Raw genomic sequence first — 224,475 nt, forward strand, 5'->3', positions numbered from 1 at the left:
GGCGGCCATCGGCGATGCCGGCATCGGGCGCGTGGTGGCGGTGGCGGACTGGCTGCCGAACGTGCAGACGGCGCAGTCCGAGGCCTTCTACCGGTCCTTCCGCGAGCGCTTTCCGAAGGCGGCCGACGACTACGTGCACATGCGCATGCAACTGATGATCGAGGCGCTGGCACAGGCGATCGAACGCGCGGGCAGCGTCGACACGGTGGCGGTGGCGCGCGCGCTCGAGAAGGCCGACGTCACGCTGGCGGGCCAGAGCGGCCACATGCGCGCGGCCGACCATCAGTTCCAGCAGACCCTGGTCGTGGGTGTCATGGACAAGCAGGGCACGCCCGGCGTGAAGTTCGACGTCGAAGGCTCCGGCTACGGCTTCCGCGTCGTGAAGACCATTCCCGCCAGCCGCGCCGAAATGCCCAGCAGTTGCAGGATGGGCCGTCCGGACTGACGACGCGAAAAGTGCAGGCCGCTCCCTTGCGGAGCCCGGATCAAGTGACGAAGATGCGTCGAATCCCCCGCCGGCACGGGGCTCGAGGAGATCATCCCATGAGCATCGAAGCAGCCGAGAAGCACCGTCTTGACGAAGCGCATGCGAACCGGGCGGCCTGGAAGAAGTGGGGGCCGTACCTCAGCGAGCGGCAATGGGGAACGGTCCGCGAGGACTACAGCGAGAACGGCGACGCCTGGAACTACTTCTCCCACGACCAGGCCCGCTCGCGCGCCTACCGCTGGGGTGAGGACGGCCTGGGCGGCATCAGCGACGACCACCAGGTGCTGTGCTTCGCGCTGGCGCTGTGGAACGGGCGCGACCCGATCCTGAAGGAGCGCGCCTTCGGCCTTGCCAACAGCGAGGGCAATCACGGCGAGGACGTGAAGGAGTACTACTTCTACCTCGACTCGACGCCCACGCACTCGTACATGAAGTACCTGTACAAGTATCCGCAGGCGGCCTATCCCTACGCCGACATCGTCTCCACCAACCGCAGCCGAGGCAAGCAGGATGCGGAATACGAGTTGCTCGACACCGGCGTGTTCGAAGACAACCGCTATTTCGACGTCTTCGTCGAATACGCGAAAGGCGCGCCGGACGACGTGCTGGTGCGGATCACGGTCTTCAACCGTGGCCCGGAAGCGGCGTCGCTGCACCTGCTTCCCACGCTGTGGTTCCGCAACACCTGGTCGCAGCCGGGGGGAGGCTCCAAGCCGACCATCGAGCGCGTGGGTTCCACGGGGGCTTCCGTTCGCGCCCGCCATACCGATCCGCTGTTCCTGGAATCGCTGGGCAGCTACGACCTGCATTGCGACGCCGAGGTGCCGCTGCTCTTCACCGAGAACGAAACCAACAACGCCCGGCTGTTCGGCGGAACCAACGCCTCCGCCTTCGTGAAGGACGGCATCGACAACTTCATCGTCCACGGCGACACGGGTGCGATCAACCCGGCGCAGCAAGGCACCAAGGTGGCCGCGCACTACCAGCTCGACGTCGCTGCCGGGCAGTCACGGGTGGTGCGGCTGCGCCTGAAAGCCAGCGAGGGCGGCGTCCCGGCCGGCGCCTTCGGAGATTTCGATGCCGTCTTCGCGGACCGGCTCCGGGAGGCTGACGCGTTCTACGCCTCGGTGACACCCCCTGCCATCCGCGATGACCCAGACCGCGCGAACGTCATGCGCCAGGCGCTGGCAGGCATGCTGTGGACCAAGCAGTACTTCTACTACGACCTCGACCTCTGGCTCGACGAGCACGGCGCGGGCACCCAACTTCCGCTGCCGGAGCGCCGCCGGGTGCGCAACAGCGAGTGGGGACACATGTTCAACGACGACATCATCTCGATGCCGGACAAATGGGAGTACCCCTGGTACGCCGCGTGGGACCTCGCCTTCCACATGATCCCGCTGGGCATGGTCGACCCCGACTTCGCCAAGCAGCAGCTCGACCTGATGCTGCGCAACGACTACCTGCATCCGAACGGCCAGCTCCCGGCCTATGAATGGAACTTCGGCGACGTGAATCCGCCCGTGCACGCCTGGGCGACGATGCAGCTCTACCTCATCGACAAGGAGCGCCGGGGAGGGCAGGGCGACATCGAGTTCCTGAAGTACGCCTTCTCCAAGCTGCTGGTCAACTTCACCTGGTGGGTCAACCGCAAGGACCGCACCGGCGCCAATGTCTTCGAGGGCGGCTTCCTCGGGCTGGACAACATCGGCGTGTTCGACCGCTCGTCGCCGCTGCCCACGGGCGGCTATCTCGATCAGGCCGACGGGACGGCATGGATGGTGTTCTTCAGCCAGCAGATGTTGCGCATCGCCGTCGAGCTGGCGCTGGAGGAGCCGCTGTACGAGGAGTTCGTCGAGAAGTTCTTCCAGCACACGCTGTTCATCGCCGGGGCGATGGACCGCGTCGGTGACCGGCACGACGAGATGTGGGACGAGGAGGATGGATTTTTCTACGACGTGCTGCGTCTCCCGGACGGCAACGCCACGCGCCTGAAGGTGCGCTCCATCGTCGGCCTGTTGCCGTTGGCCGCGGTGGCCGTGTTCGAAGAGGACATCCTCCAGAAGCTGCCGAAGTTCGGCGATCGTGCGCGGCTGTTCCTGGCGCGCCACCCCGAACTCGCGGCCAGCATGCATCTGCCGCAGAAGCCCGGCGTCGCCAACCGCCGCATGCTGGCCATCGTCGACGAGCAGAAGCTGCGCCGCATCCTTGCCCGCATGCTCGACGAGAACGAGTTCTTCGGCCCGCATGGCATTCGCGCGCTGTCGCGCATTCATCTGGAGCACCCTTACGTCTTCGAGCACGCGGGGCAGTCGTACCGCGTGGCGTACGTGCCGGGCGATTCCGACTCGGGCATGTTCGGCGGCAACTCCAACTGGCGCGGGCCGGTGTGGATGCCGATCAACTTCCTGCTCTACACCTCGCTGCTGCGCCTGTACGCCTACTTCGGCGACGACTTCAAGGTCGAGTGCCCCACCGGCTCGGGGCAGATGAAGACCCTGCTCGAAGTGGCGAAGGAACTGGGCGAGCGGCTCACGCGGATCTTCCTGCGCGACAGCGGCGGCGGCCGGCCGGCGTACGGTGCGGCGTCGAAGTTCCGCGACGACCCTCACTGGCGCGAACTGTTGCAGTTCTTCGAGTACTTCCATGGCGACACCGGGGCCGGGATCGGCGCGAGCCACCAGACCGGCTGGACCGGCTGCGTGGCCCGCGTCATCCAGCTCAACGCCGTGCTGAACCGGGACCTTCTCCTGATGCCGGGCGCGGAAGCTGCGGCAGCGCGCGCGTTGCACGGCAGGCAAGAGCCTGGACTCGAAACCCGGCGGTGATTGCCGTGCCGAAGCCGCGCTATCCGGTGCTCTACCAGATCAACACGCGGGTCTGGCTGACCGCGCTGTCGCGTTCGCTCGGCCGGCGGGCGACGCTGGACGACATCGCCGACGCCGAACTGGATCGACTGGCGGAGATGGGTTTCGACTGGATCTGGCTGCTGAGCGTCTGGCAGACGGGGGAGGCCGCGCAACGCATCTCGCGCAGCCACCCGTCGTGGCGGCGCGAGTTCGAGCACACGCTGCCCGACCTGCGCGAAGAGGACATCGCGGGCTCGGGCTTCGCGATCACCGGCTACCGCGTGCACGACGGCCTGGGCGGCGACGGGGCATTGGCGCGATTGCGTGCGCGCATGAGCGAACGAGGGCTGCGCCTGATGCTCGATTTCGTGCCGAACCACATGGCGCCCGATCATCCGTGGACGGACGCGCACCCGGACTATTTCGTCCACGGCACGGAAGCCGACCTGGCGCGTTCGCCCCAGAACTTCACCCGGGTGGAGACAAAGAGCGGACCGATGCTGCTCGCCTACGGCCGGGACCCGTACTTCGACGGCTGGCCCGACACGCTGCAGCTCGACTACGGCAACCCGGCGCTGCAGGCGGCGATGATCGGCGAACTGGAACGCATCGCCGGCCAGTGCGACGGCGTGCGCTGCGACATGGCCATGCTGGTGCTGCCTGAGGTGTTCGAGCGCACCTGGGGCATCCGTGCCGAGTTGTTCTGGCCGAAGGCGATCGCCGCGGTGCGTCGCGCGCATCCCGCGTTCCTGTTCATGGCCGAGGTCTACTGGGACATGGAATGGACCCTGCAGCAGCAAGGCTTCGACTACACCTACGACAAGCGCCTGTACGACCGCCTGCACGAGCAGCGCGCCCGCCCCGTGCGCGAACACTTGTGCGCGGAAATGACCTATCAGGACCGGCTCGCACGCTTCCTGGAGAACCACGACGAGCCGCGCGCGGCGTCGACTTTCGCGCCCGATGTCCATGCTGCCGCCGCGGTGCTGACTTTCCTCTCGCCCGGCCTGCGCTTTTTTCACCAAGGGCAGTTCGAGGGGCGGCGAATCCGGATCTCGCCGCACCTGGTCCGCGGGCCCGATGAGGCCGTGGACGCTGCGCTCCAGCAGTTCTACGAGCGGCTGCTCGCCGTGCTGCGCCTCCCGGTCGTCCGCGACGGCGGCTGGTCCCTGCTGGAATGCGTTACGGCATGGGCCGGCAACCCCTCGGCGGACCACTTCATCGCTTTCCGTTGGGAAGACGCCGGGCAGCAGCGGCTGCTCGTGGCCGTGAACTGTTCGCCGCAGCAGTCGCAGTGTTTCGTGCGGATTTCCTTCCCGCAGATGGCGGGGCGCATGTTGCGGCTAAGGGATTTGCTCGGCCCGGCGATCTACGACCGGGCTGGTGATGATTTGCTGGCCCGTGGACTGTTCCTGGACATGCCACCCTGGGGCCAGCACGCCTTCGACGTGCAATGGATGGCCTGATCGCGGTTCAGGCACCGGCCATGTGTTCCATCGCCTCGAAATCCCGCGTTTCCAGCAGCACGGGGTAGTGCGGCGCCTCGTGATGGCGCTCCAGCGCGCAGGCGTCGATGATCGCCGCGTTCGCCTTGTAGGCCTCCACCAGGGTGTCGCCGCCGCCGTCAGCACCGAACAGGTCGCGCAGCGGGTCTTCCGCGATCTCGGCGATGACTCGCTCGCCGGCAGGGCCTTCGGGGTAGATCGCGAACCGCACCGTGGCCGTGTCGAAACAGTAGATGGCTTCGCTCATTTCATTGCCTCCACGATCAGCGCAGGCACGCCAGGCGGATGCATTGCCATGCCCTCGCATGCCGCTCAATGATCCGCGCCAGCACGCCGGACGTCCAATGAAAAAGTGTTTCCTCTCCGGTCAGTGCGGGCATTTTTCTTCCTGCTACTTCTCCAGCACGTAGCCCCCGGGTGCGGCGCACAGCGGACGATGGAGACGCGAGCCGGGCTTCCTGGGTGCGGCGATCGGGTCGCCCGAGCGCTCCTGCATCCACGCCCGCCAGTGCGGCCACCAGCTACCCTCGTGACGCACTGCGACGCGTGCCCATTCGTCCGGGTCGGCCTGCCTGCACGGAGCGGTCGAGAAGAAGGCCTTGGGCGCCCCCGGCGGGTTGATCAGGCTTTGCAGGTGGCCGGCGTTGGCAAGCACGAAGGTCGAGTCCTCGCCGAACACGCGCGCCGTGCCGTAGCAACTCTTCCACGGCGTGATGTGGTCGGTGATGCCGCCGATCACGTAGGCGCCGATGTCCACCTTCGACAAGTCGATCGGAACGCCCCGGATGCTCATGGCGCCCGGTTGGACATACGGGTTCTTTTCCATGATGTCCAGCAGGTCGGAGTGGAAGCGCGCCGGCAGCCGCGTCGTGTCCGCGTTCCAGGCCAGGATGTCGAAGGCCGGCGGCTTGTTGCCCAGCAGGTAGTTGTTGACCCAGTAGTTCCAGATCAGGTCGTTGGGCCGCAGCCAGGCGAACATGCTCGCCATCTCGGAGCCTTCCACCACGCCCTTGCTGCGCGAGCGGGCGCGCGCCGCGCGGACGGCGGCGGGCGAGTTGAAGAGGCCCAGCGTGGTGTCGTTCATCGCCCGGGCGCCGTCGAGCACGCACACGGCCCACGACACGTTCGCCACCTTGCGGTCGCCGAGCGCCGCGAGCCAGCCGAGGTAGGCCGCCAGCGTCATTCCGCCCGAGCAGGAGCCCCACATGTTCACGTCGGGGCTGCCGGTGATCTGGCGCGCCACGTCGACAGCCGTGTCCACCGCCATCGCGTAGTGCTCGACGCCCCAGTCGCGGTGTTCGGCCGTCGGGTTGCGCCAGCTCACCATGAACATCTGAACGCCGCTGTCGACCGCCCACTTCACCAGGCTTTTCTCCGGGGCCAGGTCAACGGCATAGAACTTGTTGACCTGGGGCGGCACCATGACCAGCGGACGCTGGTACACCTCGGGCGTGGTGGGTGTGTACTGGATCAGTTCGAAGGTCTCGCAGCGGTAGACGACGTCGCCGGGCGAGGTCGCCATGTTCTCGCCGATCCTGAACGGCGTGCTGTCCACCTGCATCGGCATCATGTGGTTGTGCCGCATGTCGTGCACCAGGTTCTCCAGGCCGCTCACGACGCTGCCGCCGCCGGTGTCGACGATCTTCCGCACCGCAGTGGGGTTGCCCGCCAGCCAGTTGCTCGGCGCCAGCGCATCGGTCACCAGCGCGGTCAGGAATTGGGCCTGGCCCTTCTCGCGGTCGCCCAGCGTGGAGCCCGCGATCAGGCTGCTGAATTCGTTGTGCGTGAGCAGGTAGTTCTGCATCAGCCGCTTGTAGGCGAAATTGCCCTGCCATGCGGGGTCGGCGAAGCGCCGGTCTTTCGGGTCCGGCGCCAGCTCGGAGCGGCCCTGGAGGATGTGCCCCAGCGACTTGGCGTAACGGGCCAGCGACCCGACCGTGGCGCCAGGAGACACCGTCGCCAGCTTGAGCAGCGATTGCGCCGCCTCCGCGAAGTCGGCGGGCCGCAGCCCGATGAGCGGGTTCGGGGCCAGGGTGTTCTCGCTGGCCCGCTTGATCAGCTCGGTGAGTTCGTTGACCACCGCGACGGGATCGGCGGCGGCGCGCCTGCGTTTCGGTGCCGCAGCGGTTTTCTTCATGCTGACCGTCTCTGCGGCCAATGGTTTCATCGTCATGCTTGTCTCCTCGTCTCTTCGGGGCAGGGGTCAGGCGATCAGCATCGCCGTGGCATTCGCCACCAGCGCGGGCTTGTCCTCGCCCTCGATCTCGACGGTGTTCTCGGTGGTGAGCAGGTGTCGGCCGTTGCCCTTGTCCTCCAGCGACACCACGCTGATGTGGTTGCGCACGCGCTTGCCCGCGCGCACCGGCGCGAGGAAGCGGATCTTGTCCAGGCCGCAGTTGACCGCCTGCTTGAGCGCCATGCGCGAGATCAGCACGTCGAAGACCGTCGGGGCCAGCAGCGACAGCGTCAGGAAGCCGTGGGCGATGGTGCCGCCGAAGGGACTCTCCCTGGCGGAGCGTTCCACGTCCACGTGGATCCATTGCGTGTCGTTCGTGCAGTGGGCGAATTCGTCGATGCGCGTCTGGTCGAGGGTGATCCACGACGAGGAGCCGATGCGCTGGCCGGCAAGGCCCGCAAGGGATTGGAAGGTGATGTCGGGTGTGTTCATGGCAGTGAAGGATTCAGGAAGGAGGAGGACCGGCGCCCGGCCGGCTCAGGGCTTGTCCAGGAATTCGCGGATGGCCGCGACCGACTCGTCGGCCCGGGTCATCAGGAACATGTGTCCGCAATCGAAAATCTTGAGTTGCGATTTGCGGATCAGCTTGTGCATCAGCCGCGCATTGGCGAGCGGCACCAGCGGATCGTCGGCGCCCGCCATCAGCAGCGTGGGCTGGCGCAGCGTCGGCAGCCAGTGGATGCTGGTCCAGCCCGAAGCGGCCAGCAACTGCAGGTAGTAGCCCAGCCGCGACTTGTATTTGACGTGGCGGAACATGTCGGTCGCGAGCGCCGGGTTCCGGCGGAAGTCGCCGCCGTAGATGTCGCCGCTGATGCTGCGCGCGTATTCGGCGTTCATGTAGCGCTTGGGCGTCGCCATCTTCCACAGAACACTCGGGCTGGAGGGAACCATCACCACGCCCGGCGCGGTCGCGCACAGGATCAACCGGCGGCAGCGACGCCCAAGGGTGCAGGCAAAGGCTTGCGCCGCCGCGCCGCCCCAGGAGACGCCGAGCACGTCGACCTCCCCGATGCCCAGGCGGTCCAGGATGCGCGCGGCCAGCCGCGCGATGCCGCCGAGACGGTAGGGCCAGCGCGGCAGTTCCGACTGACCGACGCCCGGGATGTCGAAGACGACGATCTCGCGCTCGGGCATCTTCCCCACCAGCGGCGCCAGCAACTCGATGTTGCCGCCGATGCCGTTGAACAGCAGCAGGGGCACACCCGTGCCGTCGCCGGGCTGGTGGCCGACGCGCACCATCCTGGGGTCCTCGTCCGTGCCGAGGTTCATCATCTCGATGATCAACGGGCCTCGCGTTCGTGTGGCTGCCGTCATGAGAATTCCGGATTCCGCTTGCCGGCCCACGCCTGGATGCCCTCTGCGGCTGCGGCTGTGCCGTCCATCGGGTCGCGCAGGGCGCATGACAGCGCCATGGCCGAAGGCAGGTCCAGATCGTTGCTGCGGAGAATGAGTTGCTTGGCCGCACTCACGCCTTCCGGGCTGTTGCCGGCGATCTGGCGCGCAAGTGAGAGCGTTTCGTCCAGCAGACGCTCGTCGGGTACGACGACTTCGACGAATCCCAATGCAAAGGCCTGTCGGGATGAGAAAACGCGGCCTGTCAGAACCACCAGGTTCGCGCGGCCGCGACCCACCAGCCTGGGCAGGCGCACCGGTCCGCCCGCGCCGGGGAACGCGCCGACCTTGCTCACCTCGGGCAGGGAAAAGATGGCGCGGTCCGAGGCGACCCGGATGTCGCAGGCCAGTGCGATCTCAAAGGAGCCCGCGATGGTGGGACCGTTGAGCATCGCGATCACGGGCACCCGGAACGCTTCAAGCTTCTCGATGAAGCGCAGCACCGTGTCGCGCGCCTTCTTCGTTTGCCTGGGGGCCAGAAGGGCGCGTTCCTTCAGGTCCGCGCCCGCTCCGAAGGTCGGGCCCGCGCCGGTGATGACCAGCACCCTGAGGTCCGGCCTGGCTTGCAGGCTGGTCAGGCAATCCTCCAACTCATCGGCCATCCTTGCGTTGATCGCATTCCTCCGGCCGGGCCGGTTCATCGTCAGCACAGCGATGTGCGGATGCACATCGGTGACCTCGATCGTCGTCCAGGCTTTCAATTGGCGCCCAGCGAGAACCCGTTGCCGGACAACTGCACGTGGGCCTTGCGCCCGCGCCCGGCGAGGCCGGCCACGAGATCGACCACCGGGTGCCGGAGGCTGAAGCTGTCGTCCGTCGCCGTCGGCCCGAGGCCGTTGATCTTCTCGTCGCCGTACATGTAGCGCAGCAGCAACTCGTCGTCGCCGATGTCCTTGTAGCGCCGGCGCAGGCCCGGCAGCACGGGCTCGATGGCGGGTGGCTCCAGGGCCACGTCCTTCGAGCCGTTGGCGATGATCCTGTCCTTCACGTTCGCGTCCACCGGCAGCGGCAGCTCGCCGAAATAGCCGCAGACGTACTTCTTCACCTCGTCCGGCACGACCTTGTAGCGCTCGTTGTTGAGCACGTTCATCACCGCCTGCGCCGAGACGATGGCGGGATAGGGCGTGACCATGATCGGCGAGCCGAGCTCCACGCGCACCCGTCCGATCTCCTCCAGCACGGCCGGCAGCTTGTCGGGCATGCCCGCGAGCTTGAGCTGCGACTCGAGGTTGCTCATCGCGCCGCCTGCGAACTGCGTGATGTAGTGGCTGGGCTCGTACTCGGCGGGCACGCCGACGGGCTGGCCTTCGCGCTCGGCCAGTGCGCCGAAGTAGTCGCCGACCTCGTCGAGAAGCCCGTCGTCGACGTTCACGTCGAGGCCGATCTCGCGCAGGTTGCGCGCGATCATCTGGGCGGCCGGCAGCGAGTTGCCGTTGGCCAGCGGGTCCACCGCCGTGAGGATGCTGTCGGCGCCATGCACCGCGGCCTCGATCGCGAGCAGCGGCCCGAGCCCGGTCAGGCAGTGCGTGTTGAACTCCAGCCAGGCGCGGTCGCCGATGGCGTTCTTGATCGCCGGCACGAGCGTGCGCACCCGTTCGATGGTCAGGATGCCGGCCGCATCGGCCAAGGCGACGGTCCGCACGCCGAAGCGCTCGACGGCTTCGCGCGCCTTGCCGGCATACAGCGCGTCGTCATAGCCGGGCGCGATGTTGTAGCCCAGCAGCAGCGTGACGTCGGCCCCGAGCCGGTGCGCGGTGGCGATGCTCGAGGCGAGGTTGTCGTTGCACATCAGCGCATCGAAGAGCCCGATCTCGCGGATGCCGTTGGCGATCTGCCGTTCGACGAAGAGGTCGGTGATGTCGTCGGCCACAGGGAAGAAGCCGCGCATCAGGTTGCTGCGGATGGCCGCGCGCAGTGGCGTGTGGCGGATTCGCTGACTGAGCAGGCGAATGCGCTCGAAGGGGTCCTGGTTGAGGAACAGCACGCTCGCATCGAACTGCACCAGGGCGATCGCCTGCATGGAGAGGAAGCCGGCGCGGTCCATGCGCTCGGCGATCGGCAGCATGTGCTCGGTGCGCATGCGTGTGGCCCAGAGGCATTGCTGCCCGTCGCGCAGCGTGTCGTCGGTCAGGTGGACGGTGCGGCGCTTGCCGGTGCGCGCGGTTTCCGCGGCAACGAGTTTCTTGAGATGGTCGAGCATGGCTTCAGCCCTCCGTGCCTTGGAGTTGGATCGAGACGCCGGGGCCCTGCACGCTGAGTTGCGCGTAGGGCGCGGCGCGTGCCGTGAGTCCGGCGAGAAGGGCTTCCGCCGGCGTCATGCCGACGTAGCGCAATGTTTCGGGCGCAGCGGCGGCGGGCAGCGCTCGGGGTGCCACGCCGCAGGTGGCTGAAATCACCAGCGCGGCATCGCTCGCCTCGGGGTGGGCCGCGCGCAATGCGTCCACCGACGGTGCGGCCGCCTTCGGCAGCGCGCCGACCCGGCTCGCCAGGCTGGCTTCGACGTTCTTCGACGTGGCGCCGTAGACCTGCTGCAGCGCACGCCGCACGCCAGGACGGATCTCGGCATAGCGGGGCACGCCCTGCAGATGCAGCAGCGCCTGCTCGGCGATCGACCGTGCAAAAGGCGCCAGCATCGGCGGCGCGCCGACTTCACTGCGCACGCGGGCGCATTCGTTGGCAAAGGCATGCAACTGGTGTGTGAGGCCGGCATCGGCCAGCTTTCGCATGAACTGCGCGGCGATCTCGCCCGGCAACTCGTGCATGTACGGCGCCAGGTCGAAAACCCAGGCGCGGCTCGGCGCGAAGCCGTGGCAGTCGGCCATCTCCGCCAGAAGCCGGTCGGCCTCGCCGACGGCGTGCAGCAACTGGTCGCTGGCCGGAGCGCCTTGCTTCAACAGGCGCAACGATTTCAGCAGCGTCCCGAGCGCCGGCACCGAGGCGCCGTTCGCGACCGGCGCGAACGCAGTGTCGAGCCCGTCGATGCCGAGGCGCATCGCTTCGAGCGCGACCATCGGGGCAAGCGCCGTCTGGCAGCGCAGGTGCAGGTCGAGCGGTGTGCTGCCGAGGCTGCGGCGCAGGGCCGGTAGCAGGGTGGCGAGCCGGTCGGTGGTCAGCAGGCCGGATTCGTCGCGAAGCATCACGCGGTCGGCACCGGCACCCGCCAGGACGGACGCCTTCGCGCGCAGGTCATCGTTGCCATGCGTCGATTCCTGCGCGTACGGCAGGGCGGCAATCGTCGTCAGGCCGAGCGACCTGGCCGCCTTCATTACCGGCGCCATGCGCTCGATGCACAGCAGCGGGTCGATCAGCACGATCTCGGAAACACCGCGCTGCGCCACTTCGCGCAGCCACAGCGTGGCGACTTCCGTCGAGACGACGTCGCACGCGCGCTTGCCGTGGTCGGTCAGCAGCGACAGAGCCGCACGCAGCGGAACGCCGGGGCAGCGCTCGCGCAGCAACTCGATGCGCTGCCAGGGGTTTTCGCCGCGCGCCACGCACTGTTGCAGCGTGGCCGGTGAGGCGATCTCGACCGCCGCGGGACGAGTGGCGGCCAGCCGCTGGGCGAGGGCGAGCGCCATGGGCGTCGTCATGCCACCGGCCCAGCGCGCGCTCTGGCCGTCGGTCAGGCTGACGTCGGTGTAACGCACGGCATCGGTCATGGCTGGACTCCGGCTTCGGCCTGCGCCGCCTTGGCGGCCTGGGCTGCGGCCTTCTGCGCGGCCTTGCGTTCAGGCAGGAAGGTTTCCTCCACCCAGCGCGTCGTGACCTTGCCCTTCACGAAATCGTCATGCGCCAGCACCGAGTCATGGAAGGGCGCGGTCGTCGCGGGCCCTTCGACATGCAGGCCGCCGAGCGCCTGGCGCATCCGCGCGATGGCCTGCTCGCGCGTCGGTGCATGCACGATCAGCTTGCCGAGCAGCGAGTCGTAGTAGGGCGGCACGGTGTAGCCCGCATAGCAGTGGCTGTCGACGCGGATGCCTTCGCCGCCCGGCACATCCCAGCGCGAGATCAATCCGGGGCGCGGCAGGAAGTTGCGGTCCGGGTCCTCGGCGTTGATGCGGCATTCGATCGCATGGCCCTGCAATTGCACTTCCGCCTGCGTGAACGACAGCGGCAGGCCGGCCGCGACGCGGATCTGTTCGGCCACCAGGTCGTAGCCGGTGATCATTTCGGTCACCGGGTGCTCCACCTGGATGCGTGTGTTCATCTCCAGGAAGAAATACCGGTTGTCGCGCTGGTCGACGACGAATTCGATGGTGCCGGCGCCGCAGTACTCGGCATTGCGCGTCAGGCTCACGGCGCACTCGCCCATGGCACGGCGCATGGCCTCGTCGACGGCGGGGGAGGGGGCCTCCTCGATGAGCTTCTGGTGGCGGCGCTGCGTCGAGCACTCGCGCTCGCCGAGGTAGACCACGTTGCCGTGCATGTCGGCCATGACCTGGATCTCGATGTGGCGCGCATGCTCGATGAATTTCTCCATGTACAGCGTGGCATCGCCGAAGGCGGACTGCGCTTCGTTGGAGGCCGAGCTCATCAGCGATTCGAGTTCGCTCTCGTCGCGGACGATGCGCATGCCGCGGCCACCGCCGCCAGCCGTGGCCTTGATCAGCACCGGGTAGCCGATCTCCGCGCCGACACGCTGTGCGTGCGCCACGTCGGACAGGGCACCCGAACCCGGCACGCGGGGCACGCCGGCCTTCTGGGCCAGGCCCACCGCCGTGATCTTGTCGCCCATCGCATCGATGGCATCGGCGGAGGGACCGATGAACACCAGCCCTGCATCGACGCAGGCGCGCACGAAGGACGAGCGCTCGGAGAGAAAGCCGTAGCCGGGGTGCACCGCATCGCAGCCCGTCTGCAGCGCCGCCTCGACGATCCTTTCGGCGCGCAGGTAGCTTTCGGAAGCGAGCGGCGGACCGAGCACGACGACTTCGTCGGCCATCCTGGCGGCCATCGTCTCGGTGTCAGCTTCGGACACGCCGACCACGGCCTCGATGCCGAGGGTGCGGCAGGCACGGATCACGCGCACGGCGATTTCGCCGCGGTTGGCCACGAACACGCGCCGGATGTCGCGCTTTGCAACGGGAGGGGAAACAGTCTTGCTCATGGTCAGGCTCCCTGCGTCGGCTTGATCAGCATCACGATCTGGTCGTGCTGCACAGGCTTGCCGTTCTCGATCACGATGCGCTCGACCGTGCCCGTGACGCCGGCCTTGACCGTGTTGAACATCTTCATGACCTCGACCAGACAGACCGTGTCATCGGCCTGCACGGTGCTGCCAACGGCGACGAAGGGCGGTTGGTCGGGGCTCGGCCGCAGGTAGAAGCTGCCGACCATCGGTGAGCGCACCGCGACCAGGCCTTCCGGCACCTCCGTCAAGAGTTCGGGCGCGGCCGCGCTGGAGGCGCCGGCCGGTGCTTCCGACGTCTGGGTCGACTCGGCAAGGCGGCTTGCCGTGGCCTGGGGAACTCGCTCGACCCCGGTTGAGGAAGCGCCGGGCTTCCTGGCGTGAAGTTCGAAATCACCCACCGTGACGTCGAGGGATTCGAGGTGTGCGGCGCTGTCGAGGATCTCGAGGATGCGACGTACGTCGGTATGGGATAGGGGCATGGCCTTTGTCTCCAGTACGGCGGGAGTGTCCGCCTTTCGTTGCGCAGCGGCGTTGCTGCAATGCCTGGATTAAATCATGGGCACATTCATCTTGTCAACAATCTGAATGTCGAGTAAAGTTCGGCCATCGGCACTCCGCCGCCACACCACGAGGCACTCGAACATGACCACTGCGACAAAGATCCGCTCCGACATCACCGGCACCGTCTGGAAGATCCTGGTGAAGCCAGGCGACGTCCTCCAGGCCGACGACACCCTGATGGTTCTCGAGTCCATGAAGATGGAAATCCCCGTGGTGGCCCCCGAGGCCGGCCGCGTGATCGAAATCCTCATCGCCGAGGGCGCGCCCGTGCGCGAAGGCCAGGAAGTCGCGCTCTTCGAGGAGGAATGAGCGCCATGAAGAAAGCGGTTGCGGACATGCAGGCGGCGCACGGCTCGGAAGCCGAAGCGCCGCCGATGCGGGCCGGCACGGCGGGCCGCCAGTTGATGACGCTGGCCGAGCAGATCGCCGAGCGCGTCTTCATGTCCATCGCCAGCGGCGAGTACGCGCCGGGCGATCGCATTCGCGAAGAGACGATTGCCGAGCAACTCGATGTCAGCCGCGGCCCGGTGCGTGAAGCGCTGCGCATCCTGGAGAAAGACGCCGTCGTGCGCATCCAGCCGAATCGCGGAGCGCATGTCACGCAGCTCACCATCAAGGAAGTGGGCGATCTGTTCGAGATTCGCCGCGACCTGATCGGCGCGATGGTCCGTCGCCTGGCACCTCGCGGCGGCGACTTCGCAGCGGCGATCGACGCCGGCGTGTGCGAGCTCGAAACGGCGGCCCAGGCCGGTGGCAGTGCAGAAGCGTATCTCGGGGTCAGCAACCGGCTCGGCCGCCTGCTCGCCGACGCCTCCGGCAATGAACGGCTCGCGGAAATCCTCGGTTCCCTGGCGCGGCAGACGCGTCGCTATTCGATGCTCGGGCTCGCAAGCGCGGCGCGCCGCAAGGAATCCGCACGCACCTGGCGGGCGATGTCGAAGGCCCTGGAGGCCGGCGACGCCAGCGCCGCCGCCGACGCCATCGAAGACCTCATCGACGCCTTGCGGCGCGAAGCCATCCGGCAGCTGGCCCTGCCTCTCCCCATCCACACGAAGGATTGAATCCCATGAATTCCGAACGAATCGCAGGGCATGCCCTGTCCTGGGCGGCGGCGCAGTTCCGCGACCGTCCGGCCGTCGTCTTCCGCGACCGCAGCTACAGCTACACGCAGATCGAGCGGCGCAGCAACCAACTTGCCAACACGCTCATCGGCCTGGGCCTGACACCGGGCGAAAGGTTCGCGGTGCTGCTCAACAACTCGGTGGAGAGCATCGAAAGCCAGTTCGGCGCCGAGAAGGCTGCGCAGTGCTACGTGGCCCTGAACGCGCGTCATACGGTGCGCGAGCAGGCCGGCATCCTCAACGACGCGGGCGCCTCGGTGCTCATCGCCGGGGCCGAGTTCCGCGAGACGGTGCAGCAAGTGCGGATGCTGGTGCCCTCGCTGCGGGTCGTGATCGGCGTGGGTTGGCACGACGCGCATGTGCTCGACTACGACATGCTGCTCCAGCGTGCCTCGGATCGGTCGCCATGGCTCAAGGTGCCCGCGAACCTGCTGCTGCGCATCGCGTACACCTCGGGAACGACAGGCCAGCCCAAGGGCGTCGCCTACAGCATCGCGCGCTTTGACGCACGGCTCGCCAACCATTTCGGCGCCATGGAGTACGGCCTGGGCATCGACGACGCGATGCTCCACGTGGGGCCGCTCACGCACGCCGCCGGCGTGCATCTGCTGCCGTGCTACCTGCGCGGCGCACGCAACATCGTGGCCGACCGCTTCGATGCCGAACAGGTGATTTCGCAGATCGCGAGCGATCGCATCACGCAACTCATGGTGGTGCCGACCATGATGAGCCGCCTGCTCGAAGTGCTGGCCGCGAACCCCGATGCGGATGTGTCCGCCCTCCAGCGCGTTCACTACGGCACCGCGCCGACGCCGGCGAGCACGTTGCACGAGGCCCTGGAACGTCTGGGGCCGATCCTGCGCCAGCAGTACGGCATGACCGAGGCGGTGCAGCCCCTCTGCGTGCTCTACCCGCACGACCATCTGCAGGACGGCCGGCCCTCGGAGCGCATCACTTCCTGCGGCCGCCCGACGATGAACGTCGACATCACCGTGCGGGACGCCGATGGCAATCCGCTGGAGGCAGGCGAGATCGGCGAGATCGCGATCGCGCATCGTGGCATCGGCGAAGTGGCGTTCTGGCGGCGTCCCGAACTGGAGCGCGAATCCATCCGCGATGGCTGGTATTACAGCGGCGACCTCGGTCGCTTCGATGACGAGGGCTTTCTCTACATCGTCGGACGCAACAAGGACATGATGATCAGCGGCGGCTTCAACGTCTACGCCCGCGAGGTCGAGGACGCGCTGCACACCCACCCGGCCGTGGCCGAGGTGGCGGTGCTCGGCCTGCCCGATGCCGAGTGGGGCGAGGTGATCGCGGCCTTCGTGGTGCGCCGCCCCGGAGAAGCGAGCGACGCCGACGCGCTCGCGAGGCACTGCGCCGAGCAGATCGCCGGCTACAAGAAACCGCGCGTGATCGAGTTCGTCGACGCGCTGCCGCGCAACCACGCCGGCAAGGTGACCAAGAACGACTTGCGCGATGCCTGGCTGGCTCGCCATACCCAAGGTACCCAAGGAGCAATCTCCAAATGAACACGACATTGACAACGAAGCCCGCAGCGGGCGAATGGACCGATGACCTCGACGAGTTGGCGCAGCGCCGCGCCATCGCACGCGAACTGGGCGGCGAGGAGCAGGTGGCGCGCCACCACGCGGCCGGCAAGCTCACGGCGCGCGAGCGCATCGATCACCTGCTCGACGCCGGCAGCTTCAAGGAGATCGGCGCGCTGGCCGGTTCCGTCAAGTACGGCGCGGACCGCAGGCGCGAGAGCTTCACGCCCAGCAATGCGGTCGTCGGCGTCGGCAGGATCGCCGAGCGGCGCACGGTCGTCTCGTCCGACGACTTCACGATCCGGGCCGGCTCATCCGAGGGCTCGGTGTCGGAGAAGTGGATCTTCGCCGACCGCTATGCCTTCGAGTACAAGCTGCCGATCGTGCGCATGGTCGACAGCGCCGGCGGCAGCGTGAAGCTGCTCGACAAGCTGGGCCACACCAAGATCCCGGGCTACGCCATGCTGCCGATGACGCAACTGCTCGGCGTCGTGCCCGTGGTCGGCATCGCGCTCGGCGCCTGTGCCGGGCTGGGCGCGCTGCGAGTCGCCTCGTCCCACCTCGCCATCATGATTCGCGGCAAGAGCCAGATCTTCGCGGGCGGCCCGCCTGTCGTGAAGCAGGCGCTGGGCCTGGACATCGACAAGGAAACGCTCGGCGGCTACGACGCGATGCACCGCTACAGCGGCACCGTGCAACTGGCCGTCGACACCGAGGAAGAGGCGCTTCAGGCCACGCAGCGCTTTCTTTCCTATCTTCCGGGCAATGTGTGGGAACAGCCGCGGCGCGTGGCCTGCGAGGACGCGGTCGATCGCTGCGATCCATGGCTCAACCAGGCGATCCCCGCCGACAAGCGCAAGGTCTTCCAGCCCCGCAAGATCCTGAAGGCGATCTTCGACCAAGGCTCGGTGTTCGAACTGTCGCCCGACTTCGGCGGCTCGACCATCACCTGCCTCGCCCGGCTGAACGGACATGCGGTGGGCGTGATGACGAACAACCCGATGGTGATGGGAGGCGCGCTGACGCGTGCCGCGGCGCTGAAGATGGCGCGCTTCGTCGACCTGTGCGACACCTTCCACCTGCCCATCGTCAACCTGGCCGACCAGCCGGGCGTGATGACCGGCCCCGACGCGGAACGCGAAGGCACGCTTGCGGCCGCGATGCAGGCCTTGAACGCGATCGAGCAATCGGGCGTTCCGTGGCTGGCGATCGTGCTGCGGCGCTGCGTGGGCCTCGCCGGCGCCATGCTGAGCCCGTGGCACGGTCCCTCGGGCACCGCGCTGCCCAACCGCTACGCCTGGCCGTCGGCCCGCTGGGGGTCGATCCCGGTCGAGGGTGGCGTCGCCGCGGCGTACAAGAAGGACATCGCCGCAGCCGAAGACCCTGTAGCGCACCGGCTCGAACTCGAAGCGCACTATCACGCGATTTCGTCGCCGATGCGCACGGCCGAGCGCTTCGGCGTGCTCGACATCATCGAGCCCGCGACGACGCGGCCGCTGCTGTGCGCCTGGGTGGAAGATGCGTACCAGGCGACGAGCCGGCGTCTCGGCCCGGTCGGGCGCACGATGCGCTGATCATTTTCTTTGCGTAAAGGCACGCTGGCCGTTACATTCGTTTTCGATCAGGAGGAGATCCGACATGCTTCAGCCCAGTGAGCGTTCGACGAAGTGGCGCGCCGGTCGTTTGAGCGCCCGCCTGTGGACGGCGATAGCGCTGTCATGCGGGTGGGCCTCCCGTGTGCACGCATCCTTGCTGGAAGGCGATGCGCTTGACACGGCGGCGGATGTCATGTCCTATGTCGTGCTGGTACTGGTGCCGGTCCTCGCGATCGCGCTCTTCTGGATCGTGCACGTGCTGCCCGAGAAGATCGCCGAAAAGCGCCACCATCCGCAAAAGGATGCGATCCACACCCTGTGCCTGCTTTCGCTCGTGTTTGGCGGATTGCTCTGGCCGCTGGCCTGGCTCTGGGCCTATACGCGGCCCATCGGCTACAAGATGGCCTTCGGCACTGAGAAGCATGAGGACTTCTTCGTCGAACATGGCGAAAAGGCTCATCGCGACGAGCTGGAAAGCGAGCACCTCGACCATCTCCTCGACGAACTCAACATGCTCGGGCGGCGCGGCAGCCTGACACCTGAACTCCAGCTGGTGCGCGAGCGCGTTCTGGCCGCGCGAGAGCGAAGCAGCGTGGCCGTGGCAACGCCGGAAGGGGGGGCCGCGTAAATGGAAGCCATCCTGCTCGGCATCTATGCCTTCTTCGTCTGGCTGATCTTCTTCAAGTTCAAGTGGCTGCCCTGGAACACCATCTCGATGGTGATCGTCGTGACCATCCCGGTGGTTGCGCTCACCTTGCTGGTCCTGCTGCTCAACATCTTCGCGCCGTCCACGGCCGACGTGCGGGTCTTCAAGTACGTGGTGAACATCGTGCCCCAGGTGAGGGGGCGCGTGATCGAGGTACCGATCGAGCCGAACAAGCTGATCAAGCGCGGCGACGTGTTGTTCAAGATCGATCCGACGCCGTACCAGTTGCAGGTCAAGGCGCTGGAAGCCCAACTCGCCAATGCCGAAGGCGGCACGCGCAAGATGCGCGAAGAACTGAAAGCCGCGACATCGAAATCCGGTGCGGTGCGGGCTCAACTGGAACTCGCGCGCCGCAGGGTCGAACAGAACCGCCAGTTGGTCGCGGCAGGGGCCGGGGACCGATTTGCGCTCGAACAGGCGCAAGCCAACCTGGCGGAGCTGCAGGCGCAGTTGGCATCATCCATTGCCGGTGAGGCGCAAGTGCGTGCCACCCTGTCGGCGACCGTCGACGACGATCAGGCAGAAATCGCGCAGATCAAGGCGCAGCTCGAAAACTCGCGATGGGAGTTGTTGCAGACCACCGTCGTCGCGCCAGCCGACGGCTATGCGATCAACCTGCAATTGCGGGTCGGCTCGATGACGGCGGCGTTCCCCGTGACGCCCGTGATGACCTTCGTCGAGAACGAATACCAGGTCATCGCGCTCTACCAGCAGAACGAACTGCACCAGGTCGCCCCCGGCGACGAAGCCGAGTTCTCGTTGAAGACGCGGCCGGGCGTGATCTTCAAGGCCAAGGTCGAATCCATCATCTGGGCGCAAGGCCAGGGCCAACTGGCGAATGCGACCCAGTTGCCCACGACCGGCATGGCGCCGATCCCGCCGGGGCGTTTCGGCGTGAGGCTCGACGTGGACGCCCGGCACCAGGACGAATTCTTCGCTGCGGGCGCCGTGGGCGAGGGCGCCATCTACACGCAGCATCTCGCGCTGATCCACATCATCCGCAAGATCATCCTGCGTGTCGGCTCCAAGCTCGACGTGCTGATCCTCAAGCTGCATTGAGAGTCGCCATGAGCACGCACTCCATCCGCCTCTGGTCGATGATCGCGCTCGCGGCACTCGGCGCGGCGGGCTGCGCGCTGAAGTCCCCGCCGGACCGTGCTGCGCTCGCGAGCGAGGCGCTGTCCAACGCGCCGGCACCGGCCGCATGGAAGGCCGGCGCGACGGCCGGCGGCGTGGTCGACGACTGGATCGCGAGCTTCGGCGACCCGGTGCTCAACCAGCTGGTCGCTGAAGCGCTCGCCTACAACAACGACCTGCGCGCATCCGCCGCGCGGGTCGAGCAGGCGGCAGCGGGCGTGAAGGCCGCGGGAGCGCAGATTTGGCCTGCCATCGACGTCATCGGCCGGCGCGGCGGCAAGATGGGCGGCGATGGGTCGGGCCTCAATGGCTGGGTGATCTCGGCCTCGTGGGAAATCGACCTGTGGGGCCGCGTGCGTTACGCCCGCCGTTCCGCCGAAGACCAATACGCATCGACGCAGGCCGACCTGGCGGCGGCACGGCAATCGATCGCCGCGCTCGTCGCCAAGTCGTGGTTCCTGGCGACCGAGGCGGCGCTGCAGCGCCAGCTCGCGCGCCAGATGATCGATACCAGCAAGCAGTCGGTCAATCTCGCGGACCAGCGCTGGCGCATCGGCGCGTCGAGCGAAAGCGATGTCGTGCAGGCGCAGGCGAGCCTGAAGACATTCGTCGACGCCGAGCGGCAGCTCGACTTGACCTACTCGAAGTCGCTTCGTTCGCTCGAACTGCTGCTCGGGCGCTATCCGGGCGCGGACCTGAAGCCGGCGGCCGCCTGGCCGCGCGTCGACATGCCGGTCGGTGCGGGCGTGCCGTCGGAACTGCTCGAACGCCGGCCGGACATCGTCGCCGCGGAGCGCCGAGTCGCCGCGGCCTTCGACCGCACCCAGGAGGCCCAGGCTGCGCGCCTGCCGCGCGTGTCGCTCTCGGCGGGAATCTCGTCGATCACGAGCGAGATGTTCGTGCTGAAGGACCGTGACAACCCGAGCGCGAGCATCGGCGCGGGCCTGGTCGCGCCGCTGTTCCACGGCGGTGCGCTGCTGGCGCAGGTGGAGGCGCGCACGGCCGAGCAGCAGCAGGCCGTGGCCGCCTGGGCGCAGACCGCGCTGAAGGCCTTCAACGAGGTTGAAACGGCACTTGCCGAAGAAGCCACATTGCGCGAGCGCGAGCCGATCCTCGACGCTCAGGCGAGGGACGCGCAAAAGGTGCTCGACATCGAGAACACGCGATATCGCGTGGGATCACGCGACCAGCGAACAGTGACGCAGCAGGAGATGAGCGTGTATGCCGCACGCTCGACCTTGCTGCGCGTCCAGGCCGAGCGGCGCGTGCAGCGGGTCAATCTCCTGCTGGCACTCGGCGGCGGCTTCGGCCCCGGCACTGAAAGCGAATCGGCCGTGCAGGGCCAGGAGAAACGGCCATGACCACGACCCGAACGCACCTCGCCCTGCGGTGCCTTGGCGCTTGTCTCTTGCTGCTCGGCGGTTGTGCCACCCGGCCGATCAATCCTCCGATCACCCAGGCGAACCCGGGCAGCGGTTACCGCTTCGAGACGCGGCAGGCCGAAGTCAAGGACAAGGACGCACTCGTCATCCTGGCGTTCTCGGGCGGCGGCACGCGCGCCGCCGCGTTTTCGTACGGCGTCCTCGAATACCTTCGCCGCACCGAGATCGTCACGCCGAAGGGCAGGGCCCGACTGATCGACCAGGTCGACATCATCACCGGCGTCTCGGGGGGCAGTTTCACCGCGCTGGCCTATGGCCTCTATGGCGACAAGCTGTTCGACGACTATGAGCAGCGCTTTCTCAAGCGAGACGTGCAGGGCGCGATCATTTCCGGCTCGCTCAACCCGGGCAACTGGGCGAAGCTGTCGTCGTTGGGATGGGGGCGCTCCGAGCTGGCGTCCCAGCTGTACGACGAAGTGCTGTTCAACAATGCCACCTTCGGCGATTTGAACCGCGGGAAAGGACCGCTCATCCTCGCATCCGCGACCGATATCTCGAGCGGCGCCCGCGTCGTCTTCCAGCAGGGCACGTTCGATGTGCTGTGCTCGGACCTGAGCGCCGTGCCGTTGTCGCGCGCTGCCGCCGCCTCGTCGGCGGTGCCCGTGGTGCTCTCGCCGGTCACGATCAACAACTACGGCGGCACCTGCAACATGACGCCTCCCGCGTGGGTGAAGCGCTTCACCGACACCGACAACCCGCCGCGACCGGCGGCCAGGGCGATACGCTCCCTCCGCTCACTGGGGGACTTCGCCGACAGCAAGAAGCGGCCCTATCTCCATCTGGTGGACGGTGGCGTGTCGGACAACGTCGGCATGCGCGGCGTGCTCGATTCACTGGAGATCCTGGAGGCCATGCAGGAAGCCGGCATGCCGACGCAACTCGACAGCGCGAAGCGGATCGTCGTCTTCATCGTCAACTCGCTGTCCGTGCCGCCGACGAAATGGGACGAATCCGAATCGCCGCCCGGCAGTGTGCAGATCCTGCTCAAGTCGAGCGGCGTTCCGATCGACCGCTATTCCTTCGAGGCCGTCGAGCTTCTGAGGGACATGGCGGCACGCTGGAACACGATGCGCAGGATCCGCACGTCGGCGGCGATGGCAGACAACAAGGACCCGGCGCTCGCGTCGGCGATACGGGGGCCGGACGCCGAGATCTACGCCATCGACGTCTCTTTCGCCGCACTCAAGGACAACGCGGAGTTGGACTATCTCAACCAGCAGCCGACCACCTTCGTCCTGCCCGACGAGGCGGTCGATCGCCTGCGAGCCGCGGCGGGCACGATCATTTCGGATTCGCCCGAGTTCAAGCGGCTGCTGAAGGATGTGGGCGGCACCCTGGCGGCCGCACCGAAGCCGGCTGCGCGTTCAACGTCGAAGGACTAGGCCGGCCCTTTTCCGAAGCAGAATCCAGGTGCTTCAACGTGGACCTCGGTCCAGGAAGGGAAAAGATGGAACTGGAAGAAGTCAACGCGCGCCTTCGTTCGCTGGAACTGCGAGCTGTCGCCCACACAGCGGCGATCGCGGTCCTGCTCCAGGAGCAGCCCAATGCCGCCGCCAAGCTGCATCTGGTCTCCGAGCACCTGGTCGACGCGCCGCCGATCCCGATGTCCGATGAGGACCTGGTGAAGGTCGCGGCGTACATCCAGGCCATGCTGGGTGGTCCCTGGGTCGACTGATTCCTGCCGTCTCGTCGGCGGAAGCTGCCGCGCGTCGCTCAGCGCCTCGGCGGCAAGGCGAGGTAGTTGGCGACCAGGCGCACGAGGGCGTCTTCCACCTCTTTCTTCTGCGGTCCCTTGAATGGATCGGGCAACGCCAGGACCGCGCGCAAGACCCCGAACACGCTGTTCGTCAGCACGAAGGCTTCCGCCGGCTTCAGGCTGCGCGCCTTGCCGTCGAAGGCAACGATGCCCGTCGATGTCATCAACTCCACGATCGTCGTGCGCAATGCGCGCAGGGGACTGTCCGTTGTCCCGGTGAGCGCGTGCTCCAGCAAGACGCGATGCACGCGGGTTCGCCCGCCATAGGCAGATAGAACCGTCCTCACGATGGCACGCATCCGGTCGCCCGGGTCCTCGGGCGGCGCCTCGGTCAGTGCCTGCAGCACGCCGTCGGCCATGGCCTGTAGCTCGCGCTGGGCCAGCGCGTCGAGCAGTGCCGCCTTGTCCCGGAAGTACTGGTAGAGCGTGCCGATGCTGACGCCCGCGACCTCCGCGACGCGGTTGGTGTTCAGCGCCGGCAGCCCGCCTTGATCGAGAAGCCGCGTCGCGGCCTCCAACATGAGTTCGACCTTCTCCAATGACCGGGCCTGGCTGGGCAGCCGGCGCGCAGGCTCCTGTCTTTGCCAGGTTTTCGGGGGCATGGTGCTCGACGCCTAGGGTCCGCCCGGCGCAGGGCCTGTGGCAGTGGCGGATTGCGCCCAGCGTTCCGCGCTGAGCCGGTAGAGGCAGCACCTCCTCAAGGCGCTGCCTTCCGGATAGGCGGGATGATCGAAGTCTTCGTTGGCGTTGGTCATTCCCACGCGTTCCATCACCGCGCGCGAAGGCAGGTTCAACCGCGTGGTGAACGAGACGATCTCCTCCAGGCCCAGGCGCCCGAAGCCGACCCGCAGCGCCGCCTTCGAACTCTCGGTCGCATAGCCCTTGCCCCAGTGCGCCCTGGCCAGCCGGTAGCCCAGCTCCACGCACGGCATGAACGGAAGGGCTCTTCTGGGGATGGACAGGCCGATGAAACCGATGAAGGTGCCGGACTCTCGCAACTCCGCCGCCCAATTGCTCCAGCCCCGGTCGTCGATGGCGCTTCGCCAGGCGTCGATGTCGCGATCGCTGCCCTCGCGCGACACGGTGCCGGCGAAGAAGCGCATGACCGCCGGATCCGCGTTCAGGGCGGCGTACGGCTCGCGGTCCGAGTCGCGCCACTGACGCAGGATCAGCCGTTCGGTAGTGATTTCGATCGCCCTCGACATGCGGCGATTGTGCTGGATCAGCCGGGTGGCGCTGGCGCCACATGCCTCTTGGCGGGATGATTCCGTGCAGGGCATCCGGCCTCGCTCTTGAAAGGACTGACGCAATGAACATCGCTCGTACCGTGTCGCTCATCGGCCTGTCCATCGGATGGCTCGCGGCCTCGCAGGCCTTCGCCGCGACGCCGAGTTTCAGTTGCGCCAAGACTGACGGTGCAGCGGTCAAGGCGATCTGCAGCGACGACACGCTGGCCGCCCTCGACCGCGAGACGGCTCGCCTGTACGGGCTCGCACGCGGCACGCCGGGCCTGAGTCTGAAGCGCAAGAACGAGTTGACGGCGATGCAGCGCGGATGGATCAAGGGCCGCGACGACTGCTGGAAGGCGAGCGACCTCAAGGCCTGCATCCGCGATGAATACGTCGGCCGCATCGCCGAACTGCGCGCAGGCTACAAGGGCGCGCGCGGCAAGGGCGGCGTCAGCATCGGCCCGGTGGCGGTGACCTGCCCGGGCAGTCCTGCGATGAATGCGACCTTCGTGAACGTCGAGCCGCCGCTGGCCTTTCTGGCCGGAGGCGACCGCAGCTTCGTCATGACCATTGCGCGATCGGGTTCCGGGGCCAGGTACACCGCGCAGTATCCGCAAGGCGAAGCGACCTTCTGGCAGAAGGGTCCAGAGGCCATCGTCCAACTGCCGGGAGACAAGGAGCAGACCTGCCGTGTCGGTCCGCTCGAATGAGCCGGCTTCATGGCTTTTCAAGTGATGCGATTCATAATGTTCCGGACCAGGCACACCCCGACCCAGTGGAACATCCCTCGCCGCTCACGACCCGATTCAGCACCGAAGAGCGATACCGCCTGCTCGTGGAGGCGGTCGCTGACTACGCCATCTACATGCTCGACGCCGAGGGCTTTATCGTCAGCTGGAACCCGGGCGCGCAGCGGCTCAAGGGTTACACCGAACAGGAGGTCGTAGGGCGGCACTTCTCCGTGTTCTACGAGCCGGACGACGTTCGCGACGGCCTGCCCGGCCGGGCGTTGGCGACCGCGGCCCGCGAGGGGCGCTACGAAGCGGAGGGCTGGCGCCGCAAGAAGGACGGCGGACGGTTCTGGGCGCAGGTCGTCGTGAACCCCGTCGTGGCCCGCGACGGCGAACTCCTTGGTTTCGCGAAGGTGACGCGCGACCTGACGGAAAGGCGTGCCGCCGAGGAGGCGCTGCGGCGCAGCGAGGACCAGTTCCGGCTCCTGGTGCAGGCCGTGACCGACTATGCGATCTACATGCTCGACGTCAATGGCGTGATCACCAGCTGGAACGCGGGTGCGCAGCGAGCCAAGGGCTATGCGCCGCAAGAGGTCATCGGGACCTCCTTCTCGCGCTTCTACCGGCAAGAGGACCGGGACCGCGGCCTTCCCGCCAGGGCGCTCGCGACGGCTGCGGCCGAAGGCCGCTTCGAGGGAGAAGGCTGGCGCGTGCGAAAGGACGGCACCGAGTTCTGGGCCAACGTCGTCATCGACCCCATCTTCGGCGCGAACGGCGTCCTCATCGGCTTCGCCAAGGTCACCCGCGACATCACCGAAAAGCGCAACGCGCAGCTCGCCCTCGAGCAGGCGAGGGAAGCACTGTTCCAGTCCCAGAAGCTCGACGCGATCGGGCAGCTCACCGGCGGCGTCGCACACGACTTCAACAACCTGCTGATGGTCGTCCTCACCAGCCTGGAGCTGTTGCGCCGGGGGCTGCCTGAAGACCAGCGGCTGCACCGCCTCCTCGACAACGCGGTGCAGGGCGCCAAGCGCGGGGTGTCGCTCACCCAGCGGATGCTCGCGTTCGCGCGCCGGCAGGAGCTGCGCCCCGTCAACGTCGATGTCGTTTCGCTCATCAGCGGCATGCGGGAAATGCTCGAGCGCACGCTGGGCCCGACGATTCGCATCGATACGAACTTCCCGGAGGCCTTGAGTCCGGTTCGGGTGGACCACAACCAGCTCGAGCTCGCCATCCTGAATCTCGCCGTCAATGCGCGCGACGCGATGCCCAACGGTGGCTCGCTCACCATCGAGGCGAGCGAAGTGGAGGGCACGCCCGCGGACAAGCTCGCGCCAGGCCGGTACCTTCGGCTTTCGCTCGCCGACAGCGGCAGCGGGATGAATGCCGCCACGCTCTCGCGAGCCATCGAACCCTTCTTCACGACCAAGGGAGTCGGAAGGGGAACGGGCCTGGGCCTGCCCATGGTTCTCGGGCTGGCGATCCAGTCGGGCGGCAAGTTCGCGCTGGAGAGCTCCGAGGGCGTCGGCACAAGTGCCTTGCTCTGGCTGCCGGTCTCGACCGAGGACAGTCCACCGATGCCCGCTCCAGCGCTTGCGTCGGAAGTCCGGGGCAAGGTGGCCGCGCGCCTGATCGTGGCTGTCGACGATGACGCCCTGGTGCTTGCCGGCACGGCGTCCATGCTGGAGGATCTGGGTCATTCGGTGATGTGCGCCGGCAGCGCGACGGAAGCGCTGGATCTGGTTCGGCGCACGCCGGGCATCGGCATGGTCGTCTCCGACCAGGTGATGCCGGGCATGACCGGCGCCCAGTTGTTCGAGGTGTTGCGTGCCGAGCGGCCCGAACTGTCGCTCATCCTCGCATCCGGCTACGCCGACCTGCCCGCCGATCTGGGACCGCTGACGTTGCGGCTCGCCAAGCCATTCGACCAGGCGCAACTTGCCGAGGCGATTTTCCGGGCGACGATGGCCTGAGGCCTGGCCCTCATAGAAATGGATGTGATCAATGGACGACGACCTCGACGCACGAATCCGCTCAGGCAAGGCCCTGAGCGAATCGATGGGCAATTTCCACGTGACCGGATGGGATGCTGACCGCAAGGTGCTGAAGGCTGCGTTCACGGTTCGGCGCGAGTACTGCCACACGAACGGCACGATCGCCCAGGGCGGCTTCATCACGGCCTGGCTCGACGCGGCGATGGCGCACGCGGTGATTCACGACACCGGGCATGCGCAGACGGTCTTCAGCCTGGAGATCAAGGTCAGCTTCTACGAAAAAGTGGGGCCGGGCGAAGGCCGGGTCGAGGGGCGCGTGATCCGGCGTGGCAAGCGGGTGACCTTTCTCGAGGCCGCGCTCTACAACCCGGACGGCAAGTTGGCGGCGGAAGCCACTTCGACCGGAATACTGGCCGACCTCTAGGAGCGCGCGGGCGTCAAGCTGCACTCGAGCCAGCGAGGGCTCCATGCAGCTTCATCCCCGGCACATCCAGCGTCGTGCGCAGGATCGTCCCGGTCGTGGACTCGGTGCAGTAGAGCACCTTGCGTTCCGGTCCGCCGTAGGCGAGGTTCGTCAGCGACATGCCTTCGACGCTCCGCAGGACGATCACCGGCTCCGAGCGATGGTTCAGCACCCAGACGTACCCGAGGCCGGGGTTGGCCACGAGCAGGCAACCCGCATCATCCATGGCTAGCCCGTCGGGCCCGCTCGGTCCGTAGGAGGTGAAGAACTGGCCGACCTTCGCCACGCTGCCGTCCTGCATCAGAGGCACCCGCCATATGCAGTTGCCCCGCGTCGCGGCAACGTAGAGCACGCGCTCGTCCGGTGAAAGCGCGACGCCGTTCGGGCTCGGCACGTTGTGCAGCAGCAGGTCGAGGCGGCCGTCCGGCGCGAGCCGGTAGACGCGACCCGTGGGCTCGTGCATTCCGCTCTGGCCCTGGTCCGTGAAATAGAGGTGGCCGCGCGAATCGAAGATCAGGTCGTTCACGCCGCGGAAGCGCTCGCTGTTGCGTCGCTCCAGGTAGGGCCGCACCACGCCGCTGACCACATCGAGCGCCATCAGCCCGTTCTTGTAGTCGGTGATGACGAGCGTGCGTTCGCCGGCGAATTTCATGCCGTTGGGCTCGCCGTCGAACTCGGCCACCAGTTCCCAGTCGCCGGCAGGGTCGATGCGGAAGATCCGTCCCCACGGGATGTCGGTCACATACAGGTTCCCGGCCGCATCGAAGACCGGCCCTTCGAGAAAGCTGTCGACGGGCGCTCCGCCTCGGTTCGCGTCGGCCCAGGCCGAGCGCTGCCCCGTTCGCCGAAAGCGCTCCGGCATGCGGGTGAAGACATCGAGATCGCGAACATCGGGCGGGCGCAGCAGCAGCATGGTGGGTCTCCTGTGGGTTCGCAGCCCGGCTATTGTTTCTCGACCTTGGCGGCCGCGGCCACCGCGCTCCACAACTGGGTGTTGTCGCGCAGCATCTTCGTGAAGGCCTCGCCCGACACCACCGAAGGCACCGAGCCGAGATCGGCGGAGAACTTCTGCACGTCCGGGCTTGCCATGGCGGCCGCGACTTCCTTCTGCAATCGCTGCATCACCGGCGCGGGCGTTCCCTTCGGCGCCCACAGGCCCGTGAAGTTGATGACGCTGTAGCCCTTGATGCCGGCCTCGGCGAAGGTCGGCACATCCGGCAAGGCCGCCAGGCGTTTGTCGCCGCTGATGCCCAGCAGCCGAACCTTGCCGCCCTTGACCTGGCCCATCACGCCGGGCGTCGATGCGATCTGGAAATCGATGGTGCCGGACAACAAAGCCAGCGTGGCCTCGCCCGCGCCCTTGAACGGAACGTGGGTGACATCGATCTTCGCCGTGCTGGCCAGTGCCTCGGTCGAGAAGTGCGGCGTCGTTCCGGCGCCGCCGGTGCCGTAGTTGAGCTTGCCGGGGTTCGACCTGGCGTAGCCGATGAGGTCCGACAAGGTCTTGAAGCGGGAATCCGCGCCGACCACCAGGGCCATCGGGGCGAAGTTGAAGGCGGCCACAGGGACCAGGTCTCGCTCATGATCGAAGGGCAGCTTGTTGAAGACGTGCGGCAGGATCGAGTAGGTCGTGTCGTTCGCCATCAGGGTGTAGCCGTCCGGCGCCGCCTTGGCGACCTGCTGCGCACCGATGGTTCCGGTTGCGCCGGCCTTGTTCTCGACGAAGAAGCTCTGGCCGGTCTGTTCGGTGAGCTTCTGTGCCACGCGGCGCGTCACCTGGTCCACCGCGCCTCCTGGCGGATACGGAACGACGATGCGGACCGGCTTGGAAGGGAAGTCAGCCTGCGCGAAGGCGGTTCCGGCAGCGGCGCACAGCGCCGCCGCACCGAGTGCGGCCCGCATGGCCTTGCTTGAAATGCTCATTGAATGTCTCCTGATGAATCGGATCAGCGCTGTCAGGCAGTCGCCTGCTGCCTCGCCAGAACGTCGAGTGCGTTCTTCGCTGCGGCGACCCCCATGTTCACGTAGGCATCGCTGGTCACGCCACCGATGTGCGGGCTGAGCACGAATCCCTTCTCGCCCTGGAAAGGATGCCCGGAGACCATGGGCTCGACCGCGAAGCTGTCCAGTCCCGCAGCCATCACGTGGCCCGAGCGAACGGCGGCAAGAAGCGCGTCCTCGTCGACCAGGCCACCGCGTGCCGTATTGATCAGGATCACGCCGCGACGCGTCTTTGCCAGCGTCTGCGCGTTCACCATCTTGCGGTTGTCTTCCGTCAGGGGGCAATGCAGGGAGATCACGTCGGCTTCACGCCAGATCGTTGGCATGTCCACCAGTTCCAATCCTTCGGGAGCGTTCGTGGCAAACGGATCGAAGCCGATCACACGCATGCCGAGGGCACCGGCCATGCGTGCAAAACGCAGTCCGATCGCGCCAAGCCCGACCAGCCCCACGGTGCGGCCGTTGAGTTCAAGGCTCTTGTGCGTGGCCTTGTCCCAATGCCCGCCGTGCATGCGCGCGTCGAGGGCAACGACCGACTTCGCGCAGGCGAGCATCAGTGCCAGTGCCTGCTCGGCCACGGCCGCGGCATTGGCGCCGGCGGCGGCGACCACTTCGATGCCTCGCTCCCCGGCGGCGGCCTTGTCGATCGTGTCGGTGCCGCTGCCGTGCTTGGAGATCACGCGCAGGGAGGGCGCCGCATCCATGGCCGCCGCACCGACCTTGCTGTAGCGCACGATGATCGCGGCGGGGTCGTGGCGCTCGCAGAGCGCCACCACATCGGCCTCGCTCGGCGCCTTGCCGGCGAAGACCACCTCGTGTCCGCGCAGGAGTTCGAGTGCCTGGGGCGCCAGGTCCGCGCCGGTGACGAGAACCGTGCTCACAGCGTCTCTCCTTCCTTGAGGACGCCGGCGGCGCGCAGTGCGCCGTCGAGCCACGAGGCTGCCGTGTTGCCTTCCTTGATTGCCGCGATGCGCTTGGCTTCGTCCTGCACCTTCTTGCGTGCCGCGCCGACCAGCGACGCGATCTTCTCGCGCTCGACGACCATCACGCCGTCGCCGTCGCCGATGACGAAGTCGCCGGCGCGCACCGTCACCCCGCCGACGGTCACCGGATGCCCGATGCGGCCGCCGATGTTCTTGGTCGGCCCGTTCGGATTCGTTCCGACCGAGAAGACCGGATAGTCCATCTCCTCGATCTCCAGGCTGTCGCGCACCGCGCCGTCCACCACGACGCCGGCAATGCCGCGCTGGCGGCACGCGGTCATCATGATGGTGCCCATGAGCGCCGAGGTCTGGTCCGCCTTGCCGTCGATGACGAGGACGTCACCGGGCTTCGCCAGCGCGATCGCCGCATGGATCATGAGGTTGTCGCCCGGCCGCACTTCGACGGTCAGGGCCGGGCCGGCGACCTTCATGCGGCTGCGCAGGGGCTTGATCCGGCCATGCAAGGCGCCGCGTCGGCCGGCCACGTCGGCAAGGATCGCCGGCTGGAATTCGGAGGCCTGCTTGACGATGTCGGCGGGAACGCGCTCGAAGTCGCGAATGATCTCGGGAAGGGGGTGGCTCATGATGGGTCTCTTTCGGTGGAGGGAGGTAGAGAAGACAAGGGGAAGTGGGTCAGTCGACCTTGGCGCCGGAGTCCTTGACGACCTTGCCCCAGCGAACGATGTCGTCCTGGATCAGCTTGCCGAACTGCTCGGGCGTGCCGCCCAGCACGTCCGCGCCCTGGCCTTCGAGCTTCTTGCGCACGTCGGCGTCCTGCAAAGCCTTGTTGAAGGCGACATTGAGCTTCGCCACGGCGTCCTTCGGCATGGATGCCGGCCCGGCAATGCCGAACCACGTCACTGCCTCGAAGCCCTTGAAGCCGGACTCCGAGATGGTGGGCACGTTGGGCAGGTCGTTGACGCGCTTGTCCGAGGTGACCGCGATCGCCCGCATCTTGCCGCTGCGGATGTGGCCGATGAGGGTCGGGACCGACGACATGTAGAGCTGGATCTGCCCGCCGATCAGGTCGGTCGCGCCCTGTGCCGCTCCCTTGTAGGGCACATGCGTGAACTTCACGCCCGCGACTTTCTGGAACTGCTCGACGGCCAGGTGGGCCACCGTGCCGCTGCCGGAGCTGGCGTAGTTGATCGAATCGGGCTTGGCCTTGCCGGCGGCGATCACGTCGGCCAGCGTCTTGTAGGGCGAGTCGGCCGCGACGACCAGCACCAGCGGCGAGCTTGCGACCAGCCCGACCGGCGCCAGGTCCTTCTGCGGGCTGTAGGGCAGCTTCGAGTACAGCGTCGGATTGATCGCCAGATTGCTGGTCTGCCCGAGCACGATGGTGTAGCCATCCGGTGCCGACTTGGCGGCCGCGTCGACGCCGAGGTTGCCGCCCGAGCCGGGCTTGTTGTCGACGATCAGCGTCCAGCCCTGCTGGGTCGCGACCTTGGTCGCCACTTCGCGTGCGATGGCATCGGTGCCGCCGCCGGCCGGGAAGGGCACGATGAGCTTGATCGGCCGCGAGGGATAGGCCTGCGCGAAGGCGGCGCAGCTGGCGACGGATGCGACGACGAGCAGCGCGGCGCGGCGCGAAAGTTCGAGCTTCAGGATGGTCAAGGTTGTCTCCGGTTCGTGATCTGTGTTCGGGCCTCTCCAGGCTTGGACGGACTGTAGATTTGCGTTCCGATACGTACAATGGGGTTGCACCAGACGGAACATGACCCATGCAGCGGAACAAGATCCAGGACAAAAAAACCAACGAATCCATCGATGCCGAGCCAGCGGCAGAAGGCCAGGATTCCGGCGGCGTCACCGCCGTCACGCGCGCGCTTCAGTTGCTCGAGGCGTTCGGCATGCAGGACCAGCGTCTCTCCCTGGCGGAACTGACGCGCCGCAGCGGCATGCACAAGACCACTGCGCTGCGGCTTCTCCGGACGCTGGCGCACAGCGGCTACGTCGTGCAGCGGGAAGACGGCGAGTGGCGACTGGGGCCGGCCGCGGGCTGGCTGGGCGCGCGCTACCAGGCCGCGTTCGACGTCAACAACGTCGTCGAGCCGATGCTGCGCGAACTGACGCAGGCCACTGGCGAGAGCGCGGCCTTCTACGTCCGCGAAGGAAACATCCGCACGTGCATCGTGCGGGTCGAAGGCCCGCAGCCCATTCGCCACCACGCACGCATGGGCTCGGCCCTGCCGCTCGACAAGGGCTCGCCCGGCAGGGTCATCCTCGCGTTCTCGGGCGAGCCTGGCGCGCTGTACGAAGAGATCAGGCAGCGCGGCTACCACTTCTCCATCGGCGAGAGAGAGGAGGGCGTGGCGACGGTGTCCGCCCCCGTCTTCGGGCTGAACTGGCGGCTGCTCGGTTCCGTGTGCATCTCGGGGCCTGCCGACCGCTTGCCGAAGAACAAGTTGCTCCGGCACGCGAAGACGATCATCAAGGCCGCGAATCAACTGTCCTACGCGCTGGCCGGCACTTCAACGCCGCAGACGCCCAAGGTGGTGTCCGCCTGGCATCCGTAGGGGGGAGGCGAGAATGCTCGCCGCAAGAATCCTTCGGCAGTGCTTGACCGACACACGGAGTTCCCGGCATGCAATGGACAGAAATCTTCGGGTATCTCGGCGCGCTGATGACGCTGACGACCTTCTCCATGAAGACGATGCTGCACCTGCGCATCGCCGGCATCGTGTCCAACCTCGTCTTCATCACCTACGGCGCCCTGGGCCATGTTCACCCCGTGCTCCTGCTTCACCTGACGCTGCTGCCCTTGAACGTGTGGCGCCTTCGGCAGTTGCTGCAACTGACCCGCGAGATGAAGCTGATCACTTCGAGCCGGCTCTCGATGGAATGGCTCAGGCCCTATTCCCGCCGCAAGGCGCTTCAGGCCGGCGACACGCTTTTTCGGCGGGGCGACGCGGCTGGAGAAGTGCTGTTCGTGCTCAGCGGGCGGTTCCGTGCGGTCGAGGCGGACGTTGCCCTGGAACAGGGCGAACTCATCGGTGAGCTTGGCCTGATCAACAGGGAGCACACGCGAACCCAGACCGTCGTGTGCGAAGAGCCTGGATCGCTCCTGGTCGTCACCTACGACGAGGTGCGGCAGATGTATTTCCAGAATCCGAAGTTCGGCTTCTTCTTCCTGGAACTCGTGGCGGAGCGATTGACGCGGGACGCCAGGCGAACGGCGTCGACGCCGGATGCGGCCTGACCGCGTTCTCAGCTCGAACGCAGGATCTCGCCCATCCTCTCGCCGATGATCACGCAGGGCGCCATCGTGTTGCCGGTCGTGACGTTCGGCATGATCGAGCCGTCGGCGATCCGCAGATTGCGAATGCCGTAGACGCGCAGCTTGGCATCCACGACGGACAACTTGTCCTTTCCCATCTTCGCGGTGCATGTCTCGTGGAAGTAGGAGACCGCCGCGTCGCGGATGAAGTTGTCCAGTTCCGGGCCCTTCATCGGCCCGGGCATGATCTCCCGCTTCACGAAGGGTTTCATCGGTGCCGAATTGCCGATCTCGCGGCACAGTTCAACGGCCTTGCGCATCGCAGCCATGTCATCCGGATGCTCCAGCACCTTCGCATGGATCTCCACGCCGTCGCGCGGGTTGGTCGAAATGAAGCGCAGGTAGCCGCGGCTCTTGGGCCTCACGATGCCGGGGCCGATGGTCCACGCCGTCGGCACGGCCAGCTTGCCCGTGATCTCGGACGAGAACGGAATCTCGATCTGGAACGGTTGCATGTCCGGTGTCTCCAGCTTCGGATCGCTCTTCCAGAAGAAGGTGGCCTCGGCCGAGTTGTTGCGCGCCGGCACGGCTTCCGGGGGTTCCCACATGCATGCGGCCACCATCGTGTGGTCCTGGAAGTTCTGTCCGACGCCCGGCAGGTTCGATGCGACCGGGATGCCGAGGCGCTTGAGTTCCTTCGCATCGCCGATGCCGGAGTTCATGAGGATGCGCGGCGTATTGATGGCGCCCATCGACAGCACCACCTCCCGCGCAACGCCGATCTTGCGCGCCTTGCCGTCCCACTCGAACTGGACGCCCGTCGCCTTCTTGCCATCGAGCGTGACCTTGTGGACCAGCGCCTGCGTGAGGATGGTCAGGTTGGGCTGGTCCATGATCGGATACAGGTAGTGAGAAGGCACGTTGCGTCGGCGTCCGTCCTTGATGCACAGGTTGGCGATCGAGGCACCGCCCGGGCCTTCCATCATCCGGCCGTTGTGATCCTCGAACGCCGGTATGCCCACCGCGGCGCAACCCTGCACCATCGCCGGTGCCAGCGGACTGGGGTCCGGCGCGGGCTGCATGAACACCAGTCCGCCTTTTCTGCGGTAGGCGGGATCGGGTGGGCCCTGCCAGTCCTCGATGCGCTTGTAGATCTCAAGCACATGCCGGTAGCCCCACGCCTCGTCGCCCGAGGCGCGGGCCCACGAGTCGAAGTCGTTCTTGTGGCCGCGTGCCCAGACGGTGGCGTTGATGCTGCTGCCTCCGCCAATGGCCTTTCCCATGGGCATCGCGATCGACCGGTTGTTGAGTCCCGGCCTCGGCATGGTCTTGTAGCCCCAGTCGAAGGGGCCGCCGATGTTCGTGTACCAGACGGCCGGGTTCAGGATGCTCGGCGCGTCCGCGGCACCTCCGGCTTCCAGCAGCAGCACCTGCACGTTCGGGTCCTCGGCGAGTCGGCGCGCCACCACGGAGCCGGAAGAGCCGGCCCCGCAGACGATGTAGTCGTAGCGCGCCTTCAGTTCGCCGCGCAGTTCCGACTGATTGGCGCCGATGGCAAGCGCCTTGTCGGCCATGGTCACCGCGGCCAGCCCGGTGATGCCGAGTGCCGATGCCGCCTGCAGGAATCCGCGCCGGTCGAGCCGGCCGGCCATCAGTTGCGCCTCGATCCGGTCCAGCTTGCGCCCCGTGACCTGGTCGTGGATGTCGTTCGTCTTTTTCATTCCGGTTCCTCGTGGGCTGCCGGACGGAAGCCAGCATGCGGCATTGTTGAAACTCGGCGCCAGGCGCACTATCCGTTTCGCGCAGCACTGTCCAATTTGCGCAGGCGCTGCGTTCAGGGTTTTCACGGATCGCTGGCCTCGTGCGGAGGACACAGGATTTCGCGTCAGCCGAACAAAGGTCTGTCCATGGCTCTTGAACATGTCCATACGCGCGACCTCGCAGAAGCCATCGAAACCGTTGGGCAGATCTATTGCGAGCATCAGCTTTCGCTGGATCGCAGGGCAAGCGGCATCGACACCACGCTGGACGTGAGCGGCGCGGCGCAGCAACCGATCGTGCGGCTGCGCTATGGCGCGGCGGTGAACGTGGATGCAGGCAGCTTCCCCGACCTGTACCTCATCATGCGTTGCGTCGATGGGAGCGGGCGCGTGCGCCAGGGCCGGCGCGAAGCGGGCTGGCATCCGGGCGTGACGGTTCCCGTTTCCGCCAACACGGGCACCGATTTCGGGTTCGGGCCCGAGTTTTCGCAGGCGACCATCAAGGCCGACAAGCAGAAGCTCGACGCGCTTTGCAGCGCCTGGCTCGGGCATCCGCTGGGGGACACGCTGCGCTTCGAGCTGCGTCCGTTCTCGCCATCGCTGGAGCGGACCTGGAGTTCGACGCTGGACCTGCTGGAAAGCACGGCTGCCGCCCCGCTGCCTCCCATGGCGGAAGCCGCGTTGCAGGAGTTCGTGCTGACGCTGCTGCTGGAGGGGCACCCGCACAACTACAGCGATGAATTGGCCCGGCGTGCGGACCGCGTGTCGTCACGGCTGGTCAGGCGCGCGGAATCGCTCATGAAGGACCATGCGCACGAGCCGCTCACGGTGGCCGACGTCGCACGCGAACTGGGCGTGAGCATTCGTGCATTGCAGGCCGGATTCCAGAACTGCCGCAACTACACCCCGACCGCTTTCCTGAGAAGCGTCCGCATCCACCGCGCCCGCCAGGGATTGCTGGATGCGGACGCCTGCACCACGGTCACGGACGTGGCCATCCGCAACGGTTTCCTTCACCTGGGCCGGTTCAGCGCCTTGTACAAGACCTGCTTCGGGGAGAGCCCGATGCAGACGCTGGCACGCAGCCGCGCAGCCGGGGCACGCTTGCATCCTCTTCCCTAGAAGAGTGCGCGTATAAAGCGTCCCGGGGAGACACCACTTGAAAATCATCATCCTCGGCGCAGGCCGAATCGGCGAGAGCGTGGCCGGCACGCTGGTCTCGGAGCGCAACGACATCACCGTCATCGACACCGACGCTGCGCGCCTGCGCGAGCTCGAGGAACGCTTCGAATTGCGCGGCGTCGTGGGCAGCGGCATCGAGCCCGACGTGCTGGCCGAAGCCGGCGCGCGCGATGCCGACATGCTGATCGCCTGCGCCGCGCAGGACGAGACCAACCTGGTCTGCTGCAAGGTCGGCTACCAGATGTTCGGCATTCCGACGCGCATCGCCCGCGTGCGCTCCAGCGCTTACAAGGAAGACAGCCCGCTGCTGGGCAAGGAAGGCTTTGCCGTCGACTGCGTGATCTGCCCGGAGGAATCGCTGACGCGCTACATCGGCAAGCTGGTCGAGTACCCCGAGGCGTTGCAGGTGCGCGAGTTCGCCAACGGGCTGGCCTGCCTGGTGTCGGTGCGCGCGGTGGCCGGCGCGCCCCTGGTGCGCCACAGCATCGCCGAACTGCGCGAATGCGTGCCCGATGCCGACATGCGCATCGTCGCGATCTACCGCCGCTTCGAGAACGAGCCCGACCGCTTCATCCTCTGCGAAGGCCAGACGCTCATCGAACCCGGCGACGAGGTGTTCGTGCTGTCGGCGCGCGAGCACCTGCAATCGGTGCTGTCGGCACTGCATCGCTACGACCAGGGCCATCGCGCGGTCGAGCGCATCATGATCGCGGGCGGCGGCCGTGTCGGCCTGCGGCTCGCCAGGCAGCTCGTCGAGACCGGCCGCAACTACCAGATCAAGGTGCTGGAGCGCAACCACTCGCGTTGCGTGCAGCTCGCCTCCGAACTTCCGCACGGCGTGCTGGTGCTGCACGGCGACGGCACCGACGAGGACCTGCTGGAAGACGAGGGCATCGAGAGCATCGACCTGTTCCTCTCGCTCACCAGCGACGACGAGGACAACATCATGGCCAGCCTGCTGGCCAAGCGCCTGGGCGCGACGCGCGTGCTGGCGCTGATCAACCGCCGCAGCTATGCCGACCTGATGCACGGCACGCAGATCGACATCGCGCTGTCGCCCGCGCAGACCATGCTCGGCGAGCTGCTGGCCTATGTCCGGCAGGGCGACGTACAGGCGGTGCACAGCCTGCGTCGCGGCGTAGCCGAGGCGCTGGAGATCGTGGCGCGCGGCGACCGCAAGACCTCGCGCGTCGTCGGACGCAAGATCTCGGACATCCAGTTGCCCAAGGGCGCGCAGTTCGGCCTGGTCATGCGAGGGCTGCCGGAAATGGGGGAGGGCGTGATCCCGGCCGGCGAGGCGCCGCCGACACCGGCGAAAGTCATCATCGCGCGCGGCGACACCGTGATCGAGAGCAACGACCACGTCGTGATCTTCGTGCCGCGCAAGCGGCTGGTGCGCGACGTCGAAAAGCTGTTCCGTGTGAGCGCCACCTTCTTCTGACCCCCTCGGCCCCGTTTTCATGAGCGACTTCTTTCCCGTGTTGCGCGTGCTCGGCGCGCTGCTGACCTTTTTTTCGTTCGGCATGTTCGTACCGTGGGTCATCTCGTGGACGCACGCCGACGGCCTGCGCCACGTGTGGGCGATCTCCGCCGGGATCTCCTTCGTCTGCGGTGCCTTGCTCTGGGGCGGCCTGCGCCGCTACAAGCGCGAGTTGCAGGCGCGCCATGGCATCTTCCTGGTGTCGCTGACCTGGGTGCTGCTGCCCCTGTTCGCCACGCTGCCGCTGATGTGGGCGCTTGATTTCATCGGCCGGCCGGTCAACTTCACGCATGCCTATTTCGAGTCGGTTTCGGGCCTCACGACGACCGGCGCGACGGTGCTCGCCAAGCTGGATGAGCTTCCGGTGTCGATCAATGTGTGGCGCACCTTCCTGCAGTGGATCGGCGGCATGGGGATCCTGGTGCTGGCGGTGGCCATCCTGCCTCTGCTCGGCGTGGGCGGCAGCCAGCTCTTCAAGGCCGAGGTGGCCGGCCCGATCAAGGACAGCAAGCTCACGCCGCGCGTGAAGGACACGGCCAAGGGGCTCTGGGGCATCTACGCGACCTTCTCGACGGTCTGCTTTCTCGCGTACTGGGCCGGCGGCATGACGGCCATCGACGCGATGATGCACATGTTCGCCACCGTGAGCCTGGGCGGGCTCTCGTCGCACGACGCCAGCTTTGCGCACTTCGGGTCGCCGCTGCTCGAAGGCGTTGCCGTGGTTTTCATGCTCGCGGCCAGCTGCAACTTCGCGCTGTATTTCGTCGCGATGCGAAAGGGCCACTGGCGCGGCTTCTGGCGCGATCCGGAACTGCGCGCCACGCTCACCGCGCTGATCGGAGGCGGCGTGCTGGTGGCGATCGTGCTGTGGGTGAAGGGCGTCTACGGGCCGGTGGATGCGCTGCGCTACGGCCTGTTCCACACCATCTCGGTCGGCAGCACGACCGGCTTTGCCACCGTCGACTACCTGGCGTGGCCGGTGTTCGCGCCGCTCTTCATGCTGCTGCTTTCGGGCGTGGCGACCAGCGCGGGATCGGCCGGCTGCGGCATCAAGATGGTCCGGGTGCTCATCCTCGTGAAGCAGGCCCGCCGCGAGATGACGCGCCTCGTGCATCCGCGCGCGGTCCAGCCGGTGACGCTGGGCAACATGGTGGTCGACCATCGCGTGATCTTCTCGGTGCTGGCCTTCATGCTGGTCTACGGCGTGACCACGATCTCGCTGAGCATGCTGCTGGTGCTGACCGACCTCGACCCGGTGACGGCCTTCAGCGCCGTGCTGGCCAGCGTGAACTGCACCGGCCCGGGGCTGGGCACGGTCGGGCCGGCAGGCAATTTCAGCGGCCTGACGAATTTCCAGGTGTGGGTCTGCACTTTCGCGATGGTGCTCGGCCGGCTCGAGATGCTGAGCTTCATTGCGCTGCTGACGCCGTCGTTCTGGCGCAAGTGAAGTTGTTGCACGCGGGCCGATGTAGTAAGGTCCGCCGCCACCAATTTCCGGAGGAACAGATGGCCCACATGCCCGAGCGCTTCATCCCATGAGTCTCGACGAAATGACTCAGGCGGTCATCGCTTTCATACGTGCGCACGAGGGCTGGGGCGTTCCGATCGTGCTGGCCCTCGCGTTCGGGGAATCGTTGGCATTCATTTCCCTGCTGCTGCCGGCCACCGTGATCTTGTTCGGTGTGGGTTTTCTCATCTCGGGCAGCGGCATCGCGTTCTGGCCGATCTGGTGCGCCGCAGCCGTCGGGGCCTTCCTGGGGGACTGGTTGTCCTTCTGGATCGGCGGACGACTGAAGGGCGACGTTGCGAAGTACTGGCCTCTTTCCCGCCACCCGGACCTGATCCCGCGAGGCCATCGGTTCTTCGAGCGCTGGGGAGTGGCCGGCGTATTCTTCGGTCGCTTCTTCGGCCCCTTGCGGGCATCCGTGCCGCTGGCGGCGGGCATCTGCGAAATGCCCGCCGCCACATTCCAGATCGCCAACATCGCCTCTTCGATCGTCTGGGCAACCGGCATCCTGGCTCCCGGCGCGTTCGGCATCCAGTGGATGCAGAAGTGGCTCTGAGCGGCCTGCTCGCAGCGACGAACGGCTACCATTTCGCGAACGACGTCGATGCAGGCGCTGGCCATCGACGCCGCCTTGGAGACTCACTTGGCAACCTTCCCTGGCTTCGCGGGCATCGCCGACGAGCTGTTGCTCAAGGTGTCGCCCCCGCGCGTCCCGCGCCATCTCGTAGCGCGGGCGCGCCTGCTTTCGGGCGAGGGCGGCCAGCTCGATTGCCCGGCGATCCTGGTGCAGGCGCCTGCCGGCTTCGGAAAGACCTCGCTGCTCGCGCAGTGGCGGCGCCAGCATCTGGCGCAAGGGGCCGTTGTCGCGTGGCTGTCCGCACAGGAGCGCGACGAACCGCGACGGCTTTCGCAAGGCCTTGCGCTGGCGGTCCGCCAGGCAGCGGGGCGTCCGACTTTCGGGCACACGCTGCTCGAAGCGCCCCCCGGCCTCGGCCAGCTCGAAGGCATCACGGTCTGGCTCGCGGAAGTGGCACAGACCGCATTGAACGTCGTGCTGATGGTCGACGAAGCCGAGCGCCTGCCTGCCGACTCGCGTGGCGCGCTGGCCTACCTGATGCGCAACGCGCCGCCCAATCTGCGCACCGTCGTCGCAACGCGTGTCGATTGCAATCTCGACATCGACGACCTCATCGCCTACGGCCAGTGCGCCGTCGTCGGGCAGGAAACGCTGCGCTTCCGTCTCGAGGAAACGCTCGAGCTGGTCCGGGCGCGCTTCGCCGCGCGGGTCGACAGCGACACGGCGGCGCGTCTTCACGAGCTGACGGAGGGATGGCCGCTGGGCCTGCAGCTCGCATTGACGGTGGTCGAGCTGGCTGCCGATCCTCGCGCCGAAGTGCAGGCGATGGCAACGCATGGCGGCAAGCCGCGCGACCAGCTCGTCGGCACGCTGCTGGCGAACCTGGACCCGGACGACCTCGCGTTTCTCACCCGAATTTCCATCCTCGACAGCCTGCATGCCGACCTTTGCCGCTCGGTCGCGCGGGTGGACGACGCTGCCGAGCGGCTGGAGCGGATGTGCAACGACACCCCGGTTTTCATCACGAGCGAGCGGGGTGAATGGCTGCGGGTCCACAACCTGGCGCGCGACGCATTGCGCCAGCGTTTCGCGATGCTTCCCGCCGACGAGCAGGCCCGGTTGCACGCACGCGCGGTGCCGTGGCTGGCCGAGCGGGGGCGCCTCGAAGCGGCGGCGGGGCATGCGCTGCTCGCCGGCCAGCACGACCTCGCCTACGAACTGGCGGAGCGCAGCCTGTACGAATCGACCATGCATGGCCGCATCGACGCGGTGGTCGAGTGGGTGGAGCGCCTGCCTGCGGCGGAGCTCGATCGGCGTCCGCGCCTCCTGCTCGCCATCGCGTGGGCCCTGGCGATCAGCGAACGGCACGAGGAAGCCGGACGGCTGGTCGCCCGCATCCTCGCCTTGCCGGGGGCGGACGACGAGCTGCGTTGCGAGTGCGCGCTCATCCTGAGCGGCGCGGCGGTGTTCGCCGACGAACCCGATCGCTTCGCCAGCCTGCACGACCCATGGGCCGAGGCTCCGCCCCTGGACGATCCGCTGCTGAAGCAGATCCACGCCAACCGCACTGCCTTTCGCACGCTGCTGGACGGCGATCCGGCCCTGGCCCGCCTCAGGCAGCAGCAGGCGCCGCGGGTGCCGGGCGGCCGCACACCCGACTATGTGAAAAGGTGGGGCGAATTCATCATCGCCCTGAGCTACGTGTGGGAGGGCCAGGTGCTGCTGGCCGACAACCTGCTGCGGCCCTCGCTGGCGAGTTCCGAGGCGGCCCTGGGCCGGCGCAGTTCCTTCGTGGCGATGCTGGCCGCGCTGCTGGCTTCCGCCGTCTGGGAACGCGACCGGCCGGACGAGGCTGTGGCTCTGCTGGCCAACCGCCTCGACGTGGTCGAGCGCAGCGGACTGCCCGAGGTGCTGCTCCTGAGCTACCGGACCCTGGCCCGTATCGCCGTCGCGGAGGGTGCGGAGCATCGCGCGATCGAACTGCTCGAAGCGCTGCACGCGGTCGGCGTATCGCGCCGGCTGCCACGGCTGCGCATCGCCAGCCTCGCCGAGCAGGTGCGCCTGCATGCGCGCCACTACCGGGGCCAGACCTGCCGTGAGCTGTGCGACCGGATCGATTCGGTCCTCGCCGAGGCCGGCCTGCCCGAGGGGCCGCTCTGGCGACGCAGCGTCAGCCCGCTGCGCGAACTCGGGCGGGGCCTGGCGGCCATTGCGGCGCAGGACTGGCGCGGCGCGCTCGAAGCGCTGACGCGGGCCGACGAAGTGGCGCAACAGCTCAAGCAGGGCCGTCTTCACATCGAGATCGTCGGGCTGCGGGCCTTCGCCCTCGACCGCTGTGGCGAGAAGGCGGCGCAGCCGCTGCTGCGGGAGGTGGCGGGACTGGCGCGCGCCTACGGCCTGCTGCGCGTTTTCGACGACGCCCACCCCGACCTCGGCACGTGGGCGCGGGAGATCGAAGGGAAGGGAGGGGAGGCCGCGCCGGCCGAGGAAAAGCGTCCTGCGGCCCCGGCGCGGCTGCAGGCGACGCCGAGCACGGCCCTCACCCCCAAGGAGCGCGAGGTGCTGGAATTGCTGACGCGCAACCTGTCGAACAAGGAAATCGCCCTGGCGATGCAGGTCGGCGAAGAAACGATCAAGTGGCACATGAAGAACCTCTTTGCCAAGCTCGATGCAGGTTCGCGCAAGCAGGTGGTGCTGCGCGCGCGCATCCTCGGCCTGCTGCAGTAGGCGCCGGCCGGCTGTAACGCCCTGCCACACAAATGACCCCACCCCCCTCTGCGATGGGGGGGTGCGCGGGGCTGTCTCTCCTTAACCTTCGTTGACTCGAGCGCTGCCCCACAGGGCCGGCGCCATCCGCGACACACGAGGGCCGATCTGGCCACCAAGGAGACAAGCAGCATGACCCCGCCCAGTTCCGAAAATCCGCTTCAAGGCGCACCCGCCGTCGTTCACGCGTCGGCGCTGAAGACATCCCTCCATGTGGAGCCGCTGACCTGCACCATCGGCGCCGAGATCGGCAATGTCGACCTGGGTGCCGCGTCTCGCGACCCGGCGCTCGTGGCGGAGATCCGCAGCCTGCTGCTCAAGCACCGGGTGCTTTTCTTCCGCGACCAGGAGATCACGCGCGCCGAGCACGTGGCCTTCGCGCGCCACTTCGGTGAGCTGGAGGACCACCCGGTTGCCGGCAGCGACCCGGACTATCCGGGACTCGTGCGCATCTACAAGTCGCCCGACACGCCGAACGACCGCTACGAGAACGCCTGGCACACCGACGCGACCTGGCGCGAGAAGCCGCCGTTCGGCTGCGTGCTGCATTGCGTCGAGTGCCCGCCGGTGGGCGGCGACACGGTCTGGGCCAACATGGTCGAGGCCTATGCGCGGCTCCCCGAGGAGATCAAGACCAAGATCGCCGGCCTCCGGGCCCGCCACAGCATCGAGGCCAGCTTCGGTGCCGCGATGCCGATCGAAAAGCGCCTGGCGCTGCGGGCGCAGTTTCCTGATGCCGAGCACCCGGTGGTACGCATCCATCCGGAAACCGGCGAGAAGGTGCTGTTCGTCAACGCCTTCACGACCCACTTCACCAACTATCACACGCCGGCCAACGTGCGCTTCGGCCAGGACGCCAATCCCGGAGCGAACCTGCTGCTCAACTACCTCGTGAGCCAGGCCAACGTGCCGGAGTTCCAGGTGCGCTTCCGCTGGAAGAAGAACACGGTTGCCTTCTGGGACAACCGCTCCACCCAGCACTACGCGGTGATGGACTACCCGCCCTGCCATCGAAAGATGGAGCGTGCCGGGATCATGGGCGAAGCGACTTACTGAGCCGCAAGCCCGCCCTCGATTTCACTCCAACGACACAGAAAGACGAACCATGAATTTCCTCGACGGATCGCTGTTCCCCGAAAACCAGGACAAGCTGGTCATCACCGCCGCGCCCTATGGCCCCGAGTGGATTCCGGCCGATTTCCCGCAGGACATCCCGGTCACGATGGAAGAGCAGGTGCAGAAGGCGGTCGACTGCTACAACGCCGGCGCCTCGGTGCTGCACCTGCACGTGCGCGAACTGGACGGCAGGGGCTCCAAGCGGCTGTCCAAGTTCAACGAGCTGATCGCCGGCGTGCGCAAGGCCGTGCCGGACATGGTCATCCAGGTCGGCGGCTCCATCTCCTTCGCACCCGAGACCGACGGCGCCGCAGCGCAGTGGCTGAAGGACGACACGCGCCACATGCTCGCCGAGCTCGATCCGAAGCCGGACCAGGTCACGGTCACCGTCAACACGACGCAGATGAACGTGCTGGAGCACATGGAGGCGGAAGACATCGCCGGCACGTCCCTGGCCGACCCGGAGATCAATGCGGCCTACCGCGAGATGATCGTGCCCTCGGGCCCCGGCTTCATCGACGAGCACGTTCGCCGCCTGAGCGCCGCCGGCATCCAGAGCGCATTCCAGTTCTACAACATCAACAGCTATGAAACCGTGGAGCGCCTGATCCGCCGCGGCGTCTACAAGGGCCCGCTGGTGATGAACTGGGTGGCGATCAGCGGCGGCATGGACGCCCCCAACATCTACAACCTGGCCAACTTCCTGCGGGCCATCCCCGACGGCGCGATGCTGACGGTGGAAAGCAGCATGCGCAACGTGCTGCCCATCAACATGATGGGCATGGCCATGGGCCTGCACGTGCGCTGCGGCATCGAGGACAACCTCTGGAACCAGTCGCGCACGGCAAAGATGACGACCGTGCAGCAGATCGAGCAGCTGGTGCGCATGTCGCGCGAATTCGGCCGCGAGGTCGCGAACGGCAAGGAAGCCCGCGAGATCCTGAAGATCGGCGTTTTCTACGACACCGTCGAGGAAACGTTGGTGGCCAACGGCTTCGCGCCCAATCCCCCGGGACGCCAGCAGGGTTACCTGCGCAAGGTGGCGTGACCATGAATGCAGCGCTCGCCTTGCCGACGGTTCTCATCGTCCCCGGACTGCGCGACCACGTGGACGCGCACTGGCAGACGCTGCTGGCCGCCGAACTGGAGGCCCGCGGCCGCAAGGTGCGCACGGTGCCGCCCATGGGGCGCGAAGACCTCGATTGCGCAGCCAGGGTCGACGCCATCGAGCGCGCTGCCAACCTCGTCGCGGGGCCGCTGGTCATCGTCGCCCACAGCGGCGGGACCTTGATGGTCGCCCATTGGGCACGGCGCACGCGGCGCCCGGTGCAGGGTGCGCTGCTGGCGACGCCGCCGGACTTCGAGCGGCCCATGCCGGAGGGCTATCCGACGATCGAGGCCCTCCACGACGCAGGCTGGCTGCCAGTGCCACGCAGGACGCTGCCCTTCCGCAGCATCGTCGTTGCCAGCCGCAACGACCCGCTCGCGGCCTTCGACCGTGTCGCCACGCTCGCGCGCGACTGGGGCAGCGAGCTGATCGACATGGGCGAGGTCGGGCATCTCAACCCGGCCTCGGGATACGGACCCTGGCCGCTGGCCCACTACCTCCTTCGCGACCTGTCCACGCCGCTTTCCATGGCCGACTGACGCGGCCGCGATCCAACACATCCCCCAAGGAAACCTCATCATGTCCAAAGCCATACGCCTGCATCAGACGGGCGGCATCGAAGTGCTCCAACTCGAGAACGTCGAGGTCGGCGATCCCGGTCCCGGCCAGGTCCGCGTCCGTCACACCTATGTCGCGGTCAACTTCATCGACATCTATTTCCGCACCGGCCGCTACCCGATGCCGCTGCCCAACGGGCTCGGCTCCGACGCCGTCGGTGTCGTCGAGGCCGTCGGCCCCGGCGTGACCGATCTGCAGGCCGGCCAGCGCGTGGGCTATCTCATGGGCCCGCAGGGCGCCTACTCGGACGTGCGCGTGATGCCGGCCGAGTGGCTGATCCCGCTGCCCGACGGCATCTCCGACCGCACGGCCTCGACGCTCATGATGAAGGGCATGACCGCGCAGTACCTGTTCCGCCAGGTCTATCCGCTCAAGGGTGGGGAGACCATCCTCTACCACGCGGCCGCCGGCGGCGTGGGCCTGATCGCCTGCCAGTGGGCGAGGGCGCTCGGCGTCACCATGATCGGCACCGTCTCCTCGGACGAGAAAGCCGCCATCGCCAGGGAGAACGGCTGCACGCACACCATCGTCACCACGCGCGAGAACATCGCCGCGCGCGTGCGCGAGCTCACCGACGGCAAGGGCGTGCCGGTGGTCTATGACTCGGTCGGCAAGGACACCCTGCAGGCGTCGCTCGACAGCCTGCAGCCGCGCGGCACGCTGGTGAGCAACGGCACCTCGTCGGGGCCGGTCGTGATCGACACGATGCAGCTCGCAGTCAAGGGCTCGGTCTGGGTCACACGCCCGGCGATGGTCCACTACGCCACGCCGCGCTCGCACATGCTCGACATGGCCACCGAGCTCTTCGACCTGGTCCTGGCCGGCAAGATCCGCGGCGAGCCCAAGCAGATGTTCGCCCTGGCCGATGCCGCCGAGGCGCACCGCGCGCTGGAGTCGCGCCAGACCACCGGCGCCACTGTGCTGGTGCCCTGAGGCACTGCCGACCACCCGGTACAACTGCCATGACGCCCACACTCCAAGCCCGCCCAGGCGACGCCGAGGGCTACCTGATCGGCCGGCGCCAAGCCTGGTTCGCGTTCGCGATGACCCTCGGCCTGATGATGGTCGACTACATCGACCGCCAGGTCATCGTCTCGCTGTTCCCCTATCTCAAGGCTGACTGGGGCCTGTCCGACAAGCAACTCGGCGCTCTGGTCTCGGTCGTGTCGGTCACCGTCGCGCTGGGCGCGCTGCCGGTCGCGCTGATCGCCGACCGTTCCAGCCGCGTGCGCAGCATCGTCGCCATGGCCACGATCTGGAGCATGGCCACCATCTCCTGCATGTTCACGCGCAACTACGGGCAACTGCTGGCGGCGCGTTCGCTGGTCGGACTCGGCGAGGCCGGCTACGGCTCGGTGGGTGCGGCGCTGATCGCGAGCCACTTTCCCTCGCGGCTGCGCGGCGCGCTGCTGGCCGGGTTCTTCGCCTCGGCATCGATCGGTTCGGTGCTGGGGGTGATGCTTGGCGGGCTCATCGCAGCGCGCTGGGGCTGGCAGGCCGCGTTCGGCGTGGTCGGATTGCCCGGCCTGGTGCTCGCACTGCTCTATCTCAAGGTCCGCGACTACCGCACCGTCGAACTCACGCCCCGGCTCGAACGGGCTGCGCGCTCCACGCGCAGCGCGGCGATCGCGGTGGCGCAGGGGCTGTTCCGCTCGCGCACGCTGCCGTGGGTGTGCGTGGGCGGCGCCGCGCAGCTCGTCGTCGTCTCGGCCGTGTGGTCGTGGCTGCCGAGCTTCCTGAACCGCGTGCACGGCCTCGCGCCCGAGCAGGCCGCCGTGCGTGCAGCCCTGGTGGTGCTGTGCGGCGCGGTCGGCAGCGTGCTGTGGGGCGCAATGGTCGACCGCGCCGGCAAACGCCGTCCGCATGCCAAGCTGCATGCGATGGCACTGCTGTGCGTGGCCTCGCTGCTGGTGCTGGGCACGGCCTTCGGCGCGCAGCGCTTCGGCATCGTCCTGTCGGCGCAGGCCCAGTTCGCGCTGATTGCCTTCGGCGGCTTCCTCATGACCTGCACGGTGGGCCCGGTCTCCGCCGTCGTGATCGACGTCATCCATCCCGGCGTGCGTGCCACCGGCTCATCGGTGCTGGCGCTGTTCCAGAACCTCTTCGGGCTGGCCGCCGGTCCCTTCATCGCGGGCGTGCTGTCCGACGCCTGGGGCCTCCAGACCACGCTGGCCGTCATGCCGGCCTTCGGCATCCTGGCCGCGCTGGCCTTCATGGCCGCGGCGCGCAGCTACGGCGGCGACCTGCTGCGTGCCAGCGAAGCGCCGGCCGATGCATCCGGCATCCCGCCCATCCCGTCGCGCAAGGCCATGGCCTGAGCGTCCCCCATCCACTTCCCATCCTCCAGGACAAGACACCATGAACGGCCTCATGCAGCATCAGCCGCTGCTGATCTCCTCGCTCCTCACCCATGCCGAGCGCCACCACGGATCGCAGGAGATCGTCTCCCGCCGCGTCGAGGGCGACGTGCACCGCTACACCTTCCGCGATCTCGCACAGCGCGCACGCCGCATGGCCCGCGCCCTCGCGGCGATGGGCATCGAGCCCGGCCAGCGCGTCGCCACGCTGGCATGGAACGGCTATCGCCACCTGGAGCTGTACTACGCGGCCTCCGGCTCGGGCGCCGTCCTGCACACGCTCAATCCGCGCCTGCACGCCGACCAGGTGACGTGGCTGGCCGACCATGCGGAGGACCAGGTCCTGTTCTTCGACATGACCTTCCTGCCGCTCATCGAGGCCGTCGCCTCGCGCGTGAAGACCATCAAGGCCTTCGTCGCAATGACCGATCGCGCCCACATGCCGGTGTCGCCGAGCCTGCCCGGCCTGCTGTGCTACGAGGACCTGATCGATGCGCACGAGCCGGACTTCGCCTGGCCCCGCTTCGACGAGAACGCCGCCTCGTCCCTCTGCTACACCTCGGGCACCACGGGCAACCCGAAGGGTGCGCTCTACAGCCACCGCTCGACGATGCTGCACACCTTCGCCGCGGCCATGCCGGATGCGCTGAACTGCTCGGCGCGCGACGTCATCCTGCCGGTCGTGCCCATGTTCCACGTCAACGCCTGGGGCCTGCCGTACGTCGCGTGCATGGTCGGCGCCAAGCTCGTGCTGCCCGGCCCCTGGCTCGATGGCAAGTCGCTCTACGACCTGTTCGAGAGCGAGCGCGTGACCCTTTCGGCCGGCGTGCCGACGGTGTGGCAGGGGCTTCTTGCGCACGTCGAATCCAACCGCCTGCGCTTCAGCACCATGCGCCGCACCGTCATCGGCGGCTCGGCCTGCCCGCGCGAAATGCTGCAGACCTTCCAGGAACGCTACGACGTGCACGTGCTGCACGCCTGGGGCATGACCGAGACCAGCCCCGTCGGGACGGTGTGCGCGCTCAAGCCCGCGCAGCTCGCGCTCGAAGGCGAAGCGCGGCTCGCGGTGCAGGCCAAGCAGGGCAGGGCGGTGTTCGGCGTCGACATCAAGGTGGTGGGGGAGGACGGCAGCGAACTGCCGCGCGACGGCACGAGCGCCGGCGAGCTGATGGTGCGCGGGCCGTGGGTCATCGCCGAGTACTTCCGTCACGATGGCGGCGACCCGCTGGTGCGCGACGCCGAGGGCACCGGCTGGTTCCCCACGGGCGACATCGCGACCGTCGATGCGGATGGCTTCATGCAGATCACCGACCGGAGCAAGGACGTCATCAAGTCCGGCGGCGAGTGGATCGGCTCGATCGATCTCGAGAACATCGCCATGGACCATCCTGGCGTGCACATGGCCGCGTGCATCGCGGCGCGCCATCCCAAGTGGGACGAGCGGCCGCTGCTGGTGGTCGTGAAGAAGCCCGGCGCGCAACTCACCCGCGCCGAGCTGCTGGGCTTCTACGAAGGCCGCATCGCGCGCTGGTGGACCCCGGACGACGTGGTCTTCGTCGACGAGATCCCGCTTGGCGCCACCGGCAAGATGCAGAAGAACAGGCTGCGGGACCTGTTCCGGGACCACCGGTTGCCCACGGCCTGACGCACGATGTCCACCCTGTCCATCGCCGCCTGGCCGCAGCGCGGCCGACTGCTCTTTCCCGGTGTTCTGGCAAGCATCGTGGTGGCGGCAGCCGCTACCTTCCTGTCGCAGCACTACGGTGCGCCGGTCATGCTGTTCGCGCTGCTGCTCGGAATGGCCATGAACTTCCTCTCGAGCGACGGCCCCTGCGCGCCCGGGATCGACCTGGTGGCCCGGCAGGTGCTGCGCGTGGGCGTTGCGCTGCTGGGCCTGCGCATCACGGCCGCGCAGGTGGCGGCGCTGGGCTGGCAACCGGTGCTGCTGGTGCTGCTCTCGGTGGCGCTGACCATCGGCCTGTCGATGCTCGCCGCGCGCCTGATGGGGTTCCAGCGCGTGTTCGGCCTGCTCACCGGCGGGGCGACGGCGATCTGCGGCGCATCGGCGGCGCTCGCGCTGGCGGCGGCGCTGCCGGCGCATCCGTTGAAGGAGCGTGCAACGCTCTTCACCGTGGTCGGCGTGTCGGCCCTGTCGACCCTGGCCATGATCGTCTACCCGACGCTGGCCCACCTGCTGGGGCTCGATGACCGCCAGGCTGGCGTGTTCCTCGGCGCCACCATCCACGACGTGGCGCAGGTGGTCGGCGCGGGCTACGGCATGTCCCGCGAGACCGGGGACGTCGCCACGCTGGTGAAGCTGATGCGCGTGGCGATGCTGCTGCCGGTGATCGTGTTCGCCGTCGCGTTCGGCCGTGCGGCCGCGCGCTCGGGCCAGGTCATCGGCAAGCGGCCGCCGCTGCTGCCGTGGTTCGCCGTCGCCTTCGCCGCGCTGGTCGCGGTCAACAGTGCCGGCTGGATCGCCGGACCCATCGTCTCCCTCGGCGGCGACCTGTCCCGTTGGTGCCTGGTGTCGGCCATCGCCGCCATTGGCATGAAGACCCATCTGCGGGATCTCGCCTCGGTCGGCCTCAAGCCCGTGATGCTGATGCTGGGGGAAACCATCTTCCTCGCGTTGCTCGTGCTTGCATTGCTGCGCTGGGCATCTTGAAATCACCATCCAGAGTTCAACCATGACCTTCGATTCCAAAGCCCGCCGCACCGTGTGCGCCGCAATGTTCATCGGCGCCGGCCTGTTCGCCCTCGGCGCGCAGGCGCAGGCGCCCGCGAAGTGGCCCGAGAAGCCCTTGCGCATCGTCGTGGCCGGTCCGGCCGGCGGCTCGGCCGACGTGATTGCGCGCGTGGTGGCCGACGGCCTTTCGCGCGAGATCGGCCAGCCCGTCATCGTCGATCCCAAGCCCGGCGCGGCTGGCGTGCTTGCGGTCAACGAACTGTCGCAGGCGCCGCATGACGGCCACACGCTGCTGGTCGGCGTCAATTCGCTGGTGAGCGAGATTCCACACATCGTCAACCTCAAGGTCGACATGGCGCAGGAGATCAAGCCGGTGGCCGAACTGGCACGCGGCGGCCTTGTCATGGTGGGCTCACCCTCGCTGCCCGCGCGGAACTTTGGCGAGCTGATGACCTGGGTGAAAGGCCAGCCCGGCAAGGTCAACTACGCCTCCTACACGGCCGGCACGGTATCGCACGTCCTGGGCCTGCAGCTCAACAAGGCGGCCGGCATCGACATGGCGCATGTGGGCTACAAGGGATCGACGCCGGCCCTGACCGACGTGATGGGCGGCCACGTGCAGCTCATGTTCGACGGCATGGCCACTTCGCTGCCCCTCATCAAGGCCGGCAAGCTCAAGGCCTTCGCCGTCAGCACGCCGAAGCGCTCCCCGATGCTTCCGGACGTGCCGACCTTCACCGAACTCGGCTACCCGCAGCTCGAAGCGATCGGGTGGATGGGCTTGTGGGTCAAGCCCGACGTGCCCGCGCCCGTGCAGGCGCGCCTGCGCGAGGCGGTGCTCAAGGTCCTGGCGCAGCCTGCGGTGCGCGAGCGCATCGAGGGGACGGGCCTGGAGGCCGCGCAGCCGCGCAGTCCGGAGCAGATGTCGAAGTCTCTGCAGGCCGACTACGCCCGCATGGGCGAGGTGCTGAAGTCGATCAACTTCAAGCCGGAGTGACTCGGGCGACGGAGTCCGGCGCCCGGGATATCGAGCCTCCTCAGACCCCGGGAACGGGTGCCTTGTGCCAGCTCGAATCCGGGTCGAAACGCTTCATGGCGCGCGCGGCAGCGTCGGTGCCGGGCCCGAGGTCCTTCTCGTACACCACGCCCTCGTGGTTCACCACGAAGGTCATCACGCCCGATTCACCGTAGCGCACCGGCCAGGCGACCAGGCCGAACCCGCTGCGCATACGGCCGCCGATCACGTAGTCGTACGCGCCACCGGGAGCATTCGGGCCTTGCGCCTTCAGGATCTTGAACAGGTAGCCGTGGTAACCCTGGCCGGGCTTCGAGCCGCCGTAGATCGGACCCAGCGGGCTCAGAGGCTGGCCGGCCACGTCGGGCCAATAGAGCCCGTCGCGCCGGCCGGGCGTGCTGACGATCTTCTGCGCGTATTCGAGCACGCCGTTGCCGTCGTGGTCGGTCCGCGCGTATTCACGCTGCGCATCGAAGTACGCCAGCGCCGCCTGCATCGCCGCGAATTCGTTCCGGCCGATTCGGCGGGTCTGCATCATGTCGGCGCCGGCGCGCGGATCGAAGCGCCATCCGCTTCCCGCCTTCACGATGGGTATGGGCAAGGTCCAGTCGCCGTCGCCCGCCGCCAGCAGGGCCTTGTCATTGCCTTCCGCAACGATGCCGTGCTTGCGCGACCACGCTTCGAGAAAGGCGTAGATGTCCTCGCGATCGAGTTCTCCGGGAGGCACGAAGCGCCGCCATTCGGGACCCAGCACGATGTGCAGCGCTGCGAGGTCGTTGGTGGCGATGGCGTCGGTGAATGCCTGCGCCGCGGCCTCCGGTGTCGGATAGACGCGCTGGGCCGATGCGGGGGCGCAGGCGAGCGCCGCGGCAGCGATGGCCAGGGCGGCGATAAGCCGAAGTGCATGGGGCATGGCGTGCTTTCCGGTGAATGATGAGAGGGACATGGCTCGCTCCTTGTGCGCTAGCGGCGACCACCACCGCCACGACCGCCGCCGCCGCCGCCGCGTCCACCGCCACCGCCACCGCCGCCGCTCATTCGGGCGCCACCGCCCCCACCCCCGCCACTCGGCCGGGCGTGGCCGCCTCCGGCGCCCGCCGATTGCCGGCTGGCCGCGCCCCGATCCATCTGCTGGCGGGTGTCCCTGCCGTCGCCTGCGCCGCGCAGCGCGTTGTCGCCGCCGCCCCGGTGCTGCACCGGCTGCGCCGACCCGCGATCGGCCTGGCCGAAATTGCCCCCGGCGCCACCGCGATTGCCGCCGCCGCGGTCACCGCCGGCGAAGTTGCTTCCTGCACCGCCACGATCGCCACCGCCGAGATTGCCACCGGCACCGCCGCGATCGCCACCGCCACGATCGCCACCGCCGAGATTGCCACCGGCACCGCCGCGATCCCCGGCGCCCGCACGGTCGCGGCCCGTGCCCTCGGCCGCCCGCTGTGCACGGTCCCGGGTGCCCGGGTCGTTGCGCAGGTTCTCGCGTCCTGCGCCCGGGTCCATGCCCCGTTGCTCCAGCGCCGACTGCGCCTGCTGGCGTTGCGCATCGCGCGCTCCGTCGCGGCCGCGGTAGTCCGCACGTTGATCCGCACCGCCCACGCCGCGTTCGAACTGCTGCTGGCTGCGCGCGTCACGGTAGGGCACGCCCTTGCGGTTGGCCGCGTTGTGCTGCCAGTTGCTCTGGTTGGCCGAGATCTGGCGGTTGGTGTTGATGCTGTTGTAGCGGTTGGCATTGATATTGACGTTGCCGCCGCCCCAGTTGCAGTTGCCCCAGAGCGCACCCACCGCCGCCACGCCCACGCCGAAGGCGATGCCCGTGGCGAGCGCCGCACCCGGATACCAGCCGGCCACCGGCGGGTAATAGTAGGGCGGGTAGGCCGGGTAGGGCCATGTGCCATACACCACCGCGGGGTTGTAGGCGGGCACGTAGATGGTCTGCGGGTCCGCCGGCTCGATCTTGATGACCGTCTGCTGGGTCTGCGGCTCCTGCTCGACGACCACGTTCTGCTGCGGCGTCGACTTGAGATTGCCCGAGCGCTGGGCCTGGGTGCGAAGGCGCTGGGCCGCGTCGAGGACGTCCTTCGACGAAGCCAGGAAGGCGTCGCCCAGCTTCTGCACCCAGTCGGGCTGGTCTCCCATCATCTGGATCACCTGCGGGAAGGCAACCAGCGACTGCACACTCGGATCCCAGGACTGGTTCTGAACGGCCTTCACGGCGGCGTCCCCCTTCTGGCTGGGGTTGGCCTTGGACCATCTCGCGGCGTCGGCCACGTCGGCCGGGTAGGTGGCAGCCATCAGAACCTGCGACAACAGCGAATCGGGATACAGCGCGATCGGCGCCATCATCTGGTCGAGTTGCTCGCGCGTGAAGGCAGGGGCCTCCTGCGCGGCGGCGAGGGTGGAACATGCGAGCGCGAGGATGCCGATCAGGGCGCGTGCAGTCCGCGCCGTGCGCAGGCACATCGCGGCAGCCAGGTGTCGGGTTCGAGTGTTCATGGCACAGCCTTTCACGGGACCAGCGGCATCGCTGCCACCCCAGCATAGAAAACCGAGGGCGCTTCGACCATCGCACCAAAGTTGGATGGCGCGGCACGCTGGAGGGGGAGTGGATTGCGAGTACCCCGCACCCCCCAATCAAGAGGGGGAGCCGCAACCCTTCCAAAACCCAGAATTTCCCCCGTGAGTCGAGTGGCCGTGCGCTGACGCCGGCTCACACAGTCACAACAACATCTGGAGCCCTCTTGAACCATCCGAGACCCCTCTCAGGGGCCACCCTTGGTCGTCCCTCTGCCCGACTCAGCGCGGTCGGCATCGCTGTACTCGCCGCCGTGTTCGCCACCGATGCCGCCCACGGCTTCGAGATCAACACCGGCAATCCCGACCTCGAAGTTCGCTGGGACAACACGGTGCGCCTGAACTACGGCAACCGCGTGGAAAGCCGCGACAACAAGATCGGCAATTCCGTCGTGTCCGACGAAGGCACCTACAGCTTCGACCGCGGCGAAGCGGTGACCGAGCGCCTGGACCTGCTGACGGAACTCGACATCGTCTACAAGAAGAACTTCGGCGCGCGCGTCAGTGCCGCAGGCTGGTACGACGCCGCCTATGGCGACAACAGCCGCACCAACCCGCTCCCGCCGCTGTCGAACATCCCGAGCTACGTCAACAAGCGCTACAGCGACTACACGTCCCGCTTCTACCAGGGCCCTTCGGGCGAAATGCTGGATGCCTTCGTGTTCGGCGGCGCCGACATCGGCAACGTGCCGGTGCGCGGCAAGCTCGGCCGCCAGACCCTCTACTGGGGCGAGTCGCTCTTCCTCGGCGGCAACCTTCACGGCGTGGCCTATGCGCAGAACCCGCTCGACCTGCAGAAGGGCTTCGCCACGCCAGGCGTGGAGGCCAAGGAACTGTTCCGTCCGCTCAACCAGGTGTCGGGGTCGGCGCAAATCACCGACACGCTGTCGGTGGGCGCGCAGTACATGTTCCAGTGGGAGGCATTCCGCTACCCTGAAGGCGGCACCTACCTGGGCCCGGTGGACTTCGTGTTCAACGGCCCCGACCGCCAGTTCCTCTCGCAGGCTCTCGGCTTCGCGGCCCGCGGCAACCCGTCGGAGCCCGGGCAGAGCGGCGAAGGCGGCCTGTCGGCGCGCTGGAGCCCGACGTGGCTCGACGGCACGCTGGGCTTCTACTGGCGCAACTTCGCCGACAAGCTGCCGCAGACCTTCCTGACGCGCGTCGGTCCCGGCATCAGCCGCTACAACCTCATCTACGCCGACAACATCGACATGTACGGCGTGAGCCTGGCGAAGAACATCGCCGGCATCAGCGTCGGCGCCGAACTCTCCTATCGCCACAACACGCCGCTCAACAGCACCGTGCTGGGCATCGCGCCGGGCCTGCCCGCGCCAGGCGAGACCAACGGACCGCGCGGCGACACCTACCACGGCCTCGTCAACGCCGTCGGCGTGATTCCGAAGACGGCGGTGTTCGACACCGCCTCCTGGGCGGTCGAGCTGGTCTGGTCGCAATGGTCCAAGGTGCGCAGCGGCGCCAATCTCTTCTTTGCCGAAGGCTTCGCGCCCTGCGTCGGCAAGGACAAGTGGGACGGTTGCACGACCAAGAACTACCTCGGCACCAGCATCGCCTTCACGCCCACTTGGTTCCAGGTGTGGCCGGGCGTGGACCTGTCGATGCCGCTCACCTATGCCATCGGCCTGAGCGGCAATGCAGCCACGATCTTCGGCGGCAACCAGGACAACGGCAACTACAGCATCGGCCTCGGCGCCGACGTGTACCAGAAGTACCGCTTCGACCTGAAGTACATCGACTATCTCGGCCGCTACCGCGCCAACGCCACGCAGGTGATCGCGCAGAACGGCTTCACGACGCTGCTGAAGGACCGGGGCTTCATCAGCCTGACCTTCAAGACCACCTTCTGAGTCTTTCCAGGGCCGCTCGCGCGGCCATCCAACCACCCCGGGGGCATCAAGGAACCCCGGGGGCGGACCTCCTTTTTCCTTGAAGGAAACGAAGATGAACATCTCACGACAACTCCTCGCCGGCCTCGTCGCCGCATCCACGGGCCTGACGGCGCATGCCGCGCTCAGCGCCGACGAAGCCAAGGCGCTCGGCGCCGCACTCACGCCGGTCGGCGCCGAGAAGGCCGCCAACAAGGACGGCACCATCCCGGCCTACAGCGGCGGACTGACCTCGGCACCCGCGGGCTTCAAGGCCGGCGACGGCGTGCGGCCCAATCCCTTCGCGGGCGACAAGCCCCGCCTGGTCATCGACGCGAAGAACATGACCGAGCATGCGGACCGCCTGACCGAAGGCACCAAGGCGCTGCTGCAAAAGTACCCCAGCTTCCGTGTGGACGTCTACCCCACGCATCGCAGCGTGGCCTTCCCCAAGTTCGTGACCGACAACACCGTGAAGAACGCCGTCAACGCGAAGACGGCCAACGACGGCCGCTCCATCGAGGGCGTGCACGCGGGCTTTCCGTTCCCGATCCCCAAGGACGGCTACGAGGCGATGTGGAACCATCTCGTGCGCTTCAACGGCCAGAGCTACGAAGCCAAGTACCGCAACCTCAACGTCGACGCCAACGGCCGCCCGGTGCTCGCCACCGAAGGCGTGAGCGTGCAGGACTATCCGTTCTGGGACACCGCGAAGCAGGATGCCGACACCTTCTGGCGCATCAAGCTCACCTACACCGGCCCGGCGCGCCGTGCCGGCGAGGCGCTGATGATCGTCGACCCGCTCGACATCGGGCAGAAGGACCGCCGCGCCTGGAGCTACCTGCCCGGCCAGCGCCGCGTGAAGGTCGCGCCCGATCTGTCCTACGACACGCCCAACCCCGGCACCGCCGGCGCCACCACCTTCGACGACACCTTCATCTTCAACGGCTCGATGGACCGCTTCGACTTCAAGCTGCTCGGCAAGAAGGAGATGTACGTGCCCTACAACGCCTACGAGGCGGTGTACCAGGCCAAGCAGGACGACCTGCTCAAGCCCAACCACCTGAACCCGGATCTGGTGCGCTGGGAGCTGCACCGCGTGTGGGTCGTGGAGGCGAAGCTGCGTGACGGCAAGCGTCACGTGTACGGCAAGCGCACCTTCTACCTCGACGAGGACTCCTGGTCGGCGCTGGCATCGGACAACTACGACGCACGCGGCCAGATGTACCGCGCCGGCTTCGCCTACATGGCGCCGAGCTATGACCTCCCGGCACCGTACACCGACATGTTCGGCCACTACGACCTCGTGTCGCGCGTCTATTCGCTGACGGGCTTCATCGCCGAGACCGGCGGCATGCGCCACACCAAGCCGATGTCCGACCGCGACTGGACGCCCGACTCGCTGGCCGGCACCGGCATCCGCTGAGCGCACCGCAAGCCCGCACGGAAACAGGGAGCAGGACCATGACATTCGATCCAACGCGGCGCTCGCTCGTCGGAGCGCTGGCGCTTGCCTGCGGCGGGGCTGCCGCCGGCGCCTGGGCCGCGCCGGCCGCACCCGGCGCCGAGTGGCGCGACGTGCTCGACACGCCGGCCGCGCGCAGCACGCTGGGCGCTCGCTCGCTCATCAACGGCCTGGCTCGCGCGGGACATCGCATCGTCGCCGTCGGACAGCGCGGGCACGTCCTGCTGTCCGATGACGGCGGCGCAAGCTGGCGGCAGGCCGAAGTGCCGGTCAGCTCGGATCTGGTCGCGGTCTGCTTCCCGACCGAAAGACAGGGCTGGGCCGTGGGCCACGACGGCGTCATCCTGCGCAGCACCGACGCGGGCCAGAGCTGGACGCTCCAGCTCGACGGAAGGCGAACGGGCCCGCTCATGGTCGACTACTACCAGCGCCGCGTGGCTGCGGCGCAGGGGGCCGAGGCCCAACGCGCCGCGGCCCTCGTCGACGAGGCCAAACGCTTCGCCGCCCAGGGCGCGGAGAACCCCTTGCTCGACGTCTGGTTCAAGGATGCGCAGACCGGCTATGCGGTGGGCGCCTTCGGCCTGGCCCTGCGCACCGACGACGGCGGCGCGCGCTGGGAGCCGCTCACTCATGCGCTGGACAACCCCAAGAGCCTGCACCTCTATGCACTCCGGTCCGTCGGCGAAGACATCTTCATCGTTGGCGAGCAGGGCCTGCTGTTGCAGCTCGATAGCGCCACGGGCCGCTTCGCCGCCCGCGAGACGCCCTACAAGGGCACCTTGTTCGGCATCGTCGCCGGCACGCGCGCGCTGGTCGCGTTCGGGCTGCGCGGCAGCGTGGTGCGCAGCACCGACGGCGGCCGCAACTGGTCGCAGGTCGCCACCGGCGTGCAGTCCGGATTGACCGCGGGCCTGCGCCGCAGCGACGGCAGCATCGTGCTCGTCAGCCAGGCCGGCCATGTCCTTGTCAGCCGCGACGACGGCGCGAGCTTCCAGCCATTGCGCGTCGAACAGGCCATGCCCGCAGCCGCGGTGGCCGAAGCGGTCGGCGGCGCCCTCGTCATTGCCGGGCCGCGCGGCGCCGCGCGCCCATTGCCGCTGTCCTGAACGCGGCCGGAGTTTCCTCATGCATACCCCCATTCCTTCCGAGAAGGATGACGAGCACACGACGCTCGCCAATTTCGACCCCCGCTCCGGCTCCCTGCTGGAGCGGCTGGTCTTCAACCACCGCCTCATCGTGATGCTCGCCTGTGCGTTCGTCACGCTGGTGCTGGCCGCGCTCGCGGTGAGCCGCTTGTCGCTCAACGCCAGCTTCGAGAAGATGATCCCGCACGGTCATCCCTACATCCAGAACTACCTGGAACACAAGAACGACCTGCGCGGCCTGGGCAACTCGCTGCGCATCGTGGTCGAGAACCAGCGCGGCGACGTCTACGACGCGGCGTACCTCGACACGCTGCGCAAGATCAACGACGAGCTGTTTCTCATGCCCGGCGTCGACCGCGCCTGGCTCAAGTCGCTGTGGACGCCTTCGGTGCGATGGACCGAAGTCACGGAAGAGGGCTTTCGCGGCGGCCCCGTGATGCCCGACGGCTACGACGGCTCGCCACGCGCCACCGACGAACTGCGCGGCAACATCGCGCGTTCGGGGCTGGTCGGCAGCCTGGTCGCGAGCGACTTCCGGTCCAGCATGATCGTCGTGCCGCTGCTCGACAAGGACCCCACCACCGGCCAGCGCATCGACTACCGCGCGCTGTCGCATGCCATCGAGCAGTTGCGGACGCGCTACGAGGCCGCGTCGCCCGGCGAGTCCCCGGCGGTGCGCATGCATGTGGTCGGCTTCGCCAAGCTCGTTGGCGACCTGATCGACGGGCTGCACCTGATGGCGCTCTACTTTGCCGTGGCCGCGCTGATCGCCGCAGCCATCATCTATCTCTACACGCGCTGCGTGCGCAGCACCGGGCTGGTGATCGCATGCTCGCTGGTCGCGGTCGTGTGGCAGCTCGGACTGGTCGCGGCCTTCGGCCTCGAACTCGATCCCTACTCGATCCTCGTGCCATTCCTGGTGTTCGCGATCGGCGTCTCGCACGGCGCGCAGAAGATGAACGGCATCATGCAGGACATCGGGCGCGGCGCCCACCGGCTGGTCGCGGCGCGCTTCACCTTCCGCCGGCTCTTCCTCGCCGGCCTCACGGCATTGCTGGCGGACGTGGTGGGCTTCGCCGTCCTGATGGTGATCGACATCCCGGTCATCCAGGAGCTGGCGCTGACCGCCAGCGTCGGCGTGGCAGTGCTCATCTTCACCAACCTGATCCTGCTGCCGGTACTGCTGTCCTATGTCGGCGTGAGCCCCGAAGCGGCGGCGCGCAGCCTGCACGCGGAAGAGGACGCGGGCAAGGCGCGCGGCTTCGAGCGCCTGTGGAACTGGCTCGGGCATTTCGTCGAGCGCCGCTGGGCCTTGCGCGCGGTCGTGGCGAGCGCGGCGCTCGCCGTGCTCGGCTTCGGCGTCAGCCAGGGCCTGAAGATCGGCGACCTCGACCCTGGCGCGCCAGAGCTTCGGCCGGACTCGCGCTACAACCGCGACAACGCCTACATCACGGACCACTACGCGCTGTCGAGCGACACCTTCGCCGTGATCGTCAAGACCGCGAAGGAAGGCTGCCTCAAGTACCCCACGCTGGTCGAAGCCGACCGGCTGGCCTGGACGCTGCAGCAGCTTCCCGGCGTGCAGACCACGGCGGCGCTGACCGGCGCGGTGCGCCAGATCACCGCGGGCAGCAACGAGGGAAGCCCCAAGTGGCTCACCATCGCGCGCAACCAGGACGTGCTGAACTACGGCGCGCAGCAGGCCAGCGTCAACAATCCGGACCTGTTCAACACCGAGTGTTCGGTGATGCCGGTGATCGCCTACCTGTCGGACCATCGGGCCGAGACGCTCGACGGCGTGGTGCGCGCGAGCGCCGAATTCGCGCAGGCCCATGACAGCGAGGACCGCCAGTTCCTGCTGGCCGCAGGCAGCGCCGGCATCGAGGCCGCCACCAACATCGTCGTGCGAAAGGCCTGGGGCCAGATGCTGATGCTGGTCTACGCAGCGGTCATCGTGCTGTGCTTCATCACCTTCCGAAGCTGGCGCGCGGTGGTGGTCGCGGTGGTTCCGCTGGTCATCACCTCCGTGCTGTGCGAGGCGCTCATGGTGGTGCTGGGCATCGGCGTCAAGGTCGCGACCCTGCCGGTGATTGCGCTCGGCGTGGGCATCGGCGTGGACTACGCGCTCTACCTCCTGAGCGTGCAGCTGGCCTTCCAGCGCAAGGGCGAAACGCTGGCGGTCGCCTACCGCCGCGCGCTCCAGTTCACGGGCAAGGTGGTGGTGCTGGTCGGCATCACGCTGGCCGCGGGCGTGGTCACCTGGGCCTTCTCGCCGATCAAGTTCCAGGCCGACATGGGCATCCTGCTGGCCTTCATGTTCGTGTGGAACATGGTGGGGGCGGTGGTGCTGATTCCCGCGCTGTCGCACTTCCTGCTCTCCGGGCGCCAGGCGGGCCAGGAATCGGAAAGCTCGCCGAAGCCCAAGCGCAGGCGCGAGCGCTTGCGCCTCGCCCTGGGACGGGCCAGACTCGGCCACTGACCGGGCGGCGCCCGACACCCAGACGGAGGTCCACATGAAGGCTTTCACGATCAGGCGCGGCAACCCGCTTGCGGTGCGCACGGTGGCAAGCATGGCGCGCACGCTCGCCGGGGCCGTGGTGCTGGGACTGGCGGGGTGCGCCTACTACGGCTACCCCGTTCCTGGCGCGATGCCCGCCAGCTTCGACCGTTCCTTCGCCGCCGCCGCGGGCGCCATGCGCGACCAGGGCCTGCAGGTCAGCGTCGAGGACCGCAGCAGCGGCACGGTCGTCGGGCGCGCCGGGCAGGGCACCGTGACAGCCTCGGTTCGCCAGCAGGCCGACGGCAGCGTGCGCGTGCAGTTCGACGCCACGGGCCCGAGGGACCCGGGGCTGATCGATCGCGTGTCGCGCAGCTATGACGCGCGCATGGGGCGTTGAGTCAGGCGTCGCGAACGACCATTGCTTCGACGGACGCCCTGGCGGCGTCGAAGCGCCGATGGGGCGCGAACGAAAACGCCGCTGGTCCTGCGGAGCCTGCGGCTTTCGTCGCAGGGGTGATAGCCGGGCTTCCACGCCAGATCACGTCTCTTGTGACGCGACGGCGCGGAGTATAGCGACGGCACTTATCGTTTGAACAAGCCCCTCCCAGCCTTACGCCCGTACGCAAATTCTCTTTGCATGGCCGGCGAGTGCGTCCACTATGGCCGGCTGCTTGCCTTCGCACCATGCTGCCGCCCTTCGATTACTTGCTGACGAGCTGCGTCTCTGCCGACGTTGCCATGGCCTCGCATGCGCAAGCCGAAGCGCTGGCCGGCCTGCGGGCGCAACGCCTGGCGAGCCTGCTGGATTCGGCCGCCCGCGGGTCCGCGCTGTATCGCAAGGTGTTGGCGGGCCGCGATCCAGCGCAATGGTGCCTCGCCGATCTCCCGATCGCACGCAAGACCGAACTGATGGAGCAGTTCGACGGGTGGGTGACCGATCCGGCGCTTCGCCTCGACGCGCTGCGCGACTTCGCATCCGACTCCTCCTGCATCGCCGATGCCTTCTACGGCCGATACGTGGTGTGGGAAAGCTCGGGCAGCAGTGGCGAGCCGGCGGTTTTCGCACAAGATGCCAGGGCATTGGCGGTGTATGACGCGCTCGAATTCTGGCGCGGGCCGGCGCGCCAGCGCATGGCGGACCCGTGGTCAGTCGGCGAGCGCGTCGCCTTCGTCGGCGCGACGGGCGGGCACTTCGCGAGCTGGGTGTCGATCGAGCGCTTGCGCCGCTTGAATCCGGCCTTGGCAGGCAGCCTGCACGGCGTCTCGTTCCTGCAGCCGACCCGCGAACTGATCGCGGAACTCAATGCGCTGGCGCCCACCGTGATCGCCACCTATCCCAGCGTCGCCGTGCTGCTGGCCGAGGAGCGGCTCGCCGGACGGCTCGAAGCTGTGCCGCACGCGCTGTGGACGGGCGGGGAAGACCTCTCGGCGACGACCCGCGCACATTTGCAGAAGGCCTTGAATTGCCGCGTGGCCAACAGCTACGGTGCCTCGGAGTTCCTTGCGCTCGCCTCCGAATGCCGCCTTGGCAATCTGCACCTGAACAGCGACTGGGCGATCCTCGAAGCGGTCGACGAACATGGCCGCGAGGTGCCGGCCGGCGAGGCCGGTGCCACCACCTTGCTGACCAACCTCGCCAACCATGTGCAGCCGTTGATCCGCTACGACCTCGGTGACCGCGTCACGCTGCACGCGGCGGCTTGCGCGTGCGGTTCGCATCATCCGGTGATCGATGTCCTGGGCCGCAACGACGACTCGCTGCAACTGGGGCGACCGGGCGATCCGATGGTCCGGATCACACCGCTCGCCGTCAGCACGGTGCTCGAAGACGACGCCGGCCTGTTCGACTTCCAGTTGGAGCAACAGGGGCCATGCCACCTGTTGCTGCGTACGGGCCTGCATGGCGAGGCGGCGGATGCGAGCTTGCGACGGGCGCGCGCTGTGCTCTCGGCGTTTCTGGTGCGGCAGGGCGCGGACGGCGTTCACATTCACTGCAGGAGCGGCGAGACGGGGCAGCGCGGCCGCAGCGGCAAAGTGCAGCGGGTTGTTTCCCTGCTTGAAGCGCCGGCGGGAGTTCACTAGGCTTGCGCCGAACCCCATTGCGTGGAGAAAGACATGAGTACCGCAAGTCCATTGCCCATCGCCTACGGATTCTTCCAACCGCTGCTGGATTGGCAATCCGCCCTTGCCGAGAGTTGGCTGCAGGCGCAGGACCTCCAGCTCCAGATGCTGAGCACCTGGCACCATCCCTTCACCGCAGTCCACCAGGAACTGTGGGACCTGTGGGTGGCCCATTTCGGAGGCGGCGTGCCCCTGGACGCCTAGTGCCTGGGCGTGGCCTGATGCCTGCACGTGCTCAATGCGATGGCCTGCGTCGTTGCGTCTCGAAGAAGCGGAGCATCTCCTCGCTCGCATCAGGGCCCATGGGGTCGGCAAAGGAGCCGGCCAGGCTTCCGCCCGACCACGCATGCGCCGCGTCGTGCAGCGTCCAGTGCTCGCCGCGCACGCCCGTACCCGGGCGAAGGTAGTTGCGGCGGGTGAAGCGCCGGCCATCAGGCCCGGTGTGCTCGCGGGATTCGAAGGGACAGTCGGCTCCCAACGATGCTTCGATGACGTGGGTGCCGTTGACGGCGTTCACCACGGAATCCCGGTCGCCATGGAAGACGATGGTCGGCATCTCGCGCGGCACGCTCGCTTCGCGCGGAGCGCCGCGCAGCGCGGCGAGGCCCGAGGTGATGTCGGACCCGGCGCGTGCCGCCAGTCCCGAGTGCACGCCGACGGCGGCATAGACGTCCGGAAAAAGATCACCCAGCAACGCGGCCATGGCACCGCCGGCCGAAAGCCCGGCGACGTAGATTCGATGGGAGTCCACTCGTTGTTCACGCGCGACTTGCAGTGTGAGTGCGGCGATGCGGGCCGGGTCGCCCTGGTCGCGCGTCTGGTGCGCCCGCTCGAACCAATTCCAGCACTGGTGGGCATTCGCGCTGGTCGGTTGCGCTGGATACAGGACGACGAATCCATGCCGCTCGGCCGCCGCGTTCATCGCGGTGCCCGCCGCGAAGTCGATGGGATTCTGGCCCGCACCGTGGAGCATCACGAGCAGGGGCGCCGCGTGGCGCGGCGCGGTGGCCGGCACGAACAGGCTGTGATCTTCACAAGTCGCCGTCATCGGCAAGAAGGGATCCGTTGCGGCGGCCCCTGGTGACGCCGCCGGAAAGAAGGAGGCACTCGCGTCCGAGGCCATCTGGAACCAGGAGAGGAAAGGATTGAATGTCGTGAGGCTGCTTGGCATGCCGCACTTTGCGTGCCGCGGGTTGCTCCGGCCCGTGAGCCATCGGCCTGCCAACGAGTAGGAGCAAATGCCGCGCTCGCTAGTCCACGGTGGTTTCGATGACGAACTGGCCTCGTTCGATGCTTCGGAACCTGGCTGTATAGGCCTTTCCGGAGAGCGCCGCCGCGGGGCCGGTCGCCAGCTTGTAGACACCCTTGGCGATTCCGGTGAAGCCGGTCACTTTGCCGTCGGCCATGGTAAGCGAGTAGCTTCCGTCGGTCACCACGTAGAGGATCAGTTGGCCGGGCTTGCGAGTCACTCCATTGCCTGTCACCGCCACGCCCGCGCCCTTGTCGAGTTCCCAGACGTTCATTCCCGATGTGACCGCGCCGTCGAGAAAGCCGCCCTGGCTGACGCAGCTGTACGAGCCGACCGAGAGCATGTGGCCTTCGCGATCGCCCAGGGGCTCCTGCGTGGCCACGCCGACGTTCTGGCAGGTCGACCTGAATGGTGGAGTACTTGTCTGGCCGAAGCAGTCGAGACACAGGAGTGCCAACGGCACGGACGCGAAGACGCTTGTTGCTCTTGATGCGCGCATGATTTCCTCCTCGTTGGGTGAGGCCACGTCAGCGCTGCGCGGTCGCATTGCTCCCGTCAGCGCCTGAGCATCGTCTGGCTGCCCGCGCGGGAAGTCAATCGCCAACCGGGAGGAGAAGCCATGCCGCACGCGGGCCGCAGAGTTGCTCGCGGGCGACAGAAGGCAGGCTTTCGTGAACAACTTGACGCGACCACGCGTGCGCTGTATTGCGCTGTGGGCCGGCTGCGCCTAGCCTTGCAAAGAGTTCCCCGGTATTTCCTTTCGCAAGAACCACTTACCTTGCACTTCGCATGTTGGTTGCATCGTTGATCCTTCTGCTCCTTGCCGCGTGGGAGCTTCGCCTCCAGCTCAGGTTGGGAAAGGCGGCGTGCATCAGCACGCAGCGCAGGGGTTGGATGGTCATCGAGGTGCGGCGACGAGTTTCCATGCAGCGGTTGCCGCAGCATGTGTCGGACTTTCCCGTTCCGCGCGAGGAACGCATCCAGGTGCGTCGTTGGCTCGGCATCGTGTACTGGCACCAGGAAGTGAGCGTGGCGCTTCCGAATACCGCGTGCGAGCACCTCTCGGACATCACCGCCCAGGACTTCGATCGCCAGTTTCCGGCCTGGCTGCGTCTCGCCAAGGGCCCGGGCTGAGCGGCTGCCAACGGATCAGTTCGCCATCGCGGCGACAGGCGCAATCGACTTGGCGGCTATGGTGCGCTTACCATCGAACCGGACTTCATTGTGGAAGAGAGAGCTTGAAATCTTCAGAAGCATTGCACTCGAACCGGGCCGCGATTCGCCGCGTGGTCGAGTCCCATCGAGCCCGGAATGCCCGGGTGTTCGGCTCTGTTGTGCATGGTCAGGACACAGACAACAGCGACCTTGACATCCTGATCGACCCGGCGCCTTAGACAACGCTGCTCGACATTGGTGCGATCCGCCATGAACTCGGCATATTGCTCGGCGTGACGGTGGATGTCCTGACACCTCAGTTCGCCATCGCGGCGAACAGGCGCCATCGGCCCGGCACGCCCTTCAATGCATGGTCGCCCCGGTCCTCGAAGCACATGCCTGACCCCGCGACCAGGTCCTTGACCGTGCTGGAGACCAGCACTTCGCCCGGATTCGCCTGCCCTGCGACCCTCGCGCCGATGTGTACCGCGAGCCCGCCGAACTTCGGCCCCATGACCTCGCACTCGCCCGTGTGGACCCCGGCGCGTATCTCGAGGCCCAGGAGCCGAGCGCCGCTGCCGATGGCTGCGGCGCAGCGAATCGCGCGCAGGGGTCCGTCGAAGGCGGCAAAGAATCCGTCGCCGGCCGTATCGAGTTCACGTCCTCGAAAGCGCTGGAGCTGACCGCGCGCGAGGCCGTAGTAGCTGTCGAGAAGCCGGTGCCAGCGCGAATCGCCCAACTCGGCCGCGCGTTCGGTCGAGCCCGCGATGTCCGCGAACAGGACCGTCGCGAGAATGCGGTCCGATTCACCTGCACGGCGCTCGCCGGTGAGGAACTCCTCGATCTGGCCGAGGCAGGTGTCGGGGTCACCGATCCAGAAGAAGTGATCGGCACCGGGGAGTTCCACCATCCGTGCGCCAGGAATGTGCTGCGCGAGATAGCGCCCGTGCTCGATGGGAACCATGCGATCGCCGCAGCGGTGGAGGATCAGGGTGGGAACCCGCACGGCCGACAGGACCGGCCGCGCGTCGATCTGAAAGGCCATGCGCATCATCGCGATCGCGGCACCGGGACTCGAGGCCATGCGCTGATGACGCGCCCACCATTCGCGAGCGGCCGGATTCGCTGCCACCGAAGGCGCGAAGGCGGTCAGCAGAACCCCTTTGCCCCAGCCCGCTTCCATGCGCTCGAGCATGCTCGACCAGTTGTCCGGATCGGTGCCGAAGGGGTAGTCCGGCGCCCACGCGACCCGCGCATAGGCGGCCAGCAGGACGAGGGCATGGACACGCTGTGGATAGGTGGCAGCAAACAGGAAGCTCAGAGGCCCGCCTTCGGAAGCGCCGACGAGCGCCGCGCGCTGCGAACCTGCCGCATCCATGACGGCGCGCACGTCGTCCATGCGTTGCTCCAGCGTCGGCAACTGCTCGATCGGCACGGGATCGGACATGCCCGTTCCCCGCTTGTCGAAAAGGATGAGGCGGGCAAACGCGGCAAGGCGCCTGAAGAACTGCGCCATGCGCGGGTCTTCCCAGCAATGCTCGACATTCGAGACGAAACCCGGAATGAAGACCAGGTCGAGCGGACCCTCGCCCAGGACCTGATAGGCAATGTGGCAGTCGCCACTTTTTGCATAGCGGGTTTCGGGCACGTCGTGCATGGCACCTCCGATCGAGCGCCTGGCCGGCTCGTCGGGCGAATCGTTCATCGAACGGCGAAGCAGCGCAACGGGGGATCGACGATGTCCGGCGCTTCCTGCGCCCCCGCTCAGCCCATGATGTTCACGCCACCATCCACGAACAGCGTCTGCCCGGTCAGCCGCCGCGCATACGGTGTCGCGAGGTAGGCACAGGCAAAACCGACATCGTCGATGTCGACCAGCTCGCCCACCGGCGCGCGGTTCGCGGCCTCGGTGAGCAGCAGGTCGAAATCCTTCAGGCCGGAGGCGGCGCGCGTCTTGAGCGGGCCGGGAGACACCGGGTGAACGCGGATGCCCTTGGGGCCGAGCTCGTAGGCGAGGTAGCGGCAGGTCGCCTCCAGCGCCGCCTTGACCGGACCCATCACGTTGTAGTTGGGCACCACCTTCTGCGCACCGAGATAGCTCATCGCGATCATGGTGCCGCCTTCGGTCATCAGCGGCGTCGCGAGCCGCGCCATGCGGACGAAGGAGTGGCACGACACGTCCATCGCACGCCCGAAGCCCTCCGCCGAACAGTCGAGCAGGCCGCCCTGCAGGTCGGCCTTCGGCGCGAATGCGATGGAGTGCACCAGGATGTCCAGTCGTCCCCACTGGTCCCCGATGGCATTGAACACGGCTTCGAGTTGCCCCGGCTGCTCGACATCGAGCGGCAGCACGATGGGCGCGTCCAGCTTCTTCGCCAGCGGCTCGACGTGTGGCCGGGCCTTCTCGTTGAGGTAGGTGATCGCCAGCTCGGCGCCGAGGCTCCGGAAGGCGTTCGCGCAACCGTAGGCGATCGAGTATTCGTTGGCGATGCCCACCACCAGGGCCTTCTTGCCGGCGAGGACGGGGTTGTGCTGGGGCGACATGGCGTTCATCCTCTTGCGAGCAAGTCCCGCGTGTGCCGGGCGATCATCAGTTCTTCGTTGGTCGGGATCACCCATGCGGCGACCTTGCTGCCTGGCGTGCTGATGCAGGGGCCCCGGCTCGCATTGGCTTCGGGGTCGAGCTCGACGCCCAGCCATGCGGCCTGCTGGCAGACTCGCTCGCGCACCGCGGTGGCGTGCTCGCCGATGCCCGCAGTGAAGACGATGGCATCGAGCCCGCCCAGCGCGGCCGCCAGCGATCCGAGTTCGCGGCCGATGCGGTAGATGAAGAGATCGACCGCCACCTTGGCCTGCGGCTGGTCGGATTCGAGCAGCTCGCGCATGTCGCTCGACACGCCGGAGACGCCGAGCAGCCCGGACTGGCTGTAGATCAGCTTCTCGACGGCGCGCGTATCCATGCCGCGCTCGTCCATGAGATAGAGGATCACGCCCGGGTCCAGGGCGCCGCAGCGCGTGCCCATCGGCAGGCCGTCGACGGCGGTGAAGCCCATGGTGCTGGCGATGCTGCGGCCTGCCTGCAGGGCGCACATGCTCGCACCGTTGCCGAGATGCAGCACCACCGTGTTGCCGTTGGCTGCGCGCGTATCGAACTTCGGCAGCACCGATGCGATGTACTCGTACGAGAGCCCATGAAAGCCGTAGCGCCTCACGCCGGCATCGGACAGCTCCTTCGGCAGCGCGAACATCTGCGCCACCGGCGGATTGGAGCGATGCGCGGCGGTATCGAAGCAGGCGACCTGCGGCAGGTCGGGTGCCCGATGCAGCAGGGCGCGGATGGGCTCCAGGTTGTGCGGTTGGTGCAGCGGCGCGAGCGGCACCAGCTTTTCGAGCCGCGCCACCACGTCGCTGTCGACCCGCACCGGCGCCGCAAAGTCCATGCCGCCGTGCACCACCCGATGGCCGACCGCGGCCAGCCGGTGCTCGTGTCCGTGCGTGGACCTCAGCCACTCGACGATGTGCACGATGGCGCCGTGGTGATCCAGCTTGGCGTCGGCATCCCAGCGCTTCTCGGCGACTTGCTTGCCGGTCGCGTCCTTGCCGACGAAGCGCGGCGCGGCGGTGTACAGGCCGGAGACCTGTCCGCCCGCGACGAAGGGCAGATCGTCCCTGCCCGCGAACAGCGAGAACTTGAGGCTCGACGAGCCGGCGTTGAGGACGACGATCGCATCGCTCATTGGGTAACCTCCATGCGTCGCACTGCCGTGCGAGCGCCTCCGGGCGGCCGCGCGGCGCTCATGTGATCACCTTCGCCGAGCTGTCGCGCCGCGCGTGCGCCACCAGCACCGCGACGGCGCACGAGGCGAGGCGCGCAGTCACCGAATCGGCGCGGCTGGTGAGGATGATCGGCACCTTCGCGCCCAGCACGATGCCGGCCGAGTCGGCATTCGCGAGGAAGCTCAGGCTCTTGGCCAGCATGTTGCCGGATTCGAGGTTGGGCACGATGAGCACGTTCGCCCGCCCGGCGACCGGCGAGACGATCTTCTTGATGCCCGCGGCCTCCAGGTCGATCGCGTTGTCGAGTGCGAGCGGCCCGTCGAGGATGCCGCCGGTGATCTGGCCGCGATCCGCCATCTTGCACAGCGCCGCGGCCTCGATCGTCGAAGGCACCTTGGGGTTGACGGTCTCCATGGCCGACAGGATGGCGACACGCACCTCGGTCTGCCGCAGCGCGCGCGCCAGGTCGATCGCGTTCTGCACGATGTCGACCTTCTCTTCGAGCGTGGGCGCGATGTTCACGGCCGCGTCGGAAATGATCAGTGCGTCCTCGTGCGAGGGCACGTCCATGACGAAGCAGTGGCTGATGCGGCGCGCGGTGCGCAGGCCGGTGTCCTTTCGCACCACGGCGGCCATGAGCTCGTCGGTGTGCAGGCTGCCTTTCATCAGGGCCTCGGCCTTGCCGGCCTGCACCAACTCCACCGCCTTCGTGGCGGCGGCATGGCTGTGCGGCGCATCGACCAGTTCGCAGCCCGAGATATCGAGATTGTTCTCCTTGGCCACGGCTTCGATCTTCGCCACAGGTCCGACGAGGATCGGCCGGATCAGCCCCAGCCGTGCGGCATCCAGCGCCGCCGAGAGCGAACTCGCGTCGCACGGATGCGCCACCGCCGTGCCAATGGCCTCGAGCGATTTCGCGAACTCGATCAGGCGGTCGTACTTGTCGTGACTCATTGGGGGACCTCCGTGCCTTTCATTCAGATACCTTCGGCGCGGCGCTCATGCCGCCCTGCGTGGCCGCACCGGCGCATCGAGGGACAGGATGCTCGCCACGTGGCGGAAACGCTCTTCCTGGTGCGCCGTCGGCTTGCCGCGCGCGCTTGCCACTTTCCGTGCCGCCTCGAATCCCTTGCGGCGCTGGTGCATCTCGGGCACCAGGCCGGGCAGGGCGGCGATGGCACGCTCCTCGTCCATCGCGACCACGAAGGCCTGCCGCTTCATCGCGGCCTTGACCGTTGCGAGGGAGGGGCGGTGCTCGGGCTCCATCTCGTCGATCATTCGCCGCATCAGGTTGTAGGGACGCTCGTCGACCACGTTTTCCTCCCGGCGCACGTACAGCAACAGTCGTGCCCACGCATCCACCGGCGTGCCTTTCTCGAACTGGGATTCGATCTCCTGCCGCTTGAGGCGCTTGAGCTCGTCCTGCTCCCAGGTGGCCGACTTCGGCCCGCGGCGGCCCAGTGCGTCGGCCCCGAGGCCGACGGCCGCGGCGAGCCACGGTGCCTCGTAGATCGCCTTGAACATGCGCTCGGACATCTCGTCGCGCACGTCGCGCACGCGGTCGAGCGATTGCTCGATGCGTGCGGAGACTTCGCGCTCTGCCTTCGTGAAGGGGTTGTCCGGCGCGGCAGGGCGGCGGTTGGCGCGCACGTTCTCGGCCATCGCCTGCACCCAGAACATCCATGGATTGAGATTCGACAGACCCCAGCGCTCCATCCGCGCCGGGTTGGCCGCCCGCGTCGCCTCGGCGCTCGCTTCGCTCGTCATGGCCTTCACCAGGGGCGAGGCGAAGGTGTCGTAGAGCCCCTGGTTGATCTGGGCCACGCGGTCGACCACCTCGAAGGCCTGCTCATCCTTGCGCCCATCGTCGAAGGCGAGGATGTCGTCGATGGTGCGCGGCACGAACTGGATCAGGTAGCGGCCTTCGAGGTAGGCAAGGCCAGGCATGTCGGGCTGGGTGTCCTGGATCACCGCCTCGTAGAGGCCGGGCGGCAGCGTCTCGATGAGATCGAGCGCGCTGGCCAGTTCGGAGGTTTCGCGCTTGGCCACGCCGGCGGAGACGAAGATGCCCAGGTGGCCGATCTTCTCGTGCAGGCAGTAGACGATGGTCTGCTCGTTCAGCCGGATCTCGTCCACGCTCGAATAGGAATCGGGGATCCAGTTGAGCGCCTGCTGCGGCGGCGTGATGTTGTCCCCCCACGACGCGAACACGACGATGGGCGTGCGGATGTTGCGGATGTCCACGCGGTGCTTGCCATCGAAGGACTCGACCTCGCCGGCCGAGAGCTTGTTGCCGACGAAGAGGTTCTTCGTGATCCACTCCATCTCCTCCTTGTTCATGAGGAAGAGGCCGCCCCACCACTTCTCGAATTCGAGGAAGCGCTCCCGCTCGGTGTCGACCTGCGAATAGAGGTTGTAGAGCTTGGACCAGTAGGTGTTGGAGGGATTCAGGCCCTCGAAGTTGCTGACCAGGTGGGCGCCGTCGAACTTGCCGTGGCCCAGGTCGCCGGCCAGCGAGGCCAGCCAGGTGCCGCCCATCAATCCGCCCGAATAGCGCATCGGGTTCTTGCCCTCGACGCCGGCCCAGTACGACACGGGCGAGCCCGCCAGCAGGATCGGGCCGACTTGCATGGGCGCCAGCGCCGCGAGCATGATCAGCGCCCAGCCGCCCTGGCAATTGCCGATGACGAAGGGCTTTCCTTCGGTTTCGGGATGCAGTTCGTTGACCTTCTTCATGAAGGCGATCTCGGCGGCGCAGACCGACTCGATGGTCTGGCCCGGCATCGGGTACGGAAAGAACATCACGAAGTAGCACGGGTGTCCGTGCTGCAGGGCGATGCCGATCTCGCTGTCCATCTTGAAGCCGCCGATGCCCGGTCCATGGCCGGCACGCGGGTCGATCACGACGAAAGGCCGCTTCTTGGGGTCCGTCTTGGCGTGGCTCGCGTCGGGCTTGATGCGCACCAGCGCGTAGTTGGCGGGCTTCGGGAACTCCCTGGCGTCGAGCACCATGTCGTAGTCGAAGACGAGGACCGGCGGCTTGCCCGACTTCGTGTGTTCGAGGTACTGGTTGCCGCGCTCGCGCAGTACGTCCATGGTGAGGATGGACCGCTGCCAGGCGTCGATGCCGTATTCGGCAGCGGCCTGGGCGGCTCGCATCGGCCACAACGCGGACAGGGCGGAACGGGAGAGGTCGGGGGGAGGGGATTTCTGGGCCATCAATGCGCTCCTGGATTCGAAGGGCGATCGTCCTCGCCCTTTGTTTCAGTACCGTGGCGGCAATCCATATGCACGTGGGTCACGCTGCCTTCGCGCTTCAGTTGCAGCGGCAGGCCGCTGGCCTTGAATACTGCCAGCATCGGCGTGTTGTCTGCCAGCACTTCGGCCTTCAATGTATCGAGGTGCGACGCCTTGGCGATCAGGGCCAGATGGCGCATCAGCAGTTTGCCGATGCCCAACCCCTGGTGCGGATCGTCGACCGCGAAGGCCATTTCGGCGCATCCCGGTTCCGATACGACGTAGCGGCCGCCGCCCGCGATCACCGGATGGCCGTTTTCCTCCAGTTCGGCGGCCAATGCAACGTGGCTGGCGAAATCCACCTCCATGTAGTAGGCAATCTCGCGCTCGGTGAAGTTGTGCTTGGCCGAAAAGAAGCGGCGATAGATGGAAGCCTCGCCGGTGCGGCCGACCGCCGCGAGCATCGATTCGCGGTCGGAAGGCTTCAGCGCGCGGATGCGCACGGGGCGGCCGTCGCGCAGGGTCTCGAGCGCAAGGTACTCGGCTGCATTCATGAGTCGGGCCTCTGGTGCGCGTGTTCCGGAAGATGTGAGCTTGCGCTCGCGCGTCGCAGCCTGGGAATCCAACCAAAGTAGGATTTGCGCCCCGGCGGGCAGGCACTAACGTGGGTGCGTTTCCATTCGTGCAGAGGGTGACCCATGCAACAGCAGACGCACATCGTCATAGGAAACCTCCCGGACGACGTCACCGAGGAGGGCATCCGCGAGGCGCTCAGCAGCTTTGCGCAGGCGGACAAGATCCGCCTGGCCAACGAGAGCGGAACGCCCACCGCGCTGATCGACGTGGAGATGTCGCGTGCCCAGGCCGAATCGCTGGCCCAGCGCATCAACGGCCGCTCCTACGAGGGCCGAGTTCTGCGGGCCTGGGTGCCCAAGATGGACTGGTAGCGCAAGCACCGGCCGACCTCACGCGAGCGGATCATGGGCCCGTCCTCATTGTTCGATCGCGTCGTCTCGGCACTGTTCGGGCGGGCGGACTCGCGCGCCGACGATGCCGAAGAACGGCAACTGGTCTCCGACATGACCGAACTCGTGGTCGAGACCGTGGACCCGCGCATCCGCCTGCAGTCGCGCTATGCGGACAAGCTCGAAGGCTGCGTGCGCAAGACGATCGCGCACCTGCGCGCGATGGGCGCGCAGCCGCTGGATCCGCTGCTGCTTTCGCGTGCGACCTGGAGCGGCGATCCGCGGCTGAATGCCTATTTCGCCTCGGCCGACGAAGTGCCCGCCTTCCTCGGCCGCAGCAAGGAGCTGCGCGAGTTCTTCCGCGTGCCGTCGAACCGGGAAGCCGGCGAGGCCTTCGCGCTGCTGGCGATGAAGCGCGAGGAACGCACCGTTCTGGGCGTCCAGCAGGATGGCGACCGCGTGCAGCACGACGTGCCGCTGGCGACCGTGAGCTTTTCGGGGCACAAGCTGTTCGCGCCCTCGGCCACGTTCGATGCGACGCGCCTGGAGGTCGGGCGCCGCATCATCCGGCGGCTTGCGCAACTGGCGCTCAAGCGCATCGTCGACCTGGACATGAAGGCGGCCGAACTCGGCGAGCGCAAGGCGTGGCTCGCCGCGCGCCTGCGGCTGGTCAAGCTCGCGGTGGACGGTGCCGCGGGACTTCTGGAGGACACGACCGAGACGCGATCGCAGATCGCGGCGATCGAACGCGAGCTCAAGGAGACGGTGCACGACTACATCGAGACGAAGGCGGGCGTCGCGACGCTCGACGCCTTCATCAAGCACATCGATGCCGTGTTTGCACATCCCGAAAAGCAGGTGAGCCTGCAGCGGACGCCCATGCGCCTGAGCCGGATGGGTGTGCGGGTGGACGCGGACCACCCCGGGCCGCTCAACGAATTCATCATGACCGAGCTGGCCATCGGCGAGGGCGTCAACGTGGTGATTGCCATCGTGCGGTGTCCGCTGGCCGAATTGCCGCCGGAAGAAGACCTGCTCTCGAACGCCGAGCGCTTCATCTAGGGACGGATCACTGGTGGCAGGAGGCAAGCGAAATGTCCAAGACGGGCCCCTTGCGAATCGTCTACGTAGTCGATGGCGATGCTTCGGTGCGCGAAGGTCTCTCGCGCCTGATGGACTCCGCGGGCCTGGAGCCGCGACCCTGCGCGTCGGTGGAGGAGTTCCTGGTCAAGGTGGACGGGAACCATCCCGCGTGCGTGTTGCTTGACGTACCGAGCGCATGGAAAAGCGAAGCGGACGTGCGCACGTCGTTGCATGCGGTTGCGGGGAGGCTGCCTGTCATCGCCTTGTCATCGAGCGACAGCTCCACCGCCCGGCGCAGGGCGCGCGAACTGGGGGCGCAGCACTTCTTCCGCAAGCCGGTGGATGCCGCGGCGCTGCTGGATTCCATCGAATGGGTCGCCCTCAGCGATGGACGAAATGCTCCCTCTCCTTGATGAGGAAGCCGTCACGGCTCCCTCGCGCCGCTTGACACCCGCCAAGTCGCGGATCGATGATTTGCAGGTTTGCCGACCGTGTGCGCCGCGGCACGGAGCGTTGTTCGGGGGAAGCGAGGAGGAAGCAATGAGCCGGGAACCGGCCAGAGTCTCGCCGGATGCCGACGCCGCTGAAAGGCGCTCGGATGCTGAAGCCATCCTGTTGGAGCGGCTCGCTTTCGAACGCCTGCTCGCCGAGCTCTCGGAAAGTTTCGTCGACGTCTCCAGCGCCGACTTCCTTAGCAAGGCCGAGCGGTCGCTGTCCAAACTGGTTTCATTTCTCGGCTATGACCGGTGCACCTTTGCAGAACTCGTGGCCGGGGACTACCTGCACGTGCTGTGTTCGGCGGCGGCCAGTGGCCGCGAACCGCTTCCGCGCGGGCGCTTCCCGTACCGGCTGCCCTGGTTTCTCGGCGAGCTGAGGGCCGGACGCGTCGTATCGTTGGCGAGACTGCCGGACGACCTGCCGCCCCACGCGATCGACGAGGCGGAGCATTGCCGTAAAACGGGCTTGCGCTCGCACCTTTCCATACCGCTGCGCATTGGCGGGCGCGTGACCAGCGTGCTCTCGTTCGCGGCCATGCGCGCCGCCCGCACCTGGCCCGCCGACATGGTGCCCAGGCTCAAGATCGTTGGAGAGCTTCTGGGCAGCGCGATGGCCCTGGCACGCACGGAGGAGGAAGCCCGGCAGTTGCGGCGGCGGGTCTGGCATGCCGACCGCGTGGCGCGCGTCAGTGCGCTCACGGCCACGATCGCCCACGAGCTGAATCAACCGCTGGCCGCCATCCTGAGCAATGCGCAGGCCGGTCTCAAGTACCTCGAGCGCGGCGATGCGAAGCTCGATCTGATTCAGGGCGTTCTCGAAGCCGTGGTGCGGGAAGACAAGCGGGCCGCGGACACCATCCGCTCCATGCGCGCCCTGCTGCGCCAGGACGAGACCGAGCGCGAGCCGATCGACCTCGCCGTGGCCTTGCGAGAGGTGCTGCGGCTGATGGAGAGCGAAATGCTCGGGCAGGGCATTCGCGTCGAGACGCAGTTCGACGAGGGATGCCGGGTCATGGCGGACAAGGCGCAGATCGAACAGGTCGTGCTCAACCTGCTGCTCAACGCGGCCTCGGCCATGCGCGCGGGAGAGCCCGCGCAGCGTCGTGTACGGCTCGGCATGGCGCGGCGCGACGGCGGGATGATCGAGGTCGCGGTGCACGACACGGGCAAGGGCATCGCGCCAGGACAACTGGAAACGATCTTCGAGCCGTTCTGGACTTCCCGGCAGGAAGGACTCGGCCTGGGCCTGGCGATCTGCCGCTCCATCATCGAAGCGCACAACGGACGCATCTGGGCCGAGTCGAACGTGGACGGGGGGGCGAGATTCTGCTTCGAGCTGCCGGCAGCGCCCCAGGCGCCGGATGTCGCGGACACACCCCCTGCGTCGATCGAGCGCGAGATGCCGGCGCCATCCGACGGCACGGAGGCGATCGTGTGCGTCATCGACGATGACCCGGCGGTGAGGGAAAGCCTCGGTCGCCTGCTCGGCGGCGCCGGATGGATGGTCGCCTCCTATGGCTCGGCCGACGCGTTTCTCGCTCAACCGCCTGCGGGCGACGTGGCCTGCATCCTTCTCGACATGCGCATGCCGGGCCTCTCCGGGCCGGCGCTGCAGCGGCGACTGATGGAGAAGGGGTGTGCGCCTCCGATCATCTTCGTCACCGGGCACGGCGAAGTGGCGGCGGGCATCGGCGCGATGAAACTGGGCGCCTCCGATTTCCTCGAGAAGCCGGTGGATGCCGAAGTGCTCGTGGCAGCGGTGGGCCGCGCGGTCGAGCGACACGCCGGCCAGCGCCGGTTGGAGCATGCGCAGGGCGCGGCCAAGGCCCTGGTCGCCCGCCTGTCGCCCCGCGAGCACGAAATCATGCAGCACGTGATCAGGGGGCGCCTGAACAAGCAGATCGCTTCGGACTTGCTGATCGCGGAGCAGACCGTCAAGCAGCATCGCGGCCGGGTCATGGAAAAGATGGGTGTGCGTTCCGTCGCCGAACTCGTGCAGGCCTGCGAGGCCGCAGGGCTTCTTTCGAATCAGCCGCCCTGAAGCGGATCAAGACACGTTTTGCGTCATAACGAGGAGACAAGCATGGAAACCCAATTCGCATTCGATCTCTCGAGCAGGAATACGGAGGGCGCATGGCGCGGCTTCACGCCGGGCCTGTGGCAGGACCGTGTCAACGTCCGGGAATTCATCCAGCGCAACTACACGCCCTACGAGGGAGACCACGCCTTCCTCCAGGGGCCCACGGCGCGCACCCAGAAACTCTGGGAGACATTGAAGCCCTTGCTCGCGCAGGAGCGGGAGAAGGGCGTGCTGGGGGTATCGCAGGTGCCGTCGAGCATCACCGCGCACGCGCCGGGCTACATCGACAAGCCCAACGAGATCATCGTCGGGCTGCAGACGGATGCACCGCTGGTTCGCGCGATCATGCCCTTCGGCGGTTGGCGCGTGGTGGAGGACAGCCTGCGCGCCTATGGCTACGAGCCCGACCCGAAGCTGGTCGAGGTCTTCACCAAGTACCGCAAGACGCACAACGTCGGCGTGTTCGACGCCTACACACCCGAGATCCGCAAGGCGCGTTCGTCGCACGTGATCACGGGCCTGCCGGATGCCTACGGACGCGGGCGCATCGTCGGCGACTACCGCCGGGTGGCGTTGTACGGCGTCGACTTCCTGGTCGCCGACAAGGAACGCGAGAAGCACGAGTTGGACGAGCGGCACTCGACGGAAGAAACCATCCGCCTGCGCGAGGAGCTGTCCGAGCAGATCCGCTCGCTCAAGGAGCTGAAGGAGATGGGAGCGGCCTATGGCCACGACATCTCCGTGCCGGCGGCCAATGCGCGCGAAGCGGTGCAGTGGACTTATTTCGCGTACCTCGCAGCCGTCAAGCAGCAGAACGGGGCAGCGATGTCGGCCGGGCGCCTGTCCACCTTCTGGGACATCTACTTCGAGCGCGATCTGCGCGAAGGCACGCTGAACGAAGCGCAGGCGCAGGAGATCATCGACGACCTGGTCATCAAGTGGCGGCTGGTGCGCTTCCTGCGCGCGCCGGAATACAACCAGCTTTTCTCCGGCGACCCGGTGTGGGTCACGGAAGTCGAGGGCGGCATGGGCGAGGACGGCCGCACGCTGGTCACGAAGTCGGCCTTCCGGATGCTGCACACCCTGAACAACCTCGGCCCCGCGCCGGAGCCCAACCTCACGGTGTTCTGGTCGCCACGGCTGCCCGAGGGCTTCAAGCGCTTCGCGATCAAGATCTCGATCGACACCAGCTCGATCCAATACGAATCCGATGACCTGATGCGGCCCAAGTGGGGCGATGACTGCGCCATCGCCTGCTGCGTTTCCGCGATGCGGCTGGGCAAGCAGATGCAGTTCTTCGGCGCACGGGTCAACCTGCCGAAGACGCTGCTCTATGCCCTCAACGGCGGGCGCGACGAGCTGACCGGCGACCAGGTCGGACCCATGCTGGCGCCCGTCACGGGCGACCTGCTCGACTACGACCAGGTGATGGAGCGCCTGAGCCCGATGCTGGACTGGCTGGCGAAGACCTACGTCAATGCGCTCAACGTCATCCACTTCATGCACGACAAGTACTGCTACGAGGCGATCGAGATGGCGCTGCACGACCGCGACGTGCTGCGCACGCTGGCTTGCGGCATCGCCGGTCTCTCGCACGCGGCGGACAGCCTCTCGGCCATCCGCTACGCGAAGGTGCGGCCGATCCGCGACGAGCGCGGGCTCATCGTCGACTACGAGACCACGGGCGAATTCCCGTGCTTCGGCAACAACGACGACCGTGTCGACGACATCGCCCGCACGCTGGTGTCGATGATGATGAACAAGATCCGCATGTACCCGAGCTACCGCAACGCGCAGCACACGCAATCGGTGCTCACGATCACGTCCAACGTGGTCTACGGCAAGGGCACGGGCAACACGCCGGACGGCCGCAAGAAGGGCGAGCCTTTTGCGCCGGGCGCCAATCCGTCCAACGGGCGCGACACGCACGGCGCGCTGGCGGCGCTGATGTCGGTGGCGAAGATCCCGTACGACGATGCGGAGGACGGCATCTCGCTGACACTGTCGGTGGTGCCCTCGGCGCTCGGCACCGAGAGCGAGCGCATCACGCGCGGCAGCGATGCGCTCGACGCCTATTTCGTGAGCGGCGGCTTCCACGTCAACATCAACGTGCTGAACCGCGAGACGCTGCAGGACGCGATGGCGCATCCGGAGAAGTACCCGCAGCTCACGATCCGCGTGTCGGGCTACGCGGTGAACTTCATCAAGCTGACCAAGGAGCAACAGCTCGACGTGATCAACCGCACCTTCCACGGCGCGATGTAGGGCGACGGGAAAGCGCCATGGCCCAGTCATTGACCGGCAGCCGGTACGAGCTGCACGTCTCGAAGAAGGGGGCGGCGGACACGAAGTCGCAGGACTACTACACGATCCACCCGGCCGACCTGGAGGAGTCCGGCGACCCGGGCGAGGACATCGTCGGCTACGTGCACTCCTGGGAGGTCGGCAGCACGGTGGACGGGCCAGGCATCCGCTTCGTCGCCTTTCTCACGGGTTGCTTCCTGCGCTGCCAGTACTGCCACAACCCGGACACCTGGCACCGGAACAACGGACGGCCGGTGACGGTTGGCCGTGCGATGCAGGAGATCGGCAAGTACGCGCAGGTGCTGAAGATCAGCCGCGGCGGCATCACGCTCTCGGGAGGCGAGCCGATGGTGCAGAAGGCTTTTGCCATGGAGATCTTCCGCCGCTCCAAGCAGCTCGGATTGCACACCTGCATCGACACCGCCGGGCGACTCGGCGAGCGCATGACGGACGAGGATCTGACGCAGATCGACCTGCACCTGCTGGACATCAAGTCCGGCGACCCCGCCATCTACGAGAAGGTCACGCGCCAACCGCTGCAGCCGACGCTGGACTACGCACGCCGCCTCTCGACGCTCGGGCGGCCGATGTGGGTGCGCTTCGTGCTGGTGCCGGGCCTCACCGACGACTTCGACAACGTCGAGAAGGTGGCCGACATCTGCGCCGAACTGCGGTCGCTGGAGCGGGTGGAGATCCTGCGCTTCCACCAGATGGGGCGCGACAAATGGCAGCAACTCGGGCTCGAGTACCCGCTGCGCGACATCGAGCCGCCCTCGGCTGAACTGTCCGATCGCGTGCGCGGGCAGTTCCGCAGCCGTGGCCTGACGGTGTACTGAACCCTGACAACAAGAAGAAGGAGAAGAACTATGGAGACCTTGAGCAACGTTCTGGCGCAGCAGCCGATGATGGCGCTGTTCCTGACCATCGCCATCGGCTACCTGCTGGGAGAAGTCAACATCAAGGGCTTCTCGCTGGGCGTGGGTGCGGTGCTTTTCGTGGCGCTCTTCATGGGTTGGCTGTCGCCCAAGTCGGCGCCGGCGCCCATGGTGGGCACACTGGGGCTGGCGCTCTTCCTGTACGCCGTGGGCGTGCAGTACGGCAAGCAGTTCTTTCTGGGCCTCACGAGCTCGTACGGGCAGAAGGCGAACCTCATCGCGCTGACCGGTGTGCTGCTGGCCGGCGTGGTGAGCATGCTGTTCATGAAACTGTCGAACCTCCCGCTCGGGCACTCGCTGGGCCTGTTCGCCGGCGCCGGCACCAGCACGCCGACCTTGCAGGCGGCGATCGTGACGCTGGGCAACGACGATCCGGCGGTCGGCTACTCGGTGGCCTATCCGCTGGGCGTGGCCGGGCCGATCCTGTTCCTCTACGTGACCTTCATGCTGCTCAAGCCGAAGATCCAGGCGCCTACCGGCGGTGGCCTCGAGATGCTGGAGATCGCGCCGGAGGAATCTGCGCTGAAGGGCAAGACCATCGGCGACCTGCTGACCGGCTTGCCCGCGGGCATCGAGATCGCCGCGCTGCGGCGGGCGCACCACAACCTGCCGGCCTCGCACACCATGGCACTGGCCGCGAACGACGTGCTGCTGGTCACCGGACCGAGCCGCGAAGTGCTCGAACAGGCGGCGCGGCAACTCGGCGAGGTGCATTCCGGCCGGATGACGGGGGATCGCCGCGACCTGGACTACATCCGGATCTTCGCCTCCCGTGCGACCGTGGTCGGCCGCTCGCTGGGCGACCTGAAGCTGCCGCAAGGCAAGCCCAATGCGCTCGTGCAGGTGCGGCGCGGTGACACCGACATCCTGCCGCGGCCAGACCTGGTGCTGGAGTTCGGCGACCGCATCGGCTTGCTCGCGCATCGCGATGACTTCGCGGCGCTGCGCAAGTTCTTCGGCGATTCGATCAAGGGCACGGCGGAATTCAGCTACATCTCCATCGGGTTCGGCATGGCGCTCGGATTCCTGCTCGGCGCGATCAACTTCCCGCTGCCCGGCGTCGGCAAGCTCGCGCTGGGCCTGTCGGGCGTTCTGATCGTGGCGCTGGTGCTCGGCAGGATGCGCCGCACCGGTAGCCTGAACTGGACGATACCGCTGTCGGCCAACCTCGTGCTGCGCAACCTGGGTCTGACGCTGTTCCTGGCGCAGGTGGGCATGGCATCGGGGCCCAAGTTCGCGGCCACGGTCTCGCAGACCGGCTTCCTGATGCTCGGGCTGGCGGCCGTCGTCGTGGTGGCGCTCGTGCTGCCGATCCTGGTGCTGGGGCTGGGCGTGTTCAAGATGCCTTTTGACGAGGTGGCCGGCATCGTGGCGGGTGCGTGCGGCAACCCGGCCATCCTGGCCTACTCGAACAAGTTGGCGCCGACGGACAAGCCGGACATCGGCTACGCGATGATCTTTCCGGGGATGACGATCATCAAGATCCTCTTCGTGGACATCGTGCCGGCGCTGGTCGGCGGGTGAGCGCCGTGGCGTCACGACGACGTGCCCATGAGTCAATCACTTGAGACGACCAACGCCGGCAACATGACAGGATTGGCCTATCTGCCGGTCAGCCTGTTCGGCTCGGTGATGGGCTTGTGCGGTCTTGCGCTGGCGTGGCGGCTCGCGGCGATCGAGTTCGGCCTGCCCGGGTGGGTGGGCGAGGTGCTTGGCTATGCGGCGGCCGCCGTCTTCGTCACGCTGGTTCTCGCCTATGCCGTCAAGTGCCTCAAGTCACCCACTGCAGTGCGTGCCGAATTCGCACATCCCGTCGCGGCGAATTTCTTTGCGACCCCGATCATTTCGTTGTTGCTGCTGCCGGCTGTTGTTGCGCCTTACGCGCTCGCGTTGGCCAATGTCCTCTGGGTCGCCGGCACCATCGCCATGCTGGGCTTCGCCTGGTTGATCGTGAGCCGATGGATGAGCGTGCGTCAACAGATCGCGCATGCCACGCCAGCCTGGATCGTCCCGGTCGTCGGAACGCTCAATATTTCGATCGCCGGCGTTCCCTTGAACCTACCCGGCTCGCATGCGGTGTGCGTATTCGCACTGGCGGTGGGACTGTTCTTCGCGGTGCCACTCTTCACGCTGATCCTCTCCAGGCTGATCTTCGAGGAGCCGATGCCCCAGCCGCTGCAGCCTTCATTGATGATCCTGACGGCACCTTTCGCCGTCGGCTTCTCGGCCTATCTCAATGTTGCGGGACGGCTCGATCTTTTCGCGGAGCTGCTCTTCTATCTTGCAGTCTTCATGCTCGCGGTTCTGCTGCCCAAGCTGGTGCGCCTGCGCAGTTGCTCGCCCTTCCATACTTCGTGGTGGGCCGTGAGCTTTCCACTGGCGGCCATGACGCTCGCTGCGCTGAAGTTCTGCATCGATCAGCCGTCGTGGCTGGCACAGGCGTTCGCACTCGCAATGCTCGCGTTCACGACCTTGGTGATTCTGTCGCTCGGCTTTCGTACGAGCATGGGCATGGCTCAGGGCGAATTGCGCGCGCTGACGCTCTGACCATGCCTTGAGGGGACTACCTCGAATGACCGCACTGGTGATCGCCGAGCACGACCATGCCGCTATCAGGTCGCCGACCCTGAATACCGTCACCGCCGCATTGGCATGCATGGCCGGCGACGTCCATGTGCTTGTCGTCGGTTCGAACGTGGGAGATGTGGTCACGGCGGCGGCCGGGATCGCGGGTGTGAGCCGGATCGTCGCCGTCGACAGCCCGATCCTCGCCGACACGTTGGCCGAGAACCTGGCCGCCCAGATCGTGTCGATGTCGCAGGGCTACAGCCACATCCTTTTCGCGGCGAGCGCCAACGGCAAGAGCGTCGCCCCGCGCGTGGCCGCATTGCTGGATGTCGCCGCGATCAGCGAGATCACCCGGGTCATCTCGCCGGACACCTTCGAACGGCCCATCTACGCGGGCAACGTGATCGCCACGGTGCGCAGCAGCGATGCGATCAAGGTCATGACGGTGCGCTCCACCAGCTTCGATGCGGCTGCCGCTACCGGCGGCAGTGCCGTGGTGCAGAAGGCCGAAGCGGTGGCCGGTTCGGGCAAGAGCAGATTCCTGGCCCGGGAGGTCCACCGCAACGAGCGCCCGGAGCTGACGACGGCCCAGGTCATCGTAGCCGGCGGACGCGGCCTCGGCAGCGCCGAGAAGTTCATGGAGGTGCTGGCGCCGCTGGCGGACCGCTTGAACGCGGGCCTCGGCGCGAGCCTGTCCGCCGTCGATGAAGGCTACGCGCCGAACGACTGGCAGGTGGGCCAGACCGGCAAGATCGTGGCGCCGCAGCTCTATATCGCCTGCGGGATTTCAGGCGCGGTCCAGCATCTGGCCGGCATCCAGGATTCGAAAGTGATCGTGGCGATCAATGCGGACGAGGAAGCCCCGATCTTTTCGGTTGCGGACTACGGGCTGGTGGCCGATCTGTTCGTCGCGGTGCCGGAACTGGTCGCCGCGCTGGGGCCGGTACCGCGATGACCGGAACGACGCTTGCCGCCGAACCAGCGCGAGAACCGCTGCTGAGCCCGGTGGACCGGATCTCGGAGATGCTCTTCGGCCTGCTCATGGCGCTCAGCTTCACCGGCGCCGTGTCGGTGACGGAGGCCGGGCGCGCCGAGATCCGCGTGATGTTCTTTGCGGCATTGGGATGCAACCTGGCGTGGGGACTTGTCGACGCCGTCATGTACGTGGTTCGCACGGTCGCGAATCGAGGCAAATGGCTCACGCTCCTGCAGTCTGTGCGGGCCGCATCGGACGCACAGGCGGGCCGTGCGGTGCTCGGACGCTCGCTATCGCACGACATGGCCGGCCTGGTCTCCCCGGCGGAAGTCGAAGCCATCCGCGTCCGGATGGTTGCGCTGCCCTCCGTGCCGGAACGGCCCACGCTGGGCTGGAATGACCTGCGCGCGGCGTTGGCCGTGTTCGTCTTCGTGGTAGTCGCCACCTTTCCCGTGGTGCTGCCTTTCGCGTTGATGCAGGACGTCTCGACGGCGAAGAACGTGTCGCGCGCCGTCGCACTGGCCATGCTGTTCCTCGGTGGACTGGGCCTCGGGCGCTATGCGGGCTACGGCAGTTGGAAGGTCGGCCTCCTGATGGCAGGGCTGGGCACGCTGCTCGTGGGTGCGATCAAGGCGCTCGGCGGATGACAGCCGGCTTGCGGGCCTTCGCCGCGCTCGGGGCTTTGATCGCCACGGCTGTGCTCGCCGAGGACGACAAGGACAACGCTTGGGAGTTCGCCGTCACCGCGTACCCCACGATCGTTCGCGGTGGAGGCAACTACACCTCGGCGATCATGGTGGCGCAGCGCTCGGCGCTGCATCTCGAGGCCAGGGTCAACTACGAATCGGTCGGGGCGCGCTCGGCCTTCATCGGATGGACCTTCGCCGGCGGGGAGGAGCTCACGTGGGAACTGACGCCGCTGCTCGGAAGCGCCTGGGGCAACATCGAGGCTCTCGTACCCGGCCTGGAAGCGAGCGTGGGCTGGCGGCGATTCGACATCTACGTCGAGGCCGAATACGTGCGCGTCCGCGAGGAAGGCAGCCGCTATCTCTATGCCTGGAGCGAGTTGGGCTATCGGCCGGTCGAGTGGCTTCGCGTGGGGCTCGCCGCCCAGCGGACCCGGGCCTATGGCGGAGACCGCGACATCCAGCGCGGGCCGTTCGCGCAAGTGACCCGGGGCCGAATCACCATCGGCGGCTTCTGGTTCAACCCGGGGTCGAAGGACCAGGTCTTCGTCGCGTCGATCGGCGCGGTGTTCTGAAGATGACGCGCGTCGCTCAGCGGCTCGGTGCGATGCCTTCGAACTCGTCGAGCACGTCCATCGGCGTGATCCGCCGGCCGAAGTAGCCGACGCGTTCTTCCAGCCCTTCTCCGCGCAGGATGTCGCGCGCGAGGGCGTGCGCCGAGGCGATGCGCATGGTGATGCCGGCCGCGCGCAAGTGCTCGTGAAGCCGGGCCAGCATGCGAGCGCCGGCCAGATCGATGTTGGCCGAGGTCGACAGGTCGCACACCACCAGCCGTATCGGCTCTGCCGACGCGCGCACCTTGGCGAGCACGACGTCCTGCACGTGCTCGACGTTGAAGTAGAGGATGGCGGCCTCCACGCGGAACACCAGCGCGCCGGGGAGCGGTTCGTTGTCCGGATTGCGCGCCATGTCCGAAAGGCCGCGCGTGCCGGGAATGCGCCCGAGAAAGGCGACGTGAGGCTGCGCCACCCGCCTGATGAGCAGCAGCAGGGACGCGATGGCGGCCAGCATCACGCCCTTGAGGATGCCCAGCACCAATACGCCGGCAAAGGCGATCATCGCCACGCCGAACTCGTAGCGGCTCGCCCGCCACAGCGCGCGCAACTGGGGAATGTCGAACAGTCCCTTGACCGCCACCAGCACGATGGTCGCCAGCACCACGTTCGGCAGGTTATGCAGCAGGGGTGCCAGGTAGACGAGGCAGATGGCAATCGTGATGGAGGCGAAGACGAGCGCCAGCGGCGTCTTCGCGCCCGCCTTGTCGTTGACGGAAGACTGCGACAGCCCGCCTGCGACCGGGTAGCCCTGCGCGAATGCCACTGCCACGTTCGCGGCGCCGAGCCCGAGCAGTTCCTGCCGTGCATCGATGGCGTAGCCGTGCCGGTCGGCCAGGGTGCGTGCCGCGGATACGCCTTCGACGTAGGCGAGCAGCAGGCAGGCAAAGGCCAGGGGAAGGACGTCGTCCACGTCGCGCAGGCGCAGGCTCGGTGCATGGATGTCGGGCAGCCCGGTTGGCACCGGGCCCAGCACGGGCAGGCCGAGGCCGGCCAGCGGCGTGGCGGAGAGCAGGGCGATCGAGAGTGCCACCACGGCCAGTGCGACCGGCCGGCCCGGCAGCAGCTTTTCGCCGGCCAGCAACAGGGCGAGGGAGGCCAGCCCGAAGCCGAGGACAGCGAGGTTCGTGCCCGGGAGTTGGCTCACCAGCACCACGACCCGCTCGAAGAAGTGCTCCCCGCCGCCCTTGACGCCGAACAGCTTCGGCAACTGGGTCATGGCGATCGTGAGGGCGGCGCCGGCCTTGAAGCCGAGAAGGATCGTCTCGCTCACGAAGTTCATGAGCGAGCTCAGGCGGAGGAGCCACGCGAGGATGCTCAGCCCCGCCATCACCAGCGCCGTGAGTGCGGCGAGATCCATGGCACGCGCCGCATCGCCCCCGGCCATCGCGGCCGCCATCGTCGGCGCGATGAGGATGGAGATCGCGGACGTGGGGCCGACCGCGAGTTGGCGCGACGAGCCGAAGAGCGCATAGAAGAGACCCCCGGCGAGGTAGCCGTACACGCCGCAATGCGGCGGCAGCCCGGCCAGCATGGCGTAGGCCAGCGAGACGGGGATTGCATAGGCCGCCAACGTGACGCCGGCGACCGCATCGTGCCGCAGCCATGCGGCGCGGTATGCGGGCAGCCATTGGGCAGGCGGAAACGCCGCGCGCCACCCGCCGACGGTCTCGGGGGGCATGGCGGCTTCTGCCGGGACGGCGGCGATCTTCTCGGTGGGGTGCGACATGCGGCCAGCGTTTACGAGCCTGGGCATGAGCTTGCTCCGTCGCACACCGGCGTGGAAATCCGACCAAAGTAGGATTTGCGCGCCCTGTGCACTGCGCTACCTTGAGGGGAACGACGTAGAAGAGCGAGGTGGATGCCATGCAGTTGAAGCACCGACCGACGGACAAGCAGGAGCACGATCCGGTCACCGACCGCGATGAAGCCAAGGCCAAGGACGCCGAACCGTCGAAGGGCCGGCTCAAGCAGAGTCAGTACGACAAGGAGCTCGAGCGCCTGCACGTCGAACTCGTCAAGTTGCAGCAGTGGGTGGTGCACAAGGGGCTCAAGGTCTGCATCGTGTTCGAGGGACGCGACGGTGCCGGCAAGGGCGGCACCATCAAGGCGATCACCGAACGCGTGAGCCCGCGGGTGTTCAGGGTGGTCGCGCTGCCGGCGCCGACCGAACGCGAGAAAAGCCAGATGTACGTGCAGCGCTACCTGCCGCACCTGCCGGCCGCGGGCGAGGTCGTGATCTTCGATCGCAGCTGGTACAACCGCGCCGGCGTGGAGCGGGTCATGGGCTTCTGCACGGAGGAGATGGCCCAGGAGTTCCTGCGCGGCGTGCCGCTGGTGGAGCGGGCCATCCTGGACTCGGGCGTCATCCTGCTCAAGTACTGGCTGGAAGTCGGCCACGAGGAGCAGACGCGACGCCTCGAGGCCCGCATCCATGACCCGCGCAAGGTCTGGAAGCTGTCGCCGATGGACATCAAGTCCTACAGCCGCTGGAACGACTATTCACGTGCGAGGGACGACATGTTCGCGGCGACCGACACGGAGTTCGCGCCTTGGCACGTCGCGCGGTCCGACGACAAGCGCCGTGCGCGCCTCAACATCATTTCGCATCTCCTGAGCAAGGTTCCCTATCGCGAGGCGCCGCGGGAGAAGGTGAAGCTGCCCAAGCGCAAGATCAACGATCATCGCGAGTCCACCCATCCGGTGAGGTACATCGAGGAAAAGTACTGAAGGGGAGGCGGCTTCGAGAACCGGAGCCACGGCGCGAAGCGTTGCCCGCCCGGGCTAGTCATTCGTGTCGGTTTCGGGGGCCTGGACCAGCAGGACAGGCATGGTCGCCATGCGCGTGACGTCCTGCGCTTGGCTCCCCCACAGGATGCGTTCGATGCCCTTGCGGCCGCGAGTTCCGGCCACGATGAGATCGGCCTTCCAGCCCTGCGCGTCTTCCGCGACCAGTTCCGACAAGCTCAGGGTCAGCGAGGTGAGCAGCATCGTCTCGACCTTCGCGCCGCCGCGCTCCGCGCGTTCGCGGCCTCGCTGCAGAAGCTCCTCGCCTTCCGCCTTCATCTTGGGCAGCAGCGAGGAATAGGAAGCGTGCGATGCATGGCCCGGCCTGAGCTTGAAGGTGTTGAACGCGTGCACGAGCCGCAAGGTGGCACCGTGGAGCCGGGCCAGGCGCACCGCCTCGTCGAGGCCGGCCAGCGACGTGTCGCTGCCATCGAGGGGGACAAGGATTCGCTGGTACATGGCCGGGCCTCCTCTATTCCAACTCGGCATTCCGGTAGTCGGCCAGCGTCGTGCGGCGGAACTCGACCACGGGGATCAGCTTGTCCTCCGTGCCCGAAAAGCGGGCGCGGACGTTGGTCTGTTCGCGGACCCAGCAACCCCGGGCTGTCCCGCCGTCCCAGGAATTGAGGTAGCAGATGCGAAACGGGCTGGCGCATTCTTCCTGCGCATCCGTCAATTGCAGCATGTGGAACGCGCTTCCGGTTGCCACGAACAGGACGCTCGGCTGCATGTCACAGCCGAGAACGAATGCGCAGGCGACGACCAACGCCGCGACTGAAGAGGTCTTCATGCATGGCGCTCCAGTCGTTGTCGGGGGATGGCTCGATTGAGCGCCCAGCCGTCGCGGCCGTCAACCTCAATGTTGATAGGCACTCACGTTGCTCGGGGCGTGGCTCGTGTCGCGAGGGATTCGAGCCAGCGCCGCTCCGAAACGATCGCGATGGCGTGGCCAGCCTGCTGCAAGGCCAGCGCATCCTTGATCGTCTGGCCGAGGGGCGTCCCGGCCCAGTCCGGCGAGACCTTGGACCCGATCACCAGGTAGCGCACGTTACGGCTGACTGCCGCCGCCGGCCATCCGCCAGCCCGTTCCAGAAGCCGCTCGCATGCGGGCCTCGTTCCATAAAGGAAATCGCCCGCCAGGCAGACCAGCGAGTCGCGCACGGCGACCTCGACGGTGTTGTCCAGCGGAAGCGCGAATTCGGCCGCGCCGTCCCGGTCATTGAACACGAATTCCCCCGCAGCCAGCTGCTTGAGCGTGGTCATCAGGTAGGCGCGCTCGTCCTCGCTCACATGGCCGTCCGCCAGGACGGTTTCGATCGCGCCGCTGACTGCGCTGCCGGGCCACAGCTGCGCGACGTCGGGGTACTGGGCCAGCCAGGCCTTGAGAAACTCGATCTCCAGATCGTGAAGATGATCATCAGCGACCATGGCTTCCATGATGCCGATCAGCTTTTCGATCGCGTGTCGCATGGCTGGGTCTCCTGTCGGGGCTGGGCTCGGAATGCAGTTGCACTCCCGGATCTGGAGGCAATGTACCAGCCAGGGCCTTGCCGGAACGCGCAGCATCGCTGCGACGACGATCCGCAGCCCTTCGGTCAACGGATCGTGGAGAGACGTCCGCCGCTGTTTCCGTTGCCGGAGCACTCGCTCACCAGCTCGGCGGACTGCGTGACCTGTGCGGCCATCCGATCGTTCAACGACTTCCATCCGCGATGCTTCGTCGGGAGAATCACGGAAACGCACCCGGCGCCGGCGCACGCGACGACGGCAACTACGAGCAACCAGTCCACCCAATCCATTCGGAAGTCCCACTCAAGTTTGGTTGGGCCGCAGTGTGTTGGCTCCTGGCGCGTACGTACATCCCCAAAAGTGGGGAGATTCGCCGAGAGGAGCCATGAAACGAGATCCGGGCGGAGCTACGGCTTGTCGTGCAGCGTCTTGATCGCCGCGATGGCTTCGTGCCTTGCCTCGATCAGCGCCGATTCCTCCGACCGCGCGCCGGTCTGAACGTTCTCGACCGGCTGCCTGTCATCGATCTGGAACGACCATGCCCAACGGGCTTCCGCCTGCCAGGCCCTGATTTCGACTTGATGCCCGTGGTGCTCGAAGCTCGTATCGGCCATGTCGTGCCTCCGACAATTGGAGTGGGAACCCGCCATTGTTGCGGCGTTCGTCGGCAGCGGAGCAGCTACGCCGGCATTCATTTGCGTGCAGCATCGGCCACCCGGGCGCACCGCGTTGTCCCTGGGCATTGATCCGCCTATGTTGGCCAGCTTCGCTTCAGTGGCCTTCGGGGCTGTCCTTGAAGGCCTCCCTGACTTCTTCCAGCGCCGCTTGCACCAGGCCCAGGGCAGCCTCGAGGTCGTGCACGCCGTCGCGTGCGACGCCGGGCGGCGGATTCAAGGCGATTGCCATCCGCTCGCAAGCGACTTCCCACTTCAGCCGGGCCTGAAGTTGCGCGCCCCTCTTGTCCATGCCTGACCCTTGTGTGTGCGTTGCGATCCTACTCCGGCAACTCCTGAGCGCCCACTCACGTTCAAACGGGAAGCGTTACGGTGGTGTCAAACAAGGCAGGATTTCCATGGCAGCTCTATCCGTATTCCTCGTGGAAGACAACCACAAAATCCGGGAGCATCTTGTCCCTGCGCTGGCGGACCTGGGATCGGCAAGCGTGATGGCGATTGCCGAGTCCGAGGACGAAGCGATCGCGTGGCTGGGCAAGCACAAGGGGCAATGGGACCTTGCGGTCGTCGACCTCTTCCTGGAGAAAGGCAATGGCCTCGGCGTGATCGAGTGGTGCAACGGACGAGAACCCCGGCAGCGCGTTGCCGTGTTAACGAACTATTCGACGGACGTGATGCGGGAAGCCTGCTTGAAGGCCGGCGCGGATGCCTTCTTCGACAAGTCGACCGAGCTGGAGGCGTTCTTCGAGTTTTGCCTGGACATCCACCGGTAAGCCCTCCGCATGTAGGAATCCGCGCCTTGAACTTCTTGGCCAGGGGCGCAGAATGGTCGGTCAAACTTCAGGAGACGTGTCATGGACAAGCGATCTTTCCTGGCTGGAGCACTTCTGGCCGTGCTCGCAGCGGCATGTACCACCACCTCCACTACGGGCGGCGACCCGGCCGCCAAGCGCGCCAGCATCGATGCATCTGTCGACAGCGCACTGTCCAAGCTCTACACCCAGGCGCCCGGCTCGCGTGAGATGACCGGCAAGGCGAAGGGAGTGCTCGTATTCCCGGCAGTGGTCTCGGCCGGACTGGGCATCGGTGGCTCCTACGGCCAGGGTGCGCTGCGCGTCGGCGGCAAGACGGACGGCTACTACAGCACGACCGCGGCATCGGTCGGCCTGCTGGCCGGCGCCGACTCCAAGGCCGTCTTCGTGCTCTTCATGACGCAGGAGTCGCTGGACAAGTTTCGCGCGAGCAGGGGCTGGACGGCCGGCGCCGATGCCTCGGTCACCATGCTCAAGGTCGGTGCATCGGCCGCTGTTGACACCCAGACCATGCAGCAGCCCGTCGTCGGATATGCCCTCAGCAATGCGGGCCTGATGGCCAACCTCAGCCTCGACGGCACCAAGGTCAACAAGCTCGAATTCTGATCCTGGTCATCACGCAAAGCCTGTTGGACCGGCCGGATAGGGAGCGAACCGGCTTTCGTTCTCATTCACATCGAGCGGTCGGCCAACGAACGGGAATGCCCGCTGCGGACAGCGAGTGCGCTCGCAAACCTTGCATCCCATGCCGATAGGCGTGGCGATCTCCGGGTCGTCGAGGTTCATGCCGCGGGAATAGACCAGCCGCGGCGCATGACGGATGTCGCAGCCCAGCGCCACCGAGAAGGTCTTGCTCGGTGCGCCATAGCCGCCCTGGTCTTTCGAGACGGTGCGAGCAATCCAGAGATAGGTTCGACCGTCCGGCATGCGCGCCAGTTGCGGCAGGATCTTGCCCGGCTGCGAGAAAGCCTCGTACACATTCCACAAGGGACAGGTGCCGCCCGTTTTCGAGAAGTGGAAGTGAGTGGCCGACTGCCTCTTGGAGATGTTGCCGGCGCGGTCCACGCGGATGAAGAAGAAGGGCACGCCCGGCGCGTCGGGCCGCTGCAGCGTGCTCAGGCGATGGCAGACGGTTTCGAAGCCGACGCCGAAGCGGCGCGAGAGCCTGTCGATGTCGTAGCGCAAGGTCTCGGCGGCTTTCAGGAACGATGCATAGGGAAGCAGCAAGGCGCCCGCGAAGTAGTTCGCCAGACCGATGCGCGCCAGGGTTCGCGCCTGCAAATCCCTCCGGAAGTCCGGCGTGTCGACCAGCGCATCCAGCAGCGTGGACTGCTCCAGCAGCGCGAGTTGCGTCGCCAGCTGGAACGCCTTTTGTCCGCCTTCCAGCGATGCCGACAAGCGCAGTGTCCGGCTGCCCGGTTCATAGGCCCGCTGGCTTTCGTCGGCATCGTCATGTGATGGAACCGCATGCACGCCGTGTTCCTGCATGAGTCGTTGGCTGAGCCATTCGGGCAGCGGCCCGCCTTTGGCGCGCGCTTCGGTCGCGAGCGCCTCCGCAGCCCGGTCCACTTCATCGAAATGATTCTGGTGGGCAAAGAAGAAGTCCCGCACCATCTCGAAGGCCATGGGACGCGATGGCGCGATGTCCGCGCGATCATCGCCCAGGCGCAGCGCCATGGCTTCGAGGCGCTGCGTTGCATCGATGTTGCGGCGATGCAGGGCCAGCAGCGCCCGGCCGACGACGGGCATCTGCGAGGCGATCTCCAGCAGTTCCGGCAATGCCACTGGCTCCCCACCCGGGTTGTCCGCCAGGGCCTCGCGCATGCCGGCCACCAGACGAGCTTCCTCGTCCTCGGAGAACTGCTGCACGTCCACGCCGAGCGTGCGGCTGATCTTCAACAGGACGGCAACGGTCAGCGGCCGCTGGTTCTGCTCCAACTGGTTCAGATAGCTCGGCGAGAGGCCGAGAGCGTTGGCCAGCGCGACCTGTGACATGCCGCGCTCCGCTCGCAGCTTGCGCAGGCGCACACCCATGAAAGTCTTCTTCATCGTCATCTCCAAGGGTCTGTGCAATTCGCAGTATTCGCAATATTCTCAATTTCGAGGATTCTCATTCGCAAAGATTCGCTCTTTCAGTTCTTCCGCAGGCTGTTGATTGTGCGTAGATTGCGAAGTATGACAACACCCACCGCCACCCGACCCGCACCCGCAGGTTTCAAACCCAAGAAGTCCGTTGCGCTCTCGGGCGTCACGGCCGGCAACACCGCCTTGTGCACCGTGGGCCGAACCGGCAACGACCTGCACTACCGGGGCTACGACATCCTCGACATCGCCGAAGTCTGCGAATTCGAGGAGATCGCGCACCTGCTGGTCCACGGCAAGCTGCCGACCGCCGCCGAACTGCGCGCGTACAAGGCCAGGCTCAAGGCCATGCGCGGAGTGCCGGCCAGCGTGAAGTCGGCGCTGGAGCAGATTCCGGCAGGCGCACATCCGATGGACGTGATGCGCACCGGCGTCTCAGCGCTGGGATGCACGCTGCCCGAGAAGGACGACCACAACACGCCGGGCGCGCGCGACATCGCCGACCGGCTGATGGCCTCGCTGGGCTCCATGCTGCTGTACTGGTACCACTGGTCCACGCAGGGCAGGCGCATCGAACTGGAAACCGACGACGGTTCCATCGGTGCGCACTTCCTGCACCTGCTGCATGGCACCAGGCCCAGCGCCGCGTGGGAGCGCGCCATGCACACTTCGCTGAACCTGTATGCCGAGCACGAGTTCAACGCGTCGACCTTCGCGGCGCGCGTCATCGCAGGCACCGGCAGCGACATGTACTCGGCCATCGCAGGCGCCATCGGCGCGTTGCGCGGGCCCAAGCATGGCGGCGCGAACGAAGTCGCCTTCGAGGTCCAGAAGCGCTACGACTCGCCCGACGAGGCCGAAGCGGACATCCGCCGCCGCGTCGAGGCCAGGGAAGTGGTGATCGGCTTCGGACATCCGGTCTACACCGTGAGCGACCCGCGCAACGTCGTCATCAAGGGCGTGGCCAGGTCGCTGTCGGATGAAGCGGGGTCGAGCAAGATGTTCGACATCGCGGAGCGCCTCGAGTCGGTCATGTGGGATGCCAAGAAGATGTTCCCCAATCTCGACTGGTTCAGTGCGGTCAGCTATCACATGATGGGCGTGCCGACGGGCATGTTCACGCCGTTGTTCGTGATCGCGCGCACCAGCGGCTGGGCCGCGCACGTCATCGAGCAGCGCATCGACAATAAGATCATTCGCCCGAGCGCCAACTACACCGGGCCCGAAGACCTGGCCTTCCTGCCCATCGGCGACCGCCGCTGACAAGGGAACCGCTCCCACGCATGAATACCTCCTACCGAAAAAAACTGCCGGGCACCGCGCTGGACTACTTCGACGCTTGCGAGGCCGTCGACAGCCTCCGGCCTGGCGCGTGGGCCAGCTTGCCCTACACCTCGCGCGTGCATGCAGAGAACCTGGTGCGTCGCTGCGACCCGGCCATCCTCAACGACTCGCTTCTGCAGTTGATCGAGCGCAAGCGCGAACGCGACTTCCCCTGGTTCCCGGCGCGGGTGGTGTGCCACGACATCCTGGGCCAGACCGCGCTGGTGGACCTCGCCGGCCTGCGCGACGCGATCGCGGACAGGGGCGGCGACCCGGCCAAGGTGAACCCTGTGGTGCAGACCCAGCTGATCGTGGACCATTCGCTGGCGGTCGAGTTCGCCGGCTTCGATCCGGATGCGTTCGCCAAGAACCGCGCCATCGAAGACCGGCGCAATGAAGACCGCTTCCATTTCATCGAATGGACCCGAAAGGCCTTCAAGAACGTCGAGGTGATCCCCCCGGGGAACGGGATCATGCATCAGATCAACCTCGAGCGGATGTCGCCGGTGGTCCACGCGAAGGACGGCGTGGCCTTCCCGGACACGCTGGTCGGAACCGACAGCCACACCCCCCACGTGGACGCACTCGGCGTGATCGCGATCGGCGTGGGTGGCCTCGAAGCCGAGAGCGTGATGCTGGGCCGCGCTTCGTGGATGCGGCTGCCCGACATCGTCGGCGTGGAGCTGACCGGCAAGCCGCAGCCCCACATCACGGCGACCGACATCGTGCTGGCGCTGACGGAGTTCCTGCGCGATCAGAAGGTCGTCGGTGCCTATCTGGAGTTCCATGGCGAGGGCGCGTCCGCGCTGACGCTGGGCGACCGCGCGACCATCTCCAACATGACGCCGGAGTTCGGCGCCACGGCGGCGATGTTCTCCATCGACCGGATGACCATCGACTACCTGCGCCTGACCGGTCGCGACGACGAACAGGTTCGCCTGGTCGAGATCTACGCGAAGCAGGCTGGCCTGTGGTCCGATCAGCTGCTCACCGCCGAATACGAGCGTGAGTTGCGTTTCGACCTCTCCTGCGTCGTGCGCAACATGGCGGGTCCGTCGAATCCGCACAAACGACTGCCGACTTCGGACCTGGCCGCACGCGGCATCGCGGCGAAGTGGGAGCAAGTGCCCGGCCAGATGCCTGATGGCGCAGTGATCATTGCTGCCATCACCAGTTGCACCAACACCAGCAATCCGCGCAATGTGATCGCTGCCGGCCTGTTGGCCCGCAACGCGAATGCGCGCGGCCTCGTGCGCAGGCCCTGGGTCAAGACCTCGCTGGCGCCCGGCTCAAAGGCCGTGCAGCTGTACCTCGAAGAAGCCGGCCTGCTGCCGGAACTGGAAAAGCTGGGATTCGGCATCGTGGCCTTTGCCTGCACCACCTGCAACGGCATGTCGGGCGCGCTCGATCCGGTCATTCAGAAGGAAGTGATCGACCGCGACCTCTACGCCACGGCCGTGCTGTCGGGCAACCGCAACTTCGACGGCCGCATCCACCCCTATGCCAAGCAGGCATTCCTGGCGTCACCGCCGCTGGTCGTGGCCTATGCCATTGCCGGCACCGTGCGCTTCGACATCGAGAAGGACATACTCGGCTTCGACGCCGCAGGCCGGCCCGTGTGCTTGAAGGACATCTGGCCGAGCGATGCCGAGATCGATGCGATCGTCGCCAGCAGCGTCAAGCCGGAACACTTCCGCCGCGTCTACGACCCGATGTTCAGGATCGGCGTGGCCACCGACGAGCAGACCAGTCCGCTGTATGACTGGCGCCCGCAAAGCACCTACATCCGCCGCCCGCCTTACTGGGAAGGCGCGTTGGCCGGCGAACGCACGCTGCACGGCCTGCGCCCGCTGGCCGTGTTGCCCGACAACATCACGACCGACCACCTGTCGCCGTCCAACGCGATCCTGCCGGACAGCGCGGCAGGCGAATACCTGCACAAGATGGGCTTGCCCGAGGAAGATTTCAATTCCTACGCCACGCATCGCGGCGACCACCTGACGGCACAGCGCGCGACCTTCGCCAACCCGCAGCTCGTCAACGAAATGGCTGTGGTCGATGGCAAGGTCAGGAAGGGTTCGCTGACCCGCCTCGAACCCGAAGGCGAGGTCGTGCGCATGTGGGAAGGCATCGAGACCTACATGCTGCGCAAGCAGCCGCTCATCGTCATTGCCGGCGCCGACTACGGCCAGGGCAGTTCGCGCGACTGGGCGGCCAAGGGCGTGCGGCTCGCGGGCGTGGAGGCCATCGCGGCCGAGGGCTTCGAGCGCATCCACCGCACCAACCTGATCGGCATGGGCGTGCTGCCGCTGGAGTTCAAGCCCGGCATCAACCGTCTGACGCTGGGCCTGGACGGCACCGAGACCTACGACGTGGTGGGCGAACGCCGGCCACGCGCGGACTTGACGCTGGTCGTCCACCGCAAGAATGGCGAAAGAGTCGAAGTGCCCATGACCTGCCGGCTGGACACGGCCGAGGAAGCCTCGATCTACGAGGCCGGAGGCGTGCTCCAACGTTTTGCGCAGGACTTTCTTGCGTCCGCACAATCCGACTGATGCCACACATCTCACAGATCAAGATCCCGGCCACGTACATGCGTGGCGGCACCAGCAAGGGCGTGTTCTTCCGCCTGGACGACCTGCCCGACGCCGCAAGGGTGCCCGGTCCCGCGCGCGATGCGCTGTTGTTGCGCGTGATCGGCAGCCCCGATCCGTACGGCAAGCAGATCGACGGCATGGGCGCAGCGACGTCCAGCACCAGCAAGACAGTGATCCTGTCCAGGAGCAGTCGTCCCGATCACGACGTGGACTACTTGTTCGGACAGGTGTCCATCGACCAGCCTTTCGTGGACTGGAGCGGCAACTGCGGCAACCTGTCGGCAGCGGTCGGGCCGTTTGCGATCAGCAACGGCCTCGTCGATCCGGAGCGTGTGCCGCGCGACGGCGTGGTGACCGTGCGAATCTGGCAGGCCAACATCGGCAAGACCATCGTGGCGCACGTGCCTGTTGCGGACGGTGCCGTGCAGGAAACGGGCGATTTCGAACTGGACGGCGTGACCTTCCCGGCCGCCGAGGTGCAGCTCGAATTCATCGATCCCGCGGACGAGGGCGACGGAGAAGGGGGCGGCACCATGTTCCCGACCGGCCGCATGGTGGACGAACTGGAAGTGCCCGGTATCGGCACGTTGACGGCGACGCTGATCAACGCCGGCATCCCGACCATCTTCGTCAACGCGGGGGACATCGGCTATACCGGCGCCGAGCTGCAGGATGCGATCAATGGCGATGCAGCGGCGCTGGCGATGTTCGAGACCATCCGCGCGCACGGCGCGTTGCGCATGGGCCTGATCCGGAACATCGACGAAGCCGCCCAACGCCAGCACACGCCCAAGATCGCCTTTGTCGCCAGGCCCGCTGGCTACACGGCGTCCAGCGGCAGGACGATCGCGGCTGGCGACGTCGATCTCCTGGTGCGCGCCTTGTCCATGGGCAAGCTGCACCACGCCATGATGGGGACTGCGGCGGTGGCCATCGGTACGGCGGCCGCGATCCCCGGCACGCTGGTGAATCTCGCGGCCGGTGGCGGCGCGCGCACGGCCGTGCGCTTCGGCCACCCCTCGGGCACGCTGCGTGTGGGCGCCGAGGCGACATGCGTCGACGGCCAGTGGAAGGTCACCAGGGCCTCGATGAGTCGCAGTGCCCGTGTGCTGATGGAAGGCTACGTTCGCGTGCCTGGCAACAGTTTTTGAATCGCAGGAATCACGAATGTCCACCCGCAAGCAACTCAGATCCCTGGTCGAGGCCCGCCGTGGCGTCATCGTGCCGGGCGCGTTCAACGCGCTGTCGGCCAGGGTCATCGAAGACCTGGGCTACGAGGCCATCTACGTCACCGGCGCCGGCGTCACCAACATGTGGTTCGGCATGCCGGACCAGGGATTCATGGGCCTGCACGAGATCGCCGACCACACGGCTCGCATTCGCGACGCGGTGAGCGTTCCCTTGATCGTCGATGCCGACACCGGTTTCGGCAACGCGCTGAATGTCCGCCATACCGTGCGCGTGCTCGAACGTGCCGGCGCCGACTGCATCCAGCTCGAAGACCAGGTGGCGCCCAAGCGGTGCGGCCATTTCTCGGGGAAGGAGGTCATCTCGACCGAAGAGGCCGTGAGCAAGATCAAGGCGGCGGTCGACGCGCGGCACGATCCCGACTTCCTGATCATGGCGCGCACCGACGCTTGTGCCACGCAGGGCTTCGAGGCCGCCCTCGAACGAGCCGGGAAGTTCGCGGAGGCGGGTGCCGACATCCTGTTCGTCGAGGCGGTGACCACGGCGGACGAGATTCGTGCGTTGCCGCAGCGATTGAGCAAGCCGCACTTGATGAACATGGTGATCGGCGGCAGGACGCCGATCTTCGGTGCGGAGGAACTGGGCCAACTCGGCTATGGCATCGTGCTCTACGCCAATGCGGCGTTGCAGGGCGCGGTGGCGGGCATGCAGAAGGCGCTGACGGTGCTGCGCGATGCCGGGCGCATGGACGAAGACCCGGCATTGGTCGTGCCGTTCGCCGAGCGGCAACGTCTTGTCGGCAAGCCGGAATGGGACGCGCTGGAACAGCGCTACACGTGAACCGCCGCTACGGCGACCGGTGCAGGCGCGGCGCGGAGAGCGCGTCGAAGCTGTTCTGAAGCGCCTCGTCGACGTCGCGCCATCGCGCCGACAGGTTGCCGGCTTCGAGTGCGGACTGGAGCGCGCGCACGTCCTTCGCGCTCGGTGCCACCTTGATCTGGGCAATCGCCGCCGTGGTGTTCCCGGCCTGTAGCAGCACGAGGACCTTCTTTACCCACTCGTTCGGTCGTGCCATGTGTTGCGTTCGTTGTGCATGGTCGATCAATGTACACCGGCATCGCAGCGCCTTAGTGCGGGTTCCCGCCGATTCAATGCAAGGCACGCTCAGATACATTCGTCGCCGAGAGGGTGCGCCGCGCCTTTGCAAAACCGGGATGAGACAAGTTGTGCTTCAAGCCAGGAGTGTCGGAGTGATCGTTGCGTCAGCGCCTTCGCCGGATCGCGCTGACCAGTGAGCATGTCCGATTCAGGATTGCCAGCGACAGGTCGGACCGCCAGATTCCTGGACGGGGGCGGTGCCGTTGGTGCATTGATGCGTTCGCACGACTGGTCGGAGTCGCCGCTGGGCCCGCCGGAAGCCTGGCCGCAGCCCTTGCAGACGGTCGTCGGGCTCCTTCTTCAATCGCGCTTCCCCATGTTCGTCGCGTGGGGCGACGAACTCGGCTTCCTCTACAACGACTCTTACGCCGAAATCCTCGGCGCCAAGCACCCGCGCGCCCTGGGCATGCGCTTCCACGACATCTGGTCGGAGATATGGTCGGACATCAGCCCGCTGATCGATGCCGCCATGGCGGGCCAGGCGATCTATCGCGAGGACCTGCCGCTCGTGATGAATCGCAAGGGCTACGACGAACAGACGTGGTTCACCTTCTCCTATTCGCCGCTGCGGGACGAGAGCGGCGTGATCGCCGGGATGTTCTGTGCGGTCTCGGAGACGACCCGCAGGGTGCTGGCAGAGCGCGGTCTGCGTGACCTGAACGAGACGCTCGAACGTCGGGTGAGCGAAGCGCTCGCGCAGCGCAAGCTCCTGGCCGACATCGTGGAAGGCACCAATGCCTTCGTCCAGGTGGCCGATCTCGACTATCGGTGGCTTGCCATCAACCGGGCGGCGGCAGACGAGTTCGAGCGCATCTTCGGCCTTCGGCCCAAGGTCGGCGACAGCATGCTGGAAATGCTCGCTTCGCAGCCCGAGCAGCAGGCCGCCGTCAAGCGCGTATGGGGCCGCGCGCTGGGCGGGGAGGAATTCGTGGAGATCGGCGAATTCGGAGATCCGGCGAGGGATCGCCGGTTCTACGAGATGCGCTACAGCACCTTGCGCGAGGGAAGCGGCGCGCGCATCGGCGCGTACCAGTTCGTGTACGACGTCACCGAGCGCGTACTCGACCAGCAGCGCCTGAGAAAGGCCGAGGAGGCGCTTCGCCAATCCCAGAAGCTGGAGTCCATCGGTCGGCTGACCGGAGGCGTGGCACACGACTTCAACAATCTGCTGGCCGTGTTTGCCAACGGTTTGCACCTGTTGGAGCGCGACATGACGGCGGAGCAGCGGGAGCGCATCCACGCAGCCATGCGCCGTGCCGTGGCGCGGGGAACGGGACTGACGCACCAGCTGCTGGCGTTCACGCGCAGGCAGGCGATCAATCCCGAGTCGATCGACCTTGCGGCCCAGCTCCAGGGCATGCGCGAAATGCTCGAGCACTCGCTGCGGGGGGACATCCGTGTGGAGATGGACTTCGCAGCCGATCTGTGGCCGGTCGAGATCGATGTGGGCGAGTTCGAGCTGGCGATGTTGAATCTCTTCGCCAACGCACGGGACGCGATGCCTGAGGGCGGCGTCATCACCGTCGACGCCAGGAACGTGATGAAAGCGGCAGAGGAGGGTGTGCCGACTGCCTACCTTCAGCTTTCCGTCGCCGACACGGGGAGCGGGATGCCGCCCGAAGTTCTGGAACGTGTGTTCGAGCCCTTCTTCACGACCAAGGAGGTTGGCAAGGGGTCGGGATTGGGGTTGCCGCAGGTCTATGGTTTTGCGCAGCAATCCCGCGGCCAGATCAGGATCGACAGTCGGATTCAGGCCGGCACCACAGTCACCCTGCTATTGCCTCGCTCGCTGCAGAAGCCGCCCGTGCCTGTCGATGCATCGAGCGCGCCTCCTCTTCGCGGCGATGGCAGCGGCCGCCAAGTGCTTCTCGTCGAAGATGACGCGGAAGTCGCGGCGCTCACGCGCGAGATGCTGGGGCACTTGGGGTTCACGGTCATCCACGCGGCAAGCCCTGTCGCGGCGCTGGGCGCGTTGGCCAATGCGCGAAGCATCGACGTCGTGTTCTCGGACATCATGATGCCCGGCGGCGTCAGCGGCCTCGACCTCGCTCGCGAGATCAGGCGCCGGCGACCAGGGATGCCGATCGTGCTGACCACTGGGTATGCCGGAGCGGCGGCCGGAATGCACAACGCGGAATTCCGCCTGCTGCTGAAACCGTACAGCCTCGAAGCGTTGGCCGATGCACTGAGCGTCAAGCCCCGGTGACCCGCGCCATCGCCAATCGGTCCAGGGCCCGAGCACATCCGCTTTCACGTCAGTTCGACTTCTCGATGTCACCCGGCTTCCATCTGTTGTCCAACGCCGTTTCGGTCGGCGCGTAAAGGCGCAGGATGGCGAAGTACCCCTTGCCGGGGACTGTCGCGAGCCAGTTGCCCTCCTTGCCGCCGGGCGCACGGGGGCCCAGGTACAGATCGGTGCTGCCATCCGCATTCGCTGCGGGCTTGTCCCGCGAGCCGAGGGAGGGGAAGGGTTGGCCATTGGCCAGGCCCGATCCGTTCTCGGCCTCGTAAAGTGTCACCGACCAGAAGTTGGCGGCCGGTATGTTCGGTGGCAGATTCAGCTTGTAGCTGCTCCCGCCGGAAAGCGGGACACCGCGGGCGTCGACGAAGGCGATCATGTATTTCGCCCCCTTGCCCGGCACCTGCGAAATCATCCCCGGACTGACGGAGTAGTAGTCGGTGAAGAACCAGATGCGGGTATCCATATCCAGGTAGGCGCCATTGGTGCGATGCCACGACAGGTCGAGTGGCCCGCTTGGATTGGTGGTGGTCCCATCGGCAATCGGATTCAACCAGCGTCGATCGGGATAGACGCGGAAGCTGCGACCGCTGACAACCTCCTCGAAGCCCACCACGCGGCTCATCTTGTAGCCCGTCCTGGCAGCGCGATCGAGAATGGCGCGACGGTCCGCCGAGGGCTCGAAGGGCCGGCCTTTCACGATGCCCACGGTGGCCAGCATTCCTCGCCAGTCGGGGTCGGCCAGGTTGGTGCCCTCGCTGTCCACCAGCAGCTTGAGTTGATCGAAGGCGCTGGCATCGCTCGCCGGCAGCATGTTGGCCGGCACACCCGACGCATCCGGAAACTGCATCGGCTTGCGAGCCTTCGACCCCAGTGGATAGATCCTGGTCGCTTCCATCACCCTCACGGCGGGTGAGAGATCCTTCGGGTCCTGGTAGAAGGAGCGCAGGAATACGAAGACGTTGTGGGTGCCCGAGCGGTAGACGTAGTACCCGCGCGGCACCTTGCCCTTGTAGCCCGGAGGCAGGATCAGGAACTTGCCGCCTTTGCCGCCATCGGGCCCCGGTAGCCCGACGTCGCCGAAGAACCTGCCACCATCGACCGGAATCGGCCGCTGCCAGAAGTCGAGCAGGATGCCCTGCAATCCGGGCGCCGCCTCCAGGACCATGGGTCCTTCCTTGCCCAGGTCCAGATAGCTCATGGCGTAGATGACGTCGGAATTGGGCGTGGTCACCAGGGTCCTGGCGTCCAGGCGCTTCTTCCACACAGGCAGCACGTTGTAGCCGGCGCCAAAGGCTTTCTCCGAGCCGGTCTTCATGCCCATGGTGTTGACCAGCGGCAAGGCCCACAGGTAGGTCTGCGTGGCGCGCTGGAAGAGCAACTCGTCGCGAAGTTGCACCGCTGTCGCCGGCGTGGGCCGGTTCTCGGCCATGGGGCTGTTCGCAAGGGCATCGAAACGCCTGATCCGCGCGGCCTGGGCGGTGTCCGGCCTGGCGCTCGTCCCGTCTGACGGGGGGAGCGCCGAAGTCGTGTCACCCGAACTGGCGCAACCCGTGAGCAACGCGCCTGAGCACGCGACCAGCAGGCCTGACGCGGCTACCACGCTCGACGTGATTCGGTTCATCCGGACATCCCACAACAGAAGCATCGCGACGGGCCCGCGCACAGTCGGGCGCAAGAGCCCCAGCCGCGGAATATGCACCCAGGTCGCCCCTCGGAGCAACAGTTGACCAGAGAGGTCAGGCCGCGAAGCGTTTTGCGACTAATGAAGACTGATTGAAACGAATGACAAGGCGTAGCGTAGAGGCAAGAGGCGGCTCGGCCGTCTTTTTTAATGGACATTTGCCCCGGGGGAACATTTCAATGAGCAAGGAACTGGACAGGCTGAAGCACCTCGTCGTCAAGATGCAGGGGCGCTACGGAGAGGGCGATCCCGATGTGCAGCAGTTGATCGAGGATGTGAATGCCCTCGAGACCTTGGAAGCGCGCGAGCGCCGCGCATCCGCCGAACGAGCGGGCCCGCCGCAGTGGCTCCGCGCGGCGCGTTGGGGCGATGGAGCGGGCTCCCTGAGAAACTGAACCAGCCGAACCGAGCAGCCGCGAAGCTCATCGATTTCTCCCGGCCTGGGTCCTCGCGAGCGTCGAGCGGCCCGCCAATGCGAAGACGCCGCGTCCGATGGCGGCGGTGAGCATGATCAGCGATGCCATCGCCGCCGCCGGCGCCACATCGCCCGCATCGTCCATGTTCAGCACCGCGATCGCGGCCAGCGTGGTCTGCGGCGAATAGAGAAAGACCACCGCCGAGACCGTGGTCATGGCATTGACGAAGAAGTAGCCCGCGACGTTGAACACGGTCGGCAGCGCCACCGGCAGGTGCACGCGCCAGAGCGTGCGCCAGAAGGGAACGCCCATCGACTCCGACACCAGTTCGTACTCGCGGTCGAGCTGACGCAACGCCGTGAGCGACGTCAGGTGCGCAACCGAGAAGAAGTGCGCCACCGTGCAGATCACGAGAATCGCCAGGCCGCCGTAGAGCCCTCGCAGCGGATTCGACGGCGAGTTGAAGAAGAAGATGTAGCCCACGCCCAATACCAGGCCCGGCACGGCGAGCGGCAGATTGGCGAGCAGGTTCAGTCCCTCTCGCAGCAGGCCGAAGTGGCGCGGCTTCTCGACCAGGTAGGCAGAGACGAATGTGGCGATCGCACCTGCCAGCGCAGCGCACACGGCAAGCCGCAGAGAATTGAAGTAGCTGCCCCAGCCGCCGCCGTCCATGTTGCTGAAGTCGTAGTTCTTGAGAGAGGGTGTGAGCTTGTAGGGCCAGTAGGTCGCCAGCGAGGCGAACACCGCCATGCCGATCATCACGACGATGCAGGAGGCGATCAGCACGCAGGCGGCCAGCAGCGCGCGGTCGCGCGCCGGCACAGGCTCCGGCACGTGGGGCGTGGCGCGTGCGGACAATGCCGCAGCCTGCCTGCGACGCACCCGGCGCTCGACCAGGAAGGACAGCACGGCCGGAATGAGCAGTACGAAGCCGACCACCGCGCCCATCTGGAAGTTCTGCTGGCCCACCACCTGCTTGTAGATGTCGGTGGCGAGCACGCCCGTCTGGCCACCCACGACCTTGGGCACGCCGAAGTCGGTGATGACCAGCACGAACACCACCATGCCTGCGACGATCAACCCGTAGCGCGAAGCCGGCAAGGTCACGGTGCGGAAGATGCGCCAGCGCGAGGCGCCGAGCGTCTGGGCCGCTTCGTAGAGCCGGCCATCGGACGTGGCCATCGCGGTGGTGAGGATCAGCAATGCATGCGGCAGGGTCCAGAACACCGAGCCCAGCACGATCCCCAATGGCCCGTAGATCGACACGTCGCCGAGCCAGCCCTTGAAAACGCCCTGGTTGCCGAAGAGGTAGACCAGGCTGATGGCCGGCAACAGCGATGGTGCGAGCAGCGGTATCAGTGCGATGGCGCGCAGCAGCCCCTTGCCGCGCATGCACGAGAGCGTGAGCCCGTAGGCGTACACATAGGCGATGCCGGTGCATAGCACGGCGCTGACCACCGAGAGCCAGACACTGTTGAAAGCCGAGCGGACGAGCGCGGGATTCTCGGCGTAGCGAGCGAAGTTCGCGAGGCCGACGAACGCGCCTGCCCGATCGAAGAAGCTCTGGCCGACCAGCGCTCCCACCGGCAGCGCCACGGTCACGATCAGCAAGGCGACGGCGAGCAGCACGCCGGCGCCGGTCAGCCAGCGGTCGCGGTCGAAGGCGCTGCGCTGGCGCGGCAGGTCTGTCGCGGGAGCAGGGATCGTCGACGCGGCGCCCACGGGTTCGACGTGCGCAATGGCACTCAACGCGTCAGCACCGAAAGCGCGTGCTGCGGCAGCTGGATGTGCACCATGCTGCTGGGCACCAGCGGGTCCGCGCCGCGATGATCGGCCGGCAGGTCGGCTTCGATCTCGATGCCGAGCGGCTCGCAGGCCAGGCGCGCGGCCGTCCGATTGCCGAAGAATTCGGTGTCCAGAAGACGGGCCGCGAAGCTGTTGATGCCCACGTCATCACCGAAGCGGCGCACCACCACATGCTCCGGCCGGATGCCGATGGTGGCCTGCGCGCCCACGCCGACTTCACCGGGCGCGCAGACGAGTTCGCTGTCGCGCACACGCATCCTGCCGTCGGGCAGCACGGTTGCAGGCAGCATGTTCATGCGGCCGACGAAGCTCGCGACAAAGCGCGTGCGCGGGCGGTGGTAGAGGTCATCGGGCGTGCCCGCCTGTTCGATGCGGCCGTCGTGCATCAGCACCACGCGGTCGGCCATCGACAGCGCTTCCTCCTGGTCGTGCGTGACCATGATCGTCACGACGCCGAGCCGCTTCTGCAGCGCGCGGATTTCGCTGCGCAGGCTGGTGCGCACCTGCGCGTCGAGCGCGGACAGGGGCTCGTCCAGCAGCAGCAGGCGCGGATTGGGGGCGAGGGCGCGAGCCAGCGCGACACGCTGCTGCTGGCCGCCCGAGAGTTGCACCGGGTATTTGTCGGCGTGCGCGGCCAGGCCGACCAGGTCGAGCATTTCGCGCGAGCGCTTGGCGATCTCCCGCGCCAGCGCGCCGGTCGGCTGCAGGCCGTAGGCGATGTTCTGCGCCGCCGTGAGGTTGGGAAAGAGCGCGTACGACTGGAACACCACGCCGAAGCCGCGGGCCGCCGGCGGCAGTCCGGCGATGTCCTGGCCGCCCAGCATCAACTGGCCGTGGTCCGCGTGCTCGATGCCGCAGACGATGCGCAGCAACGTCGTCTTGCCGCAGCCCGAAGGCCCGAGCAGGCACACGAACTCGCCGGGTTCGACGTCCAGGTCGATCCCGTCGAGCACGCGGGTGTTGCCGAAGGATTTGCCGATGCCGCGCAGGGAAAGAAAGCTCGTCATGCGCGATCCGTCACTGCGGCGCCTTTTTCTCGGACTTGGACTCGTAGCGCCTGGACCACTCGGTGAGGATGCGTTCGCGGTTGGCCGCGGCCCAGTCGAAGTCGTTCTTCGCGAGCAGCTTCTCGACGTCGCCCGGCACGAACTCCAGCTTCTCCTGGATGCCAGGCAGCGCGAGCACTGCGAAGTTCCTGGCGTAGAGCTCGTTCGCCTGCTTCGTCACGGCCCAGTCGGCCAGGGCCTTCGCAGCCTCGGGCTTCTTCGTCGTCTTCATGACGCCGGTGGCTTCCATGTCCCAGCCCAGGCCTTCCTTGGGCAGCACGATGTCGATGGGCGCGCCGTCGCGCTTGGTCTTGTTGGCGCGGTACTCGAAGGACATGCCGAGCGCGAACTCACCCGCGCCCGCCTGGCGGCAAGGCTTGCTGCCGGACTGGCTGTAGATGCCGATGTTCTGGTGCAAGGCGTCCATGTACTGCCAGGCCTTCTGCTCGCCCATCATCTGGATCCAGCCCGAGACCATCAGGTAGCCCGTGCCCGAAGCGGCGGGGTTCGGCATGGTGATCTGGCCCTTGTAGACCGGGTTCGTGAGGTCGGCCCAGCTCGTGGGCTTGGGCAGGTTCCTCTTCTGCGCCTCGGCGGTGTTGAAGCACACGGCCGAAGACCACACGTCCATGCCGACCCACTTCGGCGGGTTGGCGCTGTCGCGCATCGTGGGCTTGATGGCGTCCAGGCCCTTCGGGGCGTAGGGCTGCAGCATGCCTTCCTTGTCGAGCAGCATCAGCGAGGTGGCGGCCAGGCCCCAGACCACGTCGGCCTGCGGGTTGGCCTTCTCGGCGAGCAGCTTGGCCGTGACGATGCCGGTGGAGTCACGCACGAACTTCAGTTCGATGGAGGGGTTGTCCTTCTCGAACGCCGCCTTGTAGGCCTGCACCTGGTCGGCTTCGAGCGCGGTGTAGACCAGCAACTCGGTACGGCCCTGGGCGGCCGCGCCAACGCCGACGGTCAGCAGGACGGCGGGCAGGGCCCATTGAAAAGTGCGACGCAACATGGAGATCCTCTTGGGTTTTTGGGGGGTCTGGCTGGCAGCGGACTGCCGGGTCGGCGCGCGGCTGCGCGCGCAACCTGCGGATCATCCGCAGCGTGTGTGACAGGCGTTTGTCAGGTCCGCGGGGAGTGACAGCGCCCCGACGACACGGGACGCTGCCACCAGCAATCCCGTGATGTGCGCTCAGTCGGCGAATGCCCAGAGGTCGACCCACTGCGCGCCGTTGTCCGCCAGAAGGCGGAACCTCGCGGGTGCATAGTCGGTGTCAAGCGCGAGCACGCCCGAGGCGGTTGCGGGCAGGCCGCCGCAGGCGTCCGTGCTTGTCGAGAGACTGAGCTTCAGCGTGTTCGGGAGCACGCTTGCCGACACCTTGCCGGAGAGCTTGCAGACTGAACTTCCCGCAACGATCGCGCCCTCCGCCGTGAGGGTGAAGTCGGCCACCACGCCGGCCGTCGTCCCGGTGCGGTAGCGCCCGGCCAGCTTTGCGATGTCCCCACCCGCGTCCGCGAGAGCGTTGCTTTGCAGCAGGGTCACGGTCACGTCCTTGTCGGAGGCCGGCACGCCGACCCACGCGCCGCCTGCGTCGCGCTTGTACGCCTGCTTGGCGTGGTCGTCGCTGTCCCCGAATACGACCAGCCGGCTGCCATCCGCCGCGGCGTAGTACTTGCCCACGGTGGGGGAGTCGGCGTCGCCGGTGCTGACGACGTAGCTGCCGGTCGGCAGGTCGTCGACGCTGACTTTGGGCGTCGTCGGTGCAGGCGTCGTGGCCGCGGGAGTCGTTGTCCCGAACCCGTTGCCGCCGCCTCCGCCGCAAGCTGCCAACAGCAGCGCCGCGCAGCACGGGGCCATCCATGCGCCTATGCGATTCATGCTGTGCATCTCACTGGCCCAGCAGATCGCGCAGACGCAGGCGCAGCCATTGCTGGCCCGCCGGCCGGTGGTCGAAGCCGACCTGCATCGCAGTGACCGATACCTTGGTCTTCGACACCAGCGCTTCATCTTCTGACTGAGCGGCGGTGGCAGCCGTGCCGGCCGCCCCTCCGATGCCGTAGGGCGGTGTGTTGTTGAACTTCAGGGCGTACAGCTCGAAGCTGCCGTGGCGCGAGAAAGCCCAGGACAGGCCTGCCGTTGGTGCATTGGGGAAGTTGACGTTGAGCGCCAGCCCTTCCGGCAAGAGCGCTCCTGTGCCAGCCTTGGCCTGCAACTCCTTCACCAGCTTGACCGAGAGTTGCGCCACGACCTTGGAATAGGCATTGGCCAGACCGGCGTTGTCGGTGGTGTCGGCGCCGGCGCTCAGGGCGACGGCCGGGAGGCCGCGTCCCGCGGCGAACTGCGCGTTGCCCACGGTGCCCGAGTTGTTGACCACGCGCCCCACGTTCTGCCCCTCGTTGGGGCCCGACAGCACCAGGTCCGGTGCCTTGCCCCAGCGCGCCTTGGCCAGCACGTCGAGGCCATACATCGTGGCCATCACCGGCGTGCCGTGCACGTAGTTGTAGTCGCCGTTGGCGTAGCCGGCCTTGGTGAACGGTCCGACGGCCGGTGCGCCGGTGGCAGCGGCACCGTTGTGGCAGCCGCCTTCGGCATCGATCTGGGTCTTGTCGTTGTCAGGAATGATCGTCGTGGTGCTGTACATCACGATCGCGGCACCCCGGCCGCTCTGCCCGGTGCAGGGCACCGACACGATCACGTCGTGGCCTTCGGCCTTGAGTGCTTCGTAGAGGGCCTTCAGGTTGCTGGTGAGGCCATCGTCGTTGGACAGCAGGATGTTGAGCGCGAAGGCCGGACTGGCCAGGCCGAGCAAGGTCGCCGTCGCGGCGAGACGTAGTTTCATGGGAAAGGTGGAGCTAGGTGGATCGAATCGCCGCAAGGCGATCGTGCGGCAGCAGCAGCACGCCGCGCAGCTTAGGCATGGGCAATGACACGGGCGTGACACGGCCTCCGCAAATCACCGCGGTCGTGACAAAGATGGAGTGGGCGCGGCTCTTGCGTGGCCCAAGCCATCCACACCGCAGGAGTGAGCCATGAAACCCGTCTCGGAACTGCTCAAACGTCGCGACTCGGCGCCATGGTGCATCGGGCCGGACGCCACCGTGTTCGAAGCGATTGCCCTGCTGGCCCGTTTCGAAGTCGGTGCGCTGATGGTCGTAGCGCACGGCAAGCTCGTTGGCGTCGTCTCCGAACGCGACTACACGCGCAAGGTCGGACTCCAGGGCAGGAACTCCAAGGAGACGAAAGTCTCCGACATCATGACGCCCGACGTCATGACCGTGACCCCGGCTTCACGCACGCGGGAGTGCATGACCTTGATGAGCCAGAAGCGAATTCGGCATCTGCCCGTGGTCGATGGCGACAACGTGATCGGCATGATCTCCATCCGCGATCTGATGGATGACATCATCGCCGACCACGAGCAGACGATTGACCAACTGCGCGCGTACATCCAGAGCTGAAATGCGCCGCGGGCATCCGGCTTGCGCCTTGGGGCAAGCCGGCATTCAACTCTCGGCAAAGAACTGGCTGGGCGTCTGGTCGAACTGCCTTCGAAACATGGTCGCAAAGGCGCTGGGGCTTTCGTAGCCCAGCGCAAGGGCGACGTCGATGACTTTCTCGCCCGTCGCCAACAACTCCAGTGCCCGCAGCAAACGTGACTGTTGCCGCCATTGGCCGAAGGTCATCCCGGTTTCCTTCAGGAACAGGCGCTGGATGGTCTTCACATCCACGGCCAGCCGTTCCGCCCACTGGACCGTGGTGGAGGAGTCATCCGGATGCTCGTGCAGGCGCTCGCAGATGCGCAGCAGCCGCGGGTCGGACGGCATCTGCAGGTGGAGCGGCAGCACGGGCAGTGCGCGCAGTTCGTCCAGGATCAAGCGCATGACGCGGCCGTCGCGGGTGCCGGGCACTTAGGGTTGCCGCACCTCCATGGCGCTGCGGATGAGTTCCCGCAGCAAGGGCGATATGCCGACGGCCTGCGTCTCGCCGAGGAGCCTGGGTGCGGCATCGGTCGCCACCTGCAGGCTTCGCATGTGCACTTCACCGATGCAGCGGATCTCATGGGTCATGCCCGCCCGCATCCAGATGGCGCGGGTGGGAGGCACGACCCAGCGACCGGCCTCCGCCTGCACCACCATGACGCCGCGCACTGCGTAGATCAGTTGGTGCTTGGCATGCGCATGCGGCTCGATGTGCCAGCCAACAGGGTAGTCGGTGGCGCGCCCCGTGACCGGCGAGCGCGCCTCGTCGATCTCCTTGAGCGTCTGATGCAGTGCGCCGGGCCGGCGAGATCGGTCCATGTCGTTTTCGCGAGGGTTGCTGGTGGATTGGCGCAAGACAGGCGCGACGTTGCTTTCGATAATTCTGGCACGCCGGGTATTTCCCACCGGCCTTCCATTCGGGATTGAAAGCTATCCATGTCGACTTCCGCCGCATCCACGGTGGACGCGAGCCGCCCGCCCATCGGTGCCGCAAGCAGTCCAGCCGCAGCCGCCCACAAGGCCAAGCCCGCCTTCGGCATCCTCGGGGCCCTCAGCACCTCCCACATGGTCAACGACATGATGCAGTCGCTGATCCTGGCGATGTACCCGATCCTGAAGGGCGAGTTCTCGCTGAGCTTCACCCAGATCGGGCTGATCACGCTGACCTATCAACTCACGGCCTCGCTGCTGCAGCCGCTCGTGGGCGTGTTCACCGACCGGCGTCCGCAGCCGTACTCGCTGCCTGTCGGCATGTTCTCCACGCTCATCGGGCTGATGTTGCTGGCCGTCGCGCCGAGCTTCGGCGTCCTGTTGCTGGCGGCAGCATTCATCGGCATCGGGTCGTCCATCTTCCACCCGGAATCGTCGCGCATCGCGCGGCTGGCTTCCGGCGGGCAGCATGGCTTCGCACAGTCGGTGTTTCAGGTGGGCGGCAACCTGGGCACGGCCATTGGGCCCCTGTTGGCGGCAGCCGTGATCGTGCCTTTCGGCCAACGCAGCGTGGCCTGGTTCGGGCTCGCCGTCCTGCTGGGCATCGGCCTGCTGGTGCAGGTGAGCCGTTGGTATTCCACGCACCACGTCGCCGCCGGCAGCAGCAGGAAAGCGGCTGGCGCATCGCCGTATCCGCGCAAGGTGGTGATCGGCGCCATCGCAGTGCTGCTCGTGCTGATCTTCTCCAAGTACTTCTATGTGGCAGGCCTGAGCAGCTTCTACACCTTCTATGTGATGGAGCGTTTCGGCCTGTCCGTGCAGAGCGCGCAGTTGCACCTGTTCATCTTCCTGTTCGCCTCCGCCGTGGGCACCGTGCTGGGTGGCCCCATTGGCGATCGCATCGGTCGCAAGCCGGTGATCTGGGTATCCATCCTGGGCGTGGCGCCGTTCGCGCTCCTGTTGCCTCATGCCAACCTGTTCTGGACGACCACGCTGACCGTCGTCATCGGGCTTGTGCTGTCTTCGGCCTTCTCGGCGATCCTGGTCTATGCGCAGGAACTGATGCCGGGCAAGGTGGGCATGGTGTCGGGCCTGTTCTTCGGTTTCGCCTTCGGCATGGGCGGGCTTGGCGCCGCGGTGCTCGGCATCGTCGCGGACCGCACCAGCATCGCCTTCGTGTACGAGGCGATCGCCTACCTGCCGCTGCTGGGGGTCGTGGCGGCATTTCTCCCCAGGGCTGTTCGCCGAACGTGACCAGGTTCGCCGGCGTCCCGATCACTGCTTGACGTAGGTCTTCAGGTTCTTGCACGCGCTCTCGAACATCGATTCGAAGTACATCTTCGACAACGGTCCGCCCAGGCTGAACCAGTGGGGCCACGACTCTCCATCCTCGAAGATGGCGAACACCTTGGACGGCGATGCATCCAGGTCGGCGACGTTCTTGAATTGCAACGGCGCCGTGTCGAAGAACGACGCATCGACGGGGCGACATTGAAAGTGCATGTGAACCTCCACGATGGCCGCACGCGAGCCGCTGGTCCGTCATTCTGGAACTCGCGTTCCGGGAGGCCAATCCCGGCAGCCACGGACGGCACGTACGTGGCTGCGGGCGCGGCGACCGCTTCGGACGGAGATCCCGGCCTTGCTGCGTCTAAACCAAAGGCTAGTTGCGCCACGCGACGGCCTGCGGATGATCACCTGCTCCTCAAGACCGGTCACGAAGGAGCGACAGCATGGCGAAGAGCAAGAAGCCGAACATTCTGGTGATGTGGGGCGACGACATCGGCCAGTCGAACCTGAGCTGCTACACGAAAGGGATGATGGGCTACCGCACGCCCAACATCGATCGGATCGCCAAGGAAGGCATGATCTTCACCGACTCCTACGCCGAGCAGAGCTGCACGGCAGGACGGGCCTCGTTCCTGACCGGCCAATGCGGGCTGCGCACCGGGCTCACCAAGGTCGGGTTGCCAGGCGCCGAACTGGGCCTCAAGTCCGAGGACATCACGGTTGCCGAAGCCCTCAAGCCGCTCGGCTACCGCACCGGCCAGTTCGGCAAGAACCATCTGGGCGACCGCGATGAACATCTGCCCACCATGCATGGTTTCGATGAGTTCTTCGGCAACCTCTATCACCTCAACGCGGAGGAAGAACCCGAGGAAGTGGACTATCCGAGCGTGAAGGACTTCCCCGAGTTCAAGAAGAAGTACGGACCTCGGGGCGTGCTGCATTGCTGGGCCGACGGCAAGGGCGGGCAGAAGATCGAGAACACCGGCCCTCTGACCAAGAAGCGCATGGAGACCTGCGACGACGAGTTCATGGCGGCGGCCAAGAAGTTCATCCAGGCCGCGCATGATGCGGACGAGCCGTTCTTCGTGTGGTTCAACACCTCGCACATGCATGCATGGACGCACGTGAAACCCGAGAGCCGCGGCCAGTCCGGCCGCTGGCAGTCCGAGTACCACGACGTGATGATCGATCACGACAAGTGCATCGGCGAGATGCTCGATTTCCTCGACAAGCTCGGCATCGCGGACAACACGTTCGTGCAATACAGCACCGACAACGGCCCCCACATGAACACCTGGCCCGACGCGGGCACGACCCCGTTCAGGAACGAGAAGAATTCGAGCTGGGAGGGCGCGTATCGCGTGCCCTGCATGGTGCGATTCCCCGGCAAGATCGCGGCAGGTTCGGAGTCGAACGAGATCGTGAGCCACCTGGACTGGTTCCCAACGATCCTCGCGGTGGCCGGCGAGCCCGACATCAAGGAGAAACTCAAGAAGGGCCACAAGGTCGGCAAGACCACCTTCAAGGTCCATCTCGACGGCTACAACCTGCTTCCGTACCTGTCGGGCAAGGAGCCCAAGAGTCCGCGCCCCGGCTTCATCTACTTCACCGACGAAGGCGATGTTGCGGCGCTTCGCTACGACAACTGGAAGATGCTGTTCATGGAGCAGCGCGTCACCGGCACGCTCAAGATCTGGCAGGAGCCCTTCGTGGTGCTGCGCACGCCCTACATCTTCAACATGCGGATGGATCCGTACGAGCGCGCGCAGATCACGTCGAACACCTTCTACGACTGGATGTTCCGCCACATCTTCCTGCTGGTGCCCGCGCAGGCCATCGTCGCGGAGTTCCTGGCGACCTTCAAGGAATTCCCGCCGCGCCAGAAGGCCGCGAGCTTCAGCCTGGACCAGGTGATCGCCAAGATGACCGAGGCGTCGGGCGGGGGTGGTCATTGAAGAGGCGCGGCCGCGACGCGCTGGGCGGCCTGCTTCCAATTGTTAACTTATGTATCTCGATGTGAAATTTCGCACATGGCGATTCGGAGGGCCTCTGTCAACCTAGGGGATGTCCTCCATCGATCGTTTCCCGGGCGTTTCCAGGGCGCAATGTCGGCCGTCTTGCCCATGGCCCTGATTTGCCCCAACTGCCAGGCGCGAAACCGGTCCGTTGCCAAGTTCTGCATCGAGTGCATCACCTCGCTGCCGACCGGTTGCGCGGATACCGATTTCGCTCCCACGATGCGAGCGCCAGCCAAGACCTCGTATGCGGGTCTGGCCTCGGCATTGAAAGGCCACTTTTCGAAGCCGGCTGGAGCGCCAGCGGCCAAGGCAGGGCCCGCCCATGAAACCGCTGCACCCTCCAAAGGGCTTTGGATCAGCGTCGCCGGCCTGATCGCCGCGCTGGTCGTCGGGTCGGCGGGGTGGATGGTCGCGGGTGCGGGCGGCTGGTATCTCTACACCGCCGGCAGTGCGCAGGTGGACCCTCCGCCAGCGGGCAGTACTCCGAAGGAAGCCTCGCGCGCGGAGGACGTTCATCCTCACGCCGAAGCGGCTCCTCCCGTTGTACCGAAGGTCGAGGCTTCGGACGTTGGCGCGGAGGCTGCACCCGCGATTGCGGACGCAGCGGCTCCACCCGGCGCCGGCAGCGTTGCAGCCGGTCCGGCCACGGTGCGCGCGGCCGCCCCCCGGGCTCGTCCTGCAACATCCGCGGCGCCGCCGCGCGTCCAGGTCCATCAGCCTGGCGCGAGCGAGTCCGTGGCAACGCCTCCAGACCTGGCCGAGGAAACCAGGCCGAAGCCGAAGCCGGTAGCACCACCCGAACCCAAGGCCGCCTGCTCGGCGATGAACTTCATCGCGGCAGCGCAGTGCATGGCAAGGCAGTGCGTGAAGCCCGAGTTCAAGTCGCATCCGCAGTGTGAAGCCGTGCGCCGGCAGCAGCGGCTCGAAGAGGAAAAGCGCAACCCGGTCGCCCCGTGACACGCAACCCGTGTCAGTCGACCGTGATGCCGTTGGTCTTGACCAGAGCGGCCCATCGCGCGATCTGCGACTGCAGGAATGCGCCGAATTCCTTCGGCGTATTGCCGACGGGCTCGATGCCCATCGACAGCAACCGGCGTCGGGTCTCCGGCTGATGGGTGGCGTCCCTCACGGCGGCGGACAGGCGCTCGATCACGGCCGGTGGCGTGGCCGCGGGCACGAAGAAGCCATTCCATTCGACAACTTCGAAGTTCTTGAAGCCGCTCTCCATCACGGTCGGAACGTCGGGCAGCGCTTCCATGCGCTTGGCGCCGGTGGTCGCCAGCGCCCGAAGCCGGCCTGATTGCACATAGCTCAAGCCGGACACGGGGTTGGCAAAGTAAGCCGAGACCTGGCCCGCCAGCAGATCGGTGATCGCAGGCGCACCGCCCTTGTAGGGCACGTGCAGCCAGTCGATGCCGGCGTCGCGCTTGAGCATCTCGGCCGCGAGGTGCGCGGAGCCGCCGGCGCCGTAGGACGCATAGCTCAGCTTGCCGGGATTGGCGCGCGCGAAGTCGATGAACTCCTTGAAGGTCTTGTAGGGCGCCGAGCTCGGCACCACGAGGATGTTGGGCATGTTGATCGCCTGCGACACAGGCACCAGGTCCTTGACCGGGTCGAAGGGCAGCTTGCGCAGCACCGCGTTCACCGCGTAGGGGAAGGTGTCGAAGAGCACCGTGTAGCCATCGGCGGGCGCCTGCAGCACGGCCGTGGCGGCGATGATGCCGCTGGCGCCGGGCCGGTTCTCCACCACGATGGGCTGGCCCAGCAGCGCCGACATGGGCTGCGCCAGCAGGCGGGCGTTGCCGTCCGCGCCGCCGCCTGCTGCGTAGGGCACCACGAGCCGGATGGGCTTCGATGGAAAGGCCGGGGTCTGCGCCGCGGCAGGCAGCGCGGCCAGCGCGACGCCGCCCAGCAACAACTGCCGCCGCGCGGGCGAAAAATCTCTCACGGTCATGCTTGTCTCCTCTGGTTCCGTTGGCAATAAGAACTTCTGCAGAATGCAAGGCTCGCCCCCGAGCCCAAGAAAAATTCATGAAGCTCCAGTTTCTCCAGACCCTCGTTGCGGTGCTTCGACACGGCTCGTTCGCGGCAGCCGCGAAGGAAGTGAACCTCACGGCCAGCGCGGTAAGCCTGCAGATGCAGCAACTCGAGGCCTACTTCGGGCAGCCGCTCTTCGACCGCTCGGCGCGGCAGGTGCGGCCCACGGCTTTCGCAGCCGAGGTCGCGGGCACGATGCAACAGACCCTCGATGCGCTGAAGGCGCTGCGCCTGCGCGAGGACTCGGTGGTCTCGGGCCGCATCCGCCTGGGGACCATCGAGTCGGCCCAGGTGAGCCTGCTGCCGACCGCGATGCAGGTGCTGCGCGACCGGGCGCCCGCGCTGGAGTTCGAGATCACGCGCGGCGTCTCCGCCGCGCTGCTCGACGACGTGAAGGCCGGCCGTCTCGACACTGCCGTGCTGGTGCGGCCGAAGTCCGGCGGATCGAGCCGGCTCACATGGTTTCCGCTGGCCACCGAGACCTTCGTGATGATCGCGCCGCCACATGCACGTCGCGGCTCGCCCGTGGAGATGCTCCGGCGGCACAACTGGATTCGCCTCGACCGCGTCACCACCGGTGGCCACATCGCGGCGCAGTACGTCAACCGCATCGCGCCGCGCACGCGCTGCACCTTCGATCTGCCGGGCACCGACGCGGTGGCGGCGATGGTGTCCGCCGGGCTCGGCGTCTCGGTCGTGCCGGCCCTGCGGCAGGAGGTGCTGCAGGCCTATCCGATGCAGCAGATTCCGCTTGGCAAGGACGCGCCGGTGCGTCACATCGCGATGGTGTGCCGGCCCGCCGATTCCGAAAGCCGGCGCGTGCAAGCCTTGCTGGAAGCCTTCGAGGTCGCGGTGCGCCGGCGTCATCAGAAGCCGTAGAGCGCTTGCGGGTTGTCGACCAGCACTCGCTGCCTCAGCGTCGCGTCGTGCACCCAGCCGCCGATGCGGTCGAGCAGGGCGGCGTCGTCCGGCTTCACGGTCTTCTCGGTGGGATGCGGCCAGTCGCTGCCCCACACGAGCCGCTCGGGCGCGTGCGCGAGCAAAGCCTCGGCCACGTGGGCCCGGCTGTCTTCCGCGCCCGCCACGTCGTCGAGATAGGGCGCCGACAGCTTGACCCAGGTTCGGCCGCGATCGAGCAGGCGGCGCACCACGGCGAAGGCCGGGTGAGCCGGTCCCTCGGGATGCGGCATCCGCGCCAGGTGGTCGAACACGATCGTGCAGGGAATCCGGTCGAGCAGGTCGGCGTGCGCTGCAATCTGGTCCGCGCGCCAGTGCAGTTGCACGTGCCAGCCGAGGGGCTCGATGCGGCGGGCGAGTGGCTCCACCATGTCGAAGCGCGTGACCGCGGTTGCCGCGTCGAAGAGCGTGAAGCGGATGCCGCGAATGCCGCCTTTCTCCAGCGTGCGCAGGGTGGCATCGTCCACGTCCGGATGCAGCACGGCAACGCCGCGCGCCCCGGCCGCACCGAGCTGCCGGATCGCATCGAGCGTGACGCTGTTGTCGGTGCCGTAGACGGTCGGCGTCACCACCACCGTGCGCGACGTGCCGAGCCGGGCCTGAAGGCGCCGGTAATCGTTCGCCGTGGCCTGCGCGAGCACGCGGCCCGGGTCGCCGATGGACGGGAAGCGCGTGTCGTAGACGTGGATGTGCGAGTCGCAGGCCAGCGCAGGCACGGCCAGCGCCGGCGGTGTGCTGCCTGTGGAGTGGGGGACTGGTTCGTGCGGGGTCATCGGGGTGCTTCTGCCTGTTGCTCGACGATCTGCTTCACGTGCTCGCCGATCGCCAGCGACGCAGTCAGCCCTGGAGACTCGATGCCGAAGAGGTTGACCAGCCCGTCGATGCCGTGCTGCCTCGCGTCCTGGATCACGAAGTCGGTCGCCGTGTTGTGCATCGACGATCCCGGCCCCGCGAGGCGAGGGCGGATGCCGGTGTAGCCGGGCTGCAGGTCGTCGTCGCGCAGGCCGGGGTAGTAGCGGCGGATCGCCTCGCGGAAAGTCGGCGCCCGTGAGTCGTCGAAGTGATAGTCCACGCCGTCACGCCAGTCGAGGTCGGGGCCGAACTTGCATTGCCCGCCCAGATCGATCGTGACGTGCGCGCGCAATGCGCCTTCGCGGCCGGTCGGATAGACGAGGTGGTTGAAGGGCGATTTGCGCCCCAGCGTGAAGTAGTGGCCGACGGCGAAATGCAGCGGCGGGATCAGCGCGGCGGGCATGCCCGCGATGGCGCCTGCGACCCGCTGCGCGCCGAGGCCGGCGGCGTTGATCACGTTCCTGCAGCGCACCCGCGTGTGCGCACCGACCTGCAGCACAACGCCGTCGGCGGTGGCTTCGCCCGCCACGACCGCGCTGCGCAGCGCCAGCGTCGCGCCATGCCGCTCGGCATCGCCGAGGTAGCCCAGCATCAGGCCATGGCTGTCGACGATGCCGGTGGAGGGCGAATGCAGGGCGCCGACGCAGCGCACTTCGGGCTCCATGGCGTGAGCCCCGGCGGCGTCGATCAGCCGCAGGTCCGTCACGCCGTGCGCTGCGCCCAGTTCGATGTAGCGCTTCAGTTCGGGCAGCTCGGATTCCTGCGTCGCGACGATGAGCTTGCCGATGCGCCGGTGGCCGATGCCGAGTTCGGCGCAGTAGTCGTAGAGCGCGGCCTTGCCGGCGACGCACAGGCGCCCCTTCAGCGAACCCGGCGCGTACGAAATGCCGGCATGGATCACCTCGGAGTTGCGCGCGCTGGTCTGCGTGCCGAAGGCACCCTCGGCTTCGAGGATGACCACCTCGCGGCCGGCCATCGAGAGCGACCGGGCAATGGCGAGCCCCACCACGCCAGCGCCGATGACGGCGCAATCGATCGTGTCCATCAGTCCGGGCCCTTTGCGCCGGCGGCCGGGTCGCCGAGTCCGAGCCGTCCGTTGTGCTGGCCCAGCGTCGGCGCCGCAAAGGGCTCGGGGCCGTGCGTGCGGCCGAAGGTGACGGCACGCGTGAAGCCGCGGTAGCTGCCCAGCGTCGGATGCGCGAAGGTCGCGACCATGTCCTCGGCCTCCGCCTGCGGGAAGTCGAACATGTCCTCCACCGTGCGCGCCGCGGCGCACGGCACTTCCTCGCCGAAGATGCGCTCCCATTCGAGCGCGCTATGCGAGGCCAGCGCGGCATGCAGCAGGGGCACGATCTCCTCGTGGTGGCGGGCGCGTTTGCGCACGGTGTCGTAGCGCTCCGACAGCAGCGACTGCAGGCCCGTCTTCTCGCAGAGAGCGCGCCAGAAATGCGGCGTGTTCGCCGAGATGTAGAGATGGCCTTCGCGCGTGGGGTGGATGCCGGTGATGCCGCCCGAGCGCATGTCGCGCCCGACCTCGCGCGGCTCGCCCTCGGCCCAGACCAGGCGGGCCGACTGCATCGCGAGCGCGGAGCGCAGCAGCGAGACGCCGACCTGCTGGCCGACGCCGCTCTTCTCGCGCTCGTAGAGCGCCGACGCGACACCGGCCGCCACGAGCGCCGCGGCGTAGTAGTCGACCACCGAACCATAGAGGATCTGCGGCGGCTGGCCCGGTTGCGCCTGCATGGCGCACATGCCGGTCATGGTCTGCAGCACCTGGTCGTAGCCGGCCTTGTCCTTCAGCGGACCGGCCTCGCCGTAGCCGGTGACGGTGCAGTAGATGAGCCGCGGATTGATCGCCTTCAGCGTCTCGTAGTCGATGCCCAGCCGCGCGGGCACGCTGGGCCTGAAGTTGTGGACCAGCACATCGGCCCCGCGCACCAGTGCACGCAAGGCATCGAGGTCGGCGGGCTGCTTGAGGTCGAGCACCACGCCGAGCTTGCTGCGGTTCACGCCAAGGAAAGCGCGGCTCTCGGCCTCCAGCGTGGAAGGGTACTTGCGCAGGTTGTCGCCCGCGGGCGGCTCGACCTTGATGACCTCGGCGCCCTGGTCCGCCAGCAGCGAGCAGCCGTAGGGGCCGGCGATGTAGGCGCTGAGATCAAGCACACGCAGGCCGGAGAGGGGGCCGGCCGCCGGCGTGGACCGGCTTGCAGATTCGTTCATGGCACCAGTCCCAGTCGCCGTGCGCTCGCCACGATGGCGCGGGCGCGTGCCTCGAAGGGGGCGTCGATCATGCGGCCATCGACCACATAGGCGCCCACGCCACCGGCCGTCGCCGCATCGGCCGCCTCCACCACTTTCAGCGAATGCGCGATCTCGGCATCGGTCGGCCGGAAGGCCTCGTTCGCAAGCGCCACCTGGCTCGGATGGATGCAGCTCTTGCCCAGGAAGCCCATGCGGCGCGAGAGCGCGGCTTCCTCGCGGAATCCATCGACGTCGCGCACGTTGGCAAAGGCGCTGTCGTAGGCGTAGACGCCCGCTTCGCCCGCCGCCATACGCACCGCGAACATGGCCTGCCGTACGGCGGAGGCCTCGCGCCGGTCGATGCCCAGCGGCTCGAAGAGATCGCCCAGGCCCATCTGCAGGCCCACCACGCGCGGATGCGCGGCGGCGAGCGCGGCGGCCGCGCGCAAGGCTTTGGGCGTCTCGATGTTGAGCAGCAGGCCGATCGGCGTGCGCACGGCGTTGTCGCGCTCGGCGCGGGCCAGCGCCTCGGCGGCGGCCTGAACGTCGGCCGGGCTTTCGGGCTTGGGCAGGTTGATCACGTGGACGCCGCGCTGTGCGACGGCGGCGACATCGGCGGCGAAGTGCGTTGTGTCAAGGCCGTTCACGCGGACGATCCAGGTCTTGCCATACGTGGCGCCGCCGGCTTGAAGAAAGCCGCGCACCGCGTCGCGCGCCTCGGCCTTGCGCGCCTCGACCACGGCGTCTTCCAGATCCAGGCAGATGCCGTCGGCGTCACTCGACACGGCTTTGGCGAACAGTTCGGGGCGCGACCCTGGCACGAAGAGCTTGCTTCTCATGCCAGCTTCGCCCGCGGATCGTGGCGCGCCAGGCGGCCGAGCAAGTGGTCGACCTCGGCACGCGCGGCCGGTGTCAGCACCGCCGCAGGCTTGCGCTGCGCCGCGGAGCTGAGCAGGCCCCGGCGCTGCAGCACGTACTTGCGCACGGCCAGCCCGACACCCGGCTGCTGCTCGTAGCGCAGCAGCGGCAGGTGGGCGTCGAAGAGGTCGTGCGCCTCCTCGCGCTGGCCTGCGGCCGAGAGCCGCACGACGTCGCAGAGCATGTCGGGGAAGGCATAGCCGGTGTTGGCGCCATCCGCGCCGCGCTCCATCTCGTAGTCGAGGAAGAGGCCGTTGTTGCCGCAGAGTATCGGCAGGCGCCGCATCGAGCCCTCCTTCTCGAAAGCCCGGAGCGCCGAGATCTTCTCGAGCCCCGGCCAGTCCTCGTGCTTCAGCATTGCGCACGACGGAATCTCGGAGACGATGCGGCGGATCACGCCCGGCGTGATCTGCACCGAGAAGGTGAGGGGGTAGTCCTGCAGCACGAAAGGCACGTCGGCGCCGATGGCTTCGGCCGCCTGCCTGTAGTAGCCGACGATCTGGTCGTCGGTGCGCAGGGTGTTCGGCGGCGCGATCATCACGCCGGCCGCGCCGTGTTCCATCACTTCTTGCGTGAGCGCGCGCATGGCCGCGAAGCCGGGCGCCGAGACGCCGACGACCACCGGCAGGTTGGGCGCGCGGCGGATCATCTGCCTGGCGACTTCGACGCTCTCCTGGTGCTCCAGCTTGGGCGCCTCGCCGAGCTGGCCGAGCACGGTGATGCCCGTCGCGCCGCACTGCAGGTAGAAATCCGTCAGGCGGTCGATGGATGCGGTGTCGATGCGGCCGTCGTCGAAGAACGGCGTGGGGGCGATGGGATAGACGCCTCGGGCGTCGCTGGGCAGTCGCATGATGCTCTCCTGTGGAAGCGCAGTGTGCCTCCGCCAGCGGGCGTCGAGCACAAGAAAAACTTGGGAATCGATTAACAAAACGTCGTCGAAGAAGCCGTCCGTTGTCCCTAGGATGGCCGGCGAGACCCTATTCCTCTATGGAGACAACCATGCCCTGTTCCTTGCTCACTCCCCGCCGCGGCGCGATCTCCGCCATCGCGGCGGTCGCCGCCTTCGCGCTGCAGCCCGCCGCCTTTGCACAGGGGGATGCCTTCCCCGCCAAGCCGATCACGATCGTCGTGGGCAGCGCGGCGGGCGGCTCGAACGACGTGTTCGCGCGCGCCATCGGCAAGCGCCTGTCGGATGCGTTCGGCCAGCCGGTCGTGATCGACAACAAGCCGGCCGGCGGGGGCGTCATTGCGAACGCCACGGTGGCGCGCGCCCCGGCCGACGGCTACACGCTGGTGGTGCTGTCGTCCACCTTCACCACAGGCGCCGCGATTCGCACCAACCTGAACTACGACGCCATCAAGGACTTCAAGCCGGTCGCCATGCTGGCCAAGGGGCCGCTGCTGGTCACCGTGAACAAGGACTCGCCCTACAAGACCATCCAGGACCTGGTCGCCGCAGCCAAGGCCAGCCCCGGCAAGCTGAACTACGGCACCTCGGGCGCGGGCAGCATCAACCATTTCGCGACCGAGTTGTTCGCGGGCGCTGCAGGCATCAAGATGACCCATGTCCCCTACAAGGGCATGGGCCCGGCGACCACCGACCTGCTCGGCGGGCAGATCGACGTTCTGGTGGCGAGCGCGCCCTCGATCCTCACGCAGGTGCGAGGCGGCAAGGCGCGTGCGCTGGCCGTGACGACGGCCAGGCGTTCGCCGGTTGCGCCGGAACTCGTGTCGCTGGAGGAGGCGGGCTACAAGGGCAGCGCGCTCGACCTCTGGTGGGGCGTGCTGGCACCGGCCGGAACGCCGCAGGCCGTGGTGGACAAGCTCAATGCGGAGATCAACAAGAACATCCAGTCGAGCGAGATGAAGGCCTTCTTCATCAAGGAAGGCGCGGAGCCGGCGCCGATGAAGCCGGATGAGTTCGCCAGGTTCATCGCAACGGAGATCGAGCGCTGGAAGGGCGTGGCGAAGGCTGCCGACATCCAGCCCGAGTAAGCCGCCCGGGCGTTGATGCGCCGCACCAAAGCGGAGACCGATGCGCCAGAACGGCGCACGCCCATCTTCCCGGCAGCCGGATCGGGACTGATTTCGGTGCCGAACCGGGCCAGGAGACCCCGGATCTGCATGGCACGGAGATTGCACTATCTCCGTCACTGCCCCCTGGCGCTGATGCCGCGGGGTGGTGCCTCCGCTAATGACGGCGGGATTCGAGCGAACCGAAGGCAACGACGCTGCCGGTTCGCTGTTCCAACCCGATTCGCATCCGTTCCACGCGGGGGCTTCACTGCAACAGGCTGACTGGCAGCCTGTCCGGTGGCCTGTCCTCCCGTCATGAGACCGGGTGGGTGCAGGACCCGAAATGAAGATTGCAGTGATTGGCCACGGCATGGTGGGCCACAAGTTCCTCGAACAACTCCACGAGCTGGGCGTCGCGGATGCGGAGGTCACGGTGCTGTGCGAGGAGCCTCGCCCCGCCTACGACCGTGTGCATCTGTCCGAATTCTTTTCCGGCAAGACCGCCGAAGACCTGTCGCTCGTCGAGCCGGGCTTCTTCGAGCGCACCGGCTACACGCTGAGACTGGCCGCCCGGGCGGTCGCCATCGAGCGGCGCGACAACACCATCACCACCGCCGATGGCGAAGTGGTGCACTACGACAAGCTCGTGCTGGCCACCGGATCCTTCCCCTTCGTGCCGGCAGTGCCGGGCCGCGACCGGCCGGACTGCTTTGTCTACCGCACCATCGAGGACCTCGAAGCGATGAAGGCCTGCGGCGCCCGCTCCAGGACGGGCGTGGTCGTCGGCGGCGGCCTGCTGGGCCTGGAATGCGCCAAGGCGCTGCGCGACATGGGCCTGGAGACGCACGTCGTGGAGTTCGCGCCGCGGCTGATGGCCGTGCAGGTGGACGAGGGCGGCGGGCGCGCACTGCGCAACAGCATCGAGGCCCTGGGCGTGCACGTGCACACCGGCCGCAACACGCTGGAGATCACAGACGGCGCGACGGGCCGGCACCGCATGGTCTTCGCCGACGGCACGCACCTGGAGACCGACATGATCGTGTTCTCCGCCGGCATCCGCCCCCGCGACGAGCTGGCGCGCCAATGCGTGCTGGCGGTCGGCCCGCGCGGCGGCGTGGCGGTGGACAGCCATTGCCGCACCAGCGACCGCGACGTCTACGCGATCGGCGAATGCGCCTCGTGGAACGAGCAGACCTTCGGCCTGGTCGCACCGGGCTACGACATGGCCCGCGTGGCCGCGAAGCACATTGCCGGGCAGGACGACGCGGCCTTCACCGGCGCCGACATGAGCACGAAGCTGAAGCTCATGGGCGTGGACGTGGCGAGCATCGGCGACGCGCACGGCAAGACGCCGAGGTCGCGCTCCTACCAGTACATCAACGAGCACAAGCAGATCTACAAGAAGATCGTCGTCAGCGAGGACGGCAAGCAACTGCTCGGCGCTGTTCTCGTTGGCGACGCGGCTGAATACGGCACCTTGCTGCAGATGGCCCTCAACGGCATCACGCTGCCGGCCGATCCGGAATTCCTGATCCTGCCGTCGAGCGACGGCAAGGCCAGGCCCGGCCTTGGCGTGGACTCGCTGCCCGACAGCGCCCAGATCTGTTCGTGCAACAGCGTCACGAAGGGTCAGATCTGCGCCGCGGTCGGCGAGGGCGCTTGCACCGTCGCCGAACTGAAGGCCTGCACCAAGGCCGGCGCCACCTGCGGCGGATGCGTTCCGCTGGTCGGACAGGTCATGAAGGCGGAGATGGCCAAGCGCGGGCTGGCGGTCGACAACCATCTCTGCGAACACTTCCCCTACTCGCGCCAGGAGCTGTACCACCTGGTGCGGGTCGGCGAGATCCGCAGCTTCGACGACCTGCTGGCGAAGCACGGCAAGGGCCTGGGCTGCGACATCTGCAAGCCCACGGCCGCGAGCATCTTTGCCTCGTGCTGGAATGAATTCGTCCTCAAGAAGAATCTGGCCGGCCTGCAGGACAGCAACGACTACTTCCTCGGCAACATCCAGAAGGACGGCAGCTACTCGGTGGTGCCGCGCATGCCCGGAGGCGAGGTCACGCCCGAGGGGCTGATCGCCGTGGGACAGGTGGCGAAGAAGTACGGCCTCTACACCAAGATCACAGGCGGCCAGCGCGTGGACCTCTTCGGAGCACGGGTGGAGCAACTGCCGTCGATCTGGGAGGAGCTGATCGCCGCCGGCTTCGAATCCGGCCACGCCTACGGCAAGTCGCTGCGCACCGTGAAGAGCTGCGTGGGGTCGACCTGGTGCCGCTACGGCGTGGACGACAGCGTGGGCCTCGCCGTCGAACTGGAGAACCGCTACAAGGGTTTGCGCGCACCGCACAAGATCAAGTTCGGCGTCTCGGGCTGCACCCGCGAATGTGCCGAGGCGCAGGGCAAGGACGTGGGCATCATCGCCACGGACAAGGGCTGGAACCTCTACGTGTGCGGCAACGGCGGCATGAAGCCGCGCCACGCCGAGCTGATCGCCACGGACCTCGACAAGTCAGGCCTGATCCGGCTGATCGACCGCTTCCTGATGTTCTATGTGCGCACGGCGGACCGCCTGCAGCGCACCAGCACCTGGCGCGAGAGCCTGGAGGGCGGCCTGGACTACCTGAAGGGCGTGCTCGTCCAGGACACCCTCGGCCTCGGCGCGGAGCTCGAAGCCCAGATGCAGCACGTGGTCGACACCTACCAGTGCGAGTGGAAGACCGCCGTGAACGACCCCGTCACGCGGCAGCGATTCCGCTCCTTCGTCAACAGCGAGAAGCCGGACGAGCACATCGTGTTCGTGGAGGAGCGCGGCCAGCGCCGCCCCGCGCGTGCGGAAGAACGCGCCGAAGCCGACACCGACGTCGCCAGCGTCTGAAACCCGGAGGACATTCCACATGACCACAGAAGCTTCGAGCTGGACCGCCGTGTGCGCCGCCAGCGACATCCTGCCCAACACCGGCGTGTGCGCCCTCGTCGATGGCGTGCATGTCGCGATCTTCCGCGTCGGCCAAGAGCAGGACCTCTACGCCATCGACAACGTCGACCCCAAGGCGGGGGCCAGTGTGCTCTCTCGCGGACTGGTCGGCAGCCTGGGCGACCGCATCGTCGTTGCCTCGCCGCTCTACAAGAACCACTTCGACCTGCGCAACGGCGAATGCCTGGAAGCGCCCGAGCACTCGGTGCGGGCGCATGCCGTGCGCGTGCAGGAGGGCCGCGTGCTCGTCGCGCTTGCCTGATCCCATCGCCAAGCCTCCAACCCAACCAATCACTACTTCTTCAAGTTCCCAAGGAATTCCCATGGCCTATCTGGCACCTGCCGAGTTCGTCACCAAGATGGTCGACGCCGGCGAATCCAAGCTCCTGATGTCCACCCGCGACACGCTGATCCGCTCCTACATGGCCGGTGCCATCCTGGCGCTGGCGGCGGCCTTCGCGGTCAGCGTCAGCGTCAACACGGGCAACGCGCTGGTCGGCGCCATGCTCTTCCCGGTCGGCTTCATCATGCTGTACCTGATGGGCTTCGACCTGCTGACCGGTGTCTTCACGCTGGTGCCGCTGGCCGTGCTGGACAAGCGCCCCGGCGCCACCTGGCGCGGCTGCTTTCGCAACTGGGGGCTGGTGTTCGTCGGCAACTTCGCGGGCGCCCTGACGGTGGCGGTGTTCATGGCGGTCATCTTCACCTTCGGCTTCAGCGAAGCGCCCAATGCCATCGGCGAGAAGCTGGGCCATATCGGCGAAGGCCGCACGCTGGGCTATGCCGCTCACGGCGCGGCCGGCATGCTGACGCTGTTCATCCGCGGCGTGATGTGCAACTGGATGGTGTCCACCGGCGTGGTCGCCGCGATGATGTCGACCACGGTGTCCGGCAAGGCGATCGGCATGTGGATGCCCGTGATGATCTTCTTCTACATGGGCTTCGAGCATTCGATCGTCAACATGTTCCTGTTCCCCACCGGCCTGCTGCTGGGCGGCAAGTTCACCTTGATGGACTACCTCATCTGGAACGAGATCCCGACGGTGCTGGGCAACCTGGTCGGCGGCCTGACCTTCGTCGGCCTGACGCTGTACTCGACCCATTACAAGACGGCGCCCAAGCGCGCCCTGAGCTGAGCGGCAGCTTGCAGAAGGCGTTGCGCGTGACGCTCGGCCAGCATTCGCTGGCCGGGCCACATGGTGTGAACCAGGACTTCCACGGTGCGATGCTGCCGGAGGGCGCGCTGCGCAGCGCCAAGGGCATCGCGGTCGCGCTCGCCGACGGGATCGGCTCCAGCCGCGTGAGCCAGGTGGCGAGCGCCGCGGCGGTGCGCGGCTTTCTCGACGACTACTACGCGACTTCCGATGCCTGGTCGGTGCGACGCTCGGCCCAGCGGGTGCTCGGCGCCACCAACTCGTGGCTGCATGCCCAGACGATGCGCAGCGACGCGCGCTTCGACAAGGACAGCGGCTATGTGTGCACCTTCAGCGCGCTGATTCTCAAGGGCCGGGACGTGCATCTGCTGCATGTCGGAGACGCGCGGGTCCTCCGCCTGCATCCCAACGCGCTGGAACAACTCACGGAAGACCACCGCATCCATCTCTCATCGGTCGAGTCGTACCTGGGCCGCGCACTTGGCGCGGGCCCCCACGTGGAGATCGACTATCGCTGCTGGGAGGCAGAGGTCGGCGAGGTCTACCTGCTGGCCACCGACGGCGCCTACGCGTACCTCGACGCCGAAGCCGTCCACGAAGCGATCGCCCGGTGTGGCGACGACTTCGACGAGGCCGCCCGCTTGCTTGCCGCTGCGGCACATGCGAAGGGCAGCGACGACGACAGCACCGTGCAACTCCTGCGCATCGATCAGCTCCCGCCGGCGGATGCGGCGCAGTTGCAGTTGCAGCGCGAGGCCCTGGCGATCGCGCCCCCGCTGGCGCCGCGGGCCAGGTTCGAGGGCTTCACGGTCGTGCGCGATCTGCAAGTCAGCTCGCGCAGCCATGTGCACCTGGCCATCGACGAGGCGAGCGGGCAGCAGGTGGTGTTGAAGCTGCCTTCGGTCGACCTGCGCGACGACCCCGACTATCTGGACCGCTTCGTCCTTGAAGAATGGGTGGCGCGGCGCGTCGACAGCATCCATGTGCTCAAGGCGAGCCCGATCGACCGGACGCGCGGGCACCTCTATGTCGCCATGGAATACGTCGATGGACAGACGCTGGCGCAATGGATGATCGACCACCCCGCGCCTGCGCTGGACAGCGTGCGCGGCATCGTCGAGCAGCTGGCGAAGGGCCTGCACGCCCTGCACGGCAAGGAGATGCTGCACCAGGACATCCGCCCCGAGAACGTGATGATCGACCGCACGGACACCGTCAAGATCATCGATCTGGCATCGACCCACGTGGCAGGGCTGGCCGACAGCGCGCGAGGCAACCGCGCACTCGCCATCGAAGGCACCCTGCAGTACACGGCGCCGGAGTACTTCGCCGGCCAGGGCGGCAGTGCACGTTCCGACCTGTTCTCGCTGGCGGTCATGGCTTACCAGATGCTCACGAAGCAGTTGCCCTACGGCCTTCATGTGTCGCGGGTCCGGTCCAGCGCGGACGCGAACCGGCTGCGTTATGTGCCGGCGCGCCACTATCGGCCCGATCTGCCCGAGTGGGTCGACGCCGTACTGCAGAAGGCGCTGCACCCGGACCCGGCCAAGCGGCAGGAGGCGGTGTCCGAGTTCGTGCATGACCTTCGGGCGCCGGGCCACGAGTTCATGCGGCCGAGGCTGCCGCCGCTGATCGAACGGCATCCCGTGCTCTTCTGGCAGTACACCACCGTGCTGCTGGCTGGTGCCGTGGTGCTGCTGGTGGGGCTGCGCGTCATCGGTCGGTGACCGGGCGAAGCGGGTCCTGCGTCAGCGTCGGGGCCGCTCGGCGGCGCCCGTGCGCAGGCACTGCATCAATTGCTCGGTCGCCGGCGTCGGCTTGCGCCCCTGCATCGTGATCATCCCCACCGGCGGCAGCTCGATCGGCACCGGCAGCCTGAGCGCCTTGACGAGCCCCTCGCGCTCGAAATGCCGGGCGACGCCGAGCGCCAGGAAACCGACGGCCGAGCGCTCGCGGATGCAGCTCAGCGTGACCAGGAACGAGGCCGTCTCTACGATATCCACCGGCGGCAGCAGCCGGTGCTTGTAGAACATCTGTTCCAGTTTCATGCGTGACGACGCCCAGGGCGGCGGCATCACCCAGGGCAGCTGGCCGAGCTGGCGCCAGCTCGGCCTGGCGGCGGAGGCCAGTTCATGGTCGGGTCGAACCACCACGCACATGGGCTCGGCATACAGGGCTTCGGTGCTCAGGTCCGGCGCCGCGTATCCGGGTTCGAGGCGCCCGACGAAGAGGTCCAGCTCGCCGACGCGCAGGCGCGGCAGCAGGCGCGTCAGGTCGCCTTCCTCGATCATGACGGTGGTCTGTTTCGAGCGCTCCTTCAGCAATGCGACGGCCCGCATCAGGAGCGAAGGCGTGGCGACGACCATGGCACCGACGCTCGTCCGGCCCGCCGCGCCGCTCGCCACGGCGGCGATTTCGTCGCGCGTGCGGCCGTAGTCGGCCAGCACCGATCGCGCGAAACGCACCACCGCCGTGCCGTATGCGGTGGGCTCGGTGCCGCGCGTCGAGCGCATGAACAGAGGGAGGTCGAACATGCGCTCGATCTCCACCAGCGTCTTCGAGACGGCCGGCTGGGTGACCGAGAGGAATTCGGCGGCGCGGCCCAGATGGCGGAACTCGTCGAGCGCCACCAGCAACTGCAGATGCCGCAGCTTGAGGTTGGACCGGAGCACGCGATCGATGTCAGGCATGGTTCATAACCCAAACGGAAAGAAGAGAGTCCCAATTCTCATTGGATTGTCATGTTGAACACTTGAACAATCGGGCTTCCACGAAGAAATCAGCAACCATCTTGAATGACTAACTCAAGCAATGCCCGCAATCTCGTGGCTCCAAGGCGACTTGGTGCGAGCGATGGCGTTCAGGATGATCAGCAGCTTGTGCATACAGGCCACGAGGGCGACCTTCTTGGGTTTGCCGGCGGCCAGCAGCTTTGCGTAGAAGGCTTTGAGCACCGGATTGAAGCGCGTGCCGACGAGCGCAGCGACGTAGAGCACGCGACGCACATCGGCGCGCCCGCCGAAGATATGGCGCTGGCCGCGCAGAGTGCCCGAGTCTCGGTTCATTGGCGCCAGGCCTACCAGCGAGGTGATCTGCTTGCGGTTGAGGTGGCCGAGTTCGGGCAGTTGCGCCAGCAGCGTGCTGGCGGTCGTGGGGCCAACGCCTTTGACGGAGGTCAGCAGTTTGGCCAGGTCGGCGTGGTGAGCCTGTACATGTTCGCGCAGTTGCCCGTCCACGTCGTGGAGCTGGGCGGCGATCGCATCCATGATCGCCAGGATGCTGGCCTTGGCCTTCGGGTGGGCCAGCGCGAGGCGCTGGCGCTCGGCCACCAGCATGGCGACCAATTGGCGTCGACGCGTTACCAGCGCGGTAAGTTCGCGCTGCTGCTCATCGAGCAGTGCACGCGGCTCGTGACCCTGCGCGTCCAGCAAAGCAGCGAAGCCACGCAACACCTGCGCGTCGATGCGATCGGTCTTGGCCAACTTGCCCATGCAGCGCGCAAAGTCGCGTGCCTGGCGCGGGTTGATGACCGACACACGCAGGCCCGCCGCAGCCAGCGCGAGCGCCAGGAGCCGCTCATGGCCGCCCGTGGCCTCCAGCAGGATCAGGCGCGGCGCCAGCGGCACCAGCACCTGGCACAGCTCAGCGTGGCCCGCCTCGTCATTGCCCAGACTCAAGGTTTGCGCCTCGCCGCTAACAGCCACCTCGAAGCTGGCCTTGGCGACATCGATGCCCACGTAGACAGGTTCACTCATAGCGGTTCTCCGGCTCCCAGCCTTATGAATACGAAATGTGTTCGTTCAACCATTCGGGATGCAGCAGAACAAAGAGACCACCACCGCGCGCCCTGTGCTGAAGTTCGAGCTCGGGCTCGCAGGAGACCCAGGCTACGCGGTGGCGAGTCAACCCGTTCACTGATCGACGCGCTTGCCTGCTCATCGACCACTGAAGTTTGAATTATTTGAAAGATATAAGGAGACAAGACCCCATGCGATCCAATCGTCGCCAGTTCATGCTGGGCAGCCTCGGCGCGGCCATCCTCCCATTGGCGACGACACACGCCTTCGCGGCCGGCTACCCCGATCGTCCCATCACCTTCATCTGCCCCTGGCCCGCCGGCGGCACGGCGGACGTGACGATGCGAGCGCTGTGCGCCGCGGCCGCCAAGGAACTGGGGCAGTCGGTCGTGGTGGACAACAAGGCCGGGGCCTCCGGGATGATCGGCCTCAAGGCGCTCGCGAGCGCCAGGCCGGACGGCTACACGATCGGCCAGATCCCCATCTCGGTCACGCGCTTCTCCCAACTCGGCATGGTGCAGGTCGATCCGCTCAAGGACCTGAGCTACATCGCGCGCGTTTCGGGCCAGACCTTCGGCATCGCGGTGCGCGCCGAGGCGCCGTGGAGGACGCTGAAGGAACTGGTGGCCGATGCCAAGGCCCAGCCCGACAAGATCACCTACGGCACCGCAGGCCTGGGCGGCGCGACCCATGTCGGCATGGAGGAGTTCGCCATCGCCGCGGGCGTGAAGTTCAATGCGATTCCCTTCAAGGGTGGCTCGGAAGCGCTGCAGGCGCTGATGGGCGGCCACGTCGACGTGCTGGCGGATTCCAGCTCGTGGGCGCCGCACGTCAAATCGGGCAAGCTGCGGCTGCTGGCCACGTGGGGCGAGCAGCGCACGGCGGAGTTCAAGGACACCCCGACGCTGCGCGAGTCCGGCTACAACGTCGTGGTCGATGCGCCCAACGGCATCGGTGCGCCGAAGGGCCTGCCTGCGGACGTCACGGCCCGGCTGCGCGCCGCCTTCAAGGTCGCGGCGGCCAGCCCCGAGTTCACCGCCGCCTGCGCCCGGATCGATGCGCCGCTGATGTACCTGGACGCGCCGGACTACGAGAAATACGTGAGCGCCAGCGTGGCCAAGGAGAAGGACCTCATCGAGAGGCTCAAGCTCAAGGAACTGATGAGCAAGAACTGAGGCCCAGCGCCAGGAGATCCGAATGAGCGCAGTTGCCATCCCTTCCGTCGCCGGCGTCTCGCCGCTGATCCGGCTGCACGACAACGACAACGTGCTGGTCGCCCGTGCGCCGATCGCGCTGGGCCAGGCCTTGCCGGAGTTCGGCCTGCGCATGCGTGCGCAGGTGCCCGCAGGCCACAAGATCGCGGCATGCCGCATTGCCGCCGGCGAGAAGGTGCGCAAGTACGACACCGTGATCGGTGCGGCGATGCGCGACATCGAGGCCGGCGAGCACGTGCACACGCACAACCTCGAACTGGTCGATTTCGATCGCGACCCGGGGTTCTGCGAGGACGTGCGCCCGGTCGACTACGTGCCCGAGGCCGAGCGCGCCACCTTCATGGGCATCGTGCGCCCCGACGGCAGCGTCGCCACGCGCAACTTCATCGGCCTGATCTCGTCGGTGAACTGCTCGGCCACGGTGATCAAGCAGATCGCCGCCCACTTCACGCCCGAGCGGCTGGCGCCGTACCCGAACGTCGACGGCGTCGTGGCCTTCGCCCAGAGCAGTGGTTGCGGCATGTCGTCGCCCAGCGAGCATTTCGACGTGCTGCGCCGGACCATTGCCGGCTATGCGCGCCATCCGAACCTGGCCGCGGTGCTGATCGTCGGCCTCGGCTGCGAACGCAACCAGGTGGCCGATCTCGTCGAGTCCCAGGGCCTCGTGCCCGGCCCGAACGTGCGGACCTTCGTGATGCAGGACACCGGCGGCACCCGTGCCACCATCGCCGAAGGCATCAGGGCCATCGAGGCGATGCTGCCCGCGGCCAACGACGTGAAGCGACAGCCGGTCAGCGCCGCGCACCTGAAGATCGGACTGGAATGCGGCGGCTCCGACGGCTTTTCCGGCATCACCGCCAATCCCGCGCTCGGCGCGGCGATGGACATCCTGGTGCGCCACGGTGGCACGGCGATCCTGTCGGAGACGCCCGAGATCCACGGCGTGGAGTTCATGCTGACGCGCCGCGCCGTGAGCCCGGCGGTGGGGCAGAAGCTGCTCGACCGGCTCGCCTGGTGGGAGGAATACACGCGCGGCCACAACGGCCAGTTCAATGGTGTCGTGGGCCCGGGCAACCAGGCCGGCGGGCTGGCGAACATCTTCGAGAAGTCGCTCGGATCGGCGATGAAGGGCGGCACCACGCCGCTGCAGGCGGTGTACGAATATGCGGAGCCGATCGACAAGGCCGGCTTCGTCTTCATGGACTCTCCCGGCTACGACCCGGTGGCCTCGACCGGCCAGATCGCCAGCGGCGCGAACCTCATCTGCTTCACGACCGGACGGGGCTCGATGTTCGGCTCCAAGCCATCGCCCACCATCAAGCTCGCCAGCAACACGGCGATGTTCACCCGTCTGGAAGACGACATGGACATCAACTGCGGCCTGATCCTGGACGGCGAACTCGACGTGCAGCAGATGGGCGAGCGCATCTTCCAGCACATCCTGCGCGCGGCATCGGGCGAGCCGACCAAGAGCGAACTGCTGGGCCTCGGCGATCACGAGTTCGTGCCATGGCACATGGGTATCGTGAGCTGAGCTCAACCCCTCCTTACTTCCGAAGCCATGCCTCTTACCCTATCCCAGCCCGGCCTGCTGCGCAGTGCCAACTTCATTGCCGGCGAATGGCGCGCCGCGACCGGCCGCACCCTGGACGTGACCGACCCCGCCACGGGAGGCCTGATCGCGCGGGTACCCGACAGCGGTGCCGACGAGGCGCGCGCCGCGGTCGATGCCGCGCACGTCGCGTTCGCCGACTGGCGCAAGGTGCCCGCCAAGCAGCGCGCGCAGATCATCAAGCGCTGGAACGACCTCGTGATGACCCACCAGGACGACCTGGGCAAGCTGGTCTCGCGCGAGCAAGGCAAGCCGCTGGCGGAAGGGAAGGGCGAGATCGCCTATGCAGCCAGCTACATCGAGTGGTTCGCCGAGGAGGCAACGCGCGCCAACGGCGACCTCATTCCTGCGCCCGTGCCGGGGCGCCGGATGTTCGCGCTGAAAGAGCCGGTGGGCGTGGTCGCCGCGATCACCCCGTGGAACTTTCCGGCGGCGATGATCGCGCGCAAGATCGCGCCCGCCCTGGCGGCGGGCTGCACGGTGGTCTGCAAGCCGGCCGAGGACACGCCGCTGACCTCGCTGGCCCTGGTCGCGCTGGCCGAGCAGGCCGGTGTTCCGCCCGGCGTGCTGAACATCGTCACCGCCTCGCGCGAACGCACGCCCGAGGTGGTGGACGTCTGGCTCGACGACCCGCGCGTGCGCAAGATCACCTTCACCGGCTCCACGCCGGTGGGCAAGCACCTGGCTCGGCGTTCGGCGGACACGCTCAAGAAGCTCTCGCTGGAGCTGGGCGGCAATGCGCCTTTCATCGTGTTCGAGGATGCCGATCTCGACGCCGCGGTCGAAGGGCTGATGGCCGCCAAGTTCCGAAACGGCGGACAGACTTGCGTGTGCCCCAACCGCGTGTTCGTCCACACGAGCGTGCACGACCTCTTCGCCGAAAAGCTCGGCACGCGCGTCGCGCGGCTGAAGGTGGGGCCCGCCACCGATCCGGCCTCGCAGATCGGGCCGATGATCAATGCCCGCGCGGTCGAGAAGATCGAGCGCCACGTGCGCGATGCGGTCGAGCGTGGCGCGCGCGTCGTCACCGGCGGCAAGCGCCTCGCCGCGCTGGGGCCCAACTACTTCGCACCCACCGTGCTCGTGAACGCCGACGCGACGATGGCCTGCGCCTGCGAGGAGACCTTCGGACCCGTGGCGCCGATCACGCGCTTCGATTCCGAGGACGATGTGATCACGCAGGCGAACGACACGCCCTTCGGGCTGGCCGCCTACTTCTACTCGCAGGACGTGCGTCGCATCTGGCGCGTCGCCGATGCGCTGGAGTCGGGCATCGTCGGCATCAACGAGGGCGCGCTGGCGGCCGAGGCCGCTCCCTTCGGCGGCGTGAAAGAGTCGGGCTATGGCCGCGAGGGCTCGGTCCACGGCCTGGACGATTACCTGCACACCAAGTATGTGTGCCAGGGCGGATTGGATTGAACCCGGGCCACACGATGAACAATCCCTTCAAGCACGCACTGGCTGCCCGGCAGCCGCAGATCGGCCTCTGGCTGTCCATGGCCCAGCCCTACAGCGCGGAAGTCTGCGCGACAGCCGGCTTCCAGTGGCTGCTGATCGACGGCGAGCATGCACCCAACGACGTTCGCAGCACGCTGGCGCAGTTGCAGGCGGTGGCTGCCTATCCCGGCCAGCCCGTGGTGCGGGCCGTGACCGGGGACACCGCGCTGATCAAGCAGTTGCTCGACATCGGCGCGCAGAACCTGCTGGTGCCCATGGTCGACACGGCTGAACAGGCGAGGGCATTGGTGGCGGCCACCCGCTATCCGCCGGAGGGCGTGCGCGGCGTCGGCGCTGCCGTGGCCCGGGCCTCGCGCTGGGGCGCGCGGCGCGACTACCTGGGCGCCGCCAATGACGAGGTCTGCCTGCTGGTGCAGGCCGAGACCTCGACAGCGCTGGGCAACCTCGAAGCGATCTGCGCCGTGGACGGCGTGCACGGCGTCTTCATCGGACCGGCAGACCTCGCCGCATCGATGGGCCACCGCGGCGCGCCGGGTCACCCTGAAGTCCAGGCCGCGATCGACAAGGCCATCCGAACCATCGTGGCGAGCGGCAAGGCGGCGGGCACCCTGACGGCAGACGTCGCTCAGGCCCGCAAGTACCTCGCGCTCGGCGCCACCTTCGTGGCAGTCGGCATCGACGTCACGTTGCTTGCGCAGGGTGCGCGCAGGCTGGCAGGTGAATTCGGGCTGGGCACCGAGAGCGCCATGAGCGCTGCGGGCGCATCGGCCTACTGAGGGGGAGGGTCGACGGAGGCTCCGCTGGACCGCGCAGCGCCACCGGTTCACGAAGAAGATTGTTGCGATTGCCCCGGAGGGCGCCGTTCGCTTCGCGGCATACTCGAAGCGATCCCAACTCACCCCCAGAATCTTTCCGAATGGACAAAGAAGTCGTCCCCGCAGTCCTTGCGGTCATCAATGAAAAGCGCCTGCGAGGCGAGAAGCGCACCCCGGTCGAGATCATTTCCAAGATGGGTGTCTTCGATGCCCGAGAAAAAGCGTCCGAGCAGGCCTGGCTGGCCACCGGTGACAACATCATCGCCACCATCTGGGCGGAGTTCGTCAGCATCGGCGCCGGCGGGCGCTGGTTCTATCTCGAATCGCTGGATACACATCACCGCATCGGCGGCGGCGACCGCAGCGCACTGCAAGTCCAGCGCGCCAAGGATCGTCTCCAACTGCTCAAGCGTGCGCTGGACGCAGGCCAGGGCGTAAGGGCGGTGCTTCAGACAAACCGCGTCGCCATCGCCGACATGGAGACCGACAGGGCCGCCAGGGTGTCGACGCGGGTGCCCGACGACGAGGAATGGCACGTGGCCGTGTGGGATGCCGATCTGAAGATGGCGGTCCTGGTTCGCGGCGCCCGCGGCTGGCTGCCGACGGACGAAGAGATCGAAGCCGCGCGAGCGCGAGGCAGTATTCCCGCTGCGGCCCAAGTGGCTCCCTCCGGCCAGGCGTCGCGGGAGGAAGTGCAGGCCGCCGCGATGGACTACCTGACGCGCCACTTCGCAGGCTACGGCTACAAGGCGGAGGACGTCTCCAGCCAGAAGCTCGGCTACGACATCGAGGTGTCGGACAAGAAGGGAAACACCTTGCTCAAGCTCGCGGTGAAAGGCACCGCACCCGGAATCACCGGCTTCCAGCTCACGGGCGACGAGCGCGCGTGCGCCAAGCGGGGCGATCCGTGGCGGCTTGCGGTGGTCACGGACGCCATCGGCCCCGCGGCACAGCACAAGCTCTACAAGCCTGCCGAGATCGACCAAGCGCCCGGGCTCGAACCGCTCCTTCAATAGCTCCGCGATCCGCGCCGGACGTGCCATGAAACGACGCTCTCTCCTCGGCTTGCTGGCAGCGGCGCCGCTGGCCCAGTCCCTGACGGCTCGCGCCGCGACGCAGGTTCAGGTCTACAAGAACCCCAGTTGCGGCTGCTGCACCGCATGGGCAGACCACCTCAAGGCGGCCGGCTTCTCGGTCGCGGTGACCGAAACCGATGACACCGGGCCTCTGCGCAAGCGCCTGGGCGTGCCGGATCGCCTGGCCGGTTGCCATACGGGCGTCGTGGAGGGCTATGCCCTGGAAGGCCACGTGCCTGCGGCGGAGGTCAAGCGCCTGCTGGCGTTGAAGCCGGACGCGGTGGGGTTGGCCGTCCCCGGCATGCCGGTCGGCTCGCCCGGCATGGAATACGGCGACCACAAGGAGCCGTATCAGGTCATCCTCATCGGGCGCAACGCCCGCGACACCGTGTTTGCCAGCTACCCTCGCTGAGCCGGGTCCCGGGCCGGGACTCTTCACCCGACACGGCTGGAGCCTACAGCCGGATGGGCACCAGACCGACCGTGTCGCTCGCCTTCCCTCCTATGCTCGGGAGCGTTGTTTGCGTTTCAAGAGGTGCCCATGCCCGCCAATGCCCAGGTTGTCGGAAAAGTCGAATATCGCGCCGGCGACGGGCCGTCGATCGTCATCCCGCCGGGGCCCATCGAGGTGCAGCTGTCTTTCGACAGCGCAGTGCTGAGCTGGGGCGACGAAGGCGCGGTACAGACTACGGCGCTGCCCATCGCCGAGTACCAGCGCTATGTCGCGGAAGGTGCCATCGTGGAAGGCAAGGGATAAGCCGCACTGCGTGATGGAGGAAGAAATGAGAACCGACGTTTTCCTGGAGGGCGGCGACGTGGAGGCGCACATGCTGTTGAGGATGGGCGTGCCCGGACTGGACGACATCCTGGGCGGCGGCCTGACGCCGCACAGGCTCTATCTCCTGGAGGGCGCGCCCGGCGCGGGCAAGACCACCGTGGCGATCCAGTTCCTGCGCGAGGGCGCCGCGCGCGGCGAGCCGGTGCTGTACGTGACGCTGTCGGAGAGCCAGGCCGAGCTCGACGGCGTCGCGCGCTCGCATGGCTGGGACATGGGGGGCATCGAGGTGCGCGAGATGCTGCCGGCGCAGGACGCGCTCGAGCCGGACGAGCAGCACACGATGTTCCACCCTTCGGAAGTCGAGCTGAGCGAGACCACGCTGCGCATCCTCGCCGACGTCGATGTCATCAAGCCCACGAGGGTGGTGTTCGACTCGCTGTCGGAACTGCGCCTGCTGGCGGGCGGCTCGTTGCGTTACCGACGCCAGATCCTCGCGCTCAAGCAATTCTTCACCGGCCGCCAGTGCACCGTGCTGCTGCTGGACGACCTCACCGCGACGGAGCAGGATCTGCAGGTGCAGAGCATCGCCCATGCAGTCATCCGGCTGGAGCAACTGAACCCCGACTACGGCGCGGCGCGGCGGCGGCTCGTGGTCAGCAAGTACCGTGGCAAGGAATTTCGCGGTGGCTTCCACGACTACAAGATCGTCCGGGGCGGCTTGCAGGTGTTTCCGCGGCTGGTCGCGGCGGAGCATACGGCGCCATTGAAGCAGACGCGGATTCCCAGCGACCTGCCCGCGCTCGACGAATTGCTCGGCGGCGGCCTGGAAAAAGGCACCAGCACGCTCTTCGTGGGCGCGCCCGGCACGGGCAAGTCCAGTGTCGCGGTGCAGTTCGCCATCGCGACCGCCCGGCGTGGCGAGTGCGCCGCCCTGTTCATCTTCGACGAGAGCATCAACACGCTGCGCACGCGCTGCGAAGGGATGGGGATGGATCTCGGTTCGTACATCGATTCCGGGCACATCCGCGTGCGCCAGATCGATCCGGCGGAGTTGTCGCCTGGCGAGTTCGTGTACGAGATCCGCGTTGCCGTCGAAGAACTCGGCGCGACGGTGATCGTGATCGACAGCCTCAATGGCTACCTCAACGCCATGCCGGACGAGCGCTTTCTCATCGCGCAACTGCATGAGCTGTTGACCTATCTCGGCCAGAACGGCGTCGCTACCATGCTGATCGGTGCGCAGCACGGCCTGATCGGGATGCAGATGCAGACGCCTGTCGATGCGAGCTATCTCGCGGATGCGGTGGTGCTGCTGCGCTACTACGAATTCGAAGGCGAGGTGCGGCAGGCGATCTCGGTGCTCAAGAAGCGCGGCGGCGCGCACGAGCGCACGATCCGTTCGTTCGAGTTGACCTCCGGCGGCGTGCGCGTTGGCCAGCCGCTGCGCAATTTCCGCGGCATTCTCACGGGGATTCCGGTGCCGATCGACGGGGTCCGTTCAACATCGTGAGCGACGCGCCTTCCGAGTTCGAGTTTCGCGTCCTGCTGCGGGCGGCGACCTCGAAGGACGCCATGATGGCGAGCGCCGTGCTGCGGCGCGCGCAGTTCGACCCGCAGATCTGCGCGGACATGGGCGAGCTGGTGCGGGAGTTGTCGGCCGGCGCCGGCGCCGTCATGCTGGCCGAGGAAGTCATTGCCGGCCTCGCCATGACGGAGCTGAAGGTCGCCCTGGCTTCGCAAGGCCCATGGTCCGACCTGCCGGTGATCGTGCTGGCGCGACAAGGTGCGGACTCAAGGGCCATCGCGGAGGTGATGGACGAGTTCGCCAACGTGACCGTCATCGAGCGGCCGATGCGCGTGGCGGCCCTCGTGAGCGCGGTGCGCACGGCCTTGCGCGCGCGCCGCCGCCAGTACGAGTTGCGCAGCGTGCTGGACAGCTTGCGCGACGCCGACCAGCGCAAGACCGAATTCCTTGCCACCCTGGCGCACGAGTTGCGCAATCCGCTGGCGCCCCTGAGCACCGCCTTGTCGCTGCTCGCCCGCAAGAAGCCGTCTGCGGAGGAAGCCGCGAAGTACTACGAGCTGATGGGCCGCCAGGTCGACCACATGGTGCGCTTGGTGAACGACCTGATGGAGGTGTCGCGCATCACGCGCGGGAAGATCGAGCTGCAGATGCGCACCGTGTTGCTCGACGCGGTCATCGACGATGCAATCGAACTGAGCCGGCCGCTGGTCGAACGGGCGGGCCACACGCTGTCCGTCAAGCTGGGCGACGAACCGCTGGTCATGCGAGGCGACGCCGTGCGCCTGACACAGGTGTTCTCCAACCTGCTGAACAACGCGGCCAAGTACACGCCGCCGGGCGGGCACATCAAGGTGCTTGCGCGGCAGCTCGACCGGCACGCGGTGGTCCAGGTGAGCGACACCGGCACGGGCCTGTCGCCGGACATGCTCAGGTCCATCTTCGAGATGTTCGTGCAGGTGAGCGGAACCTCCAAGGCCGCGCAAGGCGGGCTCGGCATCGGCCTGACATTGGTCAAGAGTCTGGTCGAGCTCCACGGCGGCAGCGTGGAGGCCGCGAGCGAGGGCCTCGGCCATGGCGCGACGTTCACCGTCCGGCTCCCCTTGGCGAAGACCGCATCGGCGCCCAGGCCGCGCGCGATCGTGTCGCAGGACGGGTGGGCGCGTTCGATCGAAGGCGTGGTCCTCGTCGTCGACGACAACCGCGATGCAGCCGACAGCCTGGCCGAACTGCTGGGAACAATGGGCGCCGCCACCCTGGTGGCCTACAGCGGGGAGGAAGCGTTGCAGCTCGCCAGGTCGAACGACATCGACATCGCGGTGCTCGACATCGGCATGCCCGGCATGGACGGCTGTGACCTGGCGCGGCATCTTCGGGCCGAGCCCGGCGGCGCGCAAACGATGCTCATCGCGCTCACGGGCTGGGGCCAGCAGGGCTACAAGGACCGCATCGCGGCGGCGGGTTTCGACCACCACCTGCTGAAGCCGCTGAATCTCCCGGAGTTCATGGCCGCGCTCGGCGGCACGTGAGCCACGGACTCGACCCCTGCGGCTCGGTCAGTTGAGCCGTTGCCCCCCGGCCGCATCGAAGAGGTGTGCCTCGCCGGCCAGCGGCCACAGCGCCAGCCGGTCGCCCGGACGCGCCGCGATACGGTCGCGGAACGCGGCCATGACGGGCTGAGTGCCCAGGCGCAGCGCGACCTGGGTTTCCGAGCCCGTCGGCTCGACCACGATCACGTCGGCGGAGGTGCCCCGGCTCGGGTCGATCGTGAAATGCTCGGGGCGCGCCCCGTACAGCACGCGGTCGCCGTGCAGTCCGCCGGAGATGTTCGCCAAAGGCAGCCGCAGTCCATCGTCGGTGAGCACGTGCGGCGCGCCGTCGAGTTGCAGCCGTCCCGGAATGAAGTTCATGGCCGGCGAACCGATGAACCCGGCGACGAAGGCATTGCGCGGGCGGTCGTAGAGTTCCAGCGGCGCGCCGATCTGTTCGACCAGGCCGTCCTTCAGCACGACGATGCGATCGGCCATGGTCATGGCCTCGACCTGGTCATGCGTGACGTAGACCGTCGTGGTGCCCAGACGCTGGTGCAGCGCCTTGATCTCGGTGCGCATCTGCACGCGCAGCTTGGCGTCGAGGTTCGACAGCGGCTCGTCGAAGAGAAAGGCCTGTGGCTGGCGCACGATCGCGCGGCCCATCGCCACGCGCTGGCGCTGGCCGCCGGAGAGCTGGCGCGGCCGGCGCTGCAGCAGCGCGCCCAGGCCGAGCGTCTCGGCCGTCTGTTGCACGCGACGCTCGATGTCGTCCGGCTGCAGGCCCTGGATCTTCAGGCCGAAGCCCAGGTTCTGCGCGACCGTCATGTGCGGATAGAGCGCGTAGTTCTGGAACACCATGGCGACGTCGCGGTCGCGCGGCGCCACGTCGTTGATGCGCCGGCCGCCGAGTTCGATCTCACCGTCGTCGATGCTTTCCAGCCCCGCGATCATGCGCAGCAGGGTCGACTTGCCGCAGCCCGAAGGCCCCACCAGCGCGACGAACTCGCCGTCGCGGATGTCGATGTCGATGCCGCGGATCACCGAGGTGCCGCCGAATTGCTTGAAGAGCTTGCGAACGTGGATGGATGCCATGGAGTGTCAGTCCTTGATGCTGCCGGCGGTCAGGCCGCGCACGAGGTATTTGCGAACGAGCACGGTGAAGATCACCACCGGGAACATCACCAGCGTTCCGCTGGCAGCGATCTTGGCCCACTCCCAGCCTTCGTATTGCAGGAAGTTGACGATCGCCACCGGCGCGGTGATGGCGTTGGTGCGCGTGAGGATCAGGGCGTAGAAGAAGTCGTTCCACGAGAAGATGAAGCACAGCACCGCCGTGGCCGCGAGTCCCGGCGCAGTGAGCGGCAACGCGACGCGCCAGAACGCCTGCCACACGCCGCAGCCGTCGATCCATGCCGCTTCCTCCAGCGAGGCCGGCACGGCCTCGAAGAAGGTCTGCATGAGCCAGATGACGATGGCGAGATTGAAGGTCAGGTAGACGATCGCGAGGCCGATCACCGTGTCCTGCAGGCCGAGGTACTGGTAGGCCAGGAAGAAAGGAATGGTGAAGGCGATCGGCGGCGCCATGCGCGTCACGAGAATCCACAGCGCGATGCGGTCGCGGCCCTTGAAGTTCCACCGCGTCAGCGCGTAGGCCGCGGGCACGCCGATCAGCAGCGAGAAGCCCGTCGACAGCGAGCTCACGAGCAGGCTGTTCCAGAAGGACTTCAGGAAGTTGCCCTGCAGCAGGCTCGCGAAGCCCTCCAGCGTAGGCGTGAACAGGAGCCGCTCGTCGAAGATGTCGGCGGCCGGCCGGAAGGCGAGTTGCACCAGCCAGAGGAAGGGCGACAGCACGAGCAGCAGCAACAGCGCGACCGTGACGGCGCGGCCGTGGGCGGACAGCCAGCGAGCGAACCGGGCCCGCGTTGCCGGCGGCTTCGCGGCGATCGGGCGCAGGGATGGGCGCTCGTCCGTTTCAGCCGGGCGCACGGCGCCGGCACCGATGGCGGGATTAGCGCTTGTCATGGTCACTCCAGCCCAGCCGGCCCACCAGCCAGCTCAGAATGAAGACGCCGGCGAGCATCACCGTCGCGATGGCGCTCGCGTAGCCCCAGTAGGAGAAGTTGAAAGCCTGGATGAAGCCGTAGTAGTTGGTGACCTCGGTGACCGAGCCGGGCCCGCCGTTGGTCAGCACATAGATCAGCGGAAAGGCCTTGAAGCTGTCGATGAGGCGGAACAAGCCGCACACCACGAGCACTGGCCGGATATAGGGCAGCACGATGTAGCGGAACAGCTGCCAGCGGTTCGCGCCTTCGAGCGTTGCGGCTTCGATGGGGTCGTCCGGGATCATCTGCAGCGTTGCCAGCACCATCAGCATGGTGAAGGGGAACCACTGCCAGGTGTCCGCCAGCGAGATCGCCCAGAGGGCGGTGTCCGGGTTGGCGATCAGCGAACGCACGGGCCAGCCGAGCGTTTCGAGCGTGCGGTGGATCGGGCTCACGTCCGGCGTGTACATGATCTTCCAGATCAGCGCGACGACGATCGGCGGCAGCACCATCGGGATCAGGAACACCGTGCGCGCACCCTCCAGCAGGCGCGACTTGCCGTTGAGCAGCAGCGCCAGCCCCAGGCCCGCGAGCAGCTGCAACACCACGCTCGACGCGGACAGCTTGAGCTGCACGACGATGGAGGCCAGGAAGCGGTCGTCGTGCAGCAACTGCCGGTAGTTGACCAGCGGGTCGTCGAAGCGAAAGCTCGCCGCCGGGTCCGTGAGGCTCAGCGGCGTGAAGCTGGCGATGACCAGGGCCGCCGCCGGTACCAGGGTGATGAGCAGCAGGACGGCCAGCGACGGCGACAGGCCGAGGAGGAACGCCCGCCGCCTTTCGGCCTGCCAGCCCGCTGCAGGAAGTGCGTGTGCCATGGCCCCTCGACTACAGCTTGGCGCCGGCGCGCTTCAGCTCCGCGATGGTGTTGGCCTGCGCCTGCTGGAACGCCTGCTTCGCCGAGAGCTGGCCGCTCGCGATCAGTTCGATCGCCTTGTTGAGCTGCTGGTCGACCTGCGGGTAAACCGAAACCGTCCTGTACTTCATGTGGCCGGATTTCGCCGCCAACTCGATCGAATCGAGCGAGAGCTGCGCGAGATTGCTGCCGTTGATGATCTGCTTCTTCCGGAACTCCTCGGAGTCGATGTCGGAGCGGCGTGCCGGTGATCCGTAGCCAGCGGCGACAGCCCGCGACGTCGTCTGCTTGCTCAGCGCCCACTGGATGAATGCCCAGGCCGCTTCCTTCTGCTTCGATCCTGCGGGAATGCCCAGCCCATGGACGGCAGTGCCGGGAAAGCGTCCGGCCGGCCCCTTGGGCACCAGGCCGAACTTGACGGTCTTGATCGTCTTGCTGGTGGCCGGATCGCCCAGTTGCGCCAGATGCAGTTGCCCGGCATCGGTGAAGTTCACCCGGCCCAGCTTGAGCGCCTGCGTCACCTGATCCGGCTGGTAGGTGATGGCCCCGTCCGGCCCGAACTCCTTCAGCAGGTTGGCGTAGTACTCGCCAGCCGCGATCGCCTCGGGGGTGTCCAGCGTGGGGAACAGATCGTCCGGCGCCTTGCGGAACACGTCGCCGCCGAAGGCATGCAGGTAGGGCACGAAGGTCCAGCCGTAGTGGTTGTCGGCGACGAAACCGGCGACGCGCTCCTTCTTGTTGACGGCGCGCAGCACCTTGACGAGATCGTCCGTGGTGTCCGGAAAGGCCAGTCCTGCCTTCTCCACCAGGTCGAAACGCGACGACGCGGTGAGCAGCGCTTCGGCCGTCCAGGGCACGCCGTAGAGCTTGCCGTCCTTGCCCGTTTCCGGCGCGCGCGCGCCGGGCAGGAAGTCGTTGATGTCCCAATCGGCCGGCGTGAGGTTGGGGTTCTTGATGTAGTCGTCGAGTGGCGTGAGCCAGCCCGAGTTGATCCAGCGGCTGGAGTAGATGAAGGTGACGTTGACCACGTCGTACGCCGAGCCCTTGGTCGACAGCTCCAGGTCGGCGCGCTGGTTGTAGACGGGAAAGGAGGGCGCGTCGAAGTTCACCTTGGCACCGGTCAGGGCCTCGAACTCGGGCAGCCACTGCTGCAGCAGCTTGGGATAGGCGGCGCTGAAGGTGGAGACATTCAGCGTGACGCCGCTGAATTTCTTCGCGGCGCCCTGGGCAGCGGCGAGGCTCGGCAGGAGCGCGCCGGCGCCGAGCGCGGCCGATGCCTGGAGGAGACGGCGACGCTGGAAATCGGGATGGGGAGGATGGGTCATGGCAGAGGGTCTCCCGATCTCAGGCGGTCGTGGCGATGACTTCGTCGATGCGCGCATCGTTGGTGGCCTCGGGCCGGCTGCGCGTGCGGCTGCGCTGCCCGTCGATGGACACCGCGGGCTCGCCGTGCACCGTCACCCGGCGCACGAGGCGGGGCTGGTCGCCGTAGTCGTTGATCGCGAAATGCTGCGTGGCGCGGTTGTCCCAGATCGCCACGTCGTGCTGGCGCCAGCCCCAGCGCACCGTGTTCTCCAGCCGCGTGACGCGGTTCTGCAGCAGTTCGAAGAGGCGCGCCGATTCGGTGCTCGAAAAGCCCACCAGCTTCTTCACGAAGTGGCCCAGCAGCAGCGAACGCTCGCCCGAGACCGGATGAACGTGCACCACCGGATGCTCGGCCTCGAACACGGCCGAGACGAACACGTTGCGGTGATGGTTGAGGCGAGCCTCTTCCACCTGCACGCGGTCGGCACCGTAGTCGTAGTCATTGCTGTGCACCGCCCAGAGTCCATCGGCCAGTTGCTTGAGTTGGGCCGGCAGGCGCTCGTAGGCGGTCGCGGTATTGGCCCAGACGGTGTCGCCGCCGTAGGCCGGGATCTGGACGGCGCGAAGGATGGAAATCTTCGGGAAGGCATCGACGAAGGTCACGTCGGTGTGCCAGGAGTCCGCCCGTCCGCCGCCCTTGGACGCATCGAGCTCGAACAACTGGGTGCCCTTCGGCGAAGGCACGGTGGGGTGCGCGACGGTCCGGCCGAACCGCGCGCCGAAGGCCTGGTGCGAGGCGTCGTCCAGGTGGTTCTGGCCGCGGAAGAACAGCACCTTGTGCTTCACCAGCGCGGCGTTGAGCTGCTCGATCAGGTCCTGGGAAAGGTCGGCGCTCAGCTTCAGGTCCTGGACTTCGCCGCCGATGTGGCCGGCCACGCGGCGAATGCGCAGATCGCCGAAGCTCGTATCGATGGAAGAGGGTGCGTTGGTGCTCATCGGGAAACTCTCGGGGTTGGGGAGGATGAATCAGAGCGCGCGATTCTGTGGTCGCGACTCCAAACCCCGAACTACCGAATCGTTGCTTCCAAATGAGCGAATGTTCTGAGGTGATTAGCGCGGATGCTTAGGCGCTTTCCGGATAAGCCTCATGCCTCCGGCTACTTCAGCTTGGCGTCCTCCCGCTTGGCTTCAGCCATGGCCTCTGGCTCCAGTTCTTCGGCGTAGCGGTTGAGCCGCACGAAGAGGCCCCATCCGGCCAGGATCACGCCGACGGAGCACAGCGTCGCGGCCGCGTAGAGGAGGAGCGACGGGGCCTCGCGTGCCTTGAATGTGGCGACCAGCGCTTCGACCGCGACCGCGACGACGATCACGACCATGAAGCGCGAGAGGAACCTCCGAACGCGGGTGGGAGCGCTGATGTGCGCGTCGCGGATGACTTCCTCCTCGGCGATGGTCTGCGAGATCTGCAAGGCGACCACCGCCGCCGCCAGCAAGCCCATGGCCTCGATGATGGCCTCGGCCGCCGAGGCGTCGAGCCCGCCGGTGAATGCCGTCCAGGCCACGCGCGCGGCGATCGCGATGAGCATCAGCGCCGTCATGGCGAAGAGGGCGGCCATGAACGCATGGACCGCCGAGTAAAGGCCGAGGAGCAGTTTCATGGTCGCAGATGGTAGGGGGCGGCGGGCGCTTCCTGCCGCCTGTTTTCCATCTGTAGTCCCCCGCCTACGCATCAAAGTGCCGGGCTCCGACAATCTGCCTGTGAGTGGACTCCTATTGGCGGAATACGATCTTTCGCCGCAGGGGGCCCGGACTGCGATGGAGGGGACGCGGAACCCCACAAGGCCTCGTTGCGATCTGTTCCCCGCGCGTTTTCCACCGAGGCATTCATGAACGTCATCGACCAGGTATCCCCTTCGGACACCGTGCAGCACATGGTGGTATTGCTCGATGCGATGACCCGGCTGCGCAAGGGAGATCCCAAGGTCCGGCTTCCGGCACATTGGGACGGCCTCTCCGGCAAGGTCGCGGATTCCTTCAACGGCCTCGTGGAACAGAATGCCATGCTGGCCTCGGAGCTGACGCGGCTGCGGCAGGTCGTCGGCAAGGAAGGCAAGCTCAAGCAGCGGGCGGTGATGCACGAGGCGCGCGGTTTCTGGGGTGAGTCGATCGCCTGCGTCAATTCGCTCATCGACGACCTGGTGCACCCGACCAGCGAGGTCGCCCGGGTCATCGGCGCAGTGGCGCAGGGCGACCTGTCCAAGAGCATGGCGCTCGAGGTCGAAGGGCGCGAACTCGAAGGCGAGTTCCTGCGCACCGCCAGGACGATCAACAAGATGGTCGAGCAACTCGGCAACTTCTCCGCCGAGGTCACGCGCGTGGCGCGCGAAGTGGGCACGGAGGGCAAGCTGGGCGGGCAGGCCAAGGTCAAGGGCGTGGCCGGCACGTGGAAGGACCTGACGGACTCGGTGAATTCCATGGCCGGCAACCTGACCGACCAGGTTCGCAACATCGCCGACGTGACCACGGCGGTCGCGAAGGGCGACCTCTCGAAGAAGATCGACGTCGACGTGAAGGGCGAGTTCCTGACGCTGAAGAACACGATCAACACGATGGTCGACCAGCTGCGCTCCTTCGCCTCCGAGGTGACGCGGGTGGCACGCGAAGTGGGCACCGAAGGTTCGCTGGGCGGGCAGGCGCGGGTCGAGGGCGTGTCGGGCACCTGGAAGGACCTCACGGATTCCGTGAACTCCATGGCGGGCAATCTCACCAGCCAGGTGCGCAACATCGCCGACGTGACCAAGGCGGTGGCGGCCGGCGACCTGTCCAAGAAGATCACTGTCGACGGCAAGGGCGAGATTCTGGAGCTGAAGAACACCGTCAACACGCTGGTCGATCAACTCCGGTCGTTCGCGGCCGAAGTCACGCGGGTGGCGCGGGAGGTGGGCACCGAAGGAAAGCTGGGCGGGCAGGCCGACGTGCAGGGCGTGGCCGGCACCTGGAAAGACCTGACCGAGTCCGTGAACTTCATGGCCGGCAATCTCACTTCCCAGGTGCGCAATATCGCGGAGGTCACGACGGCCGTTGCCGCTGGAGACCTCTCCAAGAAGATCACCGTGGACGTGAAGGGCGAGATCTCGGAACTCAAGAACACCATCAACACGATGGTCGACCAGTTGCGCTCGTTCGCGGCCGAGGTGACGCGGGTGGCGCGCGAAGTGGGCACCGAAGGCAAGCTCGGCGGCCAGGCCGACGTGCAGGGGGTGGCCGGCACGTGGAAGGACTTGACGGACTCGGTGAACTCGATGGCGTCCAACCTCACGAGCCAGGTGCGCAACATCGCGGACGTGACCAAGGCCGTGGCAGCCGGGGACCTCTCGAAGAAGATCACGGTCGACGTGAAGGGCGAGATCCTGGAGCTGAAGGCAACCATCAACACCATGGTGGATCAACTCTCCTCCTTCGCCGACGAAGTGACGCGGGTCGCGCGGGAGGTCGGCACCGAGGGGCGTCTTGGCGGGCAGGCTGAGGTCAAGGGCGTCGCGGGCACCTGGCGGGACTTGACGGAATCCGTCAATTCGATGGCCGGCAACCTCACGAGCCAGGTGCGCAACATCGCGGACGTGACCAAGGCGGTGGCGGCGGGCGACCTCTCGAAGAAGATCACGGTGGACGTGAAGGGTGAAATCCTCGAACTGAAGGCCACCATCAACACGATGGTGGATCAACTGCGTTCCTTCGCCGCCGAAGTCACGCGGGTGGCGCGCGAGGTGGGCACCGAGGGCAAGCTCGGCGGGCAGGCCGACGTGCAGGGTGTGGCCGGCACGTGGAAGGACCTCACGGAATCCGTCAACTTCATGGCAGGCAACCTCACCAGCCAGGTGCGCAACATCGCGGACGTGACCAAGGCAGTGGCAGCCGGCGACCTCTCCAAGAAGATCTCGGTCGACACCAAGGGCGAGATCCTGGAGCTGACCAACACCATCAACACCATGGTGGACCAGCTCTCCTCTTTCGCGGCCGAAGTGACGCGGGTCGCGCGCGAGGTGGGCACGGAGGGCAAGCTCGGTGGCCAGGCCGACGTGCAAGGCGTGGCCGGGACCTGGAAGGACCTCACCGAATCGGTGAACTCGATGGCGTCCAACCTGACCTCGCAGGTGCGCAACATCGCCGACGTGACCAAGGCCGTCGCGGCGGGCGACCTCTCCAAGAAGATCACGGTCGACGTGAAGGGCGAGATCCTCGAACTGAAGAACACCGTGAACACCATGGTGGACCAGCTGCGCTCCTTCGCCGCGGAGGTGACGCGGGTCGCGCGCGAGGTGGGGACTGAAGGGATCCTGGGCGGGCAGGCCGACGTGCAGGGCGTCGCCGGCACTTGGAAGGACCTCACGGAGTCGGTCAACTTCATGGCCGGCAACCTGACTTCGCAGGTGCGCAACATCGCGGAGGTGACCACCGCCGTGGCCGCGGGCGACCTGTCGAAGAAGATCACCGTGGACGTGAAAGGCGAGATCTCGGAACTCAAGAACACCGTCAACACGATGGTGGACCAGTTGCGATCGTTCGCTGCGGAAGTGACCCGGGTCGCGCTCGAGGTGGGCACCGAGGGCATCCTGGGCGGGCAGGCCGATGTGCAGGGTGTCGCCGGCACGTGGAAGGACCTCACGGACTCCGTCAACCTGATGGCCTCCAATCTCACCTCGCAGGTGCGCAACATCGCGGACGTGACCAAGGCGGTGGCGGCAGGGGACCTCTCCAAGAAGATCACGGTGGACGTGAAGGGCGAGATCCTGGAGCTGAAGGCGACCATCAACACCATGGTGGACCAGTTGTCGTCCTTCGCCGCGGAGGTGACCCGCGTCGCGCGCGAGGTGGGCACCGAGGGCCGGCTGGGCGGACAGGCGCAGGTGCGCGACGTGTCCGGCACCTGGAAGGACCTCACCGAGAACGTCAACTTCATGGCCGGCAACCTGACGAGCCAGGTGCGGGGCATCGCCAAGGTGGTGACGGCCGTGGCCGACGGCGACCTGAAGCAGAAGCTGACCGTGGAGGCCAAGGGCGAGATCGCCGCGCTGGCCGAGACGATCAACAGCATGACGGACACGCTCGCCACTTTCGCCGACCAGGTCACGACGGTGGCGCGCGAGGTCGGCGTCGAAGGCAAGCTCGGCGGCCAGGCGAAGGTGCCCGGCGCGTCCGGCACCTGGAAGGGCCTGACCGAGAACGTCAACCAGCTCGCCGCCAATCTGACGACCCAGGTCCGCGCGATCGCCGAGGTCGCGACGGCGGTGACGCAGGGCGACCTGACGCGTTCCATCACCGTCGAGGCGCAAGGCGAGGTAGCGGCGCTGAAGGACACGATCAACGAGATGATCCGCAACCTGAAGGACACGACCCAGAAGAACACCGAGCAGGACTGGCTGAAGACCAACCTGGCCAAGTTCAGCCGGATGCTGCAGGGCCAGAAGGATCTGCTGACAGTGGGCCAGCTGATTCTTTCCGAGTTGGCGCCGGTGGTCGGCGCGCAGCAGGCGGAGTTCTATGTGCTCACGAACAGCGGAGGCTCCGCCAAGCTGAAGCTCTTCGCGAGCTACGCTTCCGGCGGGCAGAGTTCGCACGGCAAGGAGATCGACATCGGGCAGGGGCTGGTCGGCCAGTGCGCGATCGAGAAGTCGAAGATCCTGCTCACGAACGTGCCGAGCACCGCCTTCAAGGTGGCGACAGGGCTGAGCGAAGGCGCGGCGATGGACGTGATCGTGCTGCCGGTGGTGTTCGAGGGCGAGGTGCGCGGCGTGCTGGAGCTGGCATCGCTCGAACGCTTCAATCCCGCGCACCAGGCCTTCCTGGACCAGTTGACCGAGTCGATCGGCATCGTCATCAACACCATCTCCGCCAACATGCGCACCGAGGATCTGCTGACGCAGTCGCAGTCGCTCGCGCAGGAGCTCCAGAACCGGCAGCAGGAGCTTCAGCAGACCAACGAGGCGCTGCAGGAGAAAGCCCGCCTGCTGGTGCACCAGAACCAGGAGGTGGAGCGCAAGAACCAGGAGGTCGAGCAGGCACGCCAGGCGCTGGAAGAGAAGGCGGAACAACTGGCGCTGACCTCCAAGTACAAGTCCGAGTTCCTGGCCAACATGTCGCACGAGCTGCGCACGCCGCTCAACAGCCTGCTGATCCTGTCGGACCAGTTGTGCAAGAACGGCGACGGCAACCTCACGCCCCGGCAGGTCGAGTTCGCGAAGACGATCCATCTCTCGGGCAACGACCTGCTGATGCTGATCAACGACATCCTCGACCTCTCGAAGATCGAGTCCGGCACGGTGGCGGTGGAGGTGAGCGAAGTACGGCTGGAAGAACTGCGCCGCGCCGTCGAGCGCAGCTTCCGCCACGTGGCCGAGTCCAAGCACGTGGACTTCGAGATCAACGTGGTCGAGCCGCTGCCGGAGACTGTCGTGACCGACGTCAAGCGGCTGCAGCAGATCATCAAGAATCTCCTGTCGAACGCCTTCAAGTTCACGCACCATGGCTCCGTCTCGCTGTCCATCACCCGGGTCGAATCCGGCTGGTCGCGCGATAGCGAGGAACTCGGCCGGGCCAGCCACGTGCTGGCGTTCTCGGTGTCTGACACGGGCATCGGCATCTCGGCGGACAAGCAGCAGATCGTGTTCGAGGCTTTTCAGCAGGCCGACGGGTCCACCTCTCGCAAGTACGGCGGCACCGGGCTGGGCCTGGCGATCAGCCGCGAGCTTGCGCGCCTGCTCGGTGGCGAGATCCGCCTGGTCAGCACGCCGGCGCAGGGGAGCACCTTCACGCTCTACCTTCCGCAGAGCTACAGCCCTGCGCGCGGCGCGCGTTCGGTCCGGGCGGGCGTCATCGACGCGGAAGTGCTGAGCAGGCCCGTGCGCAACCGGCTCGTCGATGCGCGACCCGTCGCCTCGTCGGACATCGAGGCGGGCGCAGCGGCTGACACGCGTCCCGCGGAAGACGACCTGTCCGCGCTGAACGTCGCAGGCGACGATCGCGACATGACACTTTCAGGCGATGACGTGGCCTTGATCGTCGAGAACGACCTGGCCTTCGCCAAGGTGCTGATGCAGGCCGCGCGTGCGAGTGGCCTCAAGGCCCTGGTCAGCCCCAGCGGGGCGGGTGCGCTGGCTTTGGCGCGCGACTACCGTCCAAGCCTGATCACGCTCGACATCCATCTGCCGGACATGGACGGGTGGCGCATCCTGGAGCGCCTCAAGAGCGATCTCGCGACGCGCCATGTGCCGGTCTGCGTGGTTTCCACTGACGATTCGCGAGCCCGCGCGCTGAGTTCGGGCGCGCTGGGGTTTCTGTCCAAGCCGCTGCAATCGATCGACGAAGTCGAAGCCGCGATGAACCACTTGCGCCGCTATGTGCATGCCCCGTCGCGCAAGTTGCTGGTGGCCGTGTCCGGGGATTCGCCGGTGCGCGAAGCCTGCCGCGAAGCGTTCGGCGGCGGCGCCGTCGACGTGGTCTGGACCGACAGCGCCGATGAAGTACGGCGCGAACTGGCGGTCGGCGACGTGGATTGCCTGATCACCGATGGCCGTGTGGCCGGGCTGAGCCGACTGGATGTCGTCGAGCCTCTGGAACAGAGGTCGCCCGTCCAGCAACTGCCCGTGATCGTCTACGACCCGCAGCCGGCCGGGCAGCCGCGTGCCGACGAAATTCCAGGGCTGGATTGGCGGCACGGCCAGGGCGAGGGCGCCTGGCGGAACGTTCAGACGCTGGACCAGCTCATCGAAGCGGGCACCTTCTTCCTGCACCGTCCGACCGCCGGCATGTCGGAGGCCGAGCGCCGCGCGGTCGAGGCCGTGAACGACGTCACCGGCAGCCTGGCCGGCAAGAAGGTGCTGATCGTCGACGACGACATCCGGAACATCTTCGCGCTCGCGACCGTGCTGGACCAGCAGGGCATGGTGATCGTCTCGGCCGAGAACGGCCGCGACGCGATCCGCTTCGTGCAGGAAGATGCCGAGATCGACATCGTCCTCATGGACATCATGATGCCGGAGATGGACGGCATGGAAACCATGCGCGAGCTGCGGCGCCTGCCGCGTGGCAAGCATCTGCCGCTGGTGGCGGTGACTGCCAAGGCGATGAAGGGCGATCGCGAGAAGTGCATCGAGGCCGGAGCGTGGGACTACCTCTCCAAGCCGGTGGACACGGCCTATCTTCTCGTCGTGTTGCGAGGCTGGCTGTGCCAGTGAACCTGACCGGCACGGCGATCCCGGCTCCGGTCGGGTCGGCCGATCGCGCCAACATCCTGGTCGTGGACGACCTGCCCGAGAAGTTGCTCGTGTTCCAGACCGTCCTCGAGGATCTCGGGCAGAACCTCGTGCTGGTGCGTTCGGGCGAGGAAGCGCTCAGGGAACTGCTGCAGCGGGAGTTCGCGGTCATCCTGCTCGACGTGAACATGCCCGGCATGGACGGCTTCGAGACCGCGGCGCTGATACGACAGCATCGCCGCAGCGCCCATACGCCCATCATCTTCATCACCTCCTACGCCGACGAGATGCAGACCGCGCGCGGCTATTCGCTGGGTGCGGTCGACTACATGCTGTCGCCGCTGGTGCCGGAAATCCTGCGCAGCAAGGTCGGCGTGTTCGTTTCGCTCTACCTCATGCAGCGCGAGGTGCAACTCCAGGCCGATGCGCGCGCGGCGATGATGGCCGCCGATGCCGCACGGCGTGTCGCGGAGGAGAGCGACAGGCGCTCCGCCTACCTGGCCCATGCGAGCCGGGCGCTGAGCGTATCGCTGGAGATCGACGTCGCGGCGGCCCAGTTGGCCGAGTTGCTCGTGCCCGCGGTTGCCGCAGCCGCTGTCGTGCTGCCCTCGGACCCGGACTTCCCGCCGTGCAAGGCGGTGGTTGCCGCACGGGCGCGTTCGGGCGGTCGGCCGATCGTTTCCAGGACCGACGCGCCGCTCGATGCGCTGCTGGTCGCAACGCTCGGCAACGCCATCGAGCATGGAGCGTTCATCGCCCTCGCGCCGGGGATGCTCGGCGCATTGGATGCCGGCTCCCTCGGCATCGGCGGCAGCGCAGTGTCGCTGCCTCCCATTCGATGGGCGGGCGCGATGCCCTTGATCTTCGGTGGCCGCGTGCTCGGTGCCGTGCTTGTGCTCTCTGGAGATGATCCGGAAGGGCAGGGCGGGGCCGAAAAGACATTGCTGGAAGAGCTTGCGGTGCGCGCTGCTGCCGCCTTCGAGAACGCGAGGCTCTATGGGGTGCTGCAGCGCGAGATTGCCGAGCGCAAGGCCGCGCAGGAGGAATTGCAGCAGGCCGACCAGCGAAAGGACGAGTTCCTGGCCATGATGTCCCATGAGCTGCGCAACCCGCTGGCCCCCATCCACACGGCGGTCGAGGTGATCCGAAGGGTCGCGGCACCGAATCCCAAGGTGTCATGGGCGCTGGACATCGCGAACAGGCAGCTCCAGCAGATGACCCGTCTCATCGAGGAACTGCTCGACGTCACGCGGATCAGCCAGGGCAAGATCACCCTGAAGCGCGAGTCCATGGACCTCAACAAGGTCATCGCGCAGAGCGTGGAGACCATCCAGCCGGCGATCAAGAGCCGGCACCAGACCCTCAGCGTGGCCATCCCGGAGCGGCCGGCCTGGCTGCACGGCGACGCGGCAAGGCTTACACAGGTCATTGCCAACCTGCTTCACAACGCGTCGAAGTACAGCCCTGAAGGCACGCACATCTTCCTGCGGTCGACCATCGAGGATCGCGAGGTGGTGGTGACGGTGAGCGACCAGGGCATCGGCATCGACGACGAACTGCTCCCCCGCATCTTCGACCTGTTCGCACAGGGGAAGCGAGGGCTCGATCGCGCGCAGGGCGGATTGGGTGTTGGCCTGACTTTGGCGCGGAGGTTGACTGAAATGCATGGCGGTCGCATCGAGGCCACCAGTTTCGGCAAGGACAAGGGCTCGGAGTTCAGGGTGCGGCTCCCGTGCATCACCCTGGTGCGCCAGGAGGCCAAGGCCGCGCAGCCGCCGGAGGTCACCAGCGAAGGACAGGTTGTTCATCGGGTGCTGGTTGTGGACGACAACCACGACGCCGCGCACGCGATCGCGACCGTGCTGGAGATCGACGGCCATACCGTGCTGACCGCATCGGATGGCGAGGAGGCGCTGGAGGCAGTGTCGGTGCATCGCCCGACGGTCGTGCTCCTCGATATCGGACTGCCCTTGCTGGACGGCTACGAGGTGGCCCGGCGACTGCGCCGCATGCGCGAGACGGAGAACGTGCTGCTCATCGCGCTCACGGGCTACGGGCAAAAGGAAGACCGGCAAACCGCATTCGACGCCGGCTTCAACCATCACTTCGTCAAGCCCGCGGACGCGACCGCCTTGCTGAACTGCATCAGGGCGTGGCGCCATTCGCCGGGGGGCGACAGCGCCGATGCGCAAGCCGGCGCCTGAGTCGACGCAAGGCTAGCCGGCGTCCTTCAAGGCCTTCTTGGCCTTGTCGGCCGAGCTCTGCGACCGGTTCTGGTGATAGCCCGACTTGACGTTGTTGACCGTCTTGCCGACGGGTCCGCTCTTCTTGGCCTCGCTGTCCGCCCGCTTTTCGTCGATCTTGTGCTTGGCGGCGTCGGTGACCTCCGAGGCCGCCTTGCCGACTTGGGCGCCGGCGGTCAGGACGGTGAGGGAGGCGGCGAGAGCGAACAGGATCTTCTTCATCGGGTTTCCAGGTTTTGTGAGGACGGTGCGGATCGTTGCAGCGCTCCGTGAGCCGCCGTGTCAGCCGTAGCCGCGCGCATCTCGGCCTCCGGGCCGATAGTCCGTGTCAGTTTTCCGGATGCCGCGCGCCTGGCGGGGGCGCGCGGGACGCCTCATGCAGCGAAAGGTGGCACGGCGGGATGCCTGCTCTCCCACTGGGCCTGGTGCTCGATGCAGAACTTCGCCGTCGGCTGCACCATCAGGCGGGCAAACGGAATAGGCTTCTCGCATTCGTCGCAGAAGCCGTAGCGGCCTTCGCGGAGTCGCTCGCGGGCGTCCTCGATGTTGCGCAGTTCCTCCTGGTCGCGCTGGAGCTGCACGTGGTCGAGTCCGGCGAGCAAACGCTCGTCGGCATCGTCGACATGGTCCTTGACGTCGCGAGGGCGAGCCTCGGGGGAGGCCACGCCCGCTTCCTTGAGCGAACGCACTTCGGCTTGCAGTTCGGCGGCGCGCCGCGACAGCAGGTCGCCGATCTGCTTCAGCTGTTCATCGGACAGACGGGCCACGGGTTGCTCCTTGCGTGCCGTTCACGGGCACGTCGAGGCCGAAGTTCACACTTGAACGGGAGACGCCACGTCAGCATTCGTCAACGCGGCGGGAAGGATTTCGCGCCGGCGCATGATCAGGCGCGCAGCAGCGCGTTCAATTGGTCCACGACTTCGGCCCAATCAGCGTCCTCGCTGATTTCCTCACGCAGGAACTGCGCCTGGCCGGTACTCCAGAACGGTGCATCCGCCAGCCGCAGTTCGTTGCTCAACGGCCTGTGCTGGGCAACGAACTGGTCGATTTCGGCGGACGTGTTGCCGAGCCCGAGCTGAGCGAACAGATCCGCGATGGTGTGATTGCCTGAATCCATGGGGATGCTCCTCGGTTTGCTTCGCTCACCAAAAGCGCCAGAACGGGCGCCGACGTGCCGGCGAAGATTCCAGCGGGGCGCTCAACGTCGATGGAGGGCCAAAGCGACGCCGCACTTCGGTTTCGTGGCGATGGGCGGCTCCTCGCGCATTGCGGTGGCCGCGCAGCGCCAGCAGGCGAAGCTGGTGTGCGCGATCGAGAAGCTCTTCGTCGGATAGTTCGCCGGGCTCAGTCATGCCGCAATTCTGCACAGGGCAGCGCTTGCAGGCCAGTGCCGCCTGTCCCGCAGTTGCTTTTTCATCAACCGTCGTGTCGCCGCACAGGATGGGGCTGGCCCAAAAGGGCAATGAGTGCATCCAGGTCGACCGGCTTGACGACATGATGGTCGAAGCCCGCTTCGCGCGTGCGCAGCCGGTCCTGTGCCTGTCCCCACCCGGTCTGGGCGATCACCACCACGCCGCGGCCCCAATCGGTGGCCCGGATCCGGCGGCACACCTCGTACCCGTCGAACTTCGGCATTCCCAGATCCAGCAAGGCGACGTCGGGGCGTGTGGCGCTCGCCAGTTCGATGGCCTGGGCGCCGTCGTATGCGACCTGGACAACGTGACCGAGCGCCTGCAGGGCGTGCGCCAGGCTGTCCGCCGAGTCCTTGAGGTCGTCGGCCACGAGGATCCGATACGTGGCGCCTTGGGCGCTGCCGCCTTCGGGGCGCACGTCGGGCACGGCAAGCGTCTCTTCAGGCAAGGCCATGGGCAGGCGGACGAGGAACTCGCTGCCCTGGCCCGGGCCCTGGCTGCTGGCGCTGATCGTGCCGCCATGCAGTTCGAGCAGGCCTTTCGCGAGAGCCAGGCCGATGCCTTGCCCGCCCTGCGCGCGGTTCAGCGTGGATTCGACCTGGCCGAACATCTCGAAGATGTGTTCCATGTGCCGGGCTTCGATGCCGATGCCGCTGTCGGTCACCCGCACGACCGCCTCGTCCCCGTCACGTTCGACGCTCAACGCGATCGACCCCTTGGGCGGCGTGTACTTCGCCGCGTTGATGAGCAGATTCGAGAACACCTGCGCCAGCCGGATCGCGTCGCCTTCCATGCGAAGCGCCTGGGCCGGCAGCGTGACGTTGAACGAATGCCCGCCCGCGTCGATGAGCGGTTGTGCGATCTCGATGGCCTGCTCGATGGCCGTGGCGAGGCTCAATGGCTGGATGCGAAGGTGGAGCTGCCCACGGCTGAGTCGTGACGCGTCGAGAAGGTCGTCGAGCAAACGGGCCATCTGCGTCACTTGCCGATCGATGACGTCGTGGCACCAGTCCGCAGTCTTGCCGGTCGAGCGGGGATGGCGCAGCACGGCGACCGCATTGCGGATCGGCGCGAGCGGATTGCGCAGTTCGTGCGCCAGCATCGCGATGAAGCGGTCCTTCTTGCGGTCCGCATCCCGCAGCAGGTCTTCGGCACGCTTTCGCTCCGTGATGTCCATGGTGACGCCGAAGCTCCGGATCGGACGGCCTTCGGCGTCGTATTCGGCCTGGCCGCGATGCGCCAGCCATGCCTCCGTGCCGTCCGGGCGCACGATCCGGAACTCGTGCCGGAAAGGACGGCGATGGGCGATCGCTTCCGCGCGCAGTCGCGAGAACGTCTCGCGATCGTCGGGGTGAAGGAGTTCCGTCACGCTTCCAGGGGTCGGGACGAATTCCTCCCGGCTGACGCCAAAGAGGTCGTAGGTCTGAGCCGACCACCAGAGAACACCGTCCTTGATGTTCATGTCGTAGGCACCCATTCGGCCGGCGCTGAGGGCCAGCTCCAGCCTCTCGTGCTCGATGCGCAGGCGCTCCTCGGCCTGCTTGCGCTCGGTGGCGTCGGCCATGATGCTGACCAGGCGCAGCGCACGGCCGTCGACCGCACGCTCCACGACCAGCCCGCGGCCCGACAGCCAGAGCTGCGTGCCGTCGGGCCTCACGATCCGGTATTCCGCGGCAAAGGAATCCTGTTCGTCCGCAATTTCGTGATAGCGACGGGCCAGGTAGCGGTCATCGGGATGCAGGGCCGCGGCGTATTCGTCGTTGGGTCCGCCGACCTGGCCCCGGCCATCGGGGAGGGCGATGCCGAACAGCTCCATGCCCTCGGCGGTCCATCTCCGGGTCATCGTCTGGTAGTCGGTCTCCCAGGAGCCCATGCGGCCGGCCTTCAGGGCGGAGCGGAAGCGGGCTTCGCTCTCGCGCAGGGCATCCTGTGCCAACGCACGCTCGCCGGCATCGGCGCAGGCCCCGTCATCTTCCGTTGCAGGGCCGGGGTCGCTGATGCGGTCGTTCATGGGGCAGGAGTTGCTTTCATCAAGTCTGAAGCTGCCATCCGAACCCTTGCCGCTCAAGGGGGGAAACGAGAGCAGCACGGCTGCGTCGGCGGTATCCGGACGCCTCTCGCGCTTGCATCCTACGCGGCGGCTGGCGCCTGCATCCCAGCATCCGTGCACCCAACACACCCAACACAAGGAGTTCCACGATGCCCACCTCCAAGCGCGCCGCGCCTGATGCCTGCAGCCTTCTCGACGCCGATCATCGCAAGGTCAAGAAGATGTTCGGCGACTACGAGACCCTGACCAAGTCGCGAGCCGCCAGCGCTGCGCAGAAGAAGCGCGAGCTTGCCAACGAAATCTGCATGGAGCTCACGGTCCATGCGCAGATCGAGGAAGAGATCTTCTACCCCGCGCTGCGCGAGGCGATCAAGGAGACCGATTTGCTTGACGAGGCCGAGGTCGAACACAGCACCGTCAAGGACCTGATCTCGCAGCTCGAAGGCGCGACGGATGCGGACGACATGTTCGATGCCAAGGTCAAGGTGCTGGGCGAATACATCGACCATCACGTGAAGGAAGAGCGCAACGAGATCTTCGTGAAGGCCCGTGCGGCGAAGGGGCTGGATCTGGTCGCGATGCGGGAACGACTGGCCGCGCGCAAGGAAGAGCTGATGGAAGAGATGTCGGCGACAGCTTGATGCCCTGGGTCTCGAGAACGCCGGGCAGTTGCAGTTGCCATCCTGTGGCAAGCTTCCGGCTTTCATCGGCCAAGGGCTCAGTTTGTCGATTCTTGACGGCATCCGACAGTGGGCGCGCCGCGTCAAGCGAGACGCGGTGACCCTGTGGTTTGCCTGTCGCCACCCGGCCACCGCATGGCTTCCCAAGGTCATGGCCGCCCTGGTCGTTGCCTATGCATTGAGCCCCATCGATCTCATCCCTGATTTCATTCCTGTGCTCGGGTACGTCGACGACGTGCTCTTGCTGCCGGTGCTGATCTGGCTGACGATCCGGATGCTTCCGCAACACGTGCTCGAGGACTGCCGCAGCAAGGCCGACCGGTGGCTGCGCGACGGCAACGCGAAGCCCCGCAGCGGCTGGGGCGCTGCGCTCGTCGTCGCCATCTGGATCGGCGTGACTGCGCTGCTGTGGGCCGTGCTGCGAACGCGCTAGCGGCTACGACCCGCCGGCCTTCGTGCTTCGGTCCGCATCCGCGATCCGCTTGCGCTGGACGACGTTGTTGCGCAACGCGTCTTCGGGATGGGCGAAGGTGACCTTGCCATTCTTCACCGTGCCCACCACCAGCATGTTCGCGGAAAGGGCTTCCCGGTCGTCGCGGAAAGAGTTGTCGTACGTGGTGACCACGCCGTAGTACGCGCGCTTGGGCTGCTCCAGCGCCTGCTTGATGTGCTGGCCGTCGAGTTTGTCGCCAGGCAGGCTGAGCACCGCATGGGCGAGGAGGTAGGTCGCGTCGTAGGCCTGCGCCGCCGCCATCGGCACGGGAATGCTGGCTGCATTGAACTTCCGCGCGTAGTTCGAGAGGAAGGTGGCTCTCCGCTCGTTGGTTGGCTCGGCCACAAAGCTCAAGGCCATCAATGACCCCTCGGCCGCATCCTTCGAACCACCGATGAAAAGCGGGAACGAAAGGGCCCATGCCCCGACCTGCGGCACCTTCCAGCCGAGCGCATGACGACCGTTGGCGACGACGGCATTCTGCGGTGCGATCGTGTAGATGAAGAGAACGTTGGCACCAGCGTTGCGCGCCTCCTTCAACTGCTCCGTGACGTCCTGGACGCCAAGGTCGAAGCGACCGACGTAGACGGCCTTGAGGTTCTTTTTCTCCAGCGCCTTCTGCACGTCCTTCAGGCCGGCTTCGCCGTAGCCGGTGTTGTCCGCAAAGATCGCGACCTTCGTCAGCTTGCGCGCAACGATCTCTTCCACCATGAAGGGCGCCTGGATGGCATCGGCCGGCGCATTGCGGAAGATGTAGCTTTGCGCCGGCGGAAACCTGGTGGTCACGGGCGTGCCGGTCGTGCAGGGCACGAGCAGCGGCACCTGGTTTGCCTGAAAGACCTCGATCGACTTCATCGCGACGCCCGTGTTGCAGAAACCGATCGTCGCGATGACCTTTTCCTTGACGAGCTCTTGCGACAGTTTCAGTCCCAGGTCGGGGTTGGCCTGGTCGTCCTTGATCACGAGTTCCAGGGGGCGCCCGAGATAGCCGCCGAATGAGTTGATTTCGTCGATGGCGAGCTTGACCCCGTTGAGCATGGGCAGCCCGAAATCGGATGACGGGCCCGTCAGAGGGCCGATGAGCCCGATCTTGAGGGTGCCGGCCGGAGTTGCCGAAGGGGGCGCCGTGACTGATGCGGAGAGAGATGCGGGCGCGGCTTGAGCGAGTGCGCCGCTTGCCGCGATCAGGGCGGCAAGGAAGAACATGATCTTTGTCATGGTGGGTCGGACCTTTTTTTTGGGGAGCGGATGCGTTGAAGGCGCGCGCATCGTCATCGTCGCGGTCATGTCTACGGACCCGTATATATCCTTAGGGCCTCCCCGGATCCTCGGCTTTTCGTGCAAAAGTTTGCAGTTCGGGGGCTTTCAGTGCAGTTGCAGCCGGCGGGCCGCGCAGGGAATCAACAGAAACCAAAGTATTCAGTTTCAATATAATTGCTCGTTCCTGCACGGAGCGAAAGCATGAGAGCACTGACATCCATCCTGGTAGGCATCACGCTTTTTGTCGGCTGTCTTGCCGCATGGTGGTTCTTGTGGCCGGTCTGGAAAGTCGAGGCCCATGTCCGGCAGCAACTTCCCACGAGTTTTGCCACCTTCTCCGGCGTGAAGTACAACCGGGCGACCGGCGCGGGTTGCGGGTATGTCAACGCCGGTAACAGCCAGGGCGTGCTCCACGGGACGACGCATTTCATCCTGCTACCCGACGGCAGCTTGAAATTCGACCCCTCCGATCGCGTGGCAGGCACCACGCTTCAGCAACTGGAAGCGATCCGGAAGCATTCCGACTATCTGGCACTGGTCTACGCGCGCTGCGCTTGAGGTACGCACGGCCGTTGGGTCGGCGGCCTACTTCAATGAGCGGGCGCGGCCGACCGAAGCCGTTGAACGCCCGACCGACATTGCGTGATCTCCAGGAAAGGTCGGCAATGACCGAATACAGAAACAACGCTGCGGGGACGAATCGCAGCACAGGTTATAGGCTGGGCTCGCCATGAGCACCGCCGCTTGGCCGAGACAACTGTGGATCGTGCGGCATGGGCAGAGCGCAGGCAATGTGGCGCGCGACGCGGCGGAGTCCGGCGGCCTGGCCGTCATCGATCTGGCCTGGCGGGACATCGATGTTCCGCTGTCGGAGCTTGGCATCCGGCAGTCCATTGCCTTGGGGGACTGGTTCGCCGGCCTCCCGCCGCGCGACCAGCCCGAGGTGATTCTTTGCTCGCCGTACGAGCGCGCGCGCCAGACGGCGCATCTGGTCGCCGAACGCGCGCGCATGACAGAACCGGCCGCCACACTGCGTCTCGACGAGCGGCTTCGCGAGAAGGAGTTCGGCATCCTCGACCGCCTCACCAAGTTCGGCATCCAACAGAAGCATCCGGAGCTGAACGAGCAACGACTGCATGTCGGCAAGTTCTATTTCAGGCCACCCGGGGGAGAAAGCTGGTGCGACGTGATCCTCCGGTTGCGCAGTCTCATCGAGATGATCACGCGCGAGTATTCGCAGCGGCGTGTGCTGGTGGTTGCGCACCAGGTGATCGTGAACTGCATGCGCTATTTGCTGGAGCACCTGGACGAGAAGCAGATTCTCGAGATCGACCGCCAGGGCGACGTGCCCAACTGCGCCATCACCTCCTACCGCGCCGTGCGCAGCCATGACGACGACGATGTGCTGCAACTGGACCTGGTCAACTTCCTTGCACCGCTGCGCGAAGCGGCCACGCCGGTGACCACCGCGCCGGATGTGCCGTCGGCGGCAAAGCCCTGATTGGCAATGGGAAGTTCAGTGACTCGGCCCAAGCGCCTGACGCCTGGTGCGTTGGCTCGATGGCCATTGCCGAAACCGGCCGAAGATGCGGACAAGGAGGTTCGCGGCCACGTGCTGATCGTCGCGGGCAGCGAGGAGATGCCGGGCGCCGCGTTGCTGGCTGCAGTGGCGGCATTGCGGGCGGGCGCAGGCAAGCTGACCATCGCGGCACCGGCGTGCGTCGCGCAGGGGCTGGCGCTCGCGATCCCCGAATCGCGCGTCATCGGCCTTCCGCAGGCGCGCAGTGGTGGTTTGCTCATTCGTGGCTCCGAGTCGCTCGGGGCCACGGCGCCACAGGTCAGCGCCGTGGTCATCGGGCCGGGCATGCAGGGGGAACGGGCCATCGTCGCCTTCGTCTGCGCGCTGATGCCGATGTTTGGCCACGCGACCGTGGTGCTGGACGCCTTGGCCATGTCAGTCGTCCGCAGGAGCGCGCTGAACCAACCCGTGGTGCTGACTCCGCATGCCGGGGAGATGGCCTACCTGAGCGGAAAGAGCAAGGAAGCCGTCTGCGCGGACCCCGCCGGAACGGCACGCGAGGCTGCAATGCGATGGGGCGCGTGCGTGGCGCTCAAGGGTGGCAGCACCGTCATTGCCTCGCCGGGCGAGGAGCTTTGGAAGTTCGACGGCGGATCGGCGGGACTCGCAACGTCCGGCTCCGGGGACACGCTGGCAGGATTGATGGGTGGACTGGCCGCGCGTGGCCTCCCGCCGCTCGCCGCGTGCGCCTGGGGCGTCGTGGCGCACGCCGGCGCTGGAGCGGCTCTGTCGCGCTTGCACGGCCCTTTGGGTTACCTGGCACGCGAGTTGGCCGTCGAGTTGCCTGCTCAGTTGCACGCGCTCAGCACGCGCAGATCAGCGCATTGAACCGGCGTCGGGCCAGGCATCCGGCACGGACGATGCGATGGCGGCCGAGGCCTTGTGTCTGCGTGTGACTACACGCCGCGACCGGTCGCCGCCCTAGCGTCCGATGGCCTTCACTCTTTTGGCCCACTCCCATGATCATTCCTCCGCGCCGATTCTTTCTCCGCACAGCGGCTTGTCTTGTTGTCGGGGCTGCGAGTGCGACGCCGTGGCTCGCGAATGCCGCGACAAGGCACCCCGCGCCGAGTCCCGCCGACGCGTCGGGACGTCCCTCGCTCGACAAACTCAACGCGGCGAACGAAACGCCAGTGCTCGCGCAAGGGGCGCGCGGCGCCGCCGTCATGCGCGCGCAGATCCTGCTCGACCGAGCCTGGTTCTCACCGGGCGAGATCGACGGGGGATTCGGCGCCAACATGCGTCGCGTCGTCACGGCCTACCAGAAGTCGAACGGCCTCGGCGCGAGCGGCAAGGTCGATGCCGCCACGTGGGCCGCGCTGATGGCCGACACGGCGCCGCTGTTTGCCATTCATGCCCTGACCGAGAAGGACGTGGCCGGTCCCTACGCGCCGACGCCGAAGGAGATGGCCGACCGCGCCAAGCTCAAGTCGATGGGCTACGAGAACCTTCAGGAAGCCATCTCGGAGGCGCACCACATGTCGCCCAGGGCCCTGGCAGACCTGAACCGCGGGGCGAAATTCCAGGCCGGTGACGAGATCGTGGTTGTCAACGTCACGGGCACTGCGGATGCCAGCGTTGTGAAGGCCGCGAAGTCGATCGAGATCGACAAGAGCGAGCACATGCTGTTTGTGCTCGACGGCAGCGGCCGGCCGTTGGCCGGATTCCCGATCAGCATCGGCGGGCCGCTCGACCCGCTGCCTCTCGGCAAGATGAAGATCATCAACGAGGTGAAGGACCCGACCTTCACCTATGACCCATCGATCCTCAAGAAGGCGCCGGCCGACGCGGTGAAGGTGAATGTCGCAGCGGGGCCGAACAATCCGATTGGTAACGTATGGATGGGGCTGTCGAAGCCGCACTGGGGTATCCATGGCACGCCGGCGCCCGATCGCGTGGGGCATGAGGAAACCAACGGCTGCATCCACCTGACCAATTGGGATGCAGCACGGGTGTCGCAGTTGGCGAAGGCGGGCTTTGCGGTCGAGGTCAAGGCCTGAAGGACGCCGATGCGCCTGTCGCGACGACAACTGGCGACTGCGGCTGCGACCGCGGCCGCTCTGCTCGCGGCCCCCGGCTGGGCGATGGCCCAGGCCGGCATCGAGCAATCCGGTGCAGCGCTGCTCGCGGCCCGCACCTTGCAATTCCCGGTCGACGGCGTCAAGCCAGAGGCCGTGCGCGACACCTTCGACGATGGCCGCCCGGGCCACCGCCACGAGGCGCTCGACATCATGGCGCCACGCGGCACGCCGGTCCGGGCAGTGGACGACGGCCAACTGGTCAAGTTGTTCGACAGCAAGCCGGGCGGCCTCACCGTCTACCAGTTCGACCCGACGAGCCGCTTGGCCTACTACTACGCACACCTCGACCGCTATGCCGAAGGGCTCCGCGAGGGCATGCTGCTTCGGCGTGGCGACTTGATCGGCTACGTCGGCACGACGGGCAATGCTGCGCCCGACGCGCCGCACCTCCACTTCGCGGTGTTCCTGCTCGGGCCGGAAAAGCAGTGGTGGAAGGGCGAAGCGCTGAACCCGTACAGCGCCTTGCGTGCGGTCCGATGATGCAGCGCAAAAAGAAAAAGCCCGCTACACGGATGTAGCGGGCTTTCCAGAGGCCTTGCGGCTTGTAGTGGCTCCTCGACCTGGGCTCGAACCAGGGACCTACGGATTAACAGTCCGGCGCTCTACCGACTGAGCTATCGAGGAACAAGCCTCAGATTATAGCGTGGTTTTTTGGCTCTTTCAGCAGACACGCATCGAATCGCAGCTTCTACGCAAAAAACTTCGAGGCAGCTCGTCGCCGAATAAAAACACGTAAACCTAATCGTTCATTTTGCGTTGCAGAGGGCCATCAGGCGGGCGACTGCAGCTTCGGGATCCGCATCGGCCACCAGCGCGCGAACCACCGCGACCGAGCCCACGCCCGTTGCCAACACTTCCGGCATGCGCGCCGCATCGACGCCGCCGATGCCGACTTGCGGATAGCCGCGCAAGAGCCGTGCGTAGACGCCCAGGCGAGCGACGCCTTGCGGTGCCGTCGCCATCTGTTTCAGCGTGGTGGGGTACACGGCGCCCATCGCGATGTAGCTCGGACTCACCGCGTCTGCGCGCACCATCTCCGCGTAGCCGTGCGTGCTGACACCGAGCCGAAGGCCGGACGCGCGAAGGGTCTGGAGTTCCGTCGGCGAGAGGGCGTCCAGATCCTCCTGTCCGAGGTGCACCCCGTAGGCGCGCGCAGCGATGGCTACACGCCAATGGTCGTTGATGAAGAGGAGTGCGTCGGTGCCTTGAACCGCCTCGACGGCCGCATGTACCTCGCGCTCGATCGCCCGGGCGTCGCCGGACTTGAATCGCAACTGAACCGTGGGAACACCGGCGCGTGCCATCCGTCCGACCCATTCGGCATCGGGCAGCACGGCGTAGAGGCCGAGGTTCATGGGGCACTGCGGGAGTGCGTCGTCGCGCGAGGACGGTGGGAACGGGCGCATGCCGAAGTCGGCGGGGTTGTCAGGCCACGCATTCGCATCGAACGATGCGGTGCGCTGGGTTTGTGCGCGCCAGGCGTTGGCCAGGCATTCGGCGTCCACTTCGATGAAGCCGAGGGTGGCGCACGCTTGCTTCGCGCCACGATACACGGCGTCGTCGGACGAGAAGGACGTTGCGCCGTTGGACGTTCCGCCAAAGCGTGAAGCGTGCGCTGCAACGATGGCTTGCGCGACGGCGGTGGAATCGGTCATTGCGGTCATTGCAGTCATTGAGAAGACGCGTGATGCCAGAACGGCGTGCCGAGGACCGGCGTGCTCGGCTGGGCCGATTCCTGCGCAGCCATCGCGCCCGCGCGGTGCGCGTCGCGTCCGGCCTGCACCGCGTCCGCGAACGCTCCGGCCATGGCGACCGGATCCTGCGCCAGCGCGACGGCCGTGTTCAACAGGACCCCGTCGTATCCCCATTCCATGACCTGGCATGCATGCGAAGGCAAGCCCAGTCCGGCATCGACGAGCAGCGGCACCGACAGCCGTTCGCGCAGCACCTGCAACGCATAGGGATTGACGGGCCCGCGCCCGGTGCCGATCGGCGCGGCCCATGGCATCACCGCCTGGCAGCCGACGTCGACCAGGCGCTGGCACAGCACCAGGTCCTCGGTGCAATAGGGCAGCACCTGAAATCCGTCACGGATCAGTTGCGACGCAGCGTCGACGAGGTTCAGCGTGTCGGGCTGCAAGGTGTAGTCGTCGCCAATCAATTCGAGCTTGATCCACGGCGTGTCGAAGAGCTCGCGCGCCATCTGTGCCGTGGCGATTACTTCCTGCACGCTGTGGCAGCCGGCCGTGTTCGGGAGCACCGGCACGTCGAGGCGCCGCAGGAGTTCCCAGAAGCCGTTGTCGCTGCCGGATGCGTTGGGCGTCGCGGTCTGGCGGCGCAGCGAGGCTGTGAGCATCGCGGGCCTGGCGCGGCGGACCGCGGCTTCGAGCACATCAGGCGACGGATAGCGCGCGGTGCCCAGCAGCAGGCGGCTCTGGAAGGTCTGTCCGTACAGGACGAGCGGGTCTTGGTTGGATGCAGTGGTCATGGCGTGGCCCTGGTTCTAGCCGCCCGTCACGGGGCGGATCACTTCGATGCGGTCTTCGGGTCGCAGCGGGTGCGAGGCGTAGTTCGAGCGCGGGACGAATTGACGGTTGACCGCCGCGGCAAAGGGCGGCGTCGCGTTGATGAGGACGAGCGCATCCGACAGCTTCGCCCCCGGCGGCAGCGTGTGGGGTACGTCGTTGATGAGGATGTTCATGGGGTTGTGGGTTCCAGGCTGGGCGCCAGGTCGAAGCGGCTTGCGAGCGTGGAATGGCCGCTCGCGAGCAGTTCCATGGCGACGTCGAGGATGGCGGGCGCGATCATGAAGCCGTGGCGGTAGAGGCCGTTGATCTGCATCACGCCCGGCCGCGCCTGGCGCACGGCCGGCAGGTTGTCGGGCAGGGTGGGCCGGCATTGCGTCGCGATCTCGATGATGCGTGCCTCTGCGAAACCGCTGTGCACCGAGTAGGCCGCGCTCAGCAGTTCGAGCGTCGATCGCACGCTGGCGGGCGACATGTCGTCCGATTCGATCTCGGTAGCGCCGATCACGAACAGGTTGTCGGGCTTGGGCGCGATGTAGAGGGGATAGCGCGGGTGCACGAGCCGCGTGGGCCGCTGCAACGTCACCTCTGGCGCGTGCACGCGAATGACCTCTCCGCGCACGCCGCGCAGCGCATTCCACTGGGGGCGTGCTCCGAGGCCGCGGCAGTCGATCACGCGGTCGGGTTGTCGGGGCTCGCCAGGAGCGAAGTCATCGAGGCTCCGGGGCTCGTGCCAATGCAGCCGAACGCGAGGCGATTCCTGCAGCGTCGCGAGCAGGGCGGCGAGCAGCGCACGGTTATCGAGCTGGCCTTCGTCAGGCAGCAGCAGCCCCTGCGCAAAACGCGCGCCCAGCGAAGGTTCCAGCGCCGCGATCCCGCTTGCGTCGAGCGACTTCATCTTGGGCAACTCGGGCACGACTTCGCCTGTACGCGCGAGAACACGCGCGAGGCGCGCGGCTTCCGATGCGTCCTGCCGGTGCCACAGCACCAGCGTGCCTTCACGCTGGAAGAAGACGGGCGCGGCCAGCGACGCAATCAGCGCCGGCCAGCGATCGAGCGCGTAGTGGCCCATGCGTACCACCGAAGCCGGCGCAACGGCGGATTCCGCCAGCGGCGCCAGCATCGCGGCCGCGACACGCGCGGCGGCACCTTCGGCCTCGGGGCCGCCCGCCTCGAACAATTCCACCCGGCAATCGGCCTGCGCCAACGCTAGCGCGAGCAGGCGCCCCATGAGACCGCCGCCAAGGATCGCGGCAGACCGGAATGGAAGATCGAACCTGTTCACGTCAGCTCACCGCGCCAATCGAGACCGGCGCGTCCAAGAAAAGCCGGGAATATCGCGGAACCGGCTCCCGCCGGGCCGCTGGTATTGCCCCCCGAAGAGGGGGTGCCCGAGCCATGCGAAGTGGGCGAGGCTGCGGGTAAGCTCATGCCATGACCATTGCATTTTCCCGTTACGCCCGCGTGCTCTCGATCGCCGGTTCCGACAGCGGCGGCGGCGCCGGCATCCAGGCCGACCTCAAGACTTTTGCGGCATTGGGGTGCTACGGCATGACGGCGATCACCGCGCTCACCGCGCAGAACACGCTGGGCGTGTCGGGCATCCACGGCGTGCCGCCGGCCTTTCTGAAGGCGCAGATCCAGGCCGTGGTGGAAGACATCGGGGTCGACGCCGTCAAGCTCGGCATGCTGCATGCGCCCGAGATCGTCGAAGTCGTGGCCTGGGCCATCGACCACTACAAGCTTCCGAACGTGGTGCTCGACCCGGTGATGGTCGCCACCAGCGGCGACAGGCTGATCGCGGCGGAAACCGTTCAGGTGCTGGTGCGCGATCTCTTTCCGCGCGCAGTGGTGGTCACGCCCAATCTGGACGAGGCAGCGCTGCTCATCGGCCATGCGATCGACGGTGTCGACGCGCTGGACGACGCGGCCAGCGAACTGCTCGCGCTGGGTGCGCGCGCCGTGTTGCTCAAGGGCGGGCACCTGCCGGGCGACGATGTGGTCGATCTGCTGGCGGAGGCCAGTGGCGACAGGTTGCGGCTTGCGTCGACGCGCATCGCCAGCCGGAATCTGCACGGCACGGGCTGCACGCTGTCGTCGGCCATCGCCGCGCACCTGGCACTCGGCTGCGCATTGCCCCTGGCCGTCGAACGGGCGCGCGGCTACGTGGTCGCCGCCATGGAAGCGGGCGCGGATGTGAAGGTCGGTGCGGGCCACGGACCTCTCAACCACGGCTTTGCGCCAATGCCGACGGTCCGCCTTCCGGCGAGGAACGCGTGATCCACGCCAGCACGAAGGTGATCGCCAGGGTCGGCAGCGCGGAGCCCCACTGAGGCGCCCACGCCGCGCAGCCGTGATAGATGGCGATGCCGCCGATCCAGATGGCCGCGGCGGCAATGTCCACGCGACGCGTGCCGACTGCCACGACAGCACCGCCCGAGCCCAGTCGCCCGAGGATGACGCCGTAGAGCGGTACGAAGACCGAGCTCAGCAGCAGCAGGAAGGGTTCGAGAGAGTGCATCGGCAGCACCAGCGCGAAAGCAATGCAGACCCCGGCGAGCATCAGGCCCCAGCGCCGCACGCTCCAGCGCGGCTGAAGGCTGTGGGCCGAGACCGAACCTGAATAGACGTCGCCATAGGCGTTGTCGAGTTCGTCGATGAGGATCAGGCCCAGCGCAACCAGTCCGCCCTGCGCCAGCAACAAGGCCGTCACCAGGCCGGCCCCGGGCTCCGCGACGCTCACCACCATGACGCCCAGCGCGTAGCACCAGATGTTGGCCACCGCATAGCCGACCCAGGTTCCGCTGAACGCTCCGCCGAGGCCGCCCGAACTGCGCTTGCCGTGGCGCGCGTAGTCGGCAACGAGCGGAAGCCAGGAGACAGGCATCGCGATCACCAGGTCGAGAGCGCCGAACATGCCCATGCTGCCGTCGCCAGGGCGCGTCCAGAACGCATCAAGGCCCTTGGCGTGGAGTCGCGTTGCGAACTGCCACGTCAGCCACAAGAGCGAGAGCACGACGAGCGGCAGCCCGAACCGGCTGACGAAGCGGCGCACCAGCTTCACCATGGAGCCGGCCAGCAGGGCGAGCAGGACGCCGCCCCACAGCAGTGTCGTCACCAGCGAACCCAGGTTGCCGTCGAGCGACCAGCCGAAAGCCTGGCGACCGATGGCCTGCGTGCCTTCGCGCATGATCACGATCTCGAAGGTGGTCCAGCCGATCAACTGCACGATGTTCAGGACCACGGGGAGGCGAGCGAAGGCGCTGCCGTAGGTGGCATGCATCAGGCCCGCGCTGGCGAGGCCGCTTTCGCAGCCGAGGCGCGCGGTCCAGGCCAGCAGGCCCGCGCCGATGCACGAGCCGAGCACGATCGCGAAGACCGCGTCACGCGTGCCGACCGCTGGCACCAGGTAGGCGCCGATCTGCATCACCAGAAGGCCGACCCCGAGGCTGAACCACAGCGCCATGTGGTCGTGCCATCGAAACACGCGTCCGGCATCGCGCAGCGGCGTCAGGGCCTCGTTGGCACCGTTCGGTGCGGCATCGTTGTGTGTGTTTGCCATCCATTTGCTCCATGCAAATTGTTTGGCAGGTGGGCGAGGCCCGGCGGTGGGACCGGCACGTGAGAAAACGTGGCGGCCGCCGGACCAGCTTCCCTGCGCGAGGATTACCTCAGTCAGGTTCAAAGGGACTCTCTCAGCCGGCCCATGGTTGTGGTGGGTCGGCACCCCTAGCGTTGCTTCAGTCTGGCGAAGCAGGGTCGATTGTAGAGCGGTGGATTCCCCTGCGGCGCGGTGGCGTTCGGCGCCAGGCGGGCGTCAAGGGGAAATCAGGCGTGGCGCACGGAGGCTCGTGGCTTTCGCGGCGCCAAGGCCCGGTTTTCCGGGACGTCGCGTCGAGGGGCCGCTCGAGCGGGATCGGCGGCGAGCTTCTGGAGGATGAAGCGCTGGCCCAACCGCATCGTCACCCAGAACACCGCGGTGACCGCTGCGGCCAGCAACAGGCCGGCGACGATGTCGAACGGGAAATGAACCCCGACGTAGACGCGCGCCCATCCCGTGAGGACGGCGATCGCCAGCATCGCGAATCCGGCGCCTCGCAGGGTCGAGCGCATGCAGAAGATGAGTGCAACGGTCAACATCACGGATGCATGCGCGCTCGGCAACGACCCGCGTGCGCCGTGCACGATGTGCGCCGGGCTCAGTCCGAGGGCGAAGGGGCGCGGCAGGTTGATGGCGTCCGCCAGGGCGTGGGCGGTGAGCGCTGCCACGGCGGCAGCGACGAGCGTTCCCATTGCATAGGCCCTTTGCGGCGGGCGTCTCCAGGCCACCCAGCCCATGATCGCGACGCAGGCCCACGATGCCCCTTCGGCGATGACTGACGCGATCCAAAGCAGTTGTGGTTGGGGCATGTGGCCCGCGGCCAGCCACTGAAAGAGGGAGATGTTCAACTCCTGCATGCGGGCATCGTAGGCTCGCGCAGTGTCAACAGCATGAACCCGAGGTTCACACCCCGTTCAGGATCGCAACGATCTGCGCGGCCGCCTCCTCCAAGGTGTGGAGGTCAGTGATCGACGCCGAGCAAGGTGTGCAGCCGCGTGCTTGTCGTGGTGTATTGCAGCGGGATCGACTTGCCGGGAAACACGATCGCCGTCGCGCCCCAAGCTGCGAGCGTGGCTTCGTGGAAGCCGCAGACGATCAGTTTCTTCTTGCCGGGATAGGTGTTGATGTCGCCCACCGCGAAGATGCCGCGCTCGCGCGTTTCGTACTTCTCGGTGTCGACCGGCACCTGCTTGCGAACGAGTTCCAGGCCCCAGTCGGCGATGGCGCCCAGCCGTGGCGAGATGCCCAGGCAGCCGATGAGGGCGTCGAAAGGCAGCGCGACGGTTTGGGCGTCGGGCGTGGCGATCTGCAACTGCGCGTCGTCGAAGCCGACCGGCTGCCCCACGGCCAAGTGCATCGTCCCTGCGCCGACGCGCTCGCGCAGCGCGGCGACAGTGGTGTCCTCGGCCTGGAAGACATCACGCCGATGGAGCAGCGTGACGCGCTTCGCGATCGGGGCAAGTGCCAGGGCAGTCTCCAGCGCAACGTCGTCGCCGCCGTTGACCACCACGGTCTGTCCGGCAAAGGGTTCGAGCGCATCGGGGTGGTAGAAAAGCCGGGTGCCTTCCAATTGTTCGATGCCTGGGACGGCGATGCGCTTGGGCACGAAGGCGCCGACGCCTGCCGCGATGATTACGGTTCGCGCGAGGAAAGCGCGCCCCTTGTTCGTCCCCACCAACAGGCGTCCATCATCCTGCCGGGTAAGGGTCGCGACCTGTTCACCGAGGTGAAATACCGGATGGAAGGGCGCGACCTGCTGCAGCAGCGATTCCACCAGGCCCCGCCCGGTGGTCACCGGCGTGCCCGGGATGTCGTAGATCGGCTTGTCGCCATACAGCTCGACGCACTGGCCGCCGGCCCGGGGCAGGGCGTCGACGATGTGGCAGGAGATTTCGAGCAGGCCGAGCTGGAAGGCCTGGAACAGCCCGACTGGGCCGGCGCCGATGATCAGCGCGTCGGTTTCGACGGGGCGAGCCGAAGTGCTCAGCGCACCAGCTCCGAGACCTTGTCGGTCTTGTCTTTCCACTCTTCGGCATCGGGCAGCGCCGGCTTGCGCTTGGTGATGCTCTTCCAGCCATCGGCCACGGCCAGCTCGGCATTGAGCTTGATGAAGGCCAGTTGGTTGGCGGGCAGGTCTTCCTCGGCGTAGATCGCGTTCACCGGGCACTCGGGAATGCAGACCGCGCAATCGATGCACTCGTCGGGATCGATCACCAGCATGTTCGGCCCTTCACGGAAGCAGTCGACGGGACACACGTCGACGCAATCGGTGTATTTGCAGCGGATGCAGGATTCGGAGACGACGTGGGTCATGGTTCTTGGCTGACGGGAGGAATGATCGGGAAAACCCCGAATTTTAGGCCTTTGCGGCCGCGGGACGCACCAGCACGGCGGCGGAGGTCCGGTGAGAGGCGGTGTCGACGAGGATCAGCGAGCCCAGCGCGCGCGATTGCGTGAAGGGCAGCACTGCCAGCGGCTGCTGCAAGCTCAGCACCACGTCGCCGATGGCGTTGGCTTCGAGCTGGTCGGCCGGCTCGGAGTCGAGGGTCGTGATGTTCACGCGATCCACGATGCGCGCGACCTTGGCCTTGACCCAGCGATGACCCTGCAGCGCCCAGTACACCCGGCCCGCGACGAGCGGCTCGTCGTCGAGCCAGGCGATGGTGGCGGTGATCTCGCGCGACGGTTCGAAGGCACCGGGCTCGAGCAGCCAGTCGCCGCGCGACACGTCGAGTTCCCGATCCAGGACGATGCCGGCGCTGTGGCCCGCGTGCACGGTCTTCTGTTGGCGTGTGTGGCTCAGCACCTGCGCGACAGTGGCGGTCTGGTTGCTCGGCAGCACGGTCACGCGTTGGCCAGGCTCGATATGCCCGCTGGCGACGCGGCCCCAGAACACGCGGCGGCCGCGCGAGGTGTCTGCCGAAGCGGAGAACTTCTCGACCCACTGCACCGGGAAGGCGAAAGGCACGGCTTCGTCCTGCGCGGTGACCGGCAGTTGCTCCAGCAGTTCGAGCAGGCTGGGACCCTCGTAGCCGGCCCAGTCGGGATGGCGCGAAGCGACGTTCCAGCCCTTGAGCGCCGAGATCGGCACCGTGGCGGCGACTTCCACGCCAGCGGCTTCCGCGAAATTCGCGAGTGCGAGCGAGATGCGTTCGAAAGCCAGTTCGGCGTCGTCGATGGCGTCGAGCTTGTTGACCGCGAACACGATCGACTGCACGCGCAGCAGATGGCACAGCAAGGTGTGGCGGCGGGTCTGCGGCAGCAACTCGCGCCTGACGACTTCGCCGTCGCCGACCTCGGCCGCCCAGGCCAGCTTGGTCGCATCGACCAGCACAACGGCCGCATCGGCGCTCGAAGCGGCCGTGACCATGTTGCGCGTGTACTGCTCATGGCCGGGCGCGTCGCCGATCACGAACTTGCGATGCGCCGTCGAGAAGTAGCGATAGGCCACATCGATCGTGATCCCCTGTTCGCGCTCGGCGGAGAGCCCGTCGGTCAGCAGCGCCAGATCGGTCTCGCCGCCGCGCTGGACGCCAGCCAGTTGATCCTGCAGCACGGTCTTGCTGTCGACCAGGAGCCGGCCGATCAACGTGCTCTTGCCGTCGTCCACGCTGCCGCAGGTGATGAAGCGCAGCGCCGCGCCGGTCTCGGCGGCATGGGATTCGGCGGAAGCAGGGTTTGCAGTGGTCACGTTCATGTTCAATTCTCAAATGCTGTCAGGCTCACGCCAGAAACACCGCCGATCCGGCTCCGCCGGTCCGCAGGTGTTGCCCCGGCCGGGGGGGCGAGTCAAAAGTACCCGTCTTTCTTGCGCTTTTCCATCGAGGCTTCGGACGTCTTGTCGTCCATGCGGGTGGCACCGCGCTCGCTCACATCGGCGGCCAGCGTCTCGATCACCACGTCGCCGGCATCGGCGGCCAGGCTGTCGACCGGGCAGGTGCAAGTGATGTCGCCGACCGTGCGGAAGCGAACGTCGCGCACCTCGATCTGCTCGCCATCGCGTGGCGGCGTGAGTTCGGTCACTGGCACCAGCAGGCCGCGGCGCTCCACCACTTCGCGCTTGTGCGTGTAGTAGATCGAAGGCAGGGCGATGTTCTCGCGCTCGATGTACTGCCACACGTCGAGTTCGGTCCAGTTCGAGATCGGGAACACGCGGAAGTGCTCGCCGGGCGCCAATCGGGTGTTGAACAGCGTCCACAGCTCCGGGCGCTGGTCCTTGGGCTGCCACTGGCCGAAGCTGTCGCGATGCGAAAAGATGCGCTCCTTGGCGCGGGCCTTTTCCTCGTCGCGGCGCGCGCCGCCGATCAGTGCGTCGAAGCGGAATTCCTCGATGGCTTCGAGCAGGGTGACCGACTGGTGCACATTGCGCGATTCGTCGGGGTGCGCAAGCCGCACCGTGCCGCGCTTCATCGAGTCCTCGACGTTGCGCACGATCAGCTCTGCGCCGAGTTCCTTGGCGCGGGCATCGCGGAAGTCGGTCACTTCGGGGAAATTGTGGCCGGTGTCGATCATCAGCAGCGGGTAGGGGATGCGGCCGATGCCGAAGGCCTTTTCCGCGCACTTGAGCAGCACCAGCGAGTCCTTGCCGCCCGAAAACAGCAGCGTCGGCCGCTCGAAGGATGCGGCGACTTCGCGCAGGATGAAGATGGTCTCTTCTTCCAGCGCGTCGAGTTGCGTGTTGGAAAGGCGCGCGAGCGACTGCGATGTGGATTGCAGGAGCAGGTCGGTGTCGGTACGGGCGTTCATGAAGCGGGGCTCAGTTCGGGATGGCACGAATGGGGATGGCTCGGTTCGGAAGCGGTGAGACGGGCGAGACAGCGGACAGGGGCTCGAAGGCAGCGGGCTCCTCGCCCTCGTGGCTGCCGTCCGCGGCGACGTGCAGGCCGCATTCCTTTGCGCTTTCCTGTTCCCACCACCAGCGTCCGGACCGGAAGTCTTCCCCGAGCGTCACGGCCCGGGTACAGGGCGCGCAACCGATGCTGGGGTAGAACTGGTCGTGCAGCGGGTTGTAGGGCACCTTGTGGATGGCGATGTAGTGCCACACATCGCCCCAGGTCCAGCGTGCGAGCGGATTGATCTTGACGCGCTCGGGCTGCTGCTCGATGAACTCGACCTCTGCGCGCGCGCCGGATTGTTCGCGCCGCAGGCCCGTGATCCAGGCGCGCTTGCCGGCGAGCGCGCGCTCGAGCGGCTCCATCTTGCGGATGTGGCAGCAGGCCTTGCGCAGTTCGAGGCTGCGGTACATCGCTTCCTCGCCGTTTTCCTTGACGAAGGCGGCCGCATCATCCGCGACGGGGCGGTACACCTCCACCTCGCGGCCGTAGTGCGTCTGCAGGCGGTCGAGCAAGCCCAGGGTCTCGGCGTGCAGCTTGCCGGTTTCGAGCACGAAGACGCCGCTCTGTACCTGGAAGCGATGCAGGATGTCCGTCACGACCATGTCCTCCGCCCCCAGGCTGGAAGCCTGCGTGATCGGCGTGAACTCGGCCGCTGCCCCGCGCAGCAGTGCCACGGTCTCGGCGAGCTTGTCGTCGAAATCGGAGGAGGGCTTGGCGTAGAGCGAGATGGCGTTCATGTCGAATTGGCTGGGCGCAGGGCGCTGGCTGGTGGATGGAGTTCAGGCTGTTTCGCGCTTGAAGATGGGCGTCGCTTGCACCGCGTCGCCCTGGTAGAAAGCGGCGAAACGGTCGAACTGGCGCTGTGCGGCGGTGGCATCCACGCCTTCCTTCAGGACGGCGCTCGAGAAGCCGGTGCGCTGCATCTGCACCAGTTGATCGATCAGCACGTCGCCGGTGGCGCGAATGTCTCCCTTGAAGCCGAGGCGGCGGCGCAGCAGGAAAGCCTGGCTGTAGGCGCGGCCATCGGTGAACTTCGGGAAGTCCAGATCGATGCGTTCCACGTCGTCGAGGCACACCTCGATCGCCAGCGGATCGGCGTCGTTGGGAAGTTGCAGCACGTTAGGGTCGCCGTTGTCCACGTGGTCTTCGGCGGCAATCAGTTGAAGCGTCTTGTTCATGCGGCCTCCTCGACCTTGAAGCGCGCGCCGTTGGCGGCGGCCTTGAAAGGCTCGATGCCGACGCGCCGCAGCGCATCGATGAAGGTCTCGCCCGCCTCGCGGGTGTCGCGGTAGGTGTTGAGCACGGCCTCGATCACGTCCGGCACCTCGGCCGCGGAAAACGAGGGGCCGACCACCTTGCCGGGCTGCGCCGCACCGCTGAGCGCGGAGCCGTCGGAGCCGCCGAGGGTGACCTGGTACCACTCCTTCCCGTCCTTGTCGACGCCGAGGATGCCGATGTGGCCGCTGTGGTGGTGGCCGCAGGAGTTGATGCAGCCGCTGATGTGCAGGTCGATCTCACCGAGGTCGTCGAGTTCGTCCAGGTCCTGGTAGCGCTCGGTGATGGCCTCGGCGATCGGGATCGAGCGCGCGTTCGCAAGCGCGCAGAAGTCGCCGCCGGGGCAGGCGATCATGTCGGTCAGCAGGTGCACGTTGGCGCTGGCAAAGCCGGCTTCTCGTGCGGCGAGCCACAGGGCGTGCAGGTCTTCGGCGTGCACCCAGGGCAGCAGGAGGTTCTGGTCGTGCGTGACGCGGGCTTCGCCGGCGCTGAAGCGGTCGGCCAGCAGGGCCGCGGTGTCGAGCTGGTCGGCGGAAGCATCGCCGGGCGCCTGCAGGCGGCGCTTGAATGACAGCGTGACGGCACGCAGCGCCGGATTCTGATGCGGCGCCACGTTGCGCGCCAGCCAGCGCGCGAACATCACGTCGTCGGCTGCCTGGGCGCGAAGTTCGGCGTCTGTTTCCTCGGCGCTGCGGAATACGCGGGTCGCCAATGTCGGCGGCACGAAAGAGGCGCTCACGCGGTCGAGCTCGGCCTGGGTGATCGTGTGCGGCGCGCCGTCGTGCTCGATGATCTGCTTGTACTCGGCCTCGACATCGTCGATGTAGCGTTGCCCCTCGGCCTTCACCAGGATCTTGATGCGCGCCTTGTAGATGTTGTCGCGACGGCCGTAGCGGTTGTAGACCCGGATCACCGCTTCGAGGTAATTCATGATCTGGTTCCACGGGAGGAACTCGCGCAGCACCGTGCCGATGATCGGCGTGCGGCCCATGCCGCCGCCGACCTGCACGCGAAAGCCCAGCTCGCCCGCGTCGTTCTTCACCAGGTGAAGGCCGACGTCATGCCAGCCGGTGGCGGCGCGGTCTTCCGCGGCGCCGGTGATCGCGATCTTGAACTTGCGCGGCAGGAAGGCGAACTCGGGGTGCAGCGTGCTCCACTGCCGCATGATTTCGGCGTAAGGGCGCGGATCGGCGATTTCGTCGATGGCCACGCCGGCACGCTCGTCGCTGGTGATGTTGCGGATGCAGTTGCCGCTGGTCTGGATGCCGTGCATGTCGACCGAGGCCAGCAGGTCCATCACGTCGGCCGACTTGGACAGAGGGATCCAGTTGTACTGGACGTTCTGGCGCGTCGTGAAGTGCGCGTAGTGCGTCGGCAGCTTGTGCGTGCCGAGCTTGCCCTGGGTGGCCAGCGCGGTCTTGTAGACCTCGGCCTCGGGCTCGTCGTAGACGCGCGCGATCTTGGCCAGCACGCGCAGCTGCCGGCTCGACAGCTCGCCATAAGGCACCGCCACGCGCAGCATCGGCGCGTAGCGCTGCACATACCAGCCGTTTTGCAGCCGCAGGGGACGGAATTCGTCCTCGGAGAGCTTGCCCGTTTGCCAACGTTCGAGCTGGTCGCGGAATTGAGCCGCGCGCAGGTGCACGAACTGGCGGTCGAAATCTGTGTATTGGTACATCGTGTGTCAGTTGCTGGAAGGCGGTGCGTCCACGGCCCGTCAACGCGAGCCCAGGAATGTAGAAGCGAGCCTTATGGAAACAAACTATTTTTTGGTTCGCGCCTTATGCGGATAAGCTTATTCGCCAGCCACCATGCGGGTTTGCGGGCGATGGAATGCTTATTCCGGATAAGGCGAGCGACGTCCGGATCGCCGTTGGAGCGACGGGTCCGGGGCCGAATCCCGGGGTGATTCTAGGAAAGGACGCGCCCCCGCGTGCGCGTCATTGCGTGGCGTTGATGCCGCCGTCCAGATACAGCACCTGGCCCGTCACGAATGCCGCGGCCGGCGCGCAGAAGAACACGGCTGCGCCTGCCACGTCCTTCGGGTCCGCCACCCGGCCGAGCGGAATGCGTTCCAGCAACTGCCGGTGCGTTTCGGGGTTTGCCAGCCAGTGGCGCGCCATCTCGGTTCGGACGACCGTCGGCGCGACCCCGTTGACCGTGATGCCGTGCGGCGCCAGTTCGGCGGCGTGCTGGCGGATCAGCATGACCAGGCCGCCTTTGCTGCTCGCATACGCCGAGTAGCCGCGGCCGCGCAGTCCCAGTTGGGAGCGCACCGACAGCAGGTGCACCTGCGCTCCCCCGCGGCCGCCCGCAATCTGGTGTCTTGCCACCGCCTGCGCCAGAAACATCGCTGTCTTGAGATTGACCTGGACGACCTCGTCGAAAGCCTCTTCAGTCACATCGAGCAAGGCTTGCTCCCGCTGGATGCCGATGCAGTTCATCAGCACGTCGAGCCTGCCGAAGTGCGCCGCGACGGCGTCGACCGACGCCTGCATGCCGGTGACCGAATGCGCGTCCATGGCAACGCCCAGCGCTTCATGGCCGGCCGCCTGGAGCGACGCCGCCAAGGCCTGCGCCTTGGCTTCGTCCCGTCCCGACACCGCCACCTTGGCTCCGGCCAGCGCCATCGCCCAGGCGATGGCTTCGCCGATGCCGCCATAGCCGCCAGGGATGTATGCGACCCGGCCTTCCAGCCTGAACAGGCCCGACAGCTCGCGAGCAAAGTCGATGCGCGGCGTGAGTCCTTCTTCCATGCGGTCAGTCCATGAGCAAGCCGCCGTTGAGATCGACGATCTCCCCGGTGATGAAGCCGGCGAGCGGCGACGCGAGAAAGCGCACGACGTGCGCAAACTCGTCCGGCTCGCAGAAGCGGCCGACCGGAATGTCCTTCAGCAGGGCCTGCCTTTGCTGCTCGGTCAGTTGCTCGGTGATCATGGGTGTCTTCACATAGGCCGGCGAAATGCCGTTGGCGGTGACGCCGAAGGATGCCAGTTCCCGGGCGAGCGAGAAAGTCAGCGAGGTCAGCGCGCCCTTGGAGACGGAATACGCCGTCCCCGCCGTGAGCCCGCCGGTCTTCGCCGCCAGCGAGCAGGTGTTGATGATGCGGCCGGCCCGTCGCGCCTTCATCGACGGCATCACCTGCTGCGAAAGGTAGAAGGCGCCATCCAGGTTCACCGCGAGCACGCGCCGCCATTCCGCGGCGTCGGTCGCTTCCGCCTTGTTGTTCGACAGGATCCCGGCGTTGTTGACCAGCACGTCGACCGGCCCGAAGGCATCGACGATCTGCCCGTGGCCGCGTTGCACGGCCGCGGGGTCGCTGACGTCGAAGCAGAAGGGCAGGGCGCCGGCGCCCAGCTCCGCCGCGAGCGCGAAGGTCCGGTCGCGGCTGGCATCCACGAGCGCAACCTTGCAGCCGTCGTCGAGCAGGAACCGCGCCGCCGCCAGGCCCATCGTGCCGGCCGCCCCGGTGACCAGTGCGACCTTGCCCTGCAAGGGCTTCGGTTGAAGTTCAGGCATCGAGCACGCTCTTCTTTCCGAACAGTCCGCGCGAGCGGAAGGTGACGACCGCGATGAACAGCAGGTACATCGACATCAGGGACCATTCCGACGCATAGGAGCCAGTGAGCCCTACGACCATGCCCACCATCAGGCCTGCGATCACCGCGCCCCAGAGCGAACCCACGCCCCCCAGCACGATGATCAGGAAGGCCGGCACCACCGCATCCACGCCCACGTGCGGCCGCACGCCCCAGATCGGCGCCATCACCACGCCCGCGATCGCGGCCAGCGCCACACCCAGCCCGAAGACGAACAACCGAAGCCGCGACAGGTTGATGCCCAGTGCGCGCACCATCTCGCTGTCATGCGCGCCGGCCTTGATGATCGCGCCGTAGGGCGTCTTCTGGAGGAAGAGCCACAGCAGGAAGATCATCAGCACCGCGAAGGCGCTGGCAAAGAAGCGATAACGCGAATAGATGAGGTCGCCCAGCATCAGCGCGCCCGAGATCGCCTGCGGCAGCGGAATCTGCTTCTCGGAGGAGCCCCAGACGAGCCGGATGCCTTCCTCGATCACCAGCGCCGCGCCGAAGGTCAGCAGCAGGCCGTAGAGCGGGTCGCGCCCGTAGGTACGCCGCATGCACAGCTCCAGCAGCATGCCGAACACGCCGACGAACACCGGCGCCAGCACCAGCGCGAAGAGGTAGCGAACTTCGATCGGCAGGGCCATGTACGCCGCCTGCAGGGCCGGAAACATGCCGAGTTGCGGCGCGACGATGAAGAGTGCGACGTACATGCCCAGCGCAAACAGGGAGCCGTGCGCCAGGTTGATGGTCTCCATCACGCCCACGATCAGCATGAAGCCCAGCGCGATCAGCGCGAACAGCAGCCCCAGCGAAATGCCGTTGACCAGGTGGGGCAGCAACTGCAAGAGAAAGTCCATCGCGTCTCGGCCCTGCGGTTCAGACGTCGTAGCTCGGCGTCGAGTCGTAGCTCTCCAGCTTGCAGTTGGCCGCGGCGTCCTTGTCCTGCACGTCCTTCGGATCGGCTTGCGTCAGGATCTTGAAGATGTCGTCCTTCTCCACCGGCGCATCGTTGTAGCGCGCCATGTAGATGGTCTGCTGGCACTGGTGCGTCGCCGGGTCGATCCACGCGTCGTAGTGCTGCAGACGGTCCGCCGCGGTCATCTTGCGGCCTTCGAGCTTCTTGATGACCGCGATGTTCTGCGTCGTTCCCGCTTCCTCGACGCAGCGCAGCAGCTCCCGCGTCGCCATGTAGGCGTTGTGATAGACGTTCCCCGGCACGCGAATCGCCATGCCAGGGAACTGCTTCTGGTAGGCGGCCACGAACTCCTTCACGCCCGGCAGGTCGAGGCGGTAGTACCAGGTGGTGCCGAACACGCCGAAGATCGCGTCCGGGCCGAGGCCGTACACATCCGGCCAGTCCTGCTGGTTGTTGATCCACGCCATGCTCTGGTTCAGCTTGAGCTGCACCACCTGCTGGCGCAGGGCCTTGATGTCGTCGCCGCCCACGGCCGTCGCGACCACGTTCGGCTTGAGCTGCTGCAGCTTGAGCAGGTAGGACGAGAAGTCGCGCGTGTTCTGCGGCACCAGCAGCTCGTCGACGATCTTGCCGCCGTTGGCTTCGACGATGGCGCGCGTCGCCTTCGAGGTCGTGTGGCCCCACACGTAGTCGTTGGTCAGGAGTACCCAGTTGCGGCCGCTGGCGGTGATCGCGTTCTTGACCGTGGCATTCGAGAAGTTGGTGCCGTTGCCGTCCCACACGAACTTCACGCGGTGGCAGTCCTTGCCGGCCTCGGTGGGCGAGCTCGAATTGGTGTTGAGAAAGATGGTCCCGTACTTCTGCGCGACCTGCGAGATCGCATTGGCCACACCCGAGTGCACGGCGCCGATGAGGAAGGCGGCTTCGTTGCGTGTGATCATCCGCTCGGCCACGCGCGATCCGGTGGCCGGCGTGGTCTCGGTGTCGATGTGGATGGCCTCGATGCGCCGCCCCAGCACGCCGCCCTTGTCGTTGAATTCCTTGATCGCCATCATCGCGCCCAGCCGCTCCTCGCCCCCCGATGCGGCGTACTGGCCAGAGGCGTCCATCGTCAGTCCGATGACCAGCGGCTTCTTCTGCGCGGCCTGCGCCCACACGCGGTTGTGCTTCCACGGGCCCATGAAGGGCGCCACGCCGTAGAGGCCCGCGCCCGCGAGGGCGAGGCCGGTGCCCTTGAGCAGGGCGCGGCGTGAATCGGAGGGCGTGTTCGTCTTCTTCATGGTCGTTGTCTCCTGCTGTTGTTGGGAGGGACTAGCGCGGAATGATCTTCACGTTGCTGGCCTTTTCCTGGGCCTCGAAGAGTGATGCGATCAGCCTGTCGCCAAAGCCCAGGTTGACGGCCTGGATCAGGCTCTGGTGCGCCGCCTCGCCCATGAAGCTCGACACCGGCAGCGTCTCGGCGAGGTGCGTGTAGTAGCGAAGGTCCTTCTGTGCGTTGGCAATGCCGAACTTGAAGCCGTCCACCGAGCCGTCGGTGAGCGTCTTACTGGTCATCATCTGGAAGATGCCGCAGTTCACTCCACCGACCGACACCACGTCGTAGAGGCGCTTGAGGTCCAGCCCCGACTTGGCAGCCACCGCGAAGGCTTCCGCGATGCAGGCGGCGAAGCTCATCGCCATCATGTTGTTGACCAGCTTCAGTACATGGCCATGGCCGGGCGGGCCGACGTGGAAGATGTTCTCGCAGAAGGCCTTGAGGACCGGCTCGATGACCTGGAAGTCCTCCGGGTCCGCACCCACCATGGTGTTGAGCCGGCCTTCCTCAGCCTCCTTGGGCGTACGGGCCAACGGCGCGTCGATGAACTTCACGCCCTTGGCCGCGAAGTCGGCGCGGATGCGGGTGGTGGACGAGGGCTCGGCCGTCGAGGTATCGACCACGATCAGGCCTTTGCGCGCAGCGCCCAGCAGGCCATCCGCGCCGTAGACGATGTCCTCCACCTGCGGCGAGCCGGTCACGCAGATGAAGACGATGTCGGCCGCCTGGGCAGCGGCGGCAGGGGTGCCCGCCTCGGCCGCGCCTGCCGCCAGCAGGTCCGCGAGATTCGCGCGGTTGCGGTGCGCCTTGAAGGTCAGGGTGAAGCCCTTCGCAAGCAGGTTCTTCGCCATGCCGTGGCCCATCATTCCGATGCCGATGAAGCCGATCCTGGGTGTGGTCATGAGTATGGTTCCCGTGAAAGTTCAAGCCAGAGGGGTCGTGATGCCGGCCCGGGCTTCGCGCCAGAGCCGCATGAGCCGCGCGTAGCGGCCGGCGATTTCGTCGACGACCTGCGCATCGCCGAGCCGCCCGGCAAACCATCCGGCGGCGGCGTCCGCGAAGATCGACCGGCCCACGGCGAAGCCGCGGCAGATGGGGTGTGGCGCTGCTGCCTCGAAGCCATTGCGCAGTTCGTCTTCGCTGGCCTCCAGCCCCAGCAGCAGCACGCCGCGGCAGTGCGGGTCGTGTTGGCGAATCACGGCGTCGATCCGTTCCCACGCCCGCGTGGAATCGGAAGGCGGCAGCTTCCACCAGTCGGGGCGGATGCCGGCCTCGTAGATCTGTACCAGCGCCCGGGCCAAGGTGCCTTCGTCGCTTGGCAGGTCGCGTGGCGGAATGACTTCGATCAGGAACTCATGAAAGGTCGCGACACTGGCGCACTGCAGCTCAGAGAGCCGCGCCAGCTGTTCATCGCGCAGCGCCTGCGTATCGTCCGGGTGATAGCTCACGAGGCATTTCGCGACGTGCTCCCCGGGCCAGCCGCGCATTTCGAGCGAAAGCGGCTTGTCGGATTCAAAGGCCAGCGGACGCGAGCCGGGCAGCTCGACCGGCCGCGCGATCCACCAGCCCTTGCCGGTGAGGGTCGGCAGGATGTCCGCGCCGAAGCGACCGTCGAGGATCATGCCGGCGTCCGGGCCGGATCTCTCGGCCAGTGCGACGCGGCGAGCACCTTCGGCCACCAGCCGCTTGAACGTCTCGACGCTTCGCGGCTCGGCGCCATGCTGCGCTGCAAGCTCGTCGAGCTGCACGCGGTGGTCGAAGGCGAGGATGCCGAGTTCGTTCCATCGACGCATCCGCGTCGTCACGCGATGGAGGTGCTCCAGATGCGTGTCCTCGCGAAGCCGACGCGTGTGCGAGCCCTGCGCAAGAAAATGCCGCAGCTCTTCCCAACTCGCCATGGCCGGCGCACAGCCGTGGCGCGACACCACCAACGCGCCACACGCATTGGCATAGGTGCAGCAGCGCTCCAAGGGCTCGTCCTTGAGCCAACCGCGCAGGAAGCCCGCCATGAAGGCGTCGCCTGCCCCCAGCACGTTGTAGACATCGACCGGGAAACCGGGCCCGCGCAAGCCGTCGTCCAAGTGATCGGGAATCGCGCCATCGAAAACCAGGCAGCCCATCGGCCCGCGCTTCATCACGATCGTGCCGTCGGTGAGCGATCGCAGGCGTCGGACGGCCGTCAGCGTGTCCGAGCTGCCGCCGGCGATGTGGATTTCCTCCTCGGTGCCGACCACCAGATCGCATGACGGGATCACCGTCTGGAAATGCGCGCTGACCTGATCGGACGGTACGAAGCGCTGCTCGCCCATCCCGGGACCGGTCAGGCCCCAGAGCACCGGGCGGTAGTCGATGTCGAGCACCACGCGTGTCTCGCTGGCTATTGCATGTTGGATCGCCGTGCGGCATGCCTGATAGGTCTGCGGTTGCGACAGGTGCGTGCCCGAGAGCAGCAGGGCGGTGGCGGAGGCGATGTGGCCGGGCGTGACGTCGGCCTCCTCGATCGCCATGTCGGCGCAGTGGTCGCGATAGAAGACGAGCGGAAAGGTCTCGCGGTCCTGTATGCCGAGGAAAACCAGCGCCGTCAGCCGACGCAGATCGGTCTTCACATGGCTGACGTCCACGCCTTCCGCGGCCAGCGTCTCGCGCACGAAGCGACCGTTGTGCTCGTCGCCCACTCTCGTGAGCATCGAAGGCTTGAGGCCCAGCCTGGCCACGCCGACCGCCGTGTTGGCGGGCGACCCGCCCAGGTACTTGGTAAAGCTCTGCATGTCCTCCAGCCGGCCGCCGATCTGCTCGCCGTAGAGATCGACCGCGGCCCGGCCCATGCAGACGACGTCGAATGGTCTTGTCATGACGGCTTCCTGGCCGCGGGCGTCTTGCGGGCCCGCTGATGGCTGGCCTGCTCGGCCAGGAGATGCCCGGTGCTGACGACCAGCGCCTGCGCCAGGCACAGTGGCGCCACCAGGGAGCGGAAGGGCTTCGACGAATCGTCGGCCAGCTCGAAGCAGACCTTGGCGGACGCCTTCAATGGCGACAGCGGGCCATCGGTGATCGCGACCACCGCGGTGCCCCGGGCGCTGGCGGCCTGCGCCGCATCGAGTACCTCTGGCGAGTAGTTGCGAAAGCTGGCGACGAGCAGCACGTCGCCAGGCGCCACGGCACGCAGGCTCTCGCGCAGCATGCCGCCGGCACCGTCGAGCAAGTGCGTGCGCAGTTCCAGTTGACTGAGCGCGTAGGCGAGGTAGCCGGCGACCGGAAAGGCCCGCCGCTGCGCCAGCACATGGATATGCGGCGCGTTGGCAATTAGCTTGACGGCCTTCGTGAGATCGGCTTCGTGAATCATTTCTTCCAGTTGGCCCAGCTCGCCGACCGAGTCCATCGCCAGTTGGTGCAGCACGCTGCCGGGCGCGCGTGCCCCATTGGTTTGCTGGCGGCGCATCTCGACGATGCGCTCGCGGTAGCTCGACGACCGCTCCACCAGATGGCCACGAAAAACCTGCTGCATCTCGGAGAAACCGCCGTAACCCACCGCGTTCGCGAAGCGGATCATGGCGGAAGGCTGGACCTCGGCAGCCTCTGCAATCGCCGCCACCGTACCCAGGGCGAGGTCGTCCGGCCGCTCCAGTGCGTGACGGGCAATGCGCTGGAGCTGCTTCGACATGCCGGGGTAGGCCTGCGCGATCCGGTTCTTCAGCTGCTCGTAGGTGGCGATCGGATCCATGTCGAAAAAATAGAATGAATGTTCTTGAACGTTTCGATATTAGAACGTACATTCTGTTTTGTCCAACGACATTTCAAGAACCCGGAGACAAGCTTTTCATGCAACTCGCCGCTGGTCGCGCCGCAGTCTTTCCTGCGCCCATGGTCTTCGTGCTCGGCTTTCTGCTGTCCACGCCGCTGTGGATCGCGCAGGTCGGGCTGTATCAGTACCTGGCGCTCGAAATCATGATCTGGATGATGTTCGCGCTGGGCTACAACCTGCTGCTCGGCTTCACTGGCTTGCCGTCCTTCGGACATGGCGCGTACTTCGGCATCGGGGCCTATGCCTTCGGCCTGCTGCAGCTCAAGGTGTGGGCGAACCTGTGGTTCGACTTGATGGGCGCGGTGCTGGTCGCCGCGATCATGGGCGCGCTGGTCGCGTTGTTCATCTCGCACCGGCGCGGCATCTACTACGCCTTGCTCACCATCGCCTTCGGCCAGGTGTTCTGGTTCATCGCCAACAAATGGCACACGGTGACGGGCGGGGAGGACGGCTTGCTCAACATCCGGCGGCTGCCGGTGGACCTGGGCTTCGCGTCCTTCAGTCTCACCAGCAACAACGCACTGTTCTATTTCTGCCTCGCCGTCTTCGCCGTGGTGCTCGTCGCACTGTGGCGGCTGGTGCATTCGCCGCTCGGCCGCGTGCTGAGCGCGATCAAGCAGAACGAGACCCGCGCCGCCTTCGTGGGCTACAACGTCTGGTTCTACAAGTGGCTGGCCTTCACCTTGTCGGCGGGTGTGGCCGGGCTGGCGGGCGCGCTGTTCGCGATGGCGCAGCAGTCGGCATACCCGAACGTGATGAGCCTGCACAACTCGGGCTTCGTCGTGATGATGGTGCTCGTCGGCGGCGGACTCGTGAGCTTCTGGGGACCACTGATCGGCGCTGCCTTCTTCATCCTCGCGCGCGACCTGCTGGGCGTCTACACGGAAACCTGGCTGCTCTGGTATGGGCTGATCTTCATGGCCATGGTGATCTTCAAGCCCGACGGCATCGCTGGCATCTGGCAGGCGTGGCGGCAGCGCGTATCCGCCAGCCGCCGGGCGTTGGCCGCCGGCGCGGCGGTATCGGCGGCGTTGACTCAGCGAGGTGCGGATGAAGCTGTTTGAAGCCACAGGCCTTTCCAAGCGCTTCGGCGACCAGGTGGTGCTGGAGGACATCACGCTCGACTGCGAGGAGGGTGAACTCGTCGGCATCATGGGCCCGAACGGCGCCGGCAAGACCACCTGCTTCAACGTGCTCACGGGTCGCTACAAGCCCGACCGCGGCACAGTTCGATTTGCAGGCGAGGACATCACGGGTCTCGCGCCGCGCGAGATCGCGCGCCGAGGCATCTCGCGCTCGTTCCAGATCATGAATCTGTTCGACGACTACTCCGCCCTGGACAACGTGCTGATCGCAACGCCGCACGTGCGCAAGCAAGGCTTCAATCCCTGGCGAGACCTCGGGGCGGACAGCACCGCGCAGGACCTGGCGGCGACAGTGCTCGACAGCGTGGGGCTGGCGGGCAAGGAGCGGGCGCAGGCCAGGAGCCTGTCCTACGGGGAACGCCGGGCACTGGAGATCGGCGTTGCGCTGGCGGCCGAGCCGCGCATGCTCTTCCTGGACGAGCCGACGGCCGGCCTCGGTGCGGAAGGCACCGCACGCCTTGCGGAACTGGTGGCGCGCTTGAGGAGCCGCCTGACGATCATGATCATCGAGCACGACATGAAGTTTCTCTTCGGGCTGGCCGACCGGATCTCTGTCATCCATTGGGGCCAGGTCATCGCGCAGGGCACGCCTGACGCGTTGAGACAGAACGAATGGGTCGCGCGCTCCAACCTGGGGATGCTGGCATGAGCGCCGTGGCGATGTCACGCGTCGCTGCTCCAGGGCAGGCGGCGCAGCCTGCGCTGCTTTCCATCGAGCATATCGACACCTACTACGGCGAGACGCAGGTGCTGTTCGACGTCTCGCTGCACGTGGGCTCGGGCGAGGTCGTGGCGCTGCTGGGCCCGAACGGTGCGGGCAAGACCACGACGCTGCGCTCGATTCTCGGCCTCACGCCGGGTCGCGTGGGAACGATCCGCTTCGACGGCCGCGATATCACGCATGCCTCGACCCATGAGATCGCGCGCTGCGGAGTCGGCTGGGTACCGGACGACCGGCGCATCTTCCCGACCCTCACCGTGGCGCGCAACCTTGCCATCGCGCGCAAGAAGTCGCGCTTTCGCGCGTGGACCGAGAAGGAGTGCTTCGAGATCTTCAGCGCGCTCGAATACCTCATGCACCGCGAATGCGAGAACCTCTCCGGCGGCGAAATGCAGATGGTCGCCATCTCGCGTGCCTTGCTCGGTTCACCCGGGCTGGTGCTTTTCGACGAGCCGAGCCAAGGCCTCGCGCCGAAGGTGGTGCAGGACGTGATGAAGACCATCACGCGGCTGAAGGCCGAAGGCGTCTCGGTCCTGGTGGTCGAGCAGAACGTGCAGAGTGCGCTCGAAGTCGCCGACCGCGTCTATGTGATGAACCTTGGCACCATCGTCCACGAAGGTCCGGCTGATGCGTTGCGGCGCGACGCGTCGCTGCGGCGCCAACTGCTGGGAGTGTGAATACGATGGGCGCACCGCTTCTGCAGGTCGAACGGGTCGGCAAGCAATACACCCGTGGACTGATCCGTCCGCAGGTCACTTTCTCGCTGGCGGCCGATTTCGAGGTGACCGAGCCCTCCGTCGTGGGTGTGCTGGGGCCCAACGGTTCAGGCAAGACGACGCTGTTCGAACTCATCACCGGCAGCAACCACCCCGACGCCGGTCAGGTGCTGGTCAACGGTCAGGATATTCATCAGGTGCGCACGCGCGAGCGGGACCGGCTGGCGATCCACTACCACCAGTCCTATCAGGTGCGCTCTTTCCAGCGCAAGCGGCCGAACTTCATGCTCGAGCACGCCGCCAGCGATTCACCGCTCGTGCATCTCTTTGATGAGCCGCAGTTCAACACGCAGGACGGCTACATCGGCTTCATGCTGGAGTTCTTCAAGAAACTCCGTGGTGCGGGCCGCGTGGTGTTCTTGTGCCTCCACCCGAACGAGCCGTATCACATCGACATCCTGCGCGAGAGTTGCGAGCGATTCATCTTCGTGCAGAAGGGCGTGGTGACGCAGCTGCCGAGCTTCGCGGCGCTGCTGGGGGACGAACGCGTGAGGGCCTACCTGGGGGCACTCGCGCCCACGCGCGAGCGATAGGTTCGGCGCGACCTAAAGGACGAACTGCGTCACCGTGATGTAGTGGCAGAGCGTGCCGCCCAGAACGAACAAATGCCAGGTACCGTGCGCATGCCGCCAACCGCGAGGATTTCGATAGAACACGGTGCCCGCCGAGTACAGGGCGGCGCCGACCATCAGCCAGGCCAGTCCTTCTCCGTCGAGCCGCGCGATCAGCGGCGCGCCGACCAGGGCACCGAGCCAGCCCATCCCCATGTAGAGAAGAAGCGACGTCTTCGGTGGCTCGCCGGGGCGCAGTTCGCGACCGATGCCGAAGATGGCCGCACTCCAGATCGCCGCCAACAGCGCCCATCCCCACGCACCTTGCAGAGTGACCAGCGCGAAGGGCGTGTAACTCCCGGCGATGAGCAGGTAGATCGCGCAATGGTCCATCCGCTGCCAGAACAGCTTCACGCGGCCGCGCGTGCTGTGGAAGAGCGTCGATGCCGCATAGAGCGTCATCATCGAGACTGCGAACACCACCGCGCTGGCAGTCTTCGCCGGGTCGCCGTCCGGCATCGTCTTCGTCAGCAACGCAGCCGAACCCGCCGTTGCCAGCAGGAGGCCGAGCAGGTGGCTGTATCCGTTGAATCGTTCGCCGTGGTACATGGTGGCCGCCGAGTCAGGTTGATGAGAGATGTCGAGTGGGCCGAAGCATTGCTGCAGCCTGATGACATGAGACCCGAAGACGCCTCGTCGCGCATCAACCGTTGGCGCTGGCGAATCGGCCAGCAGGGGCACCGGTGGCGCGTCTATCTCTGCCCATCGACAGACGTCACCGGCGGTCGCCGTAGACCATCAGAAGTTGGCCGGCCGAGGAATTCTTCTCATTTCCGACCGGATCGGCATCTTCGTCTTCATTCCCGGGCCCTGTTGGGCGCACAGACCGTTGCGGTGGAGCTTCGACGTCCTGCGGAAACCGGAATGCGCTGAGATGGCGCGCCAGCGTGGGCTCGAAGTCGGGTTGGGGCATGGCGAGCGGCATGGTGTGTACTCCTTTTTGCCTTTGCGAGCACCTTAGGCCCGTGATCGGCTTGCCGTTGTAGGAGCCCGACGCCGCGCAACGACGCGACGGCTGATTTGCGCCTTCCGAAGGTCCTACGAAATCGCGTTCTTGTCCGCTGCGTCGTACAACGCTTTGCGCCAAACGGCCGTCTGAAGTGAAATCGACCGCTGATGCCAGACACAAGAGGAGACGTCATGCCGGCCTTCAACACCGTCCTCGTCGACAGGGACTCGCAGCATCCGCGCATCGCGCGCCTGTTGCTCAACCGCCCCGACAAGCTCAATGCCATCGCCGACACGACGCCGTCGGACATCCGGCGGGCGGTCGAATGGGCGCAGGCCGATGACGAGGTGCATGTCATCGTGGTCGAGGGTGCCGGCCGTGCTTTCTGCGCCGGCTATGACCTGGGTGAGTACGCCGAGGGCAAGGGTTTCGCCGGCGCCGCCGACCACCCGTGCCGACAGGAAAAGACGCCCTGGGACCCGATGCTCGACTACGCAGCGATGAAGGCCAACACCGACGACTTCATGTCGTTGTGGCGCTGCACCAAGCCCACCATCGCCAAGGTGCACGGCTACGCCGTGGCGGGCGGCAGCGACATCGCCCTGTGCTGCGACCTGCTCGTGATGGCGGACGACGCGAGGATCGGCTACATGCCCACGCGCGTCTGGGGCTGCCCCACCACCGCGATGTGGACCTACCGGCTGGGCGCGATGCGTGCCAAGCAACTCATGTTCACCGGCGACACCATCACCGGCACGCAGGCCGCCGATTGGGGACTTGCCAATTTCTCCGCGCCCGCGGAACGTCTCGACGAAGCCACGCTGCAACTCGCCCGGCGCATCTCGGGCGTGCCGCGTTCGCAGTTGATGATGCACAAGCTCGTCGTGAACCAGGTCTGGCAATCGATGGGACTGGAGCAGTCGCAGATGTTCGCGACCGTGTTCGACGGCATCACGCGCCACAACCCCGAGGGCCTGTGGTTCCGCCGCCATGCGGAGGTGGAAGGCTTCAAGAGCGCCGTCGCGTGGCGCGACAGCGGCAGGCCGATTCCGGAAGGTGACGAGGCGAGGGCGCTGGTGGCGGATCTCGAAGCGCGGCTGGCCAGGGCCCGGGCGGCGCTCGACGGCGCATAGTTCAGCAGCAGCGCGCCCCGCCCTTGCCGTACCGGCGCTCGATCACAAGTGCGCAATATTCGCTGCGCGACAGCACCGGCGCGCCCGGATGCAGCCCGGCCGCATGCGCCAGGTAGCGTTCGTAGTCCGGCATGCCGAAGACCTGCCGGCACACCGAGCAGAGGCTGCGGAGGTTCTGGCCCAGCCAGCGCTGTGCGCCCGCTTCGCATTCGTCGTTCATGGCAGGGCTCCCTGTGCGCCGGTCAGTGGCGGAATCTCCTGGGCGGTCGGCTTGGCCTGCTTCAAGGCCTGCAAGCAGATCTTGGCTGCGAAGATGCACATCGCCACCACGAGCAGGACGAAGAAACCGCAGACGAAGGCGTCGAGGTAGTTGTTGAAGGCCACGCGCTGCATCTCCTCGATCGACTTGGCCGGTGCGATCACCTTGCCCTGGGCCACGGCGTCGCTGAACTTGCGCGCCAGCGCGAGGAAGCCGATGGCCGGGTCGGGATGGAAGATCTTCTGCACGCCCGCCGTCAGCGTGGTGACCAGCAGCCACGCAGTAGGCACCAGCGTGACCCACACGTAGCGTTGGCGCTTCATCTTGACGAGCACGCTGGTGCACAGCAGCAGGGCGATGCCCGCCAGCATCTGGTTGCCCACGCCGAACAGTTGCCACAGCGTATTGATGCCGCCCAGCGGATCGACCACGCCCTGGTACAGGAAATAGCCCCACAGTGCCACGCACAGTGCAGTCGCGAGGAGGTTGGCGGGCAGGAATTCGGTGTTGCCGAGCGGCTTGTACACGTGGCCCAGCATGTCCTGGATCATGAAGCGGCCCACCCGCGTGCCGGCATCGACCGCGGTGAGGATGAACAGCGCTTCGAACAGGATTGCGAAGTGGTACCAGAACGCCTCCATCGATTTGCCGCCGAAGGCCTGCCCGAGGATCTGGGCCATGCCGACCGCCAGCGTCGGCGCACCGCCGGCACGCGAGAGGATGCTGGTCTCGCCGATGTCCTTGGCCGTCTGCGTGATCAGCTCGGGCGTGATGACGAAACCCCAGCCCGAGATCACCTGCGCGGCGTTGGCCGCGGTGGTGCCGATCACTGCAGCGGGCGCGTTCATCGCGAAGTAGATACCCGGATCGAGCACGCTCGCGGCTGTGAGCGCCATCACCGCGACGAAGGACTCGGCCAGCATGCCGCCGAAGCCGATGAAGCGCATGTGCGACTCCTTCTCGACCATCTTGGGCGTGGTGCCCGAGGAGATCAGCGCATGGAATCCCGAGACGCTTCCGCAGGCGATGGTGATGAAGAGGAACGGAAAGAGCTTGCCCGAGAAGACCGGCCCGGTGCCGTCGAGGAAGCGCGTGGTCGCCGGCATCGCCAGCAATGGCGCGACGTAGTAGATGCCCAGCGCCAGCGCGACGATGGTTCCGATCTTGAGGAAGGTGCTCAGGTAGTCGCGCGGCGCCAGCATCAGCCACACGGGCAGGCTGGCGGCAATCGCGCCATAGACGATCAGCGCCCAGGCGAGCTGCGGGCCAGTGAGGGTGAACAACGGCGCCCAGGTCGGGCTTTCAGCCACCACGCGCCCGAGGAAGATCGACAGAAGGAGCAGTACCACGCCGAAGGCCGAGGCTTCGCCGACGCGCCCGGGCCGGATGATTCGCATGTAGATGCCCATCAGCAGCGCGATCGGAATGGTCGCGAAGATGGTGAACAGGCCCCACGGGCTGCCCGTGAGCGCCTTGACCACGATCAGCGCCAGCACCGCGAGGATGATGATCATGATCGCCAGCACCCCGACCAGCGCCAAGGTGCCGGGAATGGGGCCCAGCTCCATCTTGATCATCTCGCCCAGCGACTTGCCGTCGCGGCGCACGGACGCGAAAAGCACGATGAAGTCCTGCACCGCGCCGGCCAGCACCACGCCGGTGAGGATCCAGAGGGTTCCGGGCAGATAGCCCATCTGCGCGGCGAGCACCGGCCCGACCAGCGGGCCCGCGCCGGCAATGGCCGCGAAATGGTGGCCATAGAGCACCCATTTGTTCGTCGGCACGTAGTCCATGCCGTCGTTGTGGCGGATGGCCGGGGTGGGGCGCGAGTCGTCCAGCCTCAGCACCTTCTCGGCGATGAACTTGCTGTAGAAGCGGTAGGCGATGAAGTAGACGCAGAGCGCAGCGGTGACCAGCCATACCGCATTGACGCTTTCCCCGCGCCCCAGCGCCAGCGCGCCGAAGGAAATGGCTCCGACGATGGCCACCGCCGGCCACAGCAAGAGGGATGTGAGGTTGTGCATGGCGCCGCTCCTCTCAGGAAGGGGCGCCATCATCCTGCCGCCGCGCCCGTCACGCAAGGCGCAGACGTTTCCTGCCTGCAACCGGGCGAAAAGACTACGGCCTAAGCGATATAGACCTACACGGGTGAAAAGTAATACATAAGTAGTCTGTGTCCGAACTTCAGGGAGGTCCGCCGTGCAACGATTGAGGAAAGGCGAAATGACCCGGCTGCAACGCGCGGTCGTCATGAGCCGTCTCGCGGTCGACACGGCGCGCGGGGATCTCATCGAGGCGCTGGGAGACTGGATGTGCGGGGGCGAGCGCGCACCGCCGAGCCCGGAGGAGATCGCTGAACTGGCCCGTCTGGTGGATGCGCAGGAACAGGCCGAGGCCGACTATGCGCGGCGCGTCGCCGCGCTGTCCGAGGAGTGGGTCACGCGCGCTCGCCGCAGGACGAGCTGAGCCACCCGCCGGCGCGTTCAAAACGAGCCCAGCGCGGTCCCGAGCGCGATCACGGCGATCAGCGCGATCAGGGCGCCCACGATGCCCACCATCACGATGTCGAAATAGCTTTCACGGTGGCCCGTGCCGCACACCGCGAGCAGGGTGACGACCGCGCCGTTGTGCGGCAGGCTGTCGAGCGTTCCCGCGCCGATCACCGCCACGCGGTGCATGAGGGCCGGGTCGATGCCGGTCGCGGCAGCCAACTGCATGTAGGTGGCGCCGAGCGCGTCGAGGGCGATCGTCAGGCCGCCGGAAGCCGATCCGGTGAGCGCAGCGAGGATGTTGGTCGACAGGGCCAGCGACACCAGCGGCCCGCCGCCGATCCCCAGCACCCATTCGCGCACCAGCTCGAAGGCCGGCATGGCGGCGACGACCGCGCCGAAACCCACCAGGCTGGCCACGCACACCACCGGCAGCACCGAGGCGTTCGCGCCGGCGTCGACCGTCGCGCGCAGCGAAGGCAGGCGCCGCCAGTTCAGCGCCACCAGAAGCGCGATGGCGGCAATCAGCGCCACCAGTACCGCCCAGACACCGCCCACGTTCGCGAGGGTGATGCCACCGAAGCGCGGCTCTTCGAGATAGCTCGTGTCCAGGCTTGGGAGGACCACCAGGGCCATCAGCAGATTGACAAGGACCACCACGACGAGCGGCAGCAGCGCAACCAAGATGCCGGGCTGGCCGGCGCCATGCTGGCCATGGGTGACCTCTGCGGGATCGAAGCTTCCGGAAGTCGTCGCGCGCTCGCGCACCACCGGGTCTTCCGCGGCGCTCACGTGCTTGTCGACTGCGACAGGGACGTAACTTTCGCCGGACCGGCGTGCGGCACCTTCGGCGCGGCGCAGCCACCACATGCCGAAGCCGAGCATGATGGCCGCGGCGATGACGCCCAGCCCGGGCGCGGCGAAGGCCGTGGTGCCGAAAAAGGGCATGGGGATCGCGTTCTGGATGGCCGGTGTGCCGGGCAACGCCGACATCGTGAAGGTGGAGGTTCCCAATGCGATGGCTGCCGGCATCAGGCGCGACGGGATGTCCGCCGCACGGAACAACGCGTGCGCCATCGGCGCGAGCACGAAGAAGGCGACGAAGAGACTGACGCCGCCGTAGGTCACGAGGGCGCCGGCCAGCACCACCGCGAGCATCGCGCGCTTGGGGCCGAGCTTCTCTGTCATGAAGCGCGCGATGGTCTGCACCGAGCCGCTGTCGTCCATCAGCTTGCCGAATACCGCGCCAAGCAGGAAGAGCGGGAAGAACTGCGCCAGGAATCCGGCGGCCGAACTCATGAAGGTCTGCGTCCAGTGCGCGAGCAGCGGCTCGTTCGCGAACAGCGCCGCGATCAGTGCCGCGGCGGGTGCCAGCACGAGCACGCTCCAGCCGCGGTACGAGAGCCAGATGAGCAGGCCGAGGCCCACGAAGATGCCTGCGAGTCCCATGGCTCAGACTCCTTCCAGCAAGGCGTCGAGATCGAGCGTCGAGCGCTTGCCGATGTCGCCTCCGTGCGCTTCGATGAAAGTGTTCGCCGAGCGTCGCCCCTCGTCGCGAAGCTTGCACAGGAAGGCCCACTCCGTGATCATCTTCGACGAATAGCCCAGCTCCAGCATGGCCTCCGTGGCAATGCGATGGATGCGCATGCGCGCCCATGCCGCGCCTTCACCGCGGCCCGGGTCCGCCACCTGATGCAGCATGGCGATCATGCGCAGCTCCTTCAGCAGGGGCGAGTTGAACGAGATTTCGTTCAGGCGGTTGGTGATCTCCTGCGCACTGCGCGGCACGCCGGGGCGTTCGACCGGATTGATCTGCACGAGGATGGTGTCGCTGGACTGGCATTCGCGGATCAGCGGCGTCATCGTCGGGTTGCCCGCGTAGCCGCCGTCCCAGTAGGGATCGCCATCGATCTCCACGGCGTGAAACATCGTCGGCAGGCACGCCGACGCAAGCAGGACTTCTGGGCTGATCTCGGCATTGCGGAAGACGCGGCCGCGGCCCGTGCGCACGTTGGTTGCGGTCACGAAGAGCTTGATCGGCGACGAGCCCAGACGTTCGAAGTCGATCAGGTCCGCCAGGATGCCGCGCAGCGGATTCATGCCTTGAGGATTGAGGTCGTAGGGCGACCACAGGCGCGTGGCCATCTCGATCGCGACGAACGCGGGCGAACTGTCGAGGGACCAGGTCCCGGTGATCATCTCGGTCCAGCCGCGCCGGAAGGGGCTGAAGCGGGCCGCCTCGGAAACGCCGCGCCAGAAGTTCTCCAGCGCCTCGCGTGCACCTTCGGAGCCGCCCGCCGCGTGCCCGCAGGCCAGCACGGCTGCATTCATGGCGCCCGCCGAGGTGCCCGAGATGCCGTCGAGGCGCACCCAGGGTTCTTCCAGCAGCCGGTCAAGCACGCCCCAGGTGAAGGCGCCATGGGCGCCGCCGCCTTGCAGCGCAAGGTCGATGGGAAGGGTTTTCATTGGGGTCCTCCAAGTGCGTACCGAAGCCATTCAAGCTCCGTGCCAACAAGTTCGTTGAGTCCGCACGAGAACACGAAATCGATTCCAACGTCAATTGGCACAAAGTGCATGGTGGTACGTCGACGCACCTGCCGTCTTGCCCATCACCATCTTTGAAGCGATATTAGCGATTCAACAGCAGCCTTGGCTCGGGTCGCTCGCCTGCCTCAGCGCCGGTCCTTCGATCCTCCGTAGGCAGGAGGAGCGCGGCTTATGGCTTTGCATCTCGTCGGGACATGGGCTCGTGCCTGCGGTGCGGCGTCGATGCTCGCAATGCTCGTTGCTTGCTCAAGCAAGGAGGCGGAAAAGCCGCCACCGCAGGCGAGCGAAGTCTCGGTACAGACCGTCAAGCTGCAGACCGTGCCCGCGACCTTCGAGTTCGTGGGCCAGACCGAGAGCTCGCAGCAGGTCGAGATTCGTGCACGCGTCGCCGGCTTTCTCGAGAAGCGCGTGTACACCGAAGGCGCCTTCGTCAAGCCCGGGCAGGTGTTGTTCCTCATGGATGCCAAGCCCTTCGAAGCCAGCGTGAAGGCGGCGCGCGCCGAACTGGCGCAGCAGCAGGCCCGGCTCAACACTGCTCGCGCGAATCTCGCTCGCGTGAAGCCGCTCGTTGCCGACAACGCACTGGCCGTCAAGGACCTGGACGATGCCACGGGGCAGGAACAGGCCGCTGCCGCCGCCGTGGAGGCTGCCGGCGCCAAGGTCACTGACGCGATGTTGAACCTCAGCTACGTCACGATCACCGCTCCCGTTGCAGGCCAGTCGTCCTTTGCCAAGGTTCAGGACGGCGCATATGTGAGCGCGGCGAACAGCCTGCTGACTTACGTGGCCAAGCTCGATCCGATGCGCGTCAACTTCAGCCTCTCGGAAAACGAATCGCTGCGCACGCAGGACGAGATTGCGAGGGGAAAGCTGATCAAGGCGCCGCATGACGACTACGCGGTCGAGATCGTCCTTGCCGACGGCACGAGTTTCCCGGCGCAAGGGCGCATCACCTTTGCGGACGCGGCGTACAGCCAGGACACGGGCACCTTCCTGCTGCGCGCGGAGGTGCCCAATCCGAAGGGGGACCTGAAGCCGGGACAGTTCGTGCGCGTCAAGGTGCACGGCTTCACGCGGCCGAATTCGATCGTCGTGCCGCAGCGGGCCGTGCAGCAAAGCGCGCGCGGCGAATTCGTCTGGACGGTCGACGGCGAGGGCAAGGCGAACCCGCGTCCCATTCAGGTAGGCGACTGGATGGGAGATCAATGGCTCGTGACCGGTGGCCTCAAGGACGGGGAGCGCGTCGTGGTCGATGGATTCATGCGGCTCGCGCCCGGCGCGCCGGTGCGAGCCAAGGAAGTGCCTGCGTCGCCATTGCCCCTGAGCGGCGTGGCGCAGGTCACGACGGCGACGCCTCAAGGCGCGGCGACCAGTGCGGGCGGTGCCGGGGGGGCGGCTGCCCGGCCGGCCGCCGGCGCTGCCGCAACGCCCTCTGCCGCCGCCGCTGCTGTTGACAAGGATGCCGTGTACTTCGATCGCGGCCGGACATCGCTGGACGCGACCGGCCACGCGCGACTCGTGGCGGTCGTTGCTGCATTGAAGGCACGCCCCGAACTCCGTGTCGAACTGCATGGCTACGTCGACGCAAGCGGCGACATGACGCGCAACGCAGCCCTCGCCAGGCAACGTGCAGAGTCGGTGCGTGATGCGCTGCTGGCGGCCGATGTGCCTCCCGGGCGCATCGTGCTGAGGGCTCCGGCCAATATCGTGGGGGGCGATTCGCCCGCGCTGGCACGCCGTGTCGATGTCGTGCTCGCGGGGGCACGATGAAGTTTGCGCACTTCTTCATCGACAGGCCGATCTTCGCATCCGTCATCTCGATCATCCTGGTCCTCGCGGGGCTGGTCGCGATGCTGAACCTGCCGATCGCGCAGTTCCCCGACATCACGCCGCCGCAGATCTCCGTCAGCGCGACCTATCCGGGCGCGAGCTCTGAAGTGGTGTCGCAGAACGTGGCCGCGCCCATCGAGCAGCAGGTCAACGGCGCCGACCGCATGATGTACATGAACTCCACGTCGAGCTCGACCGGAAACATGACGTTGTCGATCTACTTCGAGATCGGCACCGATCCTTCGCTGGCGCAGGTCGACGTGCAGAACCGCGTGAACCTCGCGCTGCCCACGCTGCCTTCGGCGGTGAGCAGCCAGGGCGTCTCGGTGGCGAAGAAGTCGCAGGCCTTCATGATGATCGTGGCGATCTATTCGCCCGACAACAGTCACGACCCGACCTTCATCGCGAACTACGCCAACATCAACGTGCTCGACGCGATCAAGCGCGTGCCGGGCGCCAACCAGAGCTCCATCTTCGGCTCGCCGGACTATGCGATGCGCCTCTGGCTCAAGCCCGACCGGATGGCCGGCCTCAGCATGACCGCGACCGACGTGCAGCAGGCAGTGGCCGCGCAAAACCAGCAATACGCGGCAGGCCGCCTTGGCGCTTCGCCCACGGCCACGCCGGTGCAGCAGACCATACCCGTGGCGACCTCCGGCAGGATGACCGAGCCCTCGCAGTTCGAGAACATCATCCTGCGGGCCCAGCAGGGGACGGGTGCGATCGTTCGCGTCAAGGACATCGGGCGTGCGGAGTTGGGCGCGAAGGACTATTCCATCCGCTCCAAGTACAACGGCAAGACCGCCACCCTGATTGCGATCTATCAGCAGCCGGGCGCCAATGCGCTGCAGGTCGCCAAAGACGTGAAGGCACTCCTCCACGGGATGAAGCCGACCTTTCCCGAAGGGCTGGAGTACGACATCGCGCTGGACACGACCGAGTTCGTGCAGGAGTCCATCAACGAAGTGGTCCACACATTCGTCGAGGCGGTGGTGCTGGTCGTGCTGGTGGTCTTCATCTTCCTGCAGAGCCTGCGCGCGACGCTGGTGCCGATCCTGGCGGTGCCCGTGTCCATCCTCGGCGCCTTCATCGGCATGACGGCCATGGGCTTCTCGATCAATATGCTGACCCTGTTCGGCATGGTGCTTGCCATCGGCATCGTGGTGGACGACGCCATCGTCGTGGTCGAGAACGTCGAGCGCAACATGGCCGAGTTCGGCCTGTCTCCCAAGGAAGCCGCGAAGAAGGCGATGGACGAAGTCAGCGGCCCGGTCGTTGCCATCGTGCTGGTGCTGTGCGCGGTGTTCATTCCGGTGGCTTTTCTATCCGGCATCACCGGGCAGCTCTACAAGCAGTTCGCCATCACGATCGCGGTGTCGGTCGTGCTGTCGGGACTGGTGGCGCTGACGCTTTCACCGGCGCTGGCGGCGATCCTTCTGAAGCCGCCGAAGGCGGGCGAACACGGGAAGAAGGGCTTCTTCGGCTGGTTCAACCGGCGCTTCGAACGGCTGACCGAGGGCTACACCTCCACGACGCGGCTCGCCATCCGGCGCGTGGGCATGTCGGTGCTGCTGATCGCCGGGATGATCGTGATCATGCTCGGGCTCTTCAAGCGGGTGCCGTCGACCTTCCTGCCGGTGGAAGACCAGGGCTATATCTTCACTGCGGCAATCATGCCCGATGCGGCGAGCCTCGACCGCACCGAGGCCGCCACGGATCGTGCGCAGCAGTGGTTCAGCAAACAGGCGGCGGTGAGATCGGTGGCGTCGGTACCGGGCTTCAGCTTGATCGACTCCCAGCTCAAGTCCAACGCGGGCGTGCTGTTCGTTTCGCTCAAGGGTTTTGCGGAGCGCCAGGCGCCGGGAGATCGGGCCGATGCACTGATCCGCAACGCGAGCGCGGAATTCGCGACCTTCGAGGACTCGGTGATGATCCCCGTGAACCCGCCTTCGATCCCGGGCCTGGGCACGACCGGCGGCTTCGAGTTCTGGGTCCAGAGCGAAGGCGACGCGAGCCTGCAGCGAGTGGAGGAGGTCACGCGCGAGATCATCGCCAAGTCGCGGCAGCGGCCCGAACTGCGGGGCGTGAACTCCACCATCAACACGCGCTCGCGGCAGTTGCTCGTGGACGTGGACCGCGACAGGTCCGAAAGCCTGGGCGTGCCGGTGCAGGACGTGTATTCGACCTTGCAGACGCTCTTCGGTTCGCTCTATGTCAGTCAGTTCCCGAAGAACAGCCGGCTGTTCCAGGTCATCCTGCAGGCCGAGCCGGACTACCGCACCAGGCCCGAGGATCTGCAGAACATGTACGTGCGGAGCCGCACCGGCGAGATGGTCCCGCTGAAGGCGGTCGCCACCACGCGCTACGTGACCGGCGCCGACATCGTGACGCGCTTCAACAACTTCACCGCCGCCAAGATCTCCGGGGACTCCGCGCCCGGGTACAGCTCCGGGCAGGCACTCGATGCCATGGAAGCGCTGGCAAGGGAGGTGCTGCCGCAGGGCTTCTCCTATGCGTGGTCGGGGCAGGCGTACGAAGAGCGCAAGGCCGGTTCGACGGCCGGACTGGTGTTCGCGTTCGCGCTGGTGATGGTGTTCCTGATCCTCGCGGCGCAGTACGAGAAGTGGACCTTGCCCATCGGCGTGCTGCTGGCGGTTCCCTTCGCGCTGTTCGGTGCCATCGCGGCGATCTGGATGCGCGGTATCCAGAACGACGTGTACTTCCAGATCGGGCTGACCGTGCTGATCGCCCTGGCCGCGAAGAACGCGATCCTGATCTTCGAGTTCGCGGTCGAACTGCGGCACAAGGAAGGCCTGTCGCCCTACGACGCGGCCGTCGGCGCAGCCAAGCTGCGTCTGAGGCCGATCATCATGACCTCGCTGGCCTTCATCCTGGGCTGCATCCCGCTGGCGATCGCGAGCGGCGCGTCGGCGGCGAGCCGGCAGTCTCTGGGCACGGGCGTGATTGGCGGCATGCTGGGCGCGACGGTGATCGCGATCTTCTTCATTCCGATGTTCTTCTGGGGCTTCGAGGTGCTCAGCGATCGCACGGCGGGGAAGAAGGCTGGGGCTCATCCGGCCGGCGAGCCGGCCCCGGACGGGGAGGGGGTGGCCGATGGTCCGCGCTGATGCGGTTCGCGGTGGTGGCGCGGCCTTGCTCGCCGTGCTGCTGACCGGATGCATGATCGGTCCCGACTACAAGCGGCCGGACCTGGATGTCCCGGCGCAATTCGCAGGCGAGCCGAAGACAGCCTCGCCCACTGCGGCCGACACGGCTTGGTGGAAGCAGTTCGGCGACCCGCAACTCGATGCGCTGATCAGCGAAGGCCTGCGAAACAACCAGGATCTGGTCGCCGCCGCTGCGCGCGTGGAGCAGTTCTACGGTGCGCTCGGCACGACCCGCGCGCCCTTGTTCCCACAGCTCGGCGCGCAGGCGACCGGCAGCCGCACACGCGCCAGCGAGCTGACCGTCGGCCGTGCGCCGATACCCAATCCCTACAACGCGACGCAGGTGAACCTGCTCGCGAGTTGGGAGATCGATCTCTTCGGCCGCACGCGCCGGCTTACCGAGGCCGCGACGGCCGAACTGCTGGCGAGCGAGTCCTTCCGGCGCGGCACGGTGCTGTCGGTCGTGGGCGCGATCACGACCGGGTACGTCGACCTTCGCGAGCAGGACCGCGAGCTGGAGGTGGCCAACGAGACGCTGACGCTGCGCAAGGACACATTGAACCTGTTCGAAAGACGCTTCCGCGGCGGCGTGGTGTCGGACGTCGAAGTCAGCCAGGCCCGATCCGAATACGCTGCCGCGCTGCGGACCATACCGGCGCTGCACCAGGCGATTTCCGAACGGGAGAACGCACTGTCCAACCTGCTGGGCCGCAATCCGGGGCCGATCGTCCGCGGTCGGGCGGTCAACGAACTCACGGTGCCCGTGGTGCCTTCCGGCTTGCCCTCGGATCTGCTGGAGCGGCGCCCCGATATCCGTCAGGCGGAGGAACTGCTGATGGCAGCCAACGCACGCATCGGCGCGGCCAAGGCGGCGTACTTCCCGAGCATCAGCCTGACCGGCGCGTATGGCCAGGCGAGCCGGTCGCTGTCCGATCTGTGGGACGGCGCCGCGCGTGTCTGGACCTACGGCCTGGACGTCAGCGTGCCGATCTTCACGGCGGGCGCCATCGCAGGCCAGGTGCAGAGCGCCGAAGCGCAGCAGCGCGCATCAGTGGCGCAATACCGCAAGGTCGTGCAGGCCGCATTCAGCGAGACGGAAAACGCGCTGGTCGGCATCGGCAACTCGCGCCAAGGCCTCGACGCAACGCAGATGCAGGTCAATGCGCTGGCCAACTATTCGCGGCTGGCGCGCAAGCGGTTCGAGGGCGGCTACACCAGCTATCTCGAAGTGCTCGACGCCGATCGCAGCCTGTTCAGCGCGCGGCTGCAACTGGCACAGACGCAAGGTGACGTGCTGCTGCAGGCGGCAGCGCTCTACAAGTCGATGGGTGGCGGATGGATCGGGCTGGCGGACCAGGAAGCGCCACAACCGGATGTGCGCCTGAGCGAGCGGCCGGCGGTCTTTCCCTGATCAGTTCGATATGCGCCGCACCACGACGGAGGCGTCCAGGCCCTCATAGGCTTCGGGATCGCCGTACCAACTGCCGGAAATGGGCGCCGCCAGCGCCGGATCGCGCGCGACGCCGACGCGAATGAGCTGTCCGCCGCTGCCCATGAGGTTGTTGGTTGGATCGAATGCGATCCAGCCTGCGCCGGGCAGGTAGGCGTGCAGCCAGGCATGCGTGCTGCCGGCGCCGGTCATGGAGTCGCCGGGCTCGCTGCCGCCGGTATCGAGCGACGCGTCGTACAGGTAGCCGGTGACGAAGCGGGCGGCGACGCCGAGACGGCGCGCAGCCTCGATCATCAGCAATGCGTAGTCGCGGCAGCTTCCGCTGCCGAGCGCAAGCGTCTGCAGCGGCGTCTGGGTGCCTTCCTCGTCGCGCGGCACATAGCTCAGGCTCTGGCCGATGTGCGCGTTCATGCGCTGCAGCACATCGCGCGTACTGTTGCTTCCGTCGGCATACAGGAACTGATGGGCCCAGCGGATCAAGGTGCCGTCCGGGTCGTCGTAGTGCGGGCGAAGGTAGTGCTCGAGGTCGAGCCGCTCATGCACCGCGTAGGCGAAGGGCATCATCTCCGCCGCCGGGTCGAGCGACAGCGTGTCCAGCGGCGCGACCACGTGCTCGATGCTGAAGGTGCAGACGATGCGCAGTTCCGTGGCCTCGCCCATCGGCTGGACCAGCGCGATGGAGTTGGAGTAGGGGTCCTGGATCATCCGCACATGCGCCTGCGGACTCACCTGCAGGTCGGTCGCGAGCACGCGCAGGTCATGGCTGTCACGCGGCCGGAACATCACACGGTGCAGCCCGAAAGTCACCGGCGTCTTGTAGCGGTAGATGGTCGTGTGCGTGATGTCGTAATGAGTAGGCATGGCGGACAGGGTGCCGGTGGTGATGTCTAGACCTTCTGGAGGATTTCGGGATCGCTCAATACATTGTGAAATGGTTGACCGCGTCCCGCGAGACCTGGAGAGGCTGATGGACAAGGAATCGAAATCTGGGTCCGGAGGGTTTCCCAACAATGGGATCGTCGCCATCGTTCTGCTCGCCGCGGGCGTTCTGTTCGTGCGCGAGTCGCCGCTGCAGACCACCCGCCTTCCGGTCACCGAGCCGCGCCTGGAGCAGCACTACTCGAAGCAGGATGTGGATGCGCGACTGTGGCAGGACCCCTTTGGCGCAGTCGCCAAGTATCGCTCCGAACTTCGAAAGAACAATCTCGAAAAGCTCAGGAAGGAAGACGTACAGCGCACGGCCGACGACCTGGCGAAGGAAGTGGCCGCCATGGTCGCCAAGGCGCCCGACAAGCAGCCGCAGATCCTCGCGGTCATGCTCGCCGGTGGCCCCTACTCGGAGAACGTCGAGAGCCGCCGGCGCGGACGCTACGCCGTGCTGGCTGCGCTCAACGCCAGCCGCCTGTCACCGGTCGATACGGAGCATCTGGGCTATTTCGTTCCGGCTTCCGCGGGCGGCGAGGCGGCGCGGGAGCCTGTTCCCTACGAATGGTTCGAGCCGGCGAGCGATGTGCAAGTCCGGGAGTTGTCGAGAAGCGGCTTGCAGTCCCCGGTGCTGGTCATGTGGCTGCAGACCGAGGCGTTCGCGGACTCGCCGCTGAAGCGGATGGCGGAGCTCGCCGAGCCTTTCATCAAGGCCGGCGCGAGTTGGCGCGTCCTGGGGCCCAATGGATCCGACGGCCTGAAGGCGATGATCGAAGAGGCCGCGGCACCGGGCTTCGAGGGCGGGCCGATCCATGCGTCCATGCGCTTCTATTCGCTCTATGCCACCGTGCCGGACGCGGTCTTGCTCGAAGGCAGGAAGGACGAGCAGGAACGCAAGGGCGGCATCTCGAAGTTCCTCGAAGACCGCAAGGTCGCCCTGGTGCGAACCATTGGCGACGACGGGCGGCTGGCCGACGGATTGATCGAGGAATTGCGCCTGCGGGGGCTGAAGCCGCGCAAGCTGCTCAAGGGCTCCGGGGACGAAGCCCAGCGCTACCAGGAAGCGTGCAGGACGCGCAGCGACGACGATGCGCCGAGCGAGATCGCCGTCGTCGCCGAGTGGGACACGCTCTACGGCCGCAGTCTGCGGCGCGAGTTCAGGGCGAAGAAGGATGAAGCCGGGTTCTGTGTCGAGCGCTTCAACTACGTGCGGGGCCTGGATGGCCAACTCCCTGCCGCGGGCGACGGTGCGTCGAGTTCCGGGGGCGCCGCAAAGCCCGGCCCCGGCGACAAGGACAACGGCCGCCGCAAGGACGGCACCTTCGTCGAGGTGGCCGAAGGGCAGGGGCAGTTCGACTACCTGCGCCGGCTGGCGGTGCAGATGCACATCCGCGACGAACAGGTGCGCAAGACCAGCGCCGACGGCCACGGATTTCGCGCCATCGGCGTGCTGGGCAACGACGTGCACGACAAGCTGCTGGTGATGCAGGCGCTGCGACCGGAGTTCCCCGACGCGATCTTCTTCACCACCGACATGGATGCGCGCCTGCTGCATCCGCGCGAGCAGGCGTGGACCCGCAACCTGATCGTTGCATCCAACTTCGGATTGCGGCTGACCGATTCGTTGCAGGGCGGCGCGCCGCCTTTCCGTGACAGCTACCAGGTTTCGGCCTTCCTTTCGACGCGCCTGGCGATGGACGATGCACGGCGTGCGTTGCAATTGGACGAGGGCACGGGCGACGCCCGGGAGCCCGCGTCGCAAGCCGAGATTCGCGAGTGGTTCAAGGAGCCACGAATCTTCGAGATCGGTCGTACGGAGGCTTTCGACTTCAAGGGCCAATGGCCCAAGGGCATCGACAAGGACAACTGCCGCGGGCTCGCCTGGGCGCAGTGCGACGACATCCATCCCGCCGGCTCGCCCCTTTACCCCGCGCCGGGCGTTGCGGTCATGTTCCTCACCTTCAGCGTGCTCATGCTCGCGGTCTGGGTACCGCCTCTGGTCGTCAGCCGTGGTGCGAAGGCCCGCCTCTCGGAGTTCGTGACGGGCGACGAGGATTGGCGTGCGCGCCGGGTGCGATGGGTGCGGCTGGCGCTGCTCGTGATCGTCGTGCAGATCGCCTTGCCGCTGGGAATGGCGCTTGGCTGGGAGACGTTCGCGGAATGGCTCACGCGAGGGGGCAAGCCCCTGGTCGCGATCGAGGGCATCAGTCTCTGGCCCACCGAAGCGCTTCGTGTCTTCACGCTGCTGGTGTGCTTCTACCTGCTCCTGAGAGGGTGGCTGATGCTGACCTACAACCTGGAGGAGATCGGGAGGGACTTCGAAGCCGACGTCGCACACGCGGACATGATCGAGCGGCAGGCCAAGGCCGACCGCAAGCAGACCCGGTGGTGGAAGCTGGTTCAGATGTTCTCGATGCGCTTCATCCCGCCACTGCACCGCCAGCGCCGCACCGGCGACGACCACGGCATGACGCAGGAGGCCATCGATTTCTGGGGCCGGCACATCGTGCAGAACAGGCTGATGGCGCGGCTGGTGCGCACCAGTTCGTGCGTGGTGATCGCGGCGATCTTCAGCGGCCTGCTGATCGTGGCGATCGGCGAATCGCGCTTCGTGCCGCAGCGGGGCAACCTGTCGTTCGTCGTGCATGAGCTGTTGCGAATTCCGGCACTGGTGATGATGTTCTTCCTGGTGTTCTTCGTGGTGGATGCGACGGTACTGTGCGTGCGATTCGTGCGAGGGCTGCTGCGGCTGCGCCGCCTGCATGAGGTCGCGGCCAATTGGCCCGAGGCGACCTTGAAGAAGTTCGAGGACGAGATCGGCATCCCGCGGGCCTGTCTGGAAAACTGGATCGACCTGCAGTTCGTTGCACGGCGTACCCAATGCGTGACGCTGCTCATCTACTACCCGTTCGTGGTGATCTCGCTGTGGCTGCTGTCGCGCAGCGCGGTCTTCGATCGCTGGACGATGTCCGTCAGCACGGTGGTGCCCGCTGCGGTCGGCGCCGCGGTGGCGCTGGGCTGCGCGGTGGCGCTGCGGCTCGCCGCCGAAGACTCGCGCACGCACGCGCTGGAGCAGGTGAGGAATGCGGTGTCGTGCGCCAGCGCGAAGGTGGCGCCGGGCGGTGGAGCGCTGCCGCCGTCGCCTTCCGTCGAGCAGCTCAAGCTGCTGCAGGGGCGCATCGAGAGCCTGCGCGAAGGAGCCTTCGCGCCGTTCTGGCAACAACCGCTGCTCAAGGCCGTGTTGCTGCCGTTCGCGACGCTGGGCGGCACCACGGTGCTCGACTACATGGCGCTGGCCAACCTTTGAGCTTTCTCGTCCGCGGGCCAGGCGCGCCGTGCATCCAGCGCCTGCGCGAGCTTCGCGGGCAGCGGCAGCGGTTCGTGGTGCCAGCGGGCCGCCAGAAGTTCGGCGCACAGCACGGCGAAGCTGAGTCCGCGTGAGCCCAGGGCGGTGCAGAGCCAGACACCGTCTGCCGATCCGGAAGACAACGGGCCGACCAGGGGTCGGCGGTCGCCCGACGCACAGCGTATGCCGACCCATGCGCGTGTTTCGCCGCGAGCGAAGGCAGGGGCCAGCAGCGCTGCCGCGTCGGGGTGTAGTCGATTGAGGCGCCCGCGATTGAACTCGGTGTCCGAGGCACGGGGCGCGACATCGTTGCTGTCGCGGTCGAAGGTCGCGCCCACGAGCCACAGCCTGCCTTCGGCTGTCGGTACATGGGCAATCAGGTGACCATCGCCATTGATGGGTGTGGCCGGCAGTCGGGCACCTGCAGGCATGAGTCCCCATTCGACTTGGCCGCGCACGGCTTGCAGCGGGAATTCCGGTGCGAGTGCATGGCTTTCCATGCCGCCCGCGATGACGATGCGATCGGCTTCCGCGAGCATTGCGCCATTCGCGTCGCGGACGACCCAGCGTTTGCCTTTGCCATCGATGTGCTCGATGCGCTCGATGCGAGCCACCCGGCATCGCGCCCTGACGCGAATGCCGGGCAGCGCCAGCCAGGCTGCGATCAGCCGCGACGGTCGCACCCAGGCGCCGCGTGCGTGCCAGAGCGCGACGGCATCGGGCGGCAGACCTGCTTCCCCAAGCTGCGGGAGGCTCGCGTGCCATGACTCGTTGGGCCCATCGGCGATCCACTCTCCCGGCAAGCGGTCGTCGCCAGTGGCCCTCCGTTCGAGCACGCCAGTGGCACGCCAGTCCTCGCCTTCTGCCAGCAATTGCTCCAACTGCTGCCAGGTCGCCCGGATGCCCGCGCGCGTCAGCCGCGAGAGCAGGGCATCGTCGGGCGATACGTGCGGCGCCAGCATGCCCACCGGCAATCCCGAGGCGCCCGTGGCAGGGCGTTCCGCCGCTTCAAGCACATCCACTTCCCAACCGCGCCGTGCAAGACTCGCCGCAACGGCAGCACCGGCCAATCCCGCGCCGACGACCACGCAACGCCCAGCTTCCGCGGCGGGCAAAGGCACCGGGCCGCGGCGACGAACCTGCCATGCGGGCTCGAATACCCCTTGCAGGCAATCTCTTTTCGGCGGCAGTCCCGGCGCCTTCGTTACCTGGAAACCGTTCTGAGCGAGCGCGTCACACACAGCGCGCGCGATCGTCCAGGTCGCGACACGCGTTCCGCGCCGGGCGAAGCGCGAAACGGCCTTGAGCGTTTCGGACGACCACATCGCCGGGTTGCGTTGCGGGCTGAACCCATCAAGAAAGATGCTGTCGGCCTCGAAGCGCTGTGCACGCAGCATGGCCTGCACATCGCCGATGCAGAGGGTGAGCAGCACACGGCCTTCGTCGAACGAAAGCCGATGAAAGCCCGGCAGCAATCCATGCCACTGCGCCGCGAGGCTTTCCGCCAACCCGAACAGATCGGGATAGCCGGCCGCAGCGCGCAACAGATCGTCTCGCGAAACCGGGAAGGCCTCGATCGAAACAAAATGCAGCAGTCGCGGACGCTGCGGGTGGGCGCGCCAGGCCTGCCAGGTTGTCAGGAAATTGAGCCCAAAACCGAAGCCGGTTTCGAGAATCCGCCATTTCGATTGGCCGACCCAAGCCCCAGGGAGCCCGCAGCCCCCTAGGAAGACGTGCGAGGCCTGCGCAGGGGCACCGCTTTCCGTGTGATAGATGTCGTCGAACCGCGCGCTCCGCGGAATCCCGTCCGCACGCCAGTCGACCGGCTCGGCCATGCGGAGGACTGGAACTCAGTTCGTGGGGGGGACGTAGCCTTGGGCCACATCGGCACCGTCGCCGAAGAAATGCTTCTCCATTTGCCGCGCAAGGTATTGCCGGGCGCGCGCATCCGCCAGATTCAGGCGGTTTTCATTGACCAGCATGGTCTGCTGCTTGAGCCACGCGGCCCAGGCTTCCTTGCTGACGTTCTCCCACAGGCGTTTGCCCAACTCGCCTGGATACGGGGGGAAGTCGAGACCTTCGGCCTCTTTGCCGAGCTTGATGCACTGAACCATGCGTGCCATTGGGATGCCTTTGTGGGTGTCTTAGTTGATTTCGCTATTTAGAACTGAGAACTCAGTCGTTCCCGTTTCCATATGCCGTATCCAGAATACGTGGCTTCAGCTTTATGCCATTTGTGAGCACAAGACCATGAGCCTTCGCCGCGACTTTATCAAGCTTTCCCTCGGCGCCGCCGCAGCGGCCAGCTTCGCCCTGACGGCATTGCCGTCGTTTGCGCAGGGCGTGACCCTGCTCAATGTGTCGTACGACCCGACGCGCGAACTCTATGTCGACTACAACCAGGCCTTCGCCAAGTACTGGAAGGGCAAGACCGGCCAGGACGTGACGATCAAGCAGTCGCATGGCGGCTCCGGCAAGCAGGCGCGCTCGATCATCGACGGCATCGACGCCGACGTCGCGACGCTGGCCCTGGCCGGTGACACGGATGCCCTTGTCACGCACGGCGGCCTGGTGAAGCCCGACTGGCAGAAGCGCCTGCCGCACAACTCGGCACCGTACACCTCGACGATCGTCTTCCTCGTGAAGAAGGGCAATCCCAAGGGCTTGAAGGATTGGGAAGACCTGGTGAAGCCTGGCGTGCAGGTCATCACGCCCAATCCCAAGACCTCTGGCGGCGCCCGCTGGAATTACCTGGCCGCGTGGGAGTTCGCCAAGCGCAAGTACGGCGGCGACGACAAGGCGAAGGAGTTCGTCGGCAAGCTCTACAAGAACGTGCCCGTGCTCGATACCGGTGCGCGCGGCTCGACCATCACCTTCGTCCAGCGCGGCGTAGGCGATGTGTTGCTGGCCTGGGAGAACGAAGCTTTCCTCGCGCTGAAGGAATTCGGTCCCGACAAGTTCGACATCGTCGTGCCTTCCATCAGCATCCTGGCGGAGCCGACGGTGACCGTGGTCGACAAGGTCGTCGACAAGAAGGGCACGCGCGCCGTCGCCGAGGAGTACCTGAAGTACCTCTATTCCGACGAAGGCCAGGACGTTGCAGGGCGCAACTACTACCGCCCGACCTCGGAGAAGGCCAAGGCCAAGTACGACAAGCAGTTCCCGAAGCTGACGCTGTTCACCATTGATGAGGCCTTCGGCGGCTGGACCAAGGCGGACAAGACGCACTTTGCCGACGGCGCTTCGTTCGATCAGATCTACACAAACAAGTAGTCGCTTCGCCCACCCCTTGACCGGGGGGCGGGCCTGCCCCTTCGGGCGGCCGGCGCGGCGGCCCTCCCGAATACCGTTGTCCTGAAAGTGAATTGACTGTGACTGTTCTTCTGATCGCTGGCAGCCCCTCTGCGCCTTCGCGCTCTGCGGTCCTGCTCGACGCCGTGGCCGCGCGGCTTGGCGAGCGCAGCGTGCCGGTCGATCGGCTCGCGATCCGCGAACTCGCGGCACATGCCTTGCTGCTGGGGGAGGCGTCCCATCCCTCGGTGCAGCACGCGGTGGAGCAGGTGCGGCGTGCCGACGTGATCGTGATCGCGACGCCGGTCTACAAGGCGGCGTACAGCGGCGTGCTCAAGGTGTTCCTCGACCTGCTGCCGCAGTCGGCGCTCAAGGGCAAGACCGTCCTGCCGCTGGCAACGGGCGGAAGCCCGCATCACATGCTGGCGCTCGACTATGCGTTGCGTCCCGTGCTGCAGTCGCTGGCGGCGCGGCACATCCTGCCGGGCGTGTATGCGACCGATGGCCAGGTCACTCTGCAGCCGGAAGGCGCCTACCAGTTGCAGGCGGAACTCTCGCAGCGTCTCGACGATGCGGTCGAAACGCTGGCGAGCGAAGGGCTCAAGCTGCCCCCGACCTGGGGCTTCGAGCCGGTGGCCTTCTCGCGCGTGCGATGTAGCGTTTGACGGCGTAGCGCCATCGTCGCATCCATCCCGGCGCCTCTTCTCCCATCCCGATCGATTCTTTCGCCGCTGCGTGCGGCGCGGGATTCCCTTTGCCCTGAAAGAAATCCATGCCGCCCGTTCTCACCGACAACTTTCAACCACCGCGCCGCCCGTGGCGGGTGCTGACCGACCTGGCGATCAGCGTGGTGGTGGTGGTCGCGATCGCACTCATCACCAGCTTCCTGGCGGCCACTTCGGCGCCTCTGTGAAGCCATCGACACCTTTACCTGGAAACACGCACATGACACTGCATTCATCGACACGCCGGCAACTGATCCAGGGCGCCGCCGCTGCCATTGCGCTGCCATCGCTCTACGCCTTCGCGCAGGCGCCTGCACGTCAACTTCGCATCGGCCACCAGAAAGGCAGCCTCAGCCTGCTGAAAGGCAGGGGCACGCTCGAAAAGCGCCTCGCGCCGCTGGGCGTATCGATCAAGTGGACGGAATTCACGGCCGGCCCGGTGCAACTCGAAGCGCTCAACGTGGGCTCGATCGATTTCGGCGATGTCGGCGAAGCGCCGCCGATCTTTGCGCAGGCGGCCGGCGCGCCGCTGGCCTATGTGGCGGCGACCGTGCCGCGTCCGCAATCCGAAGCTGTGCTGGTTCCCAAGGGCTCGACGATCCGGTCGGTAGCCGATCTCAAGGGCAAGAAGGTCGCGCTCAACAAAGGCAGCAACGTTCACTACTTCCTGGTGAAGCTGCTCGAAAAACACGGGCTGGCCTACAGCGATGTAAACGTCGTCTTCCTGCCGCCCGCGGATGCGCGCGCCGCCTTCGAGAAGGGGTCGATCGATGCATGGGTGATCTGGGATCCTTTCCTCGCCTCGGCGGAGAAGACGCTCGACGCCAAGGTGCTGGCGGACGCCACGGACGTAGTGGGCAACCGGGCCTATTTCTTCTCGTCGCTCGACTACGCGCAGAAGAACCAGGACGTCATCAAGATCCTCGTCGAGGAACTCGACAAGATCGACCAGTGGGCACAGGCCAACCTCGGAGCATTCGCCACGGAGCTTTCGGCCATCTGGGGCATTCCCAAGCCCGTGGTCGATGTTTCTGTCGGCCGCACGAAGTTCGGTACGGGGCCGATCACCAAGGCCATCCTCGGCGAGCAGCAGAAGATCGCCGACACCTTCTTCGCGCTCGGGCTGATCCCGAAGAAGATCAACCTGCTCGACGCCGCGGCGGCGGGCATCGCCTGAGGACGCGCCATGCAAATCCTCTGGTTCCTCCCCACGCACGGCGACAGCCGCTACCTCGGGTCCACCGAAGGCGCGCGCACGGTCGATCTGGCCTACCTGCAGCAGATTGCCGGCGCGGCCGACAAGCTCGGCTATGAAGGCGTCCTGATTCCCACCGGCCGCTCCTGCGAGGACCCCTGGGTGATCGCATCGAGCCTGATCGGCGCAACGTCGCGGCTCAAGTTCCTGGTAGCGGTGCGGCCGGGACTGCACCAGCCGAGCCTTGCCGCGCGCATGGCCGCGACCTTCGACCGGCTCTCCGGCGGGCGCGTGCTGGTGAACCTCGTGACCGGCGGCGACCAGGCCGAGCTCGAAGGCGATGGCGTGTACCTCGACCATGCCGCACGCTACGAGCAGTCGGCAGAGTTCATCCGCATCTGGCGCGAGGTCATCGCGCGCAGCCATGAGGGCCTGAGCTACGACTACGACGGCAAACACCTGAGCGTGAAGGGCGCGAAGCTGCTGTTTCCACCGACGCAGAAGCCGTATCCGCCCGTGTGGTTCGGCGGGTCGTCCGCCGCTGCGCACGAGCTCGCGGCGGAGCAGGTCGATGCCTACCTGACCTGGGGCGAGCCGCCCGCCGAAGTGGCGAAGAAGATCGCCGACGTGCGCGAGCGCGCCGCTCGCAGGGGGCGCACCGTGAAGTTCGGCATCCGCCTGCACGTCATCGTGCGCGAGACGGAAGACGAAGCGTGGCGCGCCGCCGAATCGTTGATCAGCCGTGTGGACGACGAGACGGTGATTCGCGCGCAAGCCGCCTTCGCGCGCATGGACTCCGAAGGCCAGCGCCGCATGGCTGCGCTGCATGCCGGCGGAGCCAGGCGAACGCGGGAGGACCTGGAAATCAGCCCGAACCTGTGGGCTGGTGTGGGCCTTGTGCGCGGTGGCGCGGGCACGGCGCTGGTGGGCGATCCGAAGACCGTCGCGGCGCGGATCGAGGAATACGCGGCGCTGGGCATCGACAACTTCATCTTCTCGGGCTATCCGCATCTGGAGGAGGCCTATCGCTTCGCCGAGCTGGTTTTCCCGCTGTTGCCACGCAAGCAGCGCCCGGGTCTGCCGGGCGAGACGCTGACGGGGCCGTTCGGCGAAGTCGTCGCCAACCTGGATGCGCCGTCGCGCCTCCGCTCGCAGAGCTGATCGCGCAGCGATTCAAAGGACTTTCATGACTGAACAAGTGCAGACCTTGCCAGCCGCGGCACCCTCGCTGAACACCGCCAAAGCCTTCGCTATTGGCGTCGCCAGGCGCCTCGTCCCCTGGCTCGTGCCCGTCGGCCTCATCGTGGTGTGGCAGATCGCCTCGTCGCTTGGCTGGCTCTCGACCCGCGTGCTGCCGGCGCCCATCGACGTGGTCAAGGCCGCGTGGACGTTGGCCGCGTCGGGCGAACTGTGGACGCACGTGAAGGTGAGTGCCGGGCGCGCACTGGCCGGGCTCGCGATCGGCGGCGGCCTGGGCCTCGCGCTGGGTTTGTTGACGGGCTCGGTCAAGTTTTTCGAAACACTGCTCGACTCCAGCATCCAGATGGTGCGCAACATTCCGGCGCTGGCGCTGATCCCGCTCGTGATCCTCTGGTTCGGCATCGACGAATCGGCCAAGCTGTTCCTGATCTCGGTGTCGGTGTTCTTTCCGATCTACCTCAACACCTTCCACGGCATCCGCAACGTCGATCCGCAACTCATCGAGATGGGCCGCACCTACGGGCTCACGCGGTGGCAGCTCTACAAGGAGGTGATTCTTCCGGGCGCGACGTCTTCGATCCTCGTCGGCCTGCGCTTCTCGCTGGGATTGATGTGGGTGATCCTGATCGTGGCCGAGACCATCTCTGCGCAATCCGGCATCGGCTATCTCACGATGAACGCACGCGAGTTCCTGCAGACCGACATCGTGCTGGTGGGCATCCTGCTCTACGCGCTGCTCGGCAAGCTCGCCGACTTGTTTGCGCGCGGATTGGAGCGCTGGTGGCTGCGCTGGCATCCGGGCTACAGCGTCGCCAAGTGAAGGAGCAACGAAGATGACTCACACTCTGTCCCTCACCCGTCGCGGTGCCCTGGCCACGCTGGCTTCGGTCGCCGGTGGCGTGGCCTTCGCGCAGAACAACGCGCCATCGACCGTGCGCATCGGCTACCAGAAGTCGTCGACGCTGATCGTCGTGCTCAAGACTCAGGGCACGCTCGAGCGTCAGCTCGCACCGCTGGGCGTGAAGATCGGTTGGCACGAGTTCACCAGCGGATTGCCGCTGCTGGAGGCGCTCAATCTCGACAACCTCGACTTCAGCGCGGACGTCGCCGACACCGTGCCGGTGTTCGCCCAGGCCGCTGGCGCCAGACTGACCTTCGTCGCGCAAGAGGCGCCTTCGCCATCGGCGCAGGCCATCGTGGTTCGCGCCGATTCGCCGATCCGCTCGGTTGCCGACCTCAAGGGCCGCAAGGTGGGCTTCGCCAAGGCGGCCGGCGTGCACTACCTGCTGATCGCTGCGCTCGACAAGGCGGGCCTCACATTCAGGGACATCGAGCCTGCCTACCTGACGCCGGCCGATGGCCGAGCGGCCTTCGAGCGCGGTGCGATCGACGCGTGGGTGGTCTGGGACCCATTCCTCTCGGCGGCGCAGCGGCAATCGAGCGTGCGCGTCCTGGCCGACGGCACGGGCATTGCGTCGTACCAGCGCTACTACCTGGCGGGGACGCCTTTTGCGCAGTCGCGGCCCGACGTGCTGCGTGTGCTCTTCAGCGAACTGCAGAAGGCGGGCGCCTGGGTCAAACAGAAGCCGAAGGAGGCCGCCGCGTTGCTCGCGCCCGTGTGGGGCCTGGATGCCGCCACGGTCGAGCAGGCCAACGCGCGCCGCAGCTACGAAGTGCGCCCGGTGTTGACCGGCGGCCTCGGCGAGCAGCAACGCATCGCCGATGCCTTCTTCGCCGAGAAGCTGCTGCCAAGAAAAATCAATGCGCTCGACGTGGCGCTGTTCACCCCGGGAGCCTGAAGACCATGAGCGCCATCCTCCATGCAACGAACGACGAGGGACCGGGCGGTGTCCGACTGGACATTCGCGGACTGTCCAAGCGCTACGGCGAGCGCGAGGTGCTGCGCAACACGCAGCTTTCCATCGAGCCCGGGCAATTCATCGCCATCGTCGGCCGCAGCGGCTGCGGAAAGAGCACCCTGCTGAGGCTGATCGCGGGACTGGAAGAGGCCTCCGACGGGGCGCTCTACACAGACGGCAAGGCCATCGATGGCCTGCATGACGACACGCGGATCATGTTCCAGGAAGCGCGCCTGCTGCCGTGGCGCCGCGTGCTCGACAACGTGACGCTGGGCCTGCCCGCCGAGAGCCGTGCGCGTGGCGAGGAAGTGCTGGCGCAGGTCGGCCTTTCCGAGCGGCGCGGCGAATGGCCGGCGCGCCTGTCGGGTGGACAGCGGCAGCGCGTGTCGCTCGCGCGGGCGCTGGTGCATCATCCGCGGCTGCTCCTGCTCGACGAGCCGCTGGGCGCTCTCGATGCGCTCACGCGGATCGAGATGCACCGTCTGATCGAGAGCCTGTGGCAGCGCCATCGCTTCACCGCGCTGCTGGTCACGCACGACGTGCAGGAGGCCGTGGCGCTGGCCGACCGCGTGATCCTGATCGAGGATGGGCGCATTGCGCTCGACGAAACCATCTCCCTGGCTCGGCCGCGATCGCAGGGCGACCCGGCATTCGCGGCGATCGAGAAACGCATCCTCGATCGCGTGCTTCAAAAGCCCGAGAACCCCGAGCCCGCGAACGACACCCGCTGGGCCGATGGTCCCGCACACGTGCTGCGCTGGGCTGTGTGAGCGCAGCCGATTTCAGACCCCTCATTTCCAACCAAGGAGTTTTCCATGTCCATCCAAGCCATCAATGTCCGCAACCAGTTCAAGGGCAAGGTCCGCGAGATCATCCGCGGTGATGTCGTTTCCGAAGTCGACGTCGAGACCGCGTGGGGCATCGTGACCTCGGTCATCACCACGCGCTCGGTCGACGAACTGCAGCTCAAGCCTGGTTCCGACGTGGTCGCGCTGGTGAAGTCGACCGAGGTGTCGATCGCCAAGCTTTAAAATGGGGATGATCCAACTCTCTGACATTCACCAGATTTATGACGGCCCGAGCGGGCCGGTCGAGGCCCTCAAGGGCATCGACCTGACGGTGGCGCCGGGCGAAGTGTTCGGCGTGATCGGGCGCAGCGGGGCGGGCAAGAGCTCGCTGGTGCGCACCATCAATCTCCTCAATCGTCCCGTGCGCGGCAGCGTGCGCGTCGACGGCCGCGAACTCACGGCGCTGGACGACGCCGAGCTGCGCGCCGCGCGACAGGGCATCGGCATGATCTTCCAGCACTTCAACCTGCTGGCTTCGCGCACCGTCTACGACAACGTGGCGCTGCCGCTCGAACTTGCGGGCCTGCGCCCGTCGGACATCCAGGCGCGCGTCGAGCCGCTGCTCGAGCTGGTGGGCCTCACCGGCTTGCGCGACCGTTATCCGGCGCAGATCAGCGGTGGCCAGAAGCAGCGTGTGGGTATCGCACGTGCTCTGGCCAACCGGCCGAAGGTGCTGCTCTCGGACGAGGCCACTTCGGCGCTGGACCCCGAGACCACGCGCTCGATCCTCGCGCTGCTGCAGCAGATCAACCGCGAGTTCGGCCTGACCATCGTGCTCATCACGCACGAGATGCAGGTCATCAAGCAGCTCGCGCAGCAGGTCGCGGTGATCGACCATGGCCGCATCGTGGAGCAGGGCGCCGTGCTCGACGTCTTCACACGGCCGCAGCATGAAACCACTCGCAGCCTCCTGGACGACATCGCGCCGCAGGCCTTGCCCGAGAGCGTGCTGGCGCGCATCCGCGCCTTGATGCTCGACGGCGGCAGCCAGACGCCGCAGCTGCTGCGCCTGGCTTTCGCGGGCGATGATGCCGCGGACCAGCCCCTGTTGTCACAGGTGATCCGGCGCTTCGGCATCGACCTGTCGATCGTGCATGGCCAGGTCGACGAGATCCAGGGACGGCCTTTCGGCTCGCTGGCCGTGCTGGCCCGTGGCGCGGGCGAATCGGTGGCTTCGGCGGTCGCGTACCTGCGCGGCGCCGGCGTCGTGGTGCAGGAGGTGGCGCATGTTTGACGTCTTCACCGGCCCCATGCTGGAGCTCTTCGCGACCTCCTTGTGGGAAACCATCGTCATGGTCGGCATCTCGGGGTTGATCGGTGCCGCGGTCGGCGTGCCGCTCGGCGTGTACCTGCATCTCACGGACACGGGCGGCGTCCTGCAGAATCGGCCCGCCAATCGGATTGTCGGCGCCATCGTCAACGCGGTGCGCTCCACGCCTTTCATCATCCTGCTGGTGGCGATCATTCCGCTCACGCGCTTGCTGACGGGTTCGTCGATCGGCACCGCCGCGGCTGTGGTGCCGCTGAGCATCGCTGCTGCGCCTTTCGTGGCGCGGCTGGTCGAGACCTCTTTGCGCGAGGTCGATCGCGGTCTGGTCGAGGCGGCGCAGGCCATGGGTGCCACCACGCGCCAGATCGTCTGGAAGGTGCTGTTGCCCGAAGCCCTGCCCGGCATCGTGGCCGGCGTGACGATCTCCTTCGTGAGTCTCACCGGTTACTCGGCGATGGCGGGCGCGATCGGCGGCGGCGGCCTGGGCGACCTGGGCATTCGCTACGGTTACCAGCGCTTCCTGCCCGAGGTGATGCTGGCAGTGGTGATCGTGCTCATCCTGTTCGTGCAGGCGCTTCAAAGCGGCGGCGATTGGCTGGTGCGCAGGCTCAGCCACAAGTAGTTTTTTTCTCTCTCCAAGGAATACGTTTCATGAATCAACCCAAACGCAAGCTTCTCCAGTCGATCGTCGCAATGGCGATCGTGACGGGCTTTGCGGCCGTTCCGGCTTTCGCGCAGGACAAGCCGATCAAGATCGGCGTCACCGGCGGGCCGCACGCTCAGATCTTCGAGCAGGTCAAGAAGGTCGCCGAGAAGGACGGCCTCAAGATCCAGGTCATCGAGTTCAGCGACTACGTGCAGCCGAACGCAGCATTGGCCGCCGGCGACCTCGACGGCAACAGCTACCAGCACAAGCCGTACCTCGACCAGCAGGTCAAGGACCGCAACTACAAGTTGGTGGACGTGGCCTACACGGTCAACTTTCCGATCGGCATCTATTCGAAGAAGGTCAAGAGCCTGAAGGACCTGAAGGAGGGCGCGCGCTTCGGCATGCCGAACGATCCGACCAATGGCGGCCGCGTGCTGCTGCTCTTGCAGGACCAGGGTCTGATCAAGCTTCGGCCCGAAGCCGGACTCAAGGCCACGCCGCTCGACGTGATCGACAACCCGAAGAAGATCAAGTTCGTCGAAGTCGACGCCGCGCAACTGCCGCGCACGCTCGACGACCTCGATGCCGCGGGCATCAACACCAACTTCGCGCTCTCCGCCGGCCTCAATCCCGGCAAGGATGCGATCGCGAGGGAGGGCGCGAAGAGCCCCTACGTGAACATCCTGGTCGTGCGCGACGCAGACAAGGGCAAGCCCTGGGTCGCCAAGTTGGTGAAGGCCTATCACTCGGACGAGGTGCGCAACTACATCCAGAACGAGTTCAAGGGCTCGGTGCTCGCGAGCTGGTAAGTCGCCACACGGCGCTTGGCAGGGCGACCCTGCCGAGTAACCCGGTCGCGGTGGGGTTTTGTGCGATGCTGCATGGTCGAACCCCCACCCACCGGAGGAGATGACATGTCTCAATTCGACGTCAGCGACATCGTGACCGCGCTGCGCGCTGCTCGCGACGAGTGGCGCGATTCACAAAAGCGCTCGCGCGAGCCCGGCAGCCGCGAGTTTCCCTCGCGCGACGCGCTGGCGGGCATCGTGGAGTCGCTGAAGGGTGCGCTCTTCCCGATGCGCCTCGGCCCGCCCGACCTGCGGCACGAGAGCGAGGATTTCTACGTCGGCTACACGCTGGATTCGGCGCTGCAAGCCCTGTGGGTGCAGGCCTCGCTCGAATTGCGCTACATGGCGCGCCATCAGCCTCGCGCGGCGGAGGAGATCGATACGCAAGCGACGGCCGCGGTGCGTGAATTCGCGGCCGCGCTGCCGGGCATCCGGCGCCTGCTCGATGGCGATGTGCTCGCGGCTTTCCAGGGCGATCCTGCGGCGCGCAGCGTTGATGAAGTGCTGCTGAGCTATCCCGGCATCCTCGCGATGATTCACCATCGACTGGCGCATCGGCTCTACGGGCTGGGGCTGCCGCTGCTTGCGCGCATCGTCGCCGAACTGGCGCACAGCCAGACCGGCATCGATATCCATCCGGGCGCGCAGATCGACGCCGGCTTCTTCATCGACCACGGCACGGGCGTCGTGATCGGGGAAACCGCGGTGATCGGCAAGCGTGTGCGCATCTACCAGGCCGTGACGCTCGGCGCCAAGCGTTTTCCGACCGATGTCGAAGGCAATCTGCAGAAGGGCCTGCCGCGCCATCCGGTGGTGGAGGACGACGTCGTGATCTATGCCGGCGCGACCATCCTCGGCCGCGTCACGCTCGGCAAGGGCGCGACCATCGGCGGCAACGTCTGGATCACCGACGACGTGCCGCCGGGCGCCAGCGTCTCGCAGGCCAGCCTGCAGAACGCGCCGGTGCGCCGGACGACGTGATCAGGCTTTTCCACACAAGGTCGTGTGCGCTTCGCATAATTTGTCGCGACTCCCTTCAACACCATTTCCAAAGGAGCTTTCATGAGCCAGACCAAGATTGCTGTCGTCATCGGCAGCCTGCGCAAGGATTCGTTCAATCGCAAGCTCGCGTTGGCGATCGCGCATCTCGCTCCCGAGGATTTCACTTTCGAGCACGTACGCATCGACGATCTTCCGCTGTATGACCAGGACCAGGACGGCAACCAGGCGCCGGCAGTCAAGCGTCTCAAGACCGAGATCGCGGCCGCGGATGGCCTGTTGTTCGTCACGCCCGAATACAACCGCTCGATTTCGGGCGTGCTCAAGAACGCGCTCGACAACGCATCGCGGCCCTATGGCCAGAGCGCATGGGCCGGCAAGCCGGCGGGTGTGGTGGGAGTGTCTGTCGGCGCCGTGGGCACCGCGGTCGCGCAGCAGCATCTGCGCACCATCCTGGCCTACCTCGATGTGCCGACCCTGGGCCAGCCCGAGGTCTTCCTCCAGAACAAGGAAGGGATGTTCGACGACAAGGGCCACATCGCCGAAGGCAGCAAGCAATTCCTGCAGGGCTGGGTGGACAAATACGTGGCCTGGGTCAAGAGCCACAAGGGCTGAGCCTCCACCCGGATCGGGCGAAGGCTCTCGACTTGTGGATCAGGCCGCCAGCACGGCTTGATCCTGGTTCGCCGCCTTGCCGATGGCTGCGGCGATGTCGGCACGGGCCGAACCGATCGCAGCGGCCTTGGGGGCATCACCCATCGCGACGCCTTCGGCGCGGACGAAGCGCACATCGGTCACGCCGAAGAAGCCGAAGACCACCTTCAGATAGCTTTCCTGGTGTTCCATCGCCTGGCCGCCTTCGCTGGTCGAGTAGATGCCGCCGCGGGTCGAAGCGACGATCACGGTCTTGCCGGTGGCGAGTCCGACCGGACCCTTGTCGGTGTACTTGAAGGTACGGCCGGCTTGCGCGAGCCGATCGATCCAGGCCTTGAGCTGGGTCGGCACCGTGAAGTTGTAGAGCGGGGCGCCAACGACGATCACGTCGGCGGCCAGGAACTGGCTCACCAGGCGCTCGGAAACTTCATTCTCGCGACGCTGGGCTTCGGTCGGCTCCGCTTGCACGCCGACCTTGATGCCGAGTGCATCGGCGCTGAAGTGGTTGGGGGCATCCACCGCCAGGTCGAGGTACTCGACCGTCGTGTTCGGGTGGCTCTTGCGCCATTCGGCCACGACCTCGGCGGTGAGTTGACGGGACACGGAGTTGGTTCCCAGGACGCTGGAATCGACGTGCAGCAGTTTCATGATCAATGCTCTTTCGTGGAAAGTGCCGGCACTGAAATCGGTCGGCGTGGGAAGAATTCTATTTTTGTGGCGATTCTTTGATAAGTCGGCAAAAATGGCTTAATTCGTTCCATGGATAGGACAATGAAGTCATGCAAGACCTGAACGACATGGTGTTTTTTGCCGAGGTGGCCGAGCGTGGCGGGTTTGCTGCGGCCAGCCGCGCGCTGGGCATTCCGAAATCCCGGCTGTCGCGGCGCGTGGCCGAACTGGAGGCCGAGCTCGGGGTGCAGCTGATGCAGCGCAGCACCCGGCGCCTGTCGCTGACGCCGGCCGGAGAGATCTACCTTCGGCATTGCGCCGCGATGCGCGACGCCGCCCAGGCAGCCGCCGAAGCGGTCGCGCAGGTGCAGACAGAGCCGAGTGGCACGGTGCGGCTGAGTTGCCCCGTGACGCTGGCGCAAAGCAGTGTCGGCCCGCTCATGCCGCGATTCATGGCGCGCTACCCGGCGGTGCGCGTCGAGATGCGCGTGCTGAACCGGCCGGTCGATCCGGTCGAGGAGGGCGTGGATCTCGCGCTTCGCGTGCGGCCCGAGATTGAGGACAGCGCTACGCTCGTCGCGAAGACCTTCGGCATCAGCCGGGGCATCCTGGTCGGCAGTCCCGAACAGTTGCAGCGTCAGGGGCCGGTCGTGGTGCCGGCGGACCTTCACAAGATCGACACGGTGGCCATGTCCACGGG

Annotated in this window: 205 protein-coding genes, 1 tRNA gene, 1 pseudogene and 1 riboswitch (1 of these 208 only partly in view); of the genes and pseudogenes, 113 read left to right on the forward strand and 94 right to left on the reverse strand. The window is 66.8% G+C overall.

Annotated features, from left to right (window positions below; all coding sequences use genetic code 11):
- The 3 genes from QTH97_RS18350 to QTH97_RS18360 form a co-directional block, all read left to right on the forward strand.
- The coding region (locus QTH97_RS18350) for an ABC transporter substrate-binding protein (protein ID WP_286569835.1) at window positions 1-445 on the forward strand (445 nt) is incomplete at its 5' end.
- A gap of 98 nt (window positions 446-543) precedes the next feature.
- A complete protein-coding gene (locus QTH97_RS18355; protein WP_286569836.1) occupies window positions 544-3,315 on the forward strand; it encodes an MGH1-like glycoside hydrolase domain-containing protein in 2,772 nt (923 codons plus the stop codon).
- Complete coding sequence (locus QTH97_RS18360; protein WP_286569837.1) at window positions 3,312-4,802, forward strand: alpha-amylase family glycosyl hydrolase; 1,491 nt, start codon at window positions 3,312-3,314, stop codon at window positions 4,800-4,802. The genes QTH97_RS18355 and QTH97_RS18360 overlap by 4 nt, the downstream gene beginning before the upstream one ends.
- 7 nt (window positions 4,803-4,809) lie before the next feature.
- On the opposite strand, the gene QTH97_RS18365 is transcribed toward QTH97_RS18360, so the two are convergent.
- From QTH97_RS18365 to accB, 9 genes are all read right to left on the reverse strand, one after another.
- The gene (locus QTH97_RS18365; RefSeq protein ID WP_286569839.1) at window positions 4,810-5,088 is read right to left on the reverse strand and encodes a hypothetical protein; all 279 of its coding nucleotides are present in this window, start codon (window positions 5,086-5,088) and stop codon (window positions 4,810-4,812) included.
- A gap of 144 nt (window positions 5,089-5,232) precedes the next feature.
- Window positions 5,233-7,014, reverse strand: a complete 1,782-nt coding sequence (locus QTH97_RS18370; RefSeq protein WP_286569840.1) for an alpha/beta fold hydrolase — start codon at window positions 7,012-7,014, stop codon at window positions 5,233-5,235.
- A 30-nt stretch (window positions 7,015-7,044) separates the two neighbouring features.
- A complete protein-coding gene (locus QTH97_RS18375; RefSeq protein ID WP_286569841.1) occupies window positions 7,045-7,509 on the reverse strand; it encodes a MaoC family dehydratase in 465 nt (154 codons plus the stop codon).
- 45 nt (window positions 7,510-7,554) lie between these two features.
- The gene (phaZ, locus tag QTH97_RS18380) at window positions 7,555-8,391 is read right to left on the reverse strand and encodes a poly(3-hydroxyalkanoate) depolymerase (protein ID WP_286569842.1); all 837 of its coding nucleotides are present in this window, start codon (window positions 8,389-8,391) and stop codon (window positions 7,555-7,557) included.
- A complete protein-coding gene (locus tag QTH97_RS18385) occupies window positions 8,388-9,170 on the reverse strand; it encodes an enoyl-CoA hydratase/isomerase family protein (protein WP_286569843.1) in 783 nt (260 codons plus the stop codon). Before QTH97_RS18385 ends, phaZ begins: the two co-directional genes overlap by 4 nt.
- Window positions 9,167-10,669, reverse strand: coding sequence for a hydroxymethylglutaryl-CoA lyase-like TIM-barrel protein (locus QTH97_RS18390; protein ID WP_286569844.1), 1,503 nt, complete (start codon window positions 10,667-10,669; stop codon window positions 9,167-9,169). Before QTH97_RS18390 ends, QTH97_RS18385 begins: the two co-directional genes overlap by 4 nt.
- 4 nt (window positions 10,670-10,673) lie before the next feature.
- Window positions 10,674-12,128, reverse strand: a complete 1,455-nt coding sequence (locus QTH97_RS18395; RefSeq protein ID WP_286569845.1) for a beta/alpha barrel domain-containing protein — start codon at window positions 12,126-12,128, stop codon at window positions 10,674-10,676.
- Window positions 12,125-13,576: an acetyl-CoA carboxylase biotin carboxylase subunit gene (accC, locus tag QTH97_RS18400; RefSeq protein WP_286569847.1), complete on the reverse strand. Its 1,452-nt coding sequence runs from the start codon at window positions 13,574-13,576 to the stop codon at window positions 12,125-12,127. The genes QTH97_RS18395 and accC overlap by 4 nt, the downstream gene beginning before the upstream one ends.
- A 2-nt stretch (window positions 13,577-13,578) precedes the next feature.
- Window positions 13,579-14,079, reverse strand: coding sequence for an acetyl-CoA carboxylase biotin carboxyl carrier protein (gene accB / locus QTH97_RS18405; RefSeq protein ID WP_286569848.1), 501 nt, complete (start codon window positions 14,077-14,079; stop codon window positions 13,579-13,581).
- A 163-nt stretch (window positions 14,080-14,242) separates the two neighbouring features.
- On the opposite strand from accB, the gene QTH97_RS18410 reads away from it, so the two are divergent.
- The 9 genes from QTH97_RS18410 to QTH97_RS18450 all read left to right on the forward strand — a co-directional run bounded on the left by QTH97_RS18410 (window position 14,243) and on the right by QTH97_RS18450 (window position 23,387).
- The gene (locus QTH97_RS18410; RefSeq protein ID WP_286569849.1) at window positions 14,243-14,470 is read left to right on the forward strand and encodes an acyl-CoA carboxylase biotin carboxyl carrier protein subunit; all 228 of its coding nucleotides are present in this window, start codon (window positions 14,243-14,245) and stop codon (window positions 14,468-14,470) included.
- Between the two features lie 5 nt (window positions 14,471-14,475).
- A complete protein-coding gene (locus QTH97_RS18415; protein ID WP_286569850.1) occupies window positions 14,476-15,222 on the forward strand; it encodes a GntR family transcriptional regulator in 747 nt (248 codons plus the stop codon).
- Window positions 15,223-15,227: 5 nt separating this feature from the next.
- Window positions 15,228-16,814, forward strand: a complete 1,587-nt coding sequence (locus tag QTH97_RS18420) for a class I adenylate-forming enzyme family protein (RefSeq protein ID WP_286569851.1) — start codon at window positions 15,228-15,230, stop codon at window positions 16,812-16,814.
- A complete protein-coding gene (locus tag QTH97_RS18425; protein ID WP_286569852.1) occupies window positions 16,811-18,406 on the forward strand; it encodes an acyl-CoA carboxylase subunit beta in 1,596 nt (531 codons plus the stop codon). The genes QTH97_RS18420 and QTH97_RS18425 overlap by 4 nt, the downstream gene beginning before the upstream one ends.
- A 64-nt stretch (window positions 18,407-18,470) precedes the next feature.
- A complete protein-coding gene (locus tag QTH97_RS18430) occupies window positions 18,471-19,055 on the forward strand; it encodes a DUF3302 domain-containing protein (protein WP_286569853.1) in 585 nt (194 codons plus the stop codon).
- Window positions 19,056-20,192, forward strand: a complete 1,137-nt coding sequence (locus QTH97_RS37145; protein WP_286569855.1) for an HlyD family secretion protein — start codon at window positions 19,056-19,058, stop codon at window positions 20,190-20,192.
- A gap of 8 nt (window positions 20,193-20,200) precedes the next feature.
- Entirely contained in the window at window positions 20,201-21,631 is a 1,431-nt protein-coding gene (locus QTH97_RS18440; protein ID WP_286569857.1) for a TolC family protein, read from the forward strand.
- Window positions 21,628-23,094, forward strand: a complete 1,467-nt coding sequence (locus tag QTH97_RS18445; protein WP_286569859.1) for a patatin-like phospholipase family protein — start codon at window positions 21,628-21,630, stop codon at window positions 23,092-23,094. Before QTH97_RS18440 ends, QTH97_RS18445 begins: the two co-directional genes overlap by 4 nt.
- 65 nt (window positions 23,095-23,159) lie before the next feature.
- Entirely contained in the window at window positions 23,160-23,387 is a 228-nt protein-coding gene (locus QTH97_RS18450) for a hypothetical protein (RefSeq protein ID WP_286569860.1), read from the forward strand.
- Window positions 23,388-23,425: 38 nt separating this feature from the next.
- On the opposite strand, the gene QTH97_RS18455 is transcribed toward QTH97_RS18450, so the two are convergent.
- Together QTH97_RS18455 and QTH97_RS18460 are read right to left on the reverse strand one after the other, a co-directional pair.
- Window positions 23,426-24,070, reverse strand: coding sequence for a TetR/AcrR family transcriptional regulator (locus tag QTH97_RS18455; protein ID WP_286569861.1), 645 nt, complete (start codon window positions 24,068-24,070; stop codon window positions 23,426-23,428).
- 12 nt (window positions 24,071-24,082) lie between these two features.
- Entirely contained in the window at window positions 24,083-24,673 is a 591-nt protein-coding gene (locus QTH97_RS18460) for a GNAT family N-acetyltransferase (protein WP_286569862.1), read from the reverse strand.
- 104 nt (window positions 24,674-24,777) lie between these two features.
- Here QTH97_RS18460 and QTH97_RS18465 point away from each other — a divergent pair, with 104 nt between their 5' ends.
- From QTH97_RS18465 to QTH97_RS18475, 3 genes are read left to right on the forward strand one after another with little or no spacing between them, the layout of a single operon-like run.
- Complete coding sequence (locus tag QTH97_RS18465; RefSeq protein WP_286569863.1) at window positions 24,778-25,407, forward strand: MliC family protein; 630 nt, start codon at window positions 24,778-24,780, stop codon at window positions 25,405-25,407.
- Window positions 25,404-27,401: a hybrid sensor histidine kinase/response regulator gene (locus tag QTH97_RS18470; RefSeq protein ID WP_286569864.1), complete on the forward strand. Its 1,998-nt coding sequence runs from the start codon at window positions 25,404-25,406 to the stop codon at window positions 27,399-27,401. Before QTH97_RS18465 ends, QTH97_RS18470 begins: the two co-directional genes overlap by 4 nt.
- A 31-nt stretch (window positions 27,402-27,432) precedes the next feature.
- On the forward strand, window positions 27,433-27,846 hold the full coding sequence (locus QTH97_RS18475) for a PaaI family thioesterase (protein ID WP_286569865.1): 414 nt from the start codon (window positions 27,433-27,435) through the stop codon (window positions 27,844-27,846).
- Window positions 27,847-27,859: 13 nt separating this feature from the next.
- Here the strand turns inward: QTH97_RS18475 and QTH97_RS18480 are convergent, their stop codons facing one another.
- From QTH97_RS18480 to QTH97_RS18500, 5 genes are read right to left on the reverse strand one after another with little or no spacing between them, the layout of a single operon-like run.
- Window positions 27,860-28,798, reverse strand: a complete 939-nt coding sequence (locus QTH97_RS18480) for an SMP-30/gluconolactonase/LRE family protein (protein ID WP_286569866.1) — start codon at window positions 28,796-28,798, stop codon at window positions 27,860-27,862.
- Between the two features lie 29 nt (window positions 28,799-28,827).
- Window positions 28,828-29,808, reverse strand: coding sequence for a Bug family tripartite tricarboxylate transporter substrate binding protein (locus QTH97_RS18485; protein WP_286569867.1), 981 nt, complete (start codon window positions 29,806-29,808; stop codon window positions 28,828-28,830).
- A 32-nt stretch (window positions 29,809-29,840) separates the two neighbouring features.
- Window positions 29,841-30,767 (reverse strand): NAD(P)-dependent oxidoreductase, encoded by a 927-nt coding sequence (locus tag QTH97_RS18490; RefSeq protein WP_286569868.1) that lies wholly within the window; start codon window positions 30,765-30,767, stop codon window positions 29,841-29,843.
- A complete protein-coding gene (locus QTH97_RS18495) occupies window positions 30,764-31,453 on the reverse strand; it encodes an RraA family protein (protein ID WP_286569870.1) in 690 nt (229 codons plus the stop codon). Before QTH97_RS18495 ends, QTH97_RS18490 begins: the two co-directional genes overlap by 4 nt.
- A 49-nt stretch (window positions 31,454-31,502) precedes the next feature.
- Window positions 31,503-32,480 carry a Bug family tripartite tricarboxylate transporter substrate binding protein gene (locus tag QTH97_RS18500; protein ID WP_444813451.1) on the reverse strand — a complete coding sequence of 326 codons (978 nt, stop codon included), beginning with the start codon at window positions 32,478-32,480 and terminating at the stop codon, window positions 31,503-31,505.
- A gap of 113 nt (window positions 32,481-32,593) precedes the next feature.
- Between QTH97_RS18500 and QTH97_RS18505 the strand changes: the two genes are divergently transcribed.
- The gene (locus QTH97_RS18505; RefSeq protein WP_286569872.1) at window positions 32,594-33,388 is read left to right on the forward strand and encodes an IclR family transcriptional regulator; all 795 of its coding nucleotides are present in this window, start codon (window positions 32,594-32,596) and stop codon (window positions 33,386-33,388) included.
- Between the two features lie 68 nt (window positions 33,389-33,456).
- The gene (locus QTH97_RS18510; RefSeq protein ID WP_286569873.1) at window positions 33,457-34,071 is read left to right on the forward strand and encodes a Crp/Fnr family transcriptional regulator; all 615 of its coding nucleotides are present in this window, start codon (window positions 33,457-33,459) and stop codon (window positions 34,069-34,071) included.
- Window positions 34,072-34,079: 8 nt separating this feature from the next.
- Here the strand turns inward: QTH97_RS18510 and QTH97_RS18515 are convergent, their stop codons facing one another.
- Window positions 34,080-35,810 (reverse strand): GMC family oxidoreductase, encoded by a 1,731-nt coding sequence (locus QTH97_RS18515; RefSeq protein ID WP_286569874.1) that lies wholly within the window; start codon window positions 35,808-35,810, stop codon window positions 34,080-34,082.
- 186 nt (window positions 35,811-35,996) lie between these two features.
- Here QTH97_RS18515 and QTH97_RS18520 point away from each other — a divergent pair, with 186 nt between their 5' ends.
- From QTH97_RS18520 to QTH97_RS18580, 13 genes are all read left to right on the forward strand, one after another.
- Window positions 35,997-36,971, forward strand: a complete 975-nt coding sequence (locus QTH97_RS18520) for an AraC family transcriptional regulator (protein ID WP_286569875.1) — start codon at window positions 35,997-35,999, stop codon at window positions 36,969-36,971.
- A gap of 37 nt (window positions 36,972-37,008) precedes the next feature.
- Window positions 37,009-38,472 carry a Trk system potassium transporter TrkA gene (gene trkA / locus QTH97_RS18525; RefSeq protein ID WP_286569877.1) on the forward strand — a complete coding sequence of 488 codons (1,464 nt, stop codon included), beginning with the start codon at window positions 37,009-37,011 and terminating at the stop codon, window positions 38,470-38,472.
- Between the two features lie 19 nt (window positions 38,473-38,491).
- Window positions 38,492-39,958 carry a TrkH family potassium uptake protein gene (locus QTH97_RS18530; protein WP_286569879.1) on the forward strand — a complete coding sequence of 489 codons (1,467 nt, stop codon included), beginning with the start codon at window positions 38,492-38,494 and terminating at the stop codon, window positions 39,956-39,958.
- Window positions 39,959-40,046: 88 nt separating this feature from the next.
- The gene (locus QTH97_RS18535) at window positions 40,047-40,574 is read left to right on the forward strand and encodes a DedA family protein (protein ID WP_286569880.1); all 528 of its coding nucleotides are present in this window, start codon (window positions 40,047-40,049) and stop codon (window positions 40,572-40,574) included.
- An 87-nt stretch (window positions 40,575-40,661) separates the two neighbouring features.
- Window positions 40,662-43,322 carry a helix-turn-helix transcriptional regulator gene (locus QTH97_RS18540; RefSeq protein ID WP_286569881.1) on the forward strand — a complete coding sequence of 887 codons (2,661 nt, stop codon included), beginning with the start codon at window positions 40,662-40,664 and terminating at the stop codon, window positions 43,320-43,322.
- Window positions 43,323-43,493: 171 nt separating this feature from the next.
- On the forward strand, window positions 43,494-44,417 hold the full coding sequence (locus QTH97_RS18545) for a TauD/TfdA dioxygenase family protein (RefSeq protein WP_286569882.1): 924 nt from the start codon (window positions 43,494-43,496) through the stop codon (window positions 44,415-44,417).
- Between the two features lie 49 nt (window positions 44,418-44,466).
- The gene (locus tag QTH97_RS18550; protein ID WP_286569883.1) at window positions 44,467-45,525 is read left to right on the forward strand and encodes a beta-keto acid cleavage family enzyme; all 1,059 of its coding nucleotides are present in this window, start codon (window positions 44,467-44,469) and stop codon (window positions 45,523-45,525) included.
- A gap of 2 nt (window positions 45,526-45,527) precedes the next feature.
- Window positions 45,528-46,124 carry an RBBP9/YdeN family alpha/beta hydrolase gene (locus tag QTH97_RS18555; protein WP_286569884.1) on the forward strand — a complete coding sequence of 199 codons (597 nt, stop codon included), beginning with the start codon at window positions 45,528-45,530 and terminating at the stop codon, window positions 46,122-46,124.
- A 40-nt stretch (window positions 46,125-46,164) separates the two neighbouring features.
- On the forward strand, window positions 46,165-47,136 hold the full coding sequence (locus tag QTH97_RS18560; RefSeq protein WP_286569885.1) for a quinone oxidoreductase family protein: 972 nt from the start codon (window positions 46,165-46,167) through the stop codon (window positions 47,134-47,136).
- A 29-nt stretch (window positions 47,137-47,165) separates the two neighbouring features.
- Window positions 47,166-48,521, forward strand: a complete 1,356-nt coding sequence (locus QTH97_RS18565; RefSeq protein WP_286569886.1) for an MFS transporter — start codon at window positions 47,166-47,168, stop codon at window positions 48,519-48,521.
- Between the two features lie 40 nt (window positions 48,522-48,561).
- Entirely contained in the window at window positions 48,562-50,205 is a 1,644-nt protein-coding gene (locus QTH97_RS18570) for a 3-(methylthio)propionyl-CoA ligase (RefSeq protein ID WP_286569887.1), read from the forward strand.
- 6 nt (window positions 50,206-50,211) lie between these two features.
- Entirely contained in the window at window positions 50,212-51,228 is a 1,017-nt protein-coding gene (locus QTH97_RS18575; protein ID WP_286569888.1) for a YeiH family protein, read from the forward strand.
- A gap of 22 nt (window positions 51,229-51,250) precedes the next feature.
- Window positions 51,251-52,246 (forward strand): Bug family tripartite tricarboxylate transporter substrate binding protein, encoded by a 996-nt coding sequence (locus tag QTH97_RS18580; protein ID WP_286569889.1) that lies wholly within the window; start codon window positions 51,251-51,253, stop codon window positions 52,244-52,246.
- Window positions 52,247-52,286: 40 nt separating this feature from the next.
- Here QTH97_RS18580 and QTH97_RS18585 read toward each other — a convergent pair whose 3' ends face one another.
- Entirely contained in the window at window positions 52,287-53,210 is a 924-nt protein-coding gene (locus QTH97_RS18585; RefSeq protein WP_286569890.1) for a DUF2950 domain-containing protein, read from the reverse strand.
- Window positions 53,211-53,227: 17 nt separating this feature from the next.
- Entirely contained in the window at window positions 53,228-54,754 is a 1,527-nt protein-coding gene (locus QTH97_RS18590; protein ID WP_286569892.1) for a DUF3300 domain-containing protein, read from the reverse strand.
- Window positions 54,755-54,999: 245 nt separating this feature from the next.
- On the opposite strand from QTH97_RS18590, the gene QTH97_RS18595 reads away from it, so the two are divergent.
- From QTH97_RS18595 to QTH97_RS18625, 7 genes are all read left to right on the forward strand, one after another.
- A complete protein-coding gene (locus tag QTH97_RS18595; protein ID WP_286569893.1) occupies window positions 55,000-56,697 on the forward strand; it encodes a DUF1302 domain-containing protein in 1,698 nt (565 codons plus the stop codon).
- A gap of 94 nt (window positions 56,698-56,791) precedes the next feature.
- The gene (locus QTH97_RS18600) at window positions 56,792-58,141 is read left to right on the forward strand and encodes a DUF1329 domain-containing protein (protein WP_286569894.1); all 1,350 of its coding nucleotides are present in this window, start codon (window positions 56,792-56,794) and stop codon (window positions 58,139-58,141) included.
- Between the two features lie 38 nt (window positions 58,142-58,179).
- Entirely contained in the window at window positions 58,180-59,286 is a 1,107-nt protein-coding gene (locus QTH97_RS18605) for a WD40/YVTN/BNR-like repeat-containing protein (RefSeq protein ID WP_286569895.1), read from the forward strand.
- Between the two features lie 19 nt (window positions 59,287-59,305).
- Entirely contained in the window at window positions 59,306-61,804 is a 2,499-nt protein-coding gene (locus QTH97_RS18610) for an efflux RND transporter permease subunit (RefSeq protein ID WP_286569896.1), read from the forward strand.
- Between the two features lie 91 nt (window positions 61,805-61,895).
- Window positions 61,896-62,222 carry a hypothetical protein gene (locus QTH97_RS18615; RefSeq protein ID WP_286570112.1) on the forward strand — a complete coding sequence of 109 codons (327 nt, stop codon included), beginning with the start codon at window positions 61,896-61,898 and terminating at the stop codon, window positions 62,220-62,222.
- Between the two features lie 287 nt (window positions 62,223-62,509).
- Complete coding sequence (locus QTH97_RS18620) at window positions 62,510-63,907, forward strand: phenylacetate--CoA ligase family protein (protein ID WP_286569897.1); 1,398 nt, start codon at window positions 62,510-62,512, stop codon at window positions 63,905-63,907.
- A gap of 33 nt (window positions 63,908-63,940) precedes the next feature.
- Window positions 63,941-64,150 carry a hypothetical protein gene (locus tag QTH97_RS18625; RefSeq protein WP_286569899.1) on the forward strand — a complete coding sequence of 70 codons (210 nt, stop codon included), beginning with the start codon at window positions 63,941-63,943 and terminating at the stop codon, window positions 64,148-64,150.
- Between the two features lie 31 nt (window positions 64,151-64,181).
- Here QTH97_RS18625 and QTH97_RS18630 read toward each other — a convergent pair whose 3' ends face one another.
- Both QTH97_RS18630 and QTH97_RS18635 read right to left on the reverse strand, forming a co-directional pair.
- On the reverse strand, window positions 64,182-65,117 hold the full coding sequence (locus tag QTH97_RS18630; protein WP_286569900.1) for an extracellular catalytic domain type 1 short-chain-length polyhydroxyalkanoate depolymerase: 936 nt from the start codon (window positions 65,115-65,117) through the stop codon (window positions 64,182-64,184).
- Between the two features lie 79 nt (window positions 65,118-65,196).
- Window positions 65,197-65,694, reverse strand: coding sequence for a hypothetical protein (locus tag QTH97_RS18635; protein WP_286569901.1), 498 nt, complete (start codon window positions 65,692-65,694; stop codon window positions 65,197-65,199).
- Between the two features lie 425 nt (window positions 65,695-66,119).
- Between QTH97_RS18635 and QTH97_RS18640 the strand changes: the two genes are divergently transcribed.
- Together QTH97_RS18640 and QTH97_RS18645 are read left to right on the forward strand one after the other, a co-directional pair.
- Window positions 66,120-66,329, forward strand: a complete 210-nt coding sequence (locus QTH97_RS18640; protein ID WP_286569902.1) for a hypothetical protein — start codon at window positions 66,120-66,122, stop codon at window positions 66,327-66,329.
- A gap of 104 nt (window positions 66,330-66,433) precedes the next feature.
- Window positions 66,434-66,667 (forward strand): annotated as a pseudogene (locus QTH97_RS18645) (nucleotidyltransferase family protein); the annotation flags it as partial.
- Here QTH97_RS18645 and QTH97_RS18650 read toward each other — a convergent pair.
- The 6 genes from QTH97_RS18650 to QTH97_RS18675 form a co-directional block, all read right to left on the reverse strand.
- A complete protein-coding gene (locus tag QTH97_RS18650; protein WP_286569904.1) occupies window positions 66,667-68,007 on the reverse strand; it encodes an adenylate/guanylate cyclase domain-containing protein in 1,341 nt (446 codons plus the stop codon). The pseudogene QTH97_RS18645 and the gene QTH97_RS18650 overlap by 1 nt on opposite strands.
- Window positions 68,008-68,114: 107 nt before the next feature.
- Window positions 68,115-68,903 carry an enoyl-ACP reductase FabI gene (gene fabI, locus QTH97_RS18655; protein WP_286569906.1) on the reverse strand — a complete coding sequence of 263 codons (789 nt, stop codon included), beginning with the start codon at window positions 68,901-68,903 and terminating at the stop codon, window positions 68,115-68,117.
- Complete coding sequence (locus QTH97_RS18660) at window positions 68,900-70,087, reverse strand: acetate/propionate family kinase (RefSeq protein WP_286569907.1); 1,188 nt, start codon at window positions 70,085-70,087, stop codon at window positions 68,900-68,902. Before QTH97_RS18660 ends, fabI begins: the two co-directional genes overlap by 4 nt.
- Before the next feature lie 58 nt (window positions 70,088-70,145).
- A complete protein-coding gene (locus tag QTH97_RS18665; RefSeq protein WP_286569909.1) occupies window positions 70,146-71,081 on the reverse strand; it encodes a phosphate acetyltransferase in 936 nt (311 codons plus the stop codon).
- A 45-nt stretch (window positions 71,082-71,126) separates the two neighbouring features.
- Window positions 71,127-73,346: a DUF3141 domain-containing protein gene (locus QTH97_RS18670; RefSeq protein WP_286569910.1), complete on the reverse strand. Its 2,220-nt coding sequence runs from the start codon at window positions 73,344-73,346 to the stop codon at window positions 71,127-71,129.
- Entirely contained in the window at window positions 73,346-73,918 is a 573-nt protein-coding gene (locus QTH97_RS18675) for a GNAT family N-acetyltransferase (RefSeq protein WP_286569911.1), read from the reverse strand. Before QTH97_RS18675 ends, QTH97_RS18670 begins: the two co-directional genes overlap by 1 nt.
- Window positions 73,919-74,062: 144 nt before the next feature.
- On the opposite strand from QTH97_RS18675, the gene QTH97_RS18680 reads away from it, so the two are divergent.
- From QTH97_RS18680 to QTH97_RS18730, 11 genes are all read left to right on the forward strand, one after another.
- Entirely contained in the window at window positions 74,063-74,311 is a 249-nt protein-coding gene (locus QTH97_RS18680) for an RNA recognition motif domain-containing protein (protein ID WP_286569912.1), read from the forward strand.
- Window positions 74,312-74,344: 33 nt separating this feature from the next.
- Window positions 74,345-75,391: a hypothetical protein gene (locus QTH97_RS18685; protein WP_286569913.1), complete on the forward strand. Its 1,047-nt coding sequence runs from the start codon at window positions 74,345-74,347 to the stop codon at window positions 75,389-75,391.
- A gap of 32 nt (window positions 75,392-75,423) precedes the next feature.
- Complete coding sequence (locus QTH97_RS18690) at window positions 75,424-75,825, forward strand: response regulator transcription factor (protein WP_286569915.1); 402 nt, start codon at window positions 75,424-75,426, stop codon at window positions 75,823-75,825.
- Between the two features lie 127 nt (window positions 75,826-75,952).
- Window positions 75,953-77,950 carry an ATP-binding protein gene (locus QTH97_RS18695; RefSeq protein WP_286569917.1) on the forward strand — a complete coding sequence of 666 codons (1,998 nt, stop codon included), beginning with the start codon at window positions 75,953-75,955 and terminating at the stop codon, window positions 77,948-77,950.
- A 42-nt stretch (window positions 77,951-77,992) separates the two neighbouring features.
- Complete coding sequence (gene pflB, locus QTH97_RS18700; protein WP_286569918.1) at window positions 77,993-80,254, forward strand: formate C-acetyltransferase; 2,262 nt, start codon at window positions 77,993-77,995, stop codon at window positions 80,252-80,254.
- A gap of 17 nt (window positions 80,255-80,271) precedes the next feature.
- A complete protein-coding gene (gene pflA / locus QTH97_RS18705) occupies window positions 80,272-81,129 on the forward strand; it encodes a pyruvate formate-lyase-activating protein (RefSeq protein WP_286569919.1) in 858 nt (285 codons plus the stop codon).
- A gap of 30 nt (window positions 81,130-81,159) precedes the next feature.
- A complete protein-coding gene (locus QTH97_RS18710; protein ID WP_286569920.1) occupies window positions 81,160-82,752 on the forward strand; it encodes an aspartate:alanine exchanger family transporter in 1,593 nt (530 codons plus the stop codon).
- A 27-nt stretch (window positions 82,753-82,779) separates the two neighbouring features.
- On the forward strand, window positions 82,780-83,775 hold the full coding sequence (locus QTH97_RS18715) for an SLAC1 anion channel family protein (RefSeq protein ID WP_286569921.1): 996 nt from the start codon (window positions 82,780-82,782) through the stop codon (window positions 83,773-83,775).
- A 25-nt stretch (window positions 83,776-83,800) separates the two neighbouring features.
- Window positions 83,801-84,751 (forward strand): electron transfer flavoprotein subunit alpha/FixB family protein, encoded by a 951-nt coding sequence (locus QTH97_RS18720; protein ID WP_286569923.1) that lies wholly within the window; start codon window positions 83,801-83,803, stop codon window positions 84,749-84,751.
- The gene (locus QTH97_RS18725; protein WP_286569924.1) at window positions 84,748-85,419 is read left to right on the forward strand and encodes a hypothetical protein; all 672 of its coding nucleotides are present in this window, start codon (window positions 84,748-84,750) and stop codon (window positions 85,417-85,419) included. The genes QTH97_RS18720 and QTH97_RS18725 overlap by 4 nt, the downstream gene beginning before the upstream one ends.
- The gene (locus QTH97_RS18730; protein WP_286569925.1) at window positions 85,416-86,033 is read left to right on the forward strand and encodes a hypothetical protein; all 618 of its coding nucleotides are present in this window, start codon (window positions 85,416-85,418) and stop codon (window positions 86,031-86,033) included. The genes QTH97_RS18725 and QTH97_RS18730 overlap by 4 nt, the downstream gene beginning before the upstream one ends.
- Window positions 86,034-86,049: 16 nt before the next feature.
- On the opposite strand, the gene QTH97_RS18735 is transcribed toward QTH97_RS18730, so the two are convergent.
- The gene (locus QTH97_RS18735; protein ID WP_444813452.1) at window positions 86,050-87,801 is read right to left on the reverse strand and encodes a SulP family inorganic anion transporter; all 1,752 of its coding nucleotides are present in this window, start codon (window positions 87,799-87,801) and stop codon (window positions 86,050-86,052) included.
- A gap of 137 nt (window positions 87,802-87,938) precedes the next feature.
- On the opposite strand from QTH97_RS18735, the gene ppk2 reads away from it, so the two are divergent.
- Window positions 87,939-88,802, forward strand: a complete 864-nt coding sequence (ppk2, locus tag QTH97_RS18740; protein ID WP_286569926.1) for a polyphosphate kinase 2 — start codon at window positions 87,939-87,941, stop codon at window positions 88,800-88,802.
- Between the two features lie 54 nt (window positions 88,803-88,856).
- Here the strand turns inward: ppk2 and QTH97_RS18745 are convergent, their stop codons facing one another.
- The 5 genes from QTH97_RS18745 to QTH97_RS18765 form a co-directional block, all read right to left on the reverse strand.
- Window positions 88,857-89,318: a universal stress protein gene (locus tag QTH97_RS18745; protein WP_286569927.1), complete on the reverse strand. Its 462-nt coding sequence runs from the start codon at window positions 89,316-89,318 to the stop codon at window positions 88,857-88,859.
- A 13-nt stretch (window positions 89,319-89,331) separates the two neighbouring features.
- On the reverse strand, window positions 89,332-89,649 hold the full coding sequence (locus QTH97_RS18750; RefSeq protein WP_286569928.1) for a hypothetical protein: 318 nt from the start codon (window positions 89,647-89,649) through the stop codon (window positions 89,332-89,334).
- An 83-nt stretch (window positions 89,650-89,732) separates the two neighbouring features.
- Window positions 89,733-90,329 carry a BRCT domain-containing protein gene (locus QTH97_RS18755; protein WP_286569929.1) on the reverse strand — a complete coding sequence of 199 codons (597 nt, stop codon included), beginning with the start codon at window positions 90,327-90,329 and terminating at the stop codon, window positions 89,733-89,735.
- A gap of 446 nt (window positions 90,330-90,775) precedes the next feature.
- A complete protein-coding gene (locus QTH97_RS18760) occupies window positions 90,776-90,982 on the reverse strand; it encodes a hypothetical protein (protein WP_286569930.1) in 207 nt (68 codons plus the stop codon).
- Window positions 90,983-91,139: 157 nt separating this feature from the next.
- Window positions 91,140-91,334: a hypothetical protein gene (locus QTH97_RS18765; RefSeq protein WP_286569931.1), complete on the reverse strand. Its 195-nt coding sequence runs from the start codon at window positions 91,332-91,334 to the stop codon at window positions 91,140-91,142.
- Window positions 91,335-91,440: 106 nt separating this feature from the next.
- Between QTH97_RS18765 and QTH97_RS18770 the strand changes: the two genes are divergently transcribed.
- Together QTH97_RS18770 and QTH97_RS18775 are read left to right on the forward strand one after the other, a co-directional pair.
- Entirely contained in the window at window positions 91,441-91,815 is a 375-nt protein-coding gene (locus tag QTH97_RS18770; RefSeq protein ID WP_286569932.1) for a response regulator, read from the forward strand.
- Between the two features lie 81 nt (window positions 91,816-91,896).
- Window positions 91,897-92,460 carry a BPSL1445 family SYLF domain-containing lipoprotein gene (locus QTH97_RS18775; protein WP_286569933.1) on the forward strand — a complete coding sequence of 188 codons (564 nt, stop codon included), beginning with the start codon at window positions 91,897-91,899 and terminating at the stop codon, window positions 92,458-92,460.
- A 9-nt stretch (window positions 92,461-92,469) separates the two neighbouring features.
- Here the strand turns inward: QTH97_RS18775 and QTH97_RS18780 are convergent, their stop codons facing one another.
- A complete protein-coding gene (locus tag QTH97_RS18780; protein WP_286569934.1) occupies window positions 92,470-93,903 on the reverse strand; it encodes a short-chain fatty acyl-CoA regulator family protein in 1,434 nt (477 codons plus the stop codon).
- A 126-nt stretch (window positions 93,904-94,029) separates the two neighbouring features.
- On the opposite strand from QTH97_RS18780, the gene prpC reads away from it, so the two are divergent.
- The 4 genes from prpC to QTH97_RS18800 are packed head-to-tail and all read left to right on the forward strand — an operon-like array spanning window position 94,030 to window position 99,884.
- Complete coding sequence (prpC, locus tag QTH97_RS18785; RefSeq protein WP_286569936.1) at window positions 94,030-95,199, forward strand: bifunctional 2-methylcitrate synthase/citrate synthase; 1,170 nt, start codon at window positions 94,030-94,032, stop codon at window positions 95,197-95,199.
- Between the two features lie 20 nt (window positions 95,200-95,219).
- Window positions 95,220-97,814 (forward strand): Fe/S-dependent 2-methylisocitrate dehydratase AcnD, encoded by a 2,595-nt coding sequence (gene acnD / locus QTH97_RS18790; protein WP_286569937.1) that lies wholly within the window; start codon window positions 95,220-95,222, stop codon window positions 97,812-97,814.
- Window positions 97,814-99,007 carry a 2-methylaconitate cis-trans isomerase PrpF gene (prpF, locus tag QTH97_RS18795; protein ID WP_286569939.1) on the forward strand — a complete coding sequence of 398 codons (1,194 nt, stop codon included), beginning with the start codon at window positions 97,814-97,816 and terminating at the stop codon, window positions 99,005-99,007. The genes acnD and prpF overlap by 1 nt, the downstream gene beginning before the upstream one ends.
- 16 nt (window positions 99,008-99,023) lie before the next feature.
- Window positions 99,024-99,884 (forward strand): isocitrate lyase/PEP mutase family protein, encoded by an 861-nt coding sequence (locus tag QTH97_RS18800; RefSeq protein WP_286569941.1) that lies wholly within the window; start codon window positions 99,024-99,026, stop codon window positions 99,882-99,884.
- A gap of 7 nt (window positions 99,885-99,891) precedes the next feature.
- Here the strand turns inward: QTH97_RS18800 and QTH97_RS18805 are convergent, their stop codons facing one another.
- The gene (locus QTH97_RS18805) at window positions 99,892-100,119 is read right to left on the reverse strand and encodes a hypothetical protein (RefSeq protein WP_286569942.1); all 228 of its coding nucleotides are present in this window, start codon (window positions 100,117-100,119) and stop codon (window positions 99,892-99,894) included.
- A 297-nt stretch (window positions 100,120-100,416) separates the two neighbouring features.
- On the opposite strand from QTH97_RS18805, the gene QTH97_RS18810 reads away from it, so the two are divergent.
- Window positions 100,417-102,408 (forward strand): PAS domain-containing protein, encoded by a 1,992-nt coding sequence (locus tag QTH97_RS18810; RefSeq protein ID WP_286569944.1) that lies wholly within the window; start codon window positions 100,417-100,419, stop codon window positions 102,406-102,408.
- Between the two features lie 49 nt (window positions 102,409-102,457).
- On the opposite strand, the gene QTH97_RS18815 is transcribed toward QTH97_RS18810, so the two are convergent.
- Entirely contained in the window at window positions 102,458-103,873 is a 1,416-nt protein-coding gene (locus tag QTH97_RS18815) for a DUF1254 domain-containing protein (protein WP_286569945.1), read from the reverse strand.
- Window positions 103,874-104,304: 431 nt separating this feature from the next.
- Here QTH97_RS18815 and QTH97_RS18820 point away from each other — a divergent pair, with 431 nt between their 5' ends.
- Window positions 104,305-104,520: a hypothetical protein gene (locus tag QTH97_RS18820; protein WP_286569946.1), complete on the forward strand. Its 216-nt coding sequence runs from the start codon at window positions 104,305-104,307 to the stop codon at window positions 104,518-104,520.
- A 27-nt stretch (window positions 104,521-104,547) separates the two neighbouring features.
- Here the strand turns inward: QTH97_RS18820 and QTH97_RS18825 are convergent, their stop codons facing one another.
- The 5 genes from QTH97_RS18825 to QTH97_RS18845 form a co-directional block, all read right to left on the reverse strand.
- Window positions 104,548-106,281: a putative 2-aminoethylphosphonate ABC transporter permease subunit gene (locus QTH97_RS18825; RefSeq protein ID WP_286570114.1), complete on the reverse strand. Its 1,734-nt coding sequence runs from the start codon at window positions 106,279-106,281 to the stop codon at window positions 104,548-104,550.
- Window positions 106,282-106,286: 5 nt separating this feature from the next.
- Window positions 106,287-107,354: an ABC transporter ATP-binding protein gene (locus QTH97_RS18830; RefSeq protein WP_286569947.1), complete on the reverse strand. Its 1,068-nt coding sequence runs from the start codon at window positions 107,352-107,354 to the stop codon at window positions 106,287-106,289.
- Between the two features lie 10 nt (window positions 107,355-107,364).
- Entirely contained in the window at window positions 107,365-108,399 is a 1,035-nt protein-coding gene (locus QTH97_RS18835; RefSeq protein ID WP_286569948.1) for a putative 2-aminoethylphosphonate ABC transporter substrate-binding protein, read from the reverse strand.
- A 180-nt stretch (window positions 108,400-108,579) separates the two neighbouring features.
- Window positions 108,580-109,266: a hypothetical protein gene (locus tag QTH97_RS18840; protein WP_286569949.1), complete on the reverse strand. Its 687-nt coding sequence runs from the start codon at window positions 109,264-109,266 to the stop codon at window positions 108,580-108,582.
- Window positions 109,267-109,276: 10 nt separating this feature from the next.
- Window positions 109,277-110,227 (reverse strand): 5'/3'-nucleotidase SurE, encoded by a 951-nt coding sequence (locus QTH97_RS18845; RefSeq protein ID WP_286569950.1) that lies wholly within the window; start codon window positions 110,225-110,227, stop codon window positions 109,277-109,279.
- A gap of 190 nt (window positions 110,228-110,417) precedes the next feature.
- Here QTH97_RS18845 and QTH97_RS18850 point away from each other — a divergent pair, with 190 nt between their 5' ends.
- A complete protein-coding gene (locus QTH97_RS18850; RefSeq protein WP_286569951.1) occupies window positions 110,418-110,846 on the forward strand; it encodes a CBS domain-containing protein in 429 nt (142 codons plus the stop codon).
- A 45-nt stretch (window positions 110,847-110,891) separates the two neighbouring features.
- Here the strand turns inward: QTH97_RS18850 and QTH97_RS18855 are convergent, their stop codons facing one another.
- Together QTH97_RS18855 and QTH97_RS18860 are read right to left on the reverse strand one after the other, a co-directional pair.
- A complete protein-coding gene (locus QTH97_RS18855; protein ID WP_286569952.1) occupies window positions 110,892-111,296 on the reverse strand; it encodes a helix-turn-helix domain-containing protein in 405 nt (134 codons plus the stop codon).
- Window positions 111,297-111,686 (reverse strand): AraC family ligand binding domain-containing protein, encoded by a 390-nt coding sequence (locus tag QTH97_RS18860; protein WP_286569953.1) that lies wholly within the window; start codon window positions 111,684-111,686, stop codon window positions 111,297-111,299.
- 117 nt (window positions 111,687-111,803) lie between these two features.
- On the opposite strand from QTH97_RS18860, the gene QTH97_RS18865 reads away from it, so the two are divergent.
- Window positions 111,804-113,051 carry an MFS transporter gene (locus QTH97_RS18865; RefSeq protein ID WP_286569954.1) on the forward strand — a complete coding sequence of 416 codons (1,248 nt, stop codon included), beginning with the start codon at window positions 111,804-111,806 and terminating at the stop codon, window positions 113,049-113,051.
- 21 nt (window positions 113,052-113,072) lie between these two features.
- Here the strand turns inward: QTH97_RS18865 and QTH97_RS18870 are convergent, their stop codons facing one another.
- Window positions 113,073-113,300 carry a hypothetical protein gene (locus QTH97_RS18870; RefSeq protein WP_286569956.1) on the reverse strand — a complete coding sequence of 76 codons (228 nt, stop codon included), beginning with the start codon at window positions 113,298-113,300 and terminating at the stop codon, window positions 113,073-113,075.
- A gap of 230 nt (window positions 113,301-113,530) precedes the next feature.
- Between QTH97_RS18870 and QTH97_RS18875 the strand changes: the two genes are divergently transcribed.
- Together QTH97_RS18875 and QTH97_RS18880 are read left to right on the forward strand one after the other, a co-directional pair.
- Window positions 113,531-115,042, forward strand: coding sequence for an arylsulfatase (locus tag QTH97_RS18875; RefSeq protein ID WP_286569958.1), 1,512 nt, complete (start codon window positions 113,531-113,533; stop codon window positions 115,040-115,042).
- 168 nt (window positions 115,043-115,210) lie between these two features.
- Window positions 115,211-116,062 (forward strand): hypothetical protein, encoded by an 852-nt coding sequence (locus QTH97_RS18880; protein WP_286569959.1) that lies wholly within the window; start codon window positions 115,211-115,213, stop codon window positions 116,060-116,062.
- Between the two features lie 13 nt (window positions 116,063-116,075).
- Here the strand turns inward: QTH97_RS18880 and QTH97_RS18885 are convergent, their stop codons facing one another.
- Window positions 116,076-117,059, reverse strand: a complete 984-nt coding sequence (locus tag QTH97_RS18885; protein WP_286569960.1) for a tripartite tricarboxylate transporter substrate binding protein — start codon at window positions 117,057-117,059, stop codon at window positions 116,076-116,078.
- 77 nt (window positions 117,060-117,136) lie between these two features.
- On the opposite strand from QTH97_RS18885, the gene QTH97_RS18890 reads away from it, so the two are divergent.
- A complete protein-coding gene (locus QTH97_RS18890) occupies window positions 117,137-118,021 on the forward strand; it encodes a LysR family transcriptional regulator (protein ID WP_286569961.1) in 885 nt (294 codons plus the stop codon).
- Here QTH97_RS18890 and QTH97_RS18895 read toward each other — a convergent pair.
- The 5 genes from QTH97_RS18895 to QTH97_RS18915 are packed head-to-tail and all read right to left on the reverse strand — an operon-like array spanning window position 118,009 to window position 122,960.
- Entirely contained in the window at window positions 118,009-118,872 is an 864-nt protein-coding gene (locus QTH97_RS18895) for an amidohydrolase family protein (protein ID WP_286569962.1), read from the reverse strand. The two genes, QTH97_RS18890 and QTH97_RS18895, sit on opposite strands and share 13 nt — an antisense overlap.
- A complete protein-coding gene (locus QTH97_RS18900; RefSeq protein ID WP_286569965.1) occupies window positions 118,869-119,996 on the reverse strand; it encodes an NAD(P)/FAD-dependent oxidoreductase in 1,128 nt (375 codons plus the stop codon). The genes QTH97_RS18895 and QTH97_RS18900 overlap by 4 nt, the downstream gene beginning before the upstream one ends.
- Window positions 119,996-121,171, reverse strand: coding sequence for a CoA transferase (locus tag QTH97_RS18905; protein WP_286569966.1), 1,176 nt, complete (start codon window positions 121,169-121,171; stop codon window positions 119,996-119,998). The genes QTH97_RS18900 and QTH97_RS18905 overlap by 1 nt, the downstream gene beginning before the upstream one ends.
- The gene (locus QTH97_RS18910) at window positions 121,168-122,031 is read right to left on the reverse strand and encodes an HpcH/HpaI aldolase/citrate lyase family protein (RefSeq protein WP_286569967.1); all 864 of its coding nucleotides are present in this window, start codon (window positions 122,029-122,031) and stop codon (window positions 121,168-121,170) included. Before QTH97_RS18910 ends, QTH97_RS18905 begins: the two co-directional genes overlap by 4 nt.
- Entirely contained in the window at window positions 122,028-122,960 is a 933-nt protein-coding gene (locus tag QTH97_RS18915; protein WP_286569968.1) for a dihydrodipicolinate synthase family protein, read from the reverse strand. The genes QTH97_RS18910 and QTH97_RS18915 overlap by 4 nt, the downstream gene beginning before the upstream one ends.
- A 149-nt stretch (window positions 122,961-123,109) precedes the next feature.
- Here QTH97_RS18915 and QTH97_RS18920 point away from each other — a divergent pair, with 149 nt between their 5' ends.
- From QTH97_RS18920 to QTH97_RS18940, 5 genes are all read left to right on the forward strand, one after another.
- On the forward strand, window positions 123,110-124,105 hold the full coding sequence (locus tag QTH97_RS18920) for a Bug family tripartite tricarboxylate transporter substrate binding protein (RefSeq protein ID WP_286569969.1): 996 nt from the start codon (window positions 123,110-123,112) through the stop codon (window positions 124,103-124,105).
- Window positions 124,106-124,469: 364 nt separating this feature from the next.
- On the forward strand, window positions 124,470-127,001 hold the full coding sequence (gene nirB, locus QTH97_RS18925; RefSeq protein WP_286569970.1) for a nitrite reductase large subunit NirB: 2,532 nt from the start codon (window positions 124,470-124,472) through the stop codon (window positions 126,999-127,001).
- Window positions 127,002-127,020: 19 nt separating this feature from the next.
- The gene (nirD, locus tag QTH97_RS18930) at window positions 127,021-127,362 is read left to right on the forward strand and encodes a nitrite reductase small subunit NirD (protein WP_286569971.1); all 342 of its coding nucleotides are present in this window, start codon (window positions 127,021-127,023) and stop codon (window positions 127,360-127,362) included.
- 61 nt (window positions 127,363-127,423) lie between these two features.
- On the forward strand, window positions 127,424-128,236 hold the full coding sequence (locus tag QTH97_RS18935) for a formate/nitrite transporter family protein (RefSeq protein WP_286569972.1): 813 nt from the start codon (window positions 127,424-127,426) through the stop codon (window positions 128,234-128,236).
- Window positions 128,237-128,244: 8 nt separating this feature from the next.
- Window positions 128,245-129,981: a bifunctional protein-serine/threonine kinase/phosphatase gene (locus tag QTH97_RS18940; RefSeq protein ID WP_286569974.1), complete on the forward strand. Its 1,737-nt coding sequence runs from the start codon at window positions 128,245-128,247 to the stop codon at window positions 129,979-129,981.
- Window positions 129,982-130,002: 21 nt separating this feature from the next.
- Here the strand turns inward: QTH97_RS18940 and QTH97_RS18945 are convergent, their stop codons facing one another.
- Together QTH97_RS18945 and QTH97_RS18950 are read right to left on the reverse strand one after the other, a co-directional pair.
- A complete protein-coding gene (locus QTH97_RS18945; protein WP_286569976.1) occupies window positions 130,003-130,944 on the reverse strand; it encodes a LysR substrate-binding domain-containing protein in 942 nt (313 codons plus the stop codon).
- A gap of 114 nt (window positions 130,945-131,058) precedes the next feature.
- Complete coding sequence (locus tag QTH97_RS18950) at window positions 131,059-132,009, reverse strand: IS110 family RNA-guided transposase (RefSeq protein ID WP_286569978.1); 951 nt, start codon at window positions 132,007-132,009, stop codon at window positions 131,059-131,061.
- 233 nt (window positions 132,010-132,242) lie between these two features.
- Between QTH97_RS18950 and QTH97_RS18955 the strand changes: the two genes are divergently transcribed.
- The 9 genes from QTH97_RS18955 to QTH97_RS18995 all read left to right on the forward strand — a co-directional run bounded on the left by QTH97_RS18955 (window position 132,243) and on the right by QTH97_RS18995 (window position 142,055).
- A complete protein-coding gene (locus QTH97_RS18955; RefSeq protein WP_286569979.1) occupies window positions 132,243-133,226 on the forward strand; it encodes a Bug family tripartite tricarboxylate transporter substrate binding protein in 984 nt (327 codons plus the stop codon).
- 22 nt (window positions 133,227-133,248) lie between these two features.
- Entirely contained in the window at window positions 133,249-134,799 is a 1,551-nt protein-coding gene (locus QTH97_RS18960; RefSeq protein WP_286569981.1) for a UxaA family hydrolase, read from the forward strand.
- A gap of 27 nt (window positions 134,800-134,826) precedes the next feature.
- Entirely contained in the window at window positions 134,827-136,296 is a 1,470-nt protein-coding gene (locus QTH97_RS18965) for an NAD-dependent succinate-semialdehyde dehydrogenase (protein ID WP_286569982.1), read from the forward strand.
- 14 nt (window positions 136,297-136,310) lie between these two features.
- Complete coding sequence (gene hpaI / locus QTH97_RS18970) at window positions 136,311-137,111, forward strand: 4-hydroxy-2-oxoheptanedioate aldolase (RefSeq protein ID WP_286569984.1); 801 nt, start codon at window positions 136,311-136,313, stop codon at window positions 137,109-137,111.
- Between the two features lie 140 nt (window positions 137,112-137,251).
- Complete coding sequence (locus QTH97_RS18975; RefSeq protein ID WP_286569985.1) at window positions 137,252-138,166, forward strand: protein NO VEIN domain-containing protein; 915 nt, start codon at window positions 137,252-137,254, stop codon at window positions 138,164-138,166.
- A 25-nt stretch (window positions 138,167-138,191) separates the two neighbouring features.
- Window positions 138,192-138,638 (forward strand): DUF411 domain-containing protein, encoded by a 447-nt coding sequence (locus QTH97_RS18980; RefSeq protein ID WP_286569986.1) that lies wholly within the window; start codon window positions 138,192-138,194, stop codon window positions 138,636-138,638.
- A 129-nt stretch (window positions 138,639-138,767) separates the two neighbouring features.
- Window positions 138,768-138,983, forward strand: a complete 216-nt coding sequence (locus QTH97_RS18985; protein ID WP_286569987.1) for a hypothetical protein — start codon at window positions 138,768-138,770, stop codon at window positions 138,981-138,983.
- 25 nt (window positions 138,984-139,008) lie between these two features.
- A complete protein-coding gene (locus tag QTH97_RS18990) occupies window positions 139,009-140,514 on the forward strand; it encodes an ATPase domain-containing protein (RefSeq protein ID WP_286569988.1) in 1,506 nt (501 codons plus the stop codon).
- On the forward strand, window positions 140,511-142,055 hold the full coding sequence (locus QTH97_RS18995) for a hybrid sensor histidine kinase/response regulator (protein WP_286569989.1): 1,545 nt from the start codon (window positions 140,511-140,513) through the stop codon (window positions 142,053-142,055). Before QTH97_RS18990 ends, QTH97_RS18995 begins: the two co-directional genes overlap by 4 nt.
- A 27-nt stretch (window positions 142,056-142,082) precedes the next feature.
- Here the strand turns inward: QTH97_RS18995 and QTH97_RS19000 are convergent, their stop codons facing one another.
- From QTH97_RS19000 to QTH97_RS19025, 6 genes are all read right to left on the reverse strand, one after another.
- A complete protein-coding gene (locus QTH97_RS19000; protein WP_286569991.1) occupies window positions 142,083-143,150 on the reverse strand; it encodes an ABC transporter ATP-binding protein in 1,068 nt (355 codons plus the stop codon).
- Between the two features lie 6 nt (window positions 143,151-143,156).
- On the reverse strand, window positions 143,157-144,080 hold the full coding sequence (locus QTH97_RS19005; protein WP_286569992.1) for a carbohydrate ABC transporter permease: 924 nt from the start codon (window positions 144,078-144,080) through the stop codon (window positions 143,157-143,159).
- Complete coding sequence (locus QTH97_RS19010) at window positions 144,067-144,975, reverse strand: carbohydrate ABC transporter permease (protein WP_286569993.1); 909 nt, start codon at window positions 144,973-144,975, stop codon at window positions 144,067-144,069. Before QTH97_RS19010 ends, QTH97_RS19005 begins: the two co-directional genes overlap by 14 nt.
- 10 nt (window positions 144,976-144,985) lie before the next feature.
- Window positions 144,986-146,338 carry an ABC transporter substrate-binding protein gene (locus QTH97_RS19015; protein ID WP_286569994.1) on the reverse strand — a complete coding sequence of 451 codons (1,353 nt, stop codon included), beginning with the start codon at window positions 146,336-146,338 and terminating at the stop codon, window positions 144,986-144,988.
- Window positions 146,339-146,357: 19 nt separating this feature from the next.
- Entirely contained in the window at window positions 146,358-147,314 is a 957-nt protein-coding gene (locus QTH97_RS19020; RefSeq protein ID WP_286569995.1) for a TauD/TfdA dioxygenase family protein, read from the reverse strand.
- Window positions 147,315-147,475: 161 nt separating this feature from the next.
- Window positions 147,476-147,976 carry a hypothetical protein gene (locus QTH97_RS19025; protein ID WP_286569996.1) on the reverse strand — a complete coding sequence of 167 codons (501 nt, stop codon included), beginning with the start codon at window positions 147,974-147,976 and terminating at the stop codon, window positions 147,476-147,478.
- A 228-nt stretch (window positions 147,977-148,204) separates the two neighbouring features.
- Between QTH97_RS19025 and QTH97_RS19030 the strand changes: the two genes are divergently transcribed.
- Both QTH97_RS19030 and QTH97_RS19035 read left to right on the forward strand, forming a co-directional pair.
- Complete coding sequence (locus tag QTH97_RS19030) at window positions 148,205-154,552, forward strand: HAMP domain-containing protein (protein ID WP_353655643.1); 6,348 nt, start codon at window positions 148,205-148,207, stop codon at window positions 154,550-154,552.
- Entirely contained in the window at window positions 154,549-156,774 is a 2,226-nt protein-coding gene (locus QTH97_RS19035; protein WP_286569997.1) for a response regulator, read from the forward strand. Before QTH97_RS19030 ends, QTH97_RS19035 begins: the two co-directional genes overlap by 4 nt.
- A gap of 12 nt (window positions 156,775-156,786) precedes the next feature.
- Here QTH97_RS19035 and QTH97_RS19040 read toward each other — a convergent pair whose 3' ends face one another.
- From QTH97_RS19040 to QTH97_RS19055, 4 genes are all read right to left on the reverse strand, one after another.
- Window positions 156,787-157,035 (reverse strand): hypothetical protein, encoded by a 249-nt coding sequence (locus QTH97_RS19040; protein WP_286569998.1) that lies wholly within the window; start codon window positions 157,033-157,035, stop codon window positions 156,787-156,789.
- Window positions 157,036-157,187: 152 nt separating this feature from the next.
- Complete coding sequence (locus tag QTH97_RS19045) at window positions 157,188-157,580, reverse strand: TraR/DksA family transcriptional regulator (protein ID WP_286569999.1); 393 nt, start codon at window positions 157,578-157,580, stop codon at window positions 157,188-157,190.
- 116 nt (window positions 157,581-157,696) lie between these two features.
- Window positions 157,697-157,930, reverse strand: coding sequence for a DUF2789 domain-containing protein (locus tag QTH97_RS19050; protein ID WP_286570000.1), 234 nt, complete (start codon window positions 157,928-157,930; stop codon window positions 157,697-157,699).
- Between the two features lie 299 nt (window positions 157,931-158,229).
- The gene (locus QTH97_RS19055) at window positions 158,230-160,236 is read right to left on the reverse strand and encodes a hybrid sensor histidine kinase/response regulator (protein WP_286570001.1); all 2,007 of its coding nucleotides are present in this window, start codon (window positions 160,234-160,236) and stop codon (window positions 158,230-158,232) included.
- 188 nt (window positions 160,237-160,424) lie between these two features.
- Here QTH97_RS19055 and QTH97_RS19060 point away from each other — a divergent pair, with 188 nt between their 5' ends.
- On the forward strand, window positions 160,425-160,916 hold the full coding sequence (locus QTH97_RS19060) for a hemerythrin domain-containing protein (protein WP_286570002.1): 492 nt from the start codon (window positions 160,425-160,427) through the stop codon (window positions 160,914-160,916).
- Window positions 160,917-160,998: 82 nt separating this feature from the next.
- Window positions 160,999-161,388: a YkvA family protein gene (locus tag QTH97_RS19065; RefSeq protein WP_286570003.1), complete on the forward strand. Its 390-nt coding sequence runs from the start codon at window positions 160,999-161,001 to the stop codon at window positions 161,386-161,388.
- Window positions 161,389-161,391: 3 nt separating this feature from the next.
- Here QTH97_RS19065 and QTH97_RS19070 read toward each other — a convergent pair whose 3' ends face one another.
- Complete coding sequence (locus tag QTH97_RS19070) at window positions 161,392-162,654, reverse strand: ABC transporter substrate-binding protein (protein ID WP_444813453.1); 1,263 nt, start codon at window positions 162,652-162,654, stop codon at window positions 161,392-161,394.
- Between the two features lie 255 nt (window positions 162,655-162,909).
- Here QTH97_RS19070 and QTH97_RS19075 point away from each other — a divergent pair, with 255 nt between their 5' ends.
- The 5 genes from QTH97_RS19075 to QTH97_RS19095 all read left to right on the forward strand — a co-directional run bounded on the left by QTH97_RS19075 (window position 162,910) and on the right by QTH97_RS19095 (window position 166,848).
- A complete protein-coding gene (locus QTH97_RS19075) occupies window positions 162,910-163,266 on the forward strand; it encodes a hypothetical protein (protein ID WP_286570005.1) in 357 nt (118 codons plus the stop codon).
- 172 nt (window positions 163,267-163,438) lie between these two features.
- Entirely contained in the window at window positions 163,439-164,209 is a 771-nt protein-coding gene (locus tag QTH97_RS19080; protein WP_286570007.1) for a histidine phosphatase family protein, read from the forward strand.
- Between the two features lie 66 nt (window positions 164,210-164,275).
- Entirely contained in the window at window positions 164,276-165,115 is an 840-nt protein-coding gene (locus QTH97_RS19085; RefSeq protein ID WP_286570008.1) for an NAD(P)H-hydrate dehydratase, read from the forward strand.
- Between the two features lie 305 nt (window positions 165,116-165,420).
- On the forward strand, window positions 165,421-166,287 hold the full coding sequence (locus QTH97_RS19090; RefSeq protein WP_286570009.1) for a L,D-transpeptidase family protein: 867 nt from the start codon (window positions 165,421-165,423) through the stop codon (window positions 166,285-166,287).
- A 9-nt stretch (window positions 166,288-166,296) separates the two neighbouring features.
- Window positions 166,297-166,848 (forward strand): M23 family metallopeptidase, encoded by a 552-nt coding sequence (locus QTH97_RS19095; protein WP_286570010.1) that lies wholly within the window; start codon window positions 166,297-166,299, stop codon window positions 166,846-166,848.
- A gap of 68 nt (window positions 166,849-166,916) precedes the next feature.
- Here the strand turns inward: QTH97_RS19095 and QTH97_RS19100 are convergent.
- The 5 genes from QTH97_RS19100 to QTH97_RS19120 all read right to left on the reverse strand — a co-directional run bounded on the left by QTH97_RS19100 (window position 166,917) and on the right by QTH97_RS19120 (window position 170,178).
- Window positions 166,917-166,992, reverse strand: a tRNA-Asn gene (locus QTH97_RS19100).
- A 122-nt stretch (window positions 166,993-167,114) separates the two neighbouring features.
- A complete protein-coding gene (locus QTH97_RS19105; protein ID WP_286570115.1) occupies window positions 167,115-168,032 on the reverse strand; it encodes a thiamine phosphate synthase in 918 nt (305 codons plus the stop codon).
- Between the two features lie 5 nt (window positions 168,033-168,037).
- On the reverse strand, window positions 168,038-168,856 hold the full coding sequence (locus QTH97_RS19110) for a thiazole synthase (RefSeq protein ID WP_286570012.1): 819 nt from the start codon (window positions 168,854-168,856) through the stop codon (window positions 168,038-168,040).
- A gap of 15 nt (window positions 168,857-168,871) precedes the next feature.
- Window positions 168,872-169,069, reverse strand: a complete 198-nt coding sequence (thiS, locus tag QTH97_RS19115) for a sulfur carrier protein ThiS (RefSeq protein WP_286570013.1) — start codon at window positions 169,067-169,069, stop codon at window positions 168,872-168,874.
- Entirely contained in the window at window positions 169,066-170,178 is a 1,113-nt protein-coding gene (locus QTH97_RS19120; protein WP_286570014.1) for an FAD-dependent oxidoreductase, read from the reverse strand. Before QTH97_RS19120 ends, thiS begins: the two co-directional genes overlap by 4 nt.
- Before the next feature lie 149 nt (window positions 170,179-170,327).
- Between QTH97_RS19120 and thiD the strand changes: the two genes are divergently transcribed.
- Window positions 170,328-171,173 carry a bifunctional hydroxymethylpyrimidine kinase/phosphomethylpyrimidine kinase gene (gene thiD / locus QTH97_RS19125; protein WP_286570015.1) on the forward strand — a complete coding sequence of 282 codons (846 nt, stop codon included), beginning with the start codon at window positions 170,328-170,330 and terminating at the stop codon, window positions 171,171-171,173.
- Here thiD and QTH97_RS19130 read toward each other — a convergent pair.
- From QTH97_RS19130 to QTH97_RS19205, 16 genes are all read right to left on the reverse strand, one after another.
- Window positions 171,118-172,455 (reverse strand): purine-cytosine permease family protein, encoded by a 1,338-nt coding sequence (locus tag QTH97_RS19130; RefSeq protein ID WP_286570016.1) that lies wholly within the window; start codon window positions 172,453-172,455, stop codon window positions 171,118-171,120. The two genes, thiD and QTH97_RS19130, sit on opposite strands and share 56 nt — an antisense overlap.
- A 73-nt stretch (window positions 172,456-172,528) precedes the next feature.
- A riboswitch (TPP riboswitch) is annotated at window positions 172,529-172,634 on the reverse strand.
- 87 nt (window positions 172,635-172,721) lie between these two features.
- Window positions 172,722-173,351, reverse strand: coding sequence for a phosphatase PAP2 family protein (locus QTH97_RS19135; protein WP_286570017.1), 630 nt, complete (start codon window positions 173,349-173,351; stop codon window positions 172,722-172,724).
- A 104-nt stretch (window positions 173,352-173,455) separates the two neighbouring features.
- Complete coding sequence (locus tag QTH97_RS19140; RefSeq protein ID WP_286570018.1) at window positions 173,456-174,520, reverse strand: NAD(P)/FAD-dependent oxidoreductase; 1,065 nt, start codon at window positions 174,518-174,520, stop codon at window positions 173,456-173,458.
- Window positions 174,478-174,807, reverse strand: a complete 330-nt coding sequence (gene fdxA / locus QTH97_RS19145; protein ID WP_286570019.1) for a ferredoxin FdxA — start codon at window positions 174,805-174,807, stop codon at window positions 174,478-174,480. Before fdxA ends, QTH97_RS19140 begins: the two co-directional genes overlap by 43 nt.
- A 43-nt stretch (window positions 174,808-174,850) precedes the next feature.
- The gene (locus tag QTH97_RS19150) at window positions 174,851-176,191 is read right to left on the reverse strand and encodes a sulfate adenylyltransferase subunit 1 (protein ID WP_286570020.1); all 1,341 of its coding nucleotides are present in this window, start codon (window positions 176,189-176,191) and stop codon (window positions 174,851-174,853) included.
- Between the two features lie 92 nt (window positions 176,192-176,283).
- On the reverse strand, window positions 176,284-177,240 hold the full coding sequence (gene cysD / locus QTH97_RS19155) for a sulfate adenylyltransferase subunit CysD (protein ID WP_286570021.1): 957 nt from the start codon (window positions 177,238-177,240) through the stop codon (window positions 176,284-176,286).
- 10 nt (window positions 177,241-177,250) lie between these two features.
- Window positions 177,251-178,066 carry a phosphoadenylyl-sulfate reductase gene (locus QTH97_RS19160; protein WP_286570022.1) on the reverse strand — a complete coding sequence of 272 codons (816 nt, stop codon included), beginning with the start codon at window positions 178,064-178,066 and terminating at the stop codon, window positions 177,251-177,253.
- Window positions 178,067-178,108: 42 nt separating this feature from the next.
- Window positions 178,109-178,507, reverse strand: a complete 399-nt coding sequence (locus QTH97_RS19165) for a DUF934 domain-containing protein (protein ID WP_286570023.1) — start codon at window positions 178,505-178,507, stop codon at window positions 178,109-178,111.
- A complete protein-coding gene (locus QTH97_RS19170; RefSeq protein ID WP_286570024.1) occupies window positions 178,504-180,282 on the reverse strand; it encodes a nitrite/sulfite reductase in 1,779 nt (592 codons plus the stop codon). Before QTH97_RS19170 ends, QTH97_RS19165 begins: the two co-directional genes overlap by 4 nt.
- Window positions 180,283-180,544: 262 nt before the next feature.
- On the reverse strand, window positions 180,545-181,360 hold the full coding sequence (locus tag QTH97_RS19175; RefSeq protein WP_286570025.1) for an SDR family NAD(P)-dependent oxidoreductase: 816 nt from the start codon (window positions 181,358-181,360) through the stop codon (window positions 180,545-180,547).
- Between the two features lie 4 nt (window positions 181,361-181,364).
- Window positions 181,365-182,123, reverse strand: a complete 759-nt coding sequence (locus QTH97_RS19180) for an SDR family NAD(P)-dependent oxidoreductase (protein WP_286570026.1) — start codon at window positions 182,121-182,123, stop codon at window positions 181,365-181,367.
- Window positions 182,116-183,045, reverse strand: a complete 930-nt coding sequence (locus tag QTH97_RS19185; RefSeq protein WP_286570027.1) for a branched-chain amino acid ABC transporter permease — start codon at window positions 183,043-183,045, stop codon at window positions 182,116-182,118. Before QTH97_RS19185 ends, QTH97_RS19180 begins: the two co-directional genes overlap by 8 nt.
- 19 nt (window positions 183,046-183,064) lie before the next feature.
- Window positions 183,065-184,384, reverse strand: a complete 1,320-nt coding sequence (locus QTH97_RS19190) for an ABC transporter substrate-binding protein (protein ID WP_286570028.1) — start codon at window positions 184,382-184,384, stop codon at window positions 183,065-183,067.
- A gap of 31 nt (window positions 184,385-184,415) precedes the next feature.
- Window positions 184,416-185,321 carry an NAD(P)-dependent oxidoreductase gene (locus QTH97_RS19195; protein ID WP_286570029.1) on the reverse strand — a complete coding sequence of 302 codons (906 nt, stop codon included), beginning with the start codon at window positions 185,319-185,321 and terminating at the stop codon, window positions 184,416-184,418.
- Window positions 185,322-185,342: 21 nt separating this feature from the next.
- Window positions 185,343-187,271: a bifunctional 5-dehydro-2-deoxygluconokinase/5-dehydro-2-deoxyphosphogluconate aldolase gene (locus QTH97_RS19200; RefSeq protein WP_286570030.1), complete on the reverse strand. Its 1,929-nt coding sequence runs from the start codon at window positions 187,269-187,271 to the stop codon at window positions 185,343-185,345.
- Entirely contained in the window at window positions 187,268-188,140 is an 873-nt protein-coding gene (locus tag QTH97_RS19205) for a MurR/RpiR family transcriptional regulator (RefSeq protein ID WP_286570032.1), read from the reverse strand. Before QTH97_RS19205 ends, QTH97_RS19200 begins: the two co-directional genes overlap by 4 nt.
- A gap of 98 nt (window positions 188,141-188,238) precedes the next feature.
- Between QTH97_RS19205 and QTH97_RS19210 the strand changes: the two genes are divergently transcribed.
- From QTH97_RS19210 to QTH97_RS19225, 4 genes are read left to right on the forward strand one after another with little or no spacing between them, the layout of a single operon-like run.
- Window positions 188,239-189,285: a branched-chain amino acid ABC transporter permease gene (locus QTH97_RS19210; RefSeq protein ID WP_286570033.1), complete on the forward strand. Its 1,047-nt coding sequence runs from the start codon at window positions 188,239-188,241 to the stop codon at window positions 189,283-189,285.
- Complete coding sequence (locus tag QTH97_RS19215) at window positions 189,272-190,015, forward strand: ABC transporter ATP-binding protein (RefSeq protein ID WP_286570034.1); 744 nt, start codon at window positions 189,272-189,274, stop codon at window positions 190,013-190,015. The genes QTH97_RS19210 and QTH97_RS19215 overlap by 14 nt, the downstream gene beginning before the upstream one ends.
- Window positions 190,012-190,764 (forward strand): ABC transporter ATP-binding protein, encoded by a 753-nt coding sequence (locus QTH97_RS19220; RefSeq protein WP_286570035.1) that lies wholly within the window; start codon window positions 190,012-190,014, stop codon window positions 190,762-190,764. Before QTH97_RS19215 ends, QTH97_RS19220 begins: the two co-directional genes overlap by 4 nt.
- A 5-nt stretch (window positions 190,765-190,769) precedes the next feature.
- On the forward strand, window positions 190,770-191,396 hold the full coding sequence (locus QTH97_RS19225) for an ATP-binding cassette domain-containing protein (protein ID WP_286570036.1): 627 nt from the start codon (window positions 190,770-190,772) through the stop codon (window positions 191,394-191,396).
- A gap of 12 nt (window positions 191,397-191,408) precedes the next feature.
- Here QTH97_RS19225 and trhA read toward each other — a convergent pair whose 3' ends face one another.
- Together trhA and QTH97_RS19235 are read right to left on the reverse strand one after the other, a co-directional pair.
- On the reverse strand, window positions 191,409-192,023 hold the full coding sequence (trhA, locus tag QTH97_RS19230) for a PAQR family membrane homeostasis protein TrhA (protein ID WP_286570037.1): 615 nt from the start codon (window positions 192,021-192,023) through the stop codon (window positions 191,409-191,411).
- Between the two features lie 166 nt (window positions 192,024-192,189).
- Window positions 192,190-192,399 carry a hypothetical protein gene (locus tag QTH97_RS19235; protein WP_286570039.1) on the reverse strand — a complete coding sequence of 70 codons (210 nt, stop codon included), beginning with the start codon at window positions 192,397-192,399 and terminating at the stop codon, window positions 192,190-192,192.
- A 215-nt stretch (window positions 192,400-192,614) separates the two neighbouring features.
- Between QTH97_RS19235 and QTH97_RS19240 the strand changes: the two genes are divergently transcribed.
- On the forward strand, window positions 192,615-193,556 hold the full coding sequence (locus QTH97_RS19240; RefSeq protein WP_286570040.1) for a crotonase/enoyl-CoA hydratase family protein: 942 nt from the start codon (window positions 192,615-192,617) through the stop codon (window positions 193,554-193,556).
- A gap of 1 nt (window position 193,557) precedes the next feature.
- On the opposite strand, the gene QTH97_RS19245 is transcribed toward QTH97_RS19240, so the two are convergent.
- Entirely contained in the window at window positions 193,558-193,776 is a 219-nt protein-coding gene (locus QTH97_RS19245) for a CstA-like transporter-associated (seleno)protein (protein ID WP_286570041.1), read from the reverse strand.
- Complete coding sequence (locus QTH97_RS19250; protein WP_286570042.1) at window positions 193,773-195,839, reverse strand: carbon starvation CstA family protein; 2,067 nt, start codon at window positions 195,837-195,839, stop codon at window positions 193,773-193,775. Before QTH97_RS19250 ends, QTH97_RS19245 begins: the two co-directional genes overlap by 4 nt.
- Window positions 195,840-196,038: 199 nt before the next feature.
- On the opposite strand from QTH97_RS19250, the gene QTH97_RS19255 reads away from it, so the two are divergent.
- On the forward strand, window positions 196,039-196,281 hold the full coding sequence (locus QTH97_RS19255) for a hypothetical protein (protein ID WP_286570043.1): 243 nt from the start codon (window positions 196,039-196,041) through the stop codon (window positions 196,279-196,281).
- 17 nt (window positions 196,282-196,298) lie between these two features.
- Here the strand turns inward: QTH97_RS19255 and QTH97_RS19260 are convergent, their stop codons facing one another.
- Both QTH97_RS19260 and QTH97_RS19265 read right to left on the reverse strand, forming a co-directional pair.
- Window positions 196,299-197,753, reverse strand: coding sequence for a GntP family permease (locus QTH97_RS19260; RefSeq protein WP_286570045.1), 1,455 nt, complete (start codon window positions 197,751-197,753; stop codon window positions 196,299-196,301).
- Window positions 197,754-197,756: 3 nt separating this feature from the next.
- On the reverse strand, window positions 197,757-198,770 hold the full coding sequence (locus tag QTH97_RS19265) for a patatin-like phospholipase family protein (RefSeq protein ID WP_286570047.1): 1,014 nt from the start codon (window positions 198,768-198,770) through the stop codon (window positions 197,757-197,759).
- Between the two features lie 252 nt (window positions 198,771-199,022).
- Here QTH97_RS19265 and QTH97_RS19270 point away from each other — a divergent pair, with 252 nt between their 5' ends.
- From QTH97_RS19270 to QTH97_RS19285, 3 genes are read left to right on the forward strand one after another with little or no spacing between them, the layout of a single operon-like run.
- The gene (locus QTH97_RS19270) at window positions 199,023-200,621 is read left to right on the forward strand and encodes an efflux RND transporter periplasmic adaptor subunit (protein ID WP_353655644.1); all 1,599 of its coding nucleotides are present in this window, start codon (window positions 199,023-199,025) and stop codon (window positions 200,619-200,621) included.
- Window positions 200,618-203,809, forward strand: a complete 3,192-nt coding sequence (locus QTH97_RS19280; RefSeq protein ID WP_286570048.1) for an efflux RND transporter permease subunit — start codon at window positions 200,618-200,620, stop codon at window positions 203,807-203,809. Before QTH97_RS19270 ends, QTH97_RS19280 begins: the two co-directional genes overlap by 4 nt.
- Window positions 203,796-205,259 (forward strand): efflux transporter outer membrane subunit, encoded by a 1,464-nt coding sequence (locus QTH97_RS19285; RefSeq protein WP_286570049.1) that lies wholly within the window; start codon window positions 203,796-203,798, stop codon window positions 205,257-205,259. Before QTH97_RS19280 ends, QTH97_RS19285 begins: the two co-directional genes overlap by 14 nt.
- On the opposite strand, the gene QTH97_RS19290 is transcribed toward QTH97_RS19285, so the two are convergent.
- Window positions 205,260-206,159 carry a transglutaminase family protein gene (locus QTH97_RS19290; RefSeq protein WP_286570050.1) on the reverse strand — a complete coding sequence of 300 codons (900 nt, stop codon included), beginning with the start codon at window positions 206,157-206,159 and terminating at the stop codon, window positions 205,260-205,262.
- Between QTH97_RS19290 and QTH97_RS19295 the strand changes: the two genes are divergently transcribed.
- Complete coding sequence (locus tag QTH97_RS19295) at window positions 206,158-209,529, forward strand: hypothetical protein (RefSeq protein ID WP_286570051.1); 3,372 nt, start codon at window positions 206,158-206,160, stop codon at window positions 209,527-209,529. The genes QTH97_RS19290 and QTH97_RS19295 overlap by 2 nt on opposite strands.
- Here the strand turns inward: QTH97_RS19295 and mnmC are convergent.
- Both mnmC and QTH97_RS19305 read right to left on the reverse strand, forming a co-directional pair.
- On the reverse strand, window positions 209,505-211,403 hold the full coding sequence (gene mnmC, locus QTH97_RS19300; protein ID WP_286570052.1) for a bifunctional tRNA (5-methylaminomethyl-2-thiouridine)(34)-methyltransferase MnmC2/FAD-dependent 5-carboxymethylaminomethyl-2-thiouridine(34) oxidoreductase MnmC1: 1,899 nt from the start codon (window positions 211,401-211,403) through the stop codon (window positions 209,505-209,507). The two genes, QTH97_RS19295 and mnmC, sit on opposite strands and share 25 nt — an antisense overlap.
- A gap of 15 nt (window positions 211,404-211,418) precedes the next feature.
- Window positions 211,419-211,691: an oxidative damage protection protein gene (locus QTH97_RS19305; protein WP_286570053.1), complete on the reverse strand. Its 273-nt coding sequence runs from the start codon at window positions 211,689-211,691 to the stop codon at window positions 211,419-211,421.
- A gap of 127 nt (window positions 211,692-211,818) precedes the next feature.
- Between QTH97_RS19305 and QTH97_RS19310 the strand changes: the two genes are divergently transcribed.
- From QTH97_RS19310 to QTH97_RS19375, 14 genes are all read left to right on the forward strand, one after another.
- Window positions 211,819-212,841: a sulfate ABC transporter substrate-binding protein gene (locus QTH97_RS19310; protein WP_286570054.1), complete on the forward strand. Its 1,023-nt coding sequence runs from the start codon at window positions 211,819-211,821 to the stop codon at window positions 212,839-212,841.
- Between the two features lie 98 nt (window positions 212,842-212,939).
- Window positions 212,940-213,524: an NADPH-dependent FMN reductase gene (gene ssuE, locus QTH97_RS19315; protein ID WP_286570117.1), complete on the forward strand. Its 585-nt coding sequence runs from the start codon at window positions 212,940-212,942 to the stop codon at window positions 213,522-213,524.
- Window positions 213,525-213,631: 107 nt separating this feature from the next.
- Window positions 213,632-213,772: a hypothetical protein gene (locus tag QTH97_RS19320; RefSeq protein ID WP_286570055.1), complete on the forward strand. Its 141-nt coding sequence runs from the start codon at window positions 213,632-213,634 to the stop codon at window positions 213,770-213,772.
- Between the two features lie 32 nt (window positions 213,773-213,804).
- Entirely contained in the window at window positions 213,805-214,761 is a 957-nt protein-coding gene (locus tag QTH97_RS19325; protein ID WP_286570056.1) for a sulfonate ABC transporter substrate-binding protein, read from the forward strand.
- Between the two features lie 9 nt (window positions 214,762-214,770).
- Window positions 214,771-215,940 (forward strand): FMNH2-dependent alkanesulfonate monooxygenase, encoded by a 1,170-nt coding sequence (gene ssuD, locus QTH97_RS19330; protein WP_286570057.1) that lies wholly within the window; start codon window positions 214,771-214,773, stop codon window positions 215,938-215,940.
- Window positions 215,941-215,965: 25 nt separating this feature from the next.
- Window positions 215,966-216,799 carry an aliphatic sulfonate ABC transporter permease SsuC gene (gene ssuC / locus QTH97_RS19335; RefSeq protein WP_286570058.1) on the forward strand — a complete coding sequence of 278 codons (834 nt, stop codon included), beginning with the start codon at window positions 215,966-215,968 and terminating at the stop codon, window positions 216,797-216,799.
- Window positions 216,800-216,812: 13 nt separating this feature from the next.
- Complete coding sequence (locus tag QTH97_RS19340) at window positions 216,813-217,778, forward strand: aliphatic sulfonate ABC transporter substrate-binding protein (RefSeq protein WP_286570060.1); 966 nt, start codon at window positions 216,813-216,815, stop codon at window positions 217,776-217,778.
- 5 nt (window positions 217,779-217,783) lie between these two features.
- Window positions 217,784-218,608, forward strand: coding sequence for an ATP-binding cassette domain-containing protein (locus QTH97_RS19345; protein WP_286570061.1), 825 nt, complete (start codon window positions 217,784-217,786; stop codon window positions 218,606-218,608).
- Between the two features lie 45 nt (window positions 218,609-218,653).
- Window positions 218,654-218,869 (forward strand): TOBE domain-containing protein, encoded by a 216-nt coding sequence (locus QTH97_RS19350; protein ID WP_028250350.1) that lies wholly within the window; start codon window positions 218,654-218,656, stop codon window positions 218,867-218,869.
- A 7-nt stretch (window positions 218,870-218,876) separates the two neighbouring features.
- Complete coding sequence (locus QTH97_RS19355; RefSeq protein ID WP_286570062.1) at window positions 218,877-219,920, forward strand: methionine ABC transporter ATP-binding protein; 1,044 nt, start codon at window positions 218,877-218,879, stop codon at window positions 219,918-219,920.
- The gene (locus QTH97_RS19360) at window positions 219,913-220,578 is read left to right on the forward strand and encodes a methionine ABC transporter permease (protein ID WP_286570063.1); all 666 of its coding nucleotides are present in this window, start codon (window positions 219,913-219,915) and stop codon (window positions 220,576-220,578) included. Before QTH97_RS19355 ends, QTH97_RS19360 begins: the two co-directional genes overlap by 8 nt.
- Before the next feature lie 29 nt (window positions 220,579-220,607).
- On the forward strand, window positions 220,608-221,414 hold the full coding sequence (locus QTH97_RS19365; protein ID WP_286570064.1) for a MetQ/NlpA family ABC transporter substrate-binding protein: 807 nt from the start codon (window positions 220,608-220,610) through the stop codon (window positions 221,412-221,414).
- A gap of 105 nt (window positions 221,415-221,519) precedes the next feature.
- Window positions 221,520-222,434, forward strand: a complete 915-nt coding sequence (epsC, locus tag QTH97_RS19370) for a serine O-acetyltransferase EpsC (protein WP_286570065.1) — start codon at window positions 221,520-221,522, stop codon at window positions 222,432-222,434.
- An 81-nt stretch (window positions 222,435-222,515) separates the two neighbouring features.
- Window positions 222,516-223,067, forward strand: coding sequence for an NADPH-dependent FMN reductase (locus QTH97_RS19375; RefSeq protein ID WP_286570066.1), 552 nt, complete (start codon window positions 222,516-222,518; stop codon window positions 223,065-223,067).
- A gap of 39 nt (window positions 223,068-223,106) precedes the next feature.
- On the opposite strand, the gene QTH97_RS19380 is transcribed toward QTH97_RS19375, so the two are convergent.
- On the reverse strand, window positions 223,107-223,754 hold the full coding sequence (locus QTH97_RS19380; protein WP_286570067.1) for an FMN-dependent NADH-azoreductase: 648 nt from the start codon (window positions 223,752-223,754) through the stop codon (window positions 223,107-223,109).
- A 131-nt stretch (window positions 223,755-223,885) separates the two neighbouring features.
- On the opposite strand from QTH97_RS19380, the gene QTH97_RS19385 reads away from it, so the two are divergent.
- Window positions 223,886-224,475: the 5' portion of a LysR family transcriptional regulator gene (locus QTH97_RS19385; protein ID WP_286570068.1), read on the forward strand. It continues 328 nt past the right edge of the window; 590 of the gene's 918 nt are visible here — the first part of the coding sequence; its start codon is at window positions 223,886-223,888; its stop codon lies beyond the right edge, outside the window.

This window comes from Variovorax gracilis (assembly GCF_030317115.1).
Lineage (GTDB): Bacteria > Pseudomonadota > Gammaproteobacteria > Burkholderiales > Burkholderiaceae_C > Variovorax > Variovorax gracilis.

Excerpts from the sequence above, each read along its gene's own strand:
- QTH97_RS18355 (WP_286569836.1), top strand. The coding sequence starts at position 544 with ATGAGCATCGAAGCAGCCGAGAAGCACCGTCTTGACGAAGCGCATGCG.
- QTH97_RS18365 (WP_286569839.1), bottom strand. The coding sequence starts at position 5,088 with ATGAGCGAAGCCATCTACTGTTTCGACACGGCCACGGTGCGGTTCGCG.
- QTH97_RS18370 (WP_286569840.1), bottom strand. The coding sequence starts at position 7,014 with ATGACGATGAAACCATTGGCCGCAGAGACGGTCAGCATGAAGAAAACC.
- QTH97_RS18375 (WP_286569841.1), bottom strand. The coding sequence starts at position 7,509 with ATGAACACACCCGACATCACCTTCCAATCCCTTGCGGGCCTTGCCGGC.
- phaZ (WP_286569842.1), bottom strand. The coding sequence starts at position 8,391 with ATGACGGCAGCCACACGAACGCGAGGCCCGTTGATCATCGAGATGATG.
- QTH97_RS18390 (WP_286569844.1), bottom strand. The coding sequence starts at position 10,669 with ATGCTCGACCATCTCAAGAAACTCGTTGCCGCGGAAACCGCGCGCACC.
- QTH97_RS18395 (WP_286569845.1), bottom strand. The coding sequence starts at position 12,128 with ATGACCGATGCCGTGCGTTACACCGACGTCAGCCTGACCGACGGCCAG.
- accC (WP_286569847.1), bottom strand. The coding sequence starts at position 13,576 with ATGAGCAAGACTGTTTCCCCTCCCGTTGCAAAGCGCGACATCCGGCGC.
- accB (WP_286569848.1), bottom strand. The coding sequence starts at position 14,079 with ATGCCCCTATCCCATACCGACGTACGTCGCATCCTCGAGATCCTCGAC.
- QTH97_RS18410 (WP_286569849.1), top strand. The coding sequence starts at position 14,243 with ATGACCACTGCGACAAAGATCCGCTCCGACATCACCGGCACCGTCTGG.
- QTH97_RS18415 (WP_286569850.1), top strand. The coding sequence starts at position 14,476 with ATGAAGAAAGCGGTTGCGGACATGCAGGCGGCGCACGGCTCGGAAGCC.
- QTH97_RS18420 (WP_286569851.1), top strand. The coding sequence starts at position 15,228 with ATGAATTCCGAACGAATCGCAGGGCATGCCCTGTCCTGGGCGGCGGCG.
- QTH97_RS18425 (WP_286569852.1), top strand. The coding sequence starts at position 16,811 with ATGAACACGACATTGACAACGAAGCCCGCAGCGGGCGAATGGACCGAT.
- QTH97_RS18430 (WP_286569853.1), top strand. The coding sequence starts at position 18,471 with ATGCTTCAGCCCAGTGAGCGTTCGACGAAGTGGCGCGCCGGTCGTTTG.
- QTH97_RS37145 (WP_286569855.1), top strand. The coding sequence starts at position 19,056 with ATGGAAGCCATCCTGCTCGGCATCTATGCCTTCTTCGTCTGGCTGATC.
- QTH97_RS18440 (WP_286569857.1), top strand. The coding sequence starts at position 20,201 with ATGAGCACGCACTCCATCCGCCTCTGGTCGATGATCGCGCTCGCGGCA.
- QTH97_RS18445 (WP_286569859.1), top strand. The coding sequence starts at position 21,628 with ATGACCACGACCCGAACGCACCTCGCCCTGCGGTGCCTTGGCGCTTGT.
- QTH97_RS18450 (WP_286569860.1), top strand. The coding sequence starts at position 23,160 with ATGGAACTGGAAGAAGTCAACGCGCGCCTTCGTTCGCTGGAACTGCGA.
- QTH97_RS18455 (WP_286569861.1), bottom strand. The coding sequence starts at position 24,070 with ATGCCCCCGAAAACCTGGCAAAGACAGGAGCCTGCGCGCCGGCTGCCC.
- QTH97_RS18460 (WP_286569862.1), bottom strand. The coding sequence starts at position 24,673 with ATGTCGAGGGCGATCGAAATCACTACCGAACGGCTGATCCTGCGTCAG.
- QTH97_RS18465 (WP_286569863.1), top strand. The coding sequence starts at position 24,778 with ATGAACATCGCTCGTACCGTGTCGCTCATCGGCCTGTCCATCGGATGG.
- QTH97_RS18470 (WP_286569864.1), top strand. The coding sequence starts at position 25,404 with ATGAGCCGGCTTCATGGCTTTTCAAGTGATGCGATTCATAATGTTCCG.
- QTH97_RS18475 (WP_286569865.1), top strand. The coding sequence starts at position 27,433 with ATGGACGACGACCTCGACGCACGAATCCGCTCAGGCAAGGCCCTGAGC.
- QTH97_RS18480 (WP_286569866.1), bottom strand. The coding sequence starts at position 28,798 with ATGCTGCTGCTGCGCCCGCCCGATGTTCGCGATCTCGATGTCTTCACC.
- QTH97_RS18485 (WP_286569867.1), bottom strand. The coding sequence starts at position 29,808 with ATGAGCATTTCAAGCAAGGCCATGCGGGCCGCACTCGGTGCGGCGGCG.
- QTH97_RS18495 (WP_286569870.1), bottom strand. The coding sequence starts at position 31,453 with ATGAGCCACCCCCTTCCCGAGATCATTCGCGACTTCGAGCGCGTTCCC.
- QTH97_RS18505 (WP_286569872.1), top strand. The coding sequence starts at position 32,594 with ATGCAGCGGAACAAGATCCAGGACAAAAAAACCAACGAATCCATCGAT.
- QTH97_RS18510 (WP_286569873.1), top strand. The coding sequence starts at position 33,457 with ATGCAATGGACAGAAATCTTCGGGTATCTCGGCGCGCTGATGACGCTG.
- QTH97_RS18515 (WP_286569874.1), bottom strand. The coding sequence starts at position 35,810 with ATGAAAAAGACGAACGACATCCACGACCAGGTCACGGGGCGCAAGCTG.
- QTH97_RS18520 (WP_286569875.1), top strand. The coding sequence starts at position 35,997 with ATGGCTCTTGAACATGTCCATACGCGCGACCTCGCAGAAGCCATCGAA.
- QTH97_RS18530 (WP_286569879.1), top strand. The coding sequence starts at position 38,492 with ATGAGCGACTTCTTTCCCGTGTTGCGCGTGCTCGGCGCGCTGCTGACC.
- QTH97_RS18535 (WP_286569880.1), top strand. The coding sequence starts at position 40,047 with ATGAGTCTCGACGAAATGACTCAGGCGGTCATCGCTTTCATACGTGCG.
- QTH97_RS18545 (WP_286569882.1), top strand. The coding sequence starts at position 43,494 with ATGACCCCGCCCAGTTCCGAAAATCCGCTTCAAGGCGCACCCGCCGTC.
- QTH97_RS18550 (WP_286569883.1), top strand. The coding sequence starts at position 44,467 with ATGAATTTCCTCGACGGATCGCTGTTCCCCGAAAACCAGGACAAGCTG.
- QTH97_RS18555 (WP_286569884.1), top strand. The coding sequence starts at position 45,528 with ATGAATGCAGCGCTCGCCTTGCCGACGGTTCTCATCGTCCCCGGACTG.
- QTH97_RS18560 (WP_286569885.1), top strand. The coding sequence starts at position 46,165 with ATGTCCAAAGCCATACGCCTGCATCAGACGGGCGGCATCGAAGTGCTC.
- QTH97_RS18565 (WP_286569886.1), top strand. The coding sequence starts at position 47,166 with ATGACGCCCACACTCCAAGCCCGCCCAGGCGACGCCGAGGGCTACCTG.
- QTH97_RS18570 (WP_286569887.1), top strand. The coding sequence starts at position 48,562 with ATGAACGGCCTCATGCAGCATCAGCCGCTGCTGATCTCCTCGCTCCTC.
- QTH97_RS18575 (WP_286569888.1), top strand. The coding sequence starts at position 50,212 with ATGTCCACCCTGTCCATCGCCGCCTGGCCGCAGCGCGGCCGACTGCTC.
- QTH97_RS18580 (WP_286569889.1), top strand. The coding sequence starts at position 51,251 with ATGACCTTCGATTCCAAAGCCCGCCGCACCGTGTGCGCCGCAATGTTC.
- QTH97_RS18585 (WP_286569890.1), bottom strand. The coding sequence starts at position 53,210 with ATGTCCCTCTCATCATTCACCGGAAAGCACGCCATGCCCCATGCACTT.
- QTH97_RS18590 (WP_286569892.1), bottom strand. The coding sequence starts at position 54,754 with ATGAACACTCGAACCCGACACCTGGCTGCCGCGATGTGCCTGCGCACG.
- QTH97_RS18600 (WP_286569894.1), top strand. The coding sequence starts at position 56,792 with ATGAACATCTCACGACAACTCCTCGCCGGCCTCGTCGCCGCATCCACG.
- QTH97_RS18605 (WP_286569895.1), top strand. The coding sequence starts at position 58,180 with ATGACATTCGATCCAACGCGGCGCTCGCTCGTCGGAGCGCTGGCGCTT.
- QTH97_RS18610 (WP_286569896.1), top strand. The coding sequence starts at position 59,306 with ATGCATACCCCCATTCCTTCCGAGAAGGATGACGAGCACACGACGCTC.
- QTH97_RS18615 (WP_286570112.1), top strand. The coding sequence starts at position 61,896 with ATGGCGCGCACGCTCGCCGGGGCCGTGGTGCTGGGACTGGCGGGGTGC.
- QTH97_RS18620 (WP_286569897.1), top strand. The coding sequence starts at position 62,510 with ATGCTGCCGCCCTTCGATTACTTGCTGACGAGCTGCGTCTCTGCCGAC.
- QTH97_RS18625 (WP_286569899.1), top strand. The coding sequence starts at position 63,941 with ATGAGTACCGCAAGTCCATTGCCCATCGCCTACGGATTCTTCCAACCG.
- QTH97_RS18630 (WP_286569900.1), bottom strand. The coding sequence starts at position 65,117 with ATGCCAAGCAGCCTCACGACATTCAATCCTTTCCTCTCCTGGTTCCAG.
- QTH97_RS18635 (WP_286569901.1), bottom strand. The coding sequence starts at position 65,694 with ATGCGCGCATCAAGAGCAACAAGCGTCTTCGCGTCCGTGCCGTTGGCA.
- QTH97_RS18640 (WP_286569902.1), top strand. The coding sequence starts at position 66,120 with ATGCAGCGGTTGCCGCAGCATGTGTCGGACTTTCCCGTTCCGCGCGAG.
- QTH97_RS18650 (WP_286569904.1), bottom strand. The coding sequence starts at position 68,007 with ATGCACGACGTGCCCGAAACCCGCTATGCAAAAAGTGGCGACTGCCAC.
- fabI (WP_286569906.1), bottom strand. The coding sequence starts at position 68,903 with ATGAACGCCATGTCGCCCCAGCACAACCCCGTCCTCGCCGGCAAGAAG.
- QTH97_RS18660 (WP_286569907.1), bottom strand. The coding sequence starts at position 70,087 with ATGAGCGATGCGATCGTCGTCCTCAACGCCGGCTCGTCGAGCCTCAAG.
- QTH97_RS18665 (WP_286569909.1), bottom strand. The coding sequence starts at position 71,081 with ATGAGTCACGACAAGTACGACCGCCTGATCGAGTTCGCGAAATCGCTC.
- QTH97_RS18670 (WP_286569910.1), bottom strand. The coding sequence starts at position 73,346 with ATGGCCCAGAAATCCCCTCCCCCCGACCTCTCCCGTTCCGCCCTGTCC.
- QTH97_RS18675 (WP_286569911.1), bottom strand. The coding sequence starts at position 73,918 with ATGAATGCAGCCGAGTACCTTGCGCTCGAGACCCTGCGCGACGGCCGC.
- QTH97_RS18680 (WP_286569912.1), top strand. The coding sequence starts at position 74,063 with ATGCAACAGCAGACGCACATCGTCATAGGAAACCTCCCGGACGACGTC.
- QTH97_RS18685 (WP_286569913.1), top strand. The coding sequence starts at position 74,345 with ATGGGCCCGTCCTCATTGTTCGATCGCGTCGTCTCGGCACTGTTCGGG.
- QTH97_RS18690 (WP_286569915.1), top strand. The coding sequence starts at position 75,424 with ATGTCCAAGACGGGCCCCTTGCGAATCGTCTACGTAGTCGATGGCGAT.
- QTH97_RS18695 (WP_286569917.1), top strand. The coding sequence starts at position 75,953 with ATGAGCCGGGAACCGGCCAGAGTCTCGCCGGATGCCGACGCCGCTGAA.
- pflB (WP_286569918.1), top strand. The coding sequence starts at position 77,993 with ATGGAAACCCAATTCGCATTCGATCTCTCGAGCAGGAATACGGAGGGC.
- pflA (WP_286569919.1), top strand. The coding sequence starts at position 80,272 with ATGGCCCAGTCATTGACCGGCAGCCGGTACGAGCTGCACGTCTCGAAG.
- QTH97_RS18710 (WP_286569920.1), top strand. The coding sequence starts at position 81,160 with ATGGAGACCTTGAGCAACGTTCTGGCGCAGCAGCCGATGATGGCGCTG.
- QTH97_RS18715 (WP_286569921.1), top strand. The coding sequence starts at position 82,780 with ATGAGTCAATCACTTGAGACGACCAACGCCGGCAACATGACAGGATTG.
- QTH97_RS18720 (WP_286569923.1), top strand. The coding sequence starts at position 83,801 with ATGACCGCACTGGTGATCGCCGAGCACGACCATGCCGCTATCAGGTCG.
- QTH97_RS18725 (WP_286569924.1), top strand. The coding sequence starts at position 84,748 with ATGACCGGAACGACGCTTGCCGCCGAACCAGCGCGAGAACCGCTGCTG.
- QTH97_RS18730 (WP_286569925.1), top strand. The coding sequence starts at position 85,416 with ATGACAGCCGGCTTGCGGGCCTTCGCCGCGCTCGGGGCTTTGATCGCC.
- QTH97_RS18735 (WP_444813452.1), bottom strand. The coding sequence starts at position 87,801 with ATGTCGCACCCCACCGAGAAGATCGCCGCCGTCCCGGCAGAAGCCGCC.
- ppk2 (WP_286569926.1), top strand. The coding sequence starts at position 87,939 with ATGCAGTTGAAGCACCGACCGACGGACAAGCAGGAGCACGATCCGGTC.
- QTH97_RS18745 (WP_286569927.1), bottom strand. The coding sequence starts at position 89,318 with ATGTACCAGCGAATCCTTGTCCCCCTCGATGGCAGCGACACGTCGCTG.
- QTH97_RS18750 (WP_286569928.1), bottom strand. The coding sequence starts at position 89,649 with ATGAAGACCTCTTCAGTCGCGGCGTTGGTCGTCGCCTGCGCATTCGTT.
- QTH97_RS18755 (WP_286569929.1), bottom strand. The coding sequence starts at position 90,329 with ATGCGACACGCGATCGAAAAGCTGATCGGCATCATGGAAGCCATGGTC.
- QTH97_RS18760 (WP_286569930.1), bottom strand. The coding sequence starts at position 90,982 with ATGGCCGATACGAGCTTCGAGCACCACGGGCATCAAGTCGAAATCAGG.
- QTH97_RS18765 (WP_286569931.1), bottom strand. The coding sequence starts at position 91,334 with ATGGACAAGAGGGGCGCGCAACTTCAGGCCCGGCTGAAGTGGGAAGTC.
- QTH97_RS18770 (WP_286569932.1), top strand. The coding sequence starts at position 91,441 with ATGGCAGCTCTATCCGTATTCCTCGTGGAAGACAACCACAAAATCCGG.
- QTH97_RS18775 (WP_286569933.1), top strand. The coding sequence starts at position 91,897 with ATGGACAAGCGATCTTTCCTGGCTGGAGCACTTCTGGCCGTGCTCGCA.
- QTH97_RS18780 (WP_286569934.1), bottom strand. The coding sequence starts at position 93,903 with ATGAAGAAGACTTTCATGGGTGTGCGCCTGCGCAAGCTGCGAGCGGAG.
- prpC (WP_286569936.1), top strand. The coding sequence starts at position 94,030 with ATGACAACACCCACCGCCACCCGACCCGCACCCGCAGGTTTCAAACCC.
- acnD (WP_286569937.1), top strand. The coding sequence starts at position 95,220 with ATGAATACCTCCTACCGAAAAAAACTGCCGGGCACCGCGCTGGACTAC.
- prpF (WP_286569939.1), top strand. The coding sequence starts at position 97,814 with ATGCCACACATCTCACAGATCAAGATCCCGGCCACGTACATGCGTGGC.
- QTH97_RS18800 (WP_286569941.1), top strand. The coding sequence starts at position 99,024 with ATGTCCACCCGCAAGCAACTCAGATCCCTGGTCGAGGCCCGCCGTGGC.
- QTH97_RS18805 (WP_286569942.1), bottom strand. The coding sequence starts at position 100,119 with ATGGCACGACCGAACGAGTGGGTAAAGAAGGTCCTCGTGCTGCTACAG.
- QTH97_RS18810 (WP_286569944.1), top strand. The coding sequence starts at position 100,417 with ATGCGTTCGCACGACTGGTCGGAGTCGCCGCTGGGCCCGCCGGAAGCC.
- QTH97_RS18815 (WP_286569945.1), bottom strand. The coding sequence starts at position 103,873 with ATGGCCGAGAACCGGCCCACGCCGGCGACAGCGGTGCAACTTCGCGAC.
- QTH97_RS18820 (WP_286569946.1), top strand. The coding sequence starts at position 104,305 with ATGAGCAAGGAACTGGACAGGCTGAAGCACCTCGTCGTCAAGATGCAG.
- QTH97_RS18830 (WP_286569947.1), bottom strand. The coding sequence starts at position 107,354 with ATGACGAGCTTTCTTTCCCTGCGCGGCATCGGCAAATCCTTCGGCAAC.
- QTH97_RS18835 (WP_286569948.1), bottom strand. The coding sequence starts at position 108,399 with ATGTTGCGTCGCACTTTTCAATGGGCCCTGCCCGCCGTCCTGCTGACC.
- QTH97_RS18840 (WP_286569949.1), bottom strand. The coding sequence starts at position 109,266 with ATGAATCGCATAGGCGCATGGATGGCCCCGTGCTGCGCGGCGCTGCTG.
- QTH97_RS18845 (WP_286569950.1), bottom strand. The coding sequence starts at position 110,227 with ATGAAACTACGTCTCGCCGCGACGGCGACCTTGCTCGGCCTGGCCAGT.
- QTH97_RS18850 (WP_286569951.1), top strand. The coding sequence starts at position 110,418 with ATGAAACCCGTCTCGGAACTGCTCAAACGTCGCGACTCGGCGCCATGG.
- QTH97_RS18860 (WP_286569953.1), bottom strand. The coding sequence starts at position 111,686 with ATGGACCGATCTCGCCGGCCCGGCGCACTGCATCAGACGCTCAAGGAG.
- QTH97_RS18865 (WP_286569954.1), top strand. The coding sequence starts at position 111,804 with ATGTCGACTTCCGCCGCATCCACGGTGGACGCGAGCCGCCCGCCCATC.
- QTH97_RS18870 (WP_286569956.1), bottom strand. The coding sequence starts at position 113,300 with ATGCACTTTCAATGTCGCCCCGTCGATGCGTCGTTCTTCGACACGGCG.
- QTH97_RS18875 (WP_286569958.1), top strand. The coding sequence starts at position 113,531 with ATGGCGAAGAGCAAGAAGCCGAACATTCTGGTGATGTGGGGCGACGAC.
- QTH97_RS18880 (WP_286569959.1), top strand. The coding sequence starts at position 115,211 with ATGGCCCTGATTTGCCCCAACTGCCAGGCGCGAAACCGGTCCGTTGCC.
- QTH97_RS18885 (WP_286569960.1), bottom strand. The coding sequence starts at position 117,059 with ATGACCGTGAGAGATTTTTCGCCCGCGCGGCGGCAGTTGTTGCTGGGC.
- QTH97_RS18890 (WP_286569961.1), top strand. The coding sequence starts at position 117,137 with ATGAAGCTCCAGTTTCTCCAGACCCTCGTTGCGGTGCTTCGACACGGC.
- QTH97_RS18895 (WP_286569962.1), bottom strand. The coding sequence starts at position 118,872 with ATGACCCCGCACGAACCAGTCCCCCACTCCACAGGCAGCACACCGCCG.
- QTH97_RS18900 (WP_286569965.1), bottom strand. The coding sequence starts at position 119,996 with ATGGACACGATCGATTGCGCCGTCATCGGCGCTGGCGTGGTGGGGCTC.
- QTH97_RS18905 (WP_286569966.1), bottom strand. The coding sequence starts at position 121,171 with ATGAACGAATCTGCAAGCCGGTCCACGCCGGCGGCCGGCCCCCTCTCC.
- QTH97_RS18910 (WP_286569967.1), bottom strand. The coding sequence starts at position 122,031 with ATGAGAAGCAAGCTCTTCGTGCCAGGGTCGCGCCCCGAACTGTTCGCC.
- QTH97_RS18915 (WP_286569968.1), bottom strand. The coding sequence starts at position 122,960 with ATGCGACTGCCCAGCGACGCCCGAGGCGTCTATCCCATCGCCCCCACG.
- QTH97_RS18920 (WP_286569969.1), top strand. The coding sequence starts at position 123,110 with ATGCCCTGTTCCTTGCTCACTCCCCGCCGCGGCGCGATCTCCGCCATC.
- nirB (WP_286569970.1), top strand. The coding sequence starts at position 124,470 with ATGAAGATTGCAGTGATTGGCCACGGCATGGTGGGCCACAAGTTCCTC.
- nirD (WP_286569971.1), top strand. The coding sequence starts at position 127,021 with ATGACCACAGAAGCTTCGAGCTGGACCGCCGTGTGCGCCGCCAGCGAC.
- QTH97_RS18935 (WP_286569972.1), top strand. The coding sequence starts at position 127,424 with ATGGCCTATCTGGCACCTGCCGAGTTCGTCACCAAGATGGTCGACGCC.
- QTH97_RS18945 (WP_286569976.1), bottom strand. The coding sequence starts at position 130,944 with ATGCCTGACATCGATCGCGTGCTCCGGTCCAACCTCAAGCTGCGGCAT.
- QTH97_RS18950 (WP_286569978.1), bottom strand. The coding sequence starts at position 132,009 with ATGAGTGAACCTGTCTACGTGGGCATCGATGTCGCCAAGGCCAGCTTC.
- QTH97_RS18955 (WP_286569979.1), top strand. The coding sequence starts at position 132,243 with ATGCGATCCAATCGTCGCCAGTTCATGCTGGGCAGCCTCGGCGCGGCC.
- QTH97_RS18960 (WP_286569981.1), top strand. The coding sequence starts at position 133,249 with ATGAGCGCAGTTGCCATCCCTTCCGTCGCCGGCGTCTCGCCGCTGATC.
- QTH97_RS18965 (WP_286569982.1), top strand. The coding sequence starts at position 134,827 with ATGCCTCTTACCCTATCCCAGCCCGGCCTGCTGCGCAGTGCCAACTTC.
- hpaI (WP_286569984.1), top strand. The coding sequence starts at position 136,311 with ATGAACAATCCCTTCAAGCACGCACTGGCTGCCCGGCAGCCGCAGATC.
- QTH97_RS18975 (WP_286569985.1), top strand. The coding sequence starts at position 137,252 with ATGGACAAAGAAGTCGTCCCCGCAGTCCTTGCGGTCATCAATGAAAAG.
- QTH97_RS18980 (WP_286569986.1), top strand. The coding sequence starts at position 138,192 with ATGAAACGACGCTCTCTCCTCGGCTTGCTGGCAGCGGCGCCGCTGGCC.
- QTH97_RS18985 (WP_286569987.1), top strand. The coding sequence starts at position 138,768 with ATGCCCGCCAATGCCCAGGTTGTCGGAAAAGTCGAATATCGCGCCGGC.
- QTH97_RS18990 (WP_286569988.1), top strand. The coding sequence starts at position 139,009 with ATGAGAACCGACGTTTTCCTGGAGGGCGGCGACGTGGAGGCGCACATG.
- QTH97_RS19000 (WP_286569991.1), bottom strand. The coding sequence starts at position 143,150 with ATGGCATCCATCCACGTTCGCAAGCTCTTCAAGCAATTCGGCGGCACC.
- QTH97_RS19005 (WP_286569992.1), bottom strand. The coding sequence starts at position 144,080 with ATGACAAGCGCTAATCCCGCCATCGGTGCCGGCGCCGTGCGCCCGGCT.
- QTH97_RS19010 (WP_286569993.1), bottom strand. The coding sequence starts at position 144,975 with ATGGCACACGCACTTCCTGCAGCGGGCTGGCAGGCCGAAAGGCGGCGG.
- QTH97_RS19015 (WP_286569994.1), bottom strand. The coding sequence starts at position 146,338 with ATGACCCATCCTCCCCATCCCGATTTCCAGCGTCGCCGTCTCCTCCAG.
- QTH97_RS19020 (WP_286569995.1), bottom strand. The coding sequence starts at position 147,314 with ATGAGCACCAACGCACCCTCTTCCATCGATACGAGCTTCGGCGATCTG.
- QTH97_RS19025 (WP_286569996.1), bottom strand. The coding sequence starts at position 147,976 with ATGAAACTGCTCCTCGGCCTTTACTCGGCGGTCCATGCGTTCATGGCC.
- QTH97_RS19030 (WP_353655643.1), top strand. The coding sequence starts at position 148,205 with ATGAACGTCATCGACCAGGTATCCCCTTCGGACACCGTGCAGCACATG.
- QTH97_RS19040 (WP_286569998.1), bottom strand. The coding sequence starts at position 157,035 with ATGAAGAAGATCCTGTTCGCTCTCGCCGCCTCCCTCACCGTCCTGACC.
- QTH97_RS19050 (WP_286570000.1), bottom strand. The coding sequence starts at position 157,930 with ATGGATTCAGGCAATCACACCATCGCGGATCTGTTCGCTCAGCTCGGG.
- QTH97_RS19055 (WP_286570001.1), bottom strand. The coding sequence starts at position 160,236 with ATGAACGACCGCATCAGCGACCCCGGCCCTGCAACGGAAGATGACGGG.
- QTH97_RS19060 (WP_286570002.1), top strand. The coding sequence starts at position 160,425 with ATGCCCACCTCCAAGCGCGCCGCGCCTGATGCCTGCAGCCTTCTCGAC.
- QTH97_RS19070 (WP_444813453.1), bottom strand. The coding sequence starts at position 162,654 with ATGTTCTTCCTTGCCGCCCTGATCGCGGCAAGCGGCGCACTCGCTCAA.
- QTH97_RS19075 (WP_286570005.1), top strand. The coding sequence starts at position 162,910 with ATGAGAGCACTGACATCCATCCTGGTAGGCATCACGCTTTTTGTCGGC.
- QTH97_RS19080 (WP_286570007.1), top strand. The coding sequence starts at position 163,439 with ATGAGCACCGCCGCTTGGCCGAGACAACTGTGGATCGTGCGGCATGGG.
- QTH97_RS19095 (WP_286570010.1), top strand. The coding sequence starts at position 166,297 with ATGCGCCTGTCGCGACGACAACTGGCGACTGCGGCTGCGACCGCGGCC.
- QTH97_RS19105 (WP_286570115.1), bottom strand. The coding sequence starts at position 168,032 with ATGACCGCAATGACCGATTCCACCGCCGTCGCGCAAGCCATCGTTGCA.
- QTH97_RS19110 (WP_286570012.1), bottom strand. The coding sequence starts at position 168,856 with ATGACCACTGCATCCAACCAAGACCCGCTCGTCCTGTACGGACAGACC.
- thiS (WP_286570013.1), bottom strand. The coding sequence starts at position 169,069 with ATGAACATCCTCATCAACGACGTACCCCACACGCTGCCGCCGGGGGCG.
- thiD (WP_286570015.1), top strand. The coding sequence starts at position 170,328 with ATGACCATTGCATTTTCCCGTTACGCCCGCGTGCTCTCGATCGCCGGT.
- QTH97_RS19130 (WP_286570016.1), bottom strand. The coding sequence starts at position 172,455 with ATGGCAAACACACACAACGATGCCGCACCGAACGGTGCCAACGAGGCC.
- QTH97_RS19135 (WP_286570017.1), bottom strand. The coding sequence starts at position 173,351 with ATGCAGGAGTTGAACATCTCCCTCTTTCAGTGGCTGGCCGCGGGCCAC.
- fdxA (WP_286570019.1), bottom strand. The coding sequence starts at position 174,807 with ATGACCCACGTCGTCTCCGAATCCTGCATCCGCTGCAAATACACCGAT.
- QTH97_RS19150 (WP_286570020.1), bottom strand. The coding sequence starts at position 176,191 with ATGAACGTGACCACTGCAAACCCTGCTTCCGCCGAATCCCATGCCGCC.
- cysD (WP_286570021.1), bottom strand. The coding sequence starts at position 177,240 with ATGAACGCCCGTACCGACACCGACCTGCTCCTGCAATCCACATCGCAG.
- QTH97_RS19160 (WP_286570022.1), bottom strand. The coding sequence starts at position 178,066 with ATGAACGCCATCTCGCTCTACGCCAAGCCCTCCTCCGATTTCGACGAC.
- QTH97_RS19165 (WP_286570023.1), bottom strand. The coding sequence starts at position 178,507 with ATGAACAAGACGCTTCAACTGATTGCCGCCGAAGACCACGTGGACAAC.
- QTH97_RS19170 (WP_286570024.1), bottom strand. The coding sequence starts at position 180,282 with ATGTACCAATACACAGATTTCGACCGCCAGTTCGTGCACCTGCGCGCG.
- QTH97_RS19175 (WP_286570025.1), bottom strand. The coding sequence starts at position 181,360 with ATGGAAGAAGGACTCACGCCGCGCATCGACTTTGCTCGCGAGCTGTCG.
- QTH97_RS19180 (WP_286570026.1), bottom strand. The coding sequence starts at position 182,123 with ATGCCTGAACTTCAACCGAAGCCCTTGCAGGGCAAGGTCGCACTGGTC.
- QTH97_RS19185 (WP_286570027.1), bottom strand. The coding sequence starts at position 183,045 with ATGGACTTTCTCTTGCAGTTGCTGCCCCACCTGGTCAACGGCATTTCG.
- QTH97_RS19190 (WP_286570028.1), bottom strand. The coding sequence starts at position 184,384 with ATGAAGAAGACGAACACGCCCTCCGATTCACGCCGCGCCCTGCTCAAG.
- QTH97_RS19195 (WP_286570029.1), bottom strand. The coding sequence starts at position 185,321 with ATGACCACACCCAGGATCGGCTTCATCGGCATCGGAATGATGGGCCAC.
- QTH97_RS19200 (WP_286570030.1), bottom strand. The coding sequence starts at position 187,271 with ATGACAAGACCATTCGACGTCGTCTGCATGGGCCGGGCCGCGGTCGAT.
- QTH97_RS19205 (WP_286570032.1), bottom strand. The coding sequence starts at position 188,140 with ATGGATCCGATCGCCACCTACGAGCAGCTGAAGAACCGGATCGCGCAG.
- QTH97_RS19210 (WP_286570033.1), top strand. The coding sequence starts at position 188,239 with ATGCAACTCGCCGCTGGTCGCGCCGCAGTCTTTCCTGCGCCCATGGTC.
- QTH97_RS19215 (WP_286570034.1), top strand. The coding sequence starts at position 189,272 with ATGAAGCTGTTTGAAGCCACAGGCCTTTCCAAGCGCTTCGGCGACCAG.
- QTH97_RS19220 (WP_286570035.1), top strand. The coding sequence starts at position 190,012 with ATGAGCGCCGTGGCGATGTCACGCGTCGCTGCTCCAGGGCAGGCGGCG.
- QTH97_RS19225 (WP_286570036.1), top strand. The coding sequence starts at position 190,770 with ATGGGCGCACCGCTTCTGCAGGTCGAACGGGTCGGCAAGCAATACACC.
- trhA (WP_286570037.1), bottom strand. The coding sequence starts at position 192,023 with ATGTACCACGGCGAACGATTCAACGGATACAGCCACCTGCTCGGCCTC.
- QTH97_RS19235 (WP_286570039.1), bottom strand. The coding sequence starts at position 192,399 with ATGCCGCTCGCCATGCCCCAACCCGACTTCGAGCCCACGCTGGCGCGC.
- QTH97_RS19240 (WP_286570040.1), top strand. The coding sequence starts at position 192,615 with ATGCCGGCCTTCAACACCGTCCTCGTCGACAGGGACTCGCAGCATCCG.
- QTH97_RS19245 (WP_286570041.1), bottom strand. The coding sequence starts at position 193,776 with ATGAACGACGAATGCGAAGCGGGCGCACAGCGCTGGCTGGGCCAGAAC.
- QTH97_RS19250 (WP_286570042.1), bottom strand. The coding sequence starts at position 195,839 with ATGCACAACCTCACATCCCTCTTGCTGTGGCCGGCGGTGGCCATCGTC.
- QTH97_RS19255 (WP_286570043.1), top strand. The coding sequence starts at position 196,039 with ATGACCCGGCTGCAACGCGCGGTCGTCATGAGCCGTCTCGCGGTCGAC.
- QTH97_RS19260 (WP_286570045.1), bottom strand. The coding sequence starts at position 197,753 with ATGGGACTCGCAGGCATCTTCGTGGGCCTCGGCCTGCTCATCTGGCTC.
- QTH97_RS19265 (WP_286570047.1), bottom strand. The coding sequence starts at position 198,770 with ATGAAAACCCTTCCCATCGACCTTGCGCTGCAAGGCGGCGGCGCCCAT.
- QTH97_RS19270 (WP_353655644.1), top strand. The coding sequence starts at position 199,023 with ATGGCTTTGCATCTCGTCGGGACATGGGCTCGTGCCTGCGGTGCGGCG.
- QTH97_RS19280 (WP_286570048.1), top strand. The coding sequence starts at position 200,618 with ATGAAGTTTGCGCACTTCTTCATCGACAGGCCGATCTTCGCATCCGTC.
- QTH97_RS19285 (WP_286570049.1), top strand. The coding sequence starts at position 203,796 with ATGGTCCGCGCTGATGCGGTTCGCGGTGGTGGCGCGGCCTTGCTCGCC.
- QTH97_RS19295 (WP_286570051.1), top strand. The coding sequence starts at position 206,158 with ATGGCGGACAGGGTGCCGGTGGTGATGTCTAGACCTTCTGGAGGATTT.
- QTH97_RS19290 (WP_286570050.1), bottom strand. The coding sequence starts at position 206,159 with ATGCCTACTCATTACGACATCACGCACACGACCATCTACCGCTACAAG.
- mnmC (WP_286570052.1), bottom strand. The coding sequence starts at position 211,403 with ATGGCCGAGCCGGTCGACTGGCGTGCGGACGGGATTCCGCGGAGCGCG.
- QTH97_RS19305 (WP_286570053.1), bottom strand. The coding sequence starts at position 211,691 with ATGGCACGCATGGTTCAGTGCATCAAGCTCGGCAAAGAGGCCGAAGGT.
- QTH97_RS19310 (WP_286570054.1), top strand. The coding sequence starts at position 211,819 with ATGAGCCTTCGCCGCGACTTTATCAAGCTTTCCCTCGGCGCCGCCGCA.
- QTH97_RS19320 (WP_286570055.1), top strand. The coding sequence starts at position 213,632 with ATGCCGCCCGTTCTCACCGACAACTTTCAACCACCGCGCCGCCCGTGG.
- QTH97_RS19325 (WP_286570056.1), top strand. The coding sequence starts at position 213,805 with ATGACACTGCATTCATCGACACGCCGGCAACTGATCCAGGGCGCCGCC.
- ssuD (WP_286570057.1), top strand. The coding sequence starts at position 214,771 with ATGCAAATCCTCTGGTTCCTCCCCACGCACGGCGACAGCCGCTACCTC.
- ssuC (WP_286570058.1), top strand. The coding sequence starts at position 215,966 with ATGACTGAACAAGTGCAGACCTTGCCAGCCGCGGCACCCTCGCTGAAC.
- QTH97_RS19340 (WP_286570060.1), top strand. The coding sequence starts at position 216,813 with ATGACTCACACTCTGTCCCTCACCCGTCGCGGTGCCCTGGCCACGCTG.
- QTH97_RS19345 (WP_286570061.1), top strand. The coding sequence starts at position 217,784 with ATGAGCGCCATCCTCCATGCAACGAACGACGAGGGACCGGGCGGTGTC.
- QTH97_RS19350 (WP_028250350.1), top strand. The coding sequence starts at position 218,654 with ATGTCCATCCAAGCCATCAATGTCCGCAACCAGTTCAAGGGCAAGGTC.
- QTH97_RS19355 (WP_286570062.1), top strand. The coding sequence starts at position 218,877 with ATGATCCAACTCTCTGACATTCACCAGATTTATGACGGCCCGAGCGGG.
- QTH97_RS19360 (WP_286570063.1), top strand. The coding sequence starts at position 219,913 with ATGTTTGACGTCTTCACCGGCCCCATGCTGGAGCTCTTCGCGACCTCC.
- QTH97_RS19365 (WP_286570064.1), top strand. The coding sequence starts at position 220,608 with ATGAATCAACCCAAACGCAAGCTTCTCCAGTCGATCGTCGCAATGGCG.
- epsC (WP_286570065.1), top strand. The coding sequence starts at position 221,520 with ATGTCTCAATTCGACGTCAGCGACATCGTGACCGCGCTGCGCGCTGCT.
- QTH97_RS19375 (WP_286570066.1), top strand. The coding sequence starts at position 222,516 with ATGAGCCAGACCAAGATTGCTGTCGTCATCGGCAGCCTGCGCAAGGAT.
- QTH97_RS19380 (WP_286570067.1), bottom strand. The coding sequence starts at position 223,754 with ATGAAACTGCTGCACGTCGATTCCAGCGTCCTGGGAACCAACTCCGTG.